Source organism: Eggerthella hominis (genome assembly GCF_014287365.1).
Lineage (GTDB): Bacteria > Actinomycetota > Coriobacteriia > Coriobacteriales > Eggerthellaceae > Eggerthella > Eggerthella guodeyinii.
Genome location: NZ_JACOOA010000007.1, coordinates 1 through 172099, shown reverse-complemented (window position 1 = coordinate 172099; position 172099 = coordinate 1). Strand labels below are relative to the sequence as shown.

Genomic DNA, 172099 nt, shown 5'->3' with positions numbered 1-172099 from the left:
TCGAGTAGTCGCAGCGGCCCACGATCACGCGCTTCAGCGGGTCCCAGTCGTTCCAAGAGCTGACTATCTTCGCCATGACAGTCTCCTTTCTCCGGCAACGCTCCCTGCGCTGCCTATTGAGGATTGCAGGGTGGATTGTCCACCTCTCCATAAACGCATTTTGATGTGCGGTAACGGTGGATTCAAAGGTCGCACGCGGGGAGGTGTCGCCCTCGGTTTGCACAGCGTGGCGCTCGCGTCCGCGCGGCGTGACATTTGGCTCAAAGTGTCTTTTTTCGCGTTACCTTCGATGGAAAACGTCACGTGCATGTTGGTGGGCGGCGGCGGTATGTTTTCATGGAGAGGTCGCGTCAAGGCGTTCGTGCCACGCGAGCGCCGATTCTGAGAGAAAGGGGTTCGCATGCTGCCGAATTTAGCGCGTGGGGAAGACGTGTTCGACTCGCCGGAGTTGAGGACGAAGATGAGGATTCTCCACGCCGTGGACAAGTCCCTCGACCGCATCACCATCGCCGAGATATGCGAGAACGCCGGCATATCGCGCCAGACGTTCTACCGCCACTTCGAGAGCAAGTACGACATTCCCTGGTGGCATTCCATCTTCTGCCGGCAATTCTACCTCAACGAGATCGGGCGCACCATCGACTGGAAGACGGGGTACTACCATCACCTGCGGCTCATCTCGCAGGAGCGCGATTTCTACCGCAAGTCCATCCAGTACAGCATCAACACGCCGTTCGGCCAGACGGTGATGCCCGAGAACCGCAAGACCGTGCTGCTCGACACGCTGGAGAACTACCGCCACGTGACGGTCAACGACAACATGCGCTTCATCGTGGAGGTGTTCTCGAAGCTGGAATGCGAGGTGCTGAACGACTGGTTCCGCTCGGATGCGCCCACCGATCTCGCGCGCTGGACCGACGATCTCGTGAGCCTCGTGCCCGATCGCCTGTACCGCGCGCTGAGGATCGACGAGCCGGGCGCCTAGGGGAGGCGGGGAAGCGGAGGGGCCGGGGCGGTGCCGAAGGCTGGGGGCGCGGCGGCCGCGCCATGGCCGTCGCCGGGGATTGCCGCTTTGCGAATCGCGCGCGATGTCGTACAATACGCACGCGCGCGTTTCAAGCGCACGCCAGTGTGGCGCAATGGTAGCGCAACAGTTTTGTAAACTGTGGGTTGCAGGTTCGAGTCCTGTCACTGGCTCCACGGAACACCAGGCCGGACGCATGACGCGCCCGGCCTTTCTCGTTGTTCGGCGAACATGCCCTTTCCTTTATTCAAACCCGGGTTGAAGCGGTATACTCATCTGAGGTAATGCACAGGGGGTGCGGCGGGAATGCGCGCTTCGACAGGCGAGAGGAATGCGATGAATCCGCTGTTCGACGAGGCAAAAGCGTTCGTGCTCGACACGATCCGCCGGTTCTACGCGGCGGGAGAGGGCATCGAGCAGGTGGTGGAGCGCTTCACCGACGACTTCTCGTGGGTCGGCGCCGGCGAGGTGGAGTTCTCGGCGGATGCCGAGGAGGCGTTCGCCTACTTCCGCGAACGGGCGCCGCTCGCCCCGCGTTGCGACGTGTCTGAGGAGGAGCTGCATCTCGTGAACGTCGCGGAGCGCACGTGCACCGTCATGGGCCGCTATCGCGTGCGCACGTGCGCGGAGTCGGGGCTCGTGCTGGAGGAGCGGCAGCGGTGTACCTACGAGCTCGTGGACGACGGGGGCGTGCTCAAGATACGCCACGTGCACGCGTCGAACCCCTACCAGGCCATGAAGGACGAGCGCTACTTCCCGTTCGAGGGCGGCATGCAGAACTACGAGTACCTGCAGCAGCTCGTGCGCGAGAAGACGGCCACCATCGACCTGCTCACCGACAACATCATGGGCGGCCTCAAGATGAGCGAGGACGACGAGGCCTACACGCTGTCCTACATCAACGAGGGCCTGGCGCGCATGCTGGGCTACACCGTCGAGGAGCTCGAGGAGATGAGCGGCGGCACCGCGCGGGGCATGGTGTACGGGCCCGACCTCGAGCAGGCGCTCGCCGACGTGGACCGCTGCTTCGCGCAGGGGCCCACCTACGAGACGGAGTACCGCGTGCGCCGCAAGGACGGCTCGCTGGCGTGGGTGCTCGATTCGGGCCGCAAGGTGCGAACCGCGGACGGGACGGTGAAGATCGGCAGCGTGCTCATGGACATCACGTCGCGCAAGGAGGCCGAGATCGCGCTGGCCATGGAGCAGGAGCGCTACCGCATCGCGCTGCGCAGCGTCACCGACGTGCTGTTCGAGTACGACATCGAGCGGGACGTGCTCGTGGAGTACGAGCGCATGCCCGGCGCGGGGGAGAACGCGCTGCCGGAAGAGCGGCGCTTCGAACGCTACACCGGGATGCTGGGCGACGGCGCGCGCATGCACCTCGATGACTACGCGCGGCTGGTCGAGGCGCTGCAGTGCGAGGAGTCGGTGACGATGGACGTGCGCCGCCGGTTCGAGGGCGAGCCCGAGGGAACCTGGCGGTGGACGCGGATGCACGCGATGGTCCTGTACGATCGCGCCGGCGCGGCCGTACGCACCATCGGCAGCTGGAAGGACGTCACCGACGAACGCCGCCAGCTCGAGGACCTCGCCGACCAGGCGCGCCGCGACCCGCTCACCGGGTTGCTCAACCAGGGCGCCACCTCCGAGCTCATCGAGCCGCTGCTGCGCGCGAGCGCCGCGCGCCGCGCGGGCGCGCTGCTCGTCGTGGACGTCGACGACTTCAAGGGCGTGAACGACACGTTCGGGCACCTCGCGGGCGACGACCTGCTCGTGAGCGTCGCGCGGGGGCTCGAAGCGGCGCTTGCGGACGACGACGCCGTCATCGCGCGCATCGGCGGCGACGAGTTCGTCGCGTTCCTGCCGCATGCCGACCGCGCGCAGGCGCGCGAGGCCGCGCTGCGGGTGAGCCGCCGTGCGCGCGAGGGGAGCGCGGCGTGCGCGCCGGTGACGATCAGCGTGGGCGCGGCGATGGCGGGCGCGGACGGCGCGACGTACGAGGCGCTGTTCGGGGCGGCCGACCGCGCGCTGTACGGGGCGAAGCGCGCGGGCAAGAACCGCGTCAGCTTCGCGGGCGAAGCGCGCTCGTAAACGCGGCGCGGTCGTCGGGGCTCACCTTGAGCGCGCGCACGAGGCGCGGTTTGCCGAAGGCGCCGCGCACCTCGAGGGGCCGCTCCAGCTCGATCCAGCACGCCTGTCCGCCCATGGCGGCGAGGTCGAGGCGCTCCCGTTTCGGGACGGCGGGCTCGTCGGCGCTCACGCGCGCGATCAGGCTCAGCGGCACGCGCTCGCAGACGAGCATGCCCCAGCGCGCCACGAGCTCGGCGTCGCCGACGAGCAGCGGGTTCAGCACGACGGCGCGGGTTTCGGCCACCATCCAGACGACCGTGTAGACCGACAGCGCCGTGAGCGCGCACGCCGCGGCCACGCTGAACCGCGCCACCATCATATGCACGGCGAACGTCTCCACGGCCATGAGCCCGATCAGGACGCTGACCACCGCGACGTAGCCGCTCTGCCGATGCGACGTGAACGCCCGGTAGCCTGACGGCACGCGCGGGGCGCAACGCCACGAGGCCGCGGCGTAGTACCACATGGCAAGCTCGAGGCCCGCCATGCGCGCGGCGCGCTCGTTGCGCACGAGTACGCAAAACGCCCCCGCGAACCAGTCGAGCGGGTTGTCCGAGGAGGCCCGCGCGGCGCGGTAGCCGCGGACGAAGCGCCGGATCTCGTGCACGGCCACGGCCGCCTCGACGGCGAGGGTCGCGACGCCCAGCAGCGGCAGGATCGAGGGCTGCCCCGGAACCGCGAGCTGCAGCGAGACGAGGCCGCCCAGCCAGATGACCGGCAGCACGAGCAGCGGCGAGAGCTGCGCGCGGCGCACCACGAGCAGGTAGAACGCCGCGGGCACGCACACCATGAGGTCGAACGGCAGGGCGAAGTTGGACGCGTAGGAGAGGCCGTCGGCGGGCACGGCGGCCACGCAGGCGAGGTCGATGCCGTACAGCAGCAGGCAGGCGAGCAGCGCGAGCGCCAGACGCGGGGGCGCGCGGTGGGCGCGCGGAGAGGGCGCGTTGGCAGACATGGGGTTCATGAGGATCTCCTGACGGGTGTGCGGCCGTTTCGCGCTTCCTATGTTAAACCATGACGCTGCGTCGGGGTCAATGAGGATCGGTGCGGTGCATCGCTTGCTGCAGGCTTTTTCTTCGCCTTTAACGAATCTTTAAGAACCGGGCGCATCCTGGGTTCGAAGGATCGAGAAAGGAAAGCGCAATGGGATGCATATTGGAGACGAACGCGCTCACGAAGACGTTCAAAGGGCAGGCGGCGGTCGATCGTGTGTCGCTGCACGTGCCGGAGGGCGCGGTGTACGGGCTGTTGGGCCCGAACGGGGCGGGGAAGTCGACGCTGCTCAAGATGGTGTGCGGCATGCTGCGCCCCACGTCGGGCAGCATCGCGTTCGCGGGACGGCCGTGGACGCGCGCCGACCTCGACGGCATCGGCGCGCTCATCGAGACGCCGCCGCTCTACGACAACCTCACCGCGCGCGAGAACCTGCGCGTGCGCACGACGCTGCTCGGCGTGCCCGAGAGCCGCATCGACGAGGCGCTGGCCACGGTGGACCTCGTCGGCACGGGCTCGAAGCGGGCGGGGCAGTTCTCGCTTGGCATGAAGCAGCGCCTCGGGATCGCGCTCGCGCTCGTGGGCAACCCGCGGCTGCTCATCCTCGACGAGCCGACGAACGGCCTGGACCCGGTGGGCATCCAGGAGCTGCGCGCGCTCATCAGGTCGTTCCCGGAGCGCGGCATCACCGTGGTGCTGTCGAGCCACATCCTGGGCGAGGTGGAGCACGTGGCCGACCTCGTGGGCATCATCGTGGAAGGGCGGCTGGCCTACGAGGCGCCGCTCGATGCGGGCGTCGACCTGGAGCGCCTGTTCATGGACGTGTGCAGGGGAAGGGCGGTGGCATGATGGGGGCCGGAGCCCGATCGTTTCCGACCGCGTTCAAGGCGGAGGTGCTCAAGGGGCGCCGCGCCGCCCCGCGCAAGGTGGCGCTCATCGCGCCGCTGCCGTTCTGCGTGCTGGGCGTGCTGTCCTCCGGCGTGATCCCGGGCACGGGCGCCGTCGGCGGCATCGCGACGTGCTTGTGGAACTACTGGTACGCGCTCATGATGCCGGTGGCCATCGCGCTGATCTGCGCGTCCATCGCGAACCTCGACGCGCGGCAGAAGCTTCGCCCGGTGCTGGGGCTGCCGCTGCCGCCGGCGCGCACGTGGTGGGCCAAGGTGGCCTACGCGCTCGCGCTCGTGCTGGGCGCGAACCTCGTCGTGCTCGCGTGCTCGACGGTGCTCACGGTGCTCGGCGCCGAGGGGCCGAGCTTCGCCGAGGGGCTGGCCGCGGCGGCGCTGCTGACGATCGCCAGCTCGTGGATGGTTCCCGCCGCGCTCGCGCTGACCTTGCGCTTCGGCACGCTCGCCGGCATCGCGATTCCGGCTTTGGTGCAGGTGGGCGTTGGCATCGCCCTGTGGACGTCGGACGCGTGGTTCGCGTTTCCCCCGGCCACGACGCTGTGCGCGGTGGCGCCGCTGCTGGGCGTGGCGCCCTCGGGCGTGCCGCTCGAGGCGGGAGACGCGCTCGGCGCATTCGGCGGCGACGCCGCGGGCGGCCTCGCGCTGGCCGTCGCCCTGTTCGCCGCGCTCGCCATCGTCGGGGCGGCGTGGTTCTCGAAGCGCGAGGCCGCATGATGGCGCGGGTGACGTTCGCGCACGCGCTGCGCTCGGAAGCGGTACGGTTGCGCCGCTCGCCGCTCGTGTGGCTCCACGCGGTGCTGGCGACGGTCCTCGGCGGGCTCGCGGGCGCGTACTTCGCGTTCTCGTCTTGGGACTCGCTCATGGGGACCGACGCGTTCTTCCAGTTGCTCGGCGCCGGCGCGCCGCTGCTGGCGGGCATCGCGTGCGGGCTGGCGGCCGACGCGGAGCAGCGCGCGGGCGAAGGGGCGAACCTGCTGGGCGTGTCGTCGCGGCGCGCTGCGCTCGCGGCGAAGCTCGCGGCGCTGCTGGCGCTCGGCCTCGCGGCGGCGGCGTGGGCGGCGGTGCTGTTCTGCACGGCTCTGGCGCTTGCGGGGCGGGCGCTGCCGGAGTTTCCGGCCCTCGCGCTGGCCGTATTGGGCATCGCGCTGGGAAGCGCGTGCTCGTACGCGATCTTCCTGCTCGTGGCGCTGAAATGGGGACGCAACGCGTCCATCGGCCTGGGCGCGCTCGGGTTCATCGCCGCCATGGCGCTGCTCGGCGGGCTGGCGAACGGGCTGGTGACGGGAACGCTGTCGGGCGCGCTGGGCGTCGGCTTGGCCGCGGTCGTGCCGTTCGCCTGGCCGTCCCGCCTGGCGACGCTCCCCCTCGAGGCGTCCATCGCCTCGGGGTTGGGCGCGGCCGCGCAAGCGTCTGCGCTCGCGTCGGCCTGGGCTGCGGTGGCGCTCGTGTGCGTCGTCGCGACGGCCGTGGTGCTGGCCGTAACGCTGGCCTGCGCGAACCGCTTCGAAGGCCGCCGCGGCGGGGAATGAGGCGACGGCAAGGGACGGGGCGGCAGAGCGGGGCGGCGGGACGGGGTTGCCGCCTCGTGCTACACTCGACGACGGATGAAAGGAGCGACGATGGCGCGGATACTGGCGGTGGACGACGAGCCGGCGATCAGGAGCCTTCTCGAACGCACGCTCGGCAAGGACGGGCACGACGTGCGCTGCGCGGCGTGCGCCGATGAGGCGCTCGCGGCGCACCCCGAGCGCTACGACCTCGTGCTGCTCGACGTGATGATGCCCGGCATGGACGGCTTCGAGCTGTGCCGCATCGTTCGCGAGCGCACGGACGCGCCCATCGTGTTCCTCACGGCGAAAGCTGCGGAGGAGGACGCGGTGTTCGGCTTGGGCGTGGGCGCGGACGATTATATTCGCAAGCCCTTCGGCGCGGCCGAGCTGCGCGCGAAGGTGGCGGCCCATCTGCGGCGCGAGAAGCGCGAGCGCGTGTACGCCCTCGCGTTCGGCGACGTGCGGCTCGACCTCGCGGCGCGGGAGCTGTACGTGGGCGACGCGCGCGTGGCGCTCACGAAGACCGAGTTCGACGTGTGCGAGTTCTTGGCGCGCCATCCGGGCCAGGTGTTCTCGCGCGACCAGATCGTCGAGGGCGTGCTGGGGTGGGGCGCGGAAAGCGACGCGGCCACGATCTCGGTGCACGTGAGCAACGCGCGCGCGAAGCTGAAGGCCGCGGGCGCGGAGCCCGTGCAGACCGTGTGGGGCGTGGGGTACAAATGGATCGCGTGAGCGGGCGCGGCGCCCGGCGCGGGCGCGGGCTGCCGCTGAGCCTCGTCATCCTGCGCTACTTCGCCTACGTGCTGGCGGCGGCCGTCGCGCTGGCGGTGGGGACGTACGTCGTGTTCGGCATCCTCGTGGGGACGGGCGCGGTGTATCCGGCGAACTACGGCGACACGGCGCTCGCGGAGACGTCGGCGCGCCTTGCCGAGCTGCCGACCGACGATGCGGAGGCCGTCGACGCCGCCGTGCCGTCGAGCTTCCGCTGGGCCCTGTTCGCGAAGGACGGCGCCTACGTGGCCGGCGATGCGCCCGAGAGCATGCGCGACGATCTCAAAGCGGCCGCCTTCGACGGGCTCGCCATCGCCTACGGGGGGCTGAGCACGACGCGCTACGAACCGGTGGAGCTGGCCGACGGCTCGGTGTGCGTGCTGACGTACGACTACATGCCGCAGTTCGCGTCGAAGGGGCTGCGCGACGCGCTGCCGAACCCGCAGAACCTGCTGCTGGGAGGGTTCTCCGTGCTGGCGGTGCTCGTGCTCGTGGGCATCGCCGTGCGCGCGGCGCGCGTGCTGTCGCGCAAGATGGCCCCGTTGGCCGACGCCGCGCGCCGCATCGAGGAGCGCGACCTCGATTTCGAGGTGGGGACGTCGGGCGTGCGCGAGATCGATGACGTGCTGGGCGCGATGGACGAGATGCGCGTCTCGCTGAAGGACTCCCTCGAGGCGCAATGGAGGAGCGAGCAGGCGCAGCGCGAGCAGATCGCCGCGCTCGCGCACGATCTGAAGACGCCGCTCACCGTGGTGCGCGGCAACGTCGACCTGCTGCTGGAGGGCGAGCTGACGGACGATCAGCGCCCGTGCGCGGCCGACGCGGCCGAGGGGGCGCGCCAGATGGGGACGTACCTGGCCGCGCTCATCGATGCGACGCTGGGCGACGCGACGGCGTTCGCGCCGGTCGAACGTCCGCTGCGCCCCCTGCTCGCGCGGTTGCGCGCGCAGGCCGAGGCGCTCGCGGCGTGCGGTGGCGTGCAGGTGGCGTGGAGCGAGGGCGCGGGGCTGCCCGAGGCGCTGCGGATGGACGAGGCGCTCGTGGAGCGCGCCGTGATGAACGTGGTGGCGAACGCCGTGGAGCACGCGCCCGCCGACTCGACGGTGGAGGTGCGCGTGCGGGCGGACGGCGCGGCCGATGTCGGCGGCGCGCTCGCGGTGAGCGTGGCCGATGCGGGGCCCGGCTTCTCGCCCGAGGCGTTGGAGCGCGGATGCGAGCGCTTCTACCAGGGTGATCCCGCCCGCGCCGCGCGCGGGCACCGCGGGCTGGGGCTGCACGTGGCCGCGGAGGCCGCCGCGCGCCACGGCGGCTCGGTGGAGTTGGCGAACCGCGACGCCGCGGAGGGCCGCGGCGCCCGCGTGACGCTGCGGCTGCCGCGGGGCTAGGGGCGAGCGCCCCGTGGCGCGGGGTGCCGCTTGCGGACGCTCGGGCGCGTCCGCGCCACGGGGGCGTCGCTACCCGGGGTAGAAGCCGTCCTTGTGGAGCTTGAACCAGGCGTCGGGGTCGTCCTTCGCGTTCAGCTCGCGCAGCACCTCGCGTGCGAACTCGAGCGCGGCGCTTCCGTTCGCCGTGACCATGCCGCTATCGGCCACGGCCTGCGCTTCCACGAAATGCTCGCCGCCGCGGTAGTGCGGCGCGCACTGCTGCACGTACTCGAGGGTGTTGCCCGTGTGGGCGCAGTCGTCGAGGAAGCCGTGCTCGGCCAAAAACGACGCCGCGTTGCAGATGCCGCCGACGAGCGCCCCCTGCGCCCGCGCGCGCTTGACGAGGGGCACCACGGCGTCGATGCCGCTCGTCGGGTCGAGCCAGGGGTTGCCGCCGATGAGCAGCAGGGCGGCGAATTCCTCGGGAACGTCGTCCAGCGCGTAGTCGGGCAGCACGGCGAGGCCGCCCATCGAGTGCTTCGGCGCGCGGTCGGGCGCGACGGTTCTCACCTCGAAGCCGTCCGTCTGGTTGAGCTCGGCGCACACGTAGGAGCTTTCCCAGTCGGCGAAGCCGTCGAACACGTAGACGAGCACGGTTTTCTTCGGATGCTGCATGATGGATCCTTTCCATGGGGGACGCCGACCATGCTACCGAAGCAACCATGACAACAGTATGTCATGGTTCGCGAAACCGTACGAGATCGCCCAGCCAGCCGGCCAGCCGCCGCGCCCAGGCGACGTCGTCGGTGCGGAACCGCGCGACGCCGACGGCCTCGCCGGGATCGCGCTCGAGGAAGCGCGCGTCGATGGTCTCGGCGAGGGTGAACTCGTTCGCGGCATCGTAGTCGAGCTCCACGAGCACGGTGCCGGGCGCGTCCTCGTCGGGAGGCAGCAGCAGCGGGGCGTCGGGGGCGGAGAGGGCGAGCGGCGGGGCGTCGCGCGGCTCGAAGGTTTCCGCCAGCACGTCGAGAGCGGCGATACGCTTGAGCTTGAACAGGCGAAACGCCTCGCGTTCGCGGCAGAAGGCGTGCAGGTACCAGCTCGATTGCTTGTAGACGAGCCGCGCCGGCTCCACGACGCGCGTCCCGCGCCCCGACCGCGCGACGTACTCGATCCGCGCGCAGCGCCGCCCGCGCACGGCGTCGAGCAGCAGGGCGAGCTTTTCCTGCACGACGCCGTCGGCGAACCACGACGACAGGTCGAGGGCGATGGGGCCGCCCGCTGCGGCGCGCGGGTTCGCGTCGGCGCCGGGCACGAGCCGGGCGATGAGCTGCGTGACGGCCTGGTCGCCGTCAACGCTGCGCAGCCCGTCGAGCGCGGCGTACAGCGCGGCCGCATCGTGCGTGCTCAGCAGGTCGCGGCGCACCTTGAAGCCCTCGACGACGCCCACGCCGCCGCCCGCGCCCGGGAACGTGACGAGGGGCACGCCGGCCCGCCCCAGCGCGTCGAGGTCGCGCGCGATCGTGCGCGTCGACACCTCGAACCGCTCGGCCAGCGCCCCGATGGTGGTGCGCTGCGTGTCCGCCAGCACGCACATGATGCCGATGAGCCGTTCCATCCGCATGGCGCTCAGCCCCGCCGCGCCGCGCGCCCGGCGACCCGCGCCGCAGCCCATGCGGCAGCCTCGTCGGCCGCGCCGCCGCGCGTCTTCATCGCGAGGTCGTACAGGGAGGCGAACCGCTCCCAAAACGCCTTGTCCATATCCGCCCAGCCCCTTCGATCGCGCTTCGTGCGTGCGCTTCCAGCTTACCATGCTCGCAGCGGAATGTTTCACGTGAAACATCTGTTCTGATTCCCCGTTCGGCGCACGACGGCGCGAAGCGTACCGGAGCATGTGATCGGCGCTCGGGGTCACGAACATCACCGCTGTGAAGCGATTTCGGGGTTCCGCAGCGCCTTTGCTCACGCAAGGCGGCTCGCGTCGAAAACGCCACCTGGGGCTTTGCGGGCTACGCGCTCGTTCCACCCGCCGAGCGCCGCCGCCGGAGCTTCGCAGCGGTGATGTTCGCGACGTGCGGACGCGGGGCGGTTGACGGGCGGCGGGTAAAGTCAACTGCTGTTCGCTTGCGTCAACCGCTCGTGTTCCCGCATACTGGAAGCGCGAAACGAGCGGGGCGACGGAAGGGAGCGCGCATGCACGACATCAACTTGGGAGCTGTCATCGCGCGCGAGCGGCGCGCGGCCGACGTCACGCAGGGCGAGCTGGCCGCCCATCTGGGCGTGACGAAGGCGGCCGTGTCGAAGTGGGAGCTGGGCCAAAGCATGCCCGACGTGGCCCTGCTGCCGCGCATCGCCGCCTACTTCGACCTCACGCTCGACGAGCTGTTCGACTATCGGCCGCAGCTGACGGCCGAAGAGGTGCGCGACGTCTACCTGCGCCTGTTCGCGCAGATGAGCGAAGATCCGGATGCCGCCCTCGAGAGCGTCGACCGGCTGGTTGCGGAATACTACTCCTGCTGGCCGCTGCTGCAGCAGATGGGCGGGCTCTACGTGCAGCGCGCCGTGTTCGACACCGAGCATCCGGACGAGCTGTGCATGCGCGCCATCAAGCTGTTCGAGCGCGTCGAGGAGCACGCGGACGACGTGGAGCTGGTGCGCACCGCCCGCATGATGCGTGCGTCCACGATGAACATCCTGGGCGACGTCGACGGCTGCATCTCGCTGTTCGAGAGCCTGAAACCCGAGAGATCCATCGGCGTCGAACTGCTCCTGGCTGCCACGTACGAACAGAAAGGCGACCGCGAGGCCTGCCTGAAGCTGTACCAGGAGTCGATGGGCTGGGGCGTGATAAGCGTTATGAGCAGCTTGAACGCCCAGCTGCCGCTGTATGCCGACGACGCCGCTCATCGCGACGCGCTCGTGCAGGCCGGGGAAGGCATGCTGCGCGGGTTCGATCTGGAAGCGGAGAACCCCCTGTCGGCGCTCACGTTTCTGGCGAGCGCTTCCGCCGCGTACCTGCTTGCGGACGACGAGGAGCGCACGAAGGCCTATCTGGAGCGCTTTACCGCGCTTTTGGGAAGCCTCGATGCGCGCGGCCTGCTGTACGGCGCGCGCCAAGGCGTGCTCTACGATCTCGTGCCCGAGCTGACTGCGTCCGATCCCGGCCAGGAGCAGGAGAAGGACGCCCAGGTCGCGGCGCTCGACCCCAAGCAGCTGGGCAAGCAGCTGATCACGGCTCGGCCGCCGTGGGCCGAGCATGCCGACGACCCGCGGTTCCGGCCGCTGCTCGACCGGTTGGAGGCGTTGCGATGAGCGGGGCGCGCGAGACCGTGCTGCGCGCGGAGGGGTTGAGCTACCGCTACGGTAAGACCGAGGTGTTCGGCGGGGCGTCGTTCGCGTTGCGAGCAGGCGAGGTGGCGTTTCTGACCGGGCCGAACGGGGCGGGGAAGTCGACGCTGCTGCGCTGCCTCGCCGGGTGGGACGCGCCCGCCGAGGGGTTCGTCGAGCTGTGCGGCGCGCGCTTCGACGGCTCGGACGGCGCGCAGCGCAGCCTGCTCGCGTTCGTGCCCGACGTGCCCTCGTTCTACGACGACCTCACGGCGGGTGAGCACATCCGCTTCGTGCGGCAGGCGAATCGCCTCGACGCCGCCGACGACCCGTCGGACGAGCTCATGGCCCGGTTCGGCCTCGACGGCCAGCGCGACCGGCTGCCCTCGTCGTACTCGCGCGGCATGCGCCAGAAGCTCGCGCTCGTGCTGGCGCTGGCCCGCGCGCCGCGCCTGCTGCTGCTCGACGAGCCCTACGGGCCGCTCGACCCGGATGCGGCCGCCGTGCTGAGCGCGCTGGTCGGGGAGGCGCGGGACGCCGGCGCCGCCGTTCTCGTCAGCTGCCACCACGACGTGCCGAACCTGCGGCCCGACAAGCTGGCGCGCCTCGAGGACGGCCGCCTGGACGTGTGCGATGCGCGTGCCGCGCAGGATGGCGACGAGGGCGGCGACGATGCGTGACGTCCGCCTGCTGCTGTGGCTGCGCGTGCGGCATGCGCGCTCGGCGATCGATCGCGCCCTGCACCTCGCGGGCGCGGGCATCGACGAGGGCGGTTGGGGCGAGCGCGCCTACCAGCTGTACGCGGTGGGCATCATGGCCGTGTGGTTCGCGCTCATGGCGGCCGCCCTCGTCGATGCGATCCAGGGGGCGTTCGCGGGCCTCGACGCCGCCGTCTGCGCGCTCGCGGTGCGCTTTGCGCTGCTGGTGCCGGCGTTCGTCCTGCTGCGCAGCGGCATCGCGGGCGTGCGGACGACGCCGTTGAAGCTGTCGCATCCCGACATCGCCTATCTGGCGGCCAGCGCGGTGAGCGCGCGGGCGCTCGTCGGCATGGCCGCAGGCGTGCAGGCGCTCGCGGCTGCGGCCGCCGGGGGCGCGGTCGGGTTCCTGCTGGGCGTGGGGCTTGAGAGCGCGGCCGTGCTCGCGGCTCCGCCGGCCGCGGTGGCGCTCGCGGGCGCGGCTCTGGCGGCGGCTGCGACGGCGCTCGGCTGGGTCGCGGGCCTCGTGCGGCTGGCACGCGCGCGCTGGACCGGGTGGAACGCGACCGCTGCGGTGGCGGCGCTCGCCGTCGCCGTCGCCGCGTGGTGCGCCCTCGTGCTGAGCGCGCACGCCTCCGCGCTGCTGGCCCCCGCGGCGTTCGCGGCGCTCGCTGCGGGCGGGGCCCTCGCCCTCGCCGCCGCCGCGCTCGCGCTCTTCCTGCTGGCGCCGCGCGCGGACATGACGCGCGTCATCGACGAGAACTCCCTGCACGCCGACCTCTGCCGGTTCGGCGTGCTGTCGCCCCTCGACCGCAGCGACATCGCCGAATACCAGCGCCGCCGCAAGCTGGCCGCCCGCCCGGCGCGGTTCTCCCTGCCGTCGGGCGAGGGCCGCCGCGCCCTCGTGCAGCGGGCCGTGCTGTCGCACGCGCGCCAGTACGACGGCATCCCGAGCCTCCTGATGCAGGGGGCGTTCGCCGTGCCGCTCGGGGTGCTCGCGCTCCTCGGCGCGGGCGGCCCCGCGCTGTTCGTGTTCTGGCTGCCGGTGGCCGTCCTCATGCCGCAGGGCGCGCGCGAGGCTGCGCGGGCGTTTCGCGACGACCTGCGCAACCGGCTCGTGCGCGACCGCCTGCCGTTCGGCGTGCTCGAGCTGTTGGTGTTCGACACCCTGCCCGCGTTCGTCCTGACCACGGTGCTCGCCTGCACCGTCGCCGCTGTCGCCACCCCTGCGGGCGCGTCCCCGATCGCCTCCGTCGCGCTCGCGGCGCTCCTGAACGCCGCGCTGCTGCTCAGCTGCGGGCTCGACGCCGTCCGCCCGTTCCCGGGCGGCCCCCGCTTGTGCTACGAGTACGGCGCCCTCGCGCTCGTGGGCGTGGGTTTCGCGCTCGCGCTGTTCGCGCCGTTGCCCGCGGTGCTGGCCGGCGTGGCGCTCTTCGCCGCGGCGGTCGCCCTCGTCGTGCGTTTCGGCGCGGAATGCGCGCGCTGACGGCGCCTCCTTGTCCGGGCGGCGCTCCTCTTCTATAATCAAGGTTTTCCTGAAACCGAAGCGGGGAGGACGCCCTATGTCGAACATCGTCGTACGGAACGCGCGCGAAGGAAACCTCAAGGGCATCTCGCTCGACATCCCGAAGGGGAAGCTCGCGGTGTTCACGGGGCTGTCGGGATCGGGCAAGTCCACGCTGCTCATCGACGTGCTGTTCAACGAGTGCCAGCGCCAGTACCTCGAGGCGCTCGGGATGGAGGGCATCCGCAAGCCCCAGGTCGACCGCATCGCGGGCGCGTCCCCCGCCATCCTCATCTCGCAGACCGACGCCAACCGCAACCCGCGCTCCACGGTGGGCACCGTGACCGACGTGTACACCGACCTGCGCATGGTGTTCGAGAAGCTGCACGTGCGCACGTGCCCGCATTGCGGCGTGACCGTCAGCTCGGACGCGTGCGAGGAGGAGACCGAGAAGCGGGGGAGCGACTTCCTCGTGTTCATGCGCTGCAGCGCGTGCGGGCAGCGGATGCCGAAGCTCACGCGTACGCAGTTCTCGTTCAACACGAAGGAGGGCGCGTGCCCTGCGTGCGAGGGGCTGGGCACGACGCTCGCCATCGACCTGGCGGCGGTGCTCGACGAGAGCCGCTCGCTCGAGGACGGCGCGGTGGACTTCTGGGCGAGCCGCTACCAGGACTACATGATCGGCGCGCTGCATGCCGCGTGCCGACGCTACGGCCTGGACGTTCCCGTGGGCGTGCCGGTGGCGCGGTTCGACGCGCTGCAACGGGAGATCCTGCTCAACGGTACGGCGAGCCCGGTGCTCGCCGAGGCGTGCCCGCACATCGTCCCTCCGAAGACGATGGCGGACGGGAAGTTCGAGGGCGTCCTGCCGCTCTTGTGGCGGCGCTACGCCGAGCACGAGGGCGCCTCGAAGGGGCTCGAGCGCTACTTCACGGCCGCCGTATGCGCCTCGTGCGGCGGCGAGCGCCTGGGCGAGCTCGGGCGCACGGCCACGGTGGACGGCACGCGGCTGCCGGAGCTGGCCGCCGCGTCGCTCGAGCGCATCCTCGCGTGGGCGCGCGCCCTCGACGCGTCGCTCGCGCCTAAGCGCCGCGCGCTCGTGGAGGACTACCTGCGCGACGTGCAGACGAAGCTTGCGCGCTCTGTGCAGGTGGGGCTCGGCTACCTCGCGCTCGACCGCCAGACGGTCACGCTGTCGGGCGGCGAGCGGCAGCGCATGCGCCTGGCCAGCGTGCTGGACTCGGAGCTGTCCGGCGTGATCTACCTCCTCGACGAGCCCACCGTGGGCCTCCACCCGCGCGACACCGAGGGCCTCGTGGCGGTGCTGAAGAAGCTGCGCGACCTGGGCAACACGGTGCTCGTCATCGAGCACGACCCCGACGTCATGCGCGCGGCCGACGTCATCGTGGACGTGGGTCCCGGCTCGGGCGCGCACGGCGGGCGCATCGTCGCCGCCGGCACGCTCGCGCAGATCGCCGCCGAGCCCGCGTCGGCCACGGGGCGCTACCTCGACGCGCGCGCCGCGCCCAAGGCGGCGTTCCGCCCCGCCGACCGCACGGCCGTGGAGGTGCGCGGCGCGCGCCTGTTCAACCTCAAGGGCATCGACGTGCGCATCCCCGCCGGCTGCCTGACCGCCGTCACGGGCCCGTCGGGCTCGGGCAAGTCCACGCTCGTGTTCGAGCTCGTCGCGCGCGGCGACGGCTCTTCGGAGGGCGGCGAGGTGCGCGGCTGCGACGGGTTCGACCAGGTGGTGGACGTGGGGCAGGCGCCCCTCGTGAAGATGAAGCGCTCGAACGTGGCCACGTACTCGGGCGTGGCGGCCGATATCCGCACGCTGTTCGCGGCCACCGAGGACGCGGCGCGCGCCGGGCTCGCACCGAAGCATTTTTCGTTCAACGCGCCGGGCGGCCGCTGCGAGCGCTGCGAGGGGCTGGGCACGGTGACCAGCAACATGCTGTTCTTCACCGACGTCGAGGCCGTGTGCCCGGCGTGCGGCGGCCGGCGGTTCGTCGACGAGGTGCTGGCCGTGGCCTACGCGGGCAAGTCCATCGACGAGGTCATGCACCTCACGGTGGAGGAGGCCGCGGCGTTCTTCGGCGCGGCGGCCGACGGCGCGGCGGGGCGGCGCATCGCGCGCACGCTGGGCCTTTTGGAGGACGTGGGGCTGGGCTACCTCATGCTGGGCCAGACGCTCACCACGCTGTCGGGCGGCGAGGGCCAGCGCCTCAAGCTGGCGAAGGAGCTGATCGAAGGCAAGGGACGCACCAACCTCTACCTGCTGGACGAGCCCACCACGGGCCTGCACCCGCAGGACGTGGACCACTTCCTGGCCCTCGTGGACCGTCTCGTGGACGCGGGCAGCACCGTCGTGGTGGTGGAGCACAACCCGCAGGTCATCGACCGCGCGGACTGGGTGATCGACCTCGGCCCCGAAGGCGGCGACGCGGGCGGCGAGCTCATGTTCGCCGGCACCCCCGCCGACCTGCGCGCCTCAGGTGTCGGCGCGACGGCGGCGTACCTGTAGCAGGAGTTGGCGAACCTGCGATGTCGTGCGATTGGCATTGCGTTAACACGGCTGCGATCAGCTGCTGTAGTTGACAGCCGCCTAGCCGATGCCGCCACGTAACAATTTTGTTTTCCGGTAAGAAGGGTTCATCCTCGCTCGGCTTGCTGCTTGTTTAGAGCATGGAGAACCGTTTCGTGCCAATGTGATCGTAGAGTGGGGCTCGATGCTTTTCTGCCCATGCACTCTTCTCGTTTGGTGGTGTTGTCGTCCGATGCCGCTTTTGTCCTTCAGGTCCGATGCCGCATTGTGTTTGCTACGATGGTGTATGAGCGACGGAAAGGATCGCAACCCATGATCGGGTTGCTGGCTCTCATCCGGTCGAGCAAGTTGGCCTGCTCTTCTGTCAAGAGGAACTAAGGCAATCTCAAGTGGGCCAAGACTACGTCAAGCGATTCCGCATCAAGTGGCTGCTTGCTGTCGAACTTAAGAGTTATCTTAAAGTCTGTTTGAAATAGGTTGTTGTTTCCGTCCCTCTTCAAATAGTCTTTCAATTCTAGGATTTCATCGAACAGGTAATTGTTTTTATCCTTCATCCATTTGCAGGGAAGCATGCAGCAATCGCAAAGACTGTCCTCGCTCTTGCTCGGAGTGATAACGATCTCATCTCTTTCGGAATCAAATGTGGCTCGGTAATCGTTGCAAGTTGGCTGAGCGCATGGAGAGGTTAGATTTCGTACATTCAGTCCGATCTCTAAGCAAACGATTTCATGAAATCTTTTCTTGTCCAAAAAGCTTTCACATAAGCTTTCATTTTTGTCTAATCGATACTGCGCATAGAATTTGCAGCGAGAAACCGCTGAATGGCTGATCCAGTGAAACTTCGATATAGGCGGCATTTGCCCGATATTTTGTTTAAGGAATTGATTACTCACGCGTTCTTTAGAGATATCCAGAACATCGGCTAGGCGGAGGACAATCATGAGTTTTTTCAGGCTGATCGGATCATGGGTTGCGGTCGATTTTCGCCGATAAACTTCATCTGCCTCGAGTACGTGCGCTTCGGAAACGTTGGCAACGAGCATTCTCACGGAAGCTTCCAAGTAGTCGAGGCCTTTGCATTCCTTGATCAGGCGTGCGCTTTCTTCTCCGTGATTGCCGCGTATGTCTGATTCGAAGAACTCGTCAACTTTCTGATAGCAGAGAACCATGAACCGCTTAAACTCACCTTTGCTAATATCGGAAAAGCCTCCTCCTTCTTCTTGATCGCTGAGTATCTCCTCTAACTTATCAATCGCGTCGGTATAATAAGCGTCCGTTCCCTTTTCTTCTCGTACAAAGTCCAGACAGTGCGGGTATATAACCATGGCGACATCATGAAGATAACAGGCGAGGAAAAGAATATAATAGTCATAAGTTTTTAATTGGATGTAATCGATAGTCTTAACAATATCGATGCATGCTCGGATCAGCTCAACCGAGTGATCTTCGTTGTGAAGAGTGTAGAAATGTAGAAATTTCGACCCATTCCTCCAGATGCTAACAAGAAATTGATGCGTTTTGATAATGTTGTCAACTAGTTCTGGTCGTTGTACAAACCGAACGAACAGGTCAAGTACCTCCATGATGCTCAGCTCTACTTTTTCGCTGCCAAGGTCCATATTGGCCGTGTTCGCTACTTCTAGTAGTTTTTGGTTTTCTATGGCTTTGAAATAAGGGTTTCTTACCCAGGCGAGCAAACGAAGTTCATAATACCGTAGCATAAACCCGTTCTTTTTATAGAAACACAACGAATCTGAGAGCTCGACGTTCAATATAGTAGAGATATTTGCATTGATAACCATTTGGCGATATTTACATCCGCTATCGTAGAGGAATTGGGCATAACTGGGAACATATTCGGGAGAATGCGATTCAGATAGATATTCCTGCAGTAGCTCTATCGTTTTGTAGAGGCTGTTTTTTGTCATGCCTTGTTGCCTTTGCTGCATGATGATGCGTAGCGTTTTGTACTTACGTTCTCGGTCGGCGACTTGGCGAAAAGAAATACATTTGCTCATATAGAGGTTCTGGATGGATGATTTTTGGGCAAGCCTCTGCTCTAGGTTTCGTACGCGATCTTCAAGCCTGATCTTCCTTTCTTCGTTGGCAGGGCCTGAAAGCAGCTTTCCAGCTCTCGCCATTAAAATGTCTTCATCGAGCTTGTCCATAATATTCTGTACGAAATTCTCGGATTCGGACTCATCTAGTAATGTGTCGATATCATTCTCCAGTGCTGTGAAACTGTCATCGTAGTTTGCATCATGCTGCTGCTCGATGACGAGAAGTCGATATTTGAAGAATCTGACATAACGTTTTAAGATTTTTAAGGTCTCTTCCTTGTTGTCAAGCTGGGCTTCGTTGAGATTTTGTACACGCTTCAGCTCTTCGGTAAGCGCCTCGAGCCAGACCTCAATCTTTGCGGAAAGCGTTGTTTCGTTGAGTTCGTTTAGGGATGAGCGAAACTCCATGCCAACACGCGAAGCGTCCATGCACACATTGAGGAGGTAGTTTGTTCCAGACTTCATCGTTAGCCCGATTTCGTCCCGCGTGCTTTTACCGCTCGTATGTATTGAGACATTGCTTTCGAACTTTCCGAATAAGCGTTTTTCGGCTTCTTTGAAGCCGTATAAAAAGGGGCCCGAGAAGTCTTTCGCTAGCTGCGCATTCAGTTTTGCAATTGTGTTGTTGAAATTAGAGTCTTCCGAGGTGTATGTATAAGAATCGTCCACGTAGAAATACGTGACACCGCCAAAAGCTTCATCATATCTTTTCGCAACCCTTGACATTACCAAGTTTGCAAAAAAGTAAGATTGGGGGAGACCCTGAGGAATGCCTTTTGTGAAGTGTTGGGAAGTGTCAGTATTGCTTTCGTGGCCGTAGTAGTGGCTGCATTCGCTTTCCTTCATCTTCGCTATCTCAAGAACGAGAAGTTTCTTCAACGCTATTTGGAGCATCTCAAAGTCTTCATCATCGAACTCAGGCTTCGTTAGCGTCGATACCATATTCAGTACATATTCCGGATTTATGGAGGGGAAGAAGTCCTTCATATCAAGTTTGACCTGGTACTTGTATTCCCCTGTCTCGAGGCACTCGCCAAGCTTTCTTTGCCATGCTTCGGTAAAATCCTGGTAACAACCTACCCAGTTTTTGAACATCGCTTCATGTTGAGTACTTGGAAGGTTGCCATAAAAAAAGTGGGGGATAAGAGTGCTTAAACTCGACAGAGTTTTCGTTGAATTGTCTTCTTCTCTTCCGAACATGAGACAGTTGAGAATGCTGGCAATGCAGATCTGAGTAGTGAGGCTAGCCGTATGCATGGGCCTGAATAAAATGCGGTCCTCTTCGGGATCGTATTTCTTTGCTCTGAAAAACACGGATGCTTTGAAGAAAGCGTTGTCCTCTGTCAATACGCGTTTTAGTTCTGCTTTGCATGCGTCCATGCAAGTATTGATGACTTCATTGTCAAATACATCGTCGAGGGCAACAAAAAGCGCCTGATCATCTTTGTCGAGTAATCCTGGTTCGAATACGTACGACTTTAGGGCGTAGATGGCTGCAAATATGTTGTCTTCCGAACGTATCTTTTCGTAGAGTTTACTATTCGTCATTATTTCCCCTTGTCAAAATTCTCGTGTCTACGTGCCACTCTCGTTTTGCATTAAGCAATCCGCCGTTGAGGCTCGTCAGAAGGGCGATCCTTGCACGGTCTCTTCTGAATGAAGAGAATTGAAACTCATTTTGGATGATTAAGCCATTAGTTATACCCTTGAATAGTTCGTTGCCATCGTCGAAGACGTAGTCGATCTCATTGTTGAATGGCGAAAGATAGAAAAAATCATCAAGAAGCAAAACCCAAAGCTCTGCACGCGTGGATTCTGGAACATAGGAATCAATGAGGCGGTCTGCAATCTCGCGGTATTCGTTTTCGCGCTTTTTCAATACCAATAGCGAATTCAGGAATGGTTGAATCTTTTGGTTCAAATAGCTATCGTTGTAGTGGTATTTTTCGTTCGAGCTGACATAGAAAGAAAAGCCCTTTAGAAAATCAAGCAGAATACCGTCTTGCGATTCAGATCCAAATACTGATTCGTTTCTTCCTTCTCCAAGGCTCATTTGCTTAAGAATATCGCTGATGACTTTGCTATTCATGGTTCTCCCTTTTTGATAATGAGAGCGGATTGCTACCTTCAACGCGCCCATGATCAGGTTGCCAAACCATCGTTGCTAGGCAATAGATAGATTACAGCTTATATTACTATGGGCAATGTGTTTATGCGAATCAATGAAGTGGAGCGATGTTCGGCGAGATGATTCACGCGCGCTAAGCCGGACGTGCCGACTCGTCGCTCGCTGGTTCGACCCGCGCCCGCAGATGGGGAAGCTGCGAGATGACGATGCCGGCGAGGATGCCGACGATGCCGACGATCTGGAGCGCCTCCACCGGCTCGCCGATGACGAGCGTGGACAGCGCGATGCCGCAGGGAAGCTCGGAGGACGCCATGATGGCCGACAGCCCCGGCGTCAGATGCGGCGTGGCGATGCCGAACAGCACCACGGGGACGAACAGAGCGCACAGCCCCAGGATCAGGCCGTACTTCCAGATGCCGTCCTGCAGCGCGCCGCTGGCGAAGTAGTCGGGGCAGAGGGCAAAGCCCAGCGCGCACGCGCCCAGGCACACGACGAGCCCGCGCTGGATGGGCGGCAGACCGCGCCCGACGCGGCTCGAGAAGAACATGAAGAAGGTGCAGCTGAGGGCCGAGAGCAGCCCGCACGCCACCCCGACGGGGTCGAGCGTTCCCACGTCGCTCGAGAACACCCTGCTGGCCAGGAGCGTCCCGCCCAGGATGACGACGGCGGCCGCCGCCTCGGCCGCGCGCGGGCGGCGGCGCATGACGACGAGCTGGACGACGATGCCCATCCACGTGAACTGGAACAGCAGCGTGATGGCCACCGAAACCGGCAGCAGGGTGAGCGCGTAGTTGTACAGCACGGTGCCGATGCACGTGTTCAGCCCGAGGCCTACGAGGGCGAGCACCTGCTTGGGGGAGAGCGCCACGAGGCGCGTGCCGCGCGCCCGTTGCACGAGCAGCGCCGCCGCGAACAGCAGCGCGGCGAACAGCGCCTGGCTCGCCACCACCTGGGTCCAGGTGAAGCCGGCGGCGTAGGTGATCTTCACCGTGGTGGCTTGAGCGCCGTAGCTGGCGCCGGCGAGGAAGACGATCCCGGAGTATTTCAAGGTGTCCGTCTGCATGGGGCCATTCTAGCGCATGGCGGGGCCGCCCGGGCGCGGGGCCTGCACGCGCCCGCGGACGCGCATGACGGCGCGCTAACGGTTGGGATCATGTTCGGTGCCGGTTCGCCCGCGCCCGGGCGCGCCGGGGTACCATCGTGCGAGACGTCGACACGAGGGGAGGAGCATGGACCGGATCGCGCGCGTGCTGCTCGGCGGCAGCGTGGACGAGGCGTACGTCGCCGGCATGGAGCGCAGCCTGTTCGCCGTGGTGGACGACCCGCTCAAGCAACTGTCCGCGTTCTTCCTGTGCATCGTGCTGTCGGCCGTCGTGGCCACGGGCGGCGTGGCGGCGTCCTCGCCGGCCATCATCATCGGCGCCATGATCATCGCCCCGCTCATGATGCCCATCATGGGCACCTCGTTCGCCGTCACGCGCGGCCGTCCCCGCCAGGCGCTCAGGGCGCTGGCCGTGGCGGCGGGCGGCGCGCTCGTCGTGGTGCTCGTGGCGTGCCTCGTGACGGCCCTGCTGCCGGCCGGGGTGCCGCTGGCGGGCAACGTCGAGGCGACGTCGCGCACGGCGCCGCGCCTCGTGGACCTCGTGGTGGCCGTGGCGTCCGGCTTCGTGGGCGCGCTCGCGGCGGCGCGCGACGACGTCGGCGAGACGCTGCCGGGCGTGGCGGTGGCCGTGTCCATCGTGCCGCCGTTGTGCGTGGCGGGAGCCGCGCTCGTGCAAGGGGCGCTCGCGATGGCGGGCGGGGCGCTGCTGCTGTTCTTCGTCAACTTCTTCTCCATCCAGCTGGCCGGCAACCTGGCCTTCTTCCTCATGGGCTTCGGCCGGCGCGACCGTGCGGGCGCGGTGGCGCGCCGCCTGTGGTACGCCACGGCCATCGCGGGCACGCTGCTGGTGGCGCTGCCGCTTGCGGCGACGAGCGAGAGGATTGCGCAGGGCGCCTCCGACGAGCGCGCCGCGAACGCGGCCGTGCGCCAGTGGCTGGACGGGTCGGGCTACGAGAGCTTGAGCGTGAAGACGGCCGACGACGGCATCACCGTGGAGATCGCGGGAGCGGGGCCGGCCCCGTCCGCCGAGGACCTGGCCGCGCTGCTACGCGACGGCGGCGTCGAGGTCGGCGAGGCGCGCGTCATCGTGGCGCACGAGGTGCGCGCACCGGTCGGCTCGTAGGGTGCATCGCTTATATATCACCTGATCAATAGACGTATTCCGTCGCCGAAACTCCACGGTCTGTTCGCTTGCGCGCCGTCCGATTTTGTGCGAACATGCGTTCTCGTACAAGATCGGGACGCGGTGCGGAAGGCGGCGAGGCGCGCATGCAGGCAGCAAGCGAGAGGGGCGCGAAGGGCGAGGGAGGCGAGAGGGGCGTCCCCGAGACGTTCGGCGGGCGCACGATCGGCTCGCCGGAGGGCGTCGACGAGCACCGCGTGATCTTCCATTCGGACATGAACGCGTTCTACGCGAGCGTGGAGCAGGCCGAGCGGCCGGAGCTGCGCGGCGTGCCGCTCGTGGTGGGCGGCCACGAGGAGCTGCGCCACGGCATCGTGCTGGCGAAGAGCGCGGGCGCGAAGGCGGCGGGCGTCAAGACGGGCGAGGCGCTGTGGGAGGCGCGGGCGAAGTGCCCGGGGCTCGTGGTGGTGCCGCCGCGCTACGAGGTGTACCAGGCGTATTCGGCCATGGCGCGCCGCATCTACTACCAGTACACCGACCTCGTGGAGCCCTTCGGCCTCGACGAGGCGTGGCTCGACCTCACCGGCTCGCTGGGGCTGGCCGGCGGCGACGCGGCGCAGGCGGCCGCCGAGATCAGCGGCCGCATGAAGGACGAGCTGGGCTGCACCGTGTCCATCGGCGTGTCGTGGAACAAGATATTCGCGAAGTTCGGCAGCGACTACCGCAAGCCCGACGCCGTCACGTTCGTCACGCCGGAGAACTACCGCCGCCTGGTGTGGGACGCCCCGGTGAGCGAGCTTCTGTACGTCGGCGCCGCCACGCGCGCCAAGCTGCACTCGTCGGGTATCGATTGCATCGGCGACTTGGCGTGCGCCTCGCCCGAGCTGTTGCGCCGCCGCCTGGGCAAAATCGGGCTCGTGCTGCGCGCGTTCGCGCGCGGCGAGGACGCGACGCCCGTGAAGCCCTACGACGCCGCGAGAAACGAGGTGGACCGCACGGTGAAGAGCTTCGGCAACGGCCTGACCGCGCCGCATGACATCGTGAACGCATCCGACGCGAAGGCGCTCATCTACCTGCTGTCCGAGTCGGTGGCGCAGCGGCTGCGGGAGGCGCGCTTCCGCGCATCTACCGTGTCCATCGGCGTGCGCAGCGCGCAGGACCTCACCAGCTACTCGCGCCAGACGACGCTGCGCCGCGCGACGAACGTGACCGGCACCGTCGCGCGCACGGCCTGGGACCTGCTCGCGGCCAACGAGCCGCTCGACGAGTCGCGGCCCCTGCGCGGGCTGCACGTGTGCGCGTCGAACCTCGAGCCTTGTGCCGCGCCCCAGCAGCTCGAGCTGCCTTTCGACGCGCATCGCCGCGTGCTGGAGGACCTCGACGAGACGATCGACGGCCTGCGCCGCCGCTTCGGCAACACCTGCATCCAGCGCGGGGCCGAGCTGCTGGACGAGAGCCTGCTCGACCTCGACGTCAAGAAGGAGAACGTCGTGCACCCCGTGGGGTACTTCTAGGGCCGAGGGCGCGCGAGGGGGTCGTCCGGCGCCAGCCGCGACGCTTCCGGCTGCCGCCGCGCGGGACCCTTCGGCGTCGTCCAGCGACGGGCCGAAAGGGGCGCAAAAGGGGAGTCCTGACAATTTTTCGGAGGTTCGCCGGCATCGAGTGGCCGTCCCGTTTTCGCCCATCAGTCGTTTCTTGGGCGGCAGGGAAGCCGTGCGACGGGTTTTCGGTCGGGAGATTGTCAGGGCTCTCGATGTGCGCCCCATCGAGCCGGGCGCCGACGAAGCGTCGGGTGAAGAGCGCGAATCGGCAGGATGAAGAGGGGGGGACGAGCGAGCATGGTGCGGGGCATAGCGGCGCGGCGGAAGCGGTACGTGGAGGTGGAGGCGACGTTCCTCGAGGACGGGCGCATCCTGCCGCGCGCCGTCGTGTGGCACGATGGGCGGCGGTTCCCCGTGCGCGCCATCCTGGGCGTGCGGCGGTGCGCGTCGCTCAAGGTGGGCGGCTCGGGCGTGCGCTACGACGTGCTGGTGGGCCATGCGCACACGTTCCTGTTCCACGAGGACCCGCGCTGGTTCGTCGAGGAGATCGTCCCCGAGCCCGCCGACCCGCCCCCCGACGACCCCGGCGGCGCTTGGGGCGCGTGAGCCCCTGCGGCGGAGGCGAAGCCGACGGCGCACCTTCGCGCGCATATCGGGTAGAATGGGGCATCGTGAAACGTCGCCCGGGGACGGGCGGAAGGAGCGCCTATGCATATCGAAACGCCTGCCGAGAGGACGCCCGAGCTGGTGGCCGCCCTGGCCGACGTGTGGGAGCGGTCGGTGCGTGCGACGCACGACTTCCTCACCGAGGACGACATCGGGGGGCTGCGCCCCGAAGTGGGGCCCGGCCTCGCGGGCGTCGCCGCCCTGGCGGTGGCGTACGCCGACGGCGCGCCGTGCGGGTTCGCGGGCACGCAGGACGGCAAGGTGGAGATGCTGTTCGTGGCGCCGGAGGCACGCGGGCGCGGCGTGGGGCGCGCGCTGCTGGAGCACGCGATGGAGCACGAGGGCGCGGTGACGCTCGACGTGAACGAGCAGAACCCGCAGGCCCGCGGCTTCTACGAGCGCATGGGCTTCCGCGTCGAGGGCCGCTCGCCCGTCGACGACGCCGGCCGGCCGTTTCCGCAGCTGCACATGCGCCTCGCAGAGCCGACGAAGGGAATCGCATGACCACGAGCAAAGACTACCTCGCCTACGTCCTCGACCTGCTGGCCGAGGTGCCGGGCGTGTCCCATCGCGCCATGATGGGCGAGTACCTGCTGTACGCCGAAGGGAAGCTGTTCGGCGGCGTCTACGACGAGCGCCTGCTCGTGAAGGACGTGCCGGCGGCGCGCGGCCTGCTGCGCGCCGAGGCGATCCCCTACGAGGGCGCGAAGCCCATGCTGCTCGTGGAAAGCGAGAGCCCGACCGAGGTGGCGCGCCTCGTGGCGGCCATGCTGCCCGAGCTGCCCGCCCCGAAACCCCGCACGCGCGCGGCATCGGCCGCGAAGACGAAGGGATGGTGATGCTCCCATGAGCGCCTCCGAACACGATGACCGCAACGGCCGCGACGCCCACAACGAGCGCATGCGCGCGCAGCTGGCGTCGGGCGCGTGGACCGACGCCGCCGACGCCTCGCTCATGCGCGACCACGAGCGCGCCGTGGCCGTCATGCGGCGCTACAACACCGACCCCGACCTCGACGACGCGGCGCGCGAGGCGCTGCTGCGCGACCTGTTCGGCGCGTTCGGCGAGCGCTCGTCCCTCACGACGGGCGCCCAGGTGGACTACGGATACAACATCCGCGTGGGCAAGCGCTGCTTCTTCAACTACAACTGCGTGTTCCTGGACGGGGCGCCCATCACGTTCGGCGACGACGTGTGGGTGGGGCCGAACTGCTCGTTCGTCACGCCGCTGCACCCCCTCGTGGGCCGCGAGCGCGCGATGCGCATCGACGGCGACGGCGTGTCGCACCTGTGGGAGCGCGACCTGCCCATCACCGTGGGCGACGACGTGTGGATCGCCAGCAACGTCACCGTGAACCCGGGCGTGACCATCGGCGAGGGCGCGGTCATCGGGTCGGGCAGCGTGGTGACGAAGGACGTGCCGCCGCGCACCATCGCGTTCGGCAACCCCTGCCGGGTGGCGCGCGCCATCACTGAGGGCGACAGCATCGAGGACGCGCTGGCCGCCGCGGGCCTGCTGGCGCGGTAGGGCGAAGGGGGCGCCATGCTGGGAGCCGAACTTGCCGCGCCGATCGCCCTCCTCGTCGGGGGGCATGCTGCCCTCGCCGCCTGCACGGCGCTGTACCTGGTCTGGTGGCGCCTGTTCTTCGACCCGCGCCGGGAGAGGCCGCGCGGGCCGCGCTTCGCCGCGGGGGTCGCGTGCATCGTGGGCGCGGCCGTGCTGGGCGTCGCGGGCGTGGCGCTGTGCGCGGTCGGCATGGCGGATCTGCTGCCGGCCGGGGCGCGGCCCGCGGTCCTCGGCGGCATGGCCGGCTGCGGGCTCGCGCTGTACGTCGTGCTGCTGACGGGCACGGTGAAGCTGTTCAAGCGGCCGGTTACCACCGAGCTGCTGCTGTTCACGGCCTGGGCGGTGCTGGAGCTGGGGGTGCTCAACGTGGCGTACGCCGCCTCGGCGCTGGCCGCGCCCGTCGCCGTCGCGCTGGGGGCGCTCGTGGTGCTCGTGCTGCTGGCGAGCCTCGCAAGCTATCTGCTGTACTACCGCCTGGAGCCGCTGCGCGCCTACGCGGCCGGGGCCGCGCCGCTGGCCGCCGTGGGCGTGCTGGCCGTCGCGATGGCGCTCGCGCTGGCGCTCTAGGGCCGCCGGCGCTCCCCGCCGCGCCCGCGCTCGCGCCCGCCGGCGACCCCGCGCCCCGCTCCCCGGCGCCCTGCGTTTACCCTGGGTTTACCTTCGCGTGGCAGCATGGGGGCGGCGCCCCCTCGCCGGATGCGCGGGGCGCATCGAGAGGAAGGAAGCCGGATATGGTTCGGATGCTGGTGGTTGAGGACGACGTCGACACGAACGCGTACTTCTGCGCCGTGCTGCGCGCGGAGGGCTACGAGGCCGACGCCGTGTTCGACGGCGAGGCCGCCCTGGCCGCTCTCGACGCGTGCCGCTACGACGTGCTGGTGGTGGACGTCATGATGCCGCGCATGGACGGCTACGAGCTTACCGACACGCTGCGGACCTGCGGATACGACCTGCCCGTCCTCATGGTGACGGCGCGCGAGGATCCGCGCGACATCCGCCGCGGCTTCCTCGTGGGCACCGACGACTACCTCGTGAAGCCGGTCGATCCCGAGGAGATGGTGCTGCGCTGCAAGGCGCTCATGCGCCGCGCGCGCATCGTCAGCGACCGCCGCATCGTCATGGGCGACGTGGTGTGCGATTACGACGCTCTCAGCGTGACGCGCGCCGGCCAGCCGCCGGTGACGCTGCCGCCCAAGGAATTCTACCTGCTGTACAAGCTGCTGGCGTATCCGGGGCAGGTGTTCACGCGGCTGCAGCTCATGGACGAGGTGTGGGGCCTCGACTCGGACAGCGATTTCGCCACGGTGAACGTGCACGTCAACCGCCTGCGCACCCGTTTCGACGGCTGGCCCGAGTTCCAGATACAAACCGTGCGCGGCATCGGCTACCGGGCGGTGAGGAGCGCGTGAGGCGGCCGAAGAGCCCGCTGCGCACGTACCTCGGCGGCTTCGTGCTGCTGGTGGCGAACGTGTTCCTCATCGTCATCGTGCTGATGACGGCGGTCAGCCTCGTCGTCGTGAGGGGCGGCCTGCAGTCGTCGCCGGTCGTGAGCAGCGCCGCGTTCGGCGTGGCCGCGATGCTGTTCATCTGCGCGGTGGTGGCCACGTCGGTCATCGTCATGATGCAGCGGCTGTTCGTGTGGCCGCTCTACCGCATCGCCGACGTGCTGAACGAGGTGGCGGCGGGGAATTTCGATGCGCGCATCGACCTGGGCCGCGGGCGGTACCCGTCGGAGGTGCGCGCGTTCGCCGACAGCGTGAACCGCACGGCCGCGGAGCTGGCGGGCATCGAGCTTCTGCGCACCGACTTCGTCAACAGCTTCTCGCACGAGTTCAAGACGCCCATCGCCTCGCTCGCCGGCTTCGCGCGCCTGCTCAAGCGCCCGGGGCTCTCCGACGGGGAGCGCGAGCGCTACCTGGACGCCATCATCGCGGAGTCAGATCGGCTCGCGTCGCTGTCGTCGAGCGTGCTGGCGCTGTCGAAGGCCGACGCGCAGCAGATCGTGGCCGACCGCGCTCCCGTGAACCTGGCCGAGCAGGTGCGCCGCGCCGTGCTCGCGCTCGAGGCGCGCTGGGTGGAGAAGGGCATCGCCCTCGAGCTGGACCTGGAGGAGACGACCTACCTCGGCAGCGCCGACCTGCTGAACCACGCGTGGACGAACCTCCTCGACAACGCGGCGAAGTTCTCGCCTGCAGGCGGCACCGTGCGCGTCGAGCTCCACGCGTTTCCCGGCAGCGTGGCGTTCACGGTGCGCGACGAGGGGCCGGGCATGGACGACGCGGTGCGCGAGCGCGCGTTCGAGCGGTTCTACCAGGGCGATCCCTCGCGCGCGACGCCGGGCAACGGCATCGGCCTCGCGCTGGTGAAGCGCGTCGCCGAGCTGCACGGCGGGCGCGTCAGCGTGGTCAGCGCCCCGGGCGCCGGCAGCGCGTTCTCGGTGGTGCTGCCGACGCTCTAGGCCCCGCCGCGCCGCGCGCGGACGCGCAGCCACAGCCCGATGCCCAGGACGGCCGCCCCCGTGGCCGCGCCGAAGCAGCCGCTGGCCAGCACGTTCTGCGAGCCCGTGATGTCGAGCAGCGCCGCCTGCGTGATCGCGATGGACGCCATGCCGTCGGCCAGGTTCGTCAGCTTGCAGGCGAACACGACGCCGTCGGGGTTCTTCCGCTCGCGCACGATGCCGTACACGGCCACCCCCAGCTTCGCGAACGCGCAGGTGGCGAACCCGAGCGCCACGTTGTAGTCGAAGCTGAGCGCGCGGTCCTGCGCCAGCATGAGGCCGTTGAACGCGACGAAGGTGCACCCGAGCGCCATGAGCGCGACGCTGCTCGTGCGCTGCAGGCGCCGCGCGCCGGCCTCCGAGGCCGCATCCGCGTCGATGGCGCGACGGTGCCCGAGCATGGCCAGGCGCGCCGCCGCGAGCACGCCATTGTACGCGGCGTTGAGCAGCACGAGCGGCGAGAGGCCGGCCAGCCCGAGCGCCAGCTTAAGCGCGCCGGCTGCCGCGTTCGTGCCGAACGACAGCCGGATGAAGTCCGAGCGCCGGACGCCCCGCGCGAGGGCGCCGGATGCGTGCGCGGGCATGCTAGGCGGAGCGCAGGAGGGTCGCCGCCTGCTCGCTCGTGCCGTACACGATGTCGTACTGGGCGTCGATGCGCGGGGCCAGCGAGCGCTCGCTCGACGCGAGCAGCTCGCGGTGCACGAAGTACGGCGCGGCCCAGCACAGGAACCCGGGCACGGCGAACACCGTCATGGCCACGAGGTTGCCGGCGAGGTAGCTGAACACCGACAGCGCCATGAACGCGCATCCCACGACGCCGAGGGTGAAGGCGGCGATGCGCGCCTTCGAGCTCTTCGAGCGCTCCAGCTTGTCGATGTCGCGCAGGGCGGCCTCGCATCGGCGCTGCAGCTCCGTCACCTGCTCGCGCTGCGCGAGGCGGCGGTCGCGCTTCATCTTGAGCGTGCGCTCGCCGCTGCTCGCAGCGGCGACGGGCCCCGTCGGCGACGCGCTGCCGGGCTCGACGATCCAGCCGAAGCTCCGGTACGTGTCGCGGTAGAGGGCCTCGCGCTCGCCGGGCGCGGCGACGGTCTTGTACTCGTAGGTGACGGGGGCGTTCTCGTAAACTTCCATGGCGATTCCTTTCTGGCGGGGCCGCGGTGCGGCCCGTCGGGTACGATGGTTGCAAGGATAAAGGCGGAAGATAAACCCTTCGTAAACGATGGAAGCGCGCTGGCCGCGCATCGGGCGGGCAGCCGCTTCGCTATACTGGGTCGCAACAGGAAAGGAACCTTTATGACCGAACCCGCACGCGCGCCCCGGCCCCCGCAGCCGGCGCGTCCCGACATCCCCGGCGAGCTCGTGGACGTGGAAGACCTCGCCCGCTGGATCGAGCGCTCCGGCGGCGATATGCGCGCGTCGCACGTTCACGTGCGCGGCGACTCCGCGGAGGAGGCCGACTTCGCCCTTCTCGAGCTGGCCGAATCGCGCGTGGAGGGGTGCTCGTTCGTCGGGTGCGACTTCGACCGGGCCATGGTGGCCGACGTGGCGTTCGCGAACTGCGACTTCTCCAACTCCACGTTCTCGCAGGCGAACTTCACGCGCTGCACGTTCGCCTCGTGCAAGTTCACGGGCGCCGACTTCCTCGAGGCGGTGCTCTCGCGCGTGGAGGTGCGCGACTCCACGTTCGCCTACGCGTCGCTCGCGAAGGGGAAGCTGGAGGACGTGCGCGTGGGCACCACCGACTTCTCCCACGCCGACCTGGCCGAGCTGCGCCAGCGGCGCGTCGAGTTCGACGACGTGCGGTTCGTGGGCACGAGCTTCTTCCGGTGCAGCCTGGACGGCGTGGACCTGTCCACGTGCCAGCTGGCCGACATCGTGCTGTCGGACGCGATGGGGGAGCTGCGCGGGTGCTCGATGGACCTGTTCCAGGCGGCCGGCATCGCGCGTCGGCTGGGCGTGAACATCAAAGACTGAGCAAGCGGGGGGCGGCCCGGCCGTCCCCCTGCGACGGGACGAGGAGCGAGCATGACCGAAGAGCAACAGGTGCGCGGGCTGAGCGCGGCGGAGGTCGCCGAGCGCGTGGCCCGCGGCGAGGTGAACGTCGACGCGGGCGTGAAGACGCGCTCCGTGCGCCAGATCGTGCGCGAGAACGTGCTGACGCTGTTCAACGCCATCAACGCCGTTCTCGCGGTGTTCGTGCTGTTCACCGGATCGTACAAGAACATGCTGTTCATGGTGGTCATCGTGTGCAACGCGTGCATCGGCATCGTGCAGGAGATCCGCTCGAAGCGCACCACCGACCGCCTGTCCATCGTGGCCAGCTCGAAGGCCACGGTGCTGCGCGACGGCGCCCAGGTCGAGCTGCCCCTCGACCAGCTCGTGCGCGACGACGTCATCGAGCTGGGCCGCGGCGACCAGATCCCCGCCGACTCCACCGTGGTCTCGGGCGCGTGCGACGTGAACGAGAGCCTGCTCACGGGCGAGAGCAAGCTCGTGAAGAAGGGCGCGGGCGACGAGCTGATGAGCGGCTCGTTCGTGAACGCGGGCACGGTGTGGGCGCGCGTCCGCCACGTGGGGCCCGAGAACTACGCCGCCAAGATCAGCGCCGAAGCCAAGCAGCACAAGGCCCCCAACTCCGAGATCATGAACAGCCTGAACGGCATCATCAGGTTCGTCAGCTTCATCATCTTCCCGCTGGGGGCGCTGCTGTTCGCGCGCCAGTTCTTCAGCGGCGAGCACGTGGCGCTGAATGACGCCATCCTGTCCACGGTGGCCGCGCTCGTGGGCATGATCCCCGAGGGGCTCATCCTGCTCACGTCCACGGTGCTGGCCGTGGCCGTGGTGCGCCTGGCCAAGTCGAAGGTGCTCGTGCAGCAGCTCTACTGCATCGAGACGCTCGCGCGCGTGGACACGCTGTGCCTCGACAAGACGGGCACCATCACCACGGGCAAGATGGAGGTGGCGGCCGTCCAACCCGTGCCAGGCGTGGAGCAGGCCGTGGTGGACACGGCGTTCGCGTCCATCGCGCGCGCCGACGACGACCCGAACGACACGGCGCTGGCCATCGTCGAGCACTACGCGAACAGCGGCGTCGAGGCGCTGCGGCCTGCGCGCATGGTGCCGTTCTCGTCCGACAAGAAGTGGTCGGGCGCCGCGTTCGCGAACGGGGCGTGCTACGTGATGGGCGCGGGGCAGTTCGTGCTGGGGGACGGGTTCGCGGCGGTGGCCGACCAGCAGGACGAGCTGGCCGCCGACGCGCGCGTGCTGCTGCTGGCGCGGGTGGACGGCTTCGACGCGGACGGCAACATCGTGGGCGCGCCCGAGCCGCTCGGATTCGTCGCCATCCACGACCAGATCCGCGCGACGGCCGCCCAGACCATCGCGTACTTCAAGGAGCAGGGCGTCGACCTCAAGGTGATCTCGGGCGACGATCCGCGCACCGTGTCGGGCATCGCGCTCAAGGTGGGCGTGCCGCATGCCGAGGCCTACGTCGACGCCACCACGCTGGCCGACGACGACGCCATCGCCGACGCCATCGAGCGCTACAGCGTGCTCGGCCGCGTGAAGCCCGAGCAGAAGAAGGCGTTCGTCGTGGCCCTCCAGGCCAAGAAGCACATCGTGGCCATGACGGGCGACGGCGTGAACGACACGCTCGCGCTCAAGCAGGCCGACTGCAGCGTGGCCATGGCGGCCGGCTCGGACGCGGCGCGCAACGTGGCGCAGCTCGTGCTCGTGGACAACGATTTCGCGGCCATGCCGAAGGTGGTGGCCGAGGGACGGCGCTCCATCAACAACCTGCAGCGCTCGGCGTCGCTGTTCCTCGTGAAGACGCTGTTGTCCATGACGCTGGCGGTGCTGTTCATCCTGCTGCCGTGGCAGTACCCGTTCCAGCCCATCCAGATGACGCTCATCAGCGCGTTCACCATCGGGCTGCCGTCGTTCGTGCTGGCGCTCGAGCCCAACAAGGACCGCATCCGGGGGCGCTTCCTCGAGAACGTCATCGTCAAATCGATTCCCGGCGCCATCTGCGCGGTGCTCACGATCCTCGTCGTGAACGTGGTGGGCTACGAGTTCCTGCACCTCGACTACGCGCACGTGTCCACGATGTGCGTGCTGCTCACGGCATGGATCGGCGCGCTGCTGATCGTGCGGCTGTCCATCCCGTTCACGCCCATCCGCGCGGCGCTGCTCGTCGTGGTGGTGGGAGGCACGGCGCTCGGGGCCACGGTGCTGCACGGGCTGTTCGGCATCCAGCCGTTCACCTTCGGCAAGGCCGTGCTGTTCACCATCCTGGCCATCGGCGTGACCGCCCTGTTCCACGTGCTGTTCAACGTGTTCGGCGCCTGGCATGCCAAGCGCCTGGCGGCCATGGCGTAGGGGCGTGCGAGGTGCCGCTCCCGGCACTGGTCGACGAGGTGGTCGTCGCGGAGCAGGCGGAGCCCTTGACGCTCGGCAACGTCGAATTCGAGGTGACCGTCCGGGATCTGCCGCAAGCGTTCGCGAACGAGGGGTACCTGCCCGAAACTTCGGATCCCGACGCCCCTCGCGCTGGTCGGCGCGCGGTGCGGGAGTTTCCTCACTAGCCAGAATTGCATTACGTAATGCACTTTGGTAGACTAGAGGAAATCCAATGCGGGGAAGGCGGTGAGGCAATGGCGGCTACGGCAACTTTGAACGTACGTTTGCCCGAAGACTTGAAGGATCGCGGTGCTCAGGTGCTCAAGCGCGAAGGCGTGTCCGTGTCCGATGCGGTTCGCGGGCTGTACGAGTACATGGAGAGGGAGCAGCGCCTTCCGGAATTCATCAAGCCGGCGAGCGAGGATGCCCGCCGTGCGGCAGTAGGGCGCAAGCGCTCGACCCTGCGCGACATGGTAGGCATCTTGCCCGCATCGCCGTGCTTCGAAGCTTCGACCTCATGGCACGATCATCTCGAATGGAAAACCCGCCCGGGCGTTCGCTCATGAAAGTGCTGTTCGACGTCAACGTCATCATCGACATTTGGGGCAAAACCGAGGACTTCGCCTTTTCGTTCGAGGCCATGGACGTTGCCATCGTGCGCGAGTTCGAGCTGTGCATCACGGCAAACATGACGCCCAGCATCGTGTACCTGCTGTCGGCGCGGAAGCTCATGTCGCGCAAGGACGCTCGGGAGGCGTTCGGAAACCTGGCGAGCTTGGTCGAGATTCTCGACGTGGGGGCGTCCGATTGCCTGCGCGCGCACAGCGAATTCGAAGGCGATTACGAGGACGACCTCATCGCCTGCGCGGCGAAGCGCAACGGCGTCGACGTGATCGTCACCCGCAACAAGCGCGACTTCGCGCAATCGCCGGTGCCGGCGCTCACGCCCGAGGAGTTCGTGAGCGCCTACAAGCCCGCCGATATGGAGTACGGTTTAGTCGAGTTCTGACCTGCCGCTAGCGCCTTCTGCCGAAGCCGCCCGCGCCGTTGCGGCGCAGGGAGCGCGAGAACGCCGCGCTGCCCACCGTCGTCTTGGGCACGAACTGGCCCGCGAGCGCCTTCTCCGCCTCCGTCGCGTCGTAGCCGTCGATGTCCAGCGTGGGGATGTGCTCGCCCAGCAGCTTCTCGATGTCGAGCAGCTGCGCCTTCGCCTCGGGGCTGACGAACGAGATGGCGTAGCCGGTCTCGCCGGCGCGCCCCGTGCGGCCGATGCGGTGCACGTAGTCCTCGGGGCTCTCGGGCAGGTCGTAGTTCACCACGTACTCGATGTTCGACACGTCGATGCCGCGGGCCAGCACGTCGGTGGCCACGAGGACGTCGATCGTCCCCTTGCTGAAGCCCTCGAGCGCGCGCTTGCGCTGCACCTGCGTCTTGTCGGAGTGGATGGAGTCTGCGCGGAAGCCGGCCCGCTTCAGCTGGCCGGTGCAGATCTCGGCGCGGGTCTTCGTGTCGGTGAACACGATGACGCGCTTGTCGCCGCGCTGTTGGAGCACGAGGCGCAGCAGCTCCGGCTTCTTCATCGGGCCGACGGGGACGATGAACTGGTCGATGGTGTCGGCCGTCTCGCCTTTGTGGGACACCTCGACGAACGCGGGGTCCTTCAGGATGGAGGCCACGCTCTGCATGACCTTGCGGTCGAGCGTCGCCGAGAACAGCAGCGTCTGGCGCGAGGAGGGCGTGGCGGCCACGATGTTCTTCATGGTGGGCCAGAAGCCCATGTCCAGCATGCGGTCGGCCTCGTCCAGCACGAGCACCTCCACGTCGCCGAGCTTGACGTCGCCGCGCTCCATGAGGTCGTAGAGGCGCCCGGGCGTGGCGACGAGGACGTCGATGCCGCGGCCGAGCTTCGCGATCTGGCCCTTGTACGGCATGCCGCCCACCACGGTGAGCATGCGGCGCCCCGACGCCTTCGCCAGCTGCAGGCAGGCGGCGTCGATCTGCTGCGCGAGCTCGCGCGTGGGGCTCACGACGAGCGCCCGCGGCGACCCGGGGCGTTTGGCGCGCCCGATGCGCTCGAACAGGGGCAGCGCGAACGCCGCCGTCTTGCCGGTGCCGGTGGTCGCGGCGGCCACGACGTCGCGACCTTCGAGAACCAGCGGGATGGCCTGCTCCTGCACGGGGGTGGGTACGGTGAATCCCATCCGCGCGACGGCGGACAGGGTCGTCTCGGACAAACCGAGGTCTTGAAACGTCGAACTCAAAGCGCATCTCCAAGCATCATTACGGGATTCGCACGACGCGGCGCGCGGTTGGCGCGCATCGTGCGCGGCGCGGAAACAGGGTGCGCGCCGATCACCTGCGTCTATGATAGCCTATCGAGCGCGTTTGCGGGAGTTTCCTCGCGAATACCTCGCGAGCGGGCCCCGGAAAGCTCCGCGGCTTCGCGGGCGCGCCCTTCGGCGACGTCCCTGCGCTGCGCGTTGCGGGCCAGCGCAGAGGCCGATGCGGCGGCCGCGAGGGCGAACAGCGCTCCGACGGGGCCGGTGGCCAGCAGGCCTCCCGCGTTCACCACGAGCCCGCCGGCGAACGATCCCAGCGCGATGCCCGCGTTGAACGCCATGGGATGCAGCGAGGCGGAGAACGTGAGCGCGCTGGGGTAGTCGGTGCGGGCGACGTCCTGGAACAGCATCTGCACGGTGGAGTTCATCACGTACATGAGCAGGCCCACCGCGAGGATGTTCGCGATGCCTATGCCGCCGGCGGGCAGGCTCGCGGCCAGCAGGGCCAGCAAGGCCGCGTGCGCGACGAAAGCGACGGGTAGCGCACGCAGCCCGAAACGGCCCGCCACCCAGCCCGACAGCAGGTTCGAGCCCACGCATGCGGCGCCGAACAGCAGCAGCACGAGGCTCGCGCCCGCCGCGTCGAGGCCGACGACGTCGGCGAGGACGGGGGTGAGGTAGGTGTAGAACACGTAGGTGGACGCCGCGCCGGCGAGGATCATGGCGACGGCGCCCAGCACGCGCGCGTCGCCGAGCAGGCGCAGCTGCGCGCGCAGGGTGGGCGTCGCGCTCGCGGCGCGCGCGGAGGAACCGCGGGTGAGCGTCGGCAGCAGGGCGGCGCTCACGGCCAGGCCGAGCGCGAACACGCAGGCGTAGGCGGCCTTCCAGCCGAACGGGCCGGCCAGCGCCGTGCCGATGGGCACGCCGATGACGCTCGACACCGAGAACCCGGCCAGCACGAGCCCCAGCACGGCGGCCACGCGCTCCTTCGCCACGATGTCGGGCACGTAGGTGAGCGCGAGCGCCAGAAGCGTGCCCGACGCGGTTGCGGGCAGCACGCGCGAGACGAGCAGCAGCGCGTAGTCGCCGGCGAACAGGGTGAGCAGGTTGCCGGCGCTGAACACCGCCAGCAGCGCCGCCATCACCTTGAAGCGGTCGGCGCGCGCCGTGGCGAGCGCGACGACGGGCGTGGCGACGGCGCAGGCGAGCGCGTAGTAACCCACGAGGTCGCCGACGAGCGTGAGCGGCTCGCCCAGCCCCTCGGCCACGGCGGGCGTGATGCCGATCAGCACGAACTCGGCGAAGCCGAGCGCGAACGCGAGCGCGACCAGCAGGGCTGCCACGAGCGTGGCGCGTGCGGGGCTCGTTGGGGTTTCGGTGTTCATAGCATCCTCCAGCAGACGGTCCTTGGTTTCCTCCTCCACCGTACTGCGGGCGTGATAAGATAGCCAATGCTTATAATGAAAGCCTGCATATGCCTATCGGGTATACCGAAACGGAGGCCGTCGTGGAGCTTCGGACGCTCAGGTACTTCCTCGCCCTCGCGCAGGAGGGCACCGTCTCGAATGCGGCGAAAGCGCTGCACGTGACGCAGCCCACCCTGTCGCGCCAGCTGGCCGACTTGGAGAAGGGGTTCGGCAAGCAGCTGTTCGAGCGCGGGGCCAAGCGCATCGTGCTCACCGACGAGGGCGTGCGCCTGCGCGAGTACGCCGAAGCCATCGTGGAGCTGGCCGACAAGGCCGAGGCCGAGCTGGCCCAGCCCGAGCGCGCCGTAGCCGGCGACGTGTATATCGGCTGCGGCGAGTCGGACGCCATGCGCATCATCCTGCGCGCGGCGAAACGGGCGCGCGACGAGCACCCCGGCATCCACTTCCACCTGTTCAGCGGCACGAGCGCCGACTTGATAGACCGCTTCAACGAAGGGTTGCTCGACTTCATGGTGGAATTCGAGGCCGTGAGCCGCCCCGACTGCCTGTCGTGCCCGCTGCCCATGCTCGACACCTGGGGCGTGCTCATGCGCGCGGATTCCCCCTTGGCCGACCTTTCCGCCGTGCGGCCGGCCGATTTGGCCGCGCGTCCGGTCATCTGCTCGCGCCAGGCGCTCAAAGCGGGCGTCATGCAGGCGTGGGCGGGCGAGGCGTTCGATTCCTGGGACGTGGTGGCCACGTACAACCTCGTGTTCAACGGGGCGCTCATGGTGGAGGAAGGCCTCGGGTCGGCCATCTGCTACGATGGGCTGGTGAAGACGGCCCCTGGCGGCCCGGTGAGCTTCCGCCCGCTCGACCCGCCGCTCTCGTCGAACATCGACGTCGTCTGGAAGAAGCACCGCCGCCTCTCGAAGGCCGCCGAGGCGTTTTTGGCCTGCTTGCAGGAGGAATGCGCGGGCCAGGAGTGATGGCGAGCGTGCCGGCGAAGCACGAATGTCTTCGCCGGCACGCGTTCGCTTCGCACCGGAGGGAGGGGAGAAGCGCGAAGGGTCGAACAGGCGAGGTGCACCGCCTCGGCTTCTTCCACGTATGCCGGTCGGCGGGGATCCGACGGACGTCTTTTACACGTATTTCGAGCCTCAGTGCACAAAAAACCTCGACGTGCGAAACCTGTAGGCCTCGTGCACCCCGCCATGATGGACGCAGAGCGTATTTGGGAAATATCCTTTTCCCCGACCTGGTGTTTTCCCTGCGGTAAGCGGAGCCGTGCGATGAGGACGTCGGGGAAGTCTCGCACGACGGTGGTTTTTGTGCAGTACGGGCCAGATTCGATGCATGCTCTCCTTCGCTTCAGGGCGGCATCGCAAGGGCAGTGAAAAAGTGCCATCCGGTGCTTTTCTCAGAGAGGAGGAGATGCGGTGCGTATCTCTATTCTTTGCGCAGCCATTCGTCGCCGGTCTCGGAGCATTTCCCGCCGGCCCGGTAGCTGGCGATCTTGCCGTCGAGGCGCTGCACGGTGGCCCTCATCTCCTCGAGCTTCGCAGCCAGCTTCTCGCGCTGCTCGACGAGTATCTCGAGACGCGCGGCGGCGGTGTGCTCGCCTTCCTGGAACAGCGTCACGTACTCGACGAGGGCTTCGATCTGCACGCCCGACTCGCGCATGCAGCGGATGAACTCCACCCAGCCGCAATCGTATTCGGCGAAGTCGCGGATGCCGTTCGGCAGGCGCGTGACGTGGGGGATGAGCCCGATGCGCTCGTAGTAGCGGATGGTGTCGACCGAGACGTCGTATCGTTTCGCGACTTCGGCGATTTGCATGGCGATCCTCCTGCTTGTCGTGTTCGGCCCGCTCGTCCTGACACCACGGTACCCGGGCGGCGGGGAAAGGGCCAATGCTTATAGTGGAAGGTTTTTCATGCCCCGAAAGCATGACGGGGCCGAGGGGCCAGGGGCGGGCGAGGGGCACCCGGCCCCTACACGCCGCATCCCATGAGGCGCGCGCGGTTGACGACGTGCAGCCGGCTCTCGACCGCGCCCGGCGCATCGACACCCGCGGCGGTCACCACGCCCACGAGCCGCGCCTGCTCGAAGCAGTCGACCCAACCCTGCACGCCCTTGACCGCGCCGTCGAAGGCGTGCTCGTCCTCGTCGGCCGCTGTGGCCAGCAGGTACACGTCGCGAAACGCGGGACTGGCGGCGTAGGCCGGGTTGCTGCGGTCGAGCAGGGTCTTCAGCTGGCCCGCCATCTCGAAGAAGTAGATGGGCGTGGCCAGCGCGATGGCGTCGGCCGCGACGATGCGCTCCACGATGGCCGGCGCGTCGTCGTCGAGCGGGCACGCCGCGCCCGCCTGGCAGGCGAGGCATCCGCGGCAGAAGCCGATGCGCTTGCCGCGCAGGCTCACCGTCTCCACGTCGTGCCCCGCCTCGCGCGCCCCTTCGGCGAAGGCGAGCGCGAGGACGTGCGAGTTGCTGGAGGGTCTGAGGCTGGCGGATACGACCAAGACGTTCTTTCCCATGGTGCTTCCTCTCGTTCGGTGCGATGCGTCGATCGTCATGTCGCATCCCAGTGTGCCCCCTGGAGCGCGCTCCAAGTCAAATGGAGGTTTCGTGATGCGCGTCATCTCGATGCGCTTCCCACTGCATGCCTAGCAAGCATACGGAACTACTCATTATAGGTATTAGCTTTGTCCTTTTCCCCACCGCACAATGGGGGGCAAGGCCGGCGCGAGGTGCCGGCAGGGGGAAAGGAGAGACGAAGATGAGTTTGTTGCACAGCACCATGAGCCGTCGCAGCTTCCTGCGGGCGAGCGCGGGAGCCACGGCCGCCGCGGCGGCGCTCGGCCTCGCCGGTTGCTCGAGCGCGGAGGCGCCAGCGCGCCTCGCGGACGACGACGGCGCGCTGGTCATCGCGTCGGATGCGAGCGTCATCGGCGGGGAGGGGGAGTGGGTCCCCATCCACTGCCACCAGAACTGCAACCAGATGTGCCTGAACATGGGCTACGTGGTGGACGGCGTGGTGGTTCGGCAGAAGACGGACGACGCTCGCGAGGACCGCTTCGACTGCCCGCAGCAGCGCGGCTGCCTGCGCGGCCGCAGCCTGCGCCAGCAGGTGTACAACGCCGATCGCATCAAGTATCCCATGAAGCGCAAGCATTGGCAGCCCGGCGGTGGCGAGGGCACCCACGGCGAGCTGCGCGGCAAGGACGAGTGGGAGCGTATCGGCTGGGACGAGGCGCTCGACTACGTGACCGACGAGCTCAAGCGCGTGTATGCGGAATACGGCCAGGACGCCGTCATCTGCAATGGCTGGCGTTGGGCCCCCGCTTCGGCCATGTTCCCCGTCATCGGCGGGGCGGTGTACAACACCGAGACCGAGTCGTTCGGCTGCTGGGCGTTTCAAACCGAGGCGCTGGGCCTGTACTCGCACGGCGACCATCCCGACCTCATGATGGGCCCCGACAAGTACGACCTGCCGAACGCCGACACCATCGTGCTGTACGGCTGCAACCCCGCGTGGGCGCAGCATTCCAGCATGTACTGGCTGAACAACGCTCGTGACGCGGGCACCGAGTTCGTGTACGTGGGCCCCAGCTACAACGTGAGCGCCGCGCAGCTGGGTGCGCGCTGGATACGCGTGCGCCCCGGCACCGACACGGCGTTTTTGCTGGCCGTGATCCACGAGATGATCCGCTTGGACGACGAGCGCGGCGACGTCATCGACTGGGACTTCGTGAACGAGCGCACGGTGGGCTTCACGCCCGAGACCATGCCCGACGATGCGGCCGACGACGAGAACTACCGCGACTACGTCCTGGGCGCCTACGACGGCCAGCCGAAGACGCCGGAGTGGGCGAGCGAGATATGCGGCACGCCGGTGGAGGACATCGCGTGGTACGCGGAGCTGGCCGGCAAGAACAACAAGGTGATCTTCTTCCACAGCTACGCGGCGTCCCGCTACCTGGGCGCCGAGAACCTGCCGCAGGCGTTCATGACCGTGTCGGCCCTGGGCGGCCACTACGGCAAGTCGGGGCACGGCTCGGCCGCCATCTACACGTGGGACGCGGGAGATTCGGGTTACCGTCTCATCCAGCATGCAGGCGGCGACTACGGCTATATCGACAACCTCGTGGGTTCTCCGGGCGCTACCGGGCCGAACCGCTGCATCGAGGGCAACTCGTGGTGGAGCTCGCTTGCGGAAGGCCGCTACCTCTCCACGTCGGTCGGGCCCTACGACCTGGGATCGGGCGACGATCCCGCCAAGCTGCGCGCCAACACGCCCACCTACCACGAGGCGCGCGAGATGCCTGTCAACCCGCGTCTCTTGTTCCAGACGAACTCCAACTTCATGCAGACGCGCGGCAACCTGCCCACGGCCATCGAGGTGATGCGCGCCGCGGACACGTGCATCTCGCTCGAGATCAAGTTCTCGCTGACCGCGCAGTTCGCCGACATCATCCTGCCGGTGGCCACGCACTGGGAGGGCAACGACGACGAGGCCTGGGGCGAGCTGTGCTGGCCGAGCCCCTTCGGCGACGGCAACGGTCAGAAGCAGCGCAAGGACGCGCTTCTGGCGTGGCGCCCGCTCGTGAAGCCGATGTACGAAGCGCGTGAGGAGAAGCGCATCTGCCGCGACATCATCGAGCGCATGGGTTTCGACCCCGACGAGGCGTATCCCAAGAGCAACTACGACCAGTGGCTCGGCTACTTCCTGGGGATGCGCGAGCTTTCGAGCGACCTGTCGCGCTGGGAACCGGTGATCGCCTGGACGGCCGCCGACAACGAGAAGCACGGCGCGAACTACCCGGAGCAGGAGGGCAAGGTGGGTTTCGACGAGTTCATGGCGCGGGGCTCCTACGTGGTCGAGCGCTCCGCCGACGACCGGCGCAACTACGTGGGCTACCGCGACGACAAGCTGGGCATCGGCGAGGACGGCACGTCGGTGACGGTTGCCGACCCCGCATGGCCGCGTCCGTCCCGTTCGGGCAAGCTGGAAATATACTGCCAGTTCAAAGCCGACAACGTGAACCGAGTGGGTCTCAACCCCGAGCCCATCAAGCCCTATGCGAACTACTTCGTGCCGAACCGCGGCTACCAGGAGACGTTTGCCGACTGGGATGCCAAGGTGAAGGCCCCCTATCCGCTGCAGGCGTACACGCCCCACTACATGCGCCGTGCGCACACGTGCTACGACAACATGGCGTGGACGCAGGAGGCGTTCGCCAACCCGGTGTTCATGAACGCCCAGGACGCCGAGGAGCGCGGCATCGAGGCCGGCGACGCGGTGGCGTGCTTCAACGAGTTCGGTCGCATGCTTCGCCGCGCCCAGCCCTTGCACGGCATGATGCCGGGCACGGCAGCCATCCCTCACGGCGTGCGGACGCTGCTCGACGAGAGCGACCCCGACCGCATCGTCGATCGCGGCGGAAGCGAGCAGATGCTCTCCGACGGGCAGCAATCGAACTACTTTCCCCAGGTGGACGGGTACAACAGCCTGCTCATCGAAATCGAGAAATACGACGGCGAGCCCCTACCTGCCGACTGCGATCGCGGCCCGTTCCTGGCGCCCGGCATCGACGCCGAGGACACGCCCGCGTACACCGCCCGGGGTATCTACGAGAACGAGGAGGCATAGACGATGAGCTTGGGATTCTACGTTGACCTGCAACGCTGCATCGGCTGCCGCACCTGCCAGGTGGCGTGCAAGGACCGTCGCGACCTGCAATCGGCGGGCCCGCGCCCGCGCAGGGTGGATTCGTTCGAGTGCGGGACGTATCCGGACGTGAGCCTGTTCCACCTCGCGCTGTCGTGCAACCACTGCGACGACCCGGCGTGCGTGGCGGGCTGCCCCACGGCCGCCCTGCACAAGGCCGGCGACGGCACCGTGCAATACGATGCCGACCGCTGCGTGGTCTGCCGCAACTGCATGACGGTGTGCCCCTACGGCGCGCCACAGCACGACGAGGACGCGAACCTCATCGCGAAGTGCGACGCCTGCAAGGCGCTGCGCGATGCGGGTCGCAATCCCGTGTGCGTGGACGCGTGCCCCATGCGGGCCCTCGAGTTCGGCGAGCTGGACGGGCTGCGCGCCGCGCACGGAGACGATCTGACGAGCGAGCTGCCCGTGCTGCCGAGCGCCGACGTCACGCACCCGAACCTGCTGCTGCGTCCGAGCGCGGGAGCGCTGCGCGAGGATTTCCGCGAGGTGACCCTGTGAGCGCGGCCGAGGCGGCGACGGTCGCCGGGGTCGCGGAGGAGTCGTTCGCGCTCGAGGAGCTGCTGCTGTCCCGCGCCTATCTGTACACGCTGTTCCACAAGCTGCTCGGCGCCGCGCCGGACGCGCCGGCGCTCGACGTGCTGCTGGGGCGGGGGACCGCCGAGGTGGTGGGCACCTACGCTGAAGACGACGCGACGATGCGCGGGTTCGGACGCTTCCTGCAAAGCTTGGCCGCGCGCGAGGATCGCGCTGCTCTGCTCGACGAGACGCGCGACGAGCACGTGCGGCTGTTCGTCGGCCCTGGGCCGCTGCCGGCGTTCTCCTGGGAGTCGCCCTATCGCACGCACGAGCCGTCGCTGTTCCAGGAGAGCACGCTGGCCGTGCGCGCCGCCTACCGTGCGCACGGCTTCGAGCCGAAGCGCCTCGCGCGCGTGCCCGACGACCATGCGGCCCTGCTGTGCGCGTTCCTGGCGCAGCGCTCTGGTGTGGCGCTGGCGGCGCTGCGTGCGGGCGACGCGAACGGGCTCGCCGTCGAGCTGCGCGACGAGGAGGCGTTCGTGGCGGCGCATCTGACGAGCTGGTTGGACGCGTTCGCCCAGGCGGTGCGGCGGTCGAGGACGGCGGTGCTGTACCCGCAGCTGATCGAGGCGCTTGCGGCGTTCGCACGCGTGGACGCCGTGTTCCTTGCTGAGGCGGCGTACTGGGCCGAGGGCCTGGCCGCCGAAGGGACGCCCGTCGGTGCGCCGGACGTGCGGCAGGGGAGCGCCGAGGCCCGCGCGCTCGAGGCTGCGCGCGAAGCGCTTGCGGCGCTCGAGGCGCTGCGCCCGTACGGCATCGAGGATTACGAGCTTGTTCCCGCGCGTTCGTGCGCGGGAACGCGATGAGGATGGTGATGGCATTGATTACCGAATTCCCCCTGTTCGCGTTCACGACCCTGGGCGGCATGGCTGCCGGGGCGTACGCGGTTGCCGCGTGCTTTGCGGACGACGGGCGAGAGGCGAAGCGCCCCTGGTTGTTCCCGCTCGCGTGCCTCGCGCTGTTGGGCGTCGGGCTCTTGGGCGTGCTCGGGCACCTCGGGCGTCCCGAGCGGTTCCTGCTGGCGATGAGCAACCCCGCGTCGATGATCGCGGAGGAGGCGTACTGGTCCATCGCGTTCGGGGTGCTGGTGCTGGTCGATTTCGTGCTGCTGCTGCGCCGTGGCGCGAGCCCGCGCGTCGTGCGCGTCGCGGCTGCGGCGGCCGCGCTCGGGCTCATGGGCGTCATGGGGTGGGCGTACTTCACGAGCTACGGCAATCCCGCCTGGGCGACGTGGCAGACGCTGCCGCTGTTCGTGGCGGGCGACCTGGCCATGGGCGCGGCGCTGTGGGCGCTGTTGCGCGGCGGAACGTATCGCAACGACCTGTTCGCCGCGGCCTTCACGGTTCTCGGTGCGCTCGCGATCGCGTCGATCGCGCTGGTGGCCGCGCACTTCGCCTCGCTCGGCTACGACGCGCTGCCGTTCGCCGCAGCCGTCGTGCTGGCGGCTGCGGGCGTCGCGTTCGGCCTGCTGGCCTGGAAAGGCAAGCTCCCGGCCGCGGTCGGCCCGGCGACGGCGTTCGCCCTCGTGCTGGTCGGCGTGGCAACCGCCCGCTACGCCTTCTACGCCGCCAGCATCCTGTAACCCTTTATGGCGCACGGCGGGGACGGACGGTTGAAAGTGTCCCAAAAGGGGACAGTCCCCTTTTGGGACATTCCGCCTCACGTATTCAGCACCCGCACGGCTCCGTTCTCCACGTAGAGCGCTTGGTTGTCGTCGAAGGGGCGTACGTCGAGGGCTCCGGCGTGCTCGCGGACGATACGCTCGGCGGCCGGTCCCAGTTCGCGGTTGTTCGCATGGGGCACCGGGTAGAAATCGACGAGGCCGAGCCCGACGGTGTCGCGCAGGTCGGGCGCGCGATCGGGACGATCCATGGCGCGCGAGTACGCGATGTCGGGCGCCGCGACGATGGCCCCGGCCGACTCCCCGATGTAGAGCTTTCCCGCGCGCACCGCTTCGCGCAGCAGCTCGTCGGCTCCCGATTTCCTCAGCTCCTGCAGCAGGTAGAACGTGTTGCCGCCCACGACGAAGACGAGGTCGTTGCGCTCGAAGGCGCGCCGCATGGCCTCGTAGGGGGCGGTGGACACGTCGACCGCGTCCACGCGCAGGCCCATGCCGCGCAGCGCCCATCGGCTCATGCGGGCGAGGAACCCCCGGCGCTCGACGCGGCTTGCCGTGGGGATGTAGGTGACGGATTTGCCCTTGAGGTCGGGTTCGACTTGCCTAAGGAGGCCCGTGACGTTCTGAAACAGGGAAACGAGAAGCAGTTTCTCCATAAAACCGTCCTTTCCCGCTTGACCTGAAGTGCGCTCCAGCCGCTATGGTACCAGGAAGCCGACGACGAAAGGGGTCGCGATGAACGAGATGAAGGACGCTCGCAAGGCAGCGCGCATGGATCGGCGCACGTTCGTCATGGGTGCGGCCGCGCTCGGGGCGACCGCGTTGGCAGGCGGGGCGCTGGTCGGCTGCGCAAACGGCGGCGAGCAACCGGCGGCGGCGCCCGCATCCGCCGCCCCCGAAACGCCGGCGCCCGCGCCCGATGCGCCGCGCGTCGCGCAGCTTCCCTACGATTCGGCGTTCCCTCCGCACGAGCCTCTCGGGCGCGGTGTGGGCGCCCTGCCGGGGCGCGTTGCCTGGGTGCGCGACGCGGCGGCCGTGACCTGGGACGGGTCGGGCTACTGGTGGCAGCGCGAGCACTTCGACGAGGGTGCGGTGCGGCGCATGGTGGACGACGGGATCGCCGCCACGGCGGGCGCGGACGACGCGGCGTCCGGGTGGCGGGCGCTGTTCGAGGCGCACAACGCCCGGGTCGGGCGCAGCGGCGGCTACCGGGCGGGTCAGAAGATCGCCGTCAAGGCCAACATGAACGGCGCGGGCACGAACGGCTCGGACGTCGACAGCGCCATGAGCTATACGACGCCCGTGCTGCTGCGGGCGCTGCTGCTCTCGCTCGTGGAGGATGCGGGCGCGGCGGCGTCCGACATCGCGGTGTACGACGTGTGCCGCATCGTCCCCGAGCACGTGCGCGCGCTGTGCTCGGAGGGCGCGCTCGCCGGCGTGCGCTTCCGCTACAACGACGAGGGCGGCCCGAACGACGTCGTCGGCGACGAGGACGCGCCGATCCGGTGGTCCGCGGACGTGGCCGGCGACGCCAACGTCGTGCCGGCGTGCGCGTCGGAAGCCGACTACCTGATCGGGCTCGCCAGCCTCAAGGGGCACTCCTACGGCCTCACGCTCAGCGCGAAGAACCACTTCGGCTCGCTCGTCAATTCCAGCCGTCTGCGCCCGCCCGAGGCCGCCGGCGTGCATCGTTTCGTGTCCGGCCAGGTCATGGGCATGTATACGGTGCTCGTCGACCTGCTGGCGAACGCGCACCTCGGCGGCAAGACGATGCTGTGGATGCTCGACGGCCTCGTGCCCGCCACGTCCGAGGGCGCATCGGTCACGGCCGAAGCCGCCCGGTGGGAGGGCGCTCCCTTCGACGGCGGCTTCGCTGCCAGCCTGCTGCTGTCCCAGGATCCGGTGGCGCTCGACTCGGTGGGCGCCGACTTCCTCGTCAACCAGCCGGCGGTCACGTCGCGCAACGCCGCGCTCGACGGCAACCTGGGCGTGGAGAACTACCTGCACGAGGCCGCCCTCGTCGCCGCGCCGCCGTCGGGCGCGGCCTACCGCGACGGCGCGGGCGGCCCGGTGGGAAACCTCGGCGTGCACGAGCATTGGAACAACGCGGTCGAGCGCCTCTACAGCCGCGACCGCGGCGAGGCCGAGGGCGTCGAGCTCGTCCGCATACTGCGATAACGATTGAAAAGGAGCATGAAATGAACGAACGGGACATGGATCGGCGAACCTTCGTGATGGGTTCGTTCGGCTTGGGGCTGGCGGTGCTCGGCGCGGGCGTGCTGGCCGGGTGCGCGGCGCCCGCCGAACCCGCAGCGGCGCCCGAGGCGCCCGAGGCGGACGCCCCGGGCGCGGAGCCCGAGCCGACGCCCGCCCCGGCCTCGGGGACGAGCGGTGGACGCGCTCTCGTGGCGGTGTTCTCGTACTCGGGCACCACGCTTACGGTGGCCGAGCGCATCGCCGAGGCGACGGGGGCCGACCTCTTCCGCATCGAGACGGCGGATGCGTACCCCGACGACTACGACGCCATGATCGCCCAGGTGCAGCGCGAGCAGGACGAGGGCTACCTGCCGACCCTCGTCGGGGAAGCGCCCGATTGGGACGCCTACGACACCGTCTACCTCGGGCATCCCATCTGGTGGGGCGGCCTGCCGCACGTGATGCGGGCGTTCCTGTCGCAGCACGACCTGGCGGGCAAGACGACGGCCCCGTTCTCCACGAGCAGCTCGAGCGGCAACGCCGCCGCCCTCGACGCCCTGCGCGAGCTGTGCCCCGAAGCCGACGTGCGCGAAGCCCTGCATCTCACGCGCGGCAGCCTTCCCGGCGCGCTCGACGAGGTGGAGCCGTGGATCGAGGGGCTGGCGCGCGCCTGATCGGCAACGCCGCCGCCCCGCGAGCGTCGCCCGCGGGGCGGCGGCGCGCTACATCACGCGCGTGCCGAAATCGGCCATGGACTCGACGAATTCCGGGTCGTAGTGGCTGAAGAACAGGCTTTCCCCCTTGTCGAGCGCGCGCAGGGCGCCCAGGTCCTCGGCGTCCAGCTCGAAATCGAACACCTGGAAGTTCTCCCGCATGCGCTCCTTGCGCACCGACTTGGGAATGACGGCCACGCCGCTTTGGATGAGGAAGCGCAGCGCCGTCTGGGCCGCCGTCTTGCCGTGCTTCGCGCCCACGGCCGCAAGCACCGGGTTCGAGAAGAAGCCGTTGCGCCCCTCGGCGAAGGGCCCCCAGGACTCGTGCGCCACGCCGTAGCGGTCCATGACCTCGCGCGCGGCGCGCTGCTGCTGGAACACGTGCGTTTCCACCTGGTTCACCATGGGCTTGATCTCGCTGAATCGGCAGAGGTCGACCAGGCGGTCCGGGTAGAAGTTCGACACGCCGATGGCACGCGCCTTGCCGGAGCGGTACGCGGCCTCCAGGGCCCGCCAGGTTCCGTAGTAGTCGCCGAAGGGCTGGTGGATCAGCAGCAGGTCGACGTAGTCGCATCCCAGCTTGCGCAGCGAGCCGTCGATGGAGGCCGCCGCGTTCTTCTCGCCGGCGTGGTAGATCCACACCTTGGTGGTGAGGAACAGCTCGTCGCGCGCCACGCCGCTCTTCGCGATGGCCGCGCCCACGCCCTCCTCGTTGTAGTACGCCTGGGCGGTGTCGATGTGGCGATAACCCGTTTCCAGGGCGTCGCTCACGCAGCGCTCGGCGTCGCCGGCGTCCACCTGGTACACGCCGTAGCCCAAAAGAGGCATGCGCACGTTGTTGCTCAAGGTGAGGTAATCCATGTCGCTTCCTTTCGTCGTGATCGGTTCTCTATGCATAGTATGCAGAGCCGAAAGAAGGAAGTACAATGCAAGAAGCGTTGTAGCCATGCATGAAACGCATAGCGGAGGTGAAGCGATGGAACTGGAACAGCTGAGGCAGCTCGAGGCGGTCGCGTCGTGCGGGACGTTTTCGGCCGCCGCGGAGCGGACGCACATCTCGCAGCCGGCGCTGAGCCGCTCGATGCAGCGCCTCGAGGCGGAGCTGGGCGCCAGTCTGTTCGCGCGCACGAAGAACAGCGTGGAGCTCAACGAGGCCGGCTTGCTGGCGCTCGAGCACGCGCAGGGCATCCTGCGCGATGTCGCCCGCATGCGGGAGGCGCTCGACGGTCTGCGGGCGCGCCGCAGCATGCTGCGCGTCGGGACGTGCGCGCCCGCGCCGCTGTGGCGGCTCATGCCCGCCATCGCCGAGCGCCGCCCCGACCTCGTGGCTAATCCCGAGACCATGCCCGTGGCCGAGCTCGAACGCCGGCTGCTGGACGGCACCCTCGATTTCGCCATCGTGCCGTACCGTCCGGAGGGGGAGGGCGTGCGCAGCGCCGTGCTCATGCGCGAGGACCTGTGCGCGTTCCTGCCGAAGGGCCATCCGCTGGCGGGCCGCTCCTCCCTCTCGCTTGCGGAGCTGGACGGCGAGACGTTCCTGCTGTACGCCGGCATCGGGTTCTGGCGCGACATCTGCGAGCGCCTCATGCCGCGCGCCCACTACGTCACGCAGAGCGACTACCTGGTGTTCGGCCAGCTGGCGCGCACCTCGCCGCTGCCGAGCTTCGTCACCGACGAGTCCGAGCTGAAGCGCGCCGACCTCGACCGCGTCTCCATCCCCCTCGAAGACGCCGCCGTGCACGTGACGTTCTACCTGGCCATGCGCGAGAGGCCGGGCCACCCGCTGAACGACCTCATGGACTGGCTCGAGCGCAGGTTCGCCCTCACCGGGAGCGGCCCAGCTCCCCGATGAACGCGTCCCAGCCCGCGCGGCCGACGGCGTCGCGCTTGAAGACGCCGGTGGATTCGAGGACGGCGGCGAACACCCGGGCAACCTCCTCGCGCACGACGGGGCCGGGCGCGCCGCCCTCGGCGCCGCCGTGCGGGCCGTCCGCGCGATCCGCGGCGAGGTCCGCGCCTCGGCGGGCCAGCACGTCGGCCGCCCAGGGGGCGTGGGGCGCGGTGTCCGCGCAGGTCAGCAGGCGCGCCTCCAGCTCGCGCGGGGAGCGGCCCTCGCGCGCGGCCGCGCGCAGCTCGCGCTCTACGGCCGGCAGCTCGCGGGCGAGGCGGGGCGGCAGCACGGCCAGCCCCATGATCTCGACGAGGCCGATGTTCTCCTTCTTGATGTGGTGCAGCTCCTCGCCGGGATGGAAGACGCCCCACGGGCGCGCGCCGTCGGCGCGGTTGTTGCGCAGCACGAGGTCCATGACGTAGGCGGGGCCGACGCGCCGCACGATGGGGTTGAGCGTGTTGTGGCGCACGGGCGCGCCCCCGGCGCCGCGGCTGCACGCGCGCACGCCGCCCGGCTCGAACGAGAAGCCCTGCCACGCGTCCAGCACGCGCGCCGCCGCCCGCGCGAGGGCGGCGCGGTCGCGCGAGGCGAGGCGCAGCACCGACGCCGGCCATGTCACGACGCCGACGCGCACCTCCGGCAGCCCCGGCAGCTCGACGGCGCGCTCGACGGGCGCGTTCATGAGGGGGAACGTATGGCGTCCGCCCTGGAAGTGGTCGTGGGAGAGGATGGAGCCGCCCACGATGGGCAGGTCGGCGTTCGAGCCGACGAAGTAGAACGGGAACAGGTCGACGAAGTCGAGCAGCCGCTCGAAGCCGGCCTCGTCGATCTTCATGGGCCGATGCTCCGCGGACAGCGCGATGCAGTGCTCGGGGAAGTACGCGTACGGCGAGAACTGCAGCCCCCAGCGCTCGCCGCCCAGCTCGATGGCGGCGATGCGCAGGCCCGGCTTGGCGGGGTGCTCGGGCGTGCCGGGGAACCCCTCGTTCTCCCAGCAGAGGTCGCACTGCGGCACGCCGACGCCGGCCCCCGCTCCGCTTTCGGCCCCCGCGCCTCCCGCGTCCGTCGCGCCCGCCGCCGCGGCGATGGCGCGCGGGTCCTTCTCGGGCTTCGCGAGGTTGACGGTGCACTCGAGCGGGCCGTACGCGCTCCCGCTCGTCCAGCGGATGCTGCGCGCGTCGGCCGCTCCCGCGAGGTAGCCGCTTGCAACGCCGAGGCCGTGCAGGTACGCTGCCGCCTGCTCGGCCTCGCGCGCGAGCAGGCGGTCGAACGTCGCGCGCACCTCCTCGGGCGGCGGCAGCGGCGCGCTCATCGGGCGACCTGCCGGACGCGCGCTCCCGGAGCGCCTATCGACACGGGCAGGCAGGCCTCGTAGCCCAGCAGCGCGTCCATCGAGGTGCGGAACGCCGAAGCCTCGTCGCACGGCACGATGGCCAGCACGCTGCCCCCGAAGCCGCCGCCGTGGATGCGGTACGCGCCGCGCCCGCCCAGCAGGTGCGCGCACAGCGCGAGGATCACCATGGCCGGCTGCTCGTCGCCCGAGCCGTCGCCGCGCGGCGACACGTTCTGCAGGAACTGGGCCGACGATGCGCCCGATTGCCGTACGAGGCGGAGAAACGTCGCGAAATCGCCGCTCGCCAGCGCCTGCTCCTGCGCGGCCACGCGCCGCGTCTCCTCGAAGTAGTGAAGGGCGCGCAGCGCCGCGCGGTCGCCGAGCTCGACGCGCACGCTCGCCAGCGCTTCCAGAAACTCCCGATAGGGAACGTCTTCGAGCCTCTCGCGGCCGAGGCGCCGTGCGACGGCGCGCATGTCGGTGGGGATGGCCACGAATTCGTCGGTGTAGCGGGAATGGTCGCAACGGCTGTCCACCAGGTACAGGGCGTGCCCGCTCGTCCGCACGTCGAAGTCGACGGGCGCCACACGGGGCACGCTGCCCTCGAAATCGAGGCTCACGATGCCGCCGTACGCGCTCGCCAGCTGATCCTGCGCGCCGCTCGGCTTCCCGAAATGCACGTCCTCCGCCCACGATCCTTCCAGCGCGAGCGAGGTGAGGTCGCGCTCCGGAGCGGGCCCGTCCGGCTCGCACACCGCGCGGATCAGCAGCCCGAGCAGCATCTCGAAGGCGGCCGACGAGGACACGCCGTACCCTGCGGGCACGTCCGAGCACGTCACCGCGTCGAAGCCGCGCACCATGCCGCCCGCGCGCGCGAACGCCGCCGCCATGCCGCGCACGAGGGCGCGCGACGTCTCCCGCTCCTCCTCGCGCGCTTCGAGGTCGCCGACGTTCACAAGCGCCTCGCCGAAGCCCTCCATGCACACGCGGATGTCGTCGGTGCCGTTCGGCGCGGCCAGGGCGAACATGCGCAGGTCGATGGCGGTGGAGATGGTGCGCCCGCCCTGATGGTCGGTATGGTTGCCGGCCAGCTCCACCCGTCCGGGCGCGGAGGCGAACGCGAACGCGCGCCCGTCCGCGTCGCCGAACAGCGTGGCGAATCGGCACCGCAGGTGCGCGAGCGCCTCTTCCTCGGTTCTCATCGCGTACCCTCCTCGGCCGCCAGCTTGTTGACACGCCTATCGTAGGTCAGAAGCCCGTTCGTCTCCTCCTCGACGTCGGACAGCTGCGTGTACACGTAGCCCGCGAGCCCCGCCTCCTCCAGCGCGTCGGCCTGCGCGAGCACCTCGCGCACGGCCGTGCGGAACGACGCGAGGTCGGGGTACGCGGCGTAGCCGTACGACGAGGCCAGCGCGCTGTGCGCGGCCAGGTGGCACGACAGCCCGCCGAACTCCGAGATGACGAACGCGCGCCGCGGCCGCGCCGCGTCGTCGTACACCTCGAGCGGCCGGAAGTAGTTGTGCACGCTCAGGAAGTCCCCGCAAGCCTGGTCGTACCAGCCGCTGACGGCGTCGATGGGACGCGTCGGGTCGAGCCCGCGCACCAGCTCAACCGCCGCGCGCGCGTCGAACTGCCCCCAGGCCTCGTTGAACAGCACCCAGGTCACGATGGACGGGTGGTTCCCCAGATGGCGCACCGTGGCGGCGCACGCGTCGGTCCACTCGGCGCGGAACGCCGCGCTGTCGGACGCGAGCCCGGGGTAGTGGCGCGGGTCGTCGTCGGCGTAGCGGCCCCACGAGCCGCGGAAGAACGTGGGCTTGTAGCTGGAGTGCCACGGGTCGGGCGCCGCGCCGCCGCTCACCATGTCCTGCCACACCAGCATCCCCAGCTTGTCGCAGTGGTAGTACCAGCGGTCGCTCTCCACCTTGATGTGCTTGCGCAGCAGGTTGAAGCCGGCCTCGCGCATCGCGCGCACGTCGAAGGCCAGCGCCTCGTCCGACGGCGCGGTCATGAGGCCGTCGGGCCAGTACCCCTGGTCGAGCACGCCGCGCAGGAAGACGGGCTCGTGGTTGAGGCACAGCCGCCGCACGCCGCGCCCGTCCTCCTCCACGGTCACGGTGCGAAACGCGCAGTAGCTGCCCACCCGGTCGTTGCCGTACGACACCTCGAGGTCGTAGAGGTGCGGGTCGTCGGGGCTCCACCGGTGCGGGTCGGCGACGTCGATGGCGATCGTGCAGGCGCCGTCCTCCGGCGCCGCGGACGCGCGCCCGACCTCCGCGCCGCCGTCCAGCAGCCGCACGCTCACCGCCGGCGCCGTCCCGGCTGCCGCATCCGCGCCGCCGTCCGCGCGCACGTTCGCCCGCAGCACGAGCTTTCCCTCGTCGGCCCGCGCGTCGATGGCGAGCGACTCCAGGTGCGCGTTCGGCACCGCCTCCAACCACACGCTCTGCCAGATGCCGCTCTGCGCGGTGTACCAGATGCCCCCGCGCGCAAGCCGCTGCTTGCCGCGCAGCTGCACGCCGGCGTCGCTCGGGTCGTGCACGCATACGACCAGCTCGTTGTCGCCGTCCGTCAGCGCGTCGGTGACGTCGAAGGCGAACGGCAGGTACCCGCCCGCATGCGCGCCCACGCGCGCGCCGTTCACGGAGCAGGCGCATGCGTAGTCCACGGCCTCGAAGTGCAGGATGCAGCGCTGGCGGGATGCGTCGAACCCCTCCGGCGCGCCGAAGCGCCGCCGGTACCACAGGAGCTCGCCCGGCTGCAGCTGCCGCCCGACGCCCGACAGGGGCGCTTCCGGCGAGAACGGCACGAGGATGTCCCCGTCCCACGCGGCGGGCGGCTCGGCGTCGCGCCACGCGCTCGCCGCGTCGGCGACGGGCGCGATCGCGTAGTCCCAGCGCCCGTCGAGCACCTCGAAGGCCGCCCGCGCGAACTGCGGGCGCGGGTGGTGCGCCGCGCGGTCGCCGCCCGCTGCGGCGAAGTCGCTCCACGGCGTGGTCAGCGGTTGCAGCGCGGCGTGCTCCGGCTTGCGCGGCGCGCTTGCGATGACGCGCTTGAGGTCGAGCATGGCTGGCTCCTTTTCGTCCCTAGTCGTTGCGTCGCCGCTGCGCGCGGATGAACGGCAGCACGGCGAACGTCAGCAGCGCCACGACGGCGCCTCCCAAGAAGATGAGCGACGACGGCGTGAACCCGTCTCCCACCACGCCGAACCCGATGGCGCCCGACGTGGCGCTCAGGGTCGAGCCGATCCACGGCCCCACGAGCATGGGGATGAGCACCGCCATGAAGATGCGGACGCCCTGGAACGCCCCCACGTAGCCGGCGGGCGTGTTGTTGCGCACCTCGGCGCCGAAGCACGCCACCGCGCCCAGGTACCCGCACAGCATGAGCACCGAGCCGACGAACACGCCCGCCGCGCTCGTGAGCAGGGTGAGCACGAGGCATCCCGCCACGAACAGCGCGAGCGGCACGACGACCGCGCGCAGGAACCCGCGGCGATCGACCCGCTTGCCGTACAGGATGGTGAACACGGCCGCGATGACGATGCCTGGGGCCATCACGAACACGTAGTTCTCGCCCAGGATGTAGGGAAGCCGCAGGTACAGCACGTAGTAGGGCATGAACACCTGCAGCGCGGTGGCGAACACGAGGTAGGCCAGCAGCACGAGGTAGAGCATCCGGTGCTCGGACACCGCGCGCGGGCGGAAGCCGTAGCGCACGTTGTCCAGGTAGCCGCCCGCCTGCGTGCGCTCGGGGCGCGAGTCCTGCATGAGCAGCACCACCACGATGCCGAGCACCACCACGGCCACGCCCACGATGGTGAAGAACAGCGGGTAGTCGTAGGTCACCGTGCCGTCGGGCCGCACGATCATGAGGAACATCGCACCGCCGAACACGGCCAGCATCGCCAGCAGCGGCATGGCCGAGTTCACGCCCTCCACCTTGCCGCGGTTCTTCTCGGTGGTGATGTCGGTGACCCACGCGTTGAAGCACGAGTCGTTCGCCAGGCTGCCGAAGAACGTCATGACGCAGTCGAACACGATGGTCAGCGTCACGCCGAACGCCATGGCCGCCGCCGCGGTGCCGGCCAGCGCGAGCGAGATGGTCTGCAGGTACGCGAACACGATGATGGACGCGCCCCAGAGGATGGTGCCTGCGCCGATGAACGCCTTGCGCCTGCCCACGCGGTCCGACCACGCGCCCACGAACAGGGTGGTGGCCGCCGCGGTCAGCGCCGAGGCCGACACCATGAGCGCCACATCGGCGAGCGACGCGTTGAACACGTCCTGGATGAACAGGTTGAAGAAGTTGTTCTCGAGCGCCCAGGCCACCTGCCCGAAGAACGACAGCAGGATGATGAGCGTCCACGTTTTCCTCGTCAGGCCGGGGTGGGGCGAGGAGGTCTTTTCTGCATGCATGGCGGCGTCGATTCTCTCGAGGAAAACAACCTGGTGCCATCCTACCGGATTCCCGCCCGCCGCGCACGCCTTCCTTGCCGCGCTTCGCCTTCGGCTCGCGAGCCGTCCCTCCGCGATCGGCGCTTTGCCATCCTGAGCGGGGAAGCGGGCCGAAGGGTCCCGCGCTGCCTGGCAGGGGCGCATGCGGTTGGCACCGTGCCTTCTGGCAGAGATTCCGAGGTCTTTGCCGCGTGGCCTTCCCCGGGCTCGCGCCGCCCGACAAGGTGGTCGCCCGCGCGCTGCGCGACGCGCGGCGGGCGAGGCTCCCCGGGCCCGCGCTTGCGGCCCTCCGCCTTCCTGTGGTATAAACGGCGGCGTCAACACAACTTGAGGAGCATGACTTTTGTCACAAGGATGTAGCGTGGAGCTTGTCGCAAGCCGGGAGGTTTGCGAGCGTTAGTCTCCGCCGGAACCTCCCAAACAGGGCAACGACCATCAACGTTTTGGGAGAACCACCGTGGAAAAATATAAGAGAGGCAGCGCCTTCTACCAGGCTCATGCCTGCATGGACAGCTTCATCTGCAAACAGTGCGGCCGCCTCGTCACGCCCGACGAGGCGGGAAGCCGCCATCGCAACCATTGCCCCCACTGCCTGCACAGCCTGCACGTCGACGAGCGGCCCGGCGACCGGGCGTCCGTGTGCGAAAGCGTCATGGAGCCCATCAGCGTGTGGGTGCGCAACGGCGGGGAATGGGCCATCGTGCACCGCTGCAAACGCTGCGGGCACCTGAGCTCCAACCGCATCGCAGCCGACGACAACCCCGTCAAGCTCATGTCCATCGCCGTGAAGCCGCTGGCAGAGCCGCCGTTCCCTCTCGAGGGGCTCGGGGCGGACGCATGCGGCACGCCAACGCGCGAAGGGGGCGAGGCGTGATGGCGGCCGTCGACTTGCGCGCCTACGGCGTGACCGACGCGCTCATGCAGCGTGCGCGCGAGGCGTCCGGCGTCGAGGACCCCGTCGTGGGACGCGTCCTGTCCCAGGCCCACGAGCTGTATCGCGTCGTCGGCGCGCAGGGCGAGCTCTTCGCCGAAGCGGCGGGCAGGCTGCGCCATGCCGCCCGCTCGGCCGCCGACTTCCCGGCGGTGGGCGATTTCGTCCTCATGGACCGCGCGGACGACGCGGGCGGGCGCGCCATCATCGGGCAGGTGCTTCCGCGCACGAGCGCCTTCGTGCGCAAGGCGGCAGGTGCAACGCTCGAGCGGCAGGTGGTGGCCGCGAACATCGACACCGCGTTTCTGTGCATGTCGCTCGTCGGGGATTTCAACCTGCGGCGCCTCGAGCGCTACCTGACGCTCGCGTGGGAAAGCGGGGCGGTGCCCGTCGCGGTGCTGACGAAGGCCGATGCGTGCGACAGCTTGGAGCGGCGGCTGCGCGCCGTGCAGTCGGTGGCCTTCGGCGTCGACGTGCTGGTCGTGTCGTCGATGGAGGAGGGCGGCTGCGAGGCCGTGCGCCCCTACCTGCGCCCCGGCAGGACCGTCGCGCTTCTGGGTTCGTCGGGCGTGGGCAAGTCGACGCTGGTCAACCGCTTGCTGGGGGAGGACGTCCTCGAAACGCGCGCCGTGCGCGCCGATGGCCGCGGCCGTCATGCCACCACGCGCCGCCAGCTCGTGCTGCTGCCGGGCGGCGGCCTCGTGATGGACACGCCCGGCATGCGCGAGCTGGGGCTGGGGGACGCCGCCGAGGGCCTCGAGCAGGGGTTCGCCGACGTGGAGCGCCTGTTCGCCTCGTGCCGGTTCTCGAACTGCACCCACGCGTCCGAGCCGGGGTGCGCCGTCTACGAGGCCATCGCGGACGGCGAGCTGTCCGAGCGCCGCTGGCAGGCGTACCGCAAGCTGAAGGCCGAAACCGCGTTCGCCGAGGACAAGGCCGGCTACCTGGCCCAAAAGGAACGGAAGTACAAGGATATCTCGAAAGCCGTCAAACGCCTGCCCGCGAAGCGCTGAGGTGCCGATCGCACCGCCGCTCTTCGGTTCCCCTCCCCGTTTGCAACCAGATGATATCGATGATATCATCTGGTTGCGCTTCAAGAGAAAGGATCGCCATGCCGGACCTGCTCATTCGAAACCTCGATCACCGCGCCAAGGACGCGCTTGTCGCGCGCGCGGCGAAGAACGGCCGCTCCCAACAAGCCGAGGCGCGGGCGATCCTCGAATCCGCTTTGCAGCCTGAACCGCGCGACTGGGTGTCGATGCTCCGGAGGGCCGCTGCGTCGGCGGACGGCCTCGAGATCGAAGCTCCCGAGCGCCATCCCGCTCGCACGTTCGACGCAGCGGGCTGGCTATGAGGTACGTTGCCGACACGAACGTGGTTTCGGAGCTGATGAAACCTCACCCATCGCCTGACGTCGTCGACTGGTTCTTCGATCGCGAAGGGGAGGTGTACCTTACTTCGGTAACCGTCAAAGAGCTGTACTTCGGCATGCTGCGCCTACCGGAAGGAAAGCGCCGCCGACTCTTGGAGGAGGCCATCTCGGCAATCGTCATGGATTGCTCGGACAAGACGTTCCCCTTCGATGCGTTCAGTGCGTTTCTGTGCGCGCGCCTGCACGATCGCGCCCTTTCGAGCGGTCGCGTACCTACGATCGAAGACCTGATGATCGCCTCGATATGCCAACGCAACGAGGCGGTCCTCGCTACGCGCAACGTGCATGATTTCGATTATCTCGGCATCGAGATGGAGAATCCGTTCGAGCCTCGATAGGCGGGCGGGGCGACACGAGCGCTTCCCATGCCGCCCCGCCCCGCTCGTGACGTTGTGCTCACCTACTTGCTGGCCCTCAGCACGGCCACGATCTCGTCGCGGTCGAGCACGTGGTAGCCGCCGTCCATGACGAACGAGCCGTCGGCGATGCCGTCGATCATGTCGTCGGTCACGCCCAGCTCGGTTATGCTCATCACGAGCCCGATCTCGCGCATCCAGTCCTCCATGCGCTCGAGCCCCTCGGCGGCCGTCTGCTCGTCGGTCTTGCCGGCGGCGTCCACGCCCCACACCGCGGTGGCGAACCGGGCGAACTTCGGCAGGCCGTAGGGCATGAGGAGGCGGTAGTACGCCGGCGAGATCGCCGACAGCGTCATGCCGTGCGTGGCGTCGGTGTACGCGCCGATGGACTGGCCGATCATGTGCACCATCCAGTCGGTGGTTTTGCCCTTCGCGATCAGCGTGTTCAGCGCCCAGGCCGCCGTCCACATGATGTTGCTGCGCGCCTCGTAGTCCTCCGGGTCCACCGCGGCGATGCGCGACGAGTGCACGAGCGAGCGCATGAACCCCTCGGCCAGGTAGTCCGAGGTGTTGTCGTCGTCGCCCGAGAAGTACTGCTCCAGGATGTGCGACATGATGTCGAAGATGCCGGCGACCATCTGGTAGCGCGGCACGGTGAACGTGAGGCGCGGGTTCAAAACGGCGAACCTCGGGAAAACCTCCTCGCCGAACACGTGGCCGATCTTCTGCTTCGTCGCGCGGTTCGTGATCACCGAGCCGCCGTTCATCTCGGAGCCGGTGCCCGTCATGGTCAGCACGCTGCCCACGGGGATGATGCGGTTCTCGGGCTCCTCGAGGCGCGCGAAGTACTTCTCCCACGGGTCCTCGTCGCACCAGGCCGACACGCTCACGGCCTTCGCGTAGTCCACCGTCGAGCCGCCTCCCACGGCCAGGATCAGGTCGACGTCGTTGTCGCGCGCCACCGCGCAGCCTTCCAGCAGCTTCTCCACGGTGGGGTTCGGCATGACGCCCGGCACCTCGAACACCTCCTTGCCGCACCGCGCGAGGATGCCGCGCACCTCGTCGTACAGGCCGGTCTTCTTGATGGAGCCGCCGCCGTATGCCAGCAGCACGCGGTCGCCGTAGCGCGCCAGCTCCCCGTGGAGGGAGTCGAGCGCGTCCTCGCCGAAGTACAGCTTGGTGGGGTTGACGTAGCTGAACGTTCCTAACATGTGCATCTCCTATCGCGAATCATGATCGTGCGTCCGTTGCTTCGACGCCTATCATGAACCCTGGAGCGCGCTCCAAGTCAAGCGGAACTTTCTACATCGTGTCCCAGGGGTGGTCCTGCTTGTACTCGTGGACGTCGGCCCACATGCCCGAGCGGATGGAATAGCCGCCGTCGCACACGACGGCCTGGCCGGTGATGTTGCGCGCCAACGGGCTGGCCAGGAACAGCACGGTGTTCGCGATGTCCTCGGCCGCGCCGTAGCGCTTGAGGGGCGCGTGGCGCTTGAGCATGTCGAACTGGAACTGCACCGACTCGTTCGTCGCGGCGTACGCGAGCACCTGGTCGTTGAGGATGGAGCCGGGAACCACGGCGTTGCAGCGCACGCCCCTGTCGCCGTACTGCACGGCCACCGAGCGGGTGAGCGCGTTGACGCCGGCCTTGCAGCAGGCGTAGGCGGCCGTGTTGTCCTCGGCCACGAGCGAGGCCGTGGAGCTGACGTTGACGATGGCGCCGCCGCGCTCGAGCAGGTGGGGCAGGCTGTGGCGCACCATGAGGAAGGTGCCGCGCATGTTGACGGCGAAGACGCGGTCCCATGTCTCGACGTCCGTCTCGGCCACCTGGCCCTCCTTGAGCTGCATGAACCCGCTGTTGACCACGATGTCGAGCTTGCCGTAGCGGCTCACCGCGCCCTCGACGAGCGCGACGATCGCGTCCTCCTGGGCGAGGTCGAATTCCGCGAACGCGGTGTCGAAGCCGCGCTCGTTCAGCTCGTCGGAGCGCTGCTTGCCGGCGGGGTTGATGTCGGCCATGACCACCTTGGCGCCGTTCTCCGCCAGCTGCGCAGCGATGGCGAGGCCTGTGCCGCCCGCGCCCGCCCCCGCGGCCCCGGTCACGATGGCGACCTTGCCGTCCAATGCGTAATCGACCATGTCAAACGCCTCCTTCTGCGGGCGTTCCAGGCGCCCGACGCGGGTTTGCCGTCCATCTCGCAGTATAGGCGAAAAAAGAACCCGGCGCGTCGCGGCGCCGGGTTCGTTACCTGCAGGGGAGGGGGCTTCGGCCCTTACAGCGTCTCGAAGTTCCAGGAGCTCATGTACGCGATCTGCTCTTCCGTGAGCTCGTCGATCTCGATGCCGAGCGTCTCCAGCTTCACGCGGGCCACGCCGTCGTCGATGGCGGCCGGCACGTCGTACACCTTGTTCTCCAGCTCGCTCGCGTGCTGGAACAGGTACTCGGCGGCCAGCGCCTGGTTCGCGAAGCTCATGTCCATCACGCTGGCGGGGTGTCCTTCGGCGCACGACAGGTTCACGAGGCGCCCCTGCGCCAGCACGATGACCGTGCGGCCGTCCGGCAGCGTGTACTCCTCGACGAGCGGTTTGATCTCCTCTTTCTTGACGGAGTTCGCCTCGAGCCATTCGAGGTTGATCTCGGAGTCGAAGTGCCCCGAGTTGCAGATGATCGCGCCGTCCTTCATGTTCTCGAAGGCCGGGCCGTCCACCACCTTGCAGTTGCCCGTCACGGTCACCCACACATCGGCGAGGCGCGCCGCCTCGGCCGCGGGCATCACCTCGTAGCCCTCCATGTGCGCCTCGAGCGCCTTGAGCGGGTCGACCTCGCACACGACGACGCGCATGCCCATGCCCTTCGCGCGCAGGGCCAATCCGCTGCCGCAGTAGCCGTAGCCCGAGATCACGATGGTGCGGCCGCACAGCAGGCGGTTCGTGGCGCGCACGATGCCGTCGAGCGTGGACTGGCCGGTGCCGTAGTGGTTGTCGAAGCAGTGCTTCGTGTTGGCGTCGTTGATGTTGAACACGGGGTAGGCGAGGGTCCCCTCGGCTGCCATGGACATGAGGCGCACGACGCCCGTCGTGGTCTCCTCGGTGCCGCCCACCACGTGCTGCAGCTTGTCGGTGAAGCGCGTGTGCAGCGCCGTGTCGAGGTCGGCGCCGTCGTCCATGACGATCTGCGGGTCGGTGGCGATGACGGCCTCGATGTGGCGGTTGTAGGTGTCGGCGTCCTCGCCGGCGACGGCGAACACGTCGATGCCGAAGTCGCGCACGAGCGACGCGGCCGTGTCGTCCTGGGTGGACAGCGGGTTGGAGGCGCACAGCGTCACCTGCGCGCCGGAGGCCGTGAGCGCGCGCATGAGGTTTGCCGTCTCGGTGGTCACGTGCATGCAGGCGCCGATGCGCACGCCCTCGAGCGGCTTCTCGCGCTCGAAGCGCTCGCGGATGGACGCGAGCACGGGCATGTCGCGGTCGGCCCACTCGATGCGGGCGAGGCCCTCGTCGGCCAGCGCGATGTCTTTGATGTCGTAGTTCAAGGGTATGCCTCCGTTGACATAAGGGAACGTTCGATTCTCGATCTCTCAGATTATCATAGCCGGGCCGACCCATTTATGAAGTTCATATGCAGAACCTTTGTGAATACCGGTGATTTATCGCCTCAAATTCGGAAGAAACGGTAACGAACGGACTCGTTGTTGCCCCGAACGGCCGCCCACCCGCTATAATCTGTCCAGCTTGGAACGCATAGCAGCCCTCGCGTCATCGGCAGGGCTCGTCGGCGTTCCGCACAACCCTCAGACGAAACCGAACAACACCAAGGGGGGCGGAGCGCGACCCGCACAAGACGGGTGCGCGATGGCACGGTCGCCAAGCAGGTTCGCGGCCCGACAAAGGAGCAAAGGTGCTGGACCAGTTTTTTTCGCAGATCTCGTTCGTTGATATATTCAACTTCTGCGTGTTTCTCACGTTCACGATCTGCTACACGTATCAGCTGTACTACGTGTTCGTGGTGCTGACGCGTAAGCCCAAGGTTCTTACGGCGAAGAAGAACCACAAGTTCGCCGCGGTCATCTCCGCGCGCAACGAGAGCGCCGTCATCGGCGACCTCATCCACTCCATCAAGGTGCAGAACTACCCCTCCGAGCTCATCGACGTGTTCGTCATCGCCGACAACTGCACGGACGACACCGCCGAGGTGGCCCGCGAGGCCGGCGCCGTCGTGTTCCCCCGCACGAACGACAAGGAAGTGGGCAAGGGCTACGCGCTCGACTACGGCTTCCAGTGCATCCGCGAGCGCTACGCCGACAAGGGCTACGAGGCGTTCTTCGTGTTCGACGCCGACAACGTGCTGGACGTGAACTACTTCCGCGAGATGAACAAGACCTACGACAACGGCGCGAAGGCCTCCACCAGCTACCGCAACTCCAAGAACTACGACTCCAACTGGATCTCCGCCGGCTACGCCGTGTGGTTCCTGCGCGAGGCCAAGTTCCTGAACCAGGCGCGCCTCACGCTCAACACGAGCTGCGCCGTGTCGGGCACGGGCTTCTTCATCGCCGCCGACATCATCGAGAAGAACGGCGGCTGGAAGTGGCACCTGCTCACCGAGGACATCGAGTTCTCGGCGAACAGCATCCTCGAGGGCACGCGCATCAGCTACACGCCCACGGCTATCCTCTACGACGAGCAGCCCATCACGTTCCGCGACTCGTGGAACCAGCGCTTCCGCTGGGCCAAGGGCTTCTACCAGGTGTTCTGGCACTACGGCGCCCGTCTGGCGAAGGGCATCGCCGTGAACCCGAAGGGCGCGCGCTTCGCCTGCTACGACATGCTCATGACCATCGCGCCGGGCATGCTGCTGACCATCGTGTCGGTGCTGTTCAACGCCATCATCGTGTTCCTCAGCCTCACCGGCGCCATGTCCACGGGCATCATGGTGGCCTCGTCGCTGTCGTCCATCCTGTTCTGCCTGATGAACTACTTCATCTTTATGTTCATGTTCGGCGTGCTCACCACGTTCGTGGAATGGGATTCCATCCGCTCCACCACGGGCAAGAAGGTGCTGTACATGTTCACGTTCCCCGTGTTCATGATGACCTACATCCCCATCGCGCTCGTCGCGCTCGTGAAGAAGTGCAACTGGAAGCCCATCAAGCACAGCATCTCGGTGGACGTGGCCGAGCTCTCCGACGCCGCCAGCGCCGCTCCCCAGAAGCAGCGCGAGCGCATCATCTAGCGCTTCGACCGACAAGCAACACGTGAAAGCGGCGAGCCTCGGCCCGCCGCTTTTTTGTGGGCGCGACCTTCCGAAAGCGCGGAACCGCGCCGAAAGCCGTGCGCTTCGGGCGACGGTTTCGGTGACGTTCTCCTCATCGTGCAGGGTTCCTTACCAGACGCGGGCGAAGGTGAGACAGCGGACGGTTCGGGCGCCGGCGGCGCGGACGGCGTCGGCTGCGGCGAACAGGGTGGCGCCGGTGGTGTACACGTCGTCCACCACGATGACCGAGGGCGGCGCGCTCGCGCCCGGCAGGGGGATGAAGCGGCCTTCCATGTTCGCGAGCCGGTCGCGCCGGGCGAGGGCGCGCTGGTCGCGGTTGCGAGGGCGGGCGAGCAGGGGCGCCACGTCGAGCTCGAGGAGGGATGCCACGGCCGTCGCCAGCTCCTCGCCGTGGTCGAAGCCGCGTCGACGCCGTGCGGCGCCGGTGGCCGGCACGGGCACGATCGCCGGATGCTCGGAGCGCCACGACGGCGGCACCATCGGCGCCATGAGCGCGGCCATGGTCTCGGCGAGCCGCCGCTCCCCGGCGTCCTTCCAGGTGCGCACGATGCGCGCCGCGGCGTCGTCGTAGGCCACGGCGCTCGCGCAGGCGTCGAAGGGAGGCTCGTCGCGTCCGGTTGCGGCCAGCATCACGTCGTTGCACTCGCTGCACTGCACGCGCCCGAACGGCGCGCCGCAGCGCGGGCAGGCGCGCCACCAGTCGACGTGCCGCAGGTTGAGGCGGCACGCTGCGCACAGCACCTCGCCGGGCGCGTCGCACACGGCGCAGCGCGTGGGCCACAGCGTCTCGGCGATGGCCTCGGCCGCGCCGCGGCCATAGAGGCGCGTGGTCTGCGCCACGCGGGATCGGCGCGGGGGAAGCGGGCGCGCGAGGGCGCCGCTGCGCGGGCGCGGCGCGGATGAGAGGGCGGTTGCTGTGCGGGTCTTCGTCATCCTTCGAGGATAGCACGGGGCGTTCCACGCGCCGCACACCGCGCTCGCACGTGCGGCACCCGCCGTTCTCGCGCCGATCCCGCGCGGTTTCCCCGCCGATCCCCCGCGCTTCGCCCCCGTTTCCCCCGCGGATCCCACGCCGTTCCAACGCGCCTGCGCGCCCCTCGCACCCCATCCGCGCGCTGCCGCGCCCGCGTCGTTCGTGCGCATCCGGCGCGTTTCTCGCAGATTGTGAGGCGGCGCTTTCAGGCGTTTTCATGATCTGGTACACTGAATGGCGCTTCTTTCGAGTCTGTAGTTGCGGGTTTTTCAACCTCAGTCCACGGCAGATGCGGTCGAAAGGACCCACGTAAGCCACGCGGTTTCCGCGCGACGATCATGGCGTATCCTAGAGGTAAGCCGCACCGCCCGCGTATCGCGACATACGGTTGCGACGGGCGAGAGGGCAAGGCGCAAGCTGAGCTCCAGTGCGCGAGTGTGGGGGCAAAGACTAGGTCAGTCGAAAGAGGCAGCATGAAGATCAAGCTAGATGGAGGCTCACCGGTTATGAAGCGTTATAAAACGCTCGCGTCCTGCTGCATGGCGGTCGCGTGCATGGCAGCCCTGCTCGCCGTTCTGACGGGCTGCTCATCGCAGCAGAGCTACACTCCCCCCGAGAAAGCGGCCACGCTGTCGTCGCCGACCATCGGCAAGGACGGCACGTTGCGCGTCGGCGTGAACACCGACAACCAGCCCTTGGCGGGCCAGCCCGAATCGTCGTCCAAGATCGTCGGCATCGACGTGGACGTGGCGGCCGCGCTGGCCGACAGCTTCGGGTTGAAGCTCGAGATCGTCGACGTGGGGTCCGACGCGGAATCGGCGCTCAAGGAGGGGACCGTCGACATCGTCATGGGCATCGACAAGTCCGACAGCAGCACCTCGTTCTGGAAGTCGGACGCCTACCTGCCCACGGCCGTGGCGCTGTTCTCCACGCCTTCCAACACCCAGGTTCCCACGAACACCGCCGAGACGAAGATCGCCGCGCAGGTGTCGTCGAAGAGCGCCTGGGCGGTGACCAACGAGTTCGACAAGGCCGCCTTCTCCACGACCAACGACCTCAAGAGCGCTTTCGCCGAACTCGAATCGGGTCAGGTGCAGTACGTGGCGGCCGACGCCATCATCGGCACGTACGCGGCGCACAGTGCGGGCTACGACGTCCACATCGTGGCGCTCATGCAGCAGGCGGTCGGCTACGGCGTGGGCGTGTCCGACGCGAACACCGACCTCAAGCAGGCCGTTTCCGAGGCGCTTGCAACGCTGACCAGCAACGGCACCATCGACGTCATCGAGACGAAGTGGCTGGGCACCGCGCTCGACCTGTCGTCCACGCCGCTGACGGCCGGCGCCACCAAGTCGACGGACGCGAACACCGCCGACACGACGGACGAGCCCCAGGACGAGGGCGAGGGCGACAACGCCGACGACAACGTCGCGCCCGCCGACGACGGCAACGCCGATGCGCCCGCCGACGACAACACCGGCGACGAGGTGAACGCCGGCGAGAACGCCGTGCAGCCCGAGGACATCGCCGCCTAGCGACGGCATGCGCCAAACGTGCGAAAGCCCTGGATCGCGGAACCCGCATCCGGGGCTTTCTTCGTGACGGGGCGGCGAGGCGCTTGACTTGGAGTGCGCTCCAAGTGGTTCAATGGTCGACGAACGACAAGACGACGGAGAGGTTGAACATGGAGCAACGACAACTGCGCGAGCTGCTCGAGCGCGTTGCGGCGGGAGAGACGGCCATCGACGAGGCCGAGCGGGCGCTGCGCATCGCCCCGTTCACGGAGCTCGGCTACGCGACGGTGGACAATCACCGCGGTATGCGCCAGGGCGTGTCGGAAGTGGTGTACGGCGCGGGCAAGACGGCCGAGCAGATCGCGGGCGTGTGCCGCGCGCTCGTGGCGAACGGGCAGGAGCGCGTGCTGATCACCCGGCTCGACGCCGACAAGGCCGCCGCGGTCGAGCGCGGCCTGGAGGGCGCGTGCTCGCTGCCGTTCGCGTATCGCGAGGGGCCGCGCCTCGGCATCGTGGGCGAGGCGCCCGAGCCCGACGGCAACGGTCCCATCGTGATCGCCGCCGCGGGCACGAGCGACCTGCCCGTGGCCGAGGAGGCCGCCGTGACGGCCGAGATGCTGGGCAACGACGTGGTGCGCCTCTACGACGTGGGCGTGGCCGGCATCCACCGCCTGCTCGCGCACGCCGACGACATCGCGCAGGCGAGCGTCGTGGTGGCGGTGGCGGGCATGGAGGGCGCGCTGGCCAGCGTGGTGGGCGGCCTCGCGTCGTGCCCGGTGATCGCGGTGCCCACGAGCGTGGGCTACGGCGCCAGCTTCGGCGGCGTGGCGGCGCTGCTGGCCATGCTGAACTCGTGCGCTTCGGGCGTGTCCGTCGTGAACATCGACAACGGCTTCGGCGCGGGCTACCAGGCCCATATGATCAACCATGTGAAAGCGAGGACGGCATGACGACGTTGGTTTGGAACCTGGAGGAGGACGCCACCCGGCGCCATCTGCTGGCCGAGGCGCTGCTGCAGCTGCCCGAGGCGCGCCGCGTGCAGGTGCGCGCCGCCGCGGAAGCGGCCGGGGTGCCCGAGGGGCACCACCACGACCTGGGCGCGGTCAACGCCACCATCGACGCGCTCGACGCGAGCGAGCGCGTGAAGGACGACATGCGCGCGATCTACCGCATCCTCGCCGAGGCCGAGGCGACGGCGCACGGCTGCGCGGTGGAGGAGACGCACTTCCACGAGGTGGGCAACGGCGAGGCGCTGCGCAATGTGGCTGCCATCTGCCTGGCCGTGGAGGCCCTCGATCCCGACGAGATCGTCGCCACCCCCGTGCAGACGGGGCGGGGCACCGTGACGTGCGCGCACGGTGAGCTGCCCATCCCCGCACCGGCCACCGCGGCCATCATCGCCCGCGGCATCCCCACGTGCGAGCGCCTCCTGGAGGGGGAGCGCTGCACCCCGACGAGCGCCGCCGTCATCCTGCACTTCGTGGAGCGCTACGAGCGGTAGGCGCGCGCCCGGCCCGGCCCGACCCGACCCGACCCCCGAGTGTTTCACGTGAAACACTCGTTCGCGCAAACAAATGTTTCACGTGAAACATTCGAACGAAAAACGCCCGTCGATCCGCAAGGGGTTCGACGGGCGTTTCGGGTTCGGGAGCTCGGGTCGCGCTAGTTCAGGAAGTCCTCCAGGATCTCCTGCTCGGCTTCCTCTTCGGTCAGGCCGAGGGTCATGAGCTTCGTGATCTGGTCGCCGGCGATCTTGCCGATGGCGGCCTCGTGCACGAGCAGCGCGTCCTCGCTGGCGGCCTCGATGCCGGGGATGGCGGTCACCTTGGCATGCCCCATGATGATGGCGTCGCACTGCACGTGGCCGCGGCACTGCGCCTCGCCGATGACCAGCGGGTTGAAGATCTGCTTGGAGTTGTCCTGCGCCACCGAGCGCGAGATCACCTGTACGCTGGAATCGTCGCCTTTGAGCTCCACCTTCATGTTCGAGGTGGCCACCTGGTCGTCGTGCGTCAGCAGCTTCTCGGTCAGCACGAGCTTCGCGCCCGCGCCCAGCTCGGCGTTCGTGTCGCGCACGGTGGACGACACGCCGCGCAGCTGCGTGAGCTCCATCTCGCAGCTCGCGTTCTCCTCCATGACGACGTTCGTCACGGGGTTCAAAATGCGCTCGCCGGTGCCCGTGCCCTCGCCGTAGTGCTTCTCCACGTACTTCACGTGGCTGTTCTTGCCACAGTAGAACGTGTGGATGCCGTCGTGCTCGGACGCCTGGTGGCTCTCGTTGTGGATGCCGCAGCCGGCGATGATGGTCACGTCGCAGTCGTCCTCGATGTAGAACGTGTTGTACACGACGTCCTTGAGGCCCGCCTGCGTGACGATGACGGGGATGTACACCGTCTCGCCCTTCGTGCCGGCCTTGATGCGGATGTCGATGCCGGGGTTGTCCGTCTTCGTGGCGATCTCGATGTTCGCCGACGAATGGCGCTCGACGAGCTGCCCGTCCTTGCGGATGTTGAACGCGCCCTTCGGCATGCCGTGTATGTTGGCGATCTCGGCGAGCAGCCCCTCGTCGATGGGGGAAAGGTCGACAGCCATGATGGCCTCCTTCGTGTGCGGTGCGGCGGGCGCGCGGCCCGCGCGGGGTTAGCAGGTGGTGGGGATCTCGGTGATGTGCAGCTCGGTGGGCGTGCTCAGCTGGCAGCCGGGGATGCCCTTCGCCACGAAGCCCAGCTTCGGCATGAGCTCGTCGGGCGTGCCCGTGTCCACCACCTTGCCGTCGCGCAGCAGCACGATCTCGTCGGCCAGCTGGATGATGCGCTCCTGGTGCGAGATGATCACGATGGAGCGGCCGTCGCGCGCCTCGTGGATGTCGCGGAACGTCTCGGTGAGGCGGTCGAAGCTCCACAGGTCGATGCCGGCCTCGGGCTCGTCGTAGATGGCCAGCTTCGGGTCGCGCGCGAGGATCGTGGCGATCTCGATGCGCTTCACCTCGCCGCCGGACAGGTTCTTGTCCACCTCGCGCGTGAGGTAGCTCGCCGAGCACAGGCCCACCTTGGCCAGGTACTCGTTGCACGCGAGCATCGGCAGCTTCTTGCCGGCCGCGATGTCGAGCAGCTTCTTCACCTTCATGCCCTTGAAGCGCGCGGGCTGCTGGAAGCCGTAGCCGATGCCCTTCTTGGCGCGCTCGGAGATGCCGAGATCGGTGACGTCCTCGCCGTCGAGCAGAATCTGGCCGCTCGTCGCGCGCTCGACGCCCATGATGAGCTTGGCCAGCGTCGACTTGCCGCCGCCGTTGGGGCCGGTGATGACCGTGAAGCGGCCGTCGGGGATGGTGAGGGACAAATCGTCGATGATGCGCTTCGTGTCCTTCGATCCGTCCGCGAGCGGCACCTCGAAGGTGAGGTTCTTCAGTTCCAGCATGATGCGCCTTCTCCGTCTCTTCTCGTCTATTTGATACTCTATTACTATCATTAGTGCGGCGCTCAGTCAAGCGCGGCCGCGTGCTCGGCGGGAGGCGCGTATCCCTCGGCCGTCAACGGCCGGGGCGATCCCCGATTCCGTCCGCATCGCACGCACTCGGTTCCAACCGCTTATTCTAGCTCAACCGTGCGCGGATGGGCCCCGAAAGTGCGCTTTCGTCCCGATCCTGCGTCGATCCGCGGTGAAAGAGAGGCGAACGGATGTTTCACGTGAAACATCGATGGGCGCACGCGCGGCCCCGAACGCGCCGCGGCCCCGGCGCAGGAGCGCTCGGGGCCGCGGCGGCGATGGAAGGCGGCGGGCTTACTCGTTCAGCAGGTCCACCACGGCGAGGCCGGCATCGGACGATTCGATGATGTCGCGGTTGCCGAACACGCACACGGCGTTCAGTGCGACGGCCTCGGCGATGGGCGCGGCCGTCGAGCGCAGCGTGGCGGCGTCCGCGTCGATCATCTGGGCGCGCGTCTCCAAGCGGCTCTCGGGGGTGCGCCCGCCGAAGAAGTCGCCGTCCTGGCGCCGCACGAGGGCGCGCGCTTTGAGCGGCGTGTCGAACCCTGCCACGGTGCTCACCACGTAGCCCTCCATCGCGTCGGCGGCGGGGTCGAACGCGGCGAGCCACTCCGATGCTCCGGCGAAGCGGGCCAGCGTGTCGTCGAGGTGCGGGTCGCGGTAGGAGTAGAAGCGCAGGTTGCCGGTGCGCGCCGTCTGGAAGCCCGCGCCGTACGCGCCGCCCTTGACGCGTACCTCGTTCCACAGGTAGTCGTAGGACAGCGCGCGCGCCGCCACCTGCCAGGCGCCCGTGTAGCCCGCGTCGAAGGCGCGGCGATCGAAGCCCTGCGCGGCGTAGCACACGTCGGTGGGCACGACGAACGCCTCGTTGAGCACGACGGGGTCGGGCGCGACGAGGCGCACGCCGTCCTCGGGCCGCGTGCGCCCGAGCGTCGCGCCCGCGGACGCGAAGCGCGCGTAGTCGTCGTCGGAGCCGGTGAAGCTCAGCGTCAGCGCGTTGTCGGCGAACAGGCGCGCGGCGAGGTCGGCCAGGCGCGCGGACACGTCGTCGGCGCGCTCGTCGAACGAGGCCAGCAGCTGCTTGAGGAAGCGGTAGAACCCGACGCCGCCCAGCTGCTCGCGCACCACGCCCGCCGGCAGGTAGTACGAGGCCAGATGCGCCATGGCGCTGGCGTGGCCCGCGTTCGCGAAGCCCTGCTCCATGCCGATGCGGCGCTGCTGCAGCACGTCCTTGATCTTGCCCGTGTCGGAGAAGTCCGTCTCCAGCATGATCTCGCGCGGCAGCTCGGCCAGCTCCCGCACGTTCTCGGTCAGCGCGCTCGAGCTCACGACGAACTTCGGCGCGAGCGCGGAGGGGTCGGCCTCGTCCTCGTAGATCTCGGCGAAGAACGAGAGGTTGCCCAGCTTGCCGTTGACGAGCGTGTCCAGCTCGGAGGCCGTGTGGCGCGCGGTGCCCAGCTTGCCCAGCACGAGCCCCAGCACGGCCACGTAGGGCAGCTCGTCGAACGCCACGCGGTCGAGGTCGAAGTAGCGGTAGGCGTAGGCGATGCCGCGCGTGGGAACGTCGTGGCGCAGCGTGGGGACATCCGCGCCCTCCACGAGGCCGTAGGCGGGCTCCTCGGGCGCCTCCCCGATGTCGGACACCGACAGGCGCGGCAGCGTGGCCAGCGCCTGGGGCGCGTCGGGCTCCTCCTGCAGGCGGCGCAGCGCCGCCTCCTCGTCGGCCACGCGCACGAAGTCCTCGGGCGCCATCGCGGCCTCGGCGGCGGCGAGGCGCGCTTCCTCGTAGGCGTCCTCGTCGCCGTCCACCGGGACGATCTCCACCTCGGCCAGGTGGTCGCTTTCCAGGAACACCTCGCGGATGAGCTGCTCGAAGTAGCCCTCGTCGAGCGCCTTGCGCAGAAACGCGAAGTCGTCCTCGTACTTGAGGTAGGACGTGGCCTCATCGTCGTCGTACAGCCAGCCGGCCAGCGCGCTCATGGACAGCGCCACGCCGTCGGCCATGCCGAAGTCGCGCTCGCGCATGACGAACTCGGCGCGCGACAGCGACGCCTCCACGAGCGTGCGGTCGAGCCCGCCGTCGGCCAGGCCGCGCAGCGTTTCCTCCACTACAGGGCGGAAGCGCTCGGCGCCGCCCTCTTCGAGCCCGCGCAGCTGGATGACGGCGAAGGGCTGCAGCAGCGAGTCGGCGAAGAACGCCAGCGCGTCGGCCGCCAGCCCCGCGTCGAGCAGGGCGCGCTTGAGCGGTGCCTCGTTCGAGCCCGCGATGGCGTCGATGAGGATGTCCACGGCCACCATGCGCGTGCGCTCGCGCGCGTTGCCGATGACGTAGCCCAAACCCGCGCACGCGTTCTCGGGCGCGGTGGCCATGTTCCGCTTCACGTCGAGCGCGCGCACGGGAGCCTGCTCGCGCAGCTCGTGGGGGCCGATCGGCGCGCCCTCGGCGTCGAGGCTCGCGGAGGCCGCCTGCTCGTCGGCGACGGGGGACAGGTAGCGATCGTCGAGGAAGGCCAGCATGCCGTTCAGGTCGACGTTGCCGTACAGCGTGAGGTAGCTGTTGTCCAGGCGGTAGTGGCGGCGATGCTCCTCGAGGAACTGCTCGTAGGTGAGGTCGGGGATGGCGCGCGGCGTGCCGCCCGACTCGAAGCGGTAGGCCGTGTCGGGGAACAGCGCCGCCTGCAGCTCGTCGTACAGCACCGAGTTCGGGTCGGACAGCGCGCCCTTCATCTCGTTGTACACCACGCCGTTCAGCACGAGGCGCGCCGATCCGTCCGCCGCCTCGGCGGCGGCCACGGCGTCGCCGACCACGGAGTCGCCCGCTTCGGCCTCCACGTCGCCGGCCAGCTCGTAGTGCCAGCCCTCCTGCTCGAAGATGGCGCGCTTGCGGTAGATGGCCGGGTGCAGCACCGCGTCGAGGTACACGTCGGTGAGGTTGAGCAGGTCCTGGTCGTTCGTGCTGGCCACGGGGTACATGGTCTTGTCGGGGAACGTCATGGCGTTCAAGAACGTCTGCATCGAGCTTTTCAGCAGGTCGACGAACGGCTCCTTGACGGGGAACTTGTCCGAGCCGCACAGCACCGAGTGCTCGAGGATGTGGAAGACGCCCGTGTCGTCGGCGGGCGGCGTCTTGAACGCGATGGAGAACGCCTTGTTGCTGTCGTCGTTCTGCAGGTACAGCAGCTGGGCGCCGCTCTTGTCGTGGTCGAGCACGTAGGCCGTGCCGTCGATCTCGGGCAGGTCCTCGCGCGTGCGCACGGTGAACCCGTGCAGCTTCTGATCAGGAGTGAGATCCATGCAGTGCCGCCTTTCCGTAGGAGCTCGCGGCCGGGGCGCGGCCGCGAGCGCGAGTTCGTGTGTCGACGTCTATGATAACGCGAACGGGCCGCTGCGTCGTCATGGTTCGCCGACGATCTGGAGAACCGTTGCGTAGCGGTCATGCGCCGCGGCGGGGCGCACGGCAAGAGGCCCGGCCCATCAGGGTCGGGCCTCTCGAGGGGAGGGGGCGTATGGTCTTCGTCGCTAGGCCGCGGGCGTCTCCGCAGCGGCGTTCTTCCCGGCGATCCGGCCCATCGTCATGGCGCACAGGACCGTCGCGCCGGCGGCGCAGTTCCACTCGCACACCACGCCGGCCGCGTAGAGTCCGGGGATGGGTTCGGTCGCCGAGCCGTTGGTCGGCCTCGTGAGCCTGAGGGCCTGCGCCCGCTCGTCCGTCCTGAAGCCGCCCATGGTCACCGACGTGCTCACCATGATGGGCGCGGCGTAGAACGGGCCGGTCAGGGGGATCAGCAGGTCGGCGGGGCGGCCGAAGTCCTCGTCCTTGCCCGCTTCGCAGAACCCGTTGTAGCGCTCCACCGTCGCCTTCGCCTTCGCGCCGTCGAGGCCCACCATCTGCGCGACCTCTTCCACGGTGTCGGCGGTGGCCCACTTCAGCGGGTACGTGGCCTGCATCGCCTCGAGCTCGGGCGTGGTGCCCAGCAGCGCGATGGGCGGGGTGCCCTGCTCGTTCTGCTTGCGCACGATGGCGCGGTGGCCGGTGGGGTTCTCGTAGTTCGTCTCCTCGTCGAAGAAGCGCTCGCCGTTCGCGTCGAGCCACAGGCCGTGCAGGCGCATGCCGTAGTTGAGGTTCACGATGCTGCCCGATTCCACGCCGGCCAGCGAGCTCATGAGCGGCAGGTCCGACACCCTCGTGGTGTAGGCGCCCAGCTCCATGGCCATGACGAGGCCGTCTCCCGTGGCGCCGGGGTTCGACCCGGGCATGAGGTTCGCGCACTCGGCGTTGAGGGTGCCCAGCAGGTCCGTGCTCCCGGCGAAGCTGCCCGTGGCCATGACCACGCCCTTGTTCGCCTTGAAGCGGACGGCGTCCTTCTTCTGCGTCGCCTCCACGCCGACGACGCGCCCGCTGTCGTCGGTCAGCAGCTTGGTCGCCGGGGTGTCGGTCAGCGTGGTCACGCCGGCCTTCTCCGCGACCTCGGCGAGGACGCGCATCATCTCGGCACCCTTGCCGTCCACCTGGTGGATGACGGGCAGCTCCGTGTAGCCGAAGCGGGGGGCCACCTCCTGCTCGAACGGCACGCCCAGCTCCTGCAGCCAGTCGATGGTCTCGCCGCTCTTGTCGGCCTCGACGCGCGCCACGGCGGGATCCTTCGGGCCGTACCATTCGGGGTGCCCCATGAACCACGCGTACACCTCGTCGGCGGTCACGTCGACGCCCTGCTCCTTGGCCAGCTTGGTGCCCCAGCCGCCCAGGATGCCGTCGCACAGCGTGGAGTCGCCTCCCACCGCGCCCGCCTTCTCCAGCAGCAACACGCTGGCTCCGGCGTTCGCGGCCTCGATGGCGGCCGCGAAGCCCGCCCCGCCGGCGCCCACGACCACCACGTCCGCCTCCTGGCTCCACGTTCCCTCGCCCTGGCCGCCCGAGGCGGCCGGCGCGCTGCATCCCGCCAGGAACGAGGATGCCGCCACTCCCATGGTCCCCGCAAGCGCGGCGCCGACGAATCCCCTGCGGGTCATGCTCTTCTCGCTGCTCATGTCTCCACTCCCTTTCAAGCTCTCTCCCTGATGCTTGCTCCCTTGCGGGCATCTGCCCTGGTGAGAAGGGTACGCGTTGCAAGAATCAACTGTCAATATCTAGAAAATTGATAGTTGGAACAGACGCGTCTCGCGGCGAACGAGATGAAAACCGTCGCGAAACCCCCACGTCGGGAGCGTGGAGGCGGGAAACGGGGGAGGGTTGCCACGCGCACGCGGCGCGGCGTATGATGAACTATCAATATCTGCTAGAACATGGATCGCGGTGCAGGCGGGCTCGAGCTGGGGAGGCGGGGCCCGCGACGGGCGATCCGAGGGGGGCGATGGGGATGCGGGCGGAAGCGATGACGGATGCGACGGTGCGGCAGATGGTGGCGCTGCTGCAGGACCCGGTGTTCTGCGGCTTGCGCACGCTCGTGGACGAGCATCCCCTGCCGCGGACGGAATTCGATGCGCTCGAGACGCCGGCGGCCCTCACGCGGGAGCAGACGTGGGACGTCCTCAACGCCCTGCGCCGCCAGACGGCCGTCGAGCTGCCGTTCCGCGACGGGGAGGGGAGATGCGGGTGGTACTATCCCACGCGCTCGATCGTGGCCGACCTCGACGACATCGACAAGCGCTGCCACGAGGGGTCGTGGCTCGATCTGGCCACGAAGGCGCGCAACACGACCTACTTCCTCGTGGAGGCCCACGTGGACGAGGCGATCGCCACCTTGCAGGAGGACGGGCTGAGCATCGGGTACGAGAAGGCGCGCGAGGTGCTGCTGGCCGAGCGCGATCCCGAGAGCTCCGAGGAGCGGCTGTTGCTGAACTGGCATCGGGCCGCCTGGGACCTCGAGGAGCTTGCCGACGCGCCCTGCACGCCCGACACGATCCTCGCGGTGTACGAGCGGGTGGCCTGCGGGGTTGAGGGGCAGACGACCCGCCCGTCGAGGCAGAGCTCGCGGCTGTGGAAGCGCAAGCAGCTCGACCGCCCGGCTGCGCTCGCGCTCGCGGCGAAGCTGATCGAGGAGAACAGCGGCGCCTACGACGAGCATCCGCTGCTGCTCGCGCTGGGCGTGCGGCACCTGTTCATGAGCGTCCTGCCGCTGCCGGCCTGGAACGGCATGGTGTGCTCGCTCATGATGAAGCTGCTGTTCAGGAAGACGCACCGGCCCGTCCTCGCGTTCGTCCCCATCGTGAAGGCGAGCCGGGAATGGGAGCGCGGCGCGCTTCGGCCGCCCGCCGTCATGTCGTCGGTGGCGGACGCCGAGGTGCTCGTCGGCGACGAGGTGGACTACACCATCCACATCAATGTGACGACGCAGCTCGTGCGCCGCAAGCTCGACGAGGTGGAGTCGGAGCTCAAGCGCATGCTCAAGCGCGACGAGGCCTTCGTGCGCGCGCTCCGCGACGACCTCGACATCAACCACCGGCAGCGCGCGGTGCTCCAGGTCGCCCTCAGCAACCCCGAGGCGGTGTTCCGCATCGAATCGCACCAGAAGACCCACCGGGTGGCCTACGCCACGGCGCGAGCCGACCTGTACGAGCTTGTCGACCTGGGCTTCTTGGGGCGCGTGCGCACGAAGCGCGCCTTCGAGTTCCCCGTCACGCCCGGCCTGCGCCAGCTGCTCATGGGCCCCGGAAGGAAAAACCGCCCCGCATAAGCGGGACGGCCGCAACCTCTTCCGGCCCCCCGCTGCCCTTTCATCTGTCCCATAAAATATCGCGAATGTGTCCCTAGGTAAAAGACAGTTCGTCGTATATCGTGGTCGGCGAACCCGGGGATCGCGAGCGTGCGGCTCTTCGGGCGACGCATGTCGAAGAGCTGACGAAGGAGGAGAAGATGAAAGGGAGAGCTTCGAGCGCGCGCTGCAAGCTGGGCGGGATCGTCGCGGCCCTGGCCGTGATGGGCGTCCTGACCGCCTGCGCCGCCCAGCCGGCGGCATCGACCGACGCACAGGGGGCGGCGCCGTCCGCCGAGCCGATCGTGGACGCCGCCCATTGGGAGAGCCGGTACCCCGACCAGTACCAAAGCTACCAGGAGGCGGGCCACGCGGCGTACGCTCACGACGGGGCCACCGGGAAGGTGAACGCGCACGTCGACGTCATGAACCCGCCGCCCGACTATCCCGCGCCGTTCATGACGGGATGCCTTTCCTGCCATTCGAGCGCCTACCAGAGCGTGCTGATGGAGGGCCTGGGCGACGACCTGTTCGCCGCCGACGTGGAAACCGTGAAGGACATGATCGACACGGGCATCACGTGCTACTCGTGCCACGAGAACGACCCCGGCAGCCTCACGCCGGTGAACCGATGGGTGCTCGACGCCGCGGAGCAGGGCGGCATCGAGACGAGCGACGGCAACATGGTGTGCGGGCAGTGCCACTCGATGGGCGACTTCTCGAAGCAGTTCTCGGATCCGGACAGCTCGACCTGGTCGCTGCTCCAGGTGGGCCTCGACCCCGACGACGTGTGGGACTACCTCGTCGCCGAGGGCAACGAGACGCCCATCGTCCCCACCGCCGAGGTGGTGTTCAACAACTTCCTGGGAAGCACGCACGACAAGGCGGGCGCGACGTGCGCCGATTGCCACGCGCAGACCGCGGTCGACGAGGCGGGCGCGTCCTACACCAAGCACCAGTGGCAAAGCGTCGGCACCGACGAGGCGCTGTACGAGAACTGCCTGAGCTGCCACAGCGGCTCAGCCGACGATCGCAAGAAGGCCGTGGAAGCGCGCCAGGCGGACTTCTCGGCCGGCATGGCCGACGTCCAGGAGTCGATCGACGCCCTGACCCGGGCGCTCGAGGAGGCGACCCAGGCGGGTTCCGCCGACGCCGATGCGCTCGCCCGCGCCACCACGCTGCTCAACAAGGCTGTGTTCTACCTGGCCTACGGCAGCGATCAGAGCTTGGGATTCCATAACATGGGATACGGCTCGGCCACGGTGGACTGCCATGAAACGGCCCGCGAGGCCGCCGAAGAGGGGCTTGCGCTGCTCGCGTAGCCGCGAACCGGGCGGCGGGTGCGGCTCCTTGCGGGGCCGCACCCGCGCGCTCAGCGGAACCAGGCGTCGCGGAGGCGCTCGATGCCCGGCCGGATGTCCTCCTCCTCGATCTTGGAGTGCCCGAGGATGAACGCGCCCGGCTCGCTGCGCGCCGCATCGCAGTAGAAGCAGTCGACGGGGTAGACGACGACGCCCGCCGCAGCCGCCGCGTCGATGAGCTCGCGGCTGCTGGTGCAACCTTCGAGCTTCGCCCACACGTGCAGCCCGGCGTTCGTCCCCGACAGCTGGAGCGCGCCCTTGAACGCCGCATCGCACGCATCGAGCAGCGCGGCGCGCTTGCGCTTGTTCAGCGTCAGGTAGCGCCGAAGGTGGCGCTCCCAGTGCCCTTGCGCGAGGAAGTGGTACAGCACGCGCTGGTTGAGCCACGATGCGGGGCAGGGGAACACCGCCATGCGCTCGCGGTAGCGCTCCATCAGCCCGGGAGGCAGCACCCAGTAGCTCACGCGCAGGTTCGGCGAGAGCGTCTTCGAGAAGCTGCTCGTGTAGATCACGCGCCCGTCGCCGTCGAGCGCGTGCAGGGAGGGCACGGCCTTCGTCTTGTAGCGGAACTCGCTGTCGTAGTCGTCCTCGACGATGTAGGCGTCGTTCGCCGCCGCCCATTCGAGCAGCTTGATCCTGCTGGCCAGCGGCATCGTGAATCCGGTGGGGAACTGGTGCGACGGCGTGACGTACACGAGCTTCGCCGAGGACCGCTCGAGATCGTCGAAGAAGCGCTGCGGGGACGCCACCGACAAGGGCGCCGTCTCGAAGCGGTTGCCGACGATCGCCGCCCGCGCGACGCTCAGGCAGGGGTCTTCGAAGGCGATGCGGTCGTCGCGCGGCGAGAACAGCTTCAGCAGCCGGTCGAAGCCGTCGGCGATGCCCGATTGCACCACCACCTGCTCGGGGCGGCACGCCACGCTGCGCGAGTCGAACAAGTAGCGAGCCAGCTCGCAACGCAGGTCGTAATCCCCGAAGGGGTTGCAGTAGGTGTTGACGAGCTGCGCTTCGGGGGAGTACAGGACCGCGTTCGCGAGCTTGCGCCACACGTCGACGGGGAAGCTCGCCGGCGCAGGGTTGGCGTAGCAGAAATCGTAGGGGGTGCCGGGGTCGACATAGGGTTGCCCGACGTCCTCGGCCGGCTGCCCCTCGCGCGGGACGAAGGCTTTCCCGGCGGGAGGGACGGCGTCCTTGTCGAAGTCCTCGACGTAGTACCCCGATTTCTCCTTCGAGCGCACGTACCCTTCCGCCAACAGCTGCTGGTAGGCCCGCTCCACGGTGTTGCGCGACACGCACAGCGTCTCGGCCGTCTCGCGGACGGACGGCAGCTTGCGCTTCGCCGGGTACACGTCGTTCAGGATGCGCTCCCTGAGGAAGTCGTACGTCTGGTCGCTCAGCGTTTTCTTCGAAGGCCCGTTGGTAAGCGCCATGGTGCTCCTAGAGAACGCGGCCCCCGAAGGGACCGCGTATCGTCGCTCGTCGTCAGATGACGGCCGTTCCGGGGCCGCCCTCGTCGTAGCGGTGGCAGGCCACGCAGTGGTCGGGCTTGACCTCCACGAGGTCGGGGATGATCTCGTCGCATCCGTCCACCTTCGCGAAGCAGCGGCTGGCGAAGCGGCAGCCGGGCGGCGGGTCGATGGGCGAGGGCACGTCGCCCTCGAGGATGATACGGTCCTTCTTCGTGGCGGGGTCGACCGACGGGATGGCCGACAGCAGCGCTTGGGTGTACGGCGACAGCGGGTCGGCGTACAGCGCCTTCTTGGGGGCGATCTCCATCATCTTGCCCAGGTACATGACGCCCACGCGGTCGGACACGTGCTTCACCACGTTCAGGCCGTGCGCGATGAACAGGTACGTCAGGCCGAACTGCTCCTTGAGCTCGTCCAGCAGGTTCAGCACCTGCGCCTGGATGGACACGTCGAGCGCGCTCACCGGCTCGTCGCACACGATGAGCTTCGGGTTCACGGCCAGGGCGCGCGCGATGCCCACGCGCTGGCGCTGGCCGCCCGAGAACTCGTGGGGGTAGCGGTTGCGCATGTAGTTCGCCAGGCCCACGCGCTCCAGCAGCTCGTTCACGCGATCCTCGACCTGGTCCTTCGGCAGGATGTTGTTCGTGATGATGGGCTCGGCGATGATGTCGCCGATGCGCATGCGCGGGTTGAGCGACGCGTAGGGATCCTGGAAGATCAGCTGGATGTCCTTGCAGTACTGCTTGCGCTCGGCCGGCTTCATGGCCGTCAGCTCCTTGCCGTCGAACGTGATGGTGCCCGAGGTGGGGCGCAAGAGGTTCACCAGCATCTTGCCCACGGTGGTCTTGCCGCAGCCCGATTCGCCGACCAGGCCGAACGCCTCGCCCTTGCGGATCTGGAAGCTCACGTCGTCCACGGCCTGCACGTAGGAGGTCGCGCGTCCGAAGAAGTTCGTGTCGGCGGCGAAGCGCTTCGTGAGGTGTTGGACGTCGAGCAGGATATCCTGCTCGGGGGCGTCCGCCTGCGCGGACGCCCCCGCGTTGCTCGCGGTGTTCTCGCTCATCGGTTCGCCTCCTCTTCCTTCTCCAGCTCTTCGATCTCCGTCTCGCGCAGATCCTCGGCCGCCAGCAGCGCCTCGGCGGTCTCCATCTCGCGCGCCGCCTCGATGTCGGCCAGCGCCTCGGCCTCGCCCTGGGCGATGGCCTCAGCGCTCAACGCGTCGCCGTCGGCGTTCTCGTACAGGAAGCAGCGCACCTTGTGGCCGTCGAGGTCCACCAGGTCCGGCACCTTCGTGCGGCAGATGTCCATGCAGGAATCGCAGCGGTCCGAGAAGTGGCAGCCCGGCGGCATCTCCAACGGGTTCGGCACCATGCCCTTGATCATGTACAGGCGCTTCGCGTCGTCGTCCTCCAAGCGGGGGATGGACTTCAGCAGGCCCAGCGTGTAGGGGTGCATCGGGTGGTCGAACAGCGCGCGCACCTCGGCCTCCTCCACCACCTGGCCGCAGTACATGACCACCACGCGGTCGGCCGTCTCGGACACCACGCCCAGGTCGTGCGTGATCAGCAGCACGGCCATGCCGGTGTCGTCGCGCAGGCGCCGCAGCAGATCGAGGATCTGCGCCTGGATGGTCACGTCGAGGGCCGTGGTGGGCTCGTCGGCGATGAGCAGCTTCGGGTTGCAGGCCAGCGCCATGGCGATCATCACGCGCTGGCGCATGCCGCCCGACATCTGGTGCGGGTAGTCGTTGATGCGGGCCTCGGGCGAGGGGATGCCCACCTTGCGCAGCAGGTCGACGGCGCGGGCCTTCGCCTCGGCCTTCGACACCTTCTCGTGGGTGCGGATGGCCTCGACGATCTGGTTGCCCACGCGGTACACCGGGTTGAGCGACGTCATGGGCTCCTGGAAGATCATCGCCATGTCGTTGCCGCGCAGCTCGCGGTACTGCTTCTCGGACAGGGTGGCGAGGTCCTTGCCCTCGAACTCCATGGAGCCGCCGGCCACGTGGCCCGGTTCGGCCAAGAGGCCCATCACCGACAGGCTGGTGACGGACTTGCCGGAACCCGACTCGCCCACGATGGCCAGGATCTCGCCTGCGTCCACGTCGAAGCTCACGTCTTCGACGGCGCGGACGATGCCCTTCTTGACGGGGAACTCCGTGGAGAGGTTCTTCACCGAAAGAAGCACGGGATCACCTCTTCCTTGCTTTGGGGTCGAGACCGTCGCGCACGCCGTCACCCAGCAGGTTGAACGCGAGCACGGTCAGCGTGATGGCCAGGCCGGGGAAGATCATGAGCCACGGGGCGCGGAACAGCTCGTTGCGGCCGCGGCCGAGCATGTCGCCCCACTCGGCGGCAGGCGGCTGGACGCCGAGGCCCAAGAAGCCGAGGGCGGCCGCGTCGAGGATGGCCGTGGAGATGCCGAGCGTCGCGCGGACGATGATGGACGGCAGCACGTTGGGAAGCACGTGCTTGAACACGATCTTGAAGTTCGAGTCGCCGATGACGCGCGCGGCGGCCACGTAGTCGTTCTCCTTGATGGAGAGGATCTCCGAGCGCACGATGCGCGCGTACTCGGGGATGGCCACGAGGCCGATGGCCACGACGGCCTTCTCGATGCCGGGCCCGAGCGCCGCCATGATGGCGATGGCCAGCAGGATGGAGGGGATGGCCAGCATCATGTCCATGATGCGCATGATGACGGTGTCCCACTTGCCGCCCTTGTAGCCGGCGATGGAGCCGAGGACGACGCCCACCGTCAGCGAGATGGCCACGGCGGCCAGGCCCACGGTCAGCGTGATCTGGGTGCCCACGAGCACGCGGCAGAAGATGTCGCGGCCCTGAATGTCGGTGCCGAACCAGTGCTGCGCCGACGGGGCGAGCAGCGATTCGCTGAGGTTCTGCGCGTAGGGATCGTACGGCAGGATGCCGGGCGCCACCTTGGTGACGATGGCGATGGTGGCGAGGATGAGGATGAAGATGCCGCTGACGAGCGATGCCTTGTTGGACACGATGCCCGCGAGCACGTCCTTCCAGATGCTCTCGTGCTTCTCCTTGGCCGGCTGGCCGTTCAGCAGGGCTGCCTCGCCGGCCGGCTCGGTAGCGAGCACTTTGTTCTTCGCCATGCGGATCACCCCTCTTCCTTCGCGCCGTACTTGATGCGGGGGTCAAGGTAGGCGTAGACGATGTCGACGACGAGGTTCATGACGACGAAGATGACCGCCACCAGCAGCACGATGCCCTGGACGACGGGGAAGTCGCTCTTCAGCACGCAGTCGACGGCGAACTTGCCGATGCCCGGCCACGCGAACACCGTCTCGGTGAGCAGCGCGCCGCCCAGGAGGCTGCCGAACTGCAGGCCGATGACCGTGGACACGGGCAGCATGGCGTTGCGCAGCGCGTGCTTGATGTTCACGGAGCCCTTGGACAGGCCCTTGGCGCGCGCGGTGCGGATGTAGTCGGCGTTGAGCGTCTCGAGCATGCTCGAGCGCGTCATGCGCGTGATGATGGCCATCGAGTACAGCGACAGCGCCAACGTGGGCAGGATGAGGTGGACGAGCACGTCGCCGAGCGCCACCCAATTGCCCTGCACGATGGTGTCGATGATGAAGAATCCGGTTCCTCCCGACGGTTGGAGCAGGGGCGATATCCGGCCGCTCGACGGCAGCCAGTGCAGGATGCCCGAGAACAGCAGGATGAGCAGGATGCCCGACCAGAAGATCGGCATCGACACGCCGATGAGCGCGACGAACATGCTTATGTTGTCCGCAGCCTTGTTCTTCTTGACGGCGGCCAGCACGCCCAACGCCACGCCCACGATGGACGCCACGATGATGGCGCAGATGGCAAGCTCGGCGGTGGCGGGGAAGCGCGCCGCGATCTCGGCCGTGACCGGCTGGTGGGTGTAGTACGAGGTGCCCAGGTTGCCCTGGACGGCGCCGACGATGAAGTTGACGTACTGAAGCCAGATGGGACTGTCCAACCCGTTGTCGGCGCGCCATTGCACCATCGCCTCGGCCGTTGCGTGCTCGCCCAGAACCACCGGAGCCGGGTCCGGGGCCAACACGCGGGTGATGAGGAAGATGATGACGGTCACACCCAGCAAAACGGGAATCACCATGAGGATTCGTTTGAGGATGTATTTGAGCAACTGCTGCTCCTTTCTTAGCTGGACCCGTCCAAGAGGCCGTCTTTACCGCTTGAACAGGAATGAAGCCGGAGGCGATGCCTTCGGCTTCGAGCGCGCGCCAAAACTCGTCTCTGCGCGCAGTCATCGGATCGAAAAAGATCGCATGACAGTGTAGCGCACTTGCTATCGTTTAGCGGCAAGAATGCAACGCCAAACGGTAATGGAACCAAAAAACGGGGCCGTTCGAGATGAACGGCCCCGTCCGAACCCGGTGGGAGCCTTACGCCTCCTTGGACACGCCCTTGAAGAAGGCGACGCCCGTCGGATGGTAGTAGAAGTCCTTGACCTTCGGGTTGATGCCGAGCAGGTTCTTGGAGTGGGAGATGAGCACCCACGGCTGCTTCTCGGCGACCATTTCCTCGCACTTGAGGTAGATGGCGTCGCGCTCGTCGCCATCAGGCGTGGTCAGACCCTCGGCGATGAGCTTCTTGTACTCGTCGTCCTGGAAGTGGGCCACGTTCATGGACCAGTTCGTGTCGGCCAGGAGGTTCATGAAGTTGTCCGGGTCGCCGTTGTCGCCCGTCCAGCCGTAGAAGCAGATGTCGTAGGGATCGGTCTGCACCTTGGTCTTGTAGGTGGTCCAGTCGTACTCGGTGATGCTCACGTCCACGCCCACCTCGGACAGGTAGCCCTGGATCATGTTGGCCAGCTGGCTGCCGCCCTTCTGGTTGTAGGGGCGCGCGGTGGTGTAGGTGATGCACTGCAGCGACGTGATGCCCTTTTCCTGCAGTGTCTTCTTGGCGGCCTCGGGGTCGTACGCCGTCTGCTTGACGTCCTTGGTGTAGGGCGCCATCCAGGTGGGCATGACCGAGTTCGCCACGGTGGCGTAGTCGCCGAAGATGGCCTGCACCATCTCCTCGACGTTGATGGCCTGGGCGACGGCCTTGCGCACGGCCTGATCGGTGCACTGGCCGGTCTCGGTGTTGAACGCCATGTAGTTGATGGTCATGCCGTCCTCGGAGAACAGCTCGAAGCCGTTGCTGGTCACCTGGTCGGCCGACGAGGGGTCGACGCTCGAGATGATGTCGCACTCGCCGTTCATGAGCGAGGTCAGGCGCGTGTTGCCCTCGGCGATGATCTTGAACACGAGGTTCTTGACCTTGGGAGCGTCGCCCCAGTACTCGTCGTTGGCGACGAGCGTGACCGAGGCGCCCTTCGTCCAGTCGACGTACTTGAAGGGGCCGGTGCCGCTGGGCTTGTCGATGGGCTGGCCGGGGGTCGCCGCATCGGCGGCCGTGGGCGATACGATGGGGGACGCCAGCGCCATGGCCAGGTTCTTCACGAACGGGGCGGACGCCGCGCGCATGGTGATCTTGACGGTGGTGGGGTCGACGGCCTCGACGCTCTCCACGCCGTTGCCGGCAGCCTCCTCGCCGAACACGAACGACGCGTAGGGCATGTCGGAGTTGCGGTTGGGCTCGAGCTGGCGCTCGATGGACTTCTTCACGGCCTCGGCGTTGAACTCGGCGCCGTCGTGGAACTTGATGCCCTCGCGCAGCTTGATGGTGTACACCAGGCCGTCGTCGGAGATCTCGGGCAGGTCGGTGGCCAGGCACGGGGCGACCTTCGCGTCCTTCGCGCCGTACTGGTACAGGCCTTCGTAGATGTTGCAGGCGACGACCGCAGACTCGCCGTCGTCGAAGTACGCCGGGTCGAGCGCGCGCGGATCGGCGGTCAGGCTGTACGTGATGGCGTCGGCCGCGCCGCCGCCCGCCGTGTCGCCGCCGGTTGCGGCCGGCGTGCTCGTGTCGCCGCCGCCGCTGCAGCCCGCCATGCTGACCAGGCCGAAGCCCGCAGCCGACACGCCGAGCAGCTCGACGAACTGACGCCTGCTGAATGTGCTCTTGCTTTCTTCCATAGGTCGGTCTCCTTCCCTCGCACCCCGCCTTGTGCGGGGCCCTCCAGCGAGTCGTGCGACTTTGCTGACGCTTTTGCGCATCGTTGCGATGCTAAGCGTATCAGCATACTTTATTGCAATAAAGCGAATTGTGTCGAAAATTTAACATTCGACCGCCGTTTTCCTTCCGCGAGCGCGCCCGAATGGCCCCTGAAAGGTAGGTTCCGCCGAGGGAGGCCCGGCCCTGCGCAGCCGTTTTCGCTGCGTCGACGGCCGTTTTCGCCGTGGAGGGACGGCGAGAACGCCGAAAAAAGGGCTTTGCATCCGACGGGGGGAAGGGCTATACTGGCGGGCGTACCCGGAAACCCGAGCGTGAAAGGCTCACTTTGCGAACTGCCGCCAACATCGTTCTCGCCGACAACGTCCTCGCGACGCCGTCCGTCGGCGCATGGTGGTGGAACAGAACGCATTAATCCCGGGTCCCCTGGCTTCTGTCCACGCATACATACTCATCAGAAGAGCCCTCGGAGATCCGGGGGCTCTTTTCGTGCGTGCCGTGCGTGCGCGAGGCCGATCACGATGATCCGCGGTGGGTAGCCGCGGAACCGACTGCAAGGAAAGGAAACGACCATGACCGAACAAGCACCGCATCGTCTGTACCTGCGCGAAGACCAGATCCCGACGCAGTGGTACAACCTGCGGGCCGACATGCCGGAGAAGCCGGAGCCCATCCGGCTGCCGAACGGCCAGGTCGCGCGGCCCGAGGATCTGGCACCCGTGTTCTGCGACGAGCTCGTGCGCCAGGAGCTCGACGACGACACGGCCTACGTCGACATCCCCGAGCCCGTGCTGGAGATGTACCGCATCTACCGCCCGTCGCCCTTGTGCCGCGCGTACAACCTGGAGAAGGCCCTCGGCACGCCCGCGAAGATATACTACAAGTTCGAGGGCAACAACACGTCGGGCTCGCATAAGCTGAACTCGGCCATCGCCCAGGCGTACTACGCGAAGGCCCAGGACCTCGACGGCATCACCACCGAGACGGGCGCGGGCCAGTGGGGCACGGCGCTGGCCGAGGCGTCGGCCCACTTCGGGCTCGACCTCGACGTGTTCATGGTGAAGTGCTCCTACGAGCAGAAGCCGTTCCGCCGCAACATCATGGAGACGTTCGATGCGCGCGTGACGCCCTCGCCGTCCGACACCACCGAGATCGGCCGCAAGATGCTGGCCGAGCACCCCGACTCCACGGGCTCGCTGGGCACGGCCATCTCCGAGGCGGTGGAGCGCGCGCTCAACATCCCCGGGAACAAGGGCCGCTACACGCTGGGCTCGGTGCTCAACCAGGTGGTGCTGCACCAGTCGGTCATCGGCATGGAGAGCTACGCCGCCTTCGAGGAGCTGGGGGAGTACCCCGACGTCGTCATCGGCTGCGCGGGCGGCGGCTCGAACCTCGGCGGCCTCATCGCGCCGTTCATGCGCGACAAGATCAAGGGCGTCCGTCCCGACACGCGTTTCGTCGCCGTCGAGCCGGCCAGCTGCCCGAGCCTCACGCGCGGGCGCTACGCCTACGACTTCGCCGACACGGGCCGCACCTGCCCGCTCGCGAAGATGTACACGCTGGGCAACGGCTTCCTGCCCAGTCCCGACCACGCCGGCGGCCTGCGCTACCACGGCATGAGCCCCATCGTGTCGAAGCTCAAGCACGACGGCTACCTGGACGCCGTGGCCGTGAAGCAGACCGACGTGTTCGCGGCGGCCGTGGAGTTCGCGCGGCTCGAGACCATCCTGCCGGCCCCCGAGAGCGCCCACGCCATCTTCCAGGCCGTGGAGGAGGCCAAGCGCTGCGCCGAGACGGGCGAGGAGAAGACGATCCTCTTCGGCCTCACGGGCACGGGCTACTTCGACATGAAGGCCTACGACGCGTACAACCGCGGCGAGATGAGCGACCATGTCCCCACCGACGAGGAGCTGGAGGCGGGCTTCGCCAGCATCCCGCACATCGAGGGCGTGCAGTAGGCCGCTCGCGCATTCCCGCTTCGCGCCGCCCCGCCGCAGGTTCCCGCGGCGGGGCGGCGCGTGCGTCGGGGGCGTCGGGGGCGCATGCGCCCAGCTCGATGGATATTATTTGGACGGGGGCATCCGCCTGGATTATCATCTATAATCGCATTGACGTGAAAGGATGCACCGTGGCTGCAGGCGACCCCAAGTTTTCCCACATAACCGTGACGCCCGACGACGAGGACGATGTCGTCATCCAGGCGGGCGCGCGCCCGGCGCGAACCGCGGCCCCGACCGCGGCCCCGACGCCGGTCCCGGCTCCGGTTCCGACGGCACCTGGCGCCGACGACGCCGTCGTCGAGCCCGACGACGCTGCGACCGAGGAGCCCGAGGCTGTCGAGGAGCGGGAGGAGCCGTCCGCCGAAGACGAGGGCTACCAGGGGACGACCCTGGACGACCTCGAGGCCGCTCCCATGCCCATCGCCCAGAAGATCGTGCTCGCGCTCGGCGCGGTGGCCGTGATCGCCGTCGTCGCGTGGTACCTGTTCTTGCGCTAGCCAGCACCTCCGTTCCACCTGTCAGGAAGGCTCTACGATGCCCAAACATGCTCCCAACGTACCCAAAGGCACCCCCTCCGACCGCTCCGACGAGCGCATCGGCCTCACCGAGGCGTTCTCCCCGGTGGGCGACGGGACGGAACCGCCCGCCGACGGTTCCGACGGCCGCATCGGCCTGACCGAGGCGTTCTCCCCGGTGGGCGACGGCGCGCACGCGGGCGGCTTCAGCTACCGCGGCGACAACGAGGACGAGTACCCCGACGCCATCGAGGCCCTCGAGCCGGTGGACGCGCCGCCCCTGCTGTTCGGCGACGAGGCCGTCCCGGTCGAGCCCGAAGAGCCCCAGGGCCGCCACGGCAAGAAGAAGAAGGAAAAGAAGCAGAAGCAGCAGATCCCCGCTTACCAGCGCAAATCCCGCCGCATGCGGCGCGTGCTCATCGCCATCGTCGTGCTGCTCGTCCTGCTGATCGGCGCGCTGGGCTACTTCGCGTGGCAGTGGTTCGAGGAGAGCCAGCTGATCGCCTCGCAGCAGACCCAGGAGCAGCAGAGCTCCCAGGAGGTCGGGTCCATGCAGACCGACGAGACGAAGGACGCCACCACCGCCACCGCCAAGAAGACCGACGTGCCCGACCTGGCCGCCGTGCTCGGCATGACGAAGGACGAGGCCATCACGGCGCTCAAGCACGGCGCCACCGAGACCACCTCGAAGGAAGTGAACGAGGAGGGCAACCCGGTCAAGACGAACGTGACGGTGGCCCTCACCGACGAGCCGGCCGACACGCGCTCCGGAACGCCGACGGTGTACCTCGGCCTGAACGAGGACGGCGCGGTCGTGCAGGCGGGGTATTCCGCTGCCACCGCCTCGCTCGGCTACGGCTCGCTCAGCTTCGTCGACGCGGTGAAGAACGAGCACCTCATCGAGAAGACGCTGCAGGAAGCCGGCGTCGACGTGCCCGAGGGTTCCGCGGAGCTGCCGGCCGACAAGACCGCGTACTCCGAGTACGCGAGCGACGGCACGACGCTCGTCAAGGAGTCGTACTCGTTCTCCGGGACGGTCGACCTGGACGGCGCGGCGCACGAATGGTCGGCGGTGCTGCTGTACAACTACTCCACCGCGAACACGTCCGGCAACCTCGCCGACACCATCCGCATCGTCTACGTCTACATCAACGCGTAAAGTTCGCCCCCTCCACGGAGGGGGCGCTTTTTTCTCATGGCGCGGCGGAGGGTTTGGGATCCGTGCGTCCTTCTCCGCGCCGGTTCGCGCGCCGCGCCCTGCGCGGATCGGCGCGCGGCGCGCGTTCCCGCCCGCCAGCCCCCTTCGCGCCATGAAACCCGCACGTCTCCTGCCGCCGCCCCGAGGGAACGGCGCTTTTCGCCCATTGACCTTCTCGAACGTTGCGGGTAGAGTTGACCGCGAAGCGATAACCGACGAAAGAGGGGCACCTATGATCGATCGGGGCACGTGCAAGACCATGCTGCGCGAGAGCGCGCGACTCATGCTGGAGCATGCCGAGCGCTTAAGCGACATTGACTCCCGGTTCGGCGACGGCGACCACGGCATCACCGTCACGAAGATCGCCAAGCTCGTGAACGAGCGCGTCGAGGCGTGGGACGACGCCTCCATCAAGGACTTCCTCGACGATCTGGGCATGGACGTCATGGCCGTGCGCGGCGGCTCCGCGGGCCCGCTGTACGGCACGCTCATCGGCGGCCTGGGCGCCCAGCTCGGCGACGACGAGAACGAGCTTTCCGCCGACGCCGTGCGCCGCATGTTCGCCGGCTGCCTGGCCGAGATGCAGGATATCACCACGGCGCAGGTGGGCGACAAGACCATGATGGACGCCCTGATCCCCGCCGTGAAGGCCGCGCAGGCGTGCGCCGCCCCGGACGACGGCCCCATCGACGTGCTCATGGCCGCGGCCGAGGCCGCGGAGGAGGGCGCCCGGGCATCCGAGGGCTTCGCTTCCAAGTTCGGCCGCGCGCGCAGCTACGGCGATCGGACCATCGGAACGCCCGATGCGGGAGCCGTGTCCACCTCGCTGTTCTTGCGCGGGCTGGCGAACGGCGCCTCGCTGCCGCGCTCGTAGGGAACCCGGCCTGCCGCATTGCGCGGCGGGCCTTTCTTTTCCGGCTGTCAAACGACTGAGGAGGAGCACCATGCAGATGAAGAAGTTCATCAACGACCCCGACAACCTCACCGCGGAGCTGCTCGAGGGCCTGGCCCTGGCCAACCCCGACATTCTCGAGCTGGGCGAGGACAACATGGTCATCAACAAGAAGCTGGCCGGGGCCGACCGCGTGACCATCGTGACGCAGGGCGGCAGCGGCCACGAGCCGGCCATCGAGGGCTTCGTGGGCGAGGGCATGGTGGACATCGACGTGGTGGGCGACATCTTCGCCGCGCCCGGCCCGCAGGCCTGCGTCGACGCCATCAAGCTGGCCGACAAGGGCAAGGGCGTGCTCTACATCGTGCTCAACCACGCCGGCGACATGCTGACGGGCAACATGACCATGAAGCAGTGCAAGAAGCAGGGCCTCAACGTGGTCAAGGTGGTCACGCAGGAGGACGTGTCGAACGCCCCGCGCGAGAACGCCGACGACCGCCGCGGCCTCGTGGGCTGCATCCCCACCTACAAGATCGCCGGCGCCGCGGCCGCCGAGGGCAGAAGCCTCGAGGAGGTGGCGGCCGTCGCGCAGCGCTTCGCCGACAACATGGCGACGCTGGCCGTGGCCGTGCGCGGCGCCACGCATCCGCAGACGGGCACGCTGCTGGCCGAGCTCGGCGACGACGAGATGGAAATCGGCATGGGCCAGCACGGCGAGGAGGGCGGCGGCCGCCAGCCCCTGAAGTCCGCTGACGAGACGGCCGCCATCATGGTGAACGCGCTCGTGAAGGACATCGGCATCGAGCCGGGCGAGCGGGTCATGCTCATCATCAACGGCTCGGGCGCCACCACGCTCATGGAGCAGCTCATCGTGTACCGCGCCGCGGTCAAGGAGCTGGCGAAGCAGGACATCGAAGTGGTGGCGAACTTCGTGGGCGAGATGCTGACCGTGCAGGAGCAGGCCGGGTTCCAGATGTTCATGGCGCGCATGGACGACGAGCTGCTGCGCCTGTGGAACGCCCCCTGCACCACGCCGTACCTGAAGAAGTAGGGGAGGCCCATGCTCGTATCTTTGAGAACCGTCCTCGCCTGGGCGGAAGAGAACGACTGCGCGGCCGCCGCCTTCGACACGCCGAACCTCGAGCTTTTGCTCGCCGCCATCGGCGCGGCCGAGGAACGCGACGAGCCGGTCATCATCCAGCACGCGCAGCTGCACGAGGAGGAGACGTCCATCGACGTGATCGGCCCCATCATGGTGGCGCGCGCCGAGGCCTCGCGCGTTCCCGTGTGCGTGATGCTCGACCACGGCGAGGATATCGACTACGTGCGCCGCGCCCTCGACCTGGGGTTCTCGGCCATCATGATCGACGGCTCGCAGCTTCCCTACGAGGAGAACGTGGCGTTGACGCTGGGCGCGGTGGAGCTGGCCCACGAGTACGGCGCCGACGTGGAGGCCGAGATCGGCTTCACCACGGGCCACGAGGGGCTCGAGAACGCCGACGACGACCGGGAGAACGTGTACACCGACCCCGACGAGGCCGCGCGCTTCGTGGCCGACACGGGCATCGACGCCCTCGCGGCCAGCGTGGGCACGGTGCACGGCTTCTACCGGGCCGAGCCGAACCTCGACTTCAAGCTGATCGAGGAGCTGCGCATCCGCTGCGGCGTGCCGCTCGTCATGCACGGGGGCAGCGGCCTGTCGTGCGAGGACACGCGGGCGGCCATCCGCGCCGGCATCCGCAAGATCAACTACTTCAGCTACATGAGCAACGCGGGCGTGCTCGCCGTCGAGGCGCTCATCGCCGAAGAGCACCCGAAGTACTTCCACGCCCTGGCCAACGCGGCGACCGCCGCCATGCAGGCCGACGCGGAAGCCGCCATGGACATGTTCTCGATGCGCTAGCGTCGAGCGAGAGGAGCGCGTATGACCGCAACCTATATGCACATCGGCATCCCCATCACGGAGAAGAAGCCGAACATGACCTACAACGAGGCCATGAAGTTCTGGGTGTCGAACGTCGACGACTACGACTACAAGGTGGAGTACCTCAAGTTCGAGGAGGGCACGCCCTTCCCCGAGGAGCTGCACCGCCGCTGGCACGTGGCCTACGCGGTGGACGATCTCGACCGCTACGCCGACGACGCCGACCGCATCATCTGCGGCCCCCTGGACGCCGGCCCCGGCGTGCGGCTGGCCTTCGTCGAGAAGGACGGCGCCGTCATCGAGCTCTACGAGGACAAGAACTAGCGTCTCCCGCCCGCACGCATGCCGAAAGCCCCCGCATCCCCTCGAGGGCGCGGGGGCTTTCGAACGCCGAAGGCCCCGAACCCGCAGCCGCCGCGATGCGATGGGCGCGGGTGCGGGGCCCATCGCCTATGCGGAAGGGGTGTCCGCCCTGGCGCCTGCGGGTCCTGCGCCGTCGCCGAACACCAGCTTGGGCTCTTTGGGCACGTAGTCCACTGCCGGAGCCGAGATGCTGCGCGCCGCCAGATTGCCCGTTGCGCTCGCGTGGGCGATGGTCGACGGTTCCTTCGCGTCTCCGACGAGGTACGTCTCGTAGGTGTCCTTGAGCGCAAGGTACAGGCCGTCGTTCGGCTGCATGTCGATGCACGACACCACGGTGTCGGCGGCTATCTGCACGACCGTGCCGTAATCGGTGCCGATGGCAACCTGATCCTCGGTGATCTCGCTGATCGTCGCGTTGCTGTACACCTGCGTGCCCTGGGCTCGCAGCCAGTTCAGGTTGTGGTGCTTGATCCAGGCGGGGCAGTGCTTGTCCACGTCCTCTTCGGGCCCTTCGTGCACGACGGTCACCGAGATCCCCTGCTTGACGAGGTGGATGGCGAAGTCGATCGCTTGGATGCCGGCTCCCACGAGCACGACGCTCGCTCCGAATTCCATCGTCGCGTAGTTCTCGATCGAGGTCACATGGGGCAGGTCGCTGCCCGGCGCGGTTATCATGCTGCGTTGGGCGCCGGTGGCCACGATGACCGCATCGGGCGCTTTCGAGGCGACGAAATCGGCATCGACCTCCTGGTTCGCGATCACCTCGACGCCTTGCACCTCGAGTTGGCGTTGCAGGTACGCGCGGTAATCCGCGATCTTCTCGTGGGTGCCCTTGACCGAGGCGGCGAACGACAGCATGCCCCCGGTGTCGGCCTTTTTCTCGCACAGCGTTACGCGGTGCCCGCGCCTTGCGGCGGTGTGGGCGGCTTCCATGCCCGCCGGTCCGCCGCCGATGACGAGCACGTTCTTGGATTCCTCGGCCGGAAGCGGCTCGTACCCCTCGGGCATGTCGGCCGTGTAGGCCCGGGCCATAGCGGGATTTGCACGACAGTGCATGGGCGTGCCGATCGCCAGGCTTCCCGCGAAGCACGTCATGCAGTGGTTGCAGGGTGCGATTTCGTCGCGGCGCCCTTCTTTGAGCTTGGCGGCGAACGAGGGATCCGCCAGCAGCGGGCGCGTCATGAGCACGAAGTCGATCTCGCCGTCGGCGATTGCGTCGTTGATGAGGTCGGGGGCGAGACGCGCGTCCATGCAGCCGACGGTTCCGACGGGGATCGACACGTTTTTCTTGATGTTGGCCGCGCTTTTCAAAAAGGCGGCCACGCCGTCGTACTGGCCCTGCCATTGGCCGTCCATATGCCTGCTGAAATCGGCGACGGTACCCAAACCGGTATGGCCCGGCACGGGCACGTTGAACATGTCGGTCATGAACCCTGCGGCATGGTTGCCGAATATCGACGAGCGAATGTGTAGGCTGGATGCGCCGGCGGCCTCGAACAGCTTCGCGAACTCGACGGCTTCCTCCTTCTTCATGCAGAGGTCGCTGTCGCCTAGCTCCGCGACGTTTTCCTCGATGGCGGAGTACAGCACTTGGATGCCGAAGCCGGGGCCGCATTTCTCGCGGATGCCGGAGATCATCTCGGTGATGAATCGCGCGCGGTTCTCTATGCTCTGCCCGCCGTACTCGTCGTCGCGCTCGGTGTTCCAGAAACGCGAGACGAACGAATCGAAGGTGTGGCTGCACGAGGCGTTCAGCTCAACCGCGTCGAAACCCGCCTGTTGCAGATGGTAGGCGGCCGTGATGACGTGGTCGCGCATGTCCTTGACCTCGTCGGTGGTCATGGGCACGTTCGAGTTCTGGTTTTCGATGTCGAGCGGCGAGTAGTGGCTCTTCGAGGAGGAGAAGCGGGTGAAATCGCCCAGCAGCTGTCCTCCGACGGGCACCCCGTAGCCGTGGCACATCTCGACGAACGGCTTCCAATGCTCGATATCCTCTTCACGGCCTGCCGATAGCATGGATATCTCTTCTTCGGGCCAGATGCCGCACTGCTCGCACCAGATCATGCCGATGCCGCCCTTTGCGAAGTTCTCGTAGAACGCCTGCCCTTCGAACGGCATCACCTCTTCGAGCAGGGCGGTGTCGGATCCGGCGCTGCTTTTGCACAGGCGGTTCGGCATGGTGTAGTCGCCGATCGTGAGCGGTTGGAACAACGCCGAGAAGTCGGTCGTGCAGGAGGTGTAGCCTTCGTCTTGCGGATTGATCTCCGCGGCTGCGACGTCCCCCGCGTTTCCCGCCCTTTCGGCCGCGCTCGCGTGCTCGTTCGCTTGCGGCTGACACCCCGAGACGATCGCGGATCCTGCGACGGCCGCGCCTGCAAGCGCGGCTCCTTTGAAGAACGTGCGGCGGGAAAATCCCCCCGCTTCCTCGAGTCCTTCGATGCGAAGCCCCATGAAAACCTCCTCCTTGATTGCGGGGAGGGGCAGCTCGCTCGCTCTTCGCTGCATCTCCCCGTGCTGACCTCTTCACGCTACGGCTGCGGGGAGGGGGCGTCTATCGCCCGAAGGAACCAATTTAGCTCGATCGCGCCGCAAGGGCCGGGTGGGGGCGGTTCGACGCTGTGGTCTGAAAGTACCAAATCTGCTTGAGGTTCGCCGGGATTTGCTATAGTGGCAGATACGGGGCGGTATGGGAGGGGTGGGGCGATGATGGGAAAAGCGGGTCGGAGCGAGGGAGCCCGCGCTTCTTCGCCCGCGTCGACGAGCAAGGCGGAAGGTTCTCTCGAGTTCAGATGGTCCCTTCTCGGCTCCTCGTTCACCACGATGGCGTCGTTCGTGCAGCTTCGCGCTTTCGCAGGGTCGGGCCCGTCGTTGCCTTTCTTCGACCTTTCGGAGACCGCGCTCATCGTGGCGACGCTTGCAAGCTGCGGCGTGTGGCTCGTCGCCGTCGTTCGCTCGAAGGCGGGCGGTCGTTTTCTTCCGAGTCCCAGCGCGGCGAGATTGTCGGCGATCCTGTTGCTTGCGGGGCTTCCTCTCGTGTACGGAGGCGGATTCGGGTCGCAGGCGGGAGGTTTCCTGTTTCTTGCAGGATGCGCGTCTGCGGGCGTTGGCAGCGGTATGCTCCTGCTGCTGTGGGGGCGCGTCTACGGCACGCTTCCTCCCAAGACGGCTCTCTTGAACGGGACGCTGTCGAGCTTCGCGGTCATGGTTGCGTGGGCTCTCACCCCGCTGGTGCCGACGTACGGTTTGCGCGCGGCGTGCTGGGTGCTGTTGGCCGCAGGCGCGGTGGCCCTGCTGATGAGGGAGCTGCGCCTGACCGCCGACCCCCGTTCTTCCGCGTCGAGCGATGCCGCGGGCACGCTGGAGCTGTACGCCGTCGCCGAGCCTGGCGAAACCCCCTTGCGCGAGGCGTTCGATTTCCTGTGGAAGCCCATAGCCGCGATGGCCATCAGCTCGTTCGTGCTGGGGGCGTGCTCGTCGCTCGAGTTCGACGGGGACCCGTCGCTGCTGCTCTGCCAGATAGCGGGCCATGTGGCGCTGACGATCGTCATAGTCGTGCTGCTTCGCAGGCAGAAGGGGTTGATGGACGTCACGCTGGTGTACCAGGCCCTCATGCCCGCAACGGCCATCGTCCTTCTGTCGAGCATGGGGACGCTGCCTCAGGCGAGCTTGTTCTCGAGCGTGGTGCTGAATCTGTGCTTCTCGGTATTCGACGTGCTCGCTTGGGCGTGCTTGTCGATAGCGGTGTTCGTGTTCCGCGCGCCGGACGATTTCGTGTACGGCTCGAAGAGCCTCGTCTGCACGTTGCTGCTGCTCGCCGGCATGATGACGGGTCGGTTCTTGCCTGCGGGAGCCCTCGAGGTGGTTCTGTTCCTCATCGTTTCGCTGTACGTGTTCGTGCTGGTGGTGGCTCTGTCCCTCGAGACGCGCAAACGGCGCGACGCTCCCCTTGAAAAGGTTGCGATCGCACCGGAGCTGGCGCAACGATGCAGGGTGCTGTGCGATGGCGGGAAGCTGTCCGAGCGCGAGTCGGAAGTGTTCTCTTATCTGGTGATCGGGCGCAGCTCGACGTATATCGCCAACAAGCTGTACCTGTCTCCCAATACCGTGAAGAGCCATATCCAGCGCATATACGCGAAGCTGAACGTGGGCACGAAAGAAGAGATGATCGACCTCGTGTTCGGATCGGACGAGCTGTGCGGCGTGTTCGAGCGGTAGGCCGTGCGTCGGGCTGCGGGCCCCCGCAAGGACTTCGACGCGCTGTTCGAGGGTCGAGGGGGAGCCTTACCCCTCTTCTTCGGCGCGGCGGATGGTTTGGACGTGCTCGGGGGCGATGGTGGGGATGCGCACGAGCAGGAGGTACAGCAGAAACGCGCTCACGCAGCTGAGGATGGCCCAGACGAGCGGCTTCTGCACGAACCACGCGGACAGCCCCATGAGCGAGAACGACACGGCCAGGATGCGCACCTTCGCGCCGAGCGGGATGCCGCCTGCCTCCTTGAACGCGGCGACGTAGGTGCGGTACACCCGCGTCGAGACGATCCACGCGTGGCAGCGCGGCGAGGATTTCGCGAACAGGAACGTCGCGAGCAGCAGCAGCGGGGTGGTGGGCAGCACGGGCACGAACACGCCGATGCAGCCGATGATGCAAGCCGTCCAAGCGCCGGCGAGCATGAGATAGCGAACGATGCGATTCAAGGGCGTCCTTTCCGTCGGGGTCAGCGGATGGGCGTGAAGTTGTGGCCGCCAGTATACCAAACGTTGCGTTCGGGCGGGCCTGCGAAGAGCGGGGAGGCGGGTTAATCCTGAGGGCGGCGGCTCGGGCGGCTAAGGCCGTGGCAGGTGCTCGAGGAAGGCGCCTTCGGCCATGGGTCGCCCGTACAGGTAGCCTTGCGCGAAGCGGCATCCCATGGATGCGAGCAGCGATGCCTGCCCTTCGGTTTCCACCCCTTCGGCGATCACCTGCATGTCCAGCTGGCCGGCAAGGCCGATGATCGACCGCATGATCGCGTGCTTGCGTTCCGGGCGGTCGGTTCGGCGAAGGAAGCCCATATCCAGCTTGAGCACGTCGACGGGGAGGTCGGCGAGGGCGTTGAGCGACGAGTAACCGCTGCCGAAGTCGTCCATCTCGATGACGAAGCCCGCCCGCTTGAGGCGGTTGACTGCGGCGAGCGGCTGGCCGGAGTCTTCGACGAACACCGTCTCGGTGATCTCCAGGTGCAGGTCGGCCGGTTCGAGGCGGTGGCTGCGCACCATGTCCGCCAGCAGCTCGGCGAGGTCCTCGCGGTACAGGTCGGCGCGCGACACGTTCACGGACAGCGGCACGGCGTTGCCCGTGCCGCGCCAGCGCTCGAGCATGCCGCACGCCTTCTCCCACACGTAGCAGTCGAGCGTGTGGACGAAGCCGTTCTTCTCGAACGCGGGGATGAAGTCCTTCGGCGACACGGCTCCCAGGTCGGGGTGGTTCCAGCGCACGAGGGCTTCCGCGCCGATGACGCGCTGCGTGGCGACCTCCACCTTCGGCTGCAGCACGACGTAGAAGTCCTCGCGTTCGATCGACTCCACCATGGTGTTGACGATGTTCTGCTCCGTGATCATCTGCTTGCGCATGGACGCATCGTACAGCGCCAGGTCGTTGTTGTAGTCGTTCTTCACGCTCTCGGCCGCCATGAGGGCGCGATCGCAGATCCGCGCGACGTCGGGCGGCTTCTCGTCGATCTGGTACACCCCGAGCTTCGCCTGGAGGCGCATCGGCAGCGGATACTCGCTCAAAAACGCGGCCAGCCTGTCCGACATGCGCTCGTAGGAGCCTTCCGCCCGCTCTTTGAGCATGAAGAACGTGTCGGCGCGCGCTCGGGTGATCAGGAGGGGCTTCTCCTGCTCCTCGATCGCCCCCGCGATGCTCATGAGCAGCTGATCGCCGGCGTTCGTCCCGAACGTCTCGTTGACGATCTTGAACCGCTCCACGTCCAGCGCCACCACGTCGAGCTTCGCCGACGAGCCTCCTTCGATGAGGACTCGCGCCCGCTCCTGGAACGCCTTCTCGGTGAGCAAGCCGGTCAGCGAGTCGCGCTCCAGCACCTCGATGGCGCTTTTCGCCGCGCGCGCGTCCTCGAGCAGCTTCTTCAGCTGCGCGTTCGTTTTGGAGATCGTGCGCTGGGAGTTGACCAGCTTGCTGTTGAGCCGCTGTATCTCGAAGTACTCGCTGCCGTGCGGCTCCAATCCGAGCATCCCGGGAGTGGTGAAAGCGTTCAGCGCGAATTCGGCGACGCGGGGCAGGTCGGCCTCGTCGTCGAGGTGGTAGGCGAAGACGAGCACGACGTCCTCGAACGATCTGAGGGCGATGTTGAGGGCCGAAGGGCCGTCGAGCGTCGTGCTCAGCGCGGCGGATGAGCTCGCCTCGGGTTCGAGGTCGAGCAGCGCGTCGAGCGCGCGGGCGTTCTCGAACAACTCGTGCACGTCGACGGCCCCGAGGGGGAGGATGCCGGGCGTCGCGCGGACCACCCGCTCGACCGCGCCGCGCCTATCGCAGTACGCCAAGTATGCGATCACGGCTCACCCCAGGTTCTCTTCGGCCCACCGGACGAGCACGCGCGCGTCGGTCGCGCACTCGTCGACGTCCCACGATTTCCAGGCGCCCGTGTTCTCGAAGGCGCGGCCGCCCACGGCGATGGCGACGTTCGGCCGGGAGCCCCTCAGCCGCTCGACGACCTCCTTGCACAGAGGCAGGTGGTGCGTCATGGTCACCGAGAGCGCGACGAGGATCGGATCGTGCTCGTCGATGGCGGCCTCGATCGTCTCGACGGGCGTCGCGGCTCCCAGGAACACGCTGTCCCACCCGCTGTACTCGAAGAGGTCGGCCACCGTGCGGGCGCCCAGCTCGTGCAGCTCGCTTCCCACGCAGGCGACCAGCAGGGTCTTTCCCCTGCGCTCCTGCTCGAACACGAACGGGTAGAACTGCGAGAGCGCGATTTGCATGGTGGACGTGCAGCGATGCTCGACGTCGACCGAGATGATGTTGCGGTGCCACAGCTCGCCCACCCTGCGCATGACCGGCGCCACGATGTCGACGTAGAGGTCGGGCAGGGGGATGCCGCCGCTCGCGAACTCGAGGACGAGCGCCGAGACGCTTATCGTGTCCGCGTTCAGCAGGCGGTCCAGCAAAAGCTCGGACTCCTCGCGGTAGGCGGCGAACCCGTCCGACGGGGGCGTTTCGCGCGCGCACTCGTCGAAGGCGGCGCGCACGGCCCCGTCGAGGATGCGATGCATGCGCGGACGGTCCTCGGCGGGCATCGTCGGCTCCATGCAGGATCGGATGAGCTCGTAGTGGGCCGCCATGATGTCGCGCACGCGCTCGCGCGTGCAGTTCGGCAGGAGGGGGACGAGCAGCTGGTGCACCCAGCGCGCGTGCGCGGCGTACAGCCCGTCGTCGCCGAGGCTCAAAACCGTGCGCAGGAAGTTCACGTTGTACGCGGCATCCTGGTACATCGCGCGTTTGGCCCATTCGTCCAGCTCGTCGTTCAGGCGCGGGTCGTCCGCGAATTGGCGTTCGAACACCTCGTCCGCCAGCTTGCGGAGCGCCGCGTCTTTGTCGATGAGAAGCAGGCTCATCCGGTGCTCCCTTCGCCCGTCTCGGTAACCGAACAGGTACGTCGGCTCCAGTATACCCTTACTCGAGAACGGCAGGGGGCGAGGCCCTCCCGCTCAACGACGCGTTCAACGTCGCAGGTCGCCGTCGCGAACCCTTCGCGTATACTGATGGAAGCGGGTGCGGGCGGAGCGAGGGGGCGCGATGGGGTACGTCGAGGCGAACAAGGAAGCGTGGGAAGAGGCGTTCGAGCATCGGCTTCCCGGCTGGGGCGAGGACGTCGCCGAACGGCTGCAGCGCGAGGAGCTGCCGTTCCTCAACCCCGACCTCGCGCTTAAGCTGCGATCGCTGGACCTTGCGGGCAAGGACGTGGCGCAGTTCTGCTGCAACAACGGGCGCGAGCTGCTGTCGCTCATGCAGCTGGGCCCCGCGCGCGGCGTGGGCTTCGACATCGCCGAGAACATCCTCGACCAGGCGCGGGACAGCGCGCGGCGCGCCGGCGTCGAGCGCTGCACCTTCGTGGCGGGCGACGTCCTCGCCGTCCCTCCCGCCTACGACGGGGCTTTCGACCTCGTGCTGTTCACCGTCGGCGCCATCACCTGGATCGAGGACTTGGACGCCCTGTTCGCCAGGGTTGCGGCGTGCCTGAAGCCGGGCGGCGCGATGGTCGTCCACGACTTCCATCCCGTCATGAACATGCTGCCGCTGCCCGGCGAACCCGGCTTCGACGCCGAGCCGCCGAGCCGGCTGGCCTATTCGTACTTCCGCAGCGAGCCCTGGATCGAGAACGAGGGCATGGGGTACCTGTCCGAGCGCTACGAGTCGAAGACGTTCACGAGCTTCTCGCACACGATGTCGGCCATCGTGAACGCGACGTGCCGCGCCGGGCTGACCGTGGCCGCGCTGGACGAGTTCGACTACGACGTCGGCCTCGCCGACGCGTACGACGGCCGGGGCCTTCCGCTCTCGTTCCTGCTGACGTCGCGGAAGCGCGGGTAGGCTCGGGGCGCGAAGGGCGAAGGGCAGAGGGCGAAAAAGCTGCGCAAAACGCTTGCATCCGCCCGGCTTCGTGCTACAATAGGCAAGTTGTTTATTCAAGTGAGGGGAAGCCCTCCACCTGGTTCGGCGCTTTGGCTGCTGATGGGTCGCTCGAATACCGGCTGAAAAGCCCGAAACGAATGCGAAACCCGTACGCTCCCAAGGCGACGGGTTTTTACTATGGCGCGGAAGCGCGAAGGATTGGGAGGTGAGCGCGATAGCTGCTCAGGAGCCTCGGCTCAACGAAGAGATTACGGTTCGCGAATGCCGTCTGATCGGCTTCGATGGCGAACAGATGGGCATTTACGTCACGGCGGAGGCTCAGCGCGTCGCCGATAACCAGGGGCTCGACCTCGTGGAGATCGCGCCGAACGCCGAACCGCCCGTATGCCGCATCATGGATTACGGCAAGTTCAAGTACGACCAGGCCATCAAGGCCAAGCAGGCCCGCAAGAACCAGAGCAAGGTCGAGACGAAGGAAATGAAGTTCCGGCCGAAGATCGACGTGGGCGACTACACGACCAAGAAGAAGCACGTCATGCGCTTCCTCGAAGCCGGCAACAAGGTGAAGATCACCATCATGTTCCGCGGCCGCGAAATGGCGCACCCGGAGCTGGGCCTCACCATCCTGGAGCGTCTGGCCGACGACCTGAAGGACGAAGCGGTCATCGAGAACCAGCCCAAGATGGAAGGCCGCAACATGCACATGCTCATCGCCCCGCTGCCTGCGGCAGCTGCGGCGAAGAAAAAGAAAGAGAACGAGAAGAAAGAAGAAGGGAACGACCATGCCTAAGATGAAGACTCATCGCGGCACCGCGAAGCGATTCCGCGTCACCGGTTCCGGCAAGATCATGCGCTCGAAGGCTTTCAAGAGCCACATCATGACGAAGAAGAGCCCCAAGCGCAAGCGCAACTTCCGCCATGAAACCGAAGTGGCCACGGCTGACCAGAAGGTCATCGCCCGCAACCTCGGCCTCCGCTAATCGAAAAGGAACAGTGATAGAACATGCCTCGTGTCAAGCGCGCAGTCAGCGCCCATAAGAAGCGTCGTACCGTCCTCAACCGCGCCAAGGGCTACTACGGTGCGAAGTCCCGTTCCTACCGTGCCGCGAAGGAGCAGGTGCAGCATTCGCTCCAGTACATGTACCGCGACCGCCGCAACAAGAAGCGCGAGATCCGTCGCCTCTGGATCACCCGCATCAATGCGGCCGCCCGCATCAACGGCATGAGCTACTCGGTGCTCATGAACGGCCTCAAGAAGGCCGGCGTCACGCTGGACCGCAAGGTGCTGTCCGACATGGCCATCAACGACCCCGCGGCGTTCACCGCCATCACCGAGGTTGCCAAGAAGGCCCTGTAGCCTTCCGTTTTGCGGCCTACGGTCCGCGAAACCGCTCGACGATATGACGAAGGCCCCGCAGCGCGGGGCCTTCGTGCGTTCGGGCCAAGGGGGGGGGATGCGCTTCCTCACGCTTCGAGGGCGTTGAGGGTCTCCTCGTCGTTGTGCCATTCGTCGGCGCCGATGAGGGTGTGGGCCAGGTACGCCTCGGCCGCATCGCGAGCGCTTCCCTCCTCGTTGGCCACCACCTCGATGTCGGCCGCTTCCAGCGCCTCCACGGCGTCGCGCTCGATGATGCCGGTGATGACCGCCGTCACGTCGAGCTCGCGCAGCACGGCGGCGATGCGGGCCGGGCTTTGATGGGGGTTCGGCATGTTCTGGCATTCGACGATGATGCCCCGTTCGATCTTGTAGCAGGTGAAGCTCGCGCAGTGCCCAAAGTAGGGCGAGACTGCCAGCCCCTCGCTTGCCACCGCTATCCTCATAAGGTTCCTTTCGTCGCTTCGTGGAGATAACGATACCGTGCTTGATCGATTGCGTGTCTGCCCTTTCGCTCAACGGGGATAAATAGTAAGCTGAACGACATGGATACCGAACCTCTTCAGAGCGTCGACGTTGCGATCGTGGGAGCGGGCGTTGCCGGATCGACGGCGGCGCGCGCCTTGGCGCGTTGGCGCCTGTCCGTCGTGGTGCTGGAAGCGGGCAACGACGTGGCCTGCGGCGCGACTCGCGCGAACTCCGGCATCGTGCACGCCGGGCACGACCCGCTGCCCGGAACGCTCAAGGCGCGCTTCAACGTGGAAGGGTCGAGGCTGTTCCCGCAATGGGCCGACGACCTGGGATTCTCCTATGTGCGCAACGGCTCGCTCGTGCTCGCGTTCTCCGACGAGGAGCTGGCGTCCGTGCGCCGCCTCGTGGCGCGCGCGGCCGAGAACGGCGTGGAGGGCGTGCGCGAGCTGGACGCCGCTGCGGTGCGGGCGCTTGAGCCGCAGGCGAGCCCGCTCGTGCGCGGCGGCTTGCTGGCCGAGACGGGGGCCATCTGCGACCCGTACGAGGTGGCGCTGTTCTCGGCGGAGCAGGCGGCGCTGCACGGCGCGGCGTTCCGCTTCAACGAGCGCGTCGTGTCCGTCGAGCGCCTGGCGCCCGAGCGCGCCGCGGCGCTCGCCGCCGATGCGGCGCCTCCGGCGCGCTACCTGCTGGTCGCCTCCTCGGGCGCGCGTTACGCCGCGCGCGCGGTGGTGAACGCCGCCGGCGTGTTCGCCGACGAGCTGAACAACGCCGTGAGCGCGCACCGCCTGCGCATCGCGGCCCGGCGCGGCGAGTACTGCCTCTACGACACCGAGTACGGCCCGCTGTTCTCCCGCACGGTGTTTCAGGCTCCGTCGTCGGCGGGCAAGGGCGTGCTCGTGACGCCGACCGTGCACGGCAACCTGCTCGTGGGGCCGAACGCGGTGGAGCAGGCGAGCAAGACCGACCTGTCGACGAGCGCGGAGGGCCTGCGGTTCGTGCTGGACTCCGCGAAGAAGACCTGGCCCGACGTCAGCGCGCGCGGCATGATCGCGAACTTCGCGGGCCTGCGCGCTTCGAACGCCGACGGAGACGACTTCGTCATCGGCGAGCCGGACGACGCGCCCGGGTTCTTCAACATCGCCTGCTTCGACTCGCCGGGGCTCACGTCGGCGCCGGCCGTGGCCGAGCACGTGGCGCGCGCGGTGGCCGAGCAGCTGGGGGCCGAGCCCAATGAGGCGTTTCGGGCCCGACGCGAGCGCTGCAAGCCGTTCGCCGAGCGCGACGAGGCCGAACGGGAGCGCGCCATCGAGGCCGACCCGCGCTGGGGGCATATCGTGTGCCGCTGCTGCGAGGTGACCGAGGCCGAGCTCGTGGCCGCGCTGCACGGGCCGCTGCCGGTGCTGTCGCTCGACGCGCTCAAGTGGCGCACGCGCGCGATGATGGGGCGCTGCCACGGCGGGTTCTGCTCGCCGGAGATCGCGCGCATCGTGGCGCGGGAGACCGGCGTGGCACCCGATGCGCTGGACAAGCGCCTGGCGGGCTCGCCGGTGGTGGCGACGGCGCGCCCCGGCTACGCGGAGCTGGCGGGCGCGGGCGCGCCGGCCGCCGAACGCGGCGGCGCCGAGGCGCCGAAGGGCGCGCGCGAGCCGTACGACGTGGCGGTGGTGGGCGGCGGTGCCGCCGGCATCGCCGCAGCCCAGGCCGCTGCGCGGCAGGGTGCGCGCGTGCTGCTGCTCGACCGCGAGGAGAAGCTGGGCGGCATCCTCAAGCAGTGCGTGCACAACGGCTTCGGGCTGCACCGCTTCGGCGTGGAGCTGACGGGGCCGGAGTACGCGCAGCGCGAGATCGACGCGCTCGCGGCGGAAGGCGCGGTGGACGTGCTGGCGGGGGCCAGCGTGACGTCCGTCGATCCGAGCCGTCCGGGAGACGGTGCAGGCGCGCCGCTCACGGTGCACGCGGTGGACGCGCGCGGCGCGCATGCGTACCGTGCGCGCTCCGTGGTGCTGGCCACCGGCTCGCGCGAGCGCGGGCTGGGCGCGCTCAACATGGCGGGCGCCCGTCCGTCGGGCGTGTTCTCGGCGGGCAGCGCGCAGAACTTCATGAACCTGCAGGGATGCCTGCCCGGTCGGCGCGCGGTCATCCTCGGCTCGGGCGACATCGGGCTCATCATGGCGCGCCGCCTGGCGTCCCAGGGCGCCGAGGTCGTCGGCGTGCACGAGCTCATGCCGCATCCGTCGGGCCTGCGCCGCAACGTGGTGCAGTGCCTCGACGACTTCGGCATCCCGCTGCACCTCAGCTCGACGGTGACCCGCTTGGAAGGGGAGGGCCGCCTGAGCGCGGTGTACGTGTCGCGCGTGGACCCCGAGACGATCCAGGCGATTCCCGGCACGGAGCAGCGCATCGCGTGCGACACGCTGCTGCTGTCGGTGGGCCTGCTGCCCGAGAACGAGGTGGCGAAGTCGGCCGGGGTGGGGCTCGACCCCGTCACGGGCGGCGCGCGCGTGGACAACCGCCTGGCGACCGACGTGTCTGGCGTGTTCGTGTGCGGCAACGCGCTGCACGTGCACGATCTGGTGGATCATGCGTCGCAGGAGGGCGAGCGCGCGGGTTCCGCGGCAGCCGCCCATGCGATGCGGGAGGGCGCGGCCGGCGCCGCCGATGTCGCGCTCGGCGACGCGGGAGCCGGCATCCCCGTGATGGCGGGCGAGGGCGTGCGCTACGTCGTGCCGCAGACCGTCGACGCCGCCACGCCGTCCGACGAGAAGCTCATGCTGTCGCTGCGCGTGACGCGCACGGTGAACGAGCCGCGCTTCATCGTGGAGGGCATCGACGCCGCGGGCCGGGTGCGCGAGCTCAAGCGCGCGAAGACGATGATCGCCGTGCCCGCCGAGATGGTGCTCGTCACCGTCCCCGTCGGCGCCGCGGCGGGCTGCTCGGCCGTGCGCGTGCGCGTGGAGGGCCGCGACGCGGCTGCGGCGCCTGCGAGCGACGCGGGCATCGCAGGGGGAGGGGCCGACTGATGCAATTCGCCACCGACATCGTCGCCTTCACGTGCATCTGCTGCCCGCTGGGCTGCCGCGTCGAAGTGACGCTCGACGAGAACGGCCAGGTTGCCGACGTTTCCGGTTACACGTGCAAGCGCGGCGCGGAGTACGCGGCGCAGGAGGCCGTCGCGCCCGAGCGCATGGTGACGGCCGTGCTGTGCGTGTCCGGCTGCCTGGAGCCCGTCAGCGTGAAGACGCAGCGACCCGTGCCGAAGGCCGCCATGCGCGACGTGCTGGCCGCCATCGCCGCGCTGGACCTTTCCGCGCCCGTCGCGGCCGGTGACGTGCTCATCGAGGACGTGTGCGGCACCGGCGTGCCCGTCGTCGCCACGAAGGGCGTATGCTAGGGGAAGGCGACCCCCGTCGGGCCGTTTTCGATGGGAGGAGCTTTCGATATGAGCGATGAACCTTTGAACGGCGAGCAGGCGCCCGAGCCCGCAGGGGACGACCGCGCGCGCCTCGCGGCCACGATCCTGGTGGCCGTCGGCACGCTCGTGCTGCTGTTCGCTGCCGCCGTGGCGGTGTTCCTGCTGATCGCGGAGGTGCTGAGCGGCCAGTGGCTGCTGGCTGGCAGCGCCGTCGTGGTGCTGGCGTTTCTGCTGTGGCTGGGCAACCGCCTCGTCCGCGTGGCCGCCAACCAGAACAAGAACCCGCTGGGGTAAGGCGGACGACCCCGCCCCGGCCCGGGAGCGTCGGGACGCTTCTCCGTGGCGCGGAGTGAGGGGCGCGGTCAGGTGGGGCCGGGACGCACTCCTTCTCCGTGGCGCGGAGGAAGACGTGCGGCTCGTGACGCGCGCCCGCGCCGATTCGCGATGGGCGCGGCGTGCGGTCGGCGTGGCGCGGGGTCGCCTTGGCCGGGAAGCCTCTGCCGCGCCAAGGGGGGGGACGGGCGTCTCGAGGCGAAAGCGAGGGATGCGAAGCCGGTTTCGGCACGCAAAACAGGCTGTTCCAAGCAGTTTTTTCGTTTTGCGTGCTTTTCTTTTCCCGAAACGGGGATTCCGCTGCGGTGTGCGTACAAAAGCCCAGGTCGGAAATTCTGAGTGCTTGCCAAAAGGCAAGCTGATCGGCCCCGGCGTTCGCAAAACGAAAAAATCGCTTGCCGCGAGCGAAATCGCGTGCCGCGTTCCCCGCTCCGATTCGGAATGCGCGCCACCTCCGCCCCGAACGCAAAAAGAGGGTCGCATCTGCGACCCTCTTTCGTTCTACCTGCTGCGCTTGCCCCTCTGCTGGGCGACGGCGGCGCGGTGGGCGCGGCCGGGGCGCAGGTCGGAGCCGCCGCGCTTCTTCGGCGCGCCGCCCTGCGGGGCGTTCGGCTTCTTGCCCTGCGGGCCTTGCGGGCGGTTGGGCTGGCCGCCCTGGCCGCCCGACGGCTTCTTCTTCGCGGGCGGGCGCTTGCTGCCCGCCGCCGGAGCGTCGGCCTGGCCCTGCTCCCGGGCCTTGGCCTTCTTGCGCTCGCGCGCGGCCATCTCCTTAGAGGCCTGCTTGATCTCGGGGTCGCGGCGCGCGTCGGCGCGGGCTGCCTTGCCGGCCGCTTCCTCGGCGGCCTGCTCGGCATCGAACGAGGCCACCTCCATGACGGGGATGGGCCGCTTGATGAGCTTCTCGATGTCGCGCAGCGCGTCGGCGGTCTCGGGGCTGACGAACGACACGGCGAAGCCCGCGGCGCCCGCGCGGCCCGTACGGCCGATGCGGTGCACGTAATCCTCGGGCTGGGTGGGCAGGTCGAAGTTCACGACGTAGTCCACCTCCTCCACGTCGATGCCGCGCGCCAGCACGTCGGTGGCCACGAGCACGCCGGTCTTGCCGTTGGCGAAGTTGTCGAGCGCGCGGCGGCGCTGCGCCTGGCTGCGGTCGGAGTGGATGGCCTCCACGGTGTAGCCGGCGCGCTTGAGGCGGCGGCACGTGGAGTCGGCGCGGCTGCGCGTGCGGGCGAACACGATGACGCGCTCGGCGCCCTTCTCGGCCAGCAGCGCCTTGAGCAGCGCCGGCTTGAGCGTCTGCGCCACGTGGACGACGTACTGGTCCACGGTGTCGGCCGTCTCGCCCTTGTGCGCGATCTCGACGAACGCCGGGTCGTGCAGCAGCTTGCCCACGCTGTTCTTGATGGACGCGTCGATGGTGGCCGAGAACAGCAGCGTCTGGCGCGAGGAGGGCGTGGCGCCGATGATCTTCTTCATGGCCGGCCAGAAGCCCATGTCCAGCATGCGGTCGGCCTCGTCGAGCACGAGCACCTCCACGTCGCCGAGGCGCACGGCGCCCTGCTCCATGAGGTCCACGAGGCGCCCCGGCGTGGCGATGAGGATGTCCACGCCGTGCTTCAGCTTGTTGATCTGCGGGGTGTAGGACAGGCCGCCCACCACGGTGAGGATGCGGTGATGCGTGGACGCGGCGATGGCCGTGCACACCTCGCCGATCTGCTGGGCCAGCTCGCGCGTGGGCGTGACCACGAGCATGAGCGGGCCCTGGCCGCCCTTGGCGTGCCCGAGGCGGTCGAGCGAGGGCAGCGAGAAGGCCGCGGTCTTGCCGGTGCCGGTCTTGGCGGCGGCGATGAGGTCGCGCCCTTCGAGCGCCAGCGGGATGGCCTGCTCCTGGACGGGCGTGGGCGCTTCGTAGCCCAGGCGCGCGACGGCTTGCAAAGCCTGGTCGGACAGGCCGAGTTCGTTGAATTGCTTCATATGTCTCTGTTTTCTGTGTCGGTGCGGCACGCATGCCGCTCATTGCAGGTGCGGGGTCGATCCGCCGCGTCATGCATGTCGGAAGATCGAGGCGCCACCGAACGAAGGTCGTCGGGCGCCGAGCAACCAGTATACGCTCATCAGCCGACGTTTCAGCCGATGAGCGCATAATGCACAAACCTGGAACCATACCGACGCATGCGGCGGGCGTCCCGCAGCGATGCCGCGGGACGCCCGCGCGCCTCACAGCTCTACGGGCTCTCGCTTCGCCGCTTCTCTGCCGGCGATCATGCCGAACGCGCCGCAATCGGGGCACGAACAGGCGGTGAGCCGCTGCGCTCCGTGCACGCCGCCCGAGGCCTCGCCTGCGGCGTAGAGGCCGTCGATGGGGTTGCCGTCCACGTCGAGCACGCGCGCCGACGTGTCGACGCGCACCCCGCCGGGCGTGTAGTTGTTGTTCGGGATCAGGTTCATGGCGTAGAACGGCGGCTGCTTGAGGGCGGCTCCGTTCAAGGCGCCCATGTCCTTGCCGAAGTCTTCGTCCGTTCCCTCGTCGAACATCCGGTTGTAGCGGTCGACTGCCGCAGCGAGCACCGCGGGCTCGTAGCCGAAATGCTCGGCGACCTCCTCGACGGTGTCGAACGCGTACATGCTGCCGTTCTTGAAGTTCCTCCCGGCGAGGGACATCTCGAGGCGCTGCTTGTCGCGGAACAGCTCGACGCCCACGGAGTCGTATACGAGCAGCGGAGGCTTTCCGTCGTGGTCCAGCATCTCCTTCAAGATGATGACGCCGAGGTCGTTTCGGCTTCCCAGCTCGTTGACGAAGCGTTCGCCGTCGGGGTTCACGAGCATGCCCCAGCACACGTCCTCGGTGGGGATGGGGTAGGAGAGGCGGAATAGGGAAAGGTTCACCGCCTGCGCGCCATGGGACGTCAGCATCTTCAGCGTCCCCGAGGTCGCGCCGGGGTTGGTCATGGAGTCGGCCTGGGCGAGGATGGCGCTTTCGGCGCGCAGCAGCTCTTTGTCGCGCGCGTACCCGCCTGTCGCGAAGACCACGCCTTTCCGCGCCCCGATGCGACGCGCTTGTCCGCTCGCGTTCTCGGCATCGTCCGTTTCCGGATCGTCGTAGCGAAACGAGTACTGCTCCCGAACCGACACGCCGACGACCCTGCCGTCGCGCATGATGAGGTCGTCCACCTTGCAGCGCGTTCTCGTCTCGAGGGCGTCAGCGAGGTTCTTCTCGGCATGGGCGCAGAGGGGATCGAGGAGGAAACGTCCGCCTCCCGCCCACAGTATGCGCTTGACGCTGTGACCGCCGCCGTTCTTGAACTGCTTGAAGACGACGCCGCGCTCGGTGAGGAATCGGTAGAATTCCGCCGACTTCGAAGCGACCGTGCGGGCGAGCTCGGGGTCGCCGTAGTCTTCGGCCACCTTCCTCATATCCTGGTAGAGCGATTCCGGGTCGTCCTCGATGCCTTCGGCGGCCTGTTCGTCGCTTCCGGCGCAGGCGAAGTTCAGCCCGCTCACGCGTGAGGTTCCGCCGAGCTGGTCCATCTTCTCCAGCAGTAGGGTCGTGCTGCCGGTTTCCGCGGCGGCTACTGCGGCAACCGTGCCTGCGAGGCCGCTTCCCACGACCACCACGTCGACGATTTCGTCGAAGCCCTCGGTTTCGCCGGCCTGCTGTGCGGGCGAGGCGAAAGCCCGGCCCGCACCGGCAACCGACGCGACGGTGGCGGCTGCGGCGACCAGGCTGGTTTTCAGAAAGCATTTCCTGTCCATGCGAATCCTTCCTAGTGTGTCGGCATGCTCGATACGCTCGTGCGGCTACGGGATGTCGTTCATCCAGAGGTCGGCGTCGTGGCAGCTCAAGCAGAGGTTGACGGACTCGCCGTGGCTCTTGTGGCAGGTGGTGCAATCGAGCTGCATGTCGTAGTGGAAATTGTCGTGAGGGTTGACGTCCTCACCGATGGCGGCCGTCCGCTCGGCCACCCTCTCGTAGCTTCCGTGGCACGAAAGACACGTGTCGGCGGTGACCGCGGCCGCCCCCTGCGTCGGGTCCTCTTCGTCGTGGCAGGCGCCGCACTTCATGTTGTTGGCGACGTGGCTCTCATTGCTGAGCGGCCAGGCAGCTGCCAGCTCCTTTTGGCTCGCAGGGGCGGAACCCTCGGCGTTTTGGCTGCTCGCGCACCCGAGGCAGAGTGTTCCCGCCGCAAGCGAAACGACGACCAAGCCTGCTAGTACTCTTCTCACTGCTCCTCCTTCGATGTCTCGACCGTTGCCGCCTTTCTTGTTTCCGGCTGGTGCCGGTATCCCCACTGCGCGGCAAAAGTCATCCCATAGGATGACTATATGATACCGGGGAACCTTAAGCTTGTCCAATGGAAATGACACAGAGACAGATGCTCGGCAGCAGGATCCGCACGCTGCGCGAGGGGCAGGGCCTGACGCAGGGTCAGTTGGCCGCCATGATCGGCAACAACACCAAGCAGTACATCTCAGCCCTGGAAAAAGGTGACAAGAACGCCACCATCGACGTGCTGTGCCGGATCGCGAAAGCTCTTGACGTGAGCGTGCGCGACCTGATCGACTTCTAGGCCCGGCCCGCGTCGACGCGCCCCTAGCGGATGTGGGCGGGCTTCTTTCCCCAGTAGAACTGCAGGAAGTGCTTGCGATAGCGGGGGTCGTCGGGGTTCTTCGGCTCGGCGATCAGGCGCAGCGTGGCCTTCGCGATGTCCTCGGCCGCGTCGGGATGGCGCAGGAAGCTGCCGTTGATCAGCATGGCGTGGGCGCTTTCGGGGTTCCTCGCCACGTGGCGCAGCGTGTCGAGCAGCTCGCGCGCGGTGGTCACGTGCATGGCGGCGCCGAGCGAGGTGAGCATCTGCACGTTCACCTTCTCCTGGCCGTAGGCCTTGCCCAACAGGATCATGGGCACCTGGGCGCACAGGCACTCGGTGACCGTGAGCCCGCCCGACTTGCAGATCACGAGGTCGCTGGCCGCCATGAGCGCCGCCATGTCGTCCACGTAGTCGAGCACGGTGGCGTTGGTCAGCCCCAGATCGGCGCACTCCTGGCGCAGGTGGCGCGCGTAATCGGCGTCGCTTCCGGCCACGAACACGAAGTGCAGCGTGTCGTCGAAGCCGTGCAGGTAGGGCAACAGCTTGTCGAGCGCGGTGCGGAAGTGCACGTAGGGGCGCGGCAGGTAGGCCCCGGCCAGCGCCAGCACGACGCGGCGGTCCTGCGGCAGCTCGAGCTGCTCGCGGGTGGAGACGCGGTCGTAGGTGCGGCGGAAGTCGTCGCGCGTGGGGATGCCGGTGATGAGGATGCTCTCCTCGGGCACCTTGCGCGGGCGCAGCGTCTCGGCCATCGACTCGTTCGCGACGCAGAACAGGTCGGCGGAGCGGTGCGGCCAGAGGCCCTCGGTCTCGTAGTCGGTGGGGACGCACACGATGGGGTAGTGCTGCCCGGTCAGCATGCGCGCCGCCACGGCCACGTTGGCGGCGGTGATGTGCGTGCACACGATGGCGAGGGGCTTCCTCTCGCGCACGTAGTCGGTGAACTTGGAGTACATGAGGTGCGACCAGGCGGAGCCGCCTCCCCACAACAGGCGCCCGGTGAGCGTGAAGCGCCAGGTGAGGTCGTAGATGGGACGCGTGGCGCCGGTGAACAGCGAGGCGGCGTTGTTGCCGTCGAACACGATGCGGCCGTAGTCCAGCACGTCGATCACCTCGACGTCGAGGTCGGCGGGGACGGGGGGCTGCGCGTCGCTTCCGTCCGCGGTTGCGTCCGCGTCCTCGGCCCGCGCGTCGCGCATGAGCTCGAACGCCTGCGCGACGGCGTAGGCGGCGCTGCGGTGGCCGGAGCCGACCGACGCGTGCATCACGATGACGGTGGGCTTGACGGGCTCGGGATCGGGATCGGCCTCGGCTTCGAGTTCGAGCTCGCGTTCGGCTTCGGGATCGACGGGCGCGAGGCCGGTTGGCTCGTCGGCGCTTCCCGGCTCGAGGGGGGCGGGGCCGTCTTCCGCTGCGAGCGGGCGTGGGGTGTTCTCGTCGGTGTTCATGGCTCCATCATACCGCAAACGGGCTGCAAGCGAACGGCTCCGGCGCGTTGCCCACCGCATCGCCGCATCTGCGCGGCGCGGGGGAGCGCGGGCAAACGAAAACGCGCGCAGGGCGAGCCTGCGCGCGTATCATCCATGGTGCCCCATGACACTGTAACTTGGAACACGATAGAGACCGAGCTAGCCGAGCTGTATAAGATACTGAGCACGCAAAAAGAATATGAGTTTCAGCAGGTAACGACGATGGTCTAATCCTCAGCCCCTATGCCAGAACCGAATGGAACAGGCTAGAGCGCACGGGAGTACATGGGGAGCAGGGCGAGCGCCGATTCAGCGGGGTTAAGTAAAGGGGATGCAACTCTTGGCCGCATCCCCTCCCATCAGACATGCTTACCGCCCTGTTATTTAGGCGAGCCTCAACGTTGCTTGATGCGTCGTATCCTGAAAACTCCACGTCATGCTCAAAGACTTGTCTGCGGTGAAACGGCACTCGAACTCTGACGGCGTGTCGGTGTCCTCGAACCCCGCGTCCCGCGTCAAGACGAAGCCCTTGCCCGACTGCTGGCTGTACTTGTTCACCGCCGTTGAATCCCCAAGGCTGTACTCGCCCGAGTAGGTGGCCGATGCCTCGAAGGGCACGGCTATGGCTCCCTGACCCGCAAGGCCAGCGTACGTGCCCGGAAGGTACGTGTACTCGCTATCGGGGTCTTGCTCGTACTTCTCTCCCGACCATGCGAACTCCACCTGTATGACGCTCTCCGTCACGTTGACGAGCGTAACGGAGCAGGGGCCGTCGGTGAAGGTCTGCCCGAGGTAGTCTGACGTGAAGTCGCTCGCGCTCTCCGTGCCCGCGTTCGCCCATTTCCTGCCGTCGAACACGAACTTGATGGAAGCGCTGTTCGCAGGGCGCACGAACCAGTTGCCCCCGTCCTGAGCGACGGGAAGCGTCACGGTGCAGGTCTGGGCCGCTTCGTCGAAAGCGGCTTCCGCTCCCGAATAACCCGACAGCGGCTCCTTGTTCTCGGCTCCCGAGGAGTCCCCCGACAGGCTCGCCTGGTCTGCTGGCCCTACGAGGTAGTCAACGCCCTTGACGGCCTTGACCTTCGTTCCCGCGAAGTCAGACCCGGCCAGAACCCAACGGTCGCCCTCTTTGGCGAAATTGAGCACGGCCTGCGCTTCCACGTTGAAGCTGTCGTTCGCGATGACGGCGCGGACGGTAACGGCGGTTGCCCCGTCCTCCTTCTTCTCCTGTCCGGCTACCTCGCAGCTTTCGAGGCGATAGGCCGACGCTTCCACGTAGTCGGCGGCTGCGAACTCCCCATTGTCGGCAGCTGCAAGCAGCGCCTGTTCCACGCTTTCCTGCGGCACGCTCTCCTCTGCTGCGCATCCTCCCAGCACGCAGGCCAGCATGCACGACGCAACCAAGGCCGATGCCTTAGCGCTGAGAAGCGGCATCCTCTTGCTTTCGGTTTTGAATTTCATAGCTGCTCCTTACAATTCGCGGGCGGTGTTGCTGCCCGTGTCCAGCTCAAAGCGCTTGCGGATGCCGCCGGTCAGCTCTACGGTCGCCACGGTGCCGTCTATGGACACCGACGCTATGTCACCGCCGTAGCCCGACCATCCGGAGAGGGTCGCGTAGACCTCTCGCATGCTGTCCTCGAAGACGATGGCGCGGGTGCACGGGTCGGTCTTGCCGTTGTACGCGTACATTACAGGCTCCCTTCGCTCGGCTGGGCGTTCTTCGCGTTCTCCATAGCCGCTTCCCTCACGGCAATAGGAAGGTCTTCCAGCTCGATGACCTTGCGCGCGCCCAGAGCGACGAGCTGGGGGAGCTTGATGTTCGCCTGCGTGCCGCGTTCGTTCAGCTTCGAGGTCGGCAGCACGTAGAACTCCCATTGCGATAGGTCGAGCGGGTTGGGGTTCACCATGTCCTGGATGGTGCAATTCTCAAGGGCGAATACGTACACGTCGGCCTGGCGGCGCACCGCTTCTTCATAGGTGTTGTCTTCCGGGTTCCATGCGCGCGACGGGCGCGTGCTGAACGAGGGGATGGAGAGCGCTTTCTGCCCCCATACTTGAATGTACGCGGAGGTCTTCACCTCCACCTTGACCCGCTCGGCCTCCCACAGTATGTCGTAGGCTCCCCACTCCTCGCTGGTGCCGCCCGCGCATCCGAGCGCGAGGCTCACGAGGTACTCCGCGAACTTGCCGCGCTCGGCGTTGCTGTTCAGCTCGGAGCGTGCCCAACGCCAGTAGTCTTGCACGCACGCAATCTTCCTGCCCTCGCACAGGATGGGTTCGCCGCCGGTCTTCGGCGTGCACCGTATGACGGGGTACTTGATTTTATCTGCCATGCATCCTCCTTCATCGGGGCCAGCTTTTCAACAAAAGCGGGCACATGTGTAGGGAGGATGATTCGCGAGAATCGCAAGGCGACCTGCAAGAGGAAGAGCATCCACCCCTGGTCGCCAAACCACAAGACTCACCTCATAGAGAGATAGCATCCTGTTGGGGCAGATGCCCTTCTTCAAGATGCTGAACCCTCGAAATCAACCGCGTAGCTGCGGTTTAGGTGAGTCTATGTTGGCCCGCGCGAAGCACGTTCCGTCTTGTGGTTTGGCGATTATGAATTGTACCGATGCTCGCGTCCAATAGCAAATTGTTCTATCCTAATTATTTATTTAGCCATGTCGCTTGACTGTCTGGTTTTCAGCAGGCTCATCATGTAGCTTTCAAGCAAGTCCCGCTCCTTGTTGAGCGAATCAAGGAAGTCCGTTTCTGTTATGTGGTAAGCGCGCAGTTGGCCGGTGGCTGAATATGCACACGCTTCTTTTCCACCCCAAATCAAAAGATTTCCCGGAAGGTCGGCCAGCACCTCTTTGTGGCGTTCCATACATTGGGTTGTTTCGTCAATGTATTCTGAAAGCCAAATGGTATAAAGTACTGTAATCATTTCTCGATAGGTGGAAACGCATTTCCCTAGCGACAACCAGGCTGTGTCTCCATTTTCTGCGCGTTTTTCAGACCATTTGCATAGTCTTGTCCGCAACGGTTTCTTGAGCTTTTTTATACCAAATAGACCGTTGTCGATGTTTATTACCAGGCCGGCTTGTCGAGCGGCTACATCGTGATTAACAAGACTGATAGTCCAAAAATCATGTTCGATATGGTTTCTTAAGTCGTAGAGAAGTGCGTATACTAGGCTGCTGTCGTACGATTTTGCAGTCATGCTTTTCCATCGTGCAAAGGATTCGGATGATTCGCCAAAGCGTGTTTTGAGAAGAAGCTCAGCCTTATCGATAAAACACTTAGCAGAGGCAACGATTGAATGAAATAGGGCATCTGCTCGAACGAAATACCTGTAACAGTCAATGGGATTTGGAGGCATTTTGACGCATCCGTCTTCTTGTAAGTCGTATGCCTCCATAATGCTATCGATATTTTCGCGAGCAGAGTCGTACAGCCATCTAATCTGTTTGCTTTCACCAGAAATGTTACCAATTTCATAAATGGCTTCAAACTGTTCTCGACTCGGTATTTTGTCCGTTACAACAATTTCATCCATAAGCCCTTGCTCCATAATCCCAATGCGCAAGTCGGATAAGTTCGCTTTGCTTAGTTCGTCAATCTGCCAGTGATTTGTGATAACGATGCGTTCGCTCATGTTCGGTTCTCTCTTCTAGGCTGATTACTATTCAAGCTACGGTTCACATAACAATGTATCATGCGAAGTCGCCTCGTTTTGTCAGACTATCAAACCGGAACGTCCTTCTGTATCCTCTGATACGGAGGTGCATGCATGAGCGGAAAGAAGTCTACAGCGGCAGAGGTTGAGATGCGGACGGCCAAGGTGGCCGAACTGCTCGTGGATGGGTGGAGCCGCGCCCGTATATGCGAATATGCGCGGGAAACGGCGCGGTGGGATGTGAGCGACGCGCAGGTAGACCGCTACATAGCAAAGGCGCGCGAGCGCATCCAGGCCGACTGCTCCCGCGACCGCAAAGCAAGCTATGCGCTCGCCGAGGCGCGCCTAGAAGCCCTGTACAGAAAGGCCGTTGACGCTGACGACCTCCGGCTCGCCCTGAGCATCGTGAAGGAGCAGAGGGCCTTGCAGGGCCTGGACGGTGCGCTTCTCGAACCTTCCGAAAGCGCCGAATCGGGCATGTTCTACGCCACGCTTGCGGCGTACGCTGACGCGATTCACGCCAACGTACCGAAGCGCTACATAGAAGCGCTGGCGAAGGACGTGCTGCCGCTCGCGCCTGTCGCGGAATCGCTCGTGCGCGAACCAGACCCAATGCAGCAGTGCGTCGCTGACATGAGGGCGCTCGGGCGAACCAGAACACGTGACGAGCTTGTGGCGGCGGGCGTGCTGGGCGATGAGGGTGTTGAGCTTCCCTGACAGTGCGAACCAAGCTTGTCCAATCCTCAAATAAGCCCCAGTAAATTCGTTCTCCGAAAAGAGCTTAAGTTTCTTAAGTCATGGCTTATCTCTCTTGAAAAAAAGATAGTGAAGTGTATAGTCTTTATTATAAATTGTTCATTTATATATAATTTAAGGAGGCAAGAGTGGACACGGTAAAGGAGAACGAGGCTTTGCGAGAGATAGGGGGTGTTTCCATTCCGGTCTATATGGACGATGCGTATCTGATGTTCGGCAACAGCATCGAGCGACAGGTGACCGACTTCGAGACGGCCATCAACGCCGGGCCGTTTCCCGTCGCGGCAACAGGCCTGAGCTACCAACAGGTCAACTGGCTGACGAAGGACGGGCTGCTCGGCGCGTCGGAGAAGGCCGGGGAGCGCGGATGGAGGAAGTTCCAGTTTCGGGAAATCGTGTATCTTCGCGTACTGAGCGAGCTGCGGAGCTTCGGCGTGGGCAACGACGCGCTGCACGGCCTACACCAGCTCTTCTACAGAACGCCCAATGCAGCCGACGAAATCATCCTAGCCTGCCTCAAAGCGAGCGAGGCGACGCTGCTCTTCTATGCGGACGGCACCGGGTACATGCTGTCGCCTGAGAGGCTTTTCGAGGCAGAGAGAACGGATGACGAGGCCGTGAAGCGCTCGGCCATACGCGTGGTCGTGAGCCGCTGCGTGCGCGAAGCCCTTGAACTCATCGGCTTGGAGCCGGCGAAGACGATTCACACGCTCGGAAAGATGATTCAGCTTATCCCGCTCTCGCGGAAGGAGCGGGCCGTGGTGGACGCGCTCAGGAACGGCGACTATACGGAGATAACCATCATGAAGCGCAACGGCGAACCGTCGGTCATTTATGCCGAGAGTAACAAGAAGGAGGATGTGACGAACGACGTTCTCTTGCCGATGCTGATGAGGAATTTCGCCAACATCAACGTGAAGCGACGCGACGGCAAGACCGTGAGCGTGAGTGTCCGAGACACCATCAAGCTTTAGAAGGCATGCTGAAAAACGCCAAGGTCGCTGGGCCAAGGGAACGGCAGGCCGCTTTGACGGGTACGTTGACAAGCCCAGTCGTTTTGCCAAGGGGCACTTGGGGAACGGCGCATGCAAGGAGCGCTGTTTACCATGCGTCGAATCCCGGAGGAGCGAATAGAACGGGTGGCATCTCTGCTACCCAAAGGCCTACCCAATGACGAGAGGAAGGGGTCGGCAGAGGAGCTGGACATGCTGGCGAGGATTTTGATAGATGCGTTTGACGATGTGCATTCATCCAGCGAATGCAGCAAAGGAAAATCCGAAACGAAAAGGAGTGCGCTATGAATGCAGTTGTATACGTCCGAACGACAGTTCCCGAGGGGTCTCAAGACAATAGTCTAGCTGCCCAACTGAGAACATGCATGGATTATGCTGATAAACAGGGTTACAAAATTGTCCGGGTTTTTCAGGAGGTGGGAGAGCAAACCAAATCCACCGACAGGCCGGAGCTTCGCAAGATGCTTGCCTGCTGCGAAGAGAGTAAGGGTGGAATCGAAGGAGTCATAGTGTCATCCGCAGACCGCATCTCACGCAACGTAGCCGACTTCGCTGCGCTCGGGAAAGACCTAAAACATTTGGGCACGCGCTTGCTTTTGGCAAACCAAGGGCAAGATGACACACCAGAGACAAAGTTCTTTAAAGCGATAGAAGACATTGTTTCGGAATACGATGACAAGCTGCGCGCAGCGCAGAAACGGGAACAGGAATATGAAGCAAGCGGTCGTCTACATTAGGGTATCCACGAAGGAACAGCTCCTGGGTGGCAGTCTTGCCACCCAGCTCCGGACGTGCATGGCTCACGCAAAGGTCTGCTATTGTGGTATGGAGATAAGGATATGGGAAAAGTAGTCATCTATACTCGGGTGTCAACAAAGGAGCAGCTTCAAGGCGGTAGTCTTGCCACCCAGTTAAGGACATGCATGACTTACGCCATGCATCATTGCTATGAAGTTGCCAGAGTTTTCCAAGAAGAAGGCGAGAGCGCCAAGACGGCAGATAGAACCGAGCTTCAAAAAATGCTTGCGTACTGTAAAGAGCACGCTGGCGAAATCGACGGGGTTGTTGTTTTTGCCGTTGACCGCTTTTCAAGAAATATGGAAGATTTCGTTTCGCTCAGGAAAGAACTGGAGAGGCACGAAATACGCCTCCTCCTCGCTACGCGCGAAGTAGAAGATACTCCCGAAGGCGAATTTGTGATGAACATGGATGCGGCCTTGGCTCAACTGGACAACGCCAGACGAGCCGTGCGCACGGTTGTCGGCATGCGGGATGCTGCCGAGGAGGGCAAATGGGTACACCAAGCACCTTTGGGATACCTTGACGCATGCAAGACCGGTCGTGGCTCCATAAGCCCCGACCCCGAGCGCGCCCCTCTTGTCAGGGAGGCGTGGTGTCTCATTGACGCAGGATATTCCGAAGCTGAAGCGCTGCGCATGGTCACGGCGAAGGGGCTGACGAACAAGCGCGGTAAAGAAGTGCCGAAGCAAACTTTCTCGAAGATGCTGCGAAACCCTCTCTATATGGGAGTGGTCGAAACAATGGGCGTGCGCACGAAGAGCAGCGTCATCGAGCCGATTGTTGAGGAAGACCTGTGGTTGAGGGTGAAGCGCCGTCTAGACGGCAAGAAGCACGAGCCTTCAAGGCGGCGCAAGGCTAATCCGGAATATCCCTTGCGGGGGTTTATCGAAGACCCAGAAGGTCACCGATACACAGGAAGCGCGCCTAGAGGAGCCAGCGGAATTCGCTATCCTGCCTACCATTGCACGCAAAGGGGAGGGCGACGTTATCCCGTCGATAAGGTTCACCGCGAATTCGCAGCGCTTCTCTCCGCTCTCAGCTTCGATGAGAGCCGAGCCAAAGCGCTGCGGGAGGCCATCAGGCTCAACTACCTCGAACGCCACGAGACGGCGGAGAATGAACGCAAGAGGCTCACAAAAGAACTCACCGTGGTTGAGCACAGCATTAGCGCGGCCATCGACAAGCTCATGACCGGGGTTCTGACGGACGATCAGGCAAAAGAGTACCTTGCATGCCGGGAGCAACGGAAGCAGGAAATACAGCTGCGACTGTCCGAGCTGGGCACGACCGAATCGAACGTGGATGAGATATGGAACTTCGGGCTAGGTGTCCTGTCAGATTTAAGTGGGACGTGGGAAAACATCGCGAACATAGAGGTGAAGCAGCGATTTCAGCGCTGGGTTTTCCCAGAAAATCTGACGTATGATGGCGAAGAGTTTGGAACTCGGCGTATCGCCTGCTCACTGTGTATAAAGCAGGCGAAAAACGCCGAGGTGTCAACCATGGTGCCCCCAACGGGAATCGAACCCGTGTCTCAGCCTTGAAAGGGCCGCGTCCTGACCTCTAGACTATGGGGACGGTTTGCGCGATTCCGAGCTGGAAAAGCAGCCTGAACATTATTACAAAGCGGGCGCGTCAATGCAAGTGCTTTTTTCGGGCGCGACGGCGATTTCTCGCCCGGTCGTACGGAGCGGTCGCGCTCCGGACCGATGCGTGATTCAAAAATTAGTTGAACACGATGGGCTGCTCGGGCTGCTCGTTGCCGGAGTGGTAGGATTTTTTCCATTACAATCGCACAGGTCCCGAAGGTCAAGCCCTTGAATATCAAACAGATTCAATACTTCGCCGCAGTGGTCGAGCATGGCAGCCTTTCCGCCGCCGCGAAGAGCCAGCACATCACCGTGCAGGCGATCTCGAAGAGCATGGCCGACCTCGAGTCCGAGGTGCGATGCGATCTGTTCGTGCGCAACAACCAGGGCATGCAGCCCACCACGTTCGCGAAGACGATGTACGAGCAGGCCGTGCCGGTGCTGGCCCAGTTCTCGGAGCTCGAGACGTTCGCCGCCCGCTACCGGCGGGCCGACGGGGGAATCGACCGCCTGCGCCTCGCGTTGAACACGCCGCCGTTCTCGGACAACGACGTGGTGCGCGAGAACACGGCCGCGCTCGTGCAGGCGCAGACGGGCATCGAGACCACCATGGCGCTGGCCACGGGCGCGGCGGGCCTCGCCGGGCTGAAATCCTGCGAGTTCGACGTGCTGATCACCGTGGGCGCGTTCGCGCACCCCGACGTGGAATGCCGCCCGGTGGGCACCGTTCCCTCGGCGGTGTTCATGGGCAAGGAGCATCCGCTGGCCTCCAAGGAGGCCGTCTCGCTGGCCGAGCTCGTCCCGTATCCGGTGGCCGCTCCCAACTGGTTCGACGAGTCGAACGACAGCATCGTGTCGCGGTACCGCGCGATGGGGACGGACCTCACTTTCGTGGAGATGGACCTGGCGGACGTCAACCGGCATTTCAGGGCCGGCGGCGTCATCTTCACGACGGGCATCCCGGCCATGGAGAAGTCGCACGCGATGACGGCCGTGCGCCCGTTCGTCCCGCAGGACTCGGTGACGGTGCCCATCTGCGCCGTCTACCTCAAGGAGCGCAGCGGCGAGGTCGAGGCCGTGCTGCAGGATCTCTTCTCGGTCGGGCTAGCGTCCTTCGGCTTCTGAGCGCGATGCGCGCGGCGGCACGAGGTTGGGAAGCTGGGATACCACCACGCCCAGCATGATGACGACGATGCCGGCCACCTGGAACGCGTCCACGGGCTCGGACAGGATGAGCACCGAAACGGCGATGCCGCACGGCAGCTCCGAGGAGGCCATGATGGTGGACAGGCCCGCCGACAGGTGCGGCGTGCCGATGCCGAACAGCACCACGGGCACGAACAGGCCGAACACGCCCAGGATCAGCCCGTACTTCCAGATGCCGGCCTGCAGCGCGCCGCTGGCGAAGTAGTCGGGGCACACGGCGAACCCGAGGATGCACGCGCCGAGGCACACGACGAGGCCGCGCTCGATGGGCGGCAGGTCGACTCCGATGCGGGCGGAGAGGAACATGAACGTGGCGCAGCTGACGGCCGACAGCAGCGCGCAGGCGATGCCGAGCGGGTCGAGGTAGCCCACCGTGGACGAGAACAGGCCGCTTGCCAGCAGCGTGCCGCCGAGGATGATGACGGCCGCGCCGATCTCGGCGCCGTGCGGCCTGCGCCGGGTGGCGATCACCTGGAAGACGATGCCGATCCAGGTGAATTGGAACAGCAGCGTGATGGCCACCGACACGGGCAGCATCGTGAGCGCGAAGTTGTACAGCACGCAGGTGGTGCACGTGGTGAGGCCGAGGCCGAGCAGGGCGAGGACGCGCTTGGGGGCCAGCGGCACGGGCCGCTTGCCGAACGCGGCGAGGACGACGAGCGCGACGGCGAACAGCAGCGCGCCGAAAAACGCCTGGCTGGCGGCCGTTTGCGCCCAGGCGAACCCTTCGGCGAACGCGCTCTTCACCGTGGCGGCCATCACGCCGTAGCTGGCGCCGCCGAGAAAGACGACGGCCGAGTATTTCAAGGTGTTCTTCTGCATGGCGGCCATTGTAGCGCACGTTTGTGCGGTGTGCGAGTACAATAGGCGCCATGCCCCTCCATCGTTACATACTCGACCATGCGGACGCCGTGCTCGAAGCGGCCCGCGACCATCTGGACGCCCAGCGCGCCGCGGGGCGCGTTCCCGTGCTGCTGGTGCCGAGCCCTGCTGCGGCGTCGCGAGCGCGCCGCGTCTTCGCGGAGAGCCCCTGCGCGCTCGGCGTGCGGGTGGAGACGCCCGCGTCGTGGGTGCGGGATCGCTGGGACCTGTTCGGCGACGGCCGCCGCATCGTCGCGTCGTCCGAACGCGCGCTGCTGGTGCGCCGCGCCTGCCTGGAGGCCGACCGCGCGGCCCTCGACGCCACCCCGGGCACCGTCGACGTGCTCGCGCGCCTGGCGCGCGAGGCGCTGCCGTACCTGCTGGAGGCGCCGGGCGCCGCGGTTGCCGGGCTCAGCCCGGCCGAGCGCGACGCGCTCGCGGTGCTCGGGCGCTACGCGGAGCTGCTGGCCGAGAGCGGCCTGTGCGAGTCGTCGCAGGCGGCGGCCTGGCTGCCCGCGGCGTTTGCGGCGGCGGGCGCCGCGGAACCGCTCGTGCTGGCCGGGTTCGACGAGCTGGGCTACGCCGACGACCGCATGATCGCCGCGCTCGCGCAGCGGGCGGACGTCGTGCGCCTCGACGACGGCTGCCGCGCGCCGTCCGCGTCGGCGGAGCGCGCGCCCGAGCTGCAAGGGCTGCTGGCGCGGCTGTTCAAGCCGGCGGCTGCCGCGCCGTTGGAGCCGACGGGGCGCGTGCGCTTCCTGCTGCCGGCGGGGCGCTACGCCGCGCCGGCGCTCGTGGCGGGCGCGGTGGCGCAGGCGGTGCTCGACGAGCGCTCGCGCGCGGCCGCCGAGGGGCGCGCCGCGCTGCCCGTGGCGGTTGCGGCGCGCGATGCGCGCGCGCTGTTCGACGAGGTGGCGGACGCGCTCTGCGAGCGGGGCGTGACGTCGGCGGCGGAGGCGGCCCGCCCGTTCGCCGACACCGCGTTCGGCCGCTCCTTCCTGGCCCTCCACTCGTTCATGCACGGCGCGTGGCGCATCGCGCAGGCGTCGGACTTCGCGTTCGGTCCCTTCTCGGGCATCGGGCGGCGCACGGCCTGCGAGCTGGACGCCGCGTGGCGCGGCGACCGCACGGTGGAGCGCGAGCGCATCGTCGCCGACCTCTCCCGCGAGAGCGAGGCGGCAGCCGAGGTGCTCGCGGCGCTCGCGGCCGGCGACGTGGACGGGGCGCTTGCGAGCCTCGAGGGGCGCCTGCGCGCCCGCGTCGACCTCGATCCGGCCTTTCGCGCCGAGCAGCTGGCGGCGGCATCGCGCGCCCGCGCCTTCGCGGCTTCGTGCGCCCGCACGGGCACGGCGTTCGCCGAGGCGACGGCGCTGCTGGAGCGCACGCCGGTCTCCGCCGGCGCCCGCGCGGGGATCGACGGGGACGCGGCGCCCGAGGCGCTGTTCATGTCGTTGGCGGACGCGGCCGAGCGCCCCTCGTGCTCGTGCTGCACGCTCGTGCTGTGCGACCTCTCGGCGAGCGCCTACCCGGTGCGCGCCGTCGAGGACGGGGGCACGCTGCTGATGGGGAAGCTCGGCCTCGACCGGCCCGCGGACGCGCTGGCCGACGCGCGCCGCCGGTTCTTCCGCGCGCTCTCGACGGCGCGCGACGCGGTGGTGTGCGAGCGCGTGCTGAACACGGTGGACGCCGACGAGGCGTACCCGGCGGTGATGTACGAGGAGCTGCTCGACTGCTACCGCGCGGGGGGCGACGACGGCGACGGCGACGACCGCGCGACGGGGCTTCCCGCCGCGCTCGCGCCGTTCGCGGCGCAGGCGGGGGAGGACGCCCTGCACGACAACCTCGCGCTCGCGTGCGCCGGCGTGCGGGGACGCGCGGGCGGCGCCCTTCCCACGCTGTCGTGGGAGCTTCCCGCCGCGGGCGCGGTGTCGCCCGCGCAGCGCCCGCGCATCGTGCTGCCGCGTTCGCCGCGCGAGGGGCTGCTCGGCGCCGACGCGCCGCTGGCGCTGTCGCCGTCGGCGCTGGAGAGCTACCTCGAATGCCCCTACAAGTGGTTCGCCCTGCGCCGCCTGCGCCTGTCGGAGCCGGACGCCGGGTTCGGCCCGCTCGAGATGGGGAGCTTCTCCCACAACGTGCTGCGCAGCTTCTACGAGCGCTTCCGCGCCGCCGGCTGCGCGAAGGTGGAGGCCGCCGCGCTGCCCGAGGCCCGCGCGCTGCTGAGCGAGACGTTCGATCGCCATCTGGAGTCGCAGCGCAGGCTCAAGCGCTCCGCCAACCCGCTCATCCCGCGCACCGCGTTCGAGCAGGCCGAGACGAACGACCTGAAGAAGAAGCTCGTCGCGTTCCTCGACCGCGAGGCGCTGCTGCTGCCGGGCTTCGAGCCGACGCGCTTCGAGTTCGACTTCGGCTCGAGCGAGCCGTTCCCGTACGCGGGCTGCCTGCTGCGCGGCAGCGTGGACCGCATCGACGTGAACGGGGCCGGCCAGGCGGTGGTCATCGACTACAAGGGCTCGCTCAGCGGCGATTACGCGCTGGATTCGGCGTCGCCCGCCGCGCAGGCGGCCGGCGCGCTGCTGCCCCACAAGGTGCAGACGCTCATGTACGCCCAGGTGGCGCGCAAGGTGCTCGGACTCGACGTCGTAGGCGCGCTGTACGTGTCGTACGGGCGCGACCGTCGGGTGGCCGGCGCGCTCGACCGCGCGGTCCTCGGCGAGCGGGACGTGCCGGGCATCGACGTCGAGCGCTGCGGCGTGCCGGGGCCGGCGGGCGAGGCGCTGGGCGTCTCGTCGTTCGGCGAGCTCGTGGACGCGGTGGAGGAGCGCATCGGCGTGGCCGTGCGCACGCTGGCCGGCGGCTGCATCGGCCCCGACCCGCGCGGGACCGACCCCTGCGGCTACTGCCCCGTGCTTGCCTGCGAGAGGAGGCGCGCGCTATGAACCTCGCCACCTGCACGCCCGGCCAGCGCCAGAGCATCGAGCACGTGCGCGGCCCGCTGCTCGTGTCGGCCGGCGCCGGCTCGGGCAAGACGTTCACGCTCACGCAGCGCATCGCCTACGCGCTGCTGCCCGAGAGCGGGCCGGCGGTGTCGAGCATCGACGAGGTGCTGGCCATCACGTTCACCGAGAAGGCCGCGGCCGAGATCAAGGCGCGCGTCAAGCGCACGCTGCGCGCCGAGGGCCTGGCCGAGGAGGCGCTGCGCGTCGACGGTGCCTGGATTTCCACCATCCACGGCATGTGCGCCCGCATCCTGCGCGCCCATGCTCTCGACCTGGGGATCGACCCGGCTTTCGGCATCATGGGCGACGCCGAGCGCGCCGACCTCATCGCCGACGCCATCGACGGCGCGCTCGGCGAGGACAACGACATCATCGCGCGCGGCTCGTACGCCGCGCTGTTCGACGAGTACCCGGCGCGCTCGGCGATGCCGCTCGCGCCGTCGGTGGCCTCCATGCTGCAGGCCCTGCTCGACAAGGCGGTGGGCCTGCGCGGCGGCCTCGACGCGCTGGACTTCGGACCGCCGCCGGCGCAGGCGTCGGCGCTCGCGCGCGAGCTGCTGCTGGCGTACGAGGGGGTGCTGCCCGCGCTCGAGCAGGCGGGGAAGAGCGCGTCGGCCGAGCGGGCGCGCGCCCAGGCGGCCGACGCGGTGGAGGCGCTCGGCGCGTTTCTGGCCGACGCGTCCGCGGCGGACGACGCGCGCGCGCTGGCGGCCGTGGTCGACGGCTGCGCCTACCTGCCGTGCACCTTCGGCGGCGCGGCCGTGAAAGCGGAGGTCAAGGCGTACCAGGCCGTGCATGCGCGCGTGGCCCAGGGCATCGCCCTCGCGCTGGCGTACCCGCTGTCCGCCGAGCTGGCGAGGCTCGCCCGCGAGGTGACCGCCCGCTACGAGGACGCGAAGCGCGCGGCGTGCAAGCTCGACAACGACGACCTGCTCGTGCGGACGCTCGACGCGTTCGAGCGCCATCCCGACATCGCCGCCCGCTACGAGGACCGCTTCAAGCTCGTGATGGTGGACGAGTTCCAGGACACGAGCCAGCTGCAGATCGACATGATCGCGCGCCTGGCCGGACCGAGGTGCGCGCATCTGTGCACGGTGGGCGACGCGCAGCAGTCCATCTACCGCTTCCGCGGCGCCGACGTGAACGTGTACGAGGCGCACAAGCGCGCGATGCGCGCCGACGAGGTGGGCGCGCTCTACGTCGAGCTCACGAAGAACTTCCGCAGCCACGGCGACGTGCTGTCGTTCGTCGACCGCGTGTTCGAGCAGCCCACGGTGTTCGGCGACGCGTTCATGTCGCTCGCCCCGAACGAGCGGCGCGCATCGCGCTACCGGGGCCGCGCGCCGCGCATCGACCTCGTGCTGTCGCTGCAGCCCGCGGGCCGCGGCACCGGGGTGCGCACGGCCGACGTGAAGCGCGCCGGGGCCGAGGCCATCGCCCGGCGCTTCGCCGCGCTGCGCGAGGACGGCCACGCGCCCGGCGACATGGTGGTGCTGCTGGGGAAGATGAGCCGTGCGGGCGTGTACGCCGAGGCGCTGCGCGCCGAAGGCTTCGAGTGCGTGGTGACGGGCGGGTCGCTGTTCGCGTCGGCGCCCGAGGTGCGCGTGGTGGCGCGGTTCGTGGAGGCGCTCGCGAACCCGGCGAACACCGCCGCGCTGTTCGAGGTGCTGACCAGCGACATGGTGCGGCTCTCGGCCGACGACTTCCTCGCGCTTTCCACCGAGGAGGATCCCGAGACCGGGTGCGTGCGCCGCCGCGACCTCGACCGCGGCTTCGCTCGGCTCGCGGCGCAGGCCGGCGACCTGCCGCCGCGGCTCGCCCACGCCGTGCGGCTGCTCGACCGCGCGAGCGCCGAGGCGCGCACGCGGCCGGTGGCCGACGTGGTGCGCGACGCCGTGGTGCGCTCGGGATGGATGGCGCGGCTCGAGGAGGCGGGCGCGGTCGGCACGGCGTGCGCCGCGAACGTGCTGAAGGCCATCCGGCTCATCGAGAACCTCGAGTCCGAGCGCCATCTGGGCCTGGCCTCGACGGCGCGCGCCCTGGCCGACGAGCTGGCCGTGGGGCTGAAGGAGGCTCCCGGCGCGCTGTCGGGGGCCGGCGGCGACGTGGTGAAGATCATGACCATCCACGCCTCGAAGGGCCTCGAGTTCCCCATCGTGGCGCTGGCCGACTTCGCCGACGCGCGCGTCGGCGGCGGCAAGCTGCTCGTGGAGACGTGCGGCCCCGTCGCGCGCGCCTCGCTCGCTCCCGCGGGGTCGCTCGAAGCGTTCCCGCAGCTGGCGAAGCGCTCGGGCGTGTCGGCTTCCGCCGGCGACGATGCGGACGACGCCGATGCGCTCGCGGCGCGGCGCTACGTCGAGGGCGCGGACGTCTCCGGCTGCGCGCCCGGCGCGCCGTCGTGCACGCAGGCGGCCTACCGCGCCCAGCTCGCCCGGCGCGCCGCCGACGAGGAGCTGGCCGAGGCGCGCCGCAAGCTCTACGTGGGCCTCACGCGCGCGAGCGAGGCGCTCGTCGTGGCGATGGACGCGAAGGCCCCCGCCGCGGGCAAGCCCCCGACCTACGCGCCGCTCGTGGATGACATCCGCAGCGCGCTGTGCGGTTCGGGCGACTTCCCCGAGGGCGACTCCGAGCTCGCGTACGGCGGCACCGCGCCGGCGCGCTTCGAGCGCATCCTCGTGCAGGTGCCGGAAGAGCCGGCCGACCAGGGCGCCGCCGCGGAACCCGCCCGGTTCTTCGTGCCCGTCGTGGACGACGCGCCCGCGCCGGCCCGCTTCGCGTGGAGCGCCGCGCGCGCGGGCGCGTTCTCGTACTCGTCCATCGCCCCGAACCCGACGGCCGCGCCGGACGACGACGCGCCCCGCGCGGCGGATGCCGACAAGGCGACGGATCTCGGCAGCGCCTTCCACCGGGCGGCGCAGCTGGCCGTCGAGACGGGGCGCGAGCCGGGCCCGGAGCGCCTCGCCGCGCTCGCGGCGGCCTACGGCCTCACGGCCGATCAGCGCGCGCGCCTGGCCGACGCATGCGCGCGCTGGTTCGCCAGCGCGACGTGCGCCGAGGCGCGCTCCTGGCGGCTGCGCCGCGCGGAGGTGCCGTTCGCCGTGCGCCTGGCCGATGCGCTCATGGAAGGCGAGATCGACCTGCTGTGCACCGACGGTCCGGAGCTCGGCGGCGCCCGCGCCCTCGTCGTGGACTACAAGACCGGCGGCAGCGACGACGAGCCGCCGGATGCGCTGAGGGACAAGCACCTCCTGCAGGCGCAATGCTACGCCTACGCGCTGCTGTCGCAGGGGTGCGTGGAGGTCGAGCTGCGCTTCGCGCGCGTCGAGCATGCCGAGGGCGGCGATGTGCAGACGGTGCGGTACCGCTTCGCCGCCGCCGACCGCGACGAGCTGGCCGCCCGCATCCTGCAAGCGCGGGAGGGGTAGCTCGAACGGGGGCATCGCCCCTGTGCGCTGCGCGCGGCTGTGCGCCGGCTCGTGCAGCGCCGGAACGTTCCGAATGGCAGCCGGTGCAGGGAAACGCTGTCGGAAACCCGATTTTGCATCAGGTAGCGCCGATTGGCCGTCGCACGCAGAGCCTGCGCCGCATATGCGTTTGGCCCGGGTGGGTCCCTCGTCGATCCCGCTGTGCTATCATGTAACCGGAAAGCTACATTACGACACCCCTATCAGGTAAAACGTTCCGAACCTTTAATTCTCTCAGGAAGAAAGTCATAAATCACGACTGCATATTTTCCCGCTTGTTTGCTAGGATACGGGCCGTGAGAGGGGTGCGGATCGGGGAGTGCGTAGCGGGCATCCATACAGCGATCCCGCCCCTCGTTTGCACGATCACGCCCGGCCGTTCTTCCCGTAGCGCTCGTAGGCCTGCGTCACCTGCAGCTCGTACTCCTTGCGGGTGCCCTTGACCACGGTGTCCAGGATGAGGCCGCTCGCGAACGCGAGGATGCCCACGAACACCAGCGCCACGGCCAGCAGCGCCGAGGGCAGCTTCGGCACGAGGCCGGTCGCCGCGAACTCCCAGATGACGGGGATGCCGGCCACGAGGCCCAGCACGCAGAACAGAAGCGCGAGCCAGCTGAACAGCGCCAGCGGGCGGTAGTCCTTGAACAGCGACATGATCATGCCGAGCACCTTCATGCCGTCCGAGAACGTGTTGAGCTTGCTCTCCGAGCCCTCGGGGCGGTCGCGGTAGTCGATGGGCACCTCGGCGATGCGCCAGCGCTTGTCCACGGCGTGGATGGACAGCTCCGTCTCGATCTCGAAGCCCGGCGACAGCACCGGCATGGTCTTGGCGAACACGGCGTTGAACGCGCGGTAGCCGGTCATGACGTCGGAGAACTCGAAGCCGTAGATCCACTTGATGAGCGTGCGCACGAGGTCGTTGCCGAAGCCGTGGAAGGCGCGGTCGTTCTCCTCGCCGTAGGTGCCGTTGGACAGGCGGTCGCCCACCGCCATGTCGGCCTCGTCGGCCATGAGCGGCGCCAGCAGCGCGGGCGCGGACTCGGCGGGGTAGGTGTCGTCGCCGTCCACCATGACGTAGTAGTCGGCGTCGATGTCGCGCAGCATCTGGCGCACCACGTTGCCCTTGCCCTGGCGGCGCTCGGCGCGCACCTCGGCGCCGTGCTCGCGGGCGATCTGCGCGGTGCCGTCGGAGGAGTTGTTGTCGTAGACGTACACGGTCGCCTCGGGCAGCACGCGCTTGAAGTCGTCGACGACCTTGCCGATGGTGACGGCCTCGTTGTAGCAGGGGATGAGCACGGCGACGGTGCCGGCGCTTGCAGCGTCGCGCGGCGTATCGTTCTTCTGATCCACGAATCACTCCTCGGTTCTGTATAGGTGAGGATCATCCTACTCGAAACGGCAGGCCAGCGCCAGACGGCTCCGTTGTTTTCCAGATGAAACGCGGTAAGGAAGCCGTTTTCGACCGGTAATATTGCGCCCTGAACCTCCTGTTACAATGGGGAGCGCCCGCTACGATAGGAAGAGGGGCGTCCTCCCGATGGAATTGATTACCCGCTCGCGCGAGCGGCGGCGCATTGCGCTTGTCGTGGTCGTGCTCGTCCTCACGCTCCTGATCGCGCTCGTCTACACGGTGGTGTCGTCGCGCGAGGCGACGTCTGCCGCGGTGGAGACGATGAGCGAAGTGTACTTGCAGGAGCTCAGCGACCAGGTCATCGCCCACTTCAACACCGGCATCGACGGCAAGTTCTGCCAGATCGACACCGTGGGCAGCTCGCTTTCGCTCTACCAGCCCGCCGACCTCGACGAGGTGCGGGACTTCCTCGCCTGCATGGAGGCCGACGACGAGGAGTACGCCTACCTCGCGCTGCGCGGCAACGACGGGCGCTACTACACCGCCCGCGGCGTGGCCGCCGCCTCGGACGACGACGCCGCCCGCGGCGACCTGTCGCTGTCGTATCGCGACGCCAGCGGGCACGACGTGATGCTCTACGACGGGACGATCGCGCTCGTCGATGCCTTCGACCCCGTCACCTGCGGAGACGTGACCTTCACCGCGGTGGTTGCCGGTTACGACGTGAACATCATCTCCGGAAGGCTCAACCTCGATCTGATCAAGGGCAGCTCGCGGTCGAGCGTCATCGGCTTCGACGGCACCTGCATCGCCGGGTGCGACGCCGAGGGGCTGTGCAACGGCGACAACCTGTTCGACGCGCTCGAGGCGACCGCGCGCCTCGACGACGGCTTCACCATGGACCAGGTCCGCGAGGCCGTGGACGAGGGCGACTCATTCCTCCTTCCCTTCTGGTACAAAGACCATCACGAGTACCTGTACTTCCGGCCGATGGACAACCAGGACTGGTACCTGTGCACCGCGATGCCCTACGGCGTGGTGGACGAGGACATCGCGGGCCTCAGCAAGGTGCTCATGCAGAACGCCGTCCTCATGGCCACCATGATCGTGGCGGTCATCGTCATCTTCTTCCTGATCTACTATCGGCTGGTCAAACGCAACACGCGCCTCCTTTCCGACGAGAAGGACCGCGCCGAGCGCGCCTCGGAGGAAGCGCGGCGCGCCAGCCTGGCGAAAAGCGAGTTCCTCTCGCGCATGTCCCACGAGATACGCACGCCGATGAACGGCATCATGGGCATGACCGCCATCGCGCTGGAGCACGCGCACGACGAGGAGAAGACGCGCGCCTGCCTCGAGAAGATCGACGTGACGTCCGAGCACCTCATGGCGCTCATCAACGACATCCTCGACATGAGCAAGATCGAAAGCGGCAAGATCGACATCAAGCGCGAGACGTTCGACTTCGCCGCGTTCGTGGGATCGCTCAACGCCGTGTTCGGCACGCAGGCGCTCGAGCAGGGCATCCGCTACGAGACGGAAGAGGCGGGCGCGCTGCCGTCGCTGCTCGTCGGCGACGGGCTGCGGCTGAACCAGATCATCTACAACCTCGTGGGCAACGCGTTCAAGTTCACGCCGTGCGGGGGAAGCGTCACGCTGCGCATCGAGGAGCTGCCCGCGCGACCGGACGAGGACGCCGGGCGCGGCGACGGCCCCATCTGGCTGCGCTTCTCGGTGACGGACACGGGATGCGGCATCGAGCCGGAGAACCGCGAGCGGATCTTCTCGTCGTTCGAGCAGGGCGACGACGCCTCCCGCATGCGGGGCGGCACGGGTCTCGGCCTCGCCATCACGAAGCGGTTCGCCGAGATGATGGGCGGCTCCATCGCGCTCGCGAGCGAGGTAGGGAAGGGGTCGACGTTCACGGTGGACATCCCCTTCGGCCGCGCCGCCGCAGGCGAGGGGCCCGCGGGCCGCGACGGGGCGTTCGGCCTGAGCCGCCCGTTGCAGGCGGATGCGGACGACGCCTACGAATTCTCCGGCAAGCAGATCGTCATCGCCGAGGACAACGAGCTCAACCGCGAGATCGCCACCGAGGTGCTCGTCATGACCGGGGCCGAGGTGGTGGCGGTGTCCACGGGCGCCGAGGCCGTGCGCGTGTTCGAGCGGTCGCGCCCGGGATCCGTCGACCTCATCCTCATGGACATCCAGATGCCCGAGATGGACGGCTACGAGGCGACGCGCGTCATCCGCGCGCTCGACCGCGACGACGCGCGCACGGTGCCCATCATCGCCATGACGGCCAACGCGTTCGTCGAGGACGAGGAGCGCAGCCGCATGAGCGGAATGGATGGCCATCTGAGCAAACCCCTTGATATCCGCCTCGTATATGCCACAATAGACGGGTTTTTGAGGGAGCGGCCCCGGGGCGGGGGAGCGTAGGGCGAAAGGACGCGCGGTGAAGAAGCTCATTGCTCAGATCATGAAGTTCGGCGTGGTGGGCGTCATCGCATTCGTCATCGACTACGGCCTTCTGGCCCTGCTCACCGAGGCGTTCGGCGTGAACTACCTCGTGAGCGCCACCATCTCGTTCACGGCCTCGGTCGTGTTCAACTACGTGGCGTCCATGCGCTACGTGTTCACCCACAAGGAGGGCATGAGCCGCCGGCGCGAGTTCGTCATCTTCGTCGTGCTGTCGGTGATCGGCCTTCTGATCAACAACGGCTGCATGTGGGCGGGCGTCGAGCTGCTGGGCGCGCACTACCTGCTCGTGAAGATCGGCGCCACGTTCATCGTCATGGTGTGGAACTTCGTCACCCGCAAGAGGTTCCTCGACGCGGGCGACCAGCCCGGCGAGATCCTCTCGGACATCGAATAGCCCGGGCGGCCGCGCGTCGCGGAGGCGTCCGGGGCGCGCGGGCGACAGCGCGTTAGCGCGCCGCCTCCGGATCGAGGAACACGCGCGAGCCCGTCGCGCCGCGCTGGCCCTGGTACTTGCCGTCGTACGGGTTCTTCGCCGCCTCGTCGAGCTGGGCGAACACGAGCTGGCCCACGCGCCGGCCCGTGCGCAGCTCGAGCGCGCAGCGGTTCGCGTTGAACAGCTCGAGCGTGATCTCGCCCTCGAAGCCGGGGTCCACCCAGCCGGCGTTCTGCACGAACAGCCCCATGCGCCCGAGCGAGCTGCGCCCTTCCACGAAGGCCGTCAAATCGGCGCCGAGGCGCACGTACTCCATGGTGGTGGCCAGCACGAACTGGCCCGGCAGCAGGATGTAGCGGTCGGTGCGGATCGTCTTGTAGGCGATCTCGTCCTCGAGCCCGACGATGCCGCTCGGCGTGTCCTCGACGATGCTGAACGTGTCTCCCAGGCGGATGTCCACGCTGGCCGGCTGGATCTGCCCTGGCTCGAGCGGCTCGATGGCGAGGCCGCCCTCGGCGATGAGGCGTTCGATGGTGGCGTCGGACAGGATCATGGGCGCTCCTTTCGTGCGCGCCGCTCGAGGCGCGCGAAGATGCTGACCACTTCGACATGGTAGGTTTGCGGGAACAGGTCGACGGGCTGCACGCTCTCCAGGCGGTAGCCGCAGGCTTCGAAGCGCGCGACGTCGCGGGCCCAGGTGGCCGGGTCGCAGCTGACGTAGGCCACGCGCGTCGGCTCGGCGGCGGCGATGCTCTCCACCACGCCGTCGGCCAGCCCCGCGCGCGGCGGGTCCACCACGAGCGCGTCGAGGTCGCCCAGCTCGGGCAGCTCGCGCGCCGCGTCGCCGCCGATCACCTCGACGTCCACGCGGTTCAGATCGGCGTTGCGCCGCAGGTCGCGCACCGACGAGCCGGCGGCCTCCACGGCCAGCACCTCGGCGCCCGCCTGCGCGAGCGGCACCGAGAACGTGCCCCCGCCCGCGTACAGGTCGGCGATCAGCAGGTCGTCGAGGCCCTCGGGGCCGTCCTCGGCCATGCGCCCTCCCAGCCCCTCGATCACGCACGCGACCAGCTTCTCGGCCTGCGCGGTGTTCACCTGGAAGAACGACGGCGCGCTGGCCAGGTAGCGGGCGCTGCCCAGCTGCTCTTCCCAGCAGCCCTTGCCGTCGAGCGTCTCCACGCCCTTGATCTTGCGGGCCTTGCCGGGGTCGGCCATGACGCGCACGATGCTCGACGCCTTGACGGCGCTCTTGACGGTTTTCGCGATGTGGCCGCGCGGGAACGAGCCGGGGTTCGTCCACAGGGCCACCTCGAGGTCGCCCGTGCGCAGGCTGTGGCGCACCCCCACGCGGAAGATGCCGAGGTCGGCCGACCCCTGCGCGAACTTCAGCGCGCCGCGCAGCGCCTTGGGCGCCTTCGCGATGGCGTCGTGGGCCAGCGGGCAGATGCCGGGGGAGGCGATGTCGTGCGTGCCCTCGCGGTGGAACCCCAGTTGGAACGTGCCGTGCTCGTCGAACGCAGCGCCCAGCTCCAGCTTGTTGCGGTAGCCCCACTGCCGCTTGCTCGGCAGGCAGGCGCGCACGAGCTCCTCGGCGCGCTCGTGGTCGAGCTTCGCCGTGCGCTCGAGGGCCGCCACCACGTTGGCGCGCTTCGCGTCGAGCTGCGCGTCGTAGGCCAGGTGCTGCCAGGGGCAGCCGCCGCAGGTCGCACCCGCCTCGCAGCGCGGCTTCGCGCGCAGGGGCGACGCCTCCTCGAGCCGCGCGATGCGCGCGCGGGCGAACGTCGGCTTGTCCTCGACGATCTCGACGGCGGCCACGTCGCCGGGCGCGCCGCCTTCCACGAACACGGTTTTGCCGTTGTCGAGGCGGCCGACGGCCTGCGCGCCGTAGCCCATCCGGTCTATCGTTATGATTTCTTCCATTGAATACGCCCAAATCTTGATTTTGTTTTTCCGTTTCGCCCATGATAGCGTATAATCTCCTCCACCGTGCCCTTGTAGCTCAGGGGATAGAGCGTCTGCCTCCGGAGCAGAAAGCCGCAGGTTCGAATCCTGTCAAGGGCACCATCTTTGTTTTGCCGGTTGACGGCCGGCGAACGTCCCGACGCGCGCAAAGCGCTCTCGCGTCGAATCATGCCGTGGATGTTCTACGATTTTTCAGGTTGGGTGGGCTTGACCTGCTAAACTTCACCCTTGTATGCGATACTTTCGCCCCGTTTCGCGCGGGCGCACGATAGCAAACAAACGAAAAGGAGCCGACCTATGGCGCAGTACACTCCGGAATACCAGCCCACCGGCGACGAGATCGCCGTCATCACCACGTCGAAGGGCACCATCCGCGTGCAGCTGGCGGGCAAGGACGCCCCCATCCACGTGGGCAACTTCGTCGAGCTGGCGCGCAAAGGCTTCTACAACGACCTGAAGTTCCATCGCCACGTCCCCGGCTTCGTGATCCAGGGCGGCTGCCCGAACACGCGCGACCTGTCCTCCGACGAGGTCGTGAAGAAGGCCGGCAACCCGTTTGCGGGCCTCGGCACGGGCGGCCCGGGCTACTCCATCAAGGAGGAGTTCTCCACGAACCCCAACAACAAGCACCTCGACGGCTCGCTGGCCATGGCGCGCTCGCAGGATCCCAACTCCGCCGGCTCGCAGTTCTACCTGTGCCTGGGCGCCCAGCCCATGCTCGATTCGGGCTACACGGTGTTCGGCCAGACCATCGACGGCATGGACGTCATCGGCGAGCTGCGCGTGGGCGATGTGATCGAGAGCGTCGAGATCGAGAACGCCGCCGAATAGCGGCTTTGCCGCCGAGGCGATTCCGCGAAGATACGAAGGAAGCAGATGAACAACGACTTATTCCAGCAAGCCCGTGCGGCGTACGCGCGCAAGGACTTCCAAGGCGCCCTTGCGGCGTACACGCAGTGCTTGCAGGATGCGGGCAGCTCCCTCGCCCCCGGCGAGGTGGGCCTGCTCTACCACCAGATCGGCAACTGCCTGGTCAAGCTCAAGAACCCGAACGAGGCCATCCACGCCTACACGCAGGCCACCGCCGACGCGGCCTACGACGCGTGCGGCGCGGTGAACTACAACCTCGGCATGGCCTACGCCTCGCTGCACGATTACGAGGACGCCGTCAAGCACTTCGAGATCGCCGTGTCCGACGCCAAGTACGACGCCTCGTACAAGGCCTACGCGGGCATGGGCAACGCGCTGCTGAAGCTGGGCAAGTCGGCCGAGGCCGGCGTGGCCTTCCGCGAGGCCGCGCTCGACGAGGCGAACCCCGATCCCACGAAGGCGCTGCTCAACCTCGGCGTGTGCTTCATGGCGCTCGACCGTCCGGCCGACGCCGTGGCCTCGTACGAGAGCGCGCTGCAGTTCGACATGCAGCCCGACACGCGCAACAAGCTGTACGCGAACCTCGGGCAGGCCTACGTGGCCAGCGGCCAGATGCAGAAGGCCGTCAACGCCTTCGACGAGTCCATCGCCGACAAGACGTACTTCCTCAGCGACTCGGCCAGCGTGGACTACCAGCGCGCCATCGCCGCCGTTTCCCAGGGAACGGCCGAGGTGACCCAGGTGATGGCCCCGGTCGCGCCGGTGGCCGACATGTCGGGCCTCGACGTGGCCGCCGACGGCACGGCCGTGTACGTCGACCAGGACCCCTACGCGGGCGGCCAGGACCCGTACTACTACGCCGACCCGTACTCCCAGGCGCAGACGAACCCCTACGGCGCCCCGGGCGCGGAGGACCATTTCTTCAACGCCAGCGACGAAGAGCTCGAGCAGTGGTCGAAGGGCCTCGCCAAGCAGGATCGCAAGCGCCGCAACGTGGGCCTCAAGATCCTCGTCACCATCGTCCTGCTCGTGCTCGTGGCCTTCGGCGCCGTCGTGTTCCTGTACACGCAGGGCTGGGGCTACCCGTCGCAGGACCAGGTGGTGGAGCAGCTGTTCACCGACCCGCAGTCCGCGTTCGCCAGCGAGGTGACCGAGGACAACGCCGCGTCCATAACCGAGATCCTCGATCTGGTGGACAGCCCCGTCATCGACGGCATGGACAAGTCCATGAGCGACTCCACCGTGTACGTGACGGCCAAGACGGCCGAAGGCGGCGACATACAGTTCAAGGTGTCCCTCGTCCGCAACATGATCGGGTGGAAGGTCTCGAACGCCGAGATCTACTCCCCGAGCCAGAACTAACTCGCGCGGCCCTGCCGCCCGTGCCGACGCGCGGGACGACGGGGCCGTTTTCTGCGTCACCCCAAGAGCGTTCGTACTCGAAAGAGAGAGAAAGGGCACTACAACATGGCAGAGCAGAAGACTTACACGATGATCAAGCCCGACGGCGTGCGCAACGGCCACGTCGGCGAGATCGTCAACCGCTTCGAGCGCGCGGGCCTCAAGATCGAGCGCATGGAGCTGGGCATGGTGACCGACGAGCAGGCGAAGGCCAACTACGCCGAGCACGAGGGCAAGCCGTTCTACGACGGCCTGATCTCCTACATCACCAGCGGCCCGGTCGTGAAGATGGTCGTGTCCGGCGACGGTGCGGTGGCGAAGTGCCGCTCGCTCATGGGCGCCACTAATCCGGCGGAAGCTGCCCCCGGCACGATTCGCGGCGATTTCGGCCTCATTATGGATGAGAATGTTATACACGGCTCTGATTCCCCGGAATCCGCTGAGCGCGAGATCGGCATCTTCTTCGCGTAAGCTGCATTTCGAACGCGCCGCCGCGTACGAGCCTTCCGCTCGAGCGACGGCGCGTTTTCTGTTTTTCGGAGCCGAACGCGCCGTGGGGCGGCGCGGGACACTAGACGAGAAAAGGATGTGAGCATGCTCTATCGTGTCATCGATGCATCCGAGTTGCCAGCGCTCGTATCGGCGTTCATGGAAACCTACGAGGTGGTGGCTCCGGTCAAGCGCGACCAGGGTTACGCGTTCGAGGCCGTCCAATCGCCCGACGACATCGAGCTCGGCTATCCCACCACCATGGCATCGCCCAAGAAGTACTTCCTGCCGCCCGAGGAGACGCTCATGTCCTTCGACGCGCGCACGAACAGCGTGACGGACTTCGCCTCCGAGATCACGCCGCGCGTCATCTTCGGCGCGCACGCCTGCGACATCAACGCGGTGAACCGCCTCGACCTCGTGTTCAAGGACGGGCGCTATCCCGATCCCTACTACGTCGCCCGTCGCAACGCCACGCTCATCGTGGGCTTGAGCTGCACGCCGACCGAGACGTGCTTCTGCCATCTGTGGGGCGCCGACGAGGCGCGCTTCGGCTACGACCTGTTCCTGCAGGATATCGGCGACAAGTACCTCGTCAGCATCTCGAGCGTCGAGGCGGCGAACATCCTCGAGGCCGCGTGCAACCCGCGCGTCGCCACCGACGAGGACCGCATCGAGTTCCGCCACGCCACGCGCCGGCGCCAGGAGGCCTTCAACGGCGACATCCCCGACATCCAGGACGTGGCCATGCTCATGGACGCGTTCCACAAGGACCCGTTCTGGGAGGAGCTGGGCGGCCGCTGCCTGTCGTGCACGGCGTGCTCGGCGGTGTGCCCCACGTGCTTCTGCTTCGACATCCAGGACACGCTCGACCCCTCCGGCGACGCCGGGCGGCGCGAGCGCGTGTGGGACGCGTGCACCGCGCCGCAGTTCGCGCAGGTGGCCGGCGGCCACAACTTCCGCGACGACGGGCGCAACCGCGTGCGGCACCGCATGTACCACAAGCTCAACGGATTCCTCGCGAACCACGACCGCATGCTGTGCGTGGGCTGCGGGCGCTGCGTGAAAGCGTGCAAGGCGAACATCAACCCCATCGAGGTGCTCGAGTTCTTCGAGAGGAAGGGGGCCGACGATGCCCAGTAGCTGCGCGGCGTCCACCGTCCAGGTCAAGCCGTTCTTCGACGAGGCGGCGCCCCTGTCGGGCGCGGAGATGATGGCGGCGAACCCGTACCGGCCCTGGCCGGCGCGCATCACGTCCATCATCGACCTCACCGAGACGGAGAAGCTGTTCGAGTTCCGCCTCATCGACGAGCGCATCCGCGACGCGTTCTCCCACGAGCCGGGCCAGTTCGTCGAGGTGTCCATCTTCGGCGTGGGCGAGGCGCCCATCTCCATCTCCAGCTCGCCGTCAAAGCGCGGCTTCATCGAGCTGTGCGTGCGCCGCACCGGGCGCTTCACCGAGGTGCTGCACAAGATGCAGTGCGGCGACATCGTGGGCCTTCGCGGCCCCTTCGGCCGCGGATTCCCGTTCGAGGACATGAAGGGCCACGACATCCTGCTGGTGGCCGGCGGCCTCGGCATCGCGCCGCTGCGCTCGCTCATCAACAACATCCACGACGAGCGCTCCGAGTTCGGCAAGGTCACCATCATCTACGGGTCGAAGAACCCCTCCGAGGTGATGTTCCGCAGCCAGTTCGAGATGTGGCGCCACCGCAAGGACTTCGACCTGTACCTGACGGTCGACCATCCCGACGACACGTGGGACGGGGAAGTGGGCCTGGTCACCAAGCCGTTCGAGCATTTGGAGATCGACGCGTCCAACACGTTCGGGGCGCTGTGCGGGCCGCCGATCATGTACCGGTTCGCCATCGACGAGATGCGCAAGAAGGGCATCAGCTACGACCACATCTACGTGAGCTTCGAGCGCCACATGAAATGCGGCATGGGCAAGTGCGGCCATTGCCAGATCGGGCACCAGTACGTGTGCATCGACGGGCCCGTGTTCAACTACTGGGAAGCCAAGAACATCCAGGGGTCGATGTAGGATGGAGCGGAGCGACATGAGCGGAAACTGCATAGCCTGCCAGGACGAGCCGACCACGCCCCGCGTGGTGGTCGTGGGCCTGGCCAGCTGCTTCGGCTGCCAGCTGCAGGTGACGAACGCCGAGGCGCACCTGTTGGACGTGCTCGGGCAGATCGACCTGCGCTATTGGCAGCTGGCCTCGAGCGATCCCATGCCCGAGGACTTCGACGTGGCCATCATCGAGGGCGCCGTCACCACCGAGGAAGCCGAGGCCACGGTGCGCAGCCTGCGCGCGAAGGCCGCGGCCATCATCGCCGTGGGCGCGTGCGCCACGACGGCGGGCATCCCCGGCATGGCCGCCGACGGGTTCCTCGAGCGCCCGGGCCAGGTGTACGAGCGCGTGCCCTCGGCCTGCGGCGACATGGTGGCGCCGCGCGCGGTGGGCGCCGTCATCGACGTGGACTACGAGGTGCGCGCGTGCCCCATCGACTCCTTCGACTTCATCGACGTGCTGCAGCGCGCGCTGTACGGCTCGAACAAAGCCTCCACCTCGCGCACGATGTGCGGCGACTGCAAGCGCAACGAGACGAGCTGCTTCTTCGGCAAAGGGCAGCTGTGCCTGGGCCTCGTGACCACGGCCGGATGCGGCGCGAAGTGCGTGAACCTGGGACGGCCGTGCAACGGCTGCCGCGGGCTGTCGCCCGACGCGAACCTCGACTCGGCCCGCGACGCGGTGGTGCGCTACGGTGTGTCGGTGGCCGACTTCGACCGGGCGCTCGAGATGTTCAACCAGACGAACCCCGCCCTTGCGGGCAGCGAGTGAGGACGGAACCCATGACGAAAACCGCTATACACGTCGACCATATTGCCCGCATTGAGGGCCACGGCAACGTGCACGTGGTCATCGAGGACGGGGCGGTGAAGACGGTCGAGATGAACGTCGTCGAGCCCGCGCGCCTGTTCGAGAGCATGGTGCGCGGCCGCCGCTTCGAGGAGGTGCCCTACATCGCCTCGCGCATCTGCGGCATCTGCTCGTCGAGCCACGTGGTGACCGACCTCAAGGCCATCGAGCGCGTCTTCGGCGTGGAGGTGACCGACCGCACCCGCGCCCTGCGCGAGCTTCTGGTGTACGGCTCCTACCTGCAGAACCACGCGTCGCACCTGTTCGTGTTCGCCGCCCCCGACTTCCTCGGCATGCCCAGCGTGTTCCCGCTGGCCCAGACCGACCCCGAGCTGTTCGAGCAGGCGCTCGGCCTCAAGGCGCTCGGCAACGAGCTGTGCACGAAGGTGGGCGGCCGCAGCATCCATCCCATCACCGCCGTGGTGGGCGGCTTCACGCACGAGATCGAGCCGGCGGAGTACCTCGAGCTGGCGGCTCAGATGGACGCCGCGATGGACTTCGCCCTGGAAGCGGTGGACCTGTTCCGCGGCTTCACGGTGCCGGCCATCGCCACGGCGGGCGACATGCTGGCCATGGTGGAGGACGACTACTACCCGGTGGAGTGCTCCGACACGGCGTTCTTCCTGAACGCGGGCATCGAGTTCGACGCGAACGAGGTGCAGGAGCGCGTCGAGGAGTACGCCGTGCCGCATTCGGCCGCGCTGCTCGCCCGCGTGCGCGAGACCGGCGACCCGTACTTCACGGGCGCGCTGGCCCGCATCAACGCCTCGTGGCAGAACCTCGGCCAGAACGCCAAGGTGGCCGCGGCGAAGGCGGGCCTGCGCCCGCCCGAGGCCAACCCGTTCATGAACAACGTGGCCCAGGCCGTGGAGATCGTGGACGCGCTCGACCGCTGCGCCAACCTCTGCCGCATGCTGGCCGAGCCCGGCGCCATCGCCAGCTCGAGCGAGCCCGTGCCCTTCGAGGTGAAGGCCGGCCGCGCCGTGGGCTTCACCGAGGCGCCGCGCGGCGCGCTGTTCCACGACCTCACGCTGGACGGCGAGGGCCGCGTGACGCACGCGTCCATCCTCACGCCCACGGCCCAGAACGTGGCGAACCTCGAGGCCGACATGCGCCTGTTGGCCGAGACGCTCGTGGGCGAAGGAGCGGAGGAGGACGTCGTCCGCCTCGAGATCGAGAAGCTCGTCCGCGCCTACGATCCCTGCCTCAGCTGCAGCGTGCACTAAAGATAGCCCAAACGAAGGCGCCGGTCCGGAACCGGCGCCTTTTTTGCGCGTTGGCGCTCGGTAACCATATGCTGTAAATTCGTAGTATATATGCTGTATACTACGAACTACATGATAGAGTGGTTCCGAAAGGAAGGAGTTGCCATGCCCATCGTCAAACCGCTTTCGGATTTCAACCGCAACCAGTCGTCGATCATCGACGAGCTCGAGCAGACGCAACGGCCCATATACCTCACGCGCAATGGAACCGCGTCGATCGTGGTCATGGACGCCGGGGCGTTCGACCGGGCCATGTCGTTTCGCGCGAGCGCCTATGCGAACGAGATGCGCGTGTACGACAGCCTGATGAAGGGGTACGACGACGTCCAGCAAGGACGCATCGTCGATGCCGACCAGGCGGAAGAGGAGATCAGGCGCGCGAAGGGCTGGTCGTAGGCTAATGGGGGAGGGTTGGACGACGGTCTACACCCGAAGCGCCATCGACTTCATCGTAGCCGAGGTATGGAGCGAACGTGTTGCGGAGAAGCTGTTCTCGTACCGTACGCTGCTGGAATCCGCTCCCGATCTCGGTCGGGCCTACGATCCCGATTATCCTGCTGCGCGCCCTCCGTTTCCGTGTCGCTGCATCGCCGTTCCCGATACGCCGTTTTCGCTGTACTATCTCAAGGACGATGACCTGCGACGCATAGTCATCTTCTGCATCGAATACCAACGCGCCGAACCCAACGCGCGCTTCTCGTCTTTCGACTGGTCGGTCGTGGATTGGTAGCGAGCAGGCTCGCCTGCGGCTCCTCCGCGTTCCGTCTGCCGGGGCGGGTGTGCCCCTCGTGGATTTTCATCATCGGGTCAACGCCTGTGCTAAAATTCGGTTTCACCTGGAATCGAGATTCAAGGGGTTTCCTGTATGTCCTTCTTAGATATGTTTTCGGGTTTGACCGGCCAGATGTCCACGGACATGGCCATCGACCTCGGAACTGCTAATACATTGGTCGCCATCCCTGGCGAGGGTATCGTTGTGAACGAGCCCTCGGTCGTCGCCATCGAGAAGGCCACCCATCGCGTGCTCGCGGTGGGCCACGAAGCCAAGAACATGATCAACCACACGCCGGAGGCGTTCTCCGCCGAGCACCCGCTGCACGACGGCGTGGTCGCCGACTACGACGTGACGGAGGCCATGATCTCGGCGTTCATCGGCAAGGCCGCGCCGCGCAAGTACCCCTGGCAGGCCAAGCCCCGCATCGTCATCTGCATCCCGTGCGGCGCCACCTCGGTGGAGAAGCGCGCGGTGTTCGAGGCCGCCGTCCAGGCCGGCGCGCGCCAGGCCTACCTCATCGAGGAGCCCATGGCCGCGGCCATGGGCGCCGACCTGCCCGTCACCGAGCCCACGGGCTCCATGGTGGTGGACATCGGCGGCGGCACCACGGAAGTGGCCGTCATCTCGCTCGGCGGCATCGTCACCTCGTCGTCGCTGCGCCTGGCCGGCAACCGCATGGACGAGGCCATCGCCATGCACCTGCGCGACCTTCTGGGCATCAAGATCGGCGAACGGACGGCCGAGATCATCAAGATCAAGATCGGCTCCATCCTGCCGTTCGAGGACGGTCGCGAGCGCGACATGATCATCTCGGGCCAGGACGTGATCACCGAGCAGCCGAAGGAAGTGACCATCCAATCCGAGGACGTGCGCGCCGCCTTGCAGGCCCCCTGCGAGGAGATGGTCGTGCACATCAAGGAGACGTTCAAGAAGACGAACCCCGACCTCGCCTCCGACATCATCCAGAACGGCATCCTGCTGACGGGCGGCGGCGGCCTGTTGTCCGGCCTCGACCGCTACCTCACCGACAAGCTGGAGATTCCCGTGTGGACGAGCGAGACGGCGCTCACGAACGTGGTCATGGGCTGCCTCAAGGTGCTCGAGACGCCGACGGCGCTCAAGCAGACGCTCATGCGCTCGAAATAAGGCTGAACCGACTCGTCTATGGCGCTTAATTTCCAACAGAGAAGCTCGGTGTTCCTGCGCCGGGTTCTGCTCGTCACATTCCTCGTCGCGTCGCTCGCGCTGGTCACGCTGTACTCGCGCGAGGGCCAGGACGGCCCGCTGCACGCGATCCAGAGCGGCGTGTCGGGAGCCGTCGCGCCCCTGAAGTTCGTCGGCGCGGCCGCGAACTCGGGCGTGAACAGCGCCGGCGAAAGCTTCGGCAACCTCACGGCCGACGAGAGCACGCTGTCGGGCCTGCGCGAGAGCAACGCCGAGCTGCGCGAGCTGCTGAGCCAGGCCGACGAGTACAAGCAGGAGGCCCAGCGCCTCCAGCAGCTGCTGGACCTCAAGGACCTGTACGAGATCGACGGCGTGGGCGCGCGCGTGGTGGGCAACCCCGACGAGGCGTGGAGCCAGACCGTCACCATCGACAAGGGCACCGCCGATGGGGTGGAGACCGGCTTGACGGTGATGGGCACCTCCGGCGTGATCGGCCAGGTGTACAGCGCGGCCGAGCACACTGCCAAGGTGCGCCTGCTCACCGACCCCGACTCCGGCGCCGCGGCGCGCGTGGAATCGAGCCGCGCGGAGGGCGTGGTGCGCGGGTCGCTCGAGGGGCTGCTGTACCTCGAGAACCTCGACGCCGACGCCGTGGTGAACCCCGGCGACGTGGTGGTCACGTCCGGGCTGGGCGGCAGCTACGCGCCCGGCCTCATCATCGGCACCGTGGTGAAGGTGGACACCCGCCAGGGCGAGTCCACGCGGCGCGTGGTCGTGTCGCCGAACGACACGACGGGCGCCCTCGAAGAGGTGCTCGTGGTGTTCGGCGTGGGCGCCGACGACGATACCGACGGCAACGACGGCAACGAAGGAGGCGATGCATCGTGAACCTGACGCGTGAGAGCATCGTCATCGCCGTCGGCGCGGTGGTCGCGCTGCTGCTGCAGATCGTCGTGGCCCCCAACATCGCGCTGTTCTCGGCGCAGCCGAACATCCTGCTGGCGTACGTGCTGGTGGTGGCCATCGTGCGGCCGCTCGACGCCGGCCCGGTGCTGCCGTTCGCGCTGGGCCTCGTCTGCGACCTGCTGGGATCGGGGCCCGTGGGCGGCTACGCCTTCCTGTTCGTCATCGTGTCGTTCATCGCGTCGCGCGCGTTCTCGGTGCTCGACAACGACACGCTGTTCATGCCGCTGACCATCTTCGTCATCGCGACGTTCGCCACCGAGATGCTGTACGGCGCCCTGCTCATCGGCCTCGGGCTGTCGGTGAGCCCCGGGGACGCGTTCTTGTACCGCGCCCTGCCGTGCACGCTGTACGACTGCGTCATCGGCCTCGTGCTGTATCCGATCATCGCGCGTCTGCTTGCCGACGGCGCCCAGGACCGCGGACCGCGCACGCCTCGGCTGCGGTAGGGGGCGCTTGCCATGATCGCCGCCATCATCGCCGCCGTCGTCACGCTCGTCGTGGCAATCATCGTCATCGCCGTCGTGTTCGCCCTGCGCAACAACACGAAGTCGTCGAACGTCAGCGTGAAGAAGGACGTCCGCTCCATCAGCTCGGTGGGCGTGAAGTCGAGCCTCGGCAACGCGGGCGGCCACGTCGGCGGGTCGACGCAGGTGCGCACCGGCTCGGCGCAGCGTCCGACGTCCAACCCGGCCGACAACCTCAAATCGCGATTCGTGGCCATGGGCGTGCTGGCCGCCGGCATCTTCGGGACGCTGACGGCGAAGCTGTGGACCATGCAGGTGCTGTCGTCGGACGCGTACCGCAGCAAGGCCGACGACAACCAGTACGCCACCGTGTCCACGCCCGCGCCGCGCGGCTACATCTGCGACGCCAACGGGCTGCCGCTCGTGAAGAACCGCGTGTCGCTCACCGTGCTGGCCGATGCGGAGGCGGCCAGCGACCGCGACGTGGTGCAGCGCCTGTCCGCGGTGCTCGGCGTGCCGTACAACGTGGTGCGCCAGCGCATCCAGGACGCGACGGGCGGCGCCCAGAGCCAGCGCGTCGTGGCGAGCGACGTGCGGCTGCGCGACATCGCCTTCATCACCGAGCATTCCGACGCGTTCCCCGGCATCAAGACGGAGGAGCGCTACGTGCGCGATTACCCCTACGGCGCACTCGCCGCGCACGTGCTGGGGTACACGGGTTCCGTCACCGAGGACGGGCTGAAGTCCGTCGGCGAGGGCCGCGACGTGCAGTTGGGCGACGACATGGGCGCGTCGGGCATCGAGCTGCAGTACGACAGCCTGCTGGCGGGCGAGCACGGCAAGCGCAAAGTGGTGGCCGACGCCGACGGCAACGTGGTGCGCGTGGTGAGCGAGACGCAGCCCACGAAGGGATCCGACGTGTACCTCGCCCTCAAGGGGCCGGTGCAGTACGTAGCCGATCGCGAGCTGGCGGCGCTCATCGCGCCCGAGGACGGGACGATCGGCACGGGCAGCGGCGTGGCGGGCTCGGTGGTGGTCATGGACCTGCGCGACGGCGGCATCGTGGCCATGGCGAACTATCCCCTGTTCGATCCCGCCGAGTTCACGGGCGGCATCTCGGAGGACGTGTACTCCGTGTACAACTCCAACGATGCCCAATGGCCCCTGCTCAACCGCGCAATCTCCGGCAGGTATCCCGCCGCGTCGACGTACAAGACGTTCACGGGCCTCGCGGCGCTGGCGAACGGCTTCGCCGACATGAAGCGCACGTGGGACTGCGGCGGCTCGTGGGACGGTTGGGATACCGGCTCCCCGCAGATGTGCTGGAACCACTCGGGCCACGGCACGCTCGACCTGCGCGGCGGCATCGTGCAGTCGTGCGACGTCGTGTTCTACTGGATCGCGTACGACTTCTATCAGGCGAGTTCCCTCTCCGGCAACCCGTCGCCTACCGTGAGCGATACCGCCCTCCAGGACTACCTCGCGAAGTTCCACTTCGACCAGTACACCGGCATCGACCTGGGCGGCGAAACGGTGGGCGTCATCCCCACGCCCGAGTGGAAGACCGAGCAGTTCCGCAACACCCCCGAGGACGGGGTATGGCAAGGCGGCGACATGACGAACATGATCATCGGCCAGGGCTACGTCCTCGTCACGCCCCTGCAGGTGGCCGTGGCCTACGGCGCCATCGCCACCGGCAAGCTGTTGAAGCCGCACCTGCTCAAGGAGGTGCGCAACGCGAGCGGCGACGTGGCCGCCACCCGCAAGGTGGAGACGGCGGGGGAGCTCGACGTTCCCGAGGCGAACCTGGCGTTCATGCGCGATGCTCTCAACGGCGTGGCCACCGACAACGCCGACGTGTCGAAGCTGCTCAACGAGCAGGGCATCGACCCCGCAACCGTGGCGTGCAAGACGGGTACCGCCGAATACACCGACATGGCCGACACCGCCTGGTTCGCCTGCTACGCGCCGGTGGACGATCCCCGGTATGTGGTAGCCTGCGTGGTCGAGCACGGCGGCGGCGGTTCGTCCGTGGCCGCCCCGCTCGGCGCGAAGGTGCTGGCGGCGGCGCTCGCGAGCGATGCCGCTGCCGAGGAGGATCCGGCCGCCGGCATGGGCGTGATCGCCGGCTCCACCGGCAAGGTGCTTGAAGGCGCGGGCGCCGCGACGTCCGGCGGCCGTACCGACTAGACGAGACGAGGAAAGGAGGCGTTATGCCGCAGCTACCGCAGATCAACTCCGTGAAGGCGCCCGACAAGGTCGTGGCGCAGGCCACGCGCACGCGCCGGTTCCCCTGGCTCAACCTCCCGTTCATCCTCGTGATCGCGTTGCTGGTGTCGTACGGCCTCGTCATCCTGATGTCGGCGATAGCCAACGATCCCGACTACTCGTTCACGAACCAGCTGACGGGCGTCGCCCTCGGCGTCGTGTTCATGGTGCTGGTCTGGCGCTTCGACTACCGCCGGCTCTCGGACTTCACCACGATCTTCCTCGTCGTCAGCATCGTGCTCATCCTCTCGCCGCACATACCGGGGCTGGGAACCGATGCGGGCATGGGCGCGAAGAACTGGATCAAGCTGGGCATACAGGTTCAGCCCGGCGAGTTCGCCAAGATCACCGTCATCCTGCTGGACGCCAGCATCATGGCGCGTTACGGCGGCAGGCTCGACGACCCGCGCGAGTACGCCAAGGCGCTCGGCATGATGCTCGTGCCGTTCGCCTGCATCATGACGCAGCCCGACCTGGGCACGGGCCTCGTGTACCTGTTCATCGGGGCGGTCGCCTTGGTGGTGGGCGGCGCGCGGCCGAAGTACCTGCTGATCACGCTCGGGCTGTTCATCGTGGCCATCGTGGCCGTGTTCCTCATCGACCAGGTCATTTACAACTCAACCGGCGAGTACAAGCTGCTCAAGCAGTACCAGCGCAACCGCCTGCTCGTGTTCCTCGATCCCGACATCGACCCCACGGGAGAGAGCTACAACCTCAAGCAAGCCCAGATCGCCATCGGCTCGGGCGGCCTGTTCGGCAAGGGCCTGTTCCAGGGAACGCAGCATGCTCTGGGCATCCTGCCCGAGCCGGCCACCGATTTCATCTTCTGCGTGCTGGCCGAGGAACTGGGGTTTTTCGGTGTAATGGTGCTGCTGGCGCTGTACACGGCCCTCGTTTTGATATGCTTCCGTATCGCCGGCGCTTCGAGCGACCTGTTCGGCATGGTCATCGTCATGGGCGTCGTCGGCATGTGGTTGTTCCAGATTCTTGAAAACATCGGCATGGATTGCGGGCTCATGCCCATCACGGGCATCCCCCTGCCGTTCGTCAGCTACGGAGCGACGGGAATGGTGATGAACTTCATCATGCTCGGCATGATCGGCTCCGTGTGGACCCATAACATCCAGAAGCAGCGCTAAGCACGAGGAAAAGGGGCGGTTATGCAGCTACCCGTTGACATCAAAGCGGTTATCGACGAAGCCACCAACATCGACGAAGCGCGTCGCACGTCGCTGTCGGTGAGCGTGTACCTCGACGACAGCGCGCCGGGCGACGTGCAGGCGCACGTGCGCCAGGCGTTCGCCAGCGCGTCGCCGCATGCCCGCGTGTCGCTCATGTACCTCGACGGCCGCCCGTTCGCGCCCTTCTCGGGCGACGACATGGCGGTCATCGTGGCGGGCCTGAACGAGCAGGTGGGGGAGTACGCGGCGCAGGTGCGCGCGGCGGGCGTCCCCGTGATGGTGGTCACCACGCTGCCCTCGCTCGTGGCCGACATCGCGAAGGCGCAGGGCGCGCCCATCCCGCACGGCGACCTCATCGCCCCCAAGGCCCCCAAGGTCGAGCCGGCTCCGCTGCCGGCGCCCGACGCCGCCGTGAACGGGGCCGAAGCCGTCCAGGCCGTCGGGGCCGGCTCGCCGAACGAGCCGTACGCGCTCGACGCCGCCGCCGTCGGCTCGCTCAACGAGCGCATGGGCGGCTGGGTCATCGCGGCGTGCAACGACAAGCGCCTCGCGTTCGCGCTGGCGTTCCCCTTCGTGCGCAAGCCCTTGTCGCTCGAGGCCGTGAACTCCACGGCGCTGCAGAACGCGGGCGTGGGCCTGCTCGTCATCATCCCGGGCGCCGACATGCCCGTCATGACGCTCAACCAGGCGAAGATGCTGCTCATGATAGCCGCCTCGTACGGCGAAGAGCTCAACATGGAGCGCGTGAAGGAGCTTGCGGCCCTCGTGGGCGGCGCGTTCGCGTGCCGCGCGGTGGCGCGCCAGCTCGTGACGTTCGTGCCCGCGCTCGGCTGGGCCGTGAAGGCCGCCATCGGCTACACCGGCACCGTCGCCATGGGGCGCGCGGCCATCGAGTACTACGAGGACGGCCCCACGCTGGGCAAGCTCACCGACGCGGTCGCCGGCGCGCGCGACAAGGTGGTGCAGGCCGCCGCGAAGCGCGCGGCGCAGACGGCGCAGGCCACCGGCGCGAAGGCCGTGGGAGCCGTGCGCGACCGCGCCGGACGCGCGGCCCAGGCGGCCGGCGGCGTGCGCGATGCCGCCCTCAACCGCTTCGCCGCCGGCAAAGCGCGCTGAGCCCCTCGTACCATCAGGCAAACCGAAGAAGGGAAACGAATCCGATGACGGATCTCTGGCCGCGCCTCGAGCCGCTGCTCGCCGCCGCAGAGCGCCCTGCGCGCTACCTCAACCACGAGTTCGGCTGCGTCTACAAGCCCGAGGCGGACTTCCGCTTCTGCATGGTGTACCCCGACACCTACGAGCTGGGGCAGGCGAACCAGGCGCTGCGCATCCTCGTGAACGTGGTGAACGCGGCCGAGCACATGGCGGCCGAGCGCGCGTTCCTCCCCGCGCCCGCGATGTGCGACACGCTGCGCGCCGAGGGCATCCCGCTGTTCAGCATCGAGAGCTGCGCGCCGCTTGCCGAGTTCGACGCCGTGGGCATCACGCTGCCGCACGAGCTGGCCGCCACGAACGTGCTGGAGACGCTCGATTTGGCGGGCATCCCGCTGCACGCCTCCGAGCGCGCCGAGGACGACCCGCTTGTGGTGGGCGGCGGCCCGTGCGCCTACAACCCCGAGCCCTACGCGCCGTTCTTCGACGCGTTCAACATCGGCGAGGGCGAGGAGGCCCTGCCGCGCGGCCTGTCCGTCATCCGCCGGCTGCGCGCCGAGGGTGCCGCGCGCGCCGACATCCTGCGCGCGCTGTCTGCGGAGCCGGGCTGGTACGTGCCGTCGCTGTACCGCTGGCGCGCCGAGGAGGAGGCCCAGGAAGCGGGCTCGTGGATCGAGCCGGTTGAGGAGGGGCTGCCCCTGCGCATCGAGAAGAGCCTGTTCGAGGGGTTCGCGGAGAGTCCCGGCTGGGAGCCGTGCATCGTGCCGTTCACCGAGGTGGTGCACGACCGCCTGAACGTCGAGATCCTGCGCGGGTGCGCCCGCGGCTGCCGCTTCTGCCAGGCGGGCATGATGTACCGCCCCGTACGCGAGCGCTCGGCCGACAACGTGGTGGAGTCGGTGGTGCAGGGGCTGGCCGAGACGGGCTACGACGAGGTGAGCCTCACGTCGCTGTCGTCCACCGACCACTCGCAGATCGCCGAGATACTCACGCGCATCAACCGCGCCTGCGACGGCAAGGGCGTGCGCATATCGGTGCCCTCGCAGCGCCTCGACTCGTTCGGCGTGGACATGGCCGAGCTCGTGGCGGGCCGCAAGAAGGGCGGCCTCACGTTCGCGCCCGAGGCGGGCACGCAACGCCTGCGCGACGTCATCAACAAGAACGTGACCGAGGGCGACCTGTTCGGCGCGCTCGACGCCGCGTTCGCGGCCGGCTGGCGGCGCTGCAAGCTGTACTTCATGATCGGGCTGCCCACCGAGACCGACGACGACATCAAGGGCATCGCGAGCCTCGCGCAGCGCGCCTACGATCGCATGAAGGCGGCCACGCCGCCCGAGCAGCGCGGGGGCCTCGCGCTCAGCATCTCGTGCGCGCTGTTCGTGCCGAAGGCCCAGACGCCGTTCCAGTGGGACGGGCAGATACCGCCCGAGGAGGCGCTGCGCCGCGTGCAGCTTTTACGCAACTCCGTGAAGTACCGCGCCGTGGACGTGCACTGGCACGACCCGGCCACGAGCTTCGTCGAGGCCGTGATGAGCCGCGCCGGCCGCGAAGGGGCCGCGTGGGTCGAGGCCGCCTGGCGCCGCGGCGCGCGGTTCGACGCGTGGACCGAGTGCTTCAGCGAGTCGGCTTGGCGCGAAGCCGCCGACGAGCTGGGGCTCGACCCGGCCGCCATCGCCCAGACCGCCTATCCCACGACCCGCGTCATGCCGTGGGAGCATATATCCACCGGCGTGTCGGCGCGCTGGCTCGCGCGCGAGCGCCGCTTGGCCGACGAGGGCCGCACGACGCCCGACTGCACGTTCGAGAAGTGCTCGGCATGCGGCGCGTGCCCGACGCTCGGGGTGGACAACGAGCTGGCCCAGCCCCGCGTGGCCTCGGGGTCGAACGCCATCGAGCCCCCCTGTCATCCTGAGCGGAGCGCCGTAGACGCGGAGTCGAAGGATCCCGCCGTGAATCCCGCAGACTCCCAGGAGGTTTCCCATGCCTGATCCGAACCTGTTCCGCCTGCGCGTGACGTTCTGCAAGCAGGGCCGCCTGGCGCTGCTGTCTCACCTCGAGGTGGCGCGCGCCCTCGAGCGCGCGGTGCGCCGCGCCGGCCTGCCGTTCGCGGTGAGCCAGGGCTTCTCGCCCCACATGAAGATCGCGTTCGGCGCGGCGCTGCCCGTCGGCGTGGGCGGCACGCACGAGCTGTTCGACCTGCAGATGACGCGCTACGTGCCGGCCGACGAGGCGCTCCGGGCGCTGCAGGACGCCAGCGTACCCGATCTCATGGTGAAGGCCTGCGACTACATCGAGCCGCACGCGCCGGCCGCCTCGGCCGCGTACCCCATCGCCACCTACCGCGCGCTGCTGTCGCGCCCTCCCGCGAGCTTCCCGGTGCCCGACGAGGTCCGGGTGGTGCGCAAGAAGAAGGAGAAGGTGCTGCGCGTGGGCGAGTTCCTCGTGGGGGAGCCGGAGGTGTCCGGGGCCGTGGTCACCTTCTCGCTGGAATCGAAGCTGACGGGCTCGCTGCGCCCCGACGTGCTGCTGCGCGCGTGCTGCGACGCCGCCAACGCGGCCGCGCCCGAAGACGCGGCGCCGCTGCACGTGCTGTCGGTCATGCGCACGGAGCAGCGCGCGGCCCGCTGAGGGGAGGGCCGCGCATCCCGCGCGCATCGCGAGCAACAAAAAAGCCCGCCGATCGGCGGGCTTTCTGCATTCAGAATGGCGGGATGTACGAGACTCGAACTCGCGACCTCCGACGTGACAGGCCGGCGCTCTAACCAACTGAGCTAACACCCCGTGCTTTGCAGCGAAGGTTATTCTACCGGAAGAATCTTCGCGGTGCAATCATTATTATGACGAATTTCGCCGATACGAAAAGAACCCGCCGAAGCGGGTTCTTAGCATTCAGAATGGCGGGATGTACGAGACTCGAACTCGCGACCTCCGACGTGACAGGCCGGCGCTCTAACCAACTGAGCTAACACCCCGTGCTTTGCAGCGCGGAATATATTACCGGTAGTCAGCGCTCGACGCAAGCCCCCAATTTGAAAAAGTTCGGAAGGGCGCGCCCGTTTTCCCCGCGATCGGTTCATCGCGCGCTCGTGACGAGCTCGCCGTGCGGAAAAATCGGGTTTTTGGCAATCGGGAGCATCGCGTCATCTTGTGGGAAAACGCGCGACCTGGGGTTTCTTCGGTCGCTTCCGGCCTGCGACGATCTTTGGCGACCGGAAAGCGGGGGAGAGATTGCCAAAACCCCGATTTTTCCGCACATAGGCAAGGCGAAACCGTTATCCGCCCTCCGACGCGAGTGCGGCTCCTTCGGCCCTGCGTGCAGGTTCTGTGATGAAGGAAACATTTCGGTGTGAAATTTCACCGTAGTGATAAAGTTTAGCGACTAAATTGTATACGGCAGGAATCGAGAGCAAGGAAGGTGCGATGACAGACTCGTTCATTGAGACGAAACGCGAGCTGTACGAGCTCATGCAGCGCACGAGGCACGACCGTTTCATGCCGCCACCGCCCGAGGGCATGACCCCGTCGGAGGCGCGCACCGTGATGGCCGTCGGCAGTCTCGGGCGCACATGCGAGGATATCAGGCCGGGCCGCGTCGCCGAGATGACGCACACGACGCCCAGCGCGCTGTCCCAAACGTTCAAGACGCTCGAGGAGAAGGGCCTCATCGAGCGCCATCGCTCGAGTGGCGATTACCGCGCCGTGTCGGTGAGCCTCACCGAGAAAGGCGAGCGGCTTGCCGCCGAGGGCAAGCGTCTGCGCGACGAGCACATGGACGCGGTCATGAAGTACGTGGGCGTCGAGGACATGCGGCACCTCGTCCGCATCATGCGCAAAATGGTCGAGTTCCACGACCAGGACCCCGAAGATGCATGCAAGAGCCATGCCGAAGGAGATGACGCTCCGTGCGCATAATCCGCTACCTGAAGAACTGCAAGATCGCGGTGGTTCTCATACTGTGCCTGCTCGTCGTGCAGGCGTTCACCGACCTGGCGCTGCCGAACTACACGTCCGACATCGTCGACGTGGGCATTCAGCAGTCGGGCGTGGAGCATGCCTCCACCGACGAGATGACGGCGAAGACCCACGACGAGATCGCCATGATGCTGCCCGCCGACGACGAGCAGACGTTCCGCGACGCCTACACCGAGACGGACGACGGCACGTACAAGCTGAACGATCAGGGCAAGAAGGAGCAGGAGGAGCTCGACCGCATGGTGGCCATGCCGCTCGTGGCCATCCACTACTCCAGCCAGATCCCCGATCTCGACCTCGACCAGGTGATGCAGGCCTACCAGGCCGGCGCCATCGACAAGCAGAAGATCCTCGACATGCTCGACGAGGCCAAGCAGCACATGGGCGACATGGGCGATTCCATCGTCGACCAGCAGGCCATCGAGGCGGCGAAGGCCGAGTACGAGTCGCTCGGCTACAACCTGTCCGACCTGCAGATGGGCTACCTCCTGCGCGTCGGCTTCATGATGCTCGGCCTGGCCGCGCTCGGCATGGTGGCCGCGGTCCTCGTGGGCTTCATCGCCTCGCGCACGGCCGCGAAGGTGGGCGCCACGCTGCGCGCCAAGCTGTTCCGCCAGGTGGTGTCGTTCTCCGACGCCGAGGTGCAGAGCTTCTCGGCCGCCTCGCTCATCACGCGCGGCACGAACGACATCCAGCAGATACAGATGGTCACCGTCATGCTGCTGCGCATGGTGCTGTACGCGCCCATCCTCGCCATCGGCGGCATCATCATGGTGTCGCGCACGAACCTGTCCATGAGCTGGATCATCGTGGTCGCCGTGGTGATCATCTTCATCCTGATCATGGTGCTCATGAAGGTGGCCATGCCCAAGTTCAAGATGATGCAGAAGCTCATCGACAGGGTGAACCTCGTGTCGCGCGAGATACTCACGGGCCTGCCCGTCATCCGCGCGTTCGACCGCCAGCCCTACGAGGAGAAGCGCTTCGACGCGGCCAGCACCGACCTCATGAAGACGCAGCTGTTCACGAACCGCGTCATGACGTTCATGATGCCGCTCATGATGCTCGTCATGAACGGCGTGAGCGTGCTCATCGTGTGGGTGGGCGGCTCCTACATCGACAACGGCACCATCCAGACCGGCGACATGATCGCGTTCATCACGTACTCCATGGTCATCATCATGGGCTTCCTCATGATCGGCATGATCTCCATCATGCTGCCGCGCGCCGACGTGGCCGCGCAGCGCGTGAACGAGGTGCTCGACACCAAGCCCACCATCTGCGACCCCGCCGAAGACGCCGCGCGCGACGCGGAGCTCCCCTCCGCAGGCGGCGCGACCATCGCGTTCAACGACGTGAGCTTCAAGTACGGCGATTCGAAGGAGTGCGTGCTGGAGGACCTGAACTTCACGTGCGAGCCGGGCATGACCACGGCGCTGATCGGGTCGACCGGTTCGGGCAAGTCCACCGTCATCAAGCTCATCGAGCGCTTCTACGACGTGACGTGCGGCTCCGTCACCATCGACGGCGTGGACGTCCGCGACGTGAGCCAGGAGGCGCTGCGCGCGCAGCTGGGCTACGTCCCGCAGAAGGCGTTTTTGTTCTCCGGCACCATCGAGTCGAACATCGCCTACTCCGACGAGGACATGCCCGCCGACCGCGTGCAGGCGGCGGCCGAGATCGCCCAGGCGTCCGAGTTCATCTCCTCGAAGGAGGAGGGCATGGAGTCCGCCGTGTCGCAGGGCGGCACGAACGTGTCCGGCGGCCAGCGCCAGCGCCTCGCCATCGCCCGCGCGCTCGCGACCGAGGCGCGCGCGTACCTGTTCGACGACAGCTTCTCGGCGCTCGACTACAAGACCGACGCCGCCCTGCGGCAGGACCTCCATACGCGCTTGTCCGACAAGACCGTGGTCATCGTGGCGCAGCGCATCTCCACCATCCTGCATGCCGACAAGATCGTCGTGCTCGACGAGGGCCGGATCGTCGGCCAGGGCACGCACGAGGAGCTCATGCAAACGTGCGAGGAATACCGGGAGATCGCGATGTCCCAGCTGTCGGCCGAGGAATTGAACGGAGGTGATGCGGCATGAGCGCGCAGAAGCAACCTGCGGCGGAGCGTTCTCCGCGGCGCGGTCCCATGGGGGGCCATGGCCCGGGCGGCGGCATGATGCCCGGCGAGAAGGCCAAGGACTTCAAGGGCACGCTCATGAAGCTCTTGAGCTTCATGGGGCGCTTCAAGGTGTCCATCGTGATCGTGCTCGTGTTCGCCATCGGATCGACCGTGTTCACCACCGTCGGCCCCAAGGTGCTCTCGACGGCCACGACCGAGCTGTTCAACGGCATCGTGGCCAAGATCGGCGGCACGGGCGGCATAAACTTCGACCTCATCGCGCAGATCCTGCTGTTCACCATGGGGCTGTACCTGCTCTCCGCCGCCTGCTCGTTCGTGCAGGGCTGGATCATGAGCTCCATCTCCCAGCGCACGTGCTACGAGCTGCGCAAAAGCATCGCGGAGAAGATCGACCGCATGCCCATGGGCTACTTCGAGCGCACCTCCACGGGCGACGTGCTCTCGCGCATCACCAACGACGTGGACACGCTCGGCCAGAGCCTCAACCAGGGCATCACGCAGCTCATCACGTCCACGGTGACCATCATCGGCGTGCTCATCATGATGCTGTCCATCAACCCCGTCATGACGCTCATCACGGTGGTGATCCTGCCCCTCTCGCTCGTGCTCATCATGGTGGTGGTGAAGCACTCGCAGAAGTACTTCTTCGCCCAGCAGAAGACGCTCGGCGAGATCAACGGCCTCGTGGAGGAGACGTTCTCGGGGCATGCCATCGTGAAGGCGTTCAACCGCGAAGACGGAACGGTGGACAACTTCAACGCGACGAACGCCCGCCTGTACGGCTCGGCGTGGAAGTCGCAGTTCATCAGCGGCCTCATGCAGCCCATCATGAACTTCGTGGGCAACCTGGGCTACGTCGTGGTGGCCATCACGGGCAGCTTCATGGCCGTGCAGGGCATCATCACGGTCGGCGACATCCAGGCGTTCATCCAGTACGTGAAGAACTTCACGCAGCCCATCACGCAGCTCACCCAGGTGTCCAACGTGCTGCAGCAGATGGCCGCCGCGGCCGAGCGCATCTTCGAGTTCCTCGGCGAGCCCGAGGAGGAAGAGGATCACGTGTCCGCACGGTCCTCCGAGGTGGAATGCAACGTCCAGTTCGAGCACGTGCACTTCGGCTACGATCCCGAGAAGCCTGTCATCAGGGATTTCTCGGCCAGCGTGACCGAGGGCCAAACCGTGGCGCTCGTCGGCCCCACGGGCGCCGGCAAGACCACCATGGTGAAGCTGCTCATGCGCTTCTACGACGTGCAGTCGGGCTCCATCAAGATAGGCGGCCACGACATCCGCACGTTCGCGCGCGACGACTTGCGCAGCATGTTCGGCATGGTGCTGCAGGACACGTGGCTGTTCCACGGCACGATCCGCGACAACATCCGCTACGGCAAGCTCGACGCCACCGACGAGGAGGTGGAGGCGGCGGCGAAGGCGGCCTACGTCTACCACTTCATCCAGACGCTGCCGCAGGGCTTCGACACCGAGATCAACGAGGACGCCAGCAACATCAGCCAAGGCCAGCGCCAGCTGCTCACCATCGCGCGCGCCATCCTGGCCGACCGCCGCATGCTCATCCTCGACGAGGCCACGAGCTCGGTGGACACGCGCACCGAGGAGCGCATCCAGAAGGCCATGGACAACCTCATGGCCGGCCGGACGTCGTTCGTCATCGCGCATCGCCTGTCCACCATCAAGAACGCGGACCTCATCCTCGTCATCCGCGACGGCGACATCGTGGAGCAGGGAACGCACGAGGAACTGCTCGAACTTGGCGGTTTCTACGCGGAGTTGTATAATTCTCAATTCACCGAGACGATTGACGAGGTGGAGGACTAGCGCACACGGCGCGTTCCCCTTCCTCGCTCAGGGAATGGGAACAACGACGTATGCCCCGACCGGGAACTGAGAGCGCATCCGCGCATCCGCAAGGCGCGCCTGAGGGCAAGGCGCGCCTTGCCGTGTTCGACTTCGACGGCACGAGCATCGCGGGCAACTCGCCCGTGCTGCTGGTCAGCCACCTGCTTCGGCACAAGATGCTGTCGAAGCGGGTCGTCTTCCGCATCCTTTTGTGGGCGGCGGCCTACAAGCTGCGCCTGCCGCAGAACGAGGCGGCCGTGCGCGGCCTCGTGTTCACGGCGTTCGAGGGCAAGCCCGCCGCCGAGGTGGACGCCTTCCTGGCCGAGTTCTACGACGAGCGCATCGCGCCGCTGTTCCGGCCCGAGGCGGACGCGGCCATGCGCGCCCACGCCGAGGCGGGGGACGTGGTGGTGGTCATCTCGGCCACCTTCGAGCCCATCATCCTGCGCGCCATGGAGCACCATCCCTTCGAGAACCAGATATCCACCCGCATGTGCGTGGCGACGGACGGCACCTACACCCGCGCGGTGGAGGGCCTGCCGGTGGAAGGGGAGGAGAAGCTGGCCGCCGTGCGCCGGTTCGGGGACGGCCGTTTCGGCCCCGGGAACTGGGAGCTCGCCTACGCCTACGGCGACCACCACTCCGACCGCACCGTGCTGGCCGCCGCCGAGCACCCCTACGCCGTGTCCCCCGACCGCCCCTTGGCGCGCACGGCGCGCGAGAAGGGCTGGGACGTGCTGGACTGGTAGAGCCCCTTGCGCCGGCAGGCGGTGTGCGCCGAGGGGGGGGTGGCGCGCTGCGTGTGGCGAGCGGGTTGGCGCACGCAGCGTGTGCGGCGAGCGGGTCGCGTGCGCTTGTCGCCCGCCGAGGGAGTCGGCGCGCTCGTCGCCCGCCGGCCGGCCGGCCCGCACCCGCACCCGCACCCTTCGACTTCCTTACGTTTTGGGGTTTTTGCGGTGCGGCCTATGCGTCGGCCCCCAACTTCGGTAAAATGTGACCTGAACATATGCATTTCGACCGCTGATAAGCGGATTCTTTGAAAAGGAGGTTGGGTCCATGTTTGAGAACGATGCGAACAGCTCGCCCAGCCAGAACGACGAGCACAGCAATTCCTCGACCGAGTACCTGCGGCTCGCATCCCAGGCGTGCGCCTCGGGCGACGCGGTCCTCGGCATGCACCTCTACTTGGCGGCGTTCGAACGCGCCCAGCACGGCGGCGGCGCGGCGCCCGACGAGGCGGCCCTCGAGGGCCTCAAGCAGGCGTGGCAGCTGGCCTGCAAGCTCAAGGAACGCTCCATCGCCGAATACGCGTTCGAGCGCCTCGAGCCCTACCTGTCCTCGGACGAGGCCGCGGCCTGCGCCGAGCAGCTGCAGAGCCTCGCCCTCGACAAGCTGGAGGAGTACGGCCTCACGCGCGAGGATCTCGAAGACATGACCGACATGATCTCCCAGGACTTCCTGGGCTTGGACGCCGCGCGCCTCATGCGGGTGGAGCACGTCACCGAGCCGTCCTCGGCGCCCGCCGCCGAGCCGGCGGCCCGGGTCGCCGAGAGCGCCCCTGCGGAGGAGAACGCGGCCGACGAGCAGGAGGCCCCCTCGATCGCCGAGGTGGAGAAGTCGCTCGCCGAGGCCATCCGGTCGTGCGGGGACGACCCCGACGCGCATGCGGTGGTGTCGTCGATCGAGAGCATCTCGTACCGCGAGCTCGTGGGCTACGACGAAACCGTGAAGCTCATGCGCGACTTCGGCGTGGGCATGCAGCACGACGACCGCTTCCAGGAGCTCGTCGAGCTGCTGAACGCGCGCCACGGCCTCGACCGCATGCCGGCGTCCGACGCGCTGCTGTTCCGCTCGCCGGCGCGCGAGGACGCGAACCGCTTCATGACCGCCACGCTCGGCGAGCTGGGTCTGCCGGCCATCCGCATGCGCATGGAGGAGAACCTCCAGGGCATGCCGGTGCTGTGCGTCATGGCGCAGGCCGACCGCCAGCCGAAGCTCAACGCGGCGCGCAACGCCTTCGAGGGCGCGGGCGTGCTCATGCTGGAGGACCTCGATCTGTGGATGTCCCCCATGGTGGAGTCGGCCGGCGACGACCTGGGCGGCTTCCTCATGGCCAGCCTGTCGCGCGGCGCGCGCGAGGCCATCAGCCTCATCCGCTCGGCCGTGGAGAACCCCGACGTGTTCGTGCTGGCGTCGTCGTCCGAGGCGGGGGAGATCGACCCGTTCTTCTACGATCTCCTGGAGCCGCTGTCGGTGATCGACATCGATTTCCCCACGGTGTCCGAGCGCGACGACATCTGGATGGAGATCGCTCGCGAGCATCCGTCGCTGCGCGGCATCGACCGCGCGTCGCTCGTGCGCTTCTCGTCGCAGATGCCGCGCTACGACATGTACATGGCCGCCCGCGAGGCCATCGAGGAAGCCTACAAGGCCAGCCTCGTCGCGCGCCGCTACCTGCCGGTGACGGCGGACAACCTGTACGACAAGCTGGCGGCCTACCAGCCGCTCGACTCCGAGGAGTACCGCGCGCTCGAAGAGGCGGTCGTGAGCGACTTCAGGCGCGAGTTGGAACATCTGGAAGACCTGCTCACCGGGGAAGAGGGAAACTGATGGACGTCACGCGCCGTTGCGATTATGCCTGCAGGATACTGAGGGCCGCCTACAGAAGCGGCGAGTCCTACGTGTCGGTGTCCGACATCGCCGAGCAGGAGGACATCCCGTACGCCTTCGCGCGCAGCATCCAGCACGACCTCGTGAAGGGCGGGCTCATCAAGACGGTGCGCGGCGCCCGCGGCGGCCTCGCGCTCAATTGCGACCCGGCCTCCGTGACGCTGCTCGAAGTGCTCGAAGCGGTGCAGGGCCCGGTGAGCATCTCGCTGTGCGTGATGGATCCGGAGTACTGCGACAAGCAGAAGGATTGCGCCTACAACAAGCTGTGGCAGGGCGCCGACCAGCTGCTGAACGCCTACTTCGGCGCCGTCACCCTGCAGGATCTCATCGAGCAGGGGGCGTCGCACCCGGTGGTGGAGGCGGCCATGACGAAGGCGAAGAACATCGAGGTCGTCCCGACGGCCGCCCGCTGCGCCGCCAAGTGCGCAGCGCCGACGCCGCGCATCGTCGCGGACGCGCCCGGCGCGGCGAGCGGCGTCGATGCCGATGCAGACGTGTGCGAGTCGTGCGCGTAGCGGGCACCGCTCCGGAGGCATGGCCGTCCGACGCGCTCGGTCGCGACGCGTTCGTGGAGCTCGTGCGGCGCGAGGGCGCGCGGCTTCACCGCGATCTGCCGTGGCGCTACATCGAGGACCCCTACGCCGTGCTGGTCAGCGAGGTCATGCTGCAGCAGACCCAGGTGGCGCGCGTCGAGAAGCACTGGACGCGCTTCCTCTCGCTGTTTCCCACGATCGACTCCCTGGCGGCGGCCGGCACGGCCGACGTGCTGGCGCAGTGGCAGGGCCTGGGGTACAACCGCCGGGCCCTCGCGCTCAAGCGGGCGGCCGAGACGTGCTCCGCCGAGCGGGGAGGGCGGCTGCCCGCCACCGCCGAGGAGCTCGAGACGCTTCCCGGCATCGGGCCCGCCACGGCGGCGGGCGTCATGGCGTTCGCCTACAACCGGCCGTCGGTGTACATCGAGACGAACGTGCGCACGGTGTTCCTCCACGAGCTGTTCCCCGACCGCGACAAGGTGCCCGACCGCGAGCTGGCGCCGCTCGTGGCGTCCACCTGCCCCGACGACGACGCGCGGGCGTGGTACTACGCGCTGCTCGACTACGGCGCGCACCTCAAGACGCTCGTCGCGAACCCCTCGCGTCGCAGCGCCCACTACGCCCGCCAGTCGGCTTTCGAGGGCTCGCGCCGCCAGAAGCGCGCCGAGCTCGTGCGCACGGTTCTGGCCGAGCCGGGCATCGGTGCCGATGAGCTGGCCGAGCGCCTCGACGCGTTCGAGCGCGCCGCCGGGCGCGACGGCGTGGACGCCGCCACGTTCGACTCCATCGTGTCCGACCTTGTGGCCGAAGGCTTCTTCCGCCGCGAAGGCGACGTGTTCTTCGCGTAAGGATCGTATGCGACGTGTGCAGAATCGTCGCACCGGTGGAGCCGATCTCGGATCGGCGATCGCGCGCCTCCGCTCACGGCTCTTTCCCGCGACCGAGGGCAGAACCCGCTTCTCGCAGCCATGTCCTTGAGTTATGCACCCTCGTGGCAATGAATTCGCTCGAAAATTGCCATGTCCCCGAGTTATGCACCCTCGAACCGGGATCAACAATGGCACGCTTACCAAGCACGCGCTATCTACCAGGCGTTTCTTCGATAGCTTTTGTTCGAACGTGCTCAGTGGCGGCGAAAAGGACTGCCGCGAGGGTGCATAACTCAGGAACCGGTTGGCACGGTGCGTCTCGCTGTCGAGAGCGAGGCCGGCCCCTCCTCCTTCTCAAAGATTGAACTAATATCCTATGATATACTGACGAAAGGGTGCTCGCCGCGGTTCGGCGGGCGCGTGGAGGTGCGGCAGGGGGAGTACCGTGGTATTCGGCTGGTACATCGTAGCGTACCTGTTCCTGGCGGGAGCGGGCGCCGGCGCGTTCTGCGCGGCGGCCTGCGCGTGCGCGTGGGACGCCGTGCGCCGAAGCGACGCGAGCGAGCGGTTGGCGCGCACCTGCCAGGCGGGCTTCTACGCGGCGCCTTGCCTCGTGGTGCTCGCGGCGCTGTTCCTGCTGCTCGACCTCGGAAACGCCCAGCGCGCGTGGCTCGTGCTCGCGACGCCTTTGCAGTCGGTGATGTCGGTGGGCGCGTGGCTCGTGGCGCTGCTCGTGGCGGTGTCGGGCGCGGTGGCGGTGCGCGGCTTGACGGCCAGCGAGGTTCCGCGGTCGCTGCTGGGGGCGTGCTGCGCCGTCGGGGTGCCGTGCGCGCTCGGGGTGATGGGCTACACGGGGCTGCTGCTGTCGGACCTGGTGTCGATCGACTTCTGGCACACGCCGTGGCTCATCGCGCTGTTCGTCGCATCGTCGCTGTCGTGCGGCATCGCGGCCATCGTGGCGCTCGATGCGGCCCTCGCGCCGCCGTCGTACGTGGTGTCGCGAGGCCTGTGGCGGGCGGGCGCGGTGCTCGGCTGCGTCGAGGCGGCGGTGCTCGCGGTGTTCCTCGTGGTGCAGAGCGGGTTCACGGACACGGCGCGCGCGTCGTGCGAGCTGCTGCTGAGCGGCGCGCTCGCCCCGGCGTTCTGGGGCGGCGTGTGCGCGGTCGGCCTCGCCTTGCCGCTTGCCGCGCATGCGGCGGGGAGCCTGCTGCCGGAGCGCGCGGCCATGCTGGGGTCGTCGCTCGGCGTGCTGGTCGGTGGACTTCTTCTGAGGTATTGCATCGTGGCCGCAGCGTTCTTCACGCCGCTCGCGCTCGGTGCGATATGATGAGTCGGCAGGACAGGTATGAGTTGGACGACATGATTGCAGGATAGCGTGACGACTGAAAGCAAAACCATACAGATCACCATCGACGACGACAGCGGCATCCCCATCTGGCTGCAGCTGCGCAACCGCTTGATCTACCTGATCACCTCGGGGTACTACGCGTGCGGCGACAAGCTTCCCACCGTGCGCGAGATGGCCGTCGACCTGGGGATCAACTACAACACGGTGAGCAAGGTGTACCAGGACATCGAGCGGGACGGCTACATCGTGTCGAAGCGGGGCCGGGGGACCTTCGTGCACGACAAGTACCGAAGCGCCAGCGAGACGGCGGACAACGCCGTGGACTCGCTGGTGGACGTGTTCATCCAGCAGTGCCGCGAACTCGGCGTGCCGCGCGCGGATATCGTCGAGCTCGTGGAGAAGCGGCTCGAAGCGTTGGAAGGGTAGGGTATGAAGTTCAGCCTGAGAAGCGATAGGACCAAGACGTCGAAATCCAAGGACGACGAGCGCCGCTCGGTGGCGTCCACCGAGCTGGAGCCGAACGAGGCGACGCGCGCGGGGGTGTACCTGTTCTCGCTCGTCGTGTTCGCGGTCGGCTTCGGCATCGTGTTCGCGGCGACGCTGCCGTGGCTGTCGGTGGGCACGGTGGTCGCCGCAGTGGCGGCGGGCCTGCTGTGCGCCGGCTGCATCCGCGTCGCGCCGCAGTGGGAGCGGGTTGCGGTGCTGCGCCTCGGCCGTTTCAACCGCGTGGCGGGGCCGGGGCTCTACGTGCTCGTCCCGTTCGTGGAATACACGGCCATCCACATCGACCATCGCGTGATGACCTCGTCGTTCTCGGCCGAGGCGGCGCTGACGGCCGACCTCGTGCCGGTTGACGTGGACGCCATCCTCTTCTGGATGGTGTGGGACGCCGAGAAGGCGTGCCTCGAGGTGGAGAACTACCCGAAGGCGGTGCTGTGGTCGGCGCAGACGGCCATGCGCGACGCCATCGGCCAGCTGAACCTGGCCGACCTGTCGCTGCGCCGCAAGCAGATCGACCGCGAGCTGCAGGAGATCATGGGCGCGAAGTGCGAGCAGTGGGGGATCACGGTCATGAGCGTGGAGATCCGCGACATCATGGTGCCGCGCGAGCTGCAGGATGCGCTGTCGAAGGAGGCCCAGGCCGAGCGCGAGCGCAACGCGCGCGTCATCCTGGCCGAGGTGGAGAAGGACATCTCCGAGATGTTCGTCGAGGCTGCCGAGGTGTACGACCGCAACCCCAAGGCCATGCAGCTGCGCGCGATGAACCTGGCCTACGAGGGCGCGAAGGATGGCAAGGGCGTGCTGCTCGCGCCCAGCAGCCTCGCGGACGGCTTCGACGTGAGCAAGCTGTTCAAAGGGGAATGAGGCAGCGGGACGGGGGCGAGGCCTCCTTCCTGCCGTGTACCGCACGAGGGCGCTCGCTTGTCGAGCGCCCTCGCCGTATCAGCTGCGGGCGCTCGCACCTGTATTATCCCTCAGATAGAACAATCGGCTTAATTGCATTGAACTAGTACAATATGATAACATGACAACTCGAAGGATCTGGCCGATTCTGCGTAGGGAAGTGCAAGGATGTTCACCGTGCGTTCGCGCCAAAGGCGGCGGTTGCGCAGCCGAAGTCCACGGGGGAAGCAAGCGCGAACATCCTGACTGATCTTTGAGGAGGAGAGATGTCAGAAACGACGAGCCCGCGCGCCGGGCTCACCCGCAGAAGTTTTCTGAAAACCACCGGAGCCGTAGCAGGCGCCGCCGCCCTGACGGGCGCCGCCGCGCCCACTTTGACGGCCCTGGCAGCAACGACCGACACCGCCCCCGCAGCAGAAGAGCAGGTGTTCTACAGCAACTGCGGCGGCAACTGCGGCGGGCCGTTCTGCCGTATGAAGGGCATCGTGCGCGAGGGAAAGCTCGTGCAGGTTCGGCCTGCGGACGTCGATCCCGACCACCCGACGTTCAAGACGGGGTGCGTCAAGGGGCAGACGGGGCCGCAGAGGCTGTACGGTCCGAAGCGCAACCTGTACCCTCTGAAGCGCGTGGGCGAGCGCGGCGCGGGCGAGTGGGAGCGCATATCCTGGGACGAGGCCATCGCCACGATCGCCGAGAAGATGAAGAACGCCCAAGAGCAGTACGGCGATTCGTCGATCGCGTTCTGGCACAGCTACGTGGGCGGCGGCAGCGTGCTGAACTACGCCACTTCGAGCTGCCTGCCCGGCGGCGTCCGCATGGGAACGTCCGTCTCGCTGGAGCGGTTCGTGCAGAAAACGGGCGCAACCGTCATGGCGCCGGCTGCCGACAAGACGCTGCAGTGGGCGATAGCGTCCATCCCCGGCTTGGCGAAGTTCGCGCCGCAAAGCGATCTGCCTAAGGCGAAAACCATTCTGATCTGGGGAGCCAATCCCACCGGAGCATCGCGCACCCACCAGCACTTCCTTCGCAAGGCGAAGGAGAGCGGCTCGAAGATCGTCACCATCGACCCTCTCGTGCGGCTCAACGCCATCCAGTCCGACGTGTACCTGCCGGTGCGGCCGGCGACGGACGGCTTCCTGGCGCTCGCCATGTGCAATTGGGTCATCGACAACGATCTGGTCGATTGGGAGTTTCTCCGCAACGATTCCGTCGCGCCGATCCTGCGCAAGGAGGACGGGACCTATCTGCGCCTGTCCGATCTGGGCATGGAGCTTGAGGAGGGCCCGGTCGATCCCGAAACGGGCGAGCCGACGACCGTCGATGCGGAAGTGGTGTACGACGAGAAGAACGCTGCGTTCGGGTCGATCAACAAGGTGGAGTCGCCTGCGGTGCTCGGCTCGTACGAGGCGAACGGCTTCAAGGTTCGCACGGTGCTCGATTACGTGATCGAGCATATCAAGGAGTACACGGTGGAGAAGGCCGCCGAGGTGTGCGACGTCCCCGCCTGGAAGATCGAAGAGGTGGCGCGCCTGTATGCGACGGAGAAGCCTGCGGCCATCGACATGTACGAAGGGCTCGACCACCGGCACAATTCGCGCCACAACTACAAGGACATCATGCTCTTGGCCTGCCTGACCGGCAATTACGACAAGCCGGGCTCGTTCGTCCTGTGCAACCACCTCGCCGAAGGCGAGGAGAGCGGCGACCCGGTGGGGGGAACCACCGACACGAGCAAGCTCATCCAGGTCGAGGGTGCCAAGAAATCCCTTCATATGACGGGCATGTACCTGCACGAGGTGATGGAGAAGGGCAAGCTGGGCTCGACCGAGCTTCCGCTGCGGGTCGTGTACTGCTTCCAGGGCAACCCGCTCGCTTCGGACTGCGGCCCGGACGAACTCAAGGCGGCCATCGACAAGCTCGACCTGTTCGTGGTGGCCGATCCTCACCTGTCCGACACGGCCCGTTACGCCGACATCGTTCTGCCTATCGCTATGACCTGGGAAAAAGAAGATGCTGCGGGCGGCTACGCGATGTACGAGAAGGCGGTGGAGCCGGCGGGCGAATGCAAGACCGACATGGACGTGTTCCGCATGCTCGCTGACAAGATGGGTTTTCCGGACCTGTACGACAAAACCGACGAGGAGTACCTGCGCGAGGCGCTCGACACGCCGTTCAACAAGGCGAACGGGTTCACGTACGACGATTATAAGGAGAAGGGCTTCATCGTCAAGTTCACCGATCAGATGGAGGCGGCCGATTCGTCCGCCGCTGCGGCGACGCCGAAGGTGCGCAACGCGTTCTACATCGAGAACCCGATGTCGGTCGATATGAACGAGCCCGACATCGATCGGGAGATCGAGAGCCGTCCGTACTGGGAAAAGTCGCTCGAAGTGGTGGAGAACGGCGACAAGTACCCGCTGCACGCCTTCAGCATCCACGAGATATACCACGCGCAGTCGATTCTCATGGAAATCCCCTGGATCGACGAGCTGCGCCCCGAGCCCCGCATCGAGATTCACGAGGAGGCGGCCGCTGCGCGCGGCATCAAGCAGGGCGATACGATCAAGGCCTACAACGATCGCGGGTTCGTGGTGTGCAAGGCCGTCGTCACCAAGGGCATTCGGCCCGATTGCATCCTGCTTCCCCATGGGTGGCAGACCGACGACTTCATCGCGGGGCACCTGACCGATTTGACGCGCATCGACATGGACGGCCTTTCGGGCAACGGGTGCTACAACGAGATTCTGTGCGAGGTTGAGCTGTACGATGGGGGTGCTGAATAATGACGCGGTATGGTTTCGTCATCGACACGACGCGCTGCGTCGGATGCAACTTCTGCTCGATGGCATGCAAGGTGGAGAACAACCTCCCCGACAACATCTGGTGGAGCCGTGCGTACACCGACGGCGGCGAAGTGGAGCAGACGCCGGCGGGCGAGTGGCCCGACCATCTTTCGATGTCGCTCATGACGGTCGCCTGCCAGCACTGCGACGACCCGGCGTGCGCGAAGGTGTGCCCGGTCGGGGCGACGTACAAGGACGCCGACACGGGCATCGTGCGTCAGGACCTCGACAAGTGCATCGGTTGCCGCATGTGCATGGCGGCGTGCCCGTACGCGGGCGTGCGCACGTTCAACTGGGAGGAGCCCAAGCATTTCCTGGACTTCCCGGTGGGCAACGTGGACGCACCGAAGCACCAGAAGGGCGTCGTCGAGAAGTGCACGATGTGCTGGCACCGCATCGCGAAGGGCGAGCGGCCCGCTTGCGCCGACGTGTGCCGCGTGATGGCGCGGTACTGGGGCGACTTCGACGACCCCGATTCCGACGTGTCCAAGCTCATCCAGGAGCGACCGTTCAAGCAGCTGCTGCCTGAAAAAGGCACGGGTCCCTGCGTGTACTACCTCGTCTAGGCAGAAAGGATAACAACATGTCTGAGAATGATAGGGCGACGAAGGTCGCCAAGGTTCCTGCTGCCAAATTCGGCGGGAAGGGGCTGACGATCGGGATCGCGGTTGCAGCGGCGGTGACGGTGCTCGGCCTCGTGATGTGGGGCATGCAGCTGACCGGCGGCTTCATGGACACCGACATGCGCGACTTCAACCCGTGGGGGCTCAGCATCGCCCTGTTCATGTTCTTCGTCGGTCTCTCGGTGGGCAGCATGGTGGTCGCCACGGCTCCGAGGGCCCTGGGGTTCCAGGGTTTCCAGGGCGTCGCGAAGGTGGCGACGTGGACGTCCATCTGCTGCACGGTGCTGGCCATCGGATTCGTGGTGGTCGACCTCGGCCAGCCGCTGCGCCTGTGGGAGCTGTTCGCCTACTCGAACCTCGGCTCGCCGCTGATGTGGGACATCATCGTGCTGGCCGCGTACCTCGTCCTGTCCATCGTGTACCTGTGGGCCCTCGTCCGCGCCGACAAGGACGAGGTGGGCGCCAAGTCGCTGCGCATCGTGTCGATGATCGTGCTGGTGTGGGCGCTCGTGGTGTGCGCCGTCGACGGGTGGATATTCGGCCTCATGCCCGGTCGCGAGATGTGGAACACGGCGCTGCTGGCACCGTGGTTCATCTCCTCCGCGCTTGCGAGCGGTACCGCGTTGGTCCTCGTGGCGGTCATCGCGCTGCGTAAGGCCGGATACGTGACGCTCGAGCAGAAGAGCCTGGTGAGCTTGGTGAAGCTGCTGGGCACGTTCGTCTGCGTCGATCTGTTCTTCTTCGCCTGCGACCTGCTGACCGAGGGCTTTTCCTCCGCTTCGGGCATCGTGTCCATGCTGACCGTCGGGCAGCTCGCCCCGTTCTTCTGGACGGAGATCGTCGGCTCGGTCGTGGCGGCGCTCGTGTGCTTCGTGCCGAAGCTGCGCACCAGCCCCCTCATCGTGGTTTCCGGCGTGCTGGTTGTAATCGGCATCTTCTGCAAGCGCATGCAGCTGGTGATCGGCGGCTTCCAGATCCCCGAGCACGACCTGGCGACGTTCATCACGGATTTCACCGTGACCGGGCCGTGGAGCCAGGGTCTTGCCGGGGCGTACGCGAACATCATCTATGCGCCGACGCTCCCCGAGATCGGGTTGGCGCTGGGCGTGATCGCCCTCGGCGTGCTCATGGTGCTCGTGGGATTGAAGGCGTTGCCGCTGAGGTCGGTCGACGAGTAGGCTCGCGTTGGCCCTGCGGGCATCGGCCGACTGCCGGCCGATGCCCGCGCGAACGCGTTTGAGGAGGAAGAGGGCGCGATGAGGAAGATTTGCATGATGGCGCTTGCGTTCCTGCTCGTCGGGGGCGCCGTGTTCCTCGCGGGCTCGATGGCCGACGCTTCCGTGGGGCTGCCGCGCGCCGTGACGAGCGACGCCCCCTGCCCGGCCACGTCGTGCGCGTCGGGGTTGTGCCACGGCTTCGACGACGTGCCCGATCCCGACGGCGTGCACGAGATGGCCTGCCCGGAGGCGTCGTGCGCGAGCGTGGAGTGCCACGCGTGGGCCACGCTGACGACGCGCTACTACCGGCCTTCCGACGCGAGCATGAACCTGTGGCTCGTGTTGCCGGTCGGGTTGGTCGTCGGGCTCGTGCTGCTGGTGAAGAGGGTGAAGTAGATGGATCGGAAGAACCTCGCCGTCGACGTGCTGGCGCTCGTGGCGTACGCGGCGGCCGCCAACCCCGCGCTGACGGGGATCGGCTTGCACGAGTGGATCGGCCTGGGGGCGCTCGCCGTGTTTTTCGTGCACTGCGCTTTGCATGCCGCATGGGTGTCCGATACGCTGTCGGCAGCGCATCGCCGCATCGCGTCGGCGCGCACGGCGAACCTCGCGCTCGACGTGCTGACGCTCGTCGCGCTCATGACGGTGATCGTCTCGGGGTTGATGGTGTCCGGCTCCGTGCTGCTGTTTTTCGGGCTGTACGCCGATGGCTACTACTTTTGGGATCCGCTGCATGCGATGTCCGCGAAGGTGCTGCTCGCGCTGCTGATCGTGCACGTGGTCGCGCATGGGGGATGGCTGCGCCGGCTTTTCCGCAAGGGGAGGGCCGGCGGGTCCGAACGTCGACGTAAGGGGGATGCTCATGGTGAACGATAGGCTCGCGCTGGCCGTACGTCCTACGCTGAGCGCTTGGATCGGGGAGTACGACGAGATCGAGCGCGAGTATCGCGACTCGCTCGCGGCGCAGGGCGTCGATTTCGCGCCGTCTCGCCGCGGCGAGGCTGAGATCGAGGCGGCGAAGGATCGCCTGCGCGCGAAGGGCGCCTGCTTTCGCAACGGAGGTGCGAGCATCGCGACGGGGCCGTTGTCGTCGGCGTGCCGCGCGTGCTCGAACGACCTGGGAAGCAAGACGTTCGTCCTTTCGATGCGCTGCAATCGCGATTGCTATTTCTGCTTCAACGCGAACCAGGATGACGAGCCCGGGCGACCGTCGCCGGGCGAGGCGTGGCGCGACGAGTGGAGCGAGTTCGCCGCATCCTGCGAGCGCGTCACCCACGTGGGCCTTTCGGGCGGGGAGCCGCTGCTGCACAAGAGGGAGTCCGTCGAGTTCGTCCGCACGGTGCGCGATGCGTGCCCCGACGCGCACGTTCGCCTGTACACGGCCGGCGACTTCCTCGACGAGCCGATCCTGGAAGAACTGCGGGATGCCGGGCTTCGCGAGCTGCGCATGAGCATCAAGCTCGACGTGCTGGACGCCGACGCGTCGGACGGCATCGTCGAGGCCGCCGTGGGAAAGCTCGCGCTCGCTCAGCGCTTCGTCCCCGACGTGCTGGTCGAGATGCCGGCGATCCCCGGCACGGGGGAGGCGATGCGCCGGCTGCTCGACCGGTTGGACGGTATCGGGGCGTTCGGCGTCAACCTGCTGGAGTTCGGCTTTCCGATGAGCGACTGGTCGGCGTTCCGGGAGCGGGGGTTCGAGGTGCGGAACCCTCCGTTCGCCATCCCGTACGACTACAGCTATCCGGGAGGGTTGCCGATCGACGGGAGCGAGCTGCTCTGCCTCGAGCTGCTGGAGTACGCGATCGACCGCGGGCTGTCGATCGGGGTGCATTACTGCTCGCTCGAGAACAAGAACCGCGGGCAGGTGTATCGCCAGAACGCGGCCGTGCGCCCCGATCCCGCGCTCTACGAGCTCGACGCCGACGACTTCTTCTACAAGGCTGCCAAGGTGTTCGACGGCGACGTGCCGCTTGCGCGCCGAAGGCTCGCCGCGCTCGGCGTGCCGTTCGCGCTCGACGAGCAGGACGGCAGCCTGCTGTTCCATCCGGGCCGCCTGGCGGCGCTCGAGGACGAGCCCGTGCTGCCCGCCCTGTCGTACAACGTGGGAGAGCGCAGCGAGAACGGCTGTGCGCTCCGCGAGCTCAAGCTCGAGATTGCGAAACGAGGATAAACCATGGACGATGAGATCTGGCAGGTGCGCGCCGCCGCCTGGGAGCTCGCGGCGCTGAGCTTCCGCTACCCGGGCGAGGAGCTCGAGGGCGCCGTCGCCTCCGGCGAGTGGGCCGAGGCGGCCGAGGAGGTCGCC

The 172099-nt window shown here is 67.5% G+C and carries 150 protein-coding genes and 5 tRNA genes; 102 read left to right on the top strand and 53 right to left on the bottom strand.

Translation table 11 applies throughout. The features are described from left to right. Window positions 1–400 precede the first annotated feature (400 nt). The 3 genes from H8S61_RS14785 (at window position 401) to H8S61_RS14775 (ending at window position 3115) form a co-directional block, all read left to right on the top strand. On the top strand, window positions 401–985 hold the full coding sequence (locus H8S61_RS14785; protein WP_160943162.1) for a TetR/AcrR family transcriptional regulator: 585 nt from the start codon (window positions 401–403) through the stop codon (window positions 983–985). 140 nt (window positions 986–1125) lie between these two features. Further along, window positions 1126–1200: transfer RNA gene (locus H8S61_RS14780), tRNA-Thr, on the top strand. A gap of 160 nt (window positions 1201–1360) precedes the next feature. Beyond that, window positions 1361–3115, top strand: a complete 1755-nt coding sequence (locus H8S61_RS14775) for a sensor domain-containing diguanylate cyclase (RefSeq protein ID WP_186939512.1) — start codon at window positions 1361–1363, stop codon at window positions 3113–3115. On the opposite strand, the gene H8S61_RS14770 is transcribed toward H8S61_RS14775, so the two are convergent. After that, on the bottom strand, window positions 3087–4118 hold the full coding sequence (locus H8S61_RS14770) for a hypothetical protein (RefSeq protein WP_186939511.1): 1032 nt from the start codon (window positions 4116–4118) through the stop codon (window positions 3087–3089). The genes H8S61_RS14775 and H8S61_RS14770 overlap by 29 nt on opposite strands. 179 nt (window positions 4119–4297) lie before the next feature. Between H8S61_RS14770 and H8S61_RS14765 the strand changes: the two genes are divergently transcribed. The 5 genes from H8S61_RS14765 (at window position 4298) to H8S61_RS14745 (ending at window position 8761) form a co-directional block, all read left to right on the top strand. Next, complete coding sequence (locus H8S61_RS14765; protein ID WP_160943165.1) at window positions 4298–4996, top strand: lantibiotic protection ABC transporter ATP-binding protein; 699 nt, start codon at window positions 4298–4300, stop codon at window positions 4994–4996. Then, window positions 4993–5769 carry a lantibiotic immunity ABC transporter MutE/EpiE family permease subunit gene (locus H8S61_RS14760; protein WP_186939510.1) on the top strand — a complete coding sequence of 259 codons (777 nt, stop codon included), beginning with the start codon at window positions 4993–4995 and terminating at the stop codon, window positions 5767–5769. The genes H8S61_RS14765 and H8S61_RS14760 overlap by 4 nt, the downstream gene beginning before the upstream one ends. Then, the gene (locus H8S61_RS14755) at window positions 5766–6584 is read left to right on the top strand and encodes an ABC transporter permease (protein WP_255466641.1); all 819 of its coding nucleotides are present in this window, start codon (window positions 5766–5768) and stop codon (window positions 6582–6584) included. Before H8S61_RS14760 ends, H8S61_RS14755 begins: the two co-directional genes overlap by 4 nt. A gap of 90 nt (window positions 6585–6674) precedes the next feature. Next, on the top strand, window positions 6675–7337 hold the full coding sequence (locus H8S61_RS14750) for a response regulator transcription factor (RefSeq protein ID WP_160943167.1): 663 nt from the start codon (window positions 6675–6677) through the stop codon (window positions 7335–7337). Next, complete coding sequence (locus H8S61_RS14745) at window positions 7325–8761, top strand: HAMP domain-containing sensor histidine kinase (RefSeq protein ID WP_186939508.1); 1437 nt, start codon at window positions 7325–7327, stop codon at window positions 8759–8761. The genes H8S61_RS14750 and H8S61_RS14745 overlap by 13 nt, the downstream gene beginning before the upstream one ends. 69 nt (window positions 8762–8830) lie before the next feature. Here H8S61_RS14745 and H8S61_RS14740 read toward each other — a convergent pair whose 3' ends face one another. From H8S61_RS14740 to H8S61_RS17555, 3 genes are all read right to left on the bottom strand, one after another. Continuing rightward, on the bottom strand, window positions 8831–9415 hold the full coding sequence (locus H8S61_RS14740) for a type 1 glutamine amidotransferase family protein (protein WP_186939507.1): 585 nt from the start codon (window positions 9413–9415) through the stop codon (window positions 8831–8833). Window positions 9416–9476: 61 nt separating this feature from the next. Beyond that, complete coding sequence (locus H8S61_RS14735; RefSeq protein WP_186939506.1) at window positions 9477–10364, bottom strand: helix-turn-helix transcriptional regulator; 888 nt, start codon at window positions 10362–10364, stop codon at window positions 9477–9479. A gap of 5 nt (window positions 10365–10369) precedes the next feature. Further along, window positions 10370–10501, bottom strand: a complete 132-nt coding sequence (locus H8S61_RS17555) for a hypothetical protein (protein ID WP_255466640.1) — start codon at window positions 10499–10501, stop codon at window positions 10370–10372. 432 nt (window positions 10502–10933) lie between these two features. Here H8S61_RS17555 and H8S61_RS14730 point away from each other — a divergent pair, with 432 nt between their 5' ends. The 4 genes from H8S61_RS14730 (at window position 10934) to H8S61_RS14715 (ending at window position 16790) form a co-directional block, all read left to right on the top strand. Continuing rightward, on the top strand, window positions 10934–12052 hold the full coding sequence (locus H8S61_RS14730) for a helix-turn-helix domain-containing protein (protein WP_186939505.1): 1119 nt from the start codon (window positions 10934–10936) through the stop codon (window positions 12050–12052). Then, window positions 12049–12747, top strand: coding sequence for an ABC transporter ATP-binding protein (locus H8S61_RS14725; RefSeq protein WP_186939504.1), 699 nt, complete (start codon window positions 12049–12051; stop codon window positions 12745–12747). The genes H8S61_RS14730 and H8S61_RS14725 overlap by 4 nt, the downstream gene beginning before the upstream one ends. After that, complete coding sequence (locus H8S61_RS14720) at window positions 12740–14248, top strand: hypothetical protein (RefSeq protein WP_186939503.1); 1509 nt, start codon at window positions 12740–12742, stop codon at window positions 14246–14248. Before H8S61_RS14725 ends, H8S61_RS14720 begins: the two co-directional genes overlap by 8 nt. A gap of 76 nt (window positions 14249–14324) precedes the next feature. After that, the gene (locus tag H8S61_RS14715) at window positions 14325–16790 is read left to right on the top strand and encodes an excinuclease ABC subunit UvrA (RefSeq protein ID WP_186939502.1); all 2466 of its coding nucleotides are present in this window, start codon (window positions 14325–14327) and stop codon (window positions 16788–16790) included. Window positions 16791–17185: 395 nt separating this feature from the next. Here the strand turns inward: H8S61_RS14715 and H8S61_RS14710 are convergent, their stop codons facing one another. From H8S61_RS14710 to H8S61_RS14700, 3 genes are all read right to left on the bottom strand, one after another. After that, entirely contained in the window at window positions 17186–20419 is a 3234-nt protein-coding gene (locus tag H8S61_RS14710) for an HD domain-containing protein (RefSeq protein WP_186939501.1), read from the bottom strand. After that, window positions 20409–20960: a hypothetical protein gene (locus tag H8S61_RS14705; protein ID WP_186939500.1), complete on the bottom strand. Its 552-nt coding sequence runs from the start codon at window positions 20958–20960 to the stop codon at window positions 20409–20411. The genes H8S61_RS14710 and H8S61_RS14705 overlap by 11 nt, the downstream gene beginning before the upstream one ends. Window positions 20961–21132: 172 nt before the next feature. Next, window positions 21133–22062 carry an EamA family transporter gene (locus H8S61_RS14700; protein ID WP_186939499.1) on the bottom strand — a complete coding sequence of 310 codons (930 nt, stop codon included), beginning with the start codon at window positions 22060–22062 and terminating at the stop codon, window positions 21133–21135. A 166-nt stretch (window positions 22063–22228) separates the two neighbouring features. On the opposite strand from H8S61_RS14700, the gene H8S61_RS14695 reads away from it, so the two are divergent. The 9 genes from H8S61_RS14695 to H8S61_RS14655 all read left to right on the top strand — a co-directional run bounded on the left by H8S61_RS14695 (window position 22229) and on the right by H8S61_RS14655 (window position 29455). Continuing rightward, window positions 22229–23224 carry a DUF389 domain-containing protein gene (locus tag H8S61_RS14695; RefSeq protein ID WP_186939498.1) on the top strand — a complete coding sequence of 332 codons (996 nt, stop codon included), beginning with the start codon at window positions 22229–22231 and terminating at the stop codon, window positions 23222–23224. Between the two features lie 146 nt (window positions 23225–23370). Continuing rightward, window positions 23371–24738: a Y-family DNA polymerase gene (locus H8S61_RS14690; protein WP_186939497.1), complete on the top strand. Its 1368-nt coding sequence runs from the start codon at window positions 23371–23373 to the stop codon at window positions 24736–24738. 324 nt (window positions 24739–25062) lie between these two features. Beyond that, window positions 25063–25371 (top strand): outer dense fiber protein 1, encoded by a 309-nt coding sequence (locus H8S61_RS14685; RefSeq protein ID WP_186939496.1) that lies wholly within the window; start codon window positions 25063–25065, stop codon window positions 25369–25371. Between the two features lie 102 nt (window positions 25372–25473). Next, window positions 25474–25935, top strand: coding sequence for a GNAT family N-acetyltransferase (locus H8S61_RS14680; RefSeq protein WP_186939495.1), 462 nt, complete (start codon window positions 25474–25476; stop codon window positions 25933–25935). Beyond that, on the top strand, window positions 25932–26270 hold the full coding sequence (locus tag H8S61_RS14675) for a TfoX/Sxy family protein (protein ID WP_160943180.1): 339 nt from the start codon (window positions 25932–25934) through the stop codon (window positions 26268–26270). The genes H8S61_RS14680 and H8S61_RS14675 overlap by 4 nt, the downstream gene beginning before the upstream one ends. 7 nt (window positions 26271–26277) lie before the next feature. Then, window positions 26278–26958, top strand: coding sequence for a sugar O-acetyltransferase (locus H8S61_RS17785; protein WP_366458523.1), 681 nt, complete (start codon window positions 26278–26280; stop codon window positions 26956–26958). A gap of 15 nt (window positions 26959–26973) precedes the next feature. Further along, a complete protein-coding gene (locus H8S61_RS14665; RefSeq protein ID WP_186939494.1) occupies window positions 26974–27564 on the top strand; it encodes a hypothetical protein in 591 nt (196 codons plus the stop codon). A 164-nt stretch (window positions 27565–27728) separates the two neighbouring features. Next, window positions 27729–28406 carry a response regulator transcription factor gene (locus tag H8S61_RS14660; RefSeq protein ID WP_186939493.1) on the top strand — a complete coding sequence of 226 codons (678 nt, stop codon included), beginning with the start codon at window positions 27729–27731 and terminating at the stop codon, window positions 28404–28406. Continuing rightward, window positions 28403–29455 (top strand): HAMP domain-containing sensor histidine kinase, encoded by a 1053-nt coding sequence (locus H8S61_RS14655; RefSeq protein WP_186939492.1) that lies wholly within the window; start codon window positions 28403–28405, stop codon window positions 29453–29455. The genes H8S61_RS14660 and H8S61_RS14655 overlap by 4 nt, the downstream gene beginning before the upstream one ends. Here the strand turns inward: H8S61_RS14655 and H8S61_RS14650 are convergent. Continuing rightward, the gene (locus H8S61_RS14650) at window positions 29452–30078 is read right to left on the bottom strand and encodes a hypothetical protein (RefSeq protein ID WP_186939491.1); all 627 of its coding nucleotides are present in this window, start codon (window positions 30076–30078) and stop codon (window positions 29452–29454) included. The two genes, H8S61_RS14655 and H8S61_RS14650, sit on opposite strands and share 4 nt — an antisense overlap. Before the next feature lies 1 nt (window position 30079). Next, entirely contained in the window at window positions 30080–30625 is a 546-nt protein-coding gene (locus H8S61_RS14645) for a hypothetical protein (protein WP_160943185.1), read from the bottom strand. Window positions 30626–30787: 162 nt separating this feature from the next. Here H8S61_RS14645 and H8S61_RS14640 point away from each other — a divergent pair, with 162 nt between their 5' ends. From H8S61_RS14640 to H8S61_RS14625, 4 genes are all read left to right on the top strand, one after another. Next, the gene (locus H8S61_RS14640; RefSeq protein WP_160943186.1) at window positions 30788–31468 is read left to right on the top strand and encodes a pentapeptide repeat-containing protein; all 681 of its coding nucleotides are present in this window, start codon (window positions 30788–30790) and stop codon (window positions 31466–31468) included. 51 nt (window positions 31469–31519) lie between these two features. Then, window positions 31520–33871 carry an HAD-IC family P-type ATPase gene (locus H8S61_RS14635; RefSeq protein WP_186939490.1) on the top strand — a complete coding sequence of 784 codons (2352 nt, stop codon included), beginning with the start codon at window positions 31520–31522 and terminating at the stop codon, window positions 33869–33871. Window positions 33872–34146: 275 nt separating this feature from the next. Continuing rightward, window positions 34147–34458 carry a type II toxin-antitoxin system RelB/DinJ family antitoxin gene (locus H8S61_RS14630; RefSeq protein WP_186939489.1) on the top strand — a complete coding sequence of 104 codons (312 nt, stop codon included), beginning with the start codon at window positions 34147–34149 and terminating at the stop codon, window positions 34456–34458. Beyond that, window positions 34455–34901, top strand: coding sequence for a type II toxin-antitoxin system VapC family toxin (locus H8S61_RS14625; protein WP_160943190.1), 447 nt, complete (start codon window positions 34455–34457; stop codon window positions 34899–34901). Before H8S61_RS14630 ends, H8S61_RS14625 begins: the two co-directional genes overlap by 4 nt. A 7-nt stretch (window positions 34902–34908) precedes the next feature. On the opposite strand, the gene H8S61_RS14620 is transcribed toward H8S61_RS14625, so the two are convergent. Both H8S61_RS14620 and H8S61_RS14615 read right to left on the bottom strand, forming a co-directional pair. Next, window positions 34909–36126, bottom strand: a complete 1218-nt coding sequence (locus H8S61_RS14620) for a DEAD/DEAH box helicase (RefSeq protein ID WP_255466639.1) — start codon at window positions 36124–36126, stop codon at window positions 34909–34911. 128 nt (window positions 36127–36254) lie between these two features. Beyond that, the gene (locus tag H8S61_RS14615) at window positions 36255–37556 is read right to left on the bottom strand and encodes an MFS transporter (protein ID WP_186939487.1); all 1302 of its coding nucleotides are present in this window, start codon (window positions 37554–37556) and stop codon (window positions 36255–36257) included. A gap of 89 nt (window positions 37557–37645) precedes the next feature. Here H8S61_RS14615 and H8S61_RS14610 point away from each other — a divergent pair, with 89 nt between their 5' ends. Next, on the top strand, window positions 37646–38566 hold the full coding sequence (locus tag H8S61_RS14610; RefSeq protein ID WP_222617733.1) for a LysR family transcriptional regulator: 921 nt from the start codon (window positions 37646–37648) through the stop codon (window positions 38564–38566). Between the two features lie 460 nt (window positions 38567–39026). Here H8S61_RS14610 and H8S61_RS14605 read toward each other — a convergent pair whose 3' ends face one another. Together H8S61_RS14605 and H8S61_RS14600 are read right to left on the bottom strand one after the other, a co-directional pair. Then, complete coding sequence (locus H8S61_RS14605) at window positions 39027–39416, bottom strand: MerR family transcriptional regulator (RefSeq protein ID WP_160943192.1); 390 nt, start codon at window positions 39414–39416, stop codon at window positions 39027–39029. Between the two features lie 155 nt (window positions 39417–39571). After that, complete coding sequence (locus H8S61_RS14600) at window positions 39572–40114, bottom strand: flavodoxin family protein (RefSeq protein WP_186939486.1); 543 nt, start codon at window positions 40112–40114, stop codon at window positions 39572–39574. Window positions 40115–40356: 242 nt separating this feature from the next. Between H8S61_RS14600 and H8S61_RS14595 the strand changes: the two genes are divergently transcribed. The 4 genes from H8S61_RS14595 to H8S61_RS14580 are packed head-to-tail and all read left to right on the top strand — an operon-like array spanning window position 40357 to window position 45472. Beyond that, window positions 40357–43230, top strand: a complete 2874-nt coding sequence (locus H8S61_RS14595) for a molybdopterin-containing oxidoreductase family protein (RefSeq protein WP_186939485.1) — start codon at window positions 40357–40359, stop codon at window positions 43228–43230. Window positions 43231–43233: 3 nt separating this feature from the next. Next, on the top strand, window positions 43234–43812 hold the full coding sequence (locus tag H8S61_RS14590) for a 4Fe-4S dicluster domain-containing protein (protein ID WP_186939484.1): 579 nt from the start codon (window positions 43234–43236) through the stop codon (window positions 43810–43812). Next, window positions 43809–44696, top strand: coding sequence for a TorD/DmsD family molecular chaperone (locus tag H8S61_RS14585; protein WP_186939483.1), 888 nt, complete (start codon window positions 43809–43811; stop codon window positions 44694–44696). The genes H8S61_RS14590 and H8S61_RS14585 overlap by 4 nt, the downstream gene beginning before the upstream one ends. Window positions 44697–44704: 8 nt before the next feature. Continuing rightward, window positions 44705–45472, top strand: coding sequence for a DmsC/YnfH family molybdoenzyme membrane anchor subunit (locus tag H8S61_RS14580; protein WP_186939482.1), 768 nt, complete (start codon window positions 44705–44707; stop codon window positions 45470–45472). A gap of 77 nt (window positions 45473–45549) precedes the next feature. Here H8S61_RS14580 and H8S61_RS14575 read toward each other — a convergent pair whose 3' ends face one another. Further along, a complete protein-coding gene (locus H8S61_RS14575) occupies window positions 45550–46164 on the bottom strand; it encodes a Type 1 glutamine amidotransferase-like domain-containing protein (protein ID WP_186939481.1) in 615 nt (204 codons plus the stop codon). A 79-nt stretch (window positions 46165–46243) separates the two neighbouring features. Here H8S61_RS14575 and H8S61_RS14570 point away from each other — a divergent pair, with 79 nt between their 5' ends. Together H8S61_RS14570 and H8S61_RS14565 are read left to right on the top strand one after the other, a co-directional pair. Beyond that, entirely contained in the window at window positions 46244–47686 is a 1443-nt protein-coding gene (locus H8S61_RS14570; RefSeq protein WP_255466638.1) for a DUF362 domain-containing protein, read from the top strand. A 20-nt stretch (window positions 47687–47706) separates the two neighbouring features. Then, window positions 47707–48378: a flavodoxin gene (locus H8S61_RS14565; protein ID WP_186939480.1), complete on the top strand. Its 672-nt coding sequence runs from the start codon at window positions 47707–47709 to the stop codon at window positions 48376–48378. Between the two features lie 48 nt (window positions 48379–48426). On the opposite strand, the gene H8S61_RS14560 is transcribed toward H8S61_RS14565, so the two are convergent. Next, on the bottom strand, window positions 48427–49278 hold the full coding sequence (locus H8S61_RS14560; protein WP_160943200.1) for an aldo/keto reductase: 852 nt from the start codon (window positions 49276–49278) through the stop codon (window positions 48427–48429). A gap of 115 nt (window positions 49279–49393) precedes the next feature. Between H8S61_RS14560 and H8S61_RS14555 the strand changes: the two genes are divergently transcribed. Next, the gene (locus H8S61_RS14555; RefSeq protein WP_186939479.1) at window positions 49394–50269 is read left to right on the top strand and encodes a LysR family transcriptional regulator; all 876 of its coding nucleotides are present in this window, start codon (window positions 49394–49396) and stop codon (window positions 50267–50269) included. Here the strand turns inward: H8S61_RS14555 and H8S61_RS14550 are convergent. From H8S61_RS14550 to H8S61_RS14535, 4 genes are read right to left on the bottom strand one after another with little or no spacing between them, the layout of a single operon-like run. Further along, window positions 50241–51620: a galactose-1-phosphate uridylyltransferase gene (locus H8S61_RS14550; RefSeq protein ID WP_186939478.1), complete on the bottom strand. Its 1380-nt coding sequence runs from the start codon at window positions 51618–51620 to the stop codon at window positions 50241–50243. The genes H8S61_RS14555 and H8S61_RS14550 overlap by 29 nt on opposite strands. After that, the gene (locus tag H8S61_RS14545; RefSeq protein WP_186939477.1) at window positions 51617–52843 is read right to left on the bottom strand and encodes a galactokinase; all 1227 of its coding nucleotides are present in this window, start codon (window positions 52841–52843) and stop codon (window positions 51617–51619) included. The genes H8S61_RS14550 and H8S61_RS14545 overlap by 4 nt, the downstream gene beginning before the upstream one ends. Beyond that, on the bottom strand, window positions 52840–54708 hold the full coding sequence (locus tag H8S61_RS14540; RefSeq protein ID WP_186939476.1) for a glycoside hydrolase family 2 protein: 1869 nt from the start codon (window positions 54706–54708) through the stop codon (window positions 52840–52842). Before H8S61_RS14540 ends, H8S61_RS14545 begins: the two co-directional genes overlap by 4 nt. Before the next feature lie 19 nt (window positions 54709–54727). Then, complete coding sequence (locus H8S61_RS14535; protein ID WP_186939475.1) at window positions 54728–56059, bottom strand: MFS transporter; 1332 nt, start codon at window positions 56057–56059, stop codon at window positions 54728–54730. 496 nt (window positions 56060–56555) lie between these two features. On the opposite strand from H8S61_RS14535, the gene H8S61_RS14530 reads away from it, so the two are divergent. The 4 genes from H8S61_RS14530 to H8S61_RS14515 all read left to right on the top strand — a co-directional run bounded on the left by H8S61_RS14530 (window position 56556) and on the right by H8S61_RS14515 (window position 58799). Beyond that, window positions 56556–56972: an RNHCP domain-containing protein gene (locus H8S61_RS14530; protein ID WP_366458512.1), complete on the top strand. Its 417-nt coding sequence runs from the start codon at window positions 56556–56558 to the stop codon at window positions 56970–56972. Beyond that, entirely contained in the window at window positions 56972–58042 is a 1071-nt protein-coding gene (rsgA, locus tag H8S61_RS14525) for a ribosome small subunit-dependent GTPase A (protein ID WP_186939517.1), read from the top strand. The genes H8S61_RS14530 and rsgA overlap by 1 nt, the downstream gene beginning before the upstream one ends. 98 nt (window positions 58043–58140) lie before the next feature. Beyond that, a complete protein-coding gene (locus H8S61_RS14520) occupies window positions 58141–58383 on the top strand; it encodes a FitA-like ribbon-helix-helix domain-containing protein (protein ID WP_160943207.1) in 243 nt (80 codons plus the stop codon). After that, window positions 58380–58799, top strand: a complete 420-nt coding sequence (locus tag H8S61_RS14515; RefSeq protein WP_255466636.1) for a type II toxin-antitoxin system VapC family toxin — start codon at window positions 58380–58382, stop codon at window positions 58797–58799. The genes H8S61_RS14520 and H8S61_RS14515 overlap by 4 nt, the downstream gene beginning before the upstream one ends. Window positions 58800–58861: 62 nt before the next feature. Here H8S61_RS14515 and H8S61_RS14510 read toward each other — a convergent pair whose 3' ends face one another. The 3 genes from H8S61_RS14510 to ahcY all read right to left on the bottom strand — a co-directional run bounded on the left by H8S61_RS14510 (window position 58862) and on the right by ahcY (window position 62350). Further along, window positions 58862–60028 carry an iron-containing alcohol dehydrogenase gene (locus H8S61_RS14510; protein ID WP_186939474.1) on the bottom strand — a complete coding sequence of 389 codons (1167 nt, stop codon included), beginning with the start codon at window positions 60026–60028 and terminating at the stop codon, window positions 58862–58864. Between the two features lie 91 nt (window positions 60029–60119). Continuing rightward, window positions 60120–60956, bottom strand: coding sequence for an SDR family oxidoreductase (locus H8S61_RS14505; protein WP_186939473.1), 837 nt, complete (start codon window positions 60954–60956; stop codon window positions 60120–60122). A gap of 134 nt (window positions 60957–61090) precedes the next feature. Beyond that, entirely contained in the window at window positions 61091–62350 is a 1260-nt protein-coding gene (ahcY, locus tag H8S61_RS14500; RefSeq protein WP_186939472.1) for an adenosylhomocysteinase, read from the bottom strand. 365 nt (window positions 62351–62715) lie between these two features. Between ahcY and H8S61_RS14495 the strand changes: the two genes are divergently transcribed. Then, window positions 62716–64050 (top strand): glycosyltransferase family 2 protein, encoded by a 1335-nt coding sequence (locus H8S61_RS14495; protein ID WP_186939471.1) that lies wholly within the window; start codon window positions 62716–62718, stop codon window positions 64048–64050. Between the two features lie 150 nt (window positions 64051–64200). Here H8S61_RS14495 and H8S61_RS14490 read toward each other — a convergent pair whose 3' ends face one another. Continuing rightward, window positions 64201–64932: a double zinc ribbon domain-containing protein gene (locus H8S61_RS14490; protein WP_366458509.1), complete on the bottom strand. Its 732-nt coding sequence runs from the start codon at window positions 64930–64932 to the stop codon at window positions 64201–64203. A 639-nt stretch (window positions 64933–65571) separates the two neighbouring features. Here H8S61_RS14490 and H8S61_RS14485 point away from each other — a divergent pair. From H8S61_RS14485 to larC, 3 genes are all read left to right on the top strand, one after another. Further along, the gene (locus H8S61_RS14485) at window positions 65572–66600 is read left to right on the top strand and encodes a substrate-binding periplasmic protein (protein WP_186939469.1); all 1029 of its coding nucleotides are present in this window, start codon (window positions 65572–65574) and stop codon (window positions 66598–66600) included. A gap of 149 nt (window positions 66601–66749) precedes the next feature. Next, window positions 66750–67529 carry a nickel pincer cofactor biosynthesis protein LarB gene (gene larB, locus H8S61_RS14480; protein WP_160943221.1) on the top strand — a complete coding sequence of 260 codons (780 nt, stop codon included), beginning with the start codon at window positions 66750–66752 and terminating at the stop codon, window positions 67527–67529. Beyond that, window positions 67526–68080, top strand: a complete 555-nt coding sequence (gene larC / locus H8S61_RS14475; protein ID WP_186939468.1) for a nickel pincer cofactor biosynthesis protein LarC — start codon at window positions 67526–67528, stop codon at window positions 68078–68080. Before larB ends, larC begins: the two co-directional genes overlap by 4 nt. 161 nt (window positions 68081–68241) lie before the next feature. Here larC and H8S61_RS14470 read toward each other — a convergent pair whose 3' ends face one another. The 4 genes from H8S61_RS14470 to H8S61_RS14455 all read right to left on the bottom strand — a co-directional run bounded on the left by H8S61_RS14470 (window position 68242) and on the right by H8S61_RS14455 (window position 75093). Continuing rightward, complete coding sequence (locus H8S61_RS14470) at window positions 68242–69171, bottom strand: SufB/SufD family protein (RefSeq protein ID WP_186939467.1); 930 nt, start codon at window positions 69169–69171, stop codon at window positions 68242–68244. A gap of 48 nt (window positions 69172–69219) precedes the next feature. Then, window positions 69220–69996 carry an ABC transporter ATP-binding protein gene (locus tag H8S61_RS14465; RefSeq protein ID WP_160943224.1) on the bottom strand — a complete coding sequence of 259 codons (777 nt, stop codon included), beginning with the start codon at window positions 69994–69996 and terminating at the stop codon, window positions 69220–69222. 363 nt (window positions 69997–70359) lie between these two features. Beyond that, window positions 70360–73359 (bottom strand): insulinase family protein, encoded by a 3000-nt coding sequence (locus tag H8S61_RS14460; protein WP_186939466.1) that lies wholly within the window; start codon window positions 73357–73359, stop codon window positions 70360–70362. Between the two features lie 225 nt (window positions 73360–73584). Beyond that, entirely contained in the window at window positions 73585–75093 is a 1509-nt protein-coding gene (locus H8S61_RS14455) for an FAD-dependent oxidoreductase (protein WP_186939465.1), read from the bottom strand. A 323-nt stretch (window positions 75094–75416) separates the two neighbouring features. Here H8S61_RS14455 and H8S61_RS14450 point away from each other — a divergent pair, with 323 nt between their 5' ends. Both H8S61_RS14450 and H8S61_RS14445 read left to right on the top strand, forming a co-directional pair. Beyond that, complete coding sequence (locus H8S61_RS14450; protein ID WP_186939464.1) at window positions 75417–76739, top strand: Fic family protein; 1323 nt, start codon at window positions 75417–75419, stop codon at window positions 76737–76739. Window positions 76740–76918: 179 nt separating this feature from the next. Then, window positions 76919–78079, top strand: a complete 1161-nt coding sequence (locus H8S61_RS14445; RefSeq protein ID WP_186939463.1) for an ammonia-forming cytochrome c nitrite reductase subunit c552 — start codon at window positions 76919–76921, stop codon at window positions 78077–78079. A gap of 50 nt (window positions 78080–78129) precedes the next feature. Here H8S61_RS14445 and pdxR read toward each other — a convergent pair whose 3' ends face one another. The 6 genes from pdxR to H8S61_RS14415 form a co-directional block, all read right to left on the bottom strand. Continuing rightward, complete coding sequence (gene pdxR, locus H8S61_RS14440; protein WP_186939462.1) at window positions 78130–79548, bottom strand: MocR-like pyridoxine biosynthesis transcription factor PdxR; 1419 nt, start codon at window positions 79546–79548, stop codon at window positions 78130–78132. Between the two features lie 52 nt (window positions 79549–79600). After that, a complete protein-coding gene (locus tag H8S61_RS14435; RefSeq protein ID WP_186939461.1) occupies window positions 79601–80650 on the bottom strand; it encodes an ABC transporter ATP-binding protein in 1050 nt (349 codons plus the stop codon). Next, a complete protein-coding gene (locus tag H8S61_RS17780; RefSeq protein ID WP_186939460.1) occupies window positions 80647–81774 on the bottom strand; it encodes an ABC transporter ATP-binding protein in 1128 nt (375 codons plus the stop codon). Before H8S61_RS17780 ends, H8S61_RS14435 begins: the two co-directional genes overlap by 4 nt. 4 nt (window positions 81775–81778) lie before the next feature. Further along, the gene (nikC, locus tag H8S61_RS14425; RefSeq protein ID WP_222617732.1) at window positions 81779–82711 is read right to left on the bottom strand and encodes a nickel transporter permease; all 933 of its coding nucleotides are present in this window, start codon (window positions 82709–82711) and stop codon (window positions 81779–81781) included. A 5-nt stretch (window positions 82712–82716) separates the two neighbouring features. Then, window positions 82717–83736, bottom strand: a complete 1020-nt coding sequence (locus tag H8S61_RS14420; RefSeq protein ID WP_186939458.1) for an ABC transporter permease — start codon at window positions 83734–83736, stop codon at window positions 82717–82719. Window positions 83737–83995: 259 nt separating this feature from the next. Next, on the bottom strand, window positions 83996–85633 hold the full coding sequence (locus tag H8S61_RS14415; RefSeq protein WP_186939457.1) for an ABC transporter substrate-binding protein: 1638 nt from the start codon (window positions 85631–85633) through the stop codon (window positions 83996–83998). A 609-nt stretch (window positions 85634–86242) separates the two neighbouring features. Here H8S61_RS14415 and H8S61_RS14410 point away from each other — a divergent pair. The 7 genes from H8S61_RS14410 to H8S61_RS14380 all read left to right on the top strand — a co-directional run bounded on the left by H8S61_RS14410 (window position 86243) and on the right by H8S61_RS14380 (window position 92523). Continuing rightward, entirely contained in the window at window positions 86243–87628 is a 1386-nt protein-coding gene (locus H8S61_RS14410; RefSeq protein ID WP_160943232.1) for a TrpB-like pyridoxal phosphate-dependent enzyme, read from the top strand. A 170-nt stretch (window positions 87629–87798) separates the two neighbouring features. Beyond that, window positions 87799–88167 carry an SURF2 Surfeit locus protein 2 gene (locus H8S61_RS14405; RefSeq protein ID WP_186939456.1) on the top strand — a complete coding sequence of 123 codons (369 nt, stop codon included), beginning with the start codon at window positions 87799–87801 and terminating at the stop codon, window positions 88165–88167. A 37-nt stretch (window positions 88168–88204) separates the two neighbouring features. After that, window positions 88205–89344 (top strand): histone-lysine N-methyltransferase, encoded by a 1140-nt coding sequence (locus H8S61_RS14400; RefSeq protein ID WP_160943234.1) that lies wholly within the window; start codon window positions 88205–88207, stop codon window positions 89342–89344. A gap of 271 nt (window positions 89345–89615) precedes the next feature. After that, on the top strand, window positions 89616–90257 hold the full coding sequence (locus H8S61_RS14395) for a DAK2 domain-containing protein (RefSeq protein WP_186939455.1): 642 nt from the start codon (window positions 89616–89618) through the stop codon (window positions 90255–90257). 70 nt (window positions 90258–90327) lie between these two features. Further along, complete coding sequence (locus tag H8S61_RS14390) at window positions 90328–91326, top strand: dihydroxyacetone kinase subunit DhaK (protein WP_186939454.1); 999 nt, start codon at window positions 90328–90330, stop codon at window positions 91324–91326. A gap of 9 nt (window positions 91327–91335) precedes the next feature. Continuing rightward, complete coding sequence (locus H8S61_RS14385) at window positions 91336–92178, top strand: class II fructose-bisphosphate aldolase (RefSeq protein ID WP_186939453.1); 843 nt, start codon at window positions 91336–91338, stop codon at window positions 92176–92178. A 21-nt stretch (window positions 92179–92199) separates the two neighbouring features. Continuing rightward, on the top strand, window positions 92200–92523 hold the full coding sequence (locus H8S61_RS14380) for a VOC family protein (protein WP_101722124.1): 324 nt from the start codon (window positions 92200–92202) through the stop codon (window positions 92521–92523). 126 nt (window positions 92524–92649) lie between these two features. Here H8S61_RS14380 and H8S61_RS14375 read toward each other — a convergent pair whose 3' ends face one another. Further along, window positions 92650–95013 (bottom strand): oxidoreductase, encoded by a 2364-nt coding sequence (locus H8S61_RS14375; protein ID WP_186939452.1) that lies wholly within the window; start codon window positions 95011–95013, stop codon window positions 92650–92652. A 381-nt stretch (window positions 95014–95394) separates the two neighbouring features. On the opposite strand from H8S61_RS14375, the gene H8S61_RS17775 reads away from it, so the two are divergent. Beyond that, complete coding sequence (locus H8S61_RS17775) at window positions 95395–96777, top strand: helix-turn-helix transcriptional regulator (RefSeq protein WP_186939451.1); 1383 nt, start codon at window positions 95395–95397, stop codon at window positions 96775–96777. 66 nt (window positions 96778–96843) lie between these two features. Here H8S61_RS17775 and H8S61_RS14365 read toward each other — a convergent pair whose 3' ends face one another. The 3 genes from H8S61_RS14365 to H8S61_RS14355 form a co-directional block, all read right to left on the bottom strand. Then, window positions 96844–97257, bottom strand: a complete 414-nt coding sequence (locus H8S61_RS14365) for a YbaN family protein (protein WP_160943245.1) — start codon at window positions 97255–97257, stop codon at window positions 96844–96846. A 129-nt stretch (window positions 97258–97386) separates the two neighbouring features. Continuing rightward, complete coding sequence (locus tag H8S61_RS14360; protein ID WP_186939450.1) at window positions 97387–99111, bottom strand: putative bifunctional diguanylate cyclase/phosphodiesterase; 1725 nt, start codon at window positions 99109–99111, stop codon at window positions 97387–97389. 3 nt (window positions 99112–99114) lie between these two features. Further along, window positions 99115–100170: a cobalamin B12-binding domain-containing protein gene (locus H8S61_RS14355; RefSeq protein ID WP_186939449.1), complete on the bottom strand. Its 1056-nt coding sequence runs from the start codon at window positions 100168–100170 to the stop codon at window positions 99115–99117. Window positions 100171–100351: 181 nt separating this feature from the next. Here H8S61_RS14355 and H8S61_RS14350 point away from each other — a divergent pair, with 181 nt between their 5' ends. The 4 genes from H8S61_RS14350 to rplT all read left to right on the top strand — a co-directional run bounded on the left by H8S61_RS14350 (window position 100352) and on the right by rplT (window position 102545). After that, the gene (locus tag H8S61_RS14350) at window positions 100352–101146 is read left to right on the top strand and encodes a class I SAM-dependent methyltransferase (RefSeq protein ID WP_186939448.1); all 795 of its coding nucleotides are present in this window, start codon (window positions 100352–100354) and stop codon (window positions 101144–101146) included. 247 nt (window positions 101147–101393) lie between these two features. Further along, window positions 101394–101978: a translation initiation factor IF-3 gene (gene infC, locus H8S61_RS14345; RefSeq protein ID WP_186939447.1), complete on the top strand. Its 585-nt coding sequence runs from the start codon at window positions 101394–101396 to the stop codon at window positions 101976–101978. After that, complete coding sequence (rpmI, locus tag H8S61_RS14340; protein WP_160943249.1) at window positions 101971–102168, top strand: 50S ribosomal protein L35; 198 nt, start codon at window positions 101971–101973, stop codon at window positions 102166–102168. The genes infC and rpmI overlap by 8 nt, the downstream gene beginning before the upstream one ends. A 23-nt stretch (window positions 102169–102191) precedes the next feature. Continuing rightward, window positions 102192–102545: a 50S ribosomal protein L20 gene (gene rplT / locus H8S61_RS14335; protein WP_154334526.1), complete on the top strand. Its 354-nt coding sequence runs from the start codon at window positions 102192–102194 to the stop codon at window positions 102543–102545. 107 nt (window positions 102546–102652) lie between these two features. Here the strand turns inward: rplT and H8S61_RS14330 are convergent, their stop codons facing one another. Next, window positions 102653–103009 carry a NifB/NifX family molybdenum-iron cluster-binding protein gene (locus H8S61_RS14330; protein WP_160943250.1) on the bottom strand — a complete coding sequence of 119 codons (357 nt, stop codon included), beginning with the start codon at window positions 103007–103009 and terminating at the stop codon, window positions 102653–102655. Between the two features lie 99 nt (window positions 103010–103108). On the opposite strand from H8S61_RS14330, the gene H8S61_RS14325 reads away from it, so the two are divergent. The 3 genes from H8S61_RS14325 to H8S61_RS14315 are packed head-to-tail and all read left to right on the top strand — an operon-like array spanning window position 103109 to window position 106740. Then, window positions 103109–106054, top strand: a complete 2946-nt coding sequence (locus tag H8S61_RS14325) for an FAD-dependent oxidoreductase (protein ID WP_186939446.1) — start codon at window positions 103109–103111, stop codon at window positions 106052–106054. After that, entirely contained in the window at window positions 106054–106425 is a 372-nt protein-coding gene (locus tag H8S61_RS14320; RefSeq protein WP_186939445.1) for a DUF1667 domain-containing protein, read from the top strand. The genes H8S61_RS14325 and H8S61_RS14320 overlap by 1 nt, the downstream gene beginning before the upstream one ends. Window positions 106426–106473: 48 nt before the next feature. Next, window positions 106474–106740 (top strand): hypothetical protein, encoded by a 267-nt coding sequence (locus H8S61_RS14315; protein ID WP_160943253.1) that lies wholly within the window; start codon window positions 106474–106476, stop codon window positions 106738–106740. A gap of 540 nt (window positions 106741–107280) precedes the next feature. Here the strand turns inward: H8S61_RS14315 and H8S61_RS14310 are convergent. From H8S61_RS14310 to H8S61_RS17285, 3 genes are all read right to left on the bottom strand, one after another. Next, on the bottom strand, window positions 107281–108753 hold the full coding sequence (locus H8S61_RS14310) for a DEAD/DEAH box helicase (RefSeq protein WP_160943254.1): 1473 nt from the start codon (window positions 108751–108753) through the stop codon (window positions 107281–107283). A gap of 243 nt (window positions 108754–108996) precedes the next feature. Further along, window positions 108997–110532 carry an FAD-dependent oxidoreductase gene (locus H8S61_RS14305; RefSeq protein ID WP_186939444.1) on the bottom strand — a complete coding sequence of 512 codons (1536 nt, stop codon included), beginning with the start codon at window positions 110530–110532 and terminating at the stop codon, window positions 108997–108999. A gap of 45 nt (window positions 110533–110577) precedes the next feature. Beyond that, on the bottom strand, window positions 110578–111003 hold the full coding sequence (locus H8S61_RS17285) for a cytochrome c3 family protein (protein WP_186939443.1): 426 nt from the start codon (window positions 111001–111003) through the stop codon (window positions 110578–110580). A gap of 128 nt (window positions 111004–111131) precedes the next feature. On the opposite strand from H8S61_RS17285, the gene H8S61_RS14295 reads away from it, so the two are divergent. Then, a complete protein-coding gene (locus H8S61_RS14295; protein ID WP_222617731.1) occupies window positions 111132–111347 on the top strand; it encodes a helix-turn-helix domain-containing protein in 216 nt (71 codons plus the stop codon). Between the two features lie 23 nt (window positions 111348–111370). Here the strand turns inward: H8S61_RS14295 and H8S61_RS14290 are convergent, their stop codons facing one another. The 5 genes from H8S61_RS14290 to H8S61_RS14270 form a co-directional block, all read right to left on the bottom strand. Then, window positions 111371–112813: a glycosyltransferase gene (locus H8S61_RS14290; protein ID WP_186939442.1), complete on the bottom strand. Its 1443-nt coding sequence runs from the start codon at window positions 112811–112813 to the stop codon at window positions 111371–111373. A 405-nt stretch (window positions 112814–113218) separates the two neighbouring features. Beyond that, on the bottom strand, window positions 113219–114295 hold the full coding sequence (locus tag H8S61_RS14285; RefSeq protein WP_186939441.1) for a hypothetical protein: 1077 nt from the start codon (window positions 114293–114295) through the stop codon (window positions 113219–113221). A gap of 9 nt (window positions 114296–114304) precedes the next feature. Next, on the bottom strand, window positions 114305–114523 hold the full coding sequence (locus H8S61_RS14280; protein ID WP_186939440.1) for a hypothetical protein: 219 nt from the start codon (window positions 114521–114523) through the stop codon (window positions 114305–114307). Then, window positions 114523–115167, bottom strand: a complete 645-nt coding sequence (locus H8S61_RS14275) for a hypothetical protein (RefSeq protein WP_186939439.1) — start codon at window positions 115165–115167, stop codon at window positions 114523–114525. Before H8S61_RS14275 ends, H8S61_RS14280 begins: the two co-directional genes overlap by 1 nt. A gap of 323 nt (window positions 115168–115490) precedes the next feature. After that, the gene (locus tag H8S61_RS14270) at window positions 115491–116477 is read right to left on the bottom strand and encodes a hypothetical protein (RefSeq protein ID WP_186939438.1); all 987 of its coding nucleotides are present in this window, start codon (window positions 116475–116477) and stop codon (window positions 115491–115493) included. Between the two features lie 135 nt (window positions 116478–116612). Between H8S61_RS14270 and H8S61_RS14265 the strand changes: the two genes are divergently transcribed. From H8S61_RS14265 to H8S61_RS17770, 4 genes are all read left to right on the top strand, one after another. Beyond that, window positions 116613–117215, top strand: coding sequence for a hypothetical protein (locus tag H8S61_RS14265; protein WP_186939437.1), 603 nt, complete (start codon window positions 116613–116615; stop codon window positions 117213–117215). A gap of 167 nt (window positions 117216–117382) precedes the next feature. Next, window positions 117383–118228 carry a hypothetical protein gene (locus H8S61_RS14260; RefSeq protein WP_186939436.1) on the top strand — a complete coding sequence of 282 codons (846 nt, stop codon included), beginning with the start codon at window positions 117383–117385 and terminating at the stop codon, window positions 118226–118228. Window positions 118229–118551: 323 nt separating this feature from the next. Continuing rightward, window positions 118552–119004, top strand: a complete 453-nt coding sequence (locus H8S61_RS14255; protein ID WP_186939435.1) for a recombinase family protein — start codon at window positions 118552–118554, stop codon at window positions 119002–119004. Between the two features lie 102 nt (window positions 119005–119106). After that, window positions 119107–120612 carry a recombinase family protein gene (locus tag H8S61_RS17770; RefSeq protein ID WP_366458533.1) on the top strand — a complete coding sequence of 502 codons (1506 nt, stop codon included), beginning with the start codon at window positions 119107–119109 and terminating at the stop codon, window positions 120610–120612. Here H8S61_RS17770 and H8S61_RS14245 read toward each other — a convergent pair. Further along, a tRNA-Glu gene (locus tag H8S61_RS14245) sits at window positions 120572–120646 on the bottom strand. The two genes, H8S61_RS17770 and H8S61_RS14245, sit on opposite strands and share 41 nt — an antisense overlap. Before the next feature lie 239 nt (window positions 120647–120885). Here H8S61_RS14245 and H8S61_RS14240 point away from each other — a divergent pair. Beyond that, a complete protein-coding gene (locus H8S61_RS14240; protein ID WP_186939434.1) occupies window positions 120886–121782 on the top strand; it encodes a LysR family transcriptional regulator in 897 nt (298 codons plus the stop codon). On the opposite strand, the gene H8S61_RS14235 is transcribed toward H8S61_RS14240, so the two are convergent. Then, on the bottom strand, window positions 121762–122685 hold the full coding sequence (locus H8S61_RS14235) for an EamA family transporter (RefSeq protein WP_255466635.1): 924 nt from the start codon (window positions 122683–122685) through the stop codon (window positions 121762–121764). The genes H8S61_RS14240 and H8S61_RS14235 overlap by 21 nt on opposite strands. Window positions 122686–122735: 50 nt before the next feature. Here H8S61_RS14235 and H8S61_RS14230 point away from each other — a divergent pair, with 50 nt between their 5' ends. Together H8S61_RS14230 and H8S61_RS14225 are read left to right on the top strand one after the other, a co-directional pair. After that, the gene (locus H8S61_RS14230) at window positions 122736–125660 is read left to right on the top strand and encodes a PD-(D/E)XK nuclease family protein (protein WP_186939432.1); all 2925 of its coding nucleotides are present in this window, start codon (window positions 122736–122738) and stop codon (window positions 125658–125660) included. After that, a complete protein-coding gene (locus H8S61_RS14225; RefSeq protein WP_186939431.1) occupies window positions 125657–129145 on the top strand; it encodes a UvrD-helicase domain-containing protein in 3489 nt (1162 codons plus the stop codon). Before H8S61_RS14230 ends, H8S61_RS14225 begins: the two co-directional genes overlap by 4 nt. Before the next feature lie 405 nt (window positions 129146–129550). Here H8S61_RS14225 and H8S61_RS14220 read toward each other — a convergent pair whose 3' ends face one another. Continuing rightward, window positions 129551–130534: a glycosyltransferase family 2 protein gene (locus H8S61_RS14220; protein ID WP_186939430.1), complete on the bottom strand. Its 984-nt coding sequence runs from the start codon at window positions 130532–130534 to the stop codon at window positions 129551–129553. A gap of 187 nt (window positions 130535–130721) precedes the next feature. Between H8S61_RS14220 and H8S61_RS14215 the strand changes: the two genes are divergently transcribed. Both H8S61_RS14215 and H8S61_RS14210 read left to right on the top strand, forming a co-directional pair. Continuing rightward, window positions 130722–132974 (top strand): ATP-binding protein, encoded by a 2253-nt coding sequence (locus H8S61_RS14215; RefSeq protein WP_255466634.1) that lies wholly within the window; start codon window positions 130722–130724, stop codon window positions 132972–132974. 16 nt (window positions 132975–132990) lie between these two features. Beyond that, a complete protein-coding gene (locus H8S61_RS14210; RefSeq protein ID WP_186939428.1) occupies window positions 132991–133410 on the top strand; it encodes a GtrA family protein in 420 nt (139 codons plus the stop codon). 52 nt (window positions 133411–133462) lie between these two features. Here H8S61_RS14210 and dcd read toward each other — a convergent pair whose 3' ends face one another. Further along, window positions 133463–134002: a dCTP deaminase gene (gene dcd / locus H8S61_RS14205; protein ID WP_154334514.1), complete on the bottom strand. Its 540-nt coding sequence runs from the start codon at window positions 134000–134002 to the stop codon at window positions 133463–133465. Continuing rightward, on the bottom strand, window positions 133999–135369 hold the full coding sequence (gene rlmD, locus H8S61_RS14200) for a 23S rRNA (uracil(1939)-C(5))-methyltransferase RlmD (protein ID WP_186939427.1): 1371 nt from the start codon (window positions 135367–135369) through the stop codon (window positions 133999–134001). The genes dcd and rlmD overlap by 4 nt, the downstream gene beginning before the upstream one ends. A gap of 68 nt (window positions 135370–135437) precedes the next feature. Between rlmD and H8S61_RS14195 the strand changes: the two genes are divergently transcribed. From H8S61_RS14195 to H8S61_RS14110, 18 genes are all read left to right on the top strand, one after another. Further along, a tRNA-Arg gene (locus H8S61_RS14195) sits at window positions 135438–135513 on the top strand. 195 nt (window positions 135514–135708) lie between these two features. Continuing rightward, window positions 135709–136242 carry a peptidylprolyl isomerase gene (locus H8S61_RS14190; RefSeq protein WP_154334512.1) on the top strand — a complete coding sequence of 178 codons (534 nt, stop codon included), beginning with the start codon at window positions 135709–135711 and terminating at the stop codon, window positions 136240–136242. 45 nt (window positions 136243–136287) lie between these two features. After that, window positions 136288–137643: a tetratricopeptide repeat protein gene (locus tag H8S61_RS14185; RefSeq protein WP_154334511.1), complete on the top strand. Its 1356-nt coding sequence runs from the start codon at window positions 136288–136290 to the stop codon at window positions 137641–137643. 105 nt (window positions 137644–137748) lie between these two features. After that, window positions 137749–138153, top strand: a complete 405-nt coding sequence (gene ndk / locus H8S61_RS14180; protein ID WP_154334510.1) for a nucleoside-diphosphate kinase — start codon at window positions 137749–137751, stop codon at window positions 138151–138153. 123 nt (window positions 138154–138276) lie between these two features. Further along, window positions 138277–139314: a 4Fe-4S dicluster domain-containing protein gene (locus tag H8S61_RS14175; RefSeq protein WP_154334509.1), complete on the top strand. Its 1038-nt coding sequence runs from the start codon at window positions 138277–138279 to the stop codon at window positions 139312–139314. Continuing rightward, a complete protein-coding gene (locus H8S61_RS14170) occupies window positions 139304–140215 on the top strand; it encodes an FAD/NAD(P)-binding protein (RefSeq protein WP_160943268.1) in 912 nt (303 codons plus the stop codon). Before H8S61_RS14175 ends, H8S61_RS14170 begins: the two co-directional genes overlap by 11 nt. A gap of 16 nt (window positions 140216–140231) precedes the next feature. Further along, window positions 140232–141017 carry an NADH-quinone oxidoreductase subunit B family protein gene (locus H8S61_RS14165; RefSeq protein WP_186939426.1) on the top strand — a complete coding sequence of 262 codons (786 nt, stop codon included), beginning with the start codon at window positions 140232–140234 and terminating at the stop codon, window positions 141015–141017. A gap of 11 nt (window positions 141018–141028) precedes the next feature. After that, window positions 141029–142321, top strand: a complete 1293-nt coding sequence (locus H8S61_RS14160) for a Ni/Fe hydrogenase subunit alpha (protein ID WP_186939425.1) — start codon at window positions 141029–141031, stop codon at window positions 142319–142321. Window positions 142322–142465: 144 nt separating this feature from the next. After that, on the top strand, window positions 142466–142756 hold the full coding sequence (locus H8S61_RS14155; RefSeq protein ID WP_160943271.1) for a type II toxin-antitoxin system Phd/YefM family antitoxin: 291 nt from the start codon (window positions 142466–142468) through the stop codon (window positions 142754–142756). Between the two features lie 4 nt (window positions 142757–142760). Continuing rightward, entirely contained in the window at window positions 142761–143090 is a 330-nt protein-coding gene (locus tag H8S61_RS14150) for a hypothetical protein (RefSeq protein ID WP_160943272.1), read from the top strand. 135 nt (window positions 143091–143225) lie between these two features. Beyond that, window positions 143226–144281 (top strand): rod shape-determining protein, encoded by a 1056-nt coding sequence (locus tag H8S61_RS14145; protein ID WP_101722155.1) that lies wholly within the window; start codon window positions 143226–143228, stop codon window positions 144279–144281. 18 nt (window positions 144282–144299) lie between these two features. Beyond that, window positions 144300–145187, top strand: coding sequence for a rod shape-determining protein MreC (gene mreC, locus H8S61_RS14140; protein ID WP_186939424.1), 888 nt, complete (start codon window positions 144300–144302; stop codon window positions 145185–145187). Then, a complete protein-coding gene (gene mreD, locus H8S61_RS14135; protein WP_186939423.1) occupies window positions 145184–145711 on the top strand; it encodes a rod shape-determining protein MreD in 528 nt (175 codons plus the stop codon). The genes mreC and mreD overlap by 4 nt, the downstream gene beginning before the upstream one ends. 12 nt (window positions 145712–145723) lie before the next feature. Then, complete coding sequence (gene mrdA, locus H8S61_RS14130) at window positions 145724–147919, top strand: penicillin-binding protein 2 (protein ID WP_186939422.1); 2196 nt, start codon at window positions 145724–145726, stop codon at window positions 147917–147919. A 23-nt stretch (window positions 147920–147942) separates the two neighbouring features. Next, window positions 147943–149136: a rod shape-determining protein RodA gene (gene rodA / locus H8S61_RS14125; RefSeq protein WP_160943276.1), complete on the top strand. Its 1194-nt coding sequence runs from the start codon at window positions 147943–147945 to the stop codon at window positions 149134–149136. Window positions 149137–149157: 21 nt separating this feature from the next. Continuing rightward, entirely contained in the window at window positions 149158–150294 is a 1137-nt protein-coding gene (locus tag H8S61_RS14120) for a YcjF family protein (protein ID WP_186939421.1), read from the top strand. 44 nt (window positions 150295–150338) lie between these two features. Continuing rightward, window positions 150339–152318 (top strand): TIGR03960 family B12-binding radical SAM protein, encoded by a 1980-nt coding sequence (locus H8S61_RS14115; protein ID WP_255466633.1) that lies wholly within the window; start codon window positions 150339–150341, stop codon window positions 152316–152318. After that, a complete protein-coding gene (locus H8S61_RS14110; RefSeq protein WP_186939420.1) occupies window positions 152311–152958 on the top strand; it encodes a TIGR03936 family radical SAM-associated protein in 648 nt (215 codons plus the stop codon). The genes H8S61_RS14115 and H8S61_RS14110 overlap by 8 nt, the downstream gene beginning before the upstream one ends. 76 nt (window positions 152959–153034) lie before the next feature. Here the strand turns inward: H8S61_RS14110 and H8S61_RS14105 are convergent. Further along, a tRNA-Asp gene (locus H8S61_RS14105) sits at window positions 153035–153111 on the bottom strand. A gap of 114 nt (window positions 153112–153225) precedes the next feature. Then, window positions 153226–153302, bottom strand: a tRNA-Asp gene (locus H8S61_RS14100). A 448-nt stretch (window positions 153303–153750) separates the two neighbouring features. On the opposite strand from H8S61_RS14100, the gene H8S61_RS14095 reads away from it, so the two are divergent. The 16 genes from H8S61_RS14095 to H8S61_RS14020 all read left to right on the top strand — a co-directional run bounded on the left by H8S61_RS14095 (window position 153751) and on the right by H8S61_RS14020 (window position 171964). Next, on the top strand, window positions 153751–154242 hold the full coding sequence (locus tag H8S61_RS14095; RefSeq protein ID WP_186939419.1) for a MarR family winged helix-turn-helix transcriptional regulator: 492 nt from the start codon (window positions 153751–153753) through the stop codon (window positions 154240–154242). Next, window positions 154233–156392 (top strand): ABC transporter ATP-binding protein, encoded by a 2160-nt coding sequence (locus tag H8S61_RS14090; protein WP_186939418.1) that lies wholly within the window; start codon window positions 154233–154235, stop codon window positions 156390–156392. Before H8S61_RS14095 ends, H8S61_RS14090 begins: the two co-directional genes overlap by 10 nt. Further along, window positions 156389–158266 carry an ABC transporter ATP-binding protein gene (locus H8S61_RS14085; protein ID WP_160943281.1) on the top strand — a complete coding sequence of 626 codons (1878 nt, stop codon included), beginning with the start codon at window positions 156389–156391 and terminating at the stop codon, window positions 158264–158266. Before H8S61_RS14090 ends, H8S61_RS14085 begins: the two co-directional genes overlap by 4 nt. A 50-nt stretch (window positions 158267–158316) precedes the next feature. Next, a complete protein-coding gene (locus tag H8S61_RS14080; protein ID WP_160943282.1) occupies window positions 158317–159036 on the top strand; it encodes an HAD family hydrolase in 720 nt (239 codons plus the stop codon). A gap of 307 nt (window positions 159037–159343) precedes the next feature. Then, window positions 159344–160897, top strand: coding sequence for a ribonucleotide reductase subunit alpha (locus H8S61_RS14075; RefSeq protein ID WP_186939417.1), 1554 nt, complete (start codon window positions 159344–159346; stop codon window positions 160895–160897). After that, window positions 160897–161472 (top strand): RrF2 family transcriptional regulator, encoded by a 576-nt coding sequence (locus H8S61_RS14070; protein WP_186939416.1) that lies wholly within the window; start codon window positions 160897–160899, stop codon window positions 161470–161472. The genes H8S61_RS14075 and H8S61_RS14070 overlap by 1 nt, the downstream gene beginning before the upstream one ends. Continuing rightward, window positions 161463–162338 (top strand): HhH-GPD family protein, encoded by an 876-nt coding sequence (locus H8S61_RS14065; RefSeq protein WP_186939514.1) that lies wholly within the window; start codon window positions 161463–161465, stop codon window positions 162336–162338. The genes H8S61_RS14070 and H8S61_RS14065 overlap by 10 nt, the downstream gene beginning before the upstream one ends. 466 nt (window positions 162339–162804) lie before the next feature. Continuing rightward, window positions 162805–163686, top strand: coding sequence for an NrfD/PsrC family molybdoenzyme membrane anchor subunit (gene nrfD, locus H8S61_RS14060; RefSeq protein ID WP_186939415.1), 882 nt, complete (start codon window positions 162805–162807; stop codon window positions 163684–163686). Window positions 163687–163734: 48 nt separating this feature from the next. Next, on the top strand, window positions 163735–164133 hold the full coding sequence (locus tag H8S61_RS14055) for a GntR family transcriptional regulator (protein ID WP_366458487.1): 399 nt from the start codon (window positions 163735–163737) through the stop codon (window positions 164131–164133). Window positions 164134–164136: 3 nt separating this feature from the next. Beyond that, window positions 164137–165072 carry a slipin family protein gene (locus H8S61_RS14050; RefSeq protein WP_154334490.1) on the top strand — a complete coding sequence of 312 codons (936 nt, stop codon included), beginning with the start codon at window positions 164137–164139 and terminating at the stop codon, window positions 165070–165072. A 305-nt stretch (window positions 165073–165377) separates the two neighbouring features. Then, window positions 165378–167894, top strand: a complete 2517-nt coding sequence (locus H8S61_RS14045; protein WP_186939414.1) for a molybdopterin-containing oxidoreductase family protein — start codon at window positions 165378–165380, stop codon at window positions 167892–167894. Beyond that, entirely contained in the window at window positions 167894–168520 is a 627-nt protein-coding gene (locus H8S61_RS14040) for a 4Fe-4S dicluster domain-containing protein (RefSeq protein WP_186939413.1), read from the top strand. The genes H8S61_RS14045 and H8S61_RS14040 overlap by 1 nt, the downstream gene beginning before the upstream one ends. Before the next feature lie 17 nt (window positions 168521–168537). Further along, window positions 168538–169755 (top strand): NrfD/PsrC family molybdoenzyme membrane anchor subunit, encoded by a 1218-nt coding sequence (gene nrfD / locus H8S61_RS14035; protein ID WP_186939412.1) that lies wholly within the window; start codon window positions 168538–168540, stop codon window positions 169753–169755. A gap of 78 nt (window positions 169756–169833) precedes the next feature. Beyond that, window positions 169834–170190 carry a hypothetical protein gene (locus H8S61_RS14030; RefSeq protein ID WP_186939411.1) on the top strand — a complete coding sequence of 119 codons (357 nt, stop codon included), beginning with the start codon at window positions 169834–169836 and terminating at the stop codon, window positions 170188–170190. Next, complete coding sequence (locus H8S61_RS14025) at window positions 170191–170670, top strand: DUF4405 domain-containing protein (RefSeq protein WP_186939410.1); 480 nt, start codon at window positions 170191–170193, stop codon at window positions 170668–170670. It abuts the gene before it with no gap. Then, window positions 170657–171964: a radical SAM protein gene (locus tag H8S61_RS14020; protein ID WP_186939409.1), complete on the top strand. Its 1308-nt coding sequence runs from the start codon at window positions 170657–170659 to the stop codon at window positions 171962–171964. The genes H8S61_RS14025 and H8S61_RS14020 overlap by 14 nt, the downstream gene beginning before the upstream one ends. The last annotated feature ends 135 nt before the right edge of the window (window positions 171965–172099 follow it).

Bases quoted from the DNA above. Each gene is read 5' to 3' on its own strand.
- H8S61_RS14155 (WP_160943271.1), top strand. From the start codon at position 142,466: ATGCCCATCGTCAAACCGCTTTCGGATTTCAACCGCAACCAGTCGTCG.
- H8S61_RS17785 (WP_366458523.1), top strand. From the start codon at position 26,278: ATGAGCGCCTCCGAACACGATGACCGCAACGGCCGCGACGCCCACAAC.
- H8S61_RS14075 (WP_186939417.1), top strand. From the start codon at position 159,344: ATGTTTGAGAACGATGCGAACAGCTCGCCCAGCCAGAACGACGAGCAC.
- H8S61_RS14725 (WP_186939504.1), top strand. From the start codon at position 12,049: ATGAGCGGGGCGCGCGAGACCGTGCTGCGCGCGGAGGGGTTGAGCTAC.
- H8S61_RS14590 (WP_186939484.1), top strand. From the start codon at position 43,234: ATGAGCTTGGGATTCTACGTTGACCTGCAACGCTGCATCGGCTGCCGC.
- H8S61_RS14270 (WP_186939438.1), bottom strand. From the start codon at position 116,477: ATGAGCGAACGCATCGTTATCACAAATCACTGGCAGATTGACGAACTA.
- H8S61_RS14555 (WP_186939479.1), top strand. From the start codon at position 49,394: ATGGAACTGGAACAGCTGAGGCAGCTCGAGGCGGTCGCGTCGTGCGGG.
- H8S61_RS14185 (WP_154334511.1), top strand. From the start codon at position 136,288: ATGAACAACGACTTATTCCAGCAAGCCCGTGCGGCGTACGCGCGCAAG.
- H8S61_RS14025 (WP_186939410.1), top strand. From the start codon at position 170,191: ATGGATCGGAAGAACCTCGCCGTCGACGTGCTGGCGCTCGTGGCGTAC.
- H8S61_RS14285 (WP_186939441.1), bottom strand. From the start codon at position 114,295: ATGAAATTCAAAACCGAAAGCAAGAGGATGCCGCTTCTCAGCGCTAAG.
- rplT (WP_154334526.1), top strand. From the start codon at position 102,192: ATGCCTCGTGTCAAGCGCGCAGTCAGCGCCCATAAGAAGCGTCGTACC.
- H8S61_RS14460 (WP_186939466.1), bottom strand. From the start codon at position 73,359: ATGGATCTCACTCCTGATCAGAAGCTGCACGGGTTCACCGTGCGCACG.
- H8S61_RS14265 (WP_186939437.1), top strand. From the start codon at position 116,613: ATGAGCGGAAAGAAGTCTACAGCGGCAGAGGTTGAGATGCGGACGGCC.
- H8S61_RS14435 (WP_186939461.1), bottom strand. From the start codon at position 80,650: ATGAGCGAGAACACCGCGAGCAACGCGGGGGCGTCCGCGCAGGCGGAC.
- H8S61_RS14190 (WP_154334512.1), top strand. From the start codon at position 135,709: ATGGCGCAGTACACTCCGGAATACCAGCCCACCGGCGACGAGATCGCC.
- H8S61_RS14510 (WP_186939474.1), bottom strand. From the start codon at position 60,028: ATGTTAGGAACGTTCAGCTACGTCAACCCCACCAAGCTGTACTTCGGC.
- mrdA (WP_186939422.1), top strand. From the start codon at position 145,724: ATGATCGCCGCCATCATCGCCGCCGTCGTCACGCTCGTCGTGGCAATC.
- H8S61_RS14175 (WP_154334509.1), top strand. From the start codon at position 138,277: ATGCTCTATCGTGTCATCGATGCATCCGAGTTGCCAGCGCTCGTATCG.
- H8S61_RS14390 (WP_186939454.1), top strand. From the start codon at position 90,328: ATGCAGATGAAGAAGTTCATCAACGACCCCGACAACCTCACCGCGGAG.
- H8S61_RS14110 (WP_186939420.1), top strand. From the start codon at position 152,311: ATGCCTGATCCGAACCTGTTCCGCCTGCGCGTGACGTTCTGCAAGCAG.
- H8S61_RS14145 (WP_101722155.1), top strand. From the start codon at position 143,226: ATGTCCTTCTTAGATATGTTTTCGGGTTTGACCGGCCAGATGTCCACG.
- H8S61_RS14640 (WP_160943186.1), top strand. From the start codon at position 30,788: ATGACCGAACCCGCACGCGCGCCCCGGCCCCCGCAGCCGGCGCGTCCC.
- H8S61_RS14170 (WP_160943268.1), top strand. From the start codon at position 139,304: ATGCCCAGTAGCTGCGCGGCGTCCACCGTCCAGGTCAAGCCGTTCTTC.
- H8S61_RS14305 (WP_186939444.1), bottom strand. From the start codon at position 110,532: ATGGACAGGAAATGCTTTCTGAAAACCAGCCTGGTCGCCGCAGCCGCC.
- H8S61_RS14765 (WP_160943165.1), top strand. From the start codon at position 4,298: ATGGGATGCATATTGGAGACGAACGCGCTCACGAAGACGTTCAAAGGG.
- H8S61_RS14095 (WP_186939419.1), top strand. From the start codon at position 153,751: ATGACAGACTCGTTCATTGAGACGAAACGCGAGCTGTACGAGCTCATG.
- H8S61_RS14330 (WP_160943250.1), bottom strand. From the start codon at position 103,009: ATGAGGATAGCGGTGGCAAGCGAGGGGCTGGCAGTCTCGCCCTACTTT.
- H8S61_RS14020 (WP_186939409.1), top strand. From the start codon at position 170,657: ATGGTGAACGATAGGCTCGCGCTGGCCGTACGTCCTACGCTGAGCGCT.
- H8S61_RS14750 (WP_160943167.1), top strand. From the start codon at position 6,675: ATGGCGCGGATACTGGCGGTGGACGACGAGCCGGCGATCAGGAGCCTT.
- H8S61_RS14080 (WP_160943282.1), top strand. From the start codon at position 158,317: ATGCCCCGACCGGGAACTGAGAGCGCATCCGCGCATCCGCAAGGCGCG.
- H8S61_RS14650 (WP_186939491.1), bottom strand. From the start codon at position 30,078: ATGCCCGCGCACGCATCCGGCGCCCTCGCGCGGGGCGTCCGGCGCTCG.
- rodA (WP_160943276.1), top strand. From the start codon at position 147,943: ATGCCGCAGCTACCGCAGATCAACTCCGTGAAGGCGCCCGACAAGGTC.
- H8S61_RS14630 (WP_186939489.1), top strand. From the start codon at position 34,147: ATGGCGGCTACGGCAACTTTGAACGTACGTTTGCCCGAAGACTTGAAG.
- rpmI (WP_160943249.1), top strand. From the start codon at position 101,971: ATGCCTAAGATGAAGACTCATCGCGGCACCGCGAAGCGATTCCGCGTC.
- H8S61_RS17770 (WP_366458533.1), top strand. From the start codon at position 119,107: ATGGGAAAAGTAGTCATCTATACTCGGGTGTCAACAAAGGAGCAGCTT.
- H8S61_RS14325 (WP_186939446.1), top strand. From the start codon at position 103,109: ATGGATACCGAACCTCTTCAGAGCGTCGACGTTGCGATCGTGGGAGCG.
- H8S61_RS14070 (WP_186939416.1), top strand. From the start codon at position 160,897: ATGGACGTCACGCGCCGTTGCGATTATGCCTGCAGGATACTGAGGGCC.
- H8S61_RS14120 (WP_186939421.1), top strand. From the start codon at position 149,158: ATGCAGCTACCCGTTGACATCAAAGCGGTTATCGACGAAGCCACCAAC.
- H8S61_RS14450 (WP_186939464.1), top strand. From the start codon at position 75,417: ATGGGGATGCGGGCGGAAGCGATGACGGATGCGACGGTGCGGCAGATG.
- H8S61_RS14455 (WP_186939465.1), bottom strand. From the start codon at position 75,093: ATGAGCAGCGAGAAGAGCATGACCCGCAGGGGATTCGTCGGCGCCGCG.
- H8S61_RS14720 (WP_186939503.1), top strand. From the start codon at position 12,740: ATGCGTGACGTCCGCCTGCTGCTGTGGCTGCGCGTGCGGCATGCGCGC.
- H8S61_RS14445 (WP_186939463.1), top strand. From the start codon at position 76,919: ATGAAAGGGAGAGCTTCGAGCGCGCGCTGCAAGCTGGGCGGGATCGTC.
- H8S61_RS14570 (WP_255466638.1), top strand. From the start codon at position 46,244: ATGAACGAGATGAAGGACGCTCGCAAGGCAGCGCGCATGGATCGGCGC.
- H8S61_RS14230 (WP_186939432.1), top strand. From the start codon at position 122,736: ATGCCCCTCCATCGTTACATACTCGACCATGCGGACGCCGTGCTCGAA.
- larB (WP_160943221.1), top strand. From the start codon at position 66,750: ATGGAGCAACGACAACTGCGCGAGCTGCTCGAGCGCGTTGCGGCGGGA.
- H8S61_RS17555 (WP_255466640.1), bottom strand. From the start codon at position 10,501: ATGGACAAGGCGTTTTGGGAGCGGTTCGCCTCCCTGTACGACCTCGCG.
- H8S61_RS14040 (WP_186939413.1), top strand. From the start codon at position 167,894: ATGACGCGGTATGGTTTCGTCATCGACACGACGCGCTGCGTCGGATGC.
- dcd (WP_154334514.1), bottom strand. From the start codon at position 134,002: ATGATCCTGTCCGACGCCACCATCGAACGCCTCATCGCCGAGGGCGGC.
- H8S61_RS14685 (WP_186939496.1), top strand. From the start codon at position 25,063: ATGGTGCGGGGCATAGCGGCGCGGCGGAAGCGGTACGTGGAGGTGGAG.
- H8S61_RS14215 (WP_255466634.1), top strand. From the start codon at position 130,722: ATGGAATTGATTACCCGCTCGCGCGAGCGGCGGCGCATTGCGCTTGTC.
- H8S61_RS14600 (WP_186939486.1), bottom strand. From the start codon at position 40,114: ATGGGAAAGAACGTCTTGGTCGTATCCGCCAGCCTCAGACCCTCCAGC.
- H8S61_RS14470 (WP_186939467.1), bottom strand. From the start codon at position 69,171: ATGGCTGTCGACCTTTCCCCCATCGACGAGGGGCTGCTCGCCGAGATC.
- H8S61_RS14255 (WP_186939435.1), top strand. From the start codon at position 118,552: ATGAATGCAGTTGTATACGTCCGAACGACAGTTCCCGAGGGGTCTCAA.
- H8S61_RS14150 (WP_160943272.1), top strand. From the start codon at position 142,761: ATGGGGGAGGGTTGGACGACGGTCTACACCCGAAGCGCCATCGACTTC.
- H8S61_RS14315 (WP_160943253.1), top strand. From the start codon at position 106,474: ATGAGCGATGAACCTTTGAACGGCGAGCAGGCGCCCGAGCCCGCAGGG.
- H8S61_RS14350 (WP_186939448.1), top strand. From the start codon at position 100,352: ATGGGGTACGTCGAGGCGAACAAGGAAGCGTGGGAAGAGGCGTTCGAG.
- H8S61_RS14290 (WP_186939442.1), bottom strand. From the start codon at position 112,813: ATGAACACCGACGAGAACACCCCACGCCCGCTCGCAGCGGAAGACGGC.
- mreC (WP_186939424.1), top strand. From the start codon at position 144,300: ATGGCGCTTAATTTCCAACAGAGAAGCTCGGTGTTCCTGCGCCGGGTT.
- H8S61_RS14310 (WP_160943254.1), bottom strand. From the start codon at position 108,753: ATGAAGCAATTCAACGAACTCGGCCTGTCCGACCAGGCTTTGCAAGCC.
- H8S61_RS14550 (WP_186939478.1), bottom strand. From the start codon at position 51,620: ATGAGCGCGCCGCTGCCGCCGCCCGAGGAGGTGCGCGCGACGTTCGAC.
- H8S61_RS14695 (WP_186939498.1), top strand. From the start codon at position 22,229: ATGGACCGGATCGCGCGCGTGCTGCTCGGCGGCAGCGTGGACGAGGCG.
- rlmD (WP_186939427.1), bottom strand. From the start codon at position 135,369: ATGGAAGAAATCATAACGATAGACCGGATGGGCTACGGCGCGCAGGCC.
- H8S61_RS14400 (WP_160943234.1), top strand. From the start codon at position 88,205: ATGCCCAAACATGCTCCCAACGTACCCAAAGGCACCCCCTCCGACCGC.
- H8S61_RS14505 (WP_186939473.1), bottom strand. From the start codon at position 60,956: ATGGTCGATTACGCATTGGACGGCAAGGTCGCCATCGTGACCGGGGCC.
- H8S61_RS14675 (WP_160943180.1), top strand. From the start codon at position 25,932: ATGACCACGAGCAAAGACTACCTCGCCTACGTCCTCGACCTGCTGGCC.
- H8S61_RS14595 (WP_186939485.1), top strand. From the start codon at position 40,357: ATGAGTTTGTTGCACAGCACCATGAGCCGTCGCAGCTTCCTGCGGGCG.
- H8S61_RS14515 (WP_255466636.1), top strand. From the start codon at position 58,380: ATGAGGTACGTTGCCGACACGAACGTGGTTTCGGAGCTGATGAAACCT.
- nikC (WP_222617732.1), bottom strand. From the start codon at position 82,711: ATGGCGAAGAACAAAGTGCTCGCTACCGAGCCGGCCGGCGAGGCAGCC.
- H8S61_RS14485 (WP_186939469.1), top strand. From the start codon at position 65,572: ATGAAGCGTTATAAAACGCTCGCGTCCTGCTGCATGGCGGTCGCGTGC.
- H8S61_RS14280 (WP_186939440.1), bottom strand. From the start codon at position 114,523: ATGTACGCGTACAACGGCAAGACCGACCCGTGCACCCGCGCCATCGTC.
- H8S61_RS14160 (WP_186939425.1), top strand. From the start codon at position 141,029: ATGACGAAAACCGCTATACACGTCGACCATATTGCCCGCATTGAGGGC.
- ndk (WP_154334510.1), top strand. From the start codon at position 137,749: ATGGCAGAGCAGAAGACTTACACGATGATCAAGCCCGACGGCGTGCGC.
- H8S61_RS14715 (WP_186939502.1), top strand. From the start codon at position 14,325: ATGTCGAACATCGTCGTACGGAACGCGCGCGAAGGAAACCTCAAGGGC.
- larC (WP_186939468.1), top strand. From the start codon at position 67,526: ATGACGACGTTGGTTTGGAACCTGGAGGAGGACGCCACCCGGCGCCAT.
- H8S61_RS14165 (WP_186939426.1), top strand. From the start codon at position 140,232: ATGAGCGGAAACTGCATAGCCTGCCAGGACGAGCCGACCACGCCCCGC.
- H8S61_RS14565 (WP_186939480.1), top strand. From the start codon at position 47,707: ATGAACGAACGGGACATGGATCGGCGAACCTTCGTGATGGGTTCGTTC.
- H8S61_RS14355 (WP_186939449.1), bottom strand. From the start codon at position 100,170: ATGAGCCTGCTTCTCATCGACAAAGACGCGGCGCTCCGCAAGCTGGCG.
- H8S61_RS14605 (WP_160943192.1), bottom strand. From the start codon at position 39,416: ATGCAAATCGCCGAAGTCGCGAAACGATACGACGTCTCGGTCGACACC.
- H8S61_RS14385 (WP_186939453.1), top strand. From the start codon at position 91,336: ATGCTCGTATCTTTGAGAACCGTCCTCGCCTGGGCGGAAGAGAACGAC.
- H8S61_RS14680 (WP_186939495.1), top strand. From the start codon at position 25,474: ATGCATATCGAAACGCCTGCCGAGAGGACGCCCGAGCTGGTGGCCGCC.
- H8S61_RS14705 (WP_186939500.1), bottom strand. From the start codon at position 20,960: ATGAATAGCAAAGTCATCAGCGATATTCTTAAGCAAATGAGCCTTGGA.
- H8S61_RS14085 (WP_160943281.1), top strand. From the start codon at position 156,389: ATGAGCGCGCAGAAGCAACCTGCGGCGGAGCGTTCTCCGCGGCGCGGT.
- H8S61_RS14745 (WP_186939508.1), top strand. From the start codon at position 7,325: ATGGATCGCGTGAGCGGGCGCGGCGCCCGGCGCGGGCGCGGGCTGCCG.
- H8S61_RS14575 (WP_186939481.1), bottom strand. From the start codon at position 46,164: ATGGAGAAACTGCTTCTCGTTTCCCTGTTTCAGAACGTCACGGGCCTC.
- H8S61_RS14295 (WP_222617731.1), top strand. From the start codon at position 111,132: ATGGAAATGACACAGAGACAGATGCTCGGCAGCAGGATCCGCACGCTG.
- H8S61_RS14535 (WP_186939475.1), bottom strand. From the start codon at position 56,059: ATGCATGCAGAAAAGACCTCCTCGCCCCACCCCGGCCTGACGAGGAAA.
- H8S61_RS14700 (WP_186939499.1), bottom strand. From the start codon at position 22,062: ATGCAGACGGACACCTTGAAATACTCCGGGATCGTCTTCCTCGCCGGC.
- H8S61_RS14665 (WP_186939494.1), top strand. From the start codon at position 26,974: ATGCTGGGAGCCGAACTTGCCGCGCCGATCGCCCTCCTCGTCGGGGGG.
- H8S61_RS14545 (WP_186939477.1), bottom strand. From the start codon at position 52,843: ATGAGAACCGAGGAAGAGGCGCTCGCGCACCTGCGGTGCCGATTCGCC.
- H8S61_RS14770 (WP_186939511.1), bottom strand. From the start codon at position 4,118: ATGAACCCCATGTCTGCCAACGCGCCCTCTCCGCGCGCCCACCGCGCG.
- H8S61_RS14760 (WP_186939510.1), top strand. From the start codon at position 4,993: ATGATGGGGGCCGGAGCCCGATCGTTTCCGACCGCGTTCAAGGCGGAG.
- H8S61_RS14660 (WP_186939493.1), top strand. From the start codon at position 27,729: ATGGTTCGGATGCTGGTGGTTGAGGACGACGTCGACACGAACGCGTAC.
- pdxR (WP_186939462.1), bottom strand. From the start codon at position 79,548: ATGGCGCTTACCAACGGGCCTTCGAAGAAAACGCTGAGCGACCAGACG.
- H8S61_RS14785 (WP_160943162.1), top strand. From the start codon at position 401: ATGCTGCCGAATTTAGCGCGTGGGGAAGACGTGTTCGACTCGCCGGAG.
- H8S61_RS14560 (WP_160943200.1), bottom strand. From the start codon at position 49,278: ATGGATTACCTCACCTTGAGCAACAACGTGCGCATGCCTCTTTTGGGC.
- H8S61_RS14775 (WP_186939512.1), top strand. From the start codon at position 1,361: ATGAATCCGCTGTTCGACGAGGCAAAAGCGTTCGTGCTCGACACGATC.
- H8S61_RS14755 (WP_255466641.1), top strand. From the start codon at position 5,766: ATGATGGCGCGGGTGACGTTCGCGCACGCGCTGCGCTCGGAAGCGGTA.
- H8S61_RS14615 (WP_186939487.1), bottom strand. From the start codon at position 37,556: ATGAACACCGAAACCCCAACGAGCCCCGCACGCGCCACGCTCGTGGCA.
- H8S61_RS14030 (WP_186939411.1), top strand. From the start codon at position 169,834: ATGAGGAAGATTTGCATGATGGCGCTTGCGTTCCTGCTCGTCGGGGGC.
- H8S61_RS14520 (WP_160943207.1), top strand. From the start codon at position 58,141: ATGCCGGACCTGCTCATTCGAAACCTCGATCACCGCGCCAAGGACGCG.
- H8S61_RS14375 (WP_186939452.1), bottom strand. From the start codon at position 95,013: ATGGGGCTTCGCATCGAAGGACTCGAGGAAGCGGGGGGATTTTCCCGC.
- H8S61_RS14225 (WP_186939431.1), top strand. From the start codon at position 125,657: ATGAACCTCGCCACCTGCACGCCCGGCCAGCGCCAGAGCATCGAGCAC.
- H8S61_RS14395 (WP_186939455.1), top strand. From the start codon at position 89,616: ATGATCGATCGGGGCACGTGCAAGACCATGCTGCGCGAGAGCGCGCGA.
- H8S61_RS14115 (WP_255466633.1), top strand. From the start codon at position 150,339: ATGACGGATCTCTGGCCGCGCCTCGAGCCGCTGCTCGCCGCCGCAGAG.
- H8S61_RS14465 (WP_160943224.1), bottom strand. From the start codon at position 69,996: ATGCTGGAACTGAAGAACCTCACCTTCGAGGTGCCGCTCGCGGACGGA.
- H8S61_RS14730 (WP_186939505.1), top strand. From the start codon at position 10,934: ATGCACGACATCAACTTGGGAGCTGTCATCGCGCGCGAGCGGCGCGCG.
- rsgA (WP_186939517.1), top strand. From the start codon at position 56,972: ATGGCGGCCGTCGACTTGCGCGCCTACGGCGTGACCGACGCGCTCATG.
- H8S61_RS14625 (WP_160943190.1), top strand. From the start codon at position 34,455: ATGAAAGTGCTGTTCGACGTCAACGTCATCATCGACATTTGGGGCAAA.
- nrfD (WP_186939412.1), top strand. From the start codon at position 168,538: ATGTCTGAGAATGATAGGGCGACGAAGGTCGCCAAGGTTCCTGCTGCC.
- H8S61_RS14050 (WP_154334490.1), top strand. From the start codon at position 164,137: ATGAAGTTCAGCCTGAGAAGCGATAGGACCAAGACGTCGAAATCCAAG.
- H8S61_RS14410 (WP_160943232.1), top strand. From the start codon at position 86,243: ATGACCGAACAAGCACCGCATCGTCTGTACCTGCGCGAAGACCAGATC.
- H8S61_RS14380 (WP_101722124.1), top strand. From the start codon at position 92,200: ATGACCGCAACCTATATGCACATCGGCATCCCCATCACGGAGAAGAAG.
- H8S61_RS14710 (WP_186939501.1), bottom strand. From the start codon at position 20,419: ATGACGAATAGTAAACTCTACGAAAAGATACGTTCGGAAGACAACATA.
- H8S61_RS14645 (WP_160943185.1), bottom strand. From the start codon at position 30,625: ATGGAAGTTTACGAGAACGCCCCCGTCACCTACGAGTACAAGACCGTC.
- H8S61_RS14635 (WP_186939490.1), top strand. From the start codon at position 31,520: ATGACCGAAGAGCAACAGGTGCGCGGGCTGAGCGCGGCGGAGGTCGCC.
- H8S61_RS14740 (WP_186939507.1), bottom strand. From the start codon at position 9,415: ATGCAGCATCCGAAGAAAACCGTGCTCGTCTACGTGTTCGACGGCTTC.
- H8S61_RS14580 (WP_186939482.1), top strand. From the start codon at position 44,705: ATGGCATTGATTACCGAATTCCCCCTGTTCGCGTTCACGACCCTGGGC.
- H8S61_RS14045 (WP_186939414.1), top strand. From the start codon at position 165,378: ATGTCAGAAACGACGAGCCCGCGCGCCGGGCTCACCCGCAGAAGTTTT.
- H8S61_RS14610 (WP_222617733.1), top strand. From the start codon at position 37,646: ATGCCTATCGGGTATACCGAAACGGAGGCCGTCGTGGAGCTTCGGACG.
- H8S61_RS14735 (WP_186939506.1), bottom strand. From the start codon at position 10,364: ATGCGGATGGAACGGCTCATCGGCATCATGTGCGTGCTGGCGGACACG.
- H8S61_RS14235 (WP_255466635.1), bottom strand. From the start codon at position 122,685: ATGCAGAAGAACACCTTGAAATACTCGGCCGTCGTCTTTCTCGGCGGC.
- H8S61_RS14275 (WP_186939439.1), bottom strand. From the start codon at position 115,167: ATGGCAGATAAAATCAAGTACCCCGTCATACGGTGCACGCCGAAGACC.
- H8S61_RS14690 (WP_186939497.1), top strand. From the start codon at position 23,371: ATGCAGGCAGCAAGCGAGAGGGGCGCGAAGGGCGAGGGAGGCGAGAGG.
- H8S61_RS14540 (WP_186939476.1), bottom strand. From the start codon at position 54,708: ATGCTCGACCTCAAGCGCGTCATCGCAAGCGCGCCGCGCAAGCCGGAG.
- H8S61_RS14415 (WP_186939457.1), bottom strand. From the start codon at position 85,633: ATGGAAGAAAGCAAGAGCACATTCAGCAGGCGTCAGTTCGTCGAGCTG.
- H8S61_RS14320 (WP_186939445.1), top strand. From the start codon at position 106,054: ATGCAATTCGCCACCGACATCGTCGCCTTCACGTGCATCTGCTGCCCG.